General features: G+C 68.2%; 220 protein-coding genes and 1 pseudogene (1 of these 221 cut by a window edge). 122 read left to right on the top strand and 99 right to left on the bottom strand.

Translation table 11 applies throughout. The features are described from left to right. From ABD210_RS10745 to ABD210_RS10670, 16 genes are all read left to right on the top strand, one after another. On the top strand, positions 1 to 30 hold the end of the coding sequence (locus ABD210_RS10745) for an adenylate kinase (RefSeq protein WP_344110905.1). 540 nt of this gene lie to the left of the window's left edge; only the last 30 of its 570 coding nucleotides appear in the window; its start codon lies beyond the left edge, outside the window; it ends in the stop codon at positions 28 to 30. An 11-nt stretch (positions 31 to 41) separates the two neighbouring features. After that, on the top strand, positions 42 to 866 hold the full coding sequence (map, locus tag ABD210_RS10740; RefSeq protein ID WP_344110904.1) for a type I methionyl aminopeptidase: 825 nt from the start codon (positions 42 to 44) through the stop codon (positions 864 to 866). A 125-nt stretch (positions 867 to 991) separates the two neighbouring features. Continuing rightward, positions 992 to 1441, top strand: a complete 450-nt coding sequence (locus ABD210_RS10735) for a DUF1707 SHOCT-like domain-containing protein (RefSeq protein WP_344110902.1) — start codon at positions 992 to 994, stop codon at positions 1439 to 1441. An 11-nt stretch (positions 1442 to 1452) separates the two neighbouring features. After that, a complete protein-coding gene (locus ABD210_RS10730) occupies positions 1453 to 2256 on the top strand; it encodes a hypothetical protein (protein ID WP_344110901.1) in 804 nt (267 codons plus the stop codon). A 240-nt stretch (positions 2257 to 2496) separates the two neighbouring features. Continuing rightward, positions 2497 to 2718: a translation initiation factor IF-1 gene (gene infA, locus ABD210_RS10725; protein WP_012923661.1), complete on the top strand. Its 222-nt coding sequence runs from the start codon at positions 2497 to 2499 to the stop codon at positions 2716 to 2718. A gap of 29 nt (positions 2719 to 2747) precedes the next feature. Beyond that, the gene (rpmJ, locus tag ABD210_RS10720) at positions 2748 to 2861 is read left to right on the top strand and encodes a 50S ribosomal protein L36 (protein WP_008361054.1); all 114 of its coding nucleotides are present in this window, start codon (positions 2748 to 2750) and stop codon (positions 2859 to 2861) included. Positions 2862 to 3045: 184 nt separating this feature from the next. Next, positions 3046 to 3417, top strand: a complete 372-nt coding sequence (rpsM, locus tag ABD210_RS10715; RefSeq protein ID WP_344110899.1) for a 30S ribosomal protein S13 — start codon at positions 3046 to 3048, stop codon at positions 3415 to 3417. A 44-nt stretch (positions 3418 to 3461) separates the two neighbouring features. Then, positions 3462 to 3869, top strand: a complete 408-nt coding sequence (rpsK, locus tag ABD210_RS10710) for a 30S ribosomal protein S11 (protein WP_012923659.1) — start codon at positions 3462 to 3464, stop codon at positions 3867 to 3869. A 24-nt stretch (positions 3870 to 3893) separates the two neighbouring features. Next, a complete protein-coding gene (rpsD, locus tag ABD210_RS10705; RefSeq protein ID WP_325057651.1) occupies positions 3894 to 4502 on the top strand; it encodes a 30S ribosomal protein S4 in 609 nt (202 codons plus the stop codon). A gap of 101 nt (positions 4503 to 4603) precedes the next feature. Next, positions 4604 to 5629 (top strand): DNA-directed RNA polymerase subunit alpha, encoded by a 1026-nt coding sequence (locus ABD210_RS10700; RefSeq protein ID WP_112243143.1) that lies wholly within the window; start codon positions 4604 to 4606, stop codon positions 5627 to 5629. A gap of 98 nt (positions 5630 to 5727) precedes the next feature. Next, a complete protein-coding gene (rplQ, locus tag ABD210_RS10695; RefSeq protein ID WP_344110896.1) occupies positions 5728 to 6435 on the top strand; it encodes a 50S ribosomal protein L17, sunset domain variant in 708 nt (235 codons plus the stop codon). Positions 6436 to 6526: 91 nt separating this feature from the next. Next, on the top strand, positions 6527 to 7339 hold the full coding sequence (gene truA, locus ABD210_RS10690) for a tRNA pseudouridine(38-40) synthase TruA (RefSeq protein WP_344110895.1): 813 nt from the start codon (positions 6527 to 6529) through the stop codon (positions 7337 to 7339). Next, entirely contained in the window at positions 7332 to 7934 is a 603-nt protein-coding gene (locus tag ABD210_RS10685) for a class I SAM-dependent methyltransferase (RefSeq protein WP_344110894.1), read from the top strand. The genes truA and ABD210_RS10685 overlap by 8 nt, the downstream gene beginning before the upstream one ends. 34 nt (positions 7935 to 7968) lie before the next feature. Further along, a complete protein-coding gene (locus tag ABD210_RS10680) occupies positions 7969 to 8490 on the top strand; it encodes a SigE family RNA polymerase sigma factor (RefSeq protein WP_344110893.1) in 522 nt (173 codons plus the stop codon). Continuing rightward, positions 8483 to 9247, top strand: coding sequence for a hypothetical protein (locus ABD210_RS10675; protein WP_344110891.1), 765 nt, complete (start codon positions 8483 to 8485; stop codon positions 9245 to 9247). Before ABD210_RS10680 ends, ABD210_RS10675 begins: the two co-directional genes overlap by 8 nt. A gap of 49 nt (positions 9248 to 9296) precedes the next feature. After that, positions 9297 to 10979: an ABC-F family ATP-binding cassette domain-containing protein gene (locus ABD210_RS10670; protein ID WP_344110890.1), complete on the top strand. Its 1683-nt coding sequence runs from the start codon at positions 9297 to 9299 to the stop codon at positions 10977 to 10979. On the opposite strand, the gene ABD210_RS10665 is transcribed toward ABD210_RS10670, so the two are convergent. From ABD210_RS10665 to ABD210_RS10650, 4 genes are all read right to left on the bottom strand, one after another. Then, the gene (locus ABD210_RS10665) at positions 10976 to 12007 is read right to left on the bottom strand and encodes a glycoside hydrolase family 18 protein (RefSeq protein WP_344110889.1); all 1032 of its coding nucleotides are present in this window, start codon (positions 12005 to 12007) and stop codon (positions 10976 to 10978) included. The genes ABD210_RS10670 and ABD210_RS10665 overlap by 4 nt on opposite strands. 44 nt (positions 12008 to 12051) lie before the next feature. Beyond that, on the bottom strand, positions 12052 to 12606 hold the full coding sequence (locus tag ABD210_RS10660; RefSeq protein ID WP_344110888.1) for a TetR/AcrR family transcriptional regulator: 555 nt from the start codon (positions 12604 to 12606) through the stop codon (positions 12052 to 12054). 136 nt (positions 12607 to 12742) lie between these two features. Beyond that, positions 12743 to 13621 carry a zinc metalloprotease HtpX gene (gene htpX, locus ABD210_RS10655; RefSeq protein WP_344110886.1) on the bottom strand — a complete coding sequence of 293 codons (879 nt, stop codon included), beginning with the start codon at positions 13619 to 13621 and terminating at the stop codon, positions 12743 to 12745. Positions 13622 to 13839: 218 nt separating this feature from the next. Continuing rightward, positions 13840 to 15126: a citrate synthase gene (locus ABD210_RS10650; RefSeq protein ID WP_344110885.1), complete on the bottom strand. Its 1287-nt coding sequence runs from the start codon at positions 15124 to 15126 to the stop codon at positions 13840 to 13842. 284 nt (positions 15127 to 15410) lie between these two features. Between ABD210_RS10650 and rplM the strand changes: the two genes are divergently transcribed. The 4 genes from rplM to ABD210_RS10630 all read left to right on the top strand — a co-directional run bounded on the left by rplM (position 15411) and on the right by ABD210_RS10630 (position 18358). Further along, positions 15411 to 15854, top strand: coding sequence for a 50S ribosomal protein L13 (gene rplM, locus ABD210_RS10645; protein ID WP_344110884.1), 444 nt, complete (start codon positions 15411 to 15413; stop codon positions 15852 to 15854). A gap of 49 nt (positions 15855 to 15903) precedes the next feature. After that, positions 15904 to 16425, top strand: a complete 522-nt coding sequence (gene rpsI, locus ABD210_RS10640; RefSeq protein ID WP_344112035.1) for a 30S ribosomal protein S9 — start codon at positions 15904 to 15906, stop codon at positions 16423 to 16425. A 16-nt stretch (positions 16426 to 16441) separates the two neighbouring features. Continuing rightward, complete coding sequence (gene glmM, locus ABD210_RS10635) at positions 16442 to 17794, top strand: phosphoglucosamine mutase (RefSeq protein ID WP_344110883.1); 1353 nt, start codon at positions 16442 to 16444, stop codon at positions 17792 to 17794. A 129-nt stretch (positions 17795 to 17923) separates the two neighbouring features. Then, positions 17924 to 18358: a hypothetical protein gene (locus ABD210_RS10630; RefSeq protein ID WP_344110882.1), complete on the top strand. Its 435-nt coding sequence runs from the start codon at positions 17924 to 17926 to the stop codon at positions 18356 to 18358. On the opposite strand, the gene ABD210_RS10625 is transcribed toward ABD210_RS10630, so the two are convergent. Continuing rightward, complete coding sequence (locus tag ABD210_RS10625) at positions 18355 to 19365, bottom strand: LacI family DNA-binding transcriptional regulator (RefSeq protein WP_344110881.1); 1011 nt, start codon at positions 19363 to 19365, stop codon at positions 18355 to 18357. The two genes, ABD210_RS10630 and ABD210_RS10625, sit on opposite strands and share 4 nt — an antisense overlap. A 259-nt stretch (positions 19366 to 19624) precedes the next feature. Here ABD210_RS10625 and ABD210_RS10620 point away from each other — a divergent pair, with 259 nt between their 5' ends. From ABD210_RS10620 to ABD210_RS10565, 12 genes are all read left to right on the top strand, one after another. Further along, a complete protein-coding gene (locus ABD210_RS10620; protein ID WP_344110880.1) occupies positions 19625 to 20854 on the top strand; it encodes an ABC transporter substrate-binding protein in 1230 nt (409 codons plus the stop codon). Between the two features lie 24 nt (positions 20855 to 20878). Further along, a complete protein-coding gene (locus ABD210_RS10615) occupies positions 20879 to 21838 on the top strand; it encodes a carbohydrate ABC transporter permease (protein WP_344110879.1) in 960 nt (319 codons plus the stop codon). 11 nt (positions 21839 to 21849) lie between these two features. Then, positions 21850 to 22665 carry a carbohydrate ABC transporter permease gene (locus ABD210_RS10610; protein WP_344110878.1) on the top strand — a complete coding sequence of 272 codons (816 nt, stop codon included), beginning with the start codon at positions 21850 to 21852 and terminating at the stop codon, positions 22663 to 22665. Between the two features lie 23 nt (positions 22666 to 22688). Continuing rightward, positions 22689 to 23465: a ThuA domain-containing protein gene (locus tag ABD210_RS10605; RefSeq protein WP_344110877.1), complete on the top strand. Its 777-nt coding sequence runs from the start codon at positions 22689 to 22691 to the stop codon at positions 23463 to 23465. Continuing rightward, entirely contained in the window at positions 23458 to 24555 is a 1098-nt protein-coding gene (locus ABD210_RS10600; RefSeq protein ID WP_344110876.1) for a Gfo/Idh/MocA family protein, read from the top strand. The genes ABD210_RS10605 and ABD210_RS10600 overlap by 8 nt, the downstream gene beginning before the upstream one ends. Before the next feature lie 271 nt (positions 24556 to 24826). Next, a complete protein-coding gene (locus ABD210_RS10595; protein ID WP_344110875.1) occupies positions 24827 to 26527 on the top strand; it encodes a glycoside hydrolase family 3 protein in 1701 nt (566 codons plus the stop codon). 2 nt (positions 26528 to 26529) lie between these two features. Further along, complete coding sequence (locus ABD210_RS10590) at positions 26530 to 27816, top strand: exo-beta-N-acetylmuramidase NamZ family protein (RefSeq protein WP_344110874.1); 1287 nt, start codon at positions 26530 to 26532, stop codon at positions 27814 to 27816. Continuing rightward, a complete protein-coding gene (locus tag ABD210_RS10585; protein ID WP_344110873.1) occupies positions 27813 to 29567 on the top strand; it encodes a serine hydrolase domain-containing protein in 1755 nt (584 codons plus the stop codon). The genes ABD210_RS10590 and ABD210_RS10585 overlap by 4 nt, the downstream gene beginning before the upstream one ends. Before the next feature lie 35 nt (positions 29568 to 29602). Then, a complete protein-coding gene (locus ABD210_RS10580; RefSeq protein WP_344110872.1) occupies positions 29603 to 30505 on the top strand; it encodes a MurR/RpiR family transcriptional regulator in 903 nt (300 codons plus the stop codon). 32 nt (positions 30506 to 30537) lie between these two features. After that, positions 30538 to 31431, top strand: coding sequence for an N-acetylmuramic acid 6-phosphate etherase (gene murQ / locus ABD210_RS10575; protein WP_344110871.1), 894 nt, complete (start codon positions 30538 to 30540; stop codon positions 31429 to 31431). A gap of 35 nt (positions 31432 to 31466) precedes the next feature. Then, positions 31467 to 32531: a GNAT family N-acetyltransferase gene (locus ABD210_RS10570; RefSeq protein WP_344110870.1), complete on the top strand. Its 1065-nt coding sequence runs from the start codon at positions 31467 to 31469 to the stop codon at positions 32529 to 32531. A gap of 104 nt (positions 32532 to 32635) precedes the next feature. Further along, positions 32636 to 32935 (top strand): hypothetical protein, encoded by a 300-nt coding sequence (locus ABD210_RS10565; protein ID WP_344110869.1) that lies wholly within the window; start codon positions 32636 to 32638, stop codon positions 32933 to 32935. A gap of 129 nt (positions 32936 to 33064) precedes the next feature. On the opposite strand, the gene coaA is transcribed toward ABD210_RS10565, so the two are convergent. Then, positions 33065 to 34018, bottom strand: coding sequence for a type I pantothenate kinase (coaA, locus tag ABD210_RS10560; RefSeq protein WP_344110868.1), 954 nt, complete (start codon positions 34016 to 34018; stop codon positions 33065 to 33067). 93 nt (positions 34019 to 34111) lie between these two features. Between coaA and ABD210_RS10555 the strand changes: the two genes are divergently transcribed. The 6 genes from ABD210_RS10555 to ABD210_RS10530 all read left to right on the top strand — a co-directional run bounded on the left by ABD210_RS10555 (position 34112) and on the right by ABD210_RS10530 (position 37620). Continuing rightward, the gene (locus tag ABD210_RS10555) at positions 34112 to 34462 is read left to right on the top strand and encodes a holo-ACP synthase (RefSeq protein WP_344110867.1); all 351 of its coding nucleotides are present in this window, start codon (positions 34112 to 34114) and stop codon (positions 34460 to 34462) included. A 1-nt stretch (position 34463) separates the two neighbouring features. Next, positions 34464 to 35897: an NAD(P)H-hydrate dehydratase gene (locus ABD210_RS10550; RefSeq protein WP_344110866.1), complete on the top strand. Its 1434-nt coding sequence runs from the start codon at positions 34464 to 34466 to the stop codon at positions 35895 to 35897. Continuing rightward, positions 35875 to 36126: a PIG-L family deacetylase gene (locus ABD210_RS10545; RefSeq protein ID WP_344110865.1), complete on the top strand. Its 252-nt coding sequence runs from the start codon at positions 35875 to 35877 to the stop codon at positions 36124 to 36126. Before ABD210_RS10550 ends, ABD210_RS10545 begins: the two co-directional genes overlap by 23 nt. A 72-nt stretch (positions 36127 to 36198) precedes the next feature. Continuing rightward, the gene (locus tag ABD210_RS10540; protein WP_344110863.1) at positions 36199 to 37125 is read left to right on the top strand and encodes an NEW3 domain-containing protein; all 927 of its coding nucleotides are present in this window, start codon (positions 36199 to 36201) and stop codon (positions 37123 to 37125) included. Further along, entirely contained in the window at positions 37100 to 37447 is a 348-nt protein-coding gene (locus ABD210_RS10535; protein WP_344110862.1) for a sugar-binding protein, read from the top strand. Before ABD210_RS10540 ends, ABD210_RS10535 begins: the two co-directional genes overlap by 26 nt. A 23-nt stretch (positions 37448 to 37470) precedes the next feature. Next, the gene (locus ABD210_RS10530) at positions 37471 to 37620 is read left to right on the top strand and encodes a hypothetical protein (RefSeq protein WP_344110861.1); all 150 of its coding nucleotides are present in this window, start codon (positions 37471 to 37473) and stop codon (positions 37618 to 37620) included. Here ABD210_RS10530 and ABD210_RS10525 read toward each other — a convergent pair. Then, positions 37617 to 38402 carry an META domain-containing protein gene (locus tag ABD210_RS10525; RefSeq protein ID WP_344110860.1) on the bottom strand — a complete coding sequence of 262 codons (786 nt, stop codon included), beginning with the start codon at positions 38400 to 38402 and terminating at the stop codon, positions 37617 to 37619. The two genes, ABD210_RS10530 and ABD210_RS10525, sit on opposite strands and share 4 nt — an antisense overlap. Before the next feature lie 128 nt (positions 38403 to 38530). Here ABD210_RS10525 and ABD210_RS10520 point away from each other — a divergent pair, with 128 nt between their 5' ends. Genes ABD210_RS10520 through ABD210_RS10480 form a run of 9 tightly spaced genes read left to right on the top strand, consistent with a single transcriptional unit; the run spans position 38531 to position 45901 of the window. After that, a complete protein-coding gene (locus tag ABD210_RS10520) occupies positions 38531 to 39178 on the top strand; it encodes an HAD family hydrolase (protein WP_344110859.1) in 648 nt (215 codons plus the stop codon). A 15-nt stretch (positions 39179 to 39193) separates the two neighbouring features. Beyond that, positions 39194 to 40351, top strand: a complete 1158-nt coding sequence (gene alr, locus ABD210_RS10515) for an alanine racemase (protein ID WP_344110858.1) — start codon at positions 39194 to 39196, stop codon at positions 40349 to 40351. Continuing rightward, positions 40351 to 41469, top strand: a complete 1119-nt coding sequence (locus tag ABD210_RS10510; RefSeq protein ID WP_344110856.1) for an alpha/beta fold hydrolase — start codon at positions 40351 to 40353, stop codon at positions 41467 to 41469. Before alr ends, ABD210_RS10510 begins: the two co-directional genes overlap by 1 nt. Further along, positions 41466 to 42506 (top strand): tRNA (adenosine(37)-N6)-threonylcarbamoyltransferase complex ATPase subunit type 1 TsaE, encoded by a 1041-nt coding sequence (tsaE, locus tag ABD210_RS10505; protein WP_344110855.1) that lies wholly within the window; start codon positions 41466 to 41468, stop codon positions 42504 to 42506. Before ABD210_RS10510 ends, tsaE begins: the two co-directional genes overlap by 4 nt. 1 nt (position 42507) lies before the next feature. Continuing rightward, a complete protein-coding gene (tsaB, locus tag ABD210_RS10500) occupies positions 42508 to 43215 on the top strand; it encodes a tRNA (adenosine(37)-N6)-threonylcarbamoyltransferase complex dimerization subunit type 1 TsaB (RefSeq protein WP_344110853.1) in 708 nt (235 codons plus the stop codon). After that, on the top strand, positions 43212 to 43664 hold the full coding sequence (locus ABD210_RS10495) for a GNAT family N-acetyltransferase (RefSeq protein ID WP_344110852.1): 453 nt from the start codon (positions 43212 to 43214) through the stop codon (positions 43662 to 43664). The genes tsaB and ABD210_RS10495 overlap by 4 nt, the downstream gene beginning before the upstream one ends. Next, the gene (gene tsaD, locus ABD210_RS10490) at positions 43657 to 44709 is read left to right on the top strand and encodes a tRNA (adenosine(37)-N6)-threonylcarbamoyltransferase complex transferase subunit TsaD (protein WP_344110851.1); all 1053 of its coding nucleotides are present in this window, start codon (positions 43657 to 43659) and stop codon (positions 44707 to 44709) included. The genes ABD210_RS10495 and tsaD overlap by 8 nt, the downstream gene beginning before the upstream one ends. Then, on the top strand, positions 44709 to 45158 hold the full coding sequence (locus ABD210_RS10485; RefSeq protein WP_344110850.1) for a GNAT family N-acetyltransferase: 450 nt from the start codon (positions 44709 to 44711) through the stop codon (positions 45156 to 45158). Before tsaD ends, ABD210_RS10485 begins: the two co-directional genes overlap by 1 nt. After that, complete coding sequence (locus ABD210_RS10480) at positions 45155 to 45901, top strand: alpha/beta fold hydrolase (protein WP_344110849.1); 747 nt, start codon at positions 45155 to 45157, stop codon at positions 45899 to 45901. Before ABD210_RS10485 ends, ABD210_RS10480 begins: the two co-directional genes overlap by 4 nt. Positions 45902 to 46098: 197 nt before the next feature. On the opposite strand, the gene ABD210_RS10475 is transcribed toward ABD210_RS10480, so the two are convergent. Both ABD210_RS10475 and ABD210_RS10470 read right to left on the bottom strand, forming a co-directional pair. Then, positions 46099 to 47859 carry an HNH endonuclease signature motif containing protein gene (locus ABD210_RS10475; RefSeq protein WP_344110848.1) on the bottom strand — a complete coding sequence of 587 codons (1761 nt, stop codon included), beginning with the start codon at positions 47857 to 47859 and terminating at the stop codon, positions 46099 to 46101. Between the two features lie 111 nt (positions 47860 to 47970). Then, entirely contained in the window at positions 47971 to 49128 is a 1158-nt protein-coding gene (locus ABD210_RS10470) for a class I SAM-dependent methyltransferase (protein ID WP_344110847.1), read from the bottom strand. 335 nt (positions 49129 to 49463) lie between these two features. Here ABD210_RS10470 and groES point away from each other — a divergent pair, with 335 nt between their 5' ends. Then, a complete protein-coding gene (gene groES, locus ABD210_RS10465; RefSeq protein WP_344110846.1) occupies positions 49464 to 49760 on the top strand; it encodes a co-chaperone GroES in 297 nt (98 codons plus the stop codon). Positions 49761 to 49875: 115 nt separating this feature from the next. Beyond that, complete coding sequence (groL, locus tag ABD210_RS10460) at positions 49876 to 51495, top strand: chaperonin GroEL (RefSeq protein ID WP_344110845.1); 1620 nt, start codon at positions 49876 to 49878, stop codon at positions 51493 to 51495. A 69-nt stretch (positions 51496 to 51564) separates the two neighbouring features. Here groL (ABD210_RS10460) and ABD210_RS10455 read toward each other — a convergent pair whose 3' ends face one another. Beyond that, a complete protein-coding gene (locus tag ABD210_RS10455; RefSeq protein ID WP_344110844.1) occupies positions 51565 to 52257 on the bottom strand; it encodes a TetR/AcrR family transcriptional regulator C-terminal domain-containing protein in 693 nt (230 codons plus the stop codon). A 250-nt stretch (positions 52258 to 52507) separates the two neighbouring features. Here ABD210_RS10455 and ABD210_RS10450 point away from each other — a divergent pair, with 250 nt between their 5' ends. From ABD210_RS10450 to ABD210_RS10415, 8 genes are all read left to right on the top strand, one after another. Then, a complete protein-coding gene (locus tag ABD210_RS10450; RefSeq protein ID WP_344110843.1) occupies positions 52508 to 52876 on the top strand; it encodes a DUF4389 domain-containing protein in 369 nt (122 codons plus the stop codon). Then, positions 52873 to 53256, top strand: a complete 384-nt coding sequence (locus ABD210_RS10445) for a DUF4389 domain-containing protein (RefSeq protein ID WP_344110842.1) — start codon at positions 52873 to 52875, stop codon at positions 53254 to 53256. Before ABD210_RS10450 ends, ABD210_RS10445 begins: the two co-directional genes overlap by 4 nt. A 406-nt stretch (positions 53257 to 53662) precedes the next feature. Then, positions 53663 to 54283: an RNA polymerase sigma factor ShbA gene (gene shbA / locus ABD210_RS10440; protein WP_344110841.1), complete on the top strand. Its 621-nt coding sequence runs from the start codon at positions 53663 to 53665 to the stop codon at positions 54281 to 54283. After that, positions 54276 to 55976, top strand: coding sequence for a hypothetical protein (locus ABD210_RS10435; RefSeq protein ID WP_344110840.1), 1701 nt, complete (start codon positions 54276 to 54278; stop codon positions 55974 to 55976). Before shbA ends, ABD210_RS10435 begins: the two co-directional genes overlap by 8 nt. A 136-nt stretch (positions 55977 to 56112) precedes the next feature. Further along, positions 56113 to 57627, top strand: a complete 1515-nt coding sequence (gene guaB / locus ABD210_RS10430) for an IMP dehydrogenase (RefSeq protein WP_344110838.1) — start codon at positions 56113 to 56115, stop codon at positions 57625 to 57627. A 115-nt stretch (positions 57628 to 57742) separates the two neighbouring features. After that, on the top strand, positions 57743 to 58849 hold the full coding sequence (locus ABD210_RS10425; RefSeq protein ID WP_344110836.1) for a GuaB3 family IMP dehydrogenase-related protein: 1107 nt from the start codon (positions 57743 to 57745) through the stop codon (positions 58847 to 58849). Next, positions 58846 to 59022, top strand: coding sequence for a hypothetical protein (locus tag ABD210_RS10420; protein ID WP_344110834.1), 177 nt, complete (start codon positions 58846 to 58848; stop codon positions 59020 to 59022). The genes ABD210_RS10425 and ABD210_RS10420 overlap by 4 nt, the downstream gene beginning before the upstream one ends. Positions 59023 to 59088: 66 nt before the next feature. Continuing rightward, positions 59089 to 59484 (top strand): hypothetical protein, encoded by a 396-nt coding sequence (locus ABD210_RS10415; RefSeq protein ID WP_344110832.1) that lies wholly within the window; start codon positions 59089 to 59091, stop codon positions 59482 to 59484. On the opposite strand, the gene ABD210_RS10410 is transcribed toward ABD210_RS10415, so the two are convergent. After that, entirely contained in the window at positions 59481 to 60398 is a 918-nt protein-coding gene (locus tag ABD210_RS10410) for a TIGR03086 family metal-binding protein (protein ID WP_344110831.1), read from the bottom strand. The two genes, ABD210_RS10415 and ABD210_RS10410, sit on opposite strands and share 4 nt — an antisense overlap. A 101-nt stretch (positions 60399 to 60499) precedes the next feature. Beyond that, a complete protein-coding gene (locus tag ABD210_RS10405; protein WP_344110830.1) occupies positions 60500 to 61945 on the bottom strand; it encodes a tetratricopeptide repeat protein in 1446 nt (481 codons plus the stop codon). A gap of 126 nt (positions 61946 to 62071) precedes the next feature. On the opposite strand from ABD210_RS10405, the gene ABD210_RS10400 reads away from it, so the two are divergent. The 11 genes from ABD210_RS10400 (at position 62072) to ABD210_RS10350 (ending at position 75284) form a co-directional block, all read left to right on the top strand. Next, positions 62072 to 63664 (top strand): succinic semialdehyde dehydrogenase, encoded by a 1593-nt coding sequence (locus tag ABD210_RS10400; RefSeq protein ID WP_344110828.1) that lies wholly within the window; start codon positions 62072 to 62074, stop codon positions 63662 to 63664. Then, positions 63661 to 65394 carry a GMC oxidoreductase gene (locus ABD210_RS10395; protein WP_344110827.1) on the top strand — a complete coding sequence of 578 codons (1734 nt, stop codon included), beginning with the start codon at positions 63661 to 63663 and terminating at the stop codon, positions 65392 to 65394. Before ABD210_RS10400 ends, ABD210_RS10395 begins: the two co-directional genes overlap by 4 nt. A gap of 542 nt (positions 65395 to 65936) precedes the next feature. Continuing rightward, a complete protein-coding gene (gene bioB / locus ABD210_RS10390; RefSeq protein ID WP_344110826.1) occupies positions 65937 to 66932 on the top strand; it encodes a biotin synthase BioB in 996 nt (331 codons plus the stop codon). Continuing rightward, positions 66929 to 67183: a biotin synthase auxiliary protein BsaP gene (gene bsaP / locus ABD210_RS10385; RefSeq protein WP_344110825.1), complete on the top strand. Its 255-nt coding sequence runs from the start codon at positions 66929 to 66931 to the stop codon at positions 67181 to 67183. Before bioB ends, bsaP begins: the two co-directional genes overlap by 4 nt. 43 nt (positions 67184 to 67226) lie before the next feature. Then, on the top strand, positions 67227 to 68546 hold the full coding sequence (gene bioA, locus ABD210_RS10380; RefSeq protein WP_344110823.1) for an adenosylmethionine--8-amino-7-oxononanoate transaminase: 1320 nt from the start codon (positions 67227 to 67229) through the stop codon (positions 68544 to 68546). Then, entirely contained in the window at positions 68546 to 69667 is a 1122-nt protein-coding gene (locus tag ABD210_RS10375) for an 8-amino-7-oxononanoate synthase (protein ID WP_344110822.1), read from the top strand. The genes bioA and ABD210_RS10375 overlap by 1 nt, the downstream gene beginning before the upstream one ends. Positions 69668 to 69690: 23 nt before the next feature. Continuing rightward, positions 69691 to 70377, top strand: coding sequence for a dethiobiotin synthase (gene bioD, locus ABD210_RS10370; protein WP_344110821.1), 687 nt, complete (start codon positions 69691 to 69693; stop codon positions 70375 to 70377). A 94-nt stretch (positions 70378 to 70471) separates the two neighbouring features. Next, positions 70472 to 71494 (top strand): cytochrome P450 family protein, encoded by a 1023-nt coding sequence (locus tag ABD210_RS10365; RefSeq protein ID WP_344110820.1) that lies wholly within the window; start codon positions 70472 to 70474, stop codon positions 71492 to 71494. 37 nt (positions 71495 to 71531) lie between these two features. Then, on the top strand, positions 71532 to 73088 hold the full coding sequence (gene guaA / locus ABD210_RS10360) for a glutamine-hydrolyzing GMP synthase (RefSeq protein ID WP_344110819.1): 1557 nt from the start codon (positions 71532 to 71534) through the stop codon (positions 73086 to 73088). Positions 73089 to 73415: 327 nt separating this feature from the next. Next, positions 73416 to 74108: an NAD(P)-dependent oxidoreductase gene (locus ABD210_RS10355; protein ID WP_344110818.1), complete on the top strand. Its 693-nt coding sequence runs from the start codon at positions 73416 to 73418 to the stop codon at positions 74106 to 74108. 48 nt (positions 74109 to 74156) lie between these two features. Continuing rightward, positions 74157 to 75284, top strand: a complete 1128-nt coding sequence (locus ABD210_RS10350) for an Rv2578c family radical SAM protein (RefSeq protein ID WP_344110817.1) — start codon at positions 74157 to 74159, stop codon at positions 75282 to 75284. Between the two features lie 39 nt (positions 75285 to 75323). Here the strand turns inward: ABD210_RS10350 and map (ABD210_RS10345) are convergent, their stop codons facing one another. After that, positions 75324 to 76091, bottom strand: a complete 768-nt coding sequence (map, locus tag ABD210_RS10345) for a type I methionyl aminopeptidase (RefSeq protein ID WP_344112034.1) — start codon at positions 76089 to 76091, stop codon at positions 75324 to 75326. Positions 76092 to 76144: 53 nt separating this feature from the next. On the opposite strand from map (ABD210_RS10345), the gene ABD210_RS10340 reads away from it, so the two are divergent. Together ABD210_RS10340 and ABD210_RS10335 are read left to right on the top strand one after the other, a co-directional pair. Then, a complete protein-coding gene (locus ABD210_RS10340; RefSeq protein ID WP_344110816.1) occupies positions 76145 to 76420 on the top strand; it encodes a helix-turn-helix domain-containing protein in 276 nt (91 codons plus the stop codon). 79 nt (positions 76421 to 76499) lie between these two features. Then, positions 76500 to 77060: an rRNA adenine N-6-methyltransferase family protein gene (locus ABD210_RS10335; RefSeq protein ID WP_344110815.1), complete on the top strand. Its 561-nt coding sequence runs from the start codon at positions 76500 to 76502 to the stop codon at positions 77058 to 77060. A 52-nt stretch (positions 77061 to 77112) separates the two neighbouring features. Here the strand turns inward: ABD210_RS10335 and ABD210_RS10330 are convergent, their stop codons facing one another. Then, a complete protein-coding gene (locus tag ABD210_RS10330; protein ID WP_344110814.1) occupies positions 77113 to 78849 on the bottom strand; it encodes an ABC transporter ATP-binding protein in 1737 nt (578 codons plus the stop codon). After that, positions 78846 to 80567, bottom strand: a complete 1722-nt coding sequence (locus ABD210_RS10325) for an ABC transporter ATP-binding protein (protein ID WP_344110813.1) — start codon at positions 80565 to 80567, stop codon at positions 78846 to 78848. The genes ABD210_RS10330 and ABD210_RS10325 overlap by 4 nt, the downstream gene beginning before the upstream one ends. Positions 80568 to 80766: 199 nt before the next feature. Here ABD210_RS10325 and ABD210_RS10320 point away from each other — a divergent pair, with 199 nt between their 5' ends. Next, positions 80767 to 81732, top strand: a complete 966-nt coding sequence (locus ABD210_RS10320; protein WP_344110811.1) for a glycerophosphodiester phosphodiesterase — start codon at positions 80767 to 80769, stop codon at positions 81730 to 81732. A gap of 132 nt (positions 81733 to 81864) precedes the next feature. On the opposite strand, the gene ABD210_RS10315 is transcribed toward ABD210_RS10320, so the two are convergent. Continuing rightward, the gene (locus tag ABD210_RS10315) at positions 81865 to 82182 is read right to left on the bottom strand and encodes a PspC domain-containing protein (protein WP_344110810.1); all 318 of its coding nucleotides are present in this window, start codon (positions 82180 to 82182) and stop codon (positions 81865 to 81867) included. A 344-nt stretch (positions 82183 to 82526) separates the two neighbouring features. On the opposite strand from ABD210_RS10315, the gene ABD210_RS10310 reads away from it, so the two are divergent. Continuing rightward, positions 82527 to 82862, top strand: a complete 336-nt coding sequence (locus tag ABD210_RS10310; RefSeq protein WP_344110809.1) for an MmcQ/YjbR family DNA-binding protein — start codon at positions 82527 to 82529, stop codon at positions 82860 to 82862. A gap of 417 nt (positions 82863 to 83279) precedes the next feature. On the opposite strand, the gene ABD210_RS10305 is transcribed toward ABD210_RS10310, so the two are convergent. Then, positions 83280 to 83846 carry a GNAT family N-acetyltransferase gene (locus ABD210_RS10305; RefSeq protein WP_344110808.1) on the bottom strand — a complete coding sequence of 189 codons (567 nt, stop codon included), beginning with the start codon at positions 83844 to 83846 and terminating at the stop codon, positions 83280 to 83282. Positions 83847 to 84309: 463 nt separating this feature from the next. On the opposite strand from ABD210_RS10305, the gene groL (ABD210_RS10300) reads away from it, so the two are divergent. Continuing rightward, entirely contained in the window at positions 84310 to 85935 is a 1626-nt protein-coding gene (gene groL / locus ABD210_RS10300) for a chaperonin GroEL (protein ID WP_344110807.1), read from the top strand. A 132-nt stretch (positions 85936 to 86067) separates the two neighbouring features. Here groL (ABD210_RS10300) and ABD210_RS10295 read toward each other — a convergent pair whose 3' ends face one another. After that, positions 86068 to 86580, bottom strand: coding sequence for a guanyl-specific ribonuclease (locus ABD210_RS10295; protein ID WP_344110806.1), 513 nt, complete (start codon positions 86578 to 86580; stop codon positions 86068 to 86070). A 213-nt stretch (positions 86581 to 86793) separates the two neighbouring features. Here ABD210_RS10295 and ABD210_RS10290 point away from each other — a divergent pair, with 213 nt between their 5' ends. Together ABD210_RS10290 and ABD210_RS10285 are read left to right on the top strand one after the other, a co-directional pair. After that, positions 86794 to 87726 (top strand): GNAT family N-acetyltransferase, encoded by a 933-nt coding sequence (locus ABD210_RS10290; protein WP_344110805.1) that lies wholly within the window; start codon positions 86794 to 86796, stop codon positions 87724 to 87726. Between the two features lie 132 nt (positions 87727 to 87858). Then, the gene (locus tag ABD210_RS10285; protein ID WP_344110803.1) at positions 87859 to 88299 is read left to right on the top strand and encodes a hypothetical protein; all 441 of its coding nucleotides are present in this window, start codon (positions 87859 to 87861) and stop codon (positions 88297 to 88299) included. Here the strand turns inward: ABD210_RS10285 and ABD210_RS10280 are convergent. The 14 genes from ABD210_RS10280 to ABD210_RS10215 all read right to left on the bottom strand — a co-directional run bounded on the left by ABD210_RS10280 (position 88296) and on the right by ABD210_RS10215 (position 104646). Continuing rightward, positions 88296 to 89552 carry an epoxide hydrolase family protein gene (locus ABD210_RS10280; RefSeq protein ID WP_344110801.1) on the bottom strand — a complete coding sequence of 419 codons (1257 nt, stop codon included), beginning with the start codon at positions 89550 to 89552 and terminating at the stop codon, positions 88296 to 88298. The two genes, ABD210_RS10285 and ABD210_RS10280, sit on opposite strands and share 4 nt — an antisense overlap. Before the next feature lie 72 nt (positions 89553 to 89624). Next, entirely contained in the window at positions 89625 to 90896 is a 1272-nt protein-coding gene (locus ABD210_RS10275; protein WP_344110800.1) for a Fic family protein, read from the bottom strand. 93 nt (positions 90897 to 90989) lie between these two features. Beyond that, positions 90990 to 91706, bottom strand: a complete 717-nt coding sequence (locus ABD210_RS10270) for an FHA domain-containing protein (protein ID WP_344110798.1) — start codon at positions 91704 to 91706, stop codon at positions 90990 to 90992. Then, positions 91703 to 92980: a vWA domain-containing protein gene (locus tag ABD210_RS10265; protein ID WP_344110796.1), complete on the bottom strand. Its 1278-nt coding sequence runs from the start codon at positions 92978 to 92980 to the stop codon at positions 91703 to 91705. Before ABD210_RS10265 ends, ABD210_RS10270 begins: the two co-directional genes overlap by 4 nt. Positions 92981 to 93029: 49 nt before the next feature. After that, on the bottom strand, positions 93030 to 94088 hold the full coding sequence (locus ABD210_RS10260; protein WP_344110794.1) for a PP2C family protein-serine/threonine phosphatase: 1059 nt from the start codon (positions 94086 to 94088) through the stop codon (positions 93030 to 93032). Then, on the bottom strand, positions 94085 to 96349 hold the full coding sequence (locus ABD210_RS10255) for a serine/threonine-protein kinase (protein ID WP_344110792.1): 2265 nt from the start codon (positions 96347 to 96349) through the stop codon (positions 94085 to 94087). Before ABD210_RS10255 ends, ABD210_RS10260 begins: the two co-directional genes overlap by 4 nt. After that, entirely contained in the window at positions 96346 to 97524 is a 1179-nt protein-coding gene (locus ABD210_RS10250) for a hypothetical protein (RefSeq protein ID WP_344110790.1), read from the bottom strand. The genes ABD210_RS10255 and ABD210_RS10250 overlap by 4 nt, the downstream gene beginning before the upstream one ends. Then, on the bottom strand, positions 97521 to 98489 hold the full coding sequence (locus ABD210_RS10245; protein WP_344110789.1) for a glutamate ABC transporter substrate-binding protein: 969 nt from the start codon (positions 98487 to 98489) through the stop codon (positions 97521 to 97523). The genes ABD210_RS10250 and ABD210_RS10245 overlap by 4 nt, the downstream gene beginning before the upstream one ends. Further along, positions 98486 to 99811: a hypothetical protein gene (locus ABD210_RS10240; RefSeq protein ID WP_344110787.1), complete on the bottom strand. Its 1326-nt coding sequence runs from the start codon at positions 99809 to 99811 to the stop codon at positions 98486 to 98488. The genes ABD210_RS10245 and ABD210_RS10240 overlap by 4 nt, the downstream gene beginning before the upstream one ends. Beyond that, the gene (locus ABD210_RS10235; protein WP_344110786.1) at positions 99808 to 101280 is read right to left on the bottom strand and encodes an AAA family ATPase; all 1473 of its coding nucleotides are present in this window, start codon (positions 101278 to 101280) and stop codon (positions 99808 to 99810) included. Before ABD210_RS10235 ends, ABD210_RS10240 begins: the two co-directional genes overlap by 4 nt. Then, entirely contained in the window at positions 101277 to 101927 is a 651-nt protein-coding gene (locus ABD210_RS10230) for a hypothetical protein (protein ID WP_344110785.1), read from the bottom strand. The genes ABD210_RS10235 and ABD210_RS10230 overlap by 4 nt, the downstream gene beginning before the upstream one ends. Before the next feature lie 56 nt (positions 101928 to 101983). Further along, positions 101984 to 103273, bottom strand: coding sequence for a toxic anion resistance protein (locus ABD210_RS10225; RefSeq protein ID WP_344110784.1), 1290 nt, complete (start codon positions 103271 to 103273; stop codon positions 101984 to 101986). Positions 103274 to 103396: 123 nt separating this feature from the next. Next, complete coding sequence (locus ABD210_RS10220; protein ID WP_344110783.1) at positions 103397 to 103858, bottom strand: dihydrofolate reductase; 462 nt, start codon at positions 103856 to 103858, stop codon at positions 103397 to 103399. Next, positions 103855 to 104646, bottom strand: a complete 792-nt coding sequence (locus ABD210_RS10215; protein ID WP_344110782.1) for a thymidylate synthase — start codon at positions 104644 to 104646, stop codon at positions 103855 to 103857. The genes ABD210_RS10220 and ABD210_RS10215 overlap by 4 nt, the downstream gene beginning before the upstream one ends. A 49-nt stretch (positions 104647 to 104695) precedes the next feature. Between ABD210_RS10215 and ABD210_RS10210 the strand changes: the two genes are divergently transcribed. After that, a complete protein-coding gene (locus ABD210_RS10210; RefSeq protein ID WP_344110781.1) occupies positions 104696 to 105367 on the top strand; it encodes a peptidyl-tRNA hydrolase in 672 nt (223 codons plus the stop codon). On the opposite strand, the gene ABD210_RS10205 is transcribed toward ABD210_RS10210, so the two are convergent. From ABD210_RS10205 to ABD210_RS10190, 4 genes are read right to left on the bottom strand one after another with little or no spacing between them, the layout of a single operon-like run. Next, the gene (locus tag ABD210_RS10205; protein WP_344110779.1) at positions 105333 to 106541 is read right to left on the bottom strand and encodes an MFS transporter; all 1209 of its coding nucleotides are present in this window, start codon (positions 106539 to 106541) and stop codon (positions 105333 to 105335) included. The genes ABD210_RS10210 and ABD210_RS10205 overlap by 35 nt on opposite strands. A gap of 54 nt (positions 106542 to 106595) precedes the next feature. After that, positions 106596 to 107192, bottom strand: a complete 597-nt coding sequence (locus ABD210_RS10200; protein ID WP_344110777.1) for a dihydrofolate reductase family protein — start codon at positions 107190 to 107192, stop codon at positions 106596 to 106598. A 1-nt stretch (position 107193) separates the two neighbouring features. After that, positions 107194 to 108294, bottom strand: coding sequence for an SRPBCC domain-containing protein (locus tag ABD210_RS10195; RefSeq protein ID WP_344110776.1), 1101 nt, complete (start codon positions 108292 to 108294; stop codon positions 107194 to 107196). Further along, a complete protein-coding gene (locus ABD210_RS10190) occupies positions 108291 to 108629 on the bottom strand; it encodes an ArsR/SmtB family transcription factor (protein WP_344110774.1) in 339 nt (112 codons plus the stop codon). The genes ABD210_RS10195 and ABD210_RS10190 overlap by 4 nt, the downstream gene beginning before the upstream one ends. Positions 108630 to 108754: 125 nt before the next feature. On the opposite strand from ABD210_RS10190, the gene ABD210_RS10185 reads away from it, so the two are divergent. Beyond that, positions 108755 to 108979: a hypothetical protein gene (locus ABD210_RS10185; RefSeq protein ID WP_344110773.1), complete on the top strand. Its 225-nt coding sequence runs from the start codon at positions 108755 to 108757 to the stop codon at positions 108977 to 108979. Then, on the top strand, positions 108979 to 109470 hold the full coding sequence (locus ABD210_RS10180) for a Clp protease N-terminal domain-containing protein (RefSeq protein WP_344110772.1): 492 nt from the start codon (positions 108979 to 108981) through the stop codon (positions 109468 to 109470). Before ABD210_RS10185 ends, ABD210_RS10180 begins: the two co-directional genes overlap by 1 nt. Positions 109471 to 109514: 44 nt before the next feature. Here ABD210_RS10180 and ABD210_RS10175 read toward each other — a convergent pair whose 3' ends face one another. From ABD210_RS10175 to ABD210_RS10165, 3 genes are all read right to left on the bottom strand, one after another. After that, a complete protein-coding gene (locus ABD210_RS10175) occupies positions 109515 to 109859 on the bottom strand; it encodes a hypothetical protein (protein ID WP_344110771.1) in 345 nt (114 codons plus the stop codon). Between the two features lie 97 nt (positions 109860 to 109956). Continuing rightward, positions 109957 to 110181, bottom strand: coding sequence for a hypothetical protein (locus ABD210_RS10170; protein ID WP_344110770.1), 225 nt, complete (start codon positions 110179 to 110181; stop codon positions 109957 to 109959). A 167-nt stretch (positions 110182 to 110348) separates the two neighbouring features. Then, positions 110349 to 111389, bottom strand: a complete 1041-nt coding sequence (locus tag ABD210_RS10165) for a LacI family DNA-binding transcriptional regulator (protein WP_344110768.1) — start codon at positions 111387 to 111389, stop codon at positions 110349 to 110351. 1243 nt (positions 111390 to 112632) lie between these two features. Here ABD210_RS10165 and ABD210_RS10160 point away from each other — a divergent pair. Together ABD210_RS10160 and ABD210_RS10155 are read left to right on the top strand one after the other, a co-directional pair. Further along, positions 112633 to 113358: a copper homeostasis protein CutC gene (locus tag ABD210_RS10160; RefSeq protein WP_344110767.1), complete on the top strand. Its 726-nt coding sequence runs from the start codon at positions 112633 to 112635 to the stop codon at positions 113356 to 113358. Next, positions 113355 to 113612 carry a DUF4031 domain-containing protein gene (locus ABD210_RS10155; protein ID WP_344110766.1) on the top strand — a complete coding sequence of 86 codons (258 nt, stop codon included), beginning with the start codon at positions 113355 to 113357 and terminating at the stop codon, positions 113610 to 113612. Before ABD210_RS10160 ends, ABD210_RS10155 begins: the two co-directional genes overlap by 4 nt. A gap of 115 nt (positions 113613 to 113727) precedes the next feature. Here ABD210_RS10155 and tuf read toward each other — a convergent pair whose 3' ends face one another. The 3 genes from tuf to ABD210_RS10140 form a co-directional block, all read right to left on the bottom strand. Beyond that, the gene (gene tuf, locus ABD210_RS10150) at positions 113728 to 114915 is read right to left on the bottom strand and encodes an elongation factor Tu (protein WP_344110765.1); all 1188 of its coding nucleotides are present in this window, start codon (positions 114913 to 114915) and stop codon (positions 113728 to 113730) included. A 291-nt stretch (positions 114916 to 115206) separates the two neighbouring features. Beyond that, positions 115207 to 115896 (bottom strand): DNA alkylation repair protein, encoded by a 690-nt coding sequence (locus ABD210_RS10145; protein ID WP_344110764.1) that lies wholly within the window; start codon positions 115894 to 115896, stop codon positions 115207 to 115209. 60 nt (positions 115897 to 115956) lie between these two features. Beyond that, on the bottom strand, positions 115957 to 118338 hold the full coding sequence (locus ABD210_RS10140) for a hypothetical protein (protein ID WP_344110762.1): 2382 nt from the start codon (positions 118336 to 118338) through the stop codon (positions 115957 to 115959). Positions 118339 to 118475: 137 nt separating this feature from the next. Here ABD210_RS10140 and ABD210_RS10135 point away from each other — a divergent pair, with 137 nt between their 5' ends. Continuing rightward, entirely contained in the window at positions 118476 to 119354 is an 879-nt protein-coding gene (locus ABD210_RS10135) for a Gfo/Idh/MocA family protein (protein ID WP_344110761.1), read from the top strand. A 43-nt stretch (positions 119355 to 119397) separates the two neighbouring features. On the opposite strand, the gene ABD210_RS10130 is transcribed toward ABD210_RS10135, so the two are convergent. Next, positions 119398 to 121659, bottom strand: a complete 2262-nt coding sequence (locus ABD210_RS10130; protein ID WP_344110760.1) for an outer membrane protein assembly factor BamB family protein — start codon at positions 121657 to 121659, stop codon at positions 119398 to 119400. 173 nt (positions 121660 to 121832) lie between these two features. Here ABD210_RS10130 and ABD210_RS10125 point away from each other — a divergent pair, with 173 nt between their 5' ends. Next, complete coding sequence (locus ABD210_RS10125; RefSeq protein ID WP_344110759.1) at positions 121833 to 122960, top strand: mandelate racemase/muconate lactonizing enzyme family protein; 1128 nt, start codon at positions 121833 to 121835, stop codon at positions 122958 to 122960. A 187-nt stretch (positions 122961 to 123147) separates the two neighbouring features. Here ABD210_RS10125 and ABD210_RS10120 read toward each other — a convergent pair whose 3' ends face one another. Further along, entirely contained in the window at positions 123148 to 123462 is a 315-nt protein-coding gene (locus ABD210_RS10120; RefSeq protein ID WP_344110758.1) for an ArsR/SmtB family transcription factor, read from the bottom strand. 88 nt (positions 123463 to 123550) lie between these two features. Here ABD210_RS10120 and ABD210_RS10115 point away from each other — a divergent pair, with 88 nt between their 5' ends. Beyond that, a complete protein-coding gene (locus ABD210_RS10115) occupies positions 123551 to 124750 on the top strand; it encodes an MFS transporter (protein WP_344110757.1) in 1200 nt (399 codons plus the stop codon). A gap of 96 nt (positions 124751 to 124846) precedes the next feature. On the opposite strand, the gene ABD210_RS10110 is transcribed toward ABD210_RS10115, so the two are convergent. Then, entirely contained in the window at positions 124847 to 126856 is a 2010-nt protein-coding gene (locus ABD210_RS10110; RefSeq protein WP_344110756.1) for a HelD family protein, read from the bottom strand. Positions 126857 to 126903: 47 nt separating this feature from the next. Further along, complete coding sequence (locus tag ABD210_RS10105) at positions 126904 to 127623, bottom strand: phosphatase PAP2 family protein (RefSeq protein ID WP_344110755.1); 720 nt, start codon at positions 127621 to 127623, stop codon at positions 126904 to 126906. A 282-nt stretch (positions 127624 to 127905) separates the two neighbouring features. Between ABD210_RS10105 and ABD210_RS10100 the strand changes: the two genes are divergently transcribed. Beyond that, complete coding sequence (locus tag ABD210_RS10100) at positions 127906 to 128463, top strand: nucleotidyltransferase family protein (RefSeq protein ID WP_344110754.1); 558 nt, start codon at positions 127906 to 127908, stop codon at positions 128461 to 128463. Positions 128464 to 128468: 5 nt separating this feature from the next. Here ABD210_RS10100 and ABD210_RS10095 read toward each other — a convergent pair whose 3' ends face one another. The 12 genes from ABD210_RS10095 to ABD210_RS10040 all read right to left on the bottom strand — a co-directional run bounded on the left by ABD210_RS10095 (position 128469) and on the right by ABD210_RS10040 (position 141707). Continuing rightward, positions 128469 to 129047, bottom strand: coding sequence for a hypothetical protein (locus tag ABD210_RS10095; protein WP_344110753.1), 579 nt, complete (start codon positions 129045 to 129047; stop codon positions 128469 to 128471). Positions 129048 to 129065: 18 nt separating this feature from the next. After that, the gene (locus ABD210_RS10090) at positions 129066 to 130214 is read right to left on the bottom strand and encodes a zinc-dependent alcohol dehydrogenase (RefSeq protein WP_344110752.1); all 1149 of its coding nucleotides are present in this window, start codon (positions 130212 to 130214) and stop codon (positions 129066 to 129068) included. A gap of 316 nt (positions 130215 to 130530) precedes the next feature. Beyond that, positions 130531 to 132171 carry a DNA repair helicase XPB gene (locus ABD210_RS10085; RefSeq protein WP_344110750.1) on the bottom strand — a complete coding sequence of 547 codons (1641 nt, stop codon included), beginning with the start codon at positions 132169 to 132171 and terminating at the stop codon, positions 130531 to 130533. Between the two features lie 193 nt (positions 132172 to 132364). Further along, positions 132365 to 134653 carry a helicase-associated domain-containing protein gene (locus ABD210_RS10080; RefSeq protein ID WP_344110749.1) on the bottom strand — a complete coding sequence of 763 codons (2289 nt, stop codon included), beginning with the start codon at positions 134651 to 134653 and terminating at the stop codon, positions 132365 to 132367. A gap of 84 nt (positions 134654 to 134737) precedes the next feature. After that, complete coding sequence (locus ABD210_RS10075; protein WP_344110747.1) at positions 134738 to 135289, bottom strand: AAA family ATPase; 552 nt, start codon at positions 135287 to 135289, stop codon at positions 134738 to 134740. A gap of 136 nt (positions 135290 to 135425) precedes the next feature. After that, positions 135426 to 135806 (bottom strand): DUF427 domain-containing protein, encoded by a 381-nt coding sequence (locus ABD210_RS10070; protein WP_344110746.1) that lies wholly within the window; start codon positions 135804 to 135806, stop codon positions 135426 to 135428. Positions 135807 to 135879: 73 nt separating this feature from the next. After that, complete coding sequence (locus ABD210_RS10065) at positions 135880 to 136671, bottom strand: metallophosphoesterase (protein ID WP_344110745.1); 792 nt, start codon at positions 136669 to 136671, stop codon at positions 135880 to 135882. A 7-nt stretch (positions 136672 to 136678) separates the two neighbouring features. Further along, positions 136679 to 137914, bottom strand: coding sequence for an Nramp family divalent metal transporter (locus tag ABD210_RS10060; protein ID WP_344110744.1), 1236 nt, complete (start codon positions 137912 to 137914; stop codon positions 136679 to 136681). A gap of 106 nt (positions 137915 to 138020) precedes the next feature. Beyond that, on the bottom strand, positions 138021 to 138791 hold the full coding sequence (locus tag ABD210_RS10055; RefSeq protein WP_344110743.1) for a hypothetical protein: 771 nt from the start codon (positions 138789 to 138791) through the stop codon (positions 138021 to 138023). A 107-nt stretch (positions 138792 to 138898) separates the two neighbouring features. Then, positions 138899 to 139516 (bottom strand): SIMPL domain-containing protein, encoded by a 618-nt coding sequence (locus tag ABD210_RS10050; RefSeq protein ID WP_344110742.1) that lies wholly within the window; start codon positions 139514 to 139516, stop codon positions 138899 to 138901. A gap of 41 nt (positions 139517 to 139557) precedes the next feature. Continuing rightward, a complete protein-coding gene (locus ABD210_RS10045) occupies positions 139558 to 141024 on the bottom strand; it encodes a restriction endonuclease (protein ID WP_344110741.1) in 1467 nt (488 codons plus the stop codon). Positions 141025 to 141191: 167 nt separating this feature from the next. Next, positions 141192 to 141707: a histidine phosphatase family protein gene (locus tag ABD210_RS10040; protein WP_344110740.1), complete on the bottom strand. Its 516-nt coding sequence runs from the start codon at positions 141705 to 141707 to the stop codon at positions 141192 to 141194. Between the two features lie 98 nt (positions 141708 to 141805). On the opposite strand from ABD210_RS10040, the gene ABD210_RS10035 reads away from it, so the two are divergent. Then, the gene (locus ABD210_RS10035; RefSeq protein WP_344110738.1) at positions 141806 to 143428 is read left to right on the top strand and encodes an AMP-binding protein; all 1623 of its coding nucleotides are present in this window, start codon (positions 141806 to 141808) and stop codon (positions 143426 to 143428) included. Here the strand turns inward: ABD210_RS10035 and ABD210_RS10030 are convergent. From ABD210_RS10030 to ABD210_RS09980, 11 genes are all read right to left on the bottom strand, one after another. Beyond that, complete coding sequence (locus ABD210_RS10030) at positions 143421 to 144503, bottom strand: MSMEG_0565 family glycosyltransferase (protein ID WP_344110737.1); 1083 nt, start codon at positions 144501 to 144503, stop codon at positions 143421 to 143423. The genes ABD210_RS10035 and ABD210_RS10030 overlap by 8 nt on opposite strands. After that, positions 144503 to 145321 (bottom strand): carbon-nitrogen hydrolase family protein, encoded by an 819-nt coding sequence (locus ABD210_RS10025; protein WP_344110736.1) that lies wholly within the window; start codon positions 145319 to 145321, stop codon positions 144503 to 144505. The genes ABD210_RS10030 and ABD210_RS10025 overlap by 1 nt, the downstream gene beginning before the upstream one ends. Then, complete coding sequence (locus ABD210_RS10020; RefSeq protein WP_344110735.1) at positions 145312 to 146151, bottom strand: carbon-nitrogen hydrolase family protein; 840 nt, start codon at positions 146149 to 146151, stop codon at positions 145312 to 145314. Before ABD210_RS10020 ends, ABD210_RS10025 begins: the two co-directional genes overlap by 10 nt. Next, positions 146148 to 147575 (bottom strand): MSMEG_0567/sll0787 family protein, encoded by a 1428-nt coding sequence (locus tag ABD210_RS10015; protein WP_344110734.1) that lies wholly within the window; start codon positions 147573 to 147575, stop codon positions 146148 to 146150. The genes ABD210_RS10020 and ABD210_RS10015 overlap by 4 nt, the downstream gene beginning before the upstream one ends. Next, on the bottom strand, positions 147572 to 148645 hold the full coding sequence (locus ABD210_RS10010; protein ID WP_344110733.1) for an MSMEG_0568 family radical SAM protein: 1074 nt from the start codon (positions 148643 to 148645) through the stop codon (positions 147572 to 147574). The genes ABD210_RS10015 and ABD210_RS10010 overlap by 4 nt, the downstream gene beginning before the upstream one ends. A 10-nt stretch (positions 148646 to 148655) precedes the next feature. After that, positions 148656 to 149177 carry an MSMEG_0572/Sll0783 family nitrogen starvation response protein gene (locus ABD210_RS10005; RefSeq protein ID WP_344110732.1) on the bottom strand — a complete coding sequence of 174 codons (522 nt, stop codon included), beginning with the start codon at positions 149175 to 149177 and terminating at the stop codon, positions 148656 to 148658. A 39-nt stretch (positions 149178 to 149216) separates the two neighbouring features. Continuing rightward, positions 149217 to 150041 (bottom strand): amidohydrolase family protein, encoded by an 825-nt coding sequence (locus ABD210_RS10000; protein ID WP_344110731.1) that lies wholly within the window; start codon positions 150039 to 150041, stop codon positions 149217 to 149219. A gap of 10 nt (positions 150042 to 150051) precedes the next feature. After that, positions 150052 to 151347 carry an MSMEG_0569 family flavin-dependent oxidoreductase gene (locus tag ABD210_RS09995; RefSeq protein ID WP_344110730.1) on the bottom strand — a complete coding sequence of 432 codons (1296 nt, stop codon included), beginning with the start codon at positions 151345 to 151347 and terminating at the stop codon, positions 150052 to 150054. A 363-nt stretch (positions 151348 to 151710) separates the two neighbouring features. Beyond that, positions 151711 to 152661: a R2-like ligand-binding oxidase gene (locus ABD210_RS09990; protein WP_344110729.1), complete on the bottom strand. Its 951-nt coding sequence runs from the start codon at positions 152659 to 152661 to the stop codon at positions 151711 to 151713. Continuing rightward, positions 152661 to 153266 carry a TetR/AcrR family transcriptional regulator gene (locus ABD210_RS09985; protein WP_344110728.1) on the bottom strand — a complete coding sequence of 202 codons (606 nt, stop codon included), beginning with the start codon at positions 153264 to 153266 and terminating at the stop codon, positions 152661 to 152663. Before ABD210_RS09985 ends, ABD210_RS09990 begins: the two co-directional genes overlap by 1 nt. Before the next feature lie 72 nt (positions 153267 to 153338). After that, the gene (locus ABD210_RS09980) at positions 153339 to 154262 is read right to left on the bottom strand and encodes a TauD/TfdA dioxygenase family protein (RefSeq protein WP_344110727.1); all 924 of its coding nucleotides are present in this window, start codon (positions 154260 to 154262) and stop codon (positions 153339 to 153341) included. A 159-nt stretch (positions 154263 to 154421) separates the two neighbouring features. Between ABD210_RS09980 and larE the strand changes: the two genes are divergently transcribed. Together larE and ABD210_RS09970 are read left to right on the top strand one after the other, a co-directional pair. Further along, positions 154422 to 155906: an ATP-dependent sacrificial sulfur transferase LarE gene (gene larE / locus ABD210_RS09975; protein ID WP_344110725.1), complete on the top strand. Its 1485-nt coding sequence runs from the start codon at positions 154422 to 154424 to the stop codon at positions 155904 to 155906. A 153-nt stretch (positions 155907 to 156059) separates the two neighbouring features. Next, entirely contained in the window at positions 156060 to 156443 is a 384-nt protein-coding gene (locus ABD210_RS09970) for a cold-shock protein (RefSeq protein WP_344110723.1), read from the top strand. A gap of 95 nt (positions 156444 to 156538) precedes the next feature. On the opposite strand, the gene ABD210_RS09965 is transcribed toward ABD210_RS09970, so the two are convergent. Continuing rightward, positions 156539 to 157294, bottom strand: a complete 756-nt coding sequence (locus ABD210_RS09965) for a TetR/AcrR family transcriptional regulator (RefSeq protein ID WP_344110722.1) — start codon at positions 157292 to 157294, stop codon at positions 156539 to 156541. A gap of 138 nt (positions 157295 to 157432) precedes the next feature. Here ABD210_RS09965 and ABD210_RS09960 point away from each other — a divergent pair, with 138 nt between their 5' ends. After that, positions 157433 to 159025, top strand: coding sequence for an MFS transporter (locus tag ABD210_RS09960; RefSeq protein ID WP_344110721.1), 1593 nt, complete (start codon positions 157433 to 157435; stop codon positions 159023 to 159025). Positions 159026 to 159037: 12 nt separating this feature from the next. On the opposite strand, the gene ABD210_RS09955 is transcribed toward ABD210_RS09960, so the two are convergent. Next, the gene (locus ABD210_RS09955; protein WP_344110720.1) at positions 159038 to 161098 is read right to left on the bottom strand and encodes an MFS transporter; all 2061 of its coding nucleotides are present in this window, start codon (positions 161096 to 161098) and stop codon (positions 159038 to 159040) included. A 107-nt stretch (positions 161099 to 161205) separates the two neighbouring features. On the opposite strand from ABD210_RS09955, the gene ABD210_RS09950 reads away from it, so the two are divergent. Continuing rightward, positions 161206 to 162153 carry a DUF3027 domain-containing protein gene (locus tag ABD210_RS09950; RefSeq protein WP_344110718.1) on the top strand — a complete coding sequence of 316 codons (948 nt, stop codon included), beginning with the start codon at positions 161206 to 161208 and terminating at the stop codon, positions 162151 to 162153. Between the two features lie 33 nt (positions 162154 to 162186). On the opposite strand, the gene ABD210_RS09945 is transcribed toward ABD210_RS09950, so the two are convergent. Then, on the bottom strand, positions 162187 to 162504 hold the full coding sequence (locus ABD210_RS09945; RefSeq protein ID WP_344110716.1) for a DUF2530 domain-containing protein: 318 nt from the start codon (positions 162502 to 162504) through the stop codon (positions 162187 to 162189). A gap of 79 nt (positions 162505 to 162583) precedes the next feature. Between ABD210_RS09945 and ABD210_RS09940 the strand changes: the two genes are divergently transcribed. Further along, on the top strand, positions 162584 to 164056 hold the full coding sequence (locus tag ABD210_RS09940; protein ID WP_344110715.1) for an NCS2 family permease: 1473 nt from the start codon (positions 162584 to 162586) through the stop codon (positions 164054 to 164056). Between the two features lie 13 nt (positions 164057 to 164069). Here the strand turns inward: ABD210_RS09940 and ABD210_RS09935 are convergent, their stop codons facing one another. After that, complete coding sequence (locus ABD210_RS09935) at positions 164070 to 165149, bottom strand: hypothetical protein (RefSeq protein ID WP_344110714.1); 1080 nt, start codon at positions 165147 to 165149, stop codon at positions 164070 to 164072. A 167-nt stretch (positions 165150 to 165316) separates the two neighbouring features. Here ABD210_RS09935 and ABD210_RS09930 point away from each other — a divergent pair, with 167 nt between their 5' ends. From ABD210_RS09930 to ABD210_RS09920, 3 genes are read left to right on the top strand one after another with little or no spacing between them, the layout of a single operon-like run. Next, positions 165317 to 165766, top strand: coding sequence for a MarR family winged helix-turn-helix transcriptional regulator (locus tag ABD210_RS09930; protein ID WP_344110713.1), 450 nt, complete (start codon positions 165317 to 165319; stop codon positions 165764 to 165766). Continuing rightward, the gene (locus tag ABD210_RS09925) at positions 165763 to 167214 is read left to right on the top strand and encodes an MFS transporter (RefSeq protein ID WP_344110712.1); all 1452 of its coding nucleotides are present in this window, start codon (positions 165763 to 165765) and stop codon (positions 167212 to 167214) included. Before ABD210_RS09930 ends, ABD210_RS09925 begins: the two co-directional genes overlap by 4 nt. A 56-nt stretch (positions 167215 to 167270) precedes the next feature. Further along, the gene (locus ABD210_RS09920; protein ID WP_344110711.1) at positions 167271 to 168671 is read left to right on the top strand and encodes a mycothione reductase; all 1401 of its coding nucleotides are present in this window, start codon (positions 167271 to 167273) and stop codon (positions 168669 to 168671) included. On the opposite strand, the gene ABD210_RS09915 is transcribed toward ABD210_RS09920, so the two are convergent. Further along, on the bottom strand, positions 168668 to 170128 hold the full coding sequence (locus ABD210_RS09915) for an LLM class flavin-dependent oxidoreductase (RefSeq protein WP_344110710.1): 1461 nt from the start codon (positions 170126 to 170128) through the stop codon (positions 168668 to 168670). The two genes, ABD210_RS09920 and ABD210_RS09915, sit on opposite strands and share 4 nt — an antisense overlap. Before the next feature lie 208 nt (positions 170129 to 170336). Here ABD210_RS09915 and thpR point away from each other — a divergent pair, with 208 nt between their 5' ends. The 4 genes from thpR to efeB all read left to right on the top strand — a co-directional run bounded on the left by thpR (position 170337) and on the right by efeB (position 174284). After that, on the top strand, positions 170337 to 170900 hold the full coding sequence (gene thpR / locus ABD210_RS09910; RefSeq protein WP_344110709.1) for an RNA 2',3'-cyclic phosphodiesterase: 564 nt from the start codon (positions 170337 to 170339) through the stop codon (positions 170898 to 170900). Between the two features lie 51 nt (positions 170901 to 170951). Beyond that, positions 170952 to 171803: an iron uptake transporter permease EfeU gene (gene efeU, locus ABD210_RS09905; protein WP_344110708.1), complete on the top strand. Its 852-nt coding sequence runs from the start codon at positions 170952 to 170954 to the stop codon at positions 171801 to 171803. A gap of 76 nt (positions 171804 to 171879) precedes the next feature. Beyond that, entirely contained in the window at positions 171880 to 173022 is a 1143-nt protein-coding gene (gene efeO / locus ABD210_RS09900; RefSeq protein ID WP_344110707.1) for an iron uptake system protein EfeO, read from the top strand. After that, positions 173019 to 174284, top strand: coding sequence for an iron uptake transporter deferrochelatase/peroxidase subunit (gene efeB, locus ABD210_RS09895; protein WP_344110706.1), 1266 nt, complete (start codon positions 173019 to 173021; stop codon positions 174282 to 174284). The genes efeO and efeB overlap by 4 nt, the downstream gene beginning before the upstream one ends. A gap of 75 nt (positions 174285 to 174359) precedes the next feature. Here the strand turns inward: efeB and ABD210_RS09890 are convergent, their stop codons facing one another. The 4 genes from ABD210_RS09890 to ABD210_RS09875 form a co-directional block, all read right to left on the bottom strand. After that, the gene (locus ABD210_RS09890) at positions 174360 to 175199 is read right to left on the bottom strand and encodes a carbohydrate ABC transporter permease (protein WP_344110705.1); all 840 of its coding nucleotides are present in this window, start codon (positions 175197 to 175199) and stop codon (positions 174360 to 174362) included. Further along, positions 175192 to 176178 (bottom strand): carbohydrate ABC transporter permease, encoded by a 987-nt coding sequence (locus tag ABD210_RS09885; protein WP_344110704.1) that lies wholly within the window; start codon positions 176176 to 176178, stop codon positions 175192 to 175194. Before ABD210_RS09885 ends, ABD210_RS09890 begins: the two co-directional genes overlap by 8 nt. Before the next feature lie 88 nt (positions 176179 to 176266). Then, positions 176267 to 177589, bottom strand: a complete 1323-nt coding sequence (locus tag ABD210_RS09880; protein ID WP_344110703.1) for an ABC transporter substrate-binding protein — start codon at positions 177587 to 177589, stop codon at positions 176267 to 176269. 210 nt (positions 177590 to 177799) lie between these two features. After that, complete coding sequence (locus tag ABD210_RS09875; RefSeq protein WP_344110702.1) at positions 177800 to 178933, bottom strand: LacI family DNA-binding transcriptional regulator; 1134 nt, start codon at positions 178931 to 178933, stop codon at positions 177800 to 177802. Between the two features lie 97 nt (positions 178934 to 179030). Between ABD210_RS09875 and ABD210_RS09870 the strand changes: the two genes are divergently transcribed. Beyond that, complete coding sequence (locus tag ABD210_RS09870) at positions 179031 to 180797, top strand: acyltransferase (RefSeq protein ID WP_344110700.1); 1767 nt, start codon at positions 179031 to 179033, stop codon at positions 180795 to 180797. Positions 180798 to 180990: 193 nt separating this feature from the next. Here ABD210_RS09870 and ABD210_RS09865 read toward each other — a convergent pair whose 3' ends face one another. From ABD210_RS09865 to ABD210_RS09840, 6 genes are all read right to left on the bottom strand, one after another. Next, positions 180991 to 182037, bottom strand: a complete 1047-nt coding sequence (locus tag ABD210_RS09865) for a mandelate racemase/muconate lactonizing enzyme family protein (protein WP_344110699.1) — start codon at positions 182035 to 182037, stop codon at positions 180991 to 180993. Between the two features lie 2 nt (positions 182038 to 182039). Next, positions 182040 to 183359, bottom strand: coding sequence for an ABC transporter substrate-binding protein (locus tag ABD210_RS09860; protein ID WP_344110698.1), 1320 nt, complete (start codon positions 183357 to 183359; stop codon positions 182040 to 182042). A gap of 35 nt (positions 183360 to 183394) precedes the next feature. Continuing rightward, a complete protein-coding gene (locus ABD210_RS09855) occupies positions 183395 to 184477 on the bottom strand; it encodes a mandelate racemase/muconate lactonizing enzyme family protein (RefSeq protein ID WP_344110697.1) in 1083 nt (360 codons plus the stop codon). A gap of 3 nt (positions 184478 to 184480) precedes the next feature. Beyond that, complete coding sequence (locus ABD210_RS09850; protein ID WP_344110696.1) at positions 184481 to 185398, bottom strand: carbohydrate ABC transporter permease; 918 nt, start codon at positions 185396 to 185398, stop codon at positions 184481 to 184483. Beyond that, on the bottom strand, positions 185388 to 186347 hold the full coding sequence (locus ABD210_RS09845) for a carbohydrate ABC transporter permease (RefSeq protein WP_344110694.1): 960 nt from the start codon (positions 186345 to 186347) through the stop codon (positions 185388 to 185390). The genes ABD210_RS09850 and ABD210_RS09845 overlap by 11 nt, the downstream gene beginning before the upstream one ends. A 377-nt stretch (positions 186348 to 186724) precedes the next feature. Continuing rightward, complete coding sequence (locus tag ABD210_RS09840; RefSeq protein WP_344110693.1) at positions 186725 to 187483, bottom strand: IclR family transcriptional regulator; 759 nt, start codon at positions 187481 to 187483, stop codon at positions 186725 to 186727. Positions 187484 to 187592: 109 nt separating this feature from the next. Between ABD210_RS09840 and ABD210_RS09835 the strand changes: the two genes are divergently transcribed. Further along, on the top strand, positions 187593 to 188711 hold the full coding sequence (locus ABD210_RS09835; protein ID WP_344110691.1) for a hypothetical protein: 1119 nt from the start codon (positions 187593 to 187595) through the stop codon (positions 188709 to 188711). Here ABD210_RS09835 and ABD210_RS09830 read toward each other — a convergent pair. Together ABD210_RS09830 and ABD210_RS09825 are read right to left on the bottom strand one after the other, a co-directional pair. After that, positions 188632 to 190020, bottom strand: a complete 1389-nt coding sequence (locus ABD210_RS09830; RefSeq protein WP_344110690.1) for an MFS transporter — start codon at positions 190018 to 190020, stop codon at positions 188632 to 188634. The two genes, ABD210_RS09835 and ABD210_RS09830, sit on opposite strands and share 80 nt — an antisense overlap. Then, a complete protein-coding gene (locus ABD210_RS09825; protein WP_344110688.1) occupies positions 190017 to 190619 on the bottom strand; it encodes an ArsR/SmtB family transcription factor in 603 nt (200 codons plus the stop codon). Before ABD210_RS09825 ends, ABD210_RS09830 begins: the two co-directional genes overlap by 4 nt. 201 nt (positions 190620 to 190820) lie before the next feature. On the opposite strand from ABD210_RS09825, the gene ABD210_RS09820 reads away from it, so the two are divergent. The 3 genes from ABD210_RS09820 (at position 190821) to ABD210_RS09810 (ending at position 193595) form a co-directional block, all read left to right on the top strand. Further along, positions 190821 to 191183 carry a hypothetical protein gene (locus ABD210_RS09820; RefSeq protein WP_344110686.1) on the top strand — a complete coding sequence of 121 codons (363 nt, stop codon included), beginning with the start codon at positions 190821 to 190823 and terminating at the stop codon, positions 191181 to 191183. Positions 191184 to 191256: 73 nt separating this feature from the next. After that, entirely contained in the window at positions 191257 to 192507 is a 1251-nt protein-coding gene (locus ABD210_RS09815) for a class I SAM-dependent methyltransferase (protein WP_344110685.1), read from the top strand. Between the two features lie 23 nt (positions 192508 to 192530). After that, positions 192531 to 193595, top strand: coding sequence for a hypothetical protein (locus ABD210_RS09810; RefSeq protein WP_344110683.1), 1065 nt, complete (start codon positions 192531 to 192533; stop codon positions 193593 to 193595). Between the two features lie 120 nt (positions 193596 to 193715). On the opposite strand, the gene serC is transcribed toward ABD210_RS09810, so the two are convergent. Together serC and ABD210_RS09800 are read right to left on the bottom strand one after the other, a co-directional pair. Then, complete coding sequence (gene serC, locus ABD210_RS09805) at positions 193716 to 194840, bottom strand: phosphoserine transaminase (RefSeq protein ID WP_344110682.1); 1125 nt, start codon at positions 194838 to 194840, stop codon at positions 193716 to 193718. Positions 194841 to 194950: 110 nt separating this feature from the next. Continuing rightward, positions 194951 to 195784 (bottom strand): phytanoyl-CoA dioxygenase family protein, encoded by an 834-nt coding sequence (locus ABD210_RS09800; RefSeq protein WP_344110681.1) that lies wholly within the window; start codon positions 195782 to 195784, stop codon positions 194951 to 194953. A gap of 114 nt (positions 195785 to 195898) precedes the next feature. Here ABD210_RS09800 and ABD210_RS09795 point away from each other — a divergent pair, with 114 nt between their 5' ends. After that, positions 195899 to 196753, top strand: a complete 855-nt coding sequence (locus ABD210_RS09795) for a helix-turn-helix domain-containing protein (protein ID WP_344110680.1) — start codon at positions 195899 to 195901, stop codon at positions 196751 to 196753. A 92-nt stretch (positions 196754 to 196845) separates the two neighbouring features. Here the strand turns inward: ABD210_RS09795 and ABD210_RS09790 are convergent, their stop codons facing one another. After that, complete coding sequence (locus tag ABD210_RS09790; RefSeq protein ID WP_344110679.1) at positions 196846 to 197958, bottom strand: citrate synthase 2; 1113 nt, start codon at positions 197956 to 197958, stop codon at positions 196846 to 196848. A 231-nt stretch (positions 197959 to 198189) separates the two neighbouring features. On the opposite strand from ABD210_RS09790, the gene pdxH reads away from it, so the two are divergent. Then, the gene (gene pdxH / locus ABD210_RS09785; RefSeq protein ID WP_344112032.1) at positions 198190 to 198816 is read left to right on the top strand and encodes a pyridoxamine 5'-phosphate oxidase; all 627 of its coding nucleotides are present in this window, start codon (positions 198190 to 198192) and stop codon (positions 198814 to 198816) included. A gap of 305 nt (positions 198817 to 199121) precedes the next feature. Further along, complete coding sequence (locus tag ABD210_RS09780) at positions 199122 to 199514, top strand: MerR family transcriptional regulator (RefSeq protein ID WP_344110678.1); 393 nt, start codon at positions 199122 to 199124, stop codon at positions 199512 to 199514. Positions 199515 to 199573: 59 nt separating this feature from the next. Here the strand turns inward: ABD210_RS09780 and ABD210_RS09775 are convergent, their stop codons facing one another. From ABD210_RS09775 to ABD210_RS09765, 3 genes are all read right to left on the bottom strand, one after another. Further along, positions 199574 to 200413, bottom strand: coding sequence for a phosphotransferase enzyme family protein (locus tag ABD210_RS09775; RefSeq protein WP_344110677.1), 840 nt, complete (start codon positions 200411 to 200413; stop codon positions 199574 to 199576). A 210-nt stretch (positions 200414 to 200623) separates the two neighbouring features. Next, positions 200624 to 201151 carry a hypothetical protein gene (locus ABD210_RS09770; RefSeq protein ID WP_344110675.1) on the bottom strand — a complete coding sequence of 176 codons (528 nt, stop codon included), beginning with the start codon at positions 201149 to 201151 and terminating at the stop codon, positions 200624 to 200626. 250 nt (positions 201152 to 201401) lie between these two features. Then, positions 201402 to 202136 (bottom strand): PaaI family thioesterase, encoded by a 735-nt coding sequence (locus ABD210_RS09765; protein ID WP_344110673.1) that lies wholly within the window; start codon positions 202134 to 202136, stop codon positions 201402 to 201404. A 379-nt stretch (positions 202137 to 202515) separates the two neighbouring features. Here ABD210_RS09765 and ABD210_RS09760 point away from each other — a divergent pair, with 379 nt between their 5' ends. From ABD210_RS09760 to ABD210_RS09735, 6 genes are all read left to right on the top strand, one after another. Next, positions 202516 to 203142 (top strand): TetR/AcrR family transcriptional regulator, encoded by a 627-nt coding sequence (locus tag ABD210_RS09760; protein WP_344110671.1) that lies wholly within the window; start codon positions 202516 to 202518, stop codon positions 203140 to 203142. Positions 203143 to 203272: 130 nt separating this feature from the next. Then, positions 203273 to 204226, top strand: coding sequence for an ROK family protein (locus tag ABD210_RS09755; protein ID WP_344110670.1), 954 nt, complete (start codon positions 203273 to 203275; stop codon positions 204224 to 204226). Further along, positions 204223 to 205353, top strand: coding sequence for an N-acetylglucosamine-6-phosphate deacetylase (nagA, locus tag ABD210_RS09750; protein WP_344110668.1), 1131 nt, complete (start codon positions 204223 to 204225; stop codon positions 205351 to 205353). Before ABD210_RS09755 ends, nagA begins: the two co-directional genes overlap by 4 nt. Continuing rightward, a complete protein-coding gene (locus ABD210_RS09745) occupies positions 205341 to 206264 on the top strand; it encodes a 1-phosphofructokinase family hexose kinase (protein WP_344110666.1) in 924 nt (307 codons plus the stop codon). Before nagA ends, ABD210_RS09745 begins: the two co-directional genes overlap by 13 nt. 24 nt (positions 206265 to 206288) lie before the next feature. Next, complete coding sequence (locus ABD210_RS09740; protein ID WP_344110665.1) at positions 206289 to 207125, top strand: class II fructose-bisphosphate aldolase; 837 nt, start codon at positions 206289 to 206291, stop codon at positions 207123 to 207125. A gap of 161 nt (positions 207126 to 207286) precedes the next feature. Further along, the gene (locus ABD210_RS09735) at positions 207287 to 208558 is read left to right on the top strand and encodes an APC family permease (RefSeq protein WP_344110664.1); all 1272 of its coding nucleotides are present in this window, start codon (positions 207287 to 207289) and stop codon (positions 208556 to 208558) included. Between the two features lie 545 nt (positions 208559 to 209103). On the opposite strand, the gene ABD210_RS09730 is transcribed toward ABD210_RS09735, so the two are convergent. The 3 genes from ABD210_RS09730 to ABD210_RS09720 are packed head-to-tail and all read right to left on the bottom strand — an operon-like array spanning position 209104 to position 211435. Then, entirely contained in the window at positions 209104 to 210159 is a 1056-nt protein-coding gene (locus ABD210_RS09730) for an ABC transporter permease subunit (protein WP_344110663.1), read from the bottom strand. Then, positions 210156 to 211046, bottom strand: coding sequence for an ABC transporter ATP-binding protein (locus ABD210_RS09725; protein WP_344110661.1), 891 nt, complete (start codon positions 211044 to 211046; stop codon positions 210156 to 210158). The genes ABD210_RS09730 and ABD210_RS09725 overlap by 4 nt, the downstream gene beginning before the upstream one ends. Continuing rightward, positions 211043 to 211435, bottom strand: coding sequence for a GntR family transcriptional regulator (locus ABD210_RS09720; RefSeq protein WP_344110659.1), 393 nt, complete (start codon positions 211433 to 211435; stop codon positions 211043 to 211045). Before ABD210_RS09720 ends, ABD210_RS09725 begins: the two co-directional genes overlap by 4 nt. 92 nt (positions 211436 to 211527) lie before the next feature. On the opposite strand from ABD210_RS09720, the gene ABD210_RS09715 reads away from it, so the two are divergent. After that, a complete protein-coding gene (locus ABD210_RS09715) occupies positions 211528 to 212022 on the top strand; it encodes a GNAT family N-acetyltransferase (RefSeq protein ID WP_344110658.1) in 495 nt (164 codons plus the stop codon). A gap of 108 nt (positions 212023 to 212130) precedes the next feature. On the opposite strand, the gene ABD210_RS09710 is transcribed toward ABD210_RS09715, so the two are convergent. Continuing rightward, a complete protein-coding gene (locus tag ABD210_RS09710; protein ID WP_344110656.1) occupies positions 212131 to 213456 on the bottom strand; it encodes a cryptochrome/photolyase family protein in 1326 nt (441 codons plus the stop codon). Between the two features lie 142 nt (positions 213457 to 213598). Here ABD210_RS09710 and ABD210_RS09705 point away from each other — a divergent pair, with 142 nt between their 5' ends. The 9 genes from ABD210_RS09705 (at position 213599) to ABD210_RS09665 (ending at position 221261) form a co-directional block, all read left to right on the top strand. Then, positions 213599 to 214312, top strand: coding sequence for an iron-dependent transcriptional repressor DtxR (locus tag ABD210_RS09705; RefSeq protein ID WP_425552667.1), 714 nt, complete (start codon positions 213599 to 213601; stop codon positions 214310 to 214312). A 120-nt stretch (positions 214313 to 214432) separates the two neighbouring features. Beyond that, positions 214433 to 215206 (top strand): class I SAM-dependent methyltransferase, encoded by a 774-nt coding sequence (locus tag ABD210_RS09700; RefSeq protein ID WP_344110654.1) that lies wholly within the window; start codon positions 214433 to 214435, stop codon positions 215204 to 215206. 91 nt (positions 215207 to 215297) lie between these two features. After that, positions 215298 to 216665 (top strand): aminodeoxychorismate synthase component I, encoded by a 1368-nt coding sequence (pabB, locus tag ABD210_RS09695; protein WP_344110653.1) that lies wholly within the window; start codon positions 215298 to 215300, stop codon positions 216663 to 216665. Further along, on the top strand, positions 216662 to 217366 hold the full coding sequence (locus ABD210_RS09690; RefSeq protein WP_344110652.1) for an aminotransferase class IV: 705 nt from the start codon (positions 216662 to 216664) through the stop codon (positions 217364 to 217366). The genes pabB and ABD210_RS09690 overlap by 4 nt, the downstream gene beginning before the upstream one ends. Before the next feature lie 119 nt (positions 217367 to 217485). Then, entirely contained in the window at positions 217486 to 217845 is a 360-nt protein-coding gene (locus tag ABD210_RS09685; protein WP_344110650.1) for a GntR family transcriptional regulator, read from the top strand. Further along, positions 217842 to 218753, top strand: coding sequence for an ATP-binding cassette domain-containing protein (locus tag ABD210_RS09680; protein ID WP_344110649.1), 912 nt, complete (start codon positions 217842 to 217844; stop codon positions 218751 to 218753). The genes ABD210_RS09685 and ABD210_RS09680 overlap by 4 nt, the downstream gene beginning before the upstream one ends. Continuing rightward, a complete protein-coding gene (locus ABD210_RS09675; RefSeq protein WP_344110648.1) occupies positions 218750 to 219511 on the top strand; it encodes a hypothetical protein in 762 nt (253 codons plus the stop codon). Before ABD210_RS09680 ends, ABD210_RS09675 begins: the two co-directional genes overlap by 4 nt. A gap of 41 nt (positions 219512 to 219552) precedes the next feature. Then, positions 219553 to 220536 (top strand): ABC transporter ATP-binding protein, encoded by a 984-nt coding sequence (locus ABD210_RS09670; RefSeq protein WP_344110647.1) that lies wholly within the window; start codon positions 219553 to 219555, stop codon positions 220534 to 220536. Further along, positions 220533 to 221261 (top strand): ABC transporter permease, encoded by a 729-nt coding sequence (locus tag ABD210_RS09665; protein ID WP_344110646.1) that lies wholly within the window; start codon positions 220533 to 220535, stop codon positions 221259 to 221261. The genes ABD210_RS09670 and ABD210_RS09665 overlap by 4 nt, the downstream gene beginning before the upstream one ends. Positions 221262 to 221734: 473 nt before the next feature. Here ABD210_RS09665 and ABD210_RS09660 read toward each other — a convergent pair whose 3' ends face one another. The 3 genes from ABD210_RS09660 to ABD210_RS09650 form a co-directional block, all read right to left on the bottom strand. After that, positions 221735 to 224440, bottom strand: coding sequence for a glucosidase family protein (locus tag ABD210_RS09660; protein ID WP_344110645.1), 2706 nt, complete (start codon positions 224438 to 224440; stop codon positions 221735 to 221737). 38 nt (positions 224441 to 224478) lie between these two features. After that, a complete protein-coding gene (locus ABD210_RS09655) occupies positions 224479 to 225525 on the bottom strand; it encodes a LacI family DNA-binding transcriptional regulator (protein ID WP_344110644.1) in 1047 nt (348 codons plus the stop codon). 279 nt (positions 225526 to 225804) lie between these two features. Further along, positions 225805 to 226620: an LLM class flavin-dependent oxidoreductase gene (locus ABD210_RS09650; RefSeq protein WP_344110642.1), complete on the bottom strand. Its 816-nt coding sequence runs from the start codon at positions 226618 to 226620 to the stop codon at positions 225805 to 225807. 189 nt (positions 226621 to 226809) lie between these two features. Here ABD210_RS09650 and ABD210_RS09645 point away from each other — a divergent pair. Beyond that, positions 226810 to 226941: pseudogene (locus ABD210_RS09645) on the top strand (phosphoribosylformylglycinamidine synthase subunit PurQ); the annotation flags it as partial. Positions 226942 to 227191: the final 250 nt, after the last annotated feature.

Genomic DNA, 227191 nt, shown 5'->3' with positions numbered 1-227191 from the left:
GTGCTCACCGCACTCAAGACACTCGACTGAAGTGATCTGCTGTGATCTTTAAAGAACGCGGGATCGAGATCAAGACCCGCGAACAGCTCCTCGCCATGCGTGCGGCCGGCCTGGTCGTCGGCCGCACGCTGGGGCTGCTCCGCGGCGAGGTGAAGGCCGGCATCACCACCGGCGAACTGGACGCGATCGCCGAGGACCACATCCGCTCCTCCGGCGCGATCCCCTCCTTCAAGGGCTACCACGGCTTCACCGGCTCGATCTGCGCCTCGGTGAACGACGAGATCGTGCACGGCATCCCCGGTGACCGGGTACTGGCCGACGGTGACCTGATCTCGATCGACTGCGGCGCTATCGTGAACGGCTGGCACGGCGACGCCGCGATCACCGTGGCCGTCGGTGAGGTTGCTCCCGAGCTGCTCGAGCTGGCCCGGATCTGCGAGGAGTCGATGTGGCGCGGTTTCGCCGCCGCCCGGCTCGGTGGCCGGCTGACCGACATCTCCGCCGCCGTGGAGAAGCACGTCCGCGCCAACTCGTCGTACGGGATCGTCGAGGACTTCGTCGGGCACGGGATCGGGTCGGCGATGCACCAGCCGCCGAACGTGCCGAACTACGGCAAGGCCGGCCGCGGACCGAAGCTGGTCGAGGGGCTGGCGCTTGCGGTCGAGCCGATGCTCACGCTGGGCAAGCAGGAGAACCACACGCTCGAGGACGACTGGACAGTCGTCACCGACGACGGCAAGGCTGCCGCTCACACCGAGCACACGTTCACGCTGACGCCGGAAGGCCCGTGGGTGCTGACCGCGCTCGACGGAGGCGAGGCCGAGCTCGCGAAACTCGGCGTCACCTTCGGCCCGCTCGCCGACTGAGTCCCACCCGCTGAGTCCTACCTGCTGGGCCCACCGACTCGTGCGCCTTCCACCGGCTGGTGGACAGCCCTGGGTCCGTCCGTCGGGGGACGCCACACGCACCCGTGCTGAGGCACACTTGAGGCATGCCCAGCCAGTACCAGCCACATCAGCGCTTCACGGAGGCGGATCGGGACAAGATCGCCGGCCGGTTGCGCGACGCCTTCGCCGACGGACGGCTGGATCAGCCCGAGTTCAGTTCGCGGCTGGACCAGCTCTACACCGTCCAGACGTACGGCGAGCTGGAACCGCTGGTGCATGATCTTCCCCCGGTCCGGACCTACCAGACCCCCGCGAACATGCAGAGCGTGACGCCCGCGCCGGCTCCGGGGACCTTCCCGGAGCGACAGAAGGCCAAGTCGCCGCACCCGCTGACGGCGCTGACCGGTGGCTTCACCGGGGTCGTGTTGATCAACGTCGTGATCTGGTTCGTCATCGGGCTCGGCAACGGCGGCCACTGGCCGCACTTCTGGCCGGTCTGGCTGCTCATCCCCTGGGCGTTCATCGCCCTGGGCAACCTCGGAAAGCGGCGTTGACAGCGGCCCCGGTGGGTCGCCGTACCCTGCGGCTGCGGCCGGACTGGGTCTGGCAGCTGCGGGAGGGATCGGCGCTGGTCTTCGTGCTCTGGTTCGCCGTCGCGATCCCGCTGGTGGTGATCGGCCTGCTGCTGGAGCCGCGCTCGGTCGGCTGGATGATGCTGGCCTGGTTCCTCGTCCTGGTGGCGTTCACCGTGGCGACGCGGCTGGCCGAGAACAGGTTGCGGCGGAACTGGGAGGACGTCGTCGAGCAGATGGGCTGGCACCTCAGCGCGGTCGAGCCCGCCCTGCTCGAGCGCTGGCCGTTCCCGCCGTTCGACGTCGATCCGGACGCCGAGGTCTTCGATGTGACCGTCGGCAGGCACCGTGGACGCGAGTTCTGGACCGGCCGTTTCCGCCACAGGGTCCGTCGGCGCCAGTTGGGTTTCGACTTCCTCGATCTCGAGGTCGAACGGCCGCTGCCACCTCTCCAGGTGCTGCCGGCCTCGCTTGCCTCCGTCGCGGCGGCCAGCCTGCTGCCGTTGAAGCTGAGTGTCGAAGGCCTGCCGGAGAGTTACCGGCTGTTCAACGGCCGCGAGGACCTCGCCCTGGAGGTGTTCCACCCCCGGGCCGTCGAGGCCCTGGCCGAGGTGCCGCCCATCGGTTTCAGCTGTGAAGGACGCCGTTTCGTCGTGGTCCTGGCCGCCTACCGCGACTCCCGTACCGCGCTGGCGCAACTGGACGCCGCCTGTGACCTGCTCGACCTGATGCCTGAGCACGTCTGGCAAGCTGGGGAGCAGTGGGCCGCCACCAGGCCCCTGAACGAGCAGGCCTAGTCGCCAGGACGCCGTCCCCAGCCCCGGCCCCGCAGTACGGGGGTCAGGGGCCGATTGGGATTCCGGTGGGTGGGTGGCGTAGACTCTTCCCTTGGCTCTTTGTGGCCTCTGATCGTGCTGCCCGCGGCTGCTCGATGAGTGCGTTCTCGCACGCCGTCGGGAGGGTGGTCCTCTTTCAGGGGTGTGGCGGGCCGACCTGCACCACCATCCATCAGTTGTCGTCTACAGAAGTGCGAGGACATGCCCAAAAAAGAGGGAGTCATCGAACTCGAGGGCACCATCGTCGAGGCCCTGCCGAACGCGATGTTCCGTGTTGAGCTGTCCAACGGGCACAAGGTGCTCGCGCACATCAGCGGCAAGATGAGGCAGCACTACATCCGGATCCTCCCCGAGGACCGGGTCGTCGTGGAGCTGTCGCCGTACGACCTCACCCGGGGTCGCATCGTCTATCGGTACAAGTAACCAGCCCACCTGTCGAAGAAAGAAGCTCGATGAAGGTCAATCCGAGCGTCAAGAAGATCTGCGACAAGTGCAAGGTGATCCGCCGTCACGGCCGGGTCATGGTGATCTGCGAAAACCCGCGGCACAAGCAGCGGCAAGGCTGATTCAGCCCGACAAGCAGGTCTGCACTTTCGCACCACATGAAGCGCGCATGCTCGTCCGGCCCATCAACACAGTCGGACGTCGCCCCCGGAACAGAGGCCGGGGCCCTGCCGGTGAGCATTTCACCGAGGCGGGCAGGGACGCGGCGCGCCACCACACCTCTGCTGACGAAAGGAACACCGCCACATGGCACGCCTCGTAGGAGTCGACCTTCCGCGCGACAAGCGCATCGAGGTCGCTCTCACCTACATCTTCGGTGTAGGTCGTACTCGCGCCCTGAAGACGCTCGAAGCCACCGGCATCTCCGGTGACAAGCGCGTCCACGAACTGGGCGACGAGGAACTGGTCAAGCTCCGGGACTTCATCGAAGGCAACTACAAGATCGAAGGTGACCTCCGTCGCGAGGTGACCGCGGACATCCGCCGCAAGATCGAGATCGGGTCGTACCAGGGTCGCCGGCACCGCAGCGGCCTGCCGGTGCGTGGTCAGCGCACGCGGACCAACGCCCGCACCCGCAAGGGTCGTCGCAAGGCGATCGCCGGCAAGAAGAAGAAGTGACCCGGATGACCCAGAGCCTCGACCTTTCCAGGAGTAACTGACTTATGCCTCCCAAGAGCCGCACAGCGGCCGGCGCGAAGAAGGTGCGCCGCAAGGAGAAGAAGAACGTGGCCGCCGGCCACGCGCACATCAAGAGCACGTTCAACAACACGATCGTGACGATCACCGACCCGACCGGCGCGGTCATCTCGTGGGCTTCCGCGGGCACCGTCGGCTTCAAGGGTTCGCGCAAGTCCACCCCGTTCGCCGCGCAGATGGCAGCCGAGGCTGCCGGCCGTCGCGCGATGGAGCACGGCATGCGCAAGATCGACGTCTTCGTGAAGGGTCCCGGCTCCGGCCGTGAGACCGCGATCCGTTCGCTGGGTGCCGTCGGCCTCGAGGTCGGCACCATCCAGGACGTCACCCCGACCGCCCACAACGGCTGCCGCCCTCCCAAGCGGCGCCGGGTCTGACCCAGAGAAAGGTAGGCAGCGAAAATGGCCCGTTACACCGGACCCATGACCAAGAAGTCGCGCCGTCTCGGGGTCGACCTCGTCGGTGGCGACAAGGCGTTCGAGCGTCGTCCGTACCCGCCGGGTATGCACGGCCGCGGCCGTCCCAAGGAGAGCGAGTACCTGCTTCAGCTGCGTGAGAAGCAGAAGGCCCGCTACGCCTACGGCGTGCTCGAGAAGCAGTTCAGCCTGTACTACAAGGAGGCCTCGCGGCGTCCTGGTAAGACCGGTGACAACCTGCTGATCATCCTCGAGTCCCGCCTCGACAACGTCGTCTACCGCGCCGGCCTGGCCCGGACCCGTCGGCAGGCGCGTCAGCTCGTCGTGCACGGTCACTTCACCGTGAACGGCATCAAGGTGAACATCCCGTCGTACCGCGTCGCGGCCCACGACGTGATCGACGTCCGGCCGAAGTCGGTCGAGATGACGCCGTTCATCATCGCCAGGGAGACCCACTCCGAGCGAGTGGTTCCGGCCTGGCTCGAGGCGCTGCCCGAGCGGCTGCGGATCCTCGTGCACCAGTTGCCCACCCGGGCACAGATCGACACCCAGGTCGCCGAGCACCTGATCGTCGAGCTCTACTCGAAGAACTGATCCGGCTCCCGCCGGCGGGTCCTCCTCGCCGGCGGGATCGGTCATCTTCACCAGTTCGCGGCCTCAAATAGTGGTCGTCGCGGAAAAGAAGGACACAGAGAATGCTCATTGCCCAGCGCCCCACCCTGGCCGAAGAGGTCGTAGACGAGCACCGCTCGCGGTTCGTGATCGAGCCGCTCGAGCCGGGCTTCGGCTACACCCTCGGCAACTCCATCCGCCGTACCCTGCTGTCGTCCATCCCGGGCGCGGCAGTGACCAGCATCAAGGTCGACGGCGTGCTGCACGAGTTCTCCACCGTTGCCGGGGTCAAGGAAGACGCCACCCAGCTGATCCTGAACCTCAAGGACCTGGTCGTCTCCTCCGAGCACGACGAGCCGGTCACCATGTACCTGCGCAAGCAGGGCCCCGGTGACGTCACCGCCGCCGACATCGCGCCGCCGGCCGGTGTCGAGGTGCACAACCCGGACCTGAAGATCGCCACCCTGAACGAGAAGGGCCGGCTCGAGATGGAGCTGGTCGTCGAGCGGGGCCGTGGCTATGTGTCCGCGATCCAGAACAAGTCCGCCGACGCCGAGATCGGCCGGATGCCGGTCGACTCGATCTACTCGCCGGTCCTCAAGGTCACCTACAAGGTCGAGGCGACCCGCGTCGAGCAGCGCACCGACTTCGACCGGCTGGTCGTCGACGTCGAGACCAAGCCGTCGATGCTGCCGCGCGACGCCGTCGCGTCGGCCGGTAAGACCCTGGTCGAGCTGTTCGGCCTGGCCCGCGAGCTGAACGTCGAGGCCGAGGGCATCGACATCGGCCCGTCGCCGGTGGACGAGCAGATGGCCGCCGACCTGGCCCTGCCGGTCGAGGACCTGCAGCTGACCGTCCGGTCGTACAACTGCCTCAAGCGCGAGGGCATCCACACCGTGGGTGAGCTGATCTCCCGCAGCGAGCAGGACCTGCTGGACATCCGCAACTTCGGCTCCAAGTCGATCGACGAGGTCAAGCTGAAGCTGGCCGAGATGGGCCTGTCGCTGAAGGACTCGCCCCCCGGCTTCGACCTGCGCGCCGCCGCCGAGGCGTATGGCGACGACGCCGAGGACGAGGACGAGAGCTTCGCCGAGACCGAGCAGTACTGATGCCTTCACCCCACCACCGGGGTCACTGAGCCCATCGAAGGCCGTAAGGCCTGTTCCCAAGGTCCGCACCCGGGCCTGAGATTTCCTGGAGTCAAGAGATGCCAACCCCTACCAAGGGATCCCGCCTCGGCGGCAGCCCGGCGCACGAGAAGCTGATCCTCAGCAACCTCGCGACGTCGCTGTTCGAGCACGGCTCGATCACCACCACGTCGGCCAAGGCCAAGCGCCTGCAGCCGCTGGCGGAGTCGATGATCACCAAGGCCAAGCGTGGTGACCTGAACTCGCGCCGTCAGGTCATGAAGCGGATCCGGGACAAGAGCGTCGTGCACGTGCTCTTCACCGAGATCGGCGAGCGGTTCGCGGACCGTCCGGGTGGTTACACCCGGATCATCAAGCTCGGCCCGCGCAAGGGCGACAACGCCCCAATGGTGAAGATCGAGCTGGTCGAGGCGCTGGCTGACGCGCCGAAGGCCAAGAAGGCCGCGGCGAAGAAGGCTCCGGCCAAGCAGGCGCCGGCGAAGAAGGCCGCTGCCGAGGACGAGGCCAAGACCGAAGACGTCGAGGCTCCGGCCGCCGACGCAGAGGTCCAGGACACCGTCGAGGCCAAGTACGAGGGCTCCGCGGCCCCGACCGCCGACGGCTCCGCGCCCGAGGGCTTCGACATCAAGGGCAACGAGAACTCGATGAAGTTCCACACCCCCGACTCGCCCTGGTACGACCAGACCGAGGCCGAGGTCTGGTTCAACACCGAGGACGCCGCCACGGCGGCCGGCTTCACCAAGGCCGGCGAGACCGAGGACAAGTAACACCTTCCGTCGGCAGCGCCCCCTCACCCTTTCCGGTGCGGGGGCGCTGTCGCGTTTCGGGGCCGAGGCGCCTGCTGCGTTAGATTGCCCTGTGCGTTTGCGGATCGACCTCAGGTATGACGGGACCCAATTCCACGGCTGGGCCCGCCAGGAGGGCCTCAGGACCGTGCAAGGGGCCCTTGAGGAGGCCCTGCGGACCGTACTGCGGGTCGCGGAGCCCCCGGTGGTCAACTGTGCGGGCAGAACCGACGCGGGCGTCCACGCGCGCGGCCAGGTGATTCATGTGGACCTGGAGACGGAGATGACCGGCCGGGAGTTGCTGAGGCGGCTCAACGGTGTGCTGCCCGAGGATGTCTGGGTGACAGCGGTGACGGAGGCTCCGGAGGGCTTCGACGCCAGGTTCTCCGCAATAGCCCGTCGCTACGTCTACCGCATCTGCGACGACTCCGCCGCCTGGGATCCATTGCGCCGCAAGGAAGTAGTGCGGGTAGGCCGCCCGCTGGACGTGGACCGGATGAACGCAGCCGCCCAGGGCCTCCTCGGAGAGCACGACTTCGCCGCCTTCTGCAAGAAGCGCGAGGGGGCGAGCACAGTGCGAGCCCTGCTGGACTTCTCCTGGGATCGGGTCTCGCCGGGAATGGTGGAGGCCACGGTGATCGCCGACGCCTTCTGCCACTCGATGGTCCGCGCACTGGTGGGTTCGGTGATCCCGGTGGGTGACGGGCGGCGTGAGGTGTCCTGGCCCGCCACCGTGCTGGCGGGACGCGTCCGCGACTCGGCGGTGACGGTGGCGCCGGCCCGCGGACTCACCCTGGAAGAAGTGCGGTACCCAGCAGACGGAGAACTGGCCGCGCGGGCTGTACAAGCTCGCCGGGTCAGGGGAGAGGTGCACCAGCGTGGCTGACCACTACTTCTCGGCGGAGCCCACCTCAGCCGACGTGCGGCGTACTGTGCAGGCGCGGATCTGGGGCCGGGAGTACACCTTCACCACGGCGACCGGGGTGTTCTCCCGGGACCGCCTGGACCTCGGTACGTCGGTGCTGCTGCGCGAGGTGCCAGCACCGGCCGACGGGGGCACGATCCTCGACCTCGGCACGGGCTACGGGCCGATCGCGGTGGCCCTGGCGGTGGAAGCGCCCGAGGCGGAGGTCTGGGCCGTCGACGTGAACAACCGGGCGCTGGAGCTGACCGCCGAGAACGCGAAGGCGGCGGGCGTCGAGGCAAGGGTCCACCCGGCGCTGACGGACGGTGTACCGGAGGACGTGCGGTTCGACGAGATCTGGTCGAACCCGGCGATCCACATCGGCAAGCCCGAGCTGCACAAGATGCTGCTGCACTGGCTGGCCCGCCTTGCCCCCGGTGGCGTGGCATGGTTCGTGGTCGGCAAGAACCTCGGCGCCGACTCGCTGCAGCGGTGGCTCACCGAGCAGGGCTACCCCTGCGAGCGGACCGCCAGCGCCAAGGGATTTCGGGTCCTCAAAGTCACTGCAACGAATTAGCCCGCGGCGCCGTCCTGGGGGTATGGAGGCAGCCTTGGCAGCAGCAGAGGCAGAGGCGGGGTCGCTCGATTTCGAGCTGTTCGTGACCGAGCGGGCTGCCGCGCTGCTGCGGTTCGCCTATGTCCTCACCGGGGACGTCAGCCTGGCGGAGGACGCGGTCCAGGACGCCCTGACGACAGCCTGTGCGCGCTGGGGCCGGGTCAGCCGTGCCGAAGACCCTGAGGCGTACGTGAAGCGGATGGTGGTCAACGCGCATATCTCCTGGTGGCGCCGCTTCCGCCGCCGAGAGGCACCTGCTGCGGAACCCATCCGCACAGCGCCGCCCACTGTGGACGGCAGCGCCGCCCGGGCCGACGCAGAAGCCGTCTGGGCACTCTGTGCGACTCTGCCGGACCGTCAGCGGGCCGCGGTGGTCCTGCGCTTCTATGAGGAGCTGTCGTACGCCGAGATCGCAGTACTGCTGCACTGCGCGGAGGCAACGGCAAGGTCGCACGTCCACAGAGCACTGGCGTCGTTGAAGGTCACACTGAGCAGGGAAGGAGCCGAGGATGCCTGAGTACGAAGCTGAGGACGAGCTCGGCCCCAAGATCGCCGACGCTTTCCAGACCAAGGCAGACACCGTCCACGGCCTCCGCGAGCGGGGCATGGCCGCAGAAGCACGCAGGCGGATCCGTAGGCGGCGGCAGACGCTGATAGCGGGAGCCGCGGCGCTGGTGGTCGCCGTGTCGATCGGCGGCGTGTGGAACGCGGTCGGGGGCCCCTCACCGGTCGCCACCAGCGGCGCCGCGGACAGCAGGGCCGAGGGGTCCGGAGCGGCCGGCTCGAACGACGTACCGAAGGTCCCTGACCCGATGACCACCTGTCCTGAGCGACACCCGCTGCTCACCGCTGCCGGGCCCGAGGCGGTGCCGCTGGGAATCGGCCTGGACCTGCGGATGCCGGTGTACGGGCTAGAGGCCTGCCGGTACCGGATTGTCCCTGCCGACACGATGCTGCTGGGCTCGGCGAGCTTCAACGCCTCCACGGCCCAGCAGGTCGTCGACGAGATCAAAGTGCTGCCGGAGCGCAATCCCTCCTTGCCCATGATGGACTGCCCGACGAACGCGATCCGGGGGACCGAAGCGATCGTGCTCCGCTTCGACACGGCCGCCGGGCCGAAGGAGATCTGGGTCGGGTACGACGGATGCGGTTCCGCCGGCTTCTTCACGGGCTCCAGGACGTACGGTCTGTATGCGGCGCCGCTGAAGCTCTTCATGAAGGGCACGGTCCGCCCGGCCGGCGGTATGTACCTCGACTACCTCACGGGCTGGTAGCCGCGATAACGGTTCGCCGCCGGGTGGGGTGCCCGGTCAGACTAGGGCCATGGGTCACGTCGATGTCGCAGGGATCGGGTTCGAGCTGCCGGACGGCCGGGTGCTGCTGGACGACATCACCTTCCGGGTCGGGGACGGCGCCAAGGTCGCGCTGGTCGGCGCCAACGGGTCCGGCAAGACCACGCTGACCAGGATCATCGCGGGCGACCTGAAACCGCACAGCGGCAGCATCAGCAGGTCCGGTGGGCTCGGCGTGATGCGGCAGTTCGTCGGGTCGGTCCGCGACGAGTCGACCGTTCGGGACCTGCTGCTGGGTGTAGCTCCACCCGCCATCCAGACCGCCGCGGTCAAGCTGGACCAGGCCGAGCTGGCAATGATGGAAGCCGACGACGAGAAGACCCAGCTGCGCTATGCACAGGCCGTGTCCGACTGGGGCGAGGTCGGCGGCTACGACGCCGAGGTCCTCTGGGACGTCTGTACTACGGCTGCGCTCGGCATCCCGTTCGACAACTGCCGCTGGCGGGAGGTGAAGACCCTCTCGGGTGGTGAACAGAAGAGGCTCGTGCTGGAGGCTCTGCTGCGTGGCCCGGACGAGGTGTTGATGCTGGACGAGCCGGACAACTACCTGGACGTACCGGGCAAGCGCTGGCTCGAAGAGCAGCTCAACGCGACCCAGAAGACCGTGCTCTACATCAGCCACGACCGTGAGCTGCTGGCCAACACGGCGACCCGGATCGTCACCGTCGAACTAGGTGCCGCGGGCAACACGGCGTGGACGCACGGCGGCGGGTTCAAGACCTACCACGCGGCGCGCGAGCATCGGTTCGAGCGCTTCGAGGAACTCCGCAAGGTCTGGGACGACGAGCACGCCAAGCTGCGCGCGCAGATGCTGATGTACAAGCAGAAGGCGGCGTACAACTCCGACATGGCGTCGCGCTACCGGGCCGCGCAGACCAGGCTGCGCAAGTTCGAGGAGGCCGGCCCGCCGGAGGCGATCCCACGCGAGCAGAAGGTCAGCATGCGGCTGACCGGCGGCCGCACCGGCAAACGCGCCGTCGTCTGCACCGGCGTCGAGCTGACCGGCTTGATGAAGCCGTTCGACCTCGAGGTCTGGTATGGCGAACGCGTGGCCGTGCTGGGCTCGAACGGCTCGGGCAAGTCGCACTTCCTCCGCCTGCTGGCGAACGGGGGTTCCGATCCGGACATCGAGCACCAGCCGATCGGCGAAGTACCGATCCCGCCGGTCGCGCACACCGGTAACGCCAAGCTCGGCGCCCGCGTCCGGCCGGGCTGGTTCGCGCAGACGCACGAGCACCCCGAGTTGGTCGGCCGCACCCTGCTGGAGATCCTGCATCGAGGTGACGACCATCGTGACGGCATGGGCCGGGAGTTGGCGTCCCGCAAGCTGGACCGCTACGAGTTGGCGCATGCCGCCGAGCAGACCTTCGACAGCCTGTCCGGCGGTCAGCAGGCGCGGTTCCAGATCCTCCTGCTGGAGCTGTCCGGAGCCACCCTGCTGCTGCTCGACGAGCCCACCGACAACCTGGACGTCGAGTCCGCCGAAGCGCTGGAGGAGGGTCTGGACGCCTTCGACGGCACGGTTCTGGCCGTCACCCACGACCGCTGGTTCTCCCGCGGCTTCGACCGCTTCCTGGTCTTCGGCAGCGACGGCTCCGTCTACGAGTCACCCGAACCGGTCTGGGACGAGGGCCGGGTGGAGCGCGCCCGCTAGACGGCGAAGCACCAGCCTTCGCGATAGGCGGCCCACTGTTCGGGGGTGGCGGTGAAGTCGACGTAGAGCGCGAGGCCGAAGTTCTGGCGTCCTGAGGAGCCGAGGCCGAGGCGGGCACCGCGGACCGCGGCAGCCACAGTCTCGGCATGACCCCAGTGGGACGGGTTGCTCTCCCAGTACGCCGGCAGTCCCATCAGCAGGTCGACCTGAGGCGGGGTGACCTCCAGTGCGAGTTCCGTCTGCTCAGCGACGTAGCCGCCGTACAGGGACTCCGTGGGCATGGCGGTGTCGTAGGACATCACCGCGACTTGCTCGACCCGCTTGGCCACCTGGGCGAAGTAGTCCTGCGACCACCACTTGCCGTGCCCGGTCAAGGCGATCGTCGCTCTGTCCATCAAGGGCGCCGGGCTGATCTGCGCGGTCGCGACCGAGAGCGGCACGTCCCGCGCGGCCGTCGTCGCGTGGACCTGGTCCAGCAGGGCCAGGAACCCCTTCGAGCCCGACCGGGCCGGCTCCAGGTCGAGGTGGATCCCGTCGAAGCCCTGGTCGAGCACCTGCCCGGACGAGGTCGCCACCCGCTCCCGGACCGCCGGATCGTCGAGGTCCATGCCGGGCTTCATCTCCGGCTGGAGGACATCGCCGAGCCAGGCCTGGACGCGGATGTTCGGCATCGCCTGGTGGACGGCGTCGGTGAACCAGCGGGCCTTGGGGGAGACCTTCGTCAGCGGCAGTGTCCCGTCGTGTTCCAACGGACCGGCGTGCACGTAGAGATCCCGAATACCAGTGCCCTTGAGCAGAGCCGTCAGCGACGCGATGTCGGCCGCGGACTTCCGGCCGTCGACCCAGGCGTGCCCTAGCCAGACCGCGTCCTTGCCGCGGGTCCGGGCGCCGACCGAGGGATCACCTGTGTAGGCAAGGCGCAGCGAGGCCGCGAAGACGCCCAACGGCAGCGGAATCACCAGGAGGAACACCAGTGCAGCGACAACGAGCGCCCGCCGGCGACGCGACCACGACCGCCACCTCTTCACGAAACCCCCTGCTCCGGACCCGACGAGTGCGCTGCCTCCGGGCGTCACGTAGTACGGCCCGGGCGCAGGCCGTCGTACAGGAGAGCGAGCATGCGATCGCGAACAGCGGGTTCGAGGCCGACTGCTGTCGCGCCGCGGGATGCCCCGATCAGCAGGGCATAGACCTCCGGAAACTCTGCATCAGCCCGTACGTCGCCGCTGTGCTGGGCGCGGGCGAGCAGGTTTCCGAAGGCTTCGCGCAGCCCTGTCCCGGCGTTCCGGGCGTCCTGGCCGACGGCCGATCCTGAGGCGCTGAGGGCGTCGGCGATGGCCAGCTTCGACGTTGCTTCGGAGACGACCTGGCTGAAGAAGCCGAAGAAGGCGCTGCCGGGGTCTGTTTCGTCGGCGAGCCGGACGGCTCGGTTCCGCAGCCGTTCCAGGCGCAGGGTCAGGACCGCCTCGAGCAGTTCGACCTTGGTCGGGAAGTGCCGGAACACCGTGGCGATGCCGACCCCCGCGAGCTTGGCCACGTCGTCGGTCGAGGCGCTCGGTGCGCGCCCGAACACCTCCTCGGCCGCACCCAGGATCCGGGTCCGGTTGTCCCGCGCATCGGCTCGCAACGGCTGTCCCTCCTTCGTTCTCGCACAGCCTAGGAGACGCCGCCCAGCCCCAGCGGGTTCTAAACGGAGTACGGACTCTATATATCGCCCGCGCGCGGGGGCTGCTGGACGAACTGATCGAGGCGCTCGGGAACCGCTAGCCTCCTAGCGACCGACGACGGCCGGCGGCCAGTTGCTGCAGGCGGCGGATCCGTTCGGCGGTCGGCGGATGCGTCCGGAACAGCGAGGCCAGGCCGGCGGACCCGCCGAACGGGTTGGCGATCATCAGATGCGCCCGGGGTGTCAGCGACGGATCAGGCGGCAGAGGTGCCACCTGAACACCACGCTCGATCTTCTGCAGCGCGCTGGCGAGCGCGAGCGGGTCGCCCGTCAGCTCGGCACCCGAAGCGTCGGCCTGGAACTCGCGGCTGCGGCTGATCGCCAACTGGATCAAGCCGGCCGCGAGCGGTCCGAGGATCAGCATGAGCAGGCCGGCCAGCGGCGACCCGCCCTCATCGTCGTCCGAAGATGAGCCGAACGGCAGCAGGTAGGCCAGATGCGCGAGGGTGGTGAGAGCGCCGGCCAGAGTCGCCGCGATGCTGGAGATGAGGATGTCGCGGTTGTAGACGTGCGACAGTTCGTGGCCCAGCACGGCCCGTAGCTCGCGCGGTTCGAGGATCTGCAGAATGCCCTCAGTGACGCAGACTGCCGCGTGCTTGGGGTTCCGCCCGGTTGCGAAGGCGTTCGGCTGCCTGGCCGGGCTGATGTAGATCCGGGGCATCGGCCGGTTCCCCGCAATCTCGCGCACCATCTCGTAGAGCCACGGCGCTTCGGCCTCCGAGACGGGCCGCGCGCCCATCGCCCGCAAGGCGAGCTTGTCGGACCAGAAGTAGGTGCCCGCGTTCATGGCCACCGACAGCAGGAAGGCGATCACGACACCGCGACGACCACCCAGCGCGGCGCCGGCGGCGATGAAGAGCGCCGTGAGACCGCCCAGCAGGATCGCGGTCTTCAGTCCGTTCCGGAGGCGATACATACTCCAACCAGCTCCCTCAGCCGCGCCAGTTGTTCCCCATCGCGGCCCTGGACAAACGGTGCGGGAGGCCGGGAACCGGCGGCGGCAGCTGGGCCGTCTTACCGCCCAGAACCGCAGAACGGCCCGGTCCGTGGCACTCACGCCGGACCGGGGCCGTCCCCAACTTCCTCAAATCCTCAGCCGCACCGGCGCGGCCGCCAGTGCCTTGGCCGCGAGGGTCAGCGGTCGCCCATCGGGACGTACTGGACGCCCCGCGCGCCGGTGTAGATCTGCTTCGGGCGGGCGATCTTCTGGTCGCTGTCGCCGAGCATCTCCAGCCACTGCGCCAGCCAGCCCGAAGTACGCGGGATGGCGAACAGCACGGTGAACATCTCCGGCGGGAACTGCAGGGCCTCGTAGATCAGGCCGGAGTAGAAGTCCACGTTCGGGTAGAGCTTGCGGGAGACGAAGTACTCGTCCTCCAGCGCGATCTTCTCCAGCTCGACGGCGATCTTCAGCAGCGGGTTGATGCCCGTCACCTCGAACACGTCGTCGGCGGCCTTCTTGATGATCTTGGCGCGCGGGTCGTAGTTCTTGTAGACCCGGTGGCCGAAGCCCATCAGCCGCTCCTCGCCGGCCTTCACGCCCTCGATGAACGAGGGGATGTTGTCCAGCGAGCCGATCCGGCGCAGCATCTTCAGCACGGCCTCGTTGGCACCGCCGTGCAGCGGGCCGTAGAGGGCGCCGATGCCACCGGCAACCGCCGTGTACGGGTCGACCTGGGTGGAGCCGATCGCCCGGACCGCGTTGGTGGACGCGTTCTGCTCGTGGTCGGCGTGCAGGATGAACAGGATCTCCAGCGCGCGCACCAACCGGTCGTCGGCGGCGTACTTCGGCTCGCTCATCTTGAACAGCATGGACAGGAAGTTCGCCGCGTAGCTGAGCTCGTTGTCGGGGTAGACATACGGCTTGCCCTGGGCGTGCCGGAAGGCGAAGGCACCCAGCGTCGGCATCTTGGCGATCAGCCGGCGGATCTGCAGCGCCCTCGACTCCTCGTCGAAGATGTCGCGCGACTCCGGGTAGAAGGTGGACAGCGCGCCGACCGAGGCGAGCAGCATGCCCATCGGGTGCGCGTCGTAGCGGAAGCCCTGCATGAAGGTCTTCAGGTTCTCGTGCACGAACGTGTGATACGTCACGTCGTGCGCCCAGGCCTCGTACTCGGCCTTGTTCGGCAGCGAACCGTTCACCAGCAGGTACGCGACCTCGAGATAGTTCGACTGCTCGGCAAGCTGCTCGATCGGGTAGCCGCGGTACTCGAGGATGCCCTTGTCGCCGTCGATGAAGGTGACGGACGACCGGGTCGAGGCGGTGTTGACGAAGCCGGGGTCGTAGGTGGCCAGGCCGCCGTCGCCGTCGGCTGCGCTGATCTGCTTGAGGTCTGCGGCACGGATAGTGCCATCGGTGATGGCAAGGTCGTAGTCCTTGCCGGTCCGGTTGTCCCGGACGGTGAGCGACTGTTCGGTCACAATGCCCTCTTCGGAAGCTGGCGCCATCGCCTGGTGAGTGAGGGTTATCGTCGCCGGCGGGACGCGGATCGGACTGCAATCTTCACCGCTAAACTAGTGCTGTCCTCAGCGGCTTCCAAGCCGGGGTGCCCTGGCCGCTTGGGCTCACTTTGACCCGAGGGTGTTCGCGCCGGTATTCTGGGCTGCTGTTGTGCGTTCCTGGTCCTCGCCGGTGTGATTGCGGACCGCTCGCCGACGTACCAGTTCAGATTTGTCAACTCTCTGAGAAACGAAGGTCAACGACCGTGCGCACGTACAGCCCGAAACCTGCTGACGTCACCCGTGAGTGGCATGTGATCGACGCCACCGACGTCGTGCTCGGTCGGCTCGCCGTCCAGATCGCCACTCTTCTGCGCGGCAAGCACAAGCCCACGTTCGCGCCGCACGTGGACGGCGGTGACTTCGTCGTCGTCATCAACGCCGGCAAGATCGCCCTGTCCGGCAACAAGCGGACCGACAAGCTGGCCTACCGCCACTCGGGTCACCCGGGTGGTCTGACGGCCACGCCGGTCGGCGAGATCCTCGAGAAGGACCCTCGCAAGGCCGTCGAGAAGGCTGTCTGGGGCATGCTGCCGAAGAACCGTCTCAGCCGGAAGCTGCTCAGCAAGCTGAAGGTGTACGCCGGTCCGGAGCACCCGCACACGGCTCAGCAGCCGAAGCCGTTCGAGATCACCCAGATCGCTCAGTAACAGCGATCGACGAGCCAGGTAAACGAGGATTCCCAGCGTGAGCGACAGTATGGTCAGCAACACCGAGACCGGCGAAGACATCGACACCGAGGTGCCCATCGACACCGAGGGCCCGGTCGCCTACACCTCCGAGACGAACCCGACGCCGGAGCAGCGGGCCGAGTCCGGCCGCGTCGCGGTGATCAACCCGGCAGGTGCGACCGGTCGCCGCAAGGAGGCCGTCGCGCGCGTCCGGCTGATCCCGGGCACGGGCAAGACCACCGTCAACGGCAAGCCGTTGGACGTGTACTTCCCGAACAAGGTGCACCAGCAGCACGTGAACGAGCCGTTCGTCGTCGCCGGCCTCGAGGGCTCGTACGACGTGATCGCCCGGATCAACGGCGGTGGCATCACCGGCCAGGCCGGTGCGCTCCAGCTCGGGATCGCCCGCTGCCTGAACGCCGCCGACGAGGAGGCGAACCGGCCGGGTCTGAAGAAGGCCGGGCTGCTCACCCGCGACGCGCGGATCAAGGAGCGCAAGAAGGCCGGTCTCAAGAAGGCCCGTAAGGCTCCGCAGTACAGCAAGCGCTGAGCTGCGTCTCCCAAAGATGTCGTCCCAGCGTCTTTTCGGCACGGACGGCGTCCGTGGCCTGGCGAACGTGGACCTGACCGCGGAGCTGGCGCTCGACCTCTCGGTCGCCGCCGCTCACGTACTCGGCGAGGCCGGTGCCTTCGAAGGGCACCGGCCACGCGCCGTTGTGGGCCGGGATCCGCGTGCCAGTGGTGAGTTCCTGGAAGCCGCCGTGGTGGCCGGTCTGGCCAGCGCCGGCGTCGATGTCGTCCGGCTCGGCGTACTGCCGACCCCGGCCGTCGCCTACCTGACCGGTGTGACCGGGTCCGACCTCGGCGTGATGCTGTCCGCCAGCCACAACCCGATGCCCGACAACGGGATCAAGTTCCTGGCACGCGGCGGGATCAAGCTCGACGATGCGATCGAGGACGCCATCGAGGTCCGGACGGGCGAGGAATGGCAGCGCCCGACCGGTGCCGCCGTCGGCCGCGTGCTCGACGACGGCCAGGGCTTCGAAACCTATGTGTCCCACCTGGTCCGCTCCGCGCCCAACCGCTTCGAGGGCGTCAAGGTCGTGATCGACTGCGCCAACGGTGCCGCCTCACTGACCGCCCCGGAGGCACTGCGCCGTCTCGGCGCCGAGGTGATCACCTACGCGGCCGCGCCGGACGGCCTGAACATCAACCGCGACTGCGGTTCCACCCACATGGAGGGCCTCCGCCGCGAGGTGATCGGTCACGGCGCAGACCTCGGCATCGCCCTCGACGGTGACGCCGACCGCTGCCTGGCCGTGGACGCCGGCGGCGAACTCGTCGACGGCGACCAGATCCTCGCCGTACTGGCCCTGGCGATGCGCGACAGCGGCGAGCTGTCCAACGACACCGTGGTCGCGACCGTGATGAGCAATCTCGGCTTCGTCCAGGCGATGGTCCGGGAGCAGATCGCGGTCGAGCAGACCAAGGTCGGCGACCGGTATGTGCTGGAGGCAATGAAGGCCGGCGGCCACAAGCTCGGCGGCGAACAGTCGGGCCACGTGATCCTGTCCGACCATGCGACCACCGGCGACGGCACCCTGACCGCGGTGATGCTCCTCGCCCGCTTGGCGCAGACCGGCAAGAGCCTGCGCGACCTGGCAGGTGTCATGACGAGACTCCCGCAGGTCCTGGTGAACGTCCCCAACGTCGACAAGTCCAGGGCCGGCTCCGACACCGGAGTACAAGCTGCTGTTGCCGCTGCGACAGCCCGCCTGGGCGACACGGGCCGAGTCCTCCTCCGCCCCTCCGGCACCGAACCGCTGGTCCGCGTCATGGTCGAGGCCGAGTCCTCCGACACGGCGCACGAGGTCGCCCACGCCCTGGCCGACGTCGTAGCCACCTCCCTCAAGCTCTGACCCGTACTACGCACCGCCCCGCGCGGGGCTCCCACGGTGGCGGGCCGGGGCTACTTCGGCGCCGAAAGCCCGCGTGGGCATACGGCCGACGTACCCAGAAGTGTCGGTGCTGTCTCGTAGGGTGACGGCATGGATACGGGGGAGTTCGAGCGGGTCTACGTGGAGCTGGAGCGGTACAGCGGGCCGCTCTCCGGCGTTGCGGATGTCGGGAGCGTGCCGCACTACTTCCATGCGGCGGATCCCGGGCGGGCTGATGATCAGTTCTACGTCTGGCCGATCGCGCCTGAGGTGTTCGCGTTGGAGCGCGAGTGCTGGGCGATCTTCGTCCGGTGGAACGAGCGGTACGAGAACGGCGAGGTCGGACCCGAGACCCATCCGGGGGTCGGCGGGATCGACGACCGGTACGACGAGCTGGAGGCGCGGCTCAAACCCTGCCGCGAGGTGCCCGCGGACGCGCGGGTGCTGGTGGGGCGGACCGAGTTCCTGATCGACGACGAACTCCCGCGCTATCGGGTCGACGGGTGTGACTACGCGATTCGCTGGCAGGCCGTCGTCCTGGATTAACGCGGCGGAGCAGTCGAGGCGCCGATTCGGAGGTCGGCGGGCACCAGCTGCGGTGGCAGGGGATCGGCGCCCTCGAGTTGGCGGATGAGGGACTCGGTGCCGAGCTGGCCGAGCTCGGGGCCCGGCGTCCGCATGAAGCTGAGCTCCGGATCCGACAGAGCGGCCATATCAGGTGCCATCAGCAACGACAGCACCGAGATGTCGGCCGGAACGGCTCGGCCCAGCCGGTTCAGGCCGGACACCACGCCGAGTGCGGCGTATTCGTTCAGCACCAGGACTGCCGTGGCCTCCGGATGGTCGCGGGTCAAGGTGGCCGCGGCGCCCTGGCCCGCCCGGGTCGAGTCCGCGCAGGGCAGCACGGTCGTCTCGACGCCGTACTCGGCCGAGACTCTGCGATAAGCGGCCTCGGATCGCACGAACGGCCCGTAGTTGTGGAATTTCGGGTCGGTCAGATCACCCGCGACCATGACGAAGCGGCGATGTCCCAGGCCGTGCAGGTAGTCGACCGCTTGCTCGACGGTGGTGTCGAAGTCGATGTCGACGTGGGCCAGACCCTCCAGCGTGGTGGTCCGGCCGATCAGCGCGAACGGTGTGCCGGTGCGCTGCAGCACCCCGACCCGAGGGTCGTCCAGCTGAACCTCCATCAGCACCACTCCGTCGACCAGTCCCTGCCCCACCAGCTCGGTGAGCTCATGGCCGTCGTTGCCGACCGGCCAGAGCACCAGGTGGTAGTCCTCCTTGCGAGCCGCGTCGGCTGCGCTGGTGAAGAACTCCGCCGCCGAGAAGCCGAAGCGGTGGTCGAGTGCCGGGTACGCCATCGCGATGATGTGGGTCTTCCGGCTGGCCAACGCCCGGGCGACCATGTTGCGGCGGAAGCCGAGCTCCGACATGGCCTGCTCGATCCGCAGCCTGGTCGCCGCGGTCACCGGCTTGGTGTCGTTCAGCACGAAGGAGACGGTGGCGATCGACACGCCTGCGTGCTTCGCGACATCGCGCATGGTCACCATCGGCCGGCCTCCCGCTCACGCGCCCCACGGCGCTGCGTGCCCCACCCTGACACGGCCGCGCCGCGGAATCGATTCCGGACGACGCCGAACCCTTGACAGCGGTGTGACGTAAGGAACATAGTCCCTGACACACGCCAAGTTAAGCGCTTTGCCGACCTCCACACAAGCGAACCGGCAATCTTTCGTGGTCAGCGGTTAAGCGCTTTGATCAGCGTCGACCTGCGGCCAAACGCCGACCCACCGAAGGAGCCGAATGCTCATGACCAACCAACGGATCACCGCTGCACTGGCCGGTGCGGTGGCCCTGTCGCTCGCCCTGGCCGCCTGCAGCAACGGCGGCACGGGCTCGTCGTCCTCGTCGGGCGGCACCGTCAGCAGCCTCTCGATCCTCGACTACTACAACAACGAGCCGGACAAGTCGCTCGTGCAGAAGGGACTCGACGCCTGTGCGAGCCAGTTGGGCATCACGATCCAGCGCGAGACGGTCCCCGGCGCTGACCTGATCCCCAAGGTCTTGCAGCAGGCGTCGTCGAAGACGCTGCCCGACGTGCTGATGCTGGACAACCCCGACGTTCAGCAGATCGCCGCCACCGGAGCGCTGGCGCCGCTGGACGAGCTGGGTGTCAACGCCGACGGGTTCACGAAGGGCATCGTCGACGCCACGTCGTACCAGGGCAAGCTGTACGGCCTGGCGCCTGTGGTGAACACGATCGCGCTGTTCTACAACACGAAGACCCTGGCCGACGCGGGCGTGCAACCACCGAAGACCTGGGACGAACTCCGGGCGGCGGCCAAGAAGCTGACCAAGCCCGGTCGCTACGGCATCGCCTTCAACGCGAACGCTACGTACGAGGGTTCCTGGCAGTTCCTGCCGGCGATGTGGACCAACGGTGGTGAGGAGACGAACCTGACCAGCCCGGAGGTGGCCGACGCGCTGCAACTGTGGGTGGACCTGGTGAAGTCCGGCTCGGCCTCCAAGAGCGTGATCAACTGGACCCAGGGTGATGTCAAGGACCAGTTCGTCGCCGGCAAGGCCGCGATGATGGTGAACGGGCCCTGGAACATCCCGTCGCTGAAGGAGACGCCGAACGTCAAGTGGGACGTCGTCCAGTTCCCGGTGAACAAAGCCGGCCAGACCCCGATCGCACCGCTCGGCGGCGAGGCCTGGACGGTGCCGCTGAACAAGGATCAGGCCAAGCAACAGAAGGCGGCGGACTTCGTCAAGTGCCTGAGCTCCGACACCAACGAGCTGGCCTGGGCGAAGGCCCGGTTCACCGTTCCGACCCGGACGGCGCTCGGACCGGAGTACGTCAAAGAGGTTCCGTCGATGAAGGCCTTCTCCGAGCAGGTCGCCAACGCGCGGTCGCGGACCGGCAAGCTCGGTGACAAGTGGCCGGATGCGGCGAAGGTGATCTACCAGGCGATCCAGCTCGCGCTGACCGGACAAGCCACGGCCTCGGATGCCTTCAAGAAGGCGTCCGGCGGCTGATCCGGCGACGACAGGGAGAAGGACATGGTGCACGCACCGACGCTGACTCCCACCACCGGTGCGTCCACCGCCGAGCCTGCGCGCAGGCCCCGCGGTCGGCGCCACCGGGGTGAGGACCTCACCAAGATCCTGTTCGTGCTGCCGGCCGCGCTCGCGATGCTCGCACTGTTCGGGTATCCGGTGGTGAAGAACCTGGTGATGAGCCTGCAGGACTACACGCTCAAGACCTTCTTCACCGGAGCCGCCCCCTGGGTCGGCCTGGACAACTACGCGGCGGTGGTGAAGGCGCAGATCTTCTCCAAGGCGATGGTCAACACGGCCGTGTTCACGGTCGCCTCGATCGCCTTCCAGTTCTGCATCGGGTTGGCGCTGGCCTTGTTCTTCCGGCGGCGCTTCCCCCTCAGCGGCCTGCTGCGATCGCTGCTCCTGCTGCCGTGGTTGTTGCCGCTGATCGTGTCGAGTGCGACCTGGCGGTCGATCCTCGAGCAGGACAGCGGCATCCTGAACCGGAGCCTGGCCGCAGTCGGGATCATCAACGAGCCGGTGCCGTGGCTCAACTCGCCGTCGGTGGCGCTGATCGCCGTGATCGGGGTGAACATCTGGATCGGCATCCCCTTCAACGTCACCTTGCTCTACACGGGTCTGTCGGAGATCCCGGACGAGCTGTACGAGGCGGGGGCGCTGGACGGCGCCACTGGCTGGAAGGCCTTCCGGTACATCACCTGGCCCAACCTGCGGGCGGTGGCCAGCGTGCTGCTCGTGCTCGGCGTCGTCTACACGATCAAGGTCCTGGACATCATCCTCGGCCTGACCGGGGGCGGTCCCGCCAACGCCACCCAAACCCTGGCGACCCAGTCGTACGAGAAGTCCTTCATCGACTTCAAGTTCGGTCAGGGAGCCGCGCTGAGCAACATCCTGATCGCGATCTCGCTGGTGTTCGCGGTCCTGTACCTGCGCGGCACCCGCCGTGCCGTGGATGAATAGGAGGGCGTGGGATGTCTGACACCAAACCACGGCGCGCGTTGTTCACCCTCGTCGGGGTGCTGGTCCTGGGCGTGATGCTCTTCCCGGTCTACTGGATGGTGAACGCTTCGCTGCAGCCATCCGGGAACACCCTGACCGCGAGCATCCTGCCACTGGATCCCAGCTTCGCGGGCTACCGGCGGGCTATCACCGAGCAGGGCCACAACCTGGTCACCAGCCTCACCATCGCGACCGGAACGGTGGTGCTGAGTCTGCTGATCGCCGCTCCGTGCGCGTATGCCCTGTCGCAGTTCCGGTCGCGCTGGATCGGCGCCGGGCTGCTCGCGATCCTGGTCTCGCAGATGATTCCGGGGATCGTCATCGCGAACGCGCTCTACACGGCCTACGAGAACCTCGGACTGCTGAACTCGATCCCCGGGCTGATCGTCGCCAACTGCAGCAGCGGCATCCCGTTCGCGATCCTGATCCTGCGCTCGTTCATGCTGTCGGTGCCGCCGTCACTGGTGGAGGCCGCGCGGGTCGACGGGGCCGGTCTGTTCCGGGCGTTCGTCGCGATCGTGCTCCCGATCAGCAAGAACTCCCTCATCACGGCCGGGCTCTTCAGCTTTCTCTTCTCCTGGAGCGACTTCCTCTTCGCGTTGACGCTGACCACCAAGGGTGGGGTCCGTCCGGTCACGTTGGGGATCTACCAGTACCTCGGCACCCAGGTGCAGAACTGGAACGCGGTGATGGCGACCGCGGTGCTCTCGGCGATCCCGGCGATCGTGCTGCTGATCGCCGCCCAGAAATACATCGCCGCCGGTGCCATCGGCGGCGCCGTCAAATGACCTCTGACGCAAAGGAACCTGAGATGTCGATTCGTGTACTCGTCTGGGGCGAGAACCGGCACGAGCAGCTCGAGCCGCACGTGGCCGAGATCTATCCCGACGGCATGCACAACACCATTGCCGACGGCATCAGAGACAACCTCGGCGAGGCGGCGACCGTCAGGACCACGACGCTGGACGAACCCGAGCACGGCCTGACCGAGGAGGTGCTGGCCGACACCGACGTACTGGTGTGGTGGGGGCATGCCGCACACGGCGAGGTCGAGGACAAGGTGGTCGAGCGGGTGTACCAGCACGTGCTGTCCGGGCTCGGGCTGATCGTGTTGCACTCCGGCCACTGGTCGAAGATCTTCGGGAAGCTGATGGGCACCACCTGCACCTTGCGCTGGCGCAGTGAGCAGGATCGCGAGCTGGTCTGGACGGTCAGCCCCACCCATCCGATCGCTCAGGGCGTTCCGCACCCCATCGTGATCGACGCCCAGGAGATGTACGGCGAGTTCTTCGACATCCCCACTCCCGACGAGCTGGTCTTCGTGTCCTCGTTCAGCGGCGGCGAGGTGTTCCGTTCCGGCTGCACCTTCCGGCGCGGCCACGGCAAGATCTTCTTCTTCTCACCCGGCGACCAGGACTTCCCGGTGTACCACCACAAGGATGTCCGCAAGGTGATCGCGAACGGCGTCGCCTGGGCGAGGACCGACCTGCCGGAGCGGTCCCTGCCGACCTTGTTGCGCTACGAGACCGACGACTTCTTCAACGGCCAGGGGTATGCCGGCCCGATCGAGGATCACGCCGATGCCTGAACCTCTGCGGCTGCTCCAGGTCGGTGCGGGCGGGATGGGCCGAGCGTGGTTGCGCACCATCGACGAGAACCCAGATGTGGTCCTGGTCGGCTTGATCGACCTGGACCTGCAGCTGGCCAGGACCGCGGCCGACGAGCATGGGTACGCCGAGGTGCCGGTGGCGGCCTCGGTCGGCGAACTGGCCGAGGCGACGGAGGCCGACGCCGTGATCGACGTGACCGTCCCGGTCGCGCATCCCAAGGTCAGCATCGACGCCTTGCTGCGTGGTCTGCCGGTGCTCTGCGAGAAGCCGCTGGCCGAGACGGTCCGGGAGTGCCTGTCGATGGTCGCCGCCGCCGAGGCGAGCGGGAAGTTGCTGATGGTGTCGCAGTCGCGACGGTATTTCCGCACCGGCAACGCTTTCAGCCGGCAGTTGGCCGAGCTCGGGCCGCTCGGATCGTTGTCGTGCGAGTTCTTCAAGGCGCCGCGCTTCGGCGGCTTCCGGGCCCGGATGGCCGAGCCGTTGCTGATCGACATGGCGATCCATCAGTTCGACCTGGCCCGCAAGCTGATCGGTGCCGAGCCGGTCTCGGTGTACTGCGAGTCCTACAACCCCGAGTGGAGCTGGTTCGACGGGAACGCGGCCGCGAACGCGATCTTCACCTTCGACGGCGGCACGCGGTTCTCCTTCACGGGGAGTTGGTGCGCGCCCGGGCTGGAGACCTCCTGGAACGGCCACTGGCGGGCCGGCGGATCCGGCGGCACGGCGATCTGGGACGGCGATACCGCGCCACAGGCCGAGCTGAGCTCCGGGTCGGCGCTGCCGGCCGCGGTCGGGGACGAGCCGGAGCAGATCGCGGGATCGCTCACCGAGTTCGTGCGAGCCGTCCGCGAAGGTGTTGTTCCGCAATCCGAGGTGCACGCCAACGTGGTCAGCGTGGCGATGGTCGAAGCGGCCGTCCGGTCGGCGGCCACCGGCTCGCAGGTCCTGATCGCCGACGTGCTGGCGGATGCCTACGCCGAGGCGATCGCGACCGAACGCGACGGCGCGCTGCGAGCGGTGCTCGAGTCCTGGCCCTCGGTGCAGAAGGTGGTCGGCCTGCGCACCTGACAATTCAAGCGATTGACCGGTACGGCGAGTTGTCGGGCGATCCGCTGCGTCACGATGTGGCGCGGCGCGGATCGCCGTTTCCCCTTGACCGGGTGAAGGCGCGTGGGTAACTTTCGCGTGCGGGGGAACGGTCGTAATTCAATTACCAGAGGGGTCGGTCATGTCCGCCTTGCGCCGCTTCGCCCTTGCCAGCCTCGCCACAGCGACGACGGCATCCCTAGTGCCGGCCGTTGCGGTCAGTGCGCCACCACCTGAGCCAGGAGCCGCCCCGATGGGGATCACGAACCTGCAGCAGGCCACCAAGGCCATCCAGGGGATGTCGCTCGAGGACAAGATCGGGCAGATGTTCGTGCTGTTCGCCTACGGGCCGGACGGTGCCACTGTCGACGCCCGCAACACCAAGCTGTACGGCGTGGCGACACCCGCCGAGGTGGTCGCGAAGTACAAGCCGGGCGGGTGGATCTACTTCAACGCGCGCGACAACGTGCAGAACCCGACCCAGCTCGCGACCTACTCCAACCAGTTGCAGACGGCCGCGACCCAGACCGGGATGCACGTCCCGCTGACGATCGCCACCGACCAGGAGCAGGGCGTCGTCGTCCGGATCGGCCCGCCTGCCACGCAGTTCGGCGGCAACATGGCCCACGGAGCGACCCGCGACACCGCGGACGCCAGGACCGCCGCAGGGATCACCGGTCGCGAGCTCAAGGCGATGGGGATCCGGCAGGACTACGCGCCGGATGCCGACGTGAACGTGAACGCGCTGAACCCGGTGATCGGGGTCCGCTCCTACTCGTCCGACCCGAAGCTGGTCTCGGACATGACGGTCGCGCAGGTGCTTGGATACCAAAAGGATGCCGGGATCACGGCGACCGCCAAGCACTTCCCGGGCCACGGCGACACCCGGGACGACAGCCACACCGCATTGCCGACGATCAACCACACCCTGCAGGAGTGGAACACGATCGACGCGCCGCCGTTCAAGGCCGCGATCAAGGCCGGCATCGACTCGATCATGACCGCGCACATCGTGGTCCCGTCGCTCGATCCGTCGGGTGACCCCGCGACCCTGAGCAAGCCGATCCTGACCGGTGTCCTGCGCGAGCAGTTGGGCTTCAAGGGCCTGATCATCACCGACGCGCTCGAGATGGCCGCGGTCCGCGCCAAGTACGGCGACGCAGAGGTGGCGGTGCGTGCGATCGAGGCCGGGGCCGACCAACTGCTGCTGCCGCCGGCGCCGGACGTGCAGTTCAAGGCAGTGGTGGATGCGGTGCGGGCCGGCCGGATCAGTGAGCGCCGGATCGACGAGAGCTTGCTGCGGATCCTCCTGCTGAAGCTGAAGAACGGCGTTCTGTTCCAGCCGTTCGTCGACCCCGCCAAGATCGCCACCACGGTCGGTACGCCGGCCAGCCTGGCCACCGCGCAGCAGATCGTGGACAAGAGCGTCACGCTGGTCAAGAACGACGCCAACACCCTGCCGCTCAGCAATGACCCGCGCAAGATCCTCGTCACCGGCTGGGGCGTCACGACCACCCAGGCACTCGCGAACAGCCTGACGAGGAGAGGCGCGACGACGACGGTCGCGCAGACGGGCGCTGCTCCGTCGGACGCGGCGATCACCGATGCGGTGACGAAGTCCCAGGCCAACGACGTCACCGTGGTCCTCACCCAGAAGGCCTGGGACACGACGGTGACGGACAAGCTGGCCAAGCAGCAGAAGCTGGTGAAGGACCTGCTGGCGACGGGCAGGACCGTGATCGTGGTGGCGGTCCGCGACCCGTACGACATCGCGTACTTCGACCAGGCTCCGACCTACCTCGCCACCTACGGGTACGCGGCGGTGTCGATGGAGTCGCTGGCGAAGGTGCTCTACGGCGAGATCAAGCCGACGGGCAAACTCCCGGTCGACATCCCGGTGGCAGGTCAGCCACTGACCCCCTTGTACGCCTTCGGCCACGGATTGAGCTGGTGACGATGAAGAGACGAGCCCTGCTGGCAGGCGCGGGAGCACTTGCCGCGGCCCCACTGATCGACGTACAGGCTGCCGGCGCGGCGGAGCCCGCGAAGCATGACTCCAAGGTGATGACCGGCGCGCAGGCGCTGGCCAAGGACGGCTGGAAGGCGCTGGCCGGGCAGAAGGTCGGCGTGATCAGCAACCCGACCGGCATCCTGGAAGACCTGAGTCACATCGTCGACACCATGCACGCGTCCGGTCAGGTCAACGTGGTCGCGGTGTTCGGTCCCGAGCACGGCTTCCGCGGTACTGCGCAAGCCGGTGGTTCCGAGGGTGACCACGTCGACCCGCGGACCGGGATCATGGTCTACGACGCGTACGGCGCGACCGCGGACAAGCTGGCCACGCTCTACGCGAAGTCGGGTGTCGAGACGGTCGTCTTCGACATCCAGGACGTCGGCTCGCGGTTCTACACCTACATCTGGACCATGTACGAGGCGATGCTGGCGGCCGTCCGCACCGGCGCGCGGTTCGTCGTCCTGGACCGGCCGAACCCGGTCGGCGGACATGCCCGCGGCCCGATGCTCAAGCCGGGCTTCACCTCCGGCGTGGGTAAGGAGGAGATCATCCAGCAGCACGGGATGACCGTGGGCGAGCTGGCCCGGATGTTCAACGCGGAGTACCTGCCGCTGGACGCGAACGGCGCGCGGCTGAAGGAACTGCAGGTGATCCAGGCGCAGGGCTGGAAGCGTGACCAGCTGCCCGCCGACACCGGGCTGACCTGGGTGATGCCGAGCCCGAACATGCCGACGCCGGACACCGCACTGCTCTACCCCGGGATGTGCCTGTTCGAAGCGACCAACCTGTCCGAGGGCCGGGGCACGACCAGGCCGTTCGAGCTGATCGGCGCGCCGTACGTCGACTACCGCTGGGCGCAGGCGTTGCAGACCAAGGACATCCCGGGCGTCGCCTTCCGTGAGGCCTACTTCACGCCGTTCATCAGCAAGAACGCGAACGTGCTCTGCGGCGGTGTGCAGGTGCAGATCACCGACCCGTACAAGGCGGAAGCGATCCTGGCCGCGACGCACATGATCGTCGAGGCGAAGAAGCTCTACCCCGGGTTCAGCTGGCGGGCGGAGAACCCGCCCGGCCGGTGGATCGATCTGCTGACGGGCTCGGACCGGTTCCGCACAATGCTCACCGCAGGTGCATCTGCCGAGGAGATCGTGGCGACCTGGCGGTCGGAGACCGACGCGTGGACGGCCCGCCGGGCGAAGTACCTGCTCTACAAGGGGGATCACCGGTGAAGCTGGTCAAGCTGATCGCGCTAACCTCTACCCTGATGCTCACCATGGCCAGCCCTGCGGTTGCCGACGGCAACAAATCTGGACGTTTCGACCACCCCTACGACGGCTACGCGCCGAAGTCGACCCTGCTGCGCGACTCCACGCCGGACAAGGCAGGCCTCGATCCGGCTCCCATCAACGCGGCACTCGCCCAGGTCGACGCCTGGACCAGACCGGCCGGCGCGGTGAAGCCGCTGTACGCCGGTGCGGTGACCCTGCTCGGCCACGACGGCAAGATCGTCAGCCGCACCGCGACCGGGATGGCGCTGAAGTATGCGGACGGCAGTGGAACCGAGCTGCCGGCGGACCAGCAGATCCCGATGCGCAACGACACGATCTTCGACCTGGCGTCGGTGTCGAAGCTGTTCACCTCCATCGTGGTGCTGCAGCTGGTCGAGAAGGGCAAGGTCGACCTCGACGCCCCGATCGCGACCTACGTGCCCGAGTTCGCGCAGAACGGCAAGGAGGCGATCACGGTCCGGCAGGCGCTGACCCACACCACCGGGCTGCCCGCGTTCCTGCCGTTGTGGTCCTCGCAACCGGATCCGGCCTCGCGGATGCAGATGGCGCTGACCGCCAAGCTGATCAACCCGCCCGGCGCCAAGTACCTCTACAGCGACCTGAACCTGATCGCGCTGGGCGAGCTGTCCGCGCGGGTGTCGGGGAAGACGCTGGACAAGCTGGTCGCGGACGGCATCACCAAGCCGCTGCAGATGCGCGACACCGGCTACAACCCGGAGGAGAAGAAGAAGCCGCGGATCGCCGCCACGGAGTACCAGACGTCGCCCGCGCGCGGCATGGTCTGGGGCTCGGTGCACGACGAGAACGCGTGGTCGCTGGGCGGGGTCGCCGGTCACGCGGGGGTGTTCAGCACCGCGGACGACCTGGCGGTGCTGGCGCAGACCTTCCTGAACGGCGGCAGCTATCGCGGCGCCCGGATCCTCAAGGAGCGTTCCGTCACCGCGATGATCACGAACTTCAACCAGGGCTTCCCCGGCAACGACCACGGCCTCGGCTTCGAGCTGAACCAGCGCTGGTACATGGGCGGCCTGTCCGGTCCCCGCACGGCCGGGCACACCGGCTACACGGGCACGTCGATCGTGCTCGACTTCGACTCCCGCTCGTTTGCGATCCTGCTCACCAACCGCGTCCACCCGAGCCGCAACTGGGGCAGCAACAACCCGGCGCGGCGAGCCGTAGTACAAGGTCTTGCGCTGTCGCTGGGGGTTGGACCGCAGCACGGGAAGGACGCCTGGTTCTCCGGGACCACCGACGCCACTACGTCGACGCTCGCGGCGAAGGTCGCAGTACCGGCTGAAGGCGCGAAACTGGCGTTCGACCTGTTCGTGGACACCGAGGAGTCGGACCTGCTGTACCTGGAGAGCTCGACGGACGGCACGACCTGGAGCAAGGTGCCTTTCACCGTGCTGGATCGTGGCTCTGCTGACCCCACCGCAGCAGCCCGGTCAGGTGTGATCGACACGGACGGGTCGATCAGTGGATCCGGCGATCGGCACTGGCACCAGGTGTCGGCCGAGCTTGCGGGCGGTGACCAGACGCTTCGGTGGCGTTACGCCTCGGACCCGCTCTACCAGGGCCGTGGTGTCTATGTGGACGGCGTGAAGATCACCAGCGGCCGGCAGGTGATCTTCGACGGAGAACGGACGCCTGAATCATTTATCGCTTCAGGTTGGAGACTTTCGCGTCGGTGACCCCATCGGGTGCATAGTCGCCGTACGGTGGCGTCATGACTTCAGTTACCTCTCCAGAACCCACGGGGCCGCTGCTGGTCCGGGTCCGCGCGGTGATGCCCGCGCTGGCACCGGCCGAGCAGCGGGTGGCGAACGCGGTCCTCGCGGACCCGGGCGGAGTGGCGGCGATGACGATCTCCGAACTGGCCGAGGTGGCCTCCACCTCGGAGACCACGGTCATCCGGTTCTGCAAGCAGATCGGTGTCCCCGGCTATCCGCAGCTCCGCCTGCAGCTGGCGGCCCAGTCGGCGCAGGAGAACATCCGCCCTGAGGTCGGTGGCGACATCGAGCCGGGCGACTCGTTGCAGGACGTGGTCGGCAAGGTCGCCTTCGCCGACGAGCGGGCGGTCCGCGAGACCTCTCAGCAGCTTGATGTGGACGCGCTCGCCAAGGTCGTCGCGGCGGTCTCCAAGGCGCCGCGGGTCGACCTGTACGGCTCAGGGGCCAGCGCGTTCGTGGCGCTCGACCTGCAGCAGAAGCTGCACCGGATCCGGCGGGTCGCGTTCGCCTGGTCGGACGTGCACGTCGCCCTGACCAGCGCGGCACTGCTCAGTGAAGGCGACGTCGCCATCGGTATCTCCCACACCGGCACCACGGTCGAGGTGGTCGAGGCGCTCGAGGAGGCGGCCAAGCACGGTGCCACCACGGTCGCGGTGACGAACTTCCCGCGCTCCCCGCTCGCCCGTACCGCGGACCTGGTGCTGACCACCGCGGCGCGTGAGACGACGTACCGGTCCGGGGCGATGTCGAGTCGGATCGCGCAACTGATGGTGATCGACTGCCTGTTCATCGGCGTCGCCCAGTCGGTGCTGCCGGACGCCCGGAAAGCGCTGGAAGAGACCGCCAGCGCGGTGCGAGGGCACCGCCTGAAGGGCTCCGTCAACGATCAACAGAATTGAAAATCCTTCAGTAGGAAACTAACATCATCCCTGTGATCACACCGACCGAGCAGCGCAATCCCAGGACGCTCGCCATCGACGCGGTGGGCACGAGCGAGATCCTCCGGATGGTCAACGCCGAGGACGCCCGGGTCGCCGGCGCGGTCGGGGCCGCGATCCCAGAGCTGGCTCGCGCAGTCGACGCTGCCGTGGACGCTGTCCGCAACGGCGGCAGGGTGCACTACTTCGGCGCCGGCACGTCCGGCCGCCTGGCGGTCCTCGACGCCGCCGAACTGATGCCGACCTTCCACACTCCGGACGATCTCGTGATCGCGCATCACGCCGGCGGGATGGATGCACTGTTTCGGGCCGTCGAGAACGTCGAGGACTCCGAGGAGGGCGGTGCCGCCGACGCCGCCAGTGTCACGGGGCGCGACATCGTTCTCGGCCTCGCCGCTTCCGGTACTACGCCGTACGTCGCTGGTGCCCTCGAGGCGGCCCGGGCTGTCGGGGCGACCACCGTGCTGGTGACGTCGAACCCGTCGGCCCCGCTCGCGGCGTACGCGGACATCGTCATCGCGGCCGACACCGGACCCGAGGTGATCGCCGGGTCCACCCGGCTGAAGGCCGGCACCGCGCAGAAGCTGATCCTGAACTCGTTCTCCACCACCCTGATGATCAAGCTCGGCCGGACCTGGTCGAACCTGATGGTCGACATGGTTGCCACCAACAACAAACTCCGCGGCCGCATGCTGCGCATCCTCGGCGAGGCGACCGGCGCCGATGCCGACGCCTGCGCGGCCGCCCTGGCCGAGGCCGACGGCGAGCTCAAGCCCGCGCTCGTCCATCTCCTCACCGGTAGCCCGGTCGCACAGGCTCGCGAGGCACTGGAACACGCCGGTGGCCGCGTAGCCATCGCCCTCGGCGAACTCAGCGCCCCTGCCTGACCGCCAACGAGCTGAACGCCTCTAGGGTGAGGCGCGTGAGTACCTCGGAGCGGGTTGACCCCCGAAGCGCAGCAGCCTTCGATGCCTGGTACGACGTCTACCGGGCAGCCATGGACGACGGTCGGGAGTACGCCGTCACCTGGACGCGGGAAGAGTTGCGGGTCGCCGTGCTGGAGGAGAGCCCGTACTGGACCAAGGAGCTCTGGGCGGTCCGCGACGACGCCGGGGAGCTGGCCGGCGCGATGGTCATCGAGTTGCCGATGAAGGACAACACCACCGTGATCTCGCCAAGGATCGGTGTGCGCGCCGATGTTCGGAGGCGCGGCTACGGCTCCGTTCTCGCCCGTACTGCGGCGGACCGCGCCGCGCAGTACGGGCGAACCGTCGTTCAAAGCCAGCTGGATGTCCCCCTTGCCGCTGAGCACCTGGCCGAGAGGCCGGGTGAAGCCGCTGCGACGGCTGGGCAGGCGTTTCTGGAAGCGAACGGGTTGGAGCCGGCGAACTTCGAGGTGCACCGGATCCTCGAGCTGCCGCTGGCTGAGGCGTTCCTCGAGACCCTTGCCGCGGAAGCCGCTGAGCATCATCAGGGCTATCAGTTGGTCAGCTGGCAGGATCGCTGCCCGGACGAGTTCGTTGACGCTTACGCGGCGCTGCAGAGCATCTTCGCCCTGGAAGCGCCGCAAGGTGAGCTGGAAAAGGAAGCCGAGAGCTGGGACGCCGCGCGGCTCCGTGCGGTGGAGGAGCAGAGCCTCGCCCAGGGACGGCACGGCTGGATCACCGTGACCGTTGCGGCCGACGGGACCCTGGCCGGCAACACTGAGCTGTACGTCGGCGAGCACGCTCCGGGCAAGGCTTTCCAGTGGAGCACGCTGGTCTCCCCACCGCATCGCGGGCACCGGCTCGGACTCGCGCTGAAGGTCCGCAATCACCGCGAGCTGCAACGCAGCCACTCCGAACCGCTGGTCGTGCACACCTGGAACGGCGAGCAGAACACCGCGATGAACGCGGTGAACGCCAAGCTCGGGTTCCGGCCGGTCGAGCAGAGCCAGGAGTGGCAACGCAGAATCGCCCCGGCCGCGCTGATCAGCGACCGACTGTGAGATTGGTCCTGTGAGCGGTGCGGAAACTGGATCTTTAGTGGAGACCGGTTCGCTCCTACGGTGAAGGCAAGTGACCAATTGCCGACACCGCTGGGAGAAGTGCCATGAGTGACTCGATCGCCTGCGAGATCCCCACCACCGGTACTCCGGTCACCGGGCTGCGGGTAGTCCGTCCTGCGCGGGAGAGCCTGGTCACTCCGCAGTTCGCCCGGCTGCTGGTGATGGTGTTCGGGTCCGGGCTGAGCATGTACCTGCTGACCTCGGTCGTCCCGCTCTACCTGGCGGCCAACGGGTCCGGCTACCCGGTCGCCTTCGGCCTCACCGCCGCCCTCGTCGCCGTCGCCAGCTTGCCGGCCGCCCGCGCCTCCCTGACCGCCCGAGCGCCTGACCGCCCGAGCGCCTGAGCGCCCGAGCGCACTCTCCCGCCTCTTGCGTCCGAACGACCGTGGGGCAGGACCTACGGTCCTTCGGACGCAAGCGATTGGAGCGAGCGGTTGGAGCGAGCGGTTGGAGCGAGGGGTTGGAGCGAGGGGTCAGAGTTTGCGGAGGCGGACCCAGCGGACGGTGTGGTCGGCGCCTTTGCGGAGGACCAGGGTGGCGCGGGAGCGGGTGGGCAGGATGTTCTCCCGCAGGTTCGGGCCGTTGATGCCGTCCCAGAGCGACTCGGCCTTGGCGATCGCCTCTTGGCGGCTGAGTTCGCCGTACCGGACGAAGTACGACTCCGGATCACGGAAGGCCGTCTCCCAGAGCTTGAGGAAGCGGTGCACGTACCAGGACCGGATGTCGTCGGCCGCGGCATCGACGTACACCGAGAAGTCGAAGAAGTCGCTCACCGCCAGCCCGCTCTTGCCATCGGCGTGACGGGGGGCCGGCTGCAGCACGTTCAGGCCTTCGAGCAGCAGGATGTCGGGCTGTTCGACCGTGGTGCGTACGTCGGGCATGCGGTCGTAGTGCAGGTGCGAGTAGACCGGCGCCTCGACATTGTCCATGCCGGACTTCACCTCGACCACGAAGCGCAACAGGGACTTGCGGTCGTACGACTCGGGGAATCCCTTCCGCTGCATCAGGCCGCGGCGTTCCAGTTCGGCGTTCGGCCAGAGGAACCCGTCGGTGGTGACGAGGGCGACCCGAGGATGCTCGGGCCAGCGGGCCAGTAGTTCGCGCAGCAACCGGGCGGTGGTCGACTTGCCTACGGCAACGGATCCGCCGATGCCGATCACGAACGGCGTCCGGGTGGCGACCGGCTGACCCAGGAACGACTCGGTGTCCGTGTGCAGCGCCCGGGCATGCCTCACATAGAGTGACAGGATCCGCGACAGCGGCAGGTATACCTCGCGTACCTCGTCGATGTCGATCTCGTCGCCGAGGCCCCGCAGCCGTTCGATCTCCGCTGCCGTCAGCGGCGACTCGGTCGTCTCTGCCAGTTGCGACCAGGCGGCGCGGTCCAGCTCGGTGTACGGGGTCACCTCCCGCGGCGGCTGCAGCATGGGGCCCATTCTTCCCATACCCAGCCGGGCTACGCTGACCGGCATGTGCGGCTCCGAGACTGCGGGTGTGGCAGTTGTCACATCAACAACCCCATGATCGTCGGCGTGGGCATCGACGTGGTCGACGTCGAGCGCTTCATGAAAACCCTCGAACGGACACCGGGCCTGCGCGACCGGGTGTTCACCGAGACGGAGGCGCGGAAACCGCCGGCCTCGCTCGCGGCGCGGTTCGCTGCCAAGGAGGCGCTCGCCAAGGCGCTCGGCGCACCCGCGGGCATGCAGTGGCATGACGCCGAGGTCCGGACGGACGACACCGGCCGCCCCTGGCTCGAGATCACCGGCACCGTCGCGGAGAAGGCCGCCCAGCTCGGGGTACAGAGCATGCATCTGTCGCTGAGCCATGACGCCGGCATCGCGTCGGCGGTCGTCGTCCTGGAGGGTTGAGATGCGTCACGCCCACACCGTCGAGCAGGTCCGCGCCGCCGAGGCCGACCTGATGGCGAAACTCCCCGAGGGCACCCTGATGCAACGTGCCGCGACCGGCCTGGCCGTTGCCATCAGCAACTTCCTGGGCTACACGTACGGCGCTCGGGTGGTGCTGCTGGTCGGCTCGGGCGACAACGGCGGTGACGCCCTCTACGCCGGTCAGAAGCTGGCTCGGCGCGGCGCCGAGGTGACGGCTGTTCTCCTCTCCGACAAGGCTCATCGGGCGGGTGTGGCCGCGTTGGTCGCGGCGGGTGGTCGCGCGGGATCTCCGGAAGAGGTCGGCTCGGTCGCTGCGATCGCCGCAGCCGACGTGGTGGTCGACGGGATCGTAGGCATCGGTGGACGCCCCGGTCTCAAGCCCGAGGCGCTCGCGACAGTGAAGGTCGCCACCGATCACCAGGTGCCGATCGTCGCCGTCGACATGCCGTCCGGGGTCGACGTCGACACGGGCGAGACACCGGCCGAGCACGTCCAGGCAACACTCACCGTCACCTTCGGCACCCACAAGATCTGTCACTTCGTCGATCCGGCCGCGGCAGCGTGCGGTCCGGTCCATCTCGTCGACATCGGCCTCGAGCTCCCACCCGCCCCGGTCGCATCCCTCCAGGCCGCGGACATCCGCGATCTCTACCCGGTCCCGCGCGGCGAGTCCGACAAGTACTCGCGCGGCGTGCTGGGTTTGATGGCCGGCTCCTCTCAATACCCGGGCGCCGCCGTCATCGCCACCTCCGGCGCCCTGGCCGGCCCGATCGGCATGCTCCGCTATGTCGGCCCCGGCAAAGTGGCCGACGCAGTCCGCGCGGCTCACCCGGAGATCGTCGCGGGTGAGGGGCGCGTCCAGGCCTGGGCGATCGGCTCCGGTCTCGGCGACGAACTCGACATCGGCAAGGTCCGTGAGCTGCTCGACGCCGAAGAGCCGGCTCTGCTGGACGCCGATGGGCTGAAGGTGCTCGACGAATCCGGCGACCACACCGACGTACTGATCACCCCGCACGCGGGTGAGCTCTCCCGCCTGCTCGGCGTCGAGCGTGGCGTCGTCGAGGCCGAGCGGCTGAGGCACGCGCGAGAGGCTGCCGAGCGGTTCGACGTGACTGTCCTGCTGAAGGGGTCCACGACGGTGATCGCGACCCCCGATGGTCAGGTGCGAGTCAACACCAACGCGACCGCCTGGCTCGCCACAGCGGGCGCGGGCGACGTACTGGCCGGGCTGTGCGGTTCGTTGCTGGCGGCCGGCCTGACGCCGCTCGATGCGGGCAGCGTCGGCGCCTATCTGCATGCTGCGGCCGCTCGGCTCGCGGCGGCTGATGGGCCGGCGACGGCGATGCAGGTCGCGGGCAAGGTTGCGGAAGCCACGCGGTTGCTGTTGCGGCGTGATCATGGTGACCCGCGGTGAAGGTGGCGGGAAAGCGGTCGGCGCCGAGCTCGGGCCGGAACTCGGGCTGCGCCGGGAGAACGAGGACCGGGTCGCGCACTACCGCTCCGGCACGCTCGACATCTTCAACCTGGACCGGATCGACTTCTTCTACAACCAGAGCGCACCGCTGACCCAGTACTTCTGGGACGAGGCAGAAACCCTGCGGCGGATCACCCGGGTGATCCGGACGACCCAGCCGGAGATCTAAATCGGCTTCACCCCGACCCTCGCGGCCGGGCACGGCAACCACCAGCAGGCGGGACGGCTGATCTGGGAAGGCGTGCTCGCGGCCGCCGATCCGACCAAGTACCCCGAACAACTGCGTGGACCGCACGCGCTGAGCACCTGGCAGGTGAAGGAGGTGCTCTCCGGCGGCAGCACGGCCGGGGCGGGTGGGACCACCACGGCCGCGAACTGTACGACGGGCTTCGTCCCGGCGACGGGAAACCTCGACACCGTGGCAGGCGTGTGGACCGGCTACGACTCGCCGTACAGGTGGCCGACCGGCAACCTCCAGGGCCGACCCGTCGGCTCGGCCAAGAGCTGGCAGCAGGTGGCGGACGAAGGACGGGCCGCATATCCGACGCAGAGCCGGGTGATGTTCAAGGGCACTTCGGCTCCGGCTTGTTCGCGGTTCGGCATGACCCAGTCGTTCGTCCCGTTCCAGCCGAACACGCTCGCCGATGGTTCGCCGAATCCCAGGGCCGGTTTGGATGACGCGATTCTCTTCGGCGCGGTGAAGGCCGATCCGGGTGGTCTGCCTGCGGGAACCCTGCAGTACTTGACGTTCTCCCGCTTCTTCAACGTTGCCGGCAGCCCCTTCCGGGCCACGGTCCACCTACGCGGAAAACTTGCCCCGGGCAACTTGGCCCTGACCGTGCCACCTGGCTGGACCACGGACGGGCCGCGGCAGGTCGGGCGGATCAGCGACACCAGCGAAACGACTGTCACCTTCACCGTGACCCCGCCAGCCGACGCCCCGGTGAACCAGAACGCGAAGATCTCGGCGCTCTACACCTCGGGGAACAAGTCCGGCTACACCGACAATGTCGTACGGATCGTGTCACCCGTCGAGGGCCGGTTCCAGCGGTGGGGGAACTGGCAGGAGTACGACGAATGGCTCGCGCAGGTGGCCCCGCAAGCCACCCGGCTGGGGCGTTCTGCCGCGATCCAGTCGATGGGTGTCGGGCCCACCATCGACGGGTGAAGGCAGTACTGCGAAGGTGAGTTGGTCCGACGACGCGCTGTACTTCTTCATCCATATTCGCGACGACTACCAGTCGTACGCCGTGACGCCGCAGGAGTGCGTCGGGCATTGGCAGGCGGACTCGGTGGAGATCCTGCTCGACCCGCGCGGAACGGCGTCGCGGGTGCTGAAGGACACCGCGAATGCCTTCAAGCTAGGCGTCTTCCCTTTCACGAACGACCCGTCCGGCAGCAACGGGAACGGCGCGAACGGGCCGTGCTGGTCCCGGGACGCGGCTGCGCGGTCATCGACGGCGGCATCCCCGCCTGGTCACCCGAACTGAGCGGGCACGTCGTCAAGCAAGCGGTGCAGCCGATCACCCGCGGAGTGCAGCACTTCTCCATCCCGCTAACCCCGGCCGAGCGTTCCCGCCTGGCCGCGGACGGCAGGTTGCTGATCTCCTACGAGACCACCCAGAACCAGGTCCAGGCCCTCGACCTGCGCCTCAGCCGCTAGCGGGGCGCGGTGAGGTCGAGGCCGGAGCCGTTGGGGGAGCGGAGTTTGAGGCGGTTCGAGTCGATGGTGTAGCCGACCTCGCCCTTCAGTACGCCGAGGACCGCCTTCTCCAGCGTGGCCGCGTGGCCGGTGCAGGCCCGGAGGGTGGTTCCGAGCTCGCCGAAGGTCAGCTTGTCGCCGGTCCGCGACACGATGCCCTGCAGCTCATTGCAGCCGGTCGACCCGGTCACGCGTTCGCCGCTGATCGTCAGGTAGGCCTTCTCCGAGCCCATTGAATGCGAGGCGACTTCGCCTTCGATCACGGTGTCGACGGACCACTTCGTCGCGTCGAGCGCCAGATCCGGTTCGGCCTTCTCGCGATCGACCAGGGAGATCGTCGTACTGGCCGTGCTGACGTCGAGCTTGTCGCCGGCGAGCTTCCAGGTCGGCTTGTCCTGCAGGAGCTTGGCGAGCCAGTCGTCCTGGGCGTGCCGCCGCGCGTCGCAGCCCAGGTCAGTGATCGCGAGCCCGCCGATCGTCAGCTTGCCGCCGCTCGTCGAGACCTTGTCGGCACCCATCGAGTTGCAGCCGGCGTCGGCCGTGAGCCGTCCGTCGTCCATGAACTGCAGCCGGATCCGCGTATTCGGCGCCAGCTGCTTGGGCTTGCCGTTCTCCATCACCGCGGTCGACAGATACGACTTCCCCTTCAGCGAGCCGGCGGATCCGCTCGCGCCCGACTCGTCACCGCAACCACCCAGCGGCAACACAGCCAGCCCGGCCACAGCCACGACCATCATCCGCATCCTCACACCCTACGGACGCCATTCACCCATCCGGCGTTGCACCGCAGCCGCGGAGACCGCAAGTAGGCGCGGGCGGCAACCACAGGAGGCCGCGCGGACGTTCTTCGGGGAGTGCGTAGGGTTCCGGTGTGACTGGACCTGCGCTGGTGATCTTCGACAACGACGGTGTGCTGGTGGATTCGGAGCGGCTGGCGAACACGATTCTGGCCGAGCTGCTCACCGAGGCGGGCCTTCCGTACACGTTCGACGAGGCGGTGCGGGACTTCATGGGCGGCAGCATGGTTTCGATGCGGCAACTGGCCGAGGCCCGGCTGGGCTCGCCGTTGCCCGCGGACCTCGAGGATCGCTATCACCAGCGGTTGTTCGACGGCTTCGCCCAGCTCCAGCCGGTTCCCGGCGTACGAGAGGTGCTGGACCAGCTCGACTCCGAGGGCATCACCTACTGCCTGGCCTCCTCGGGCACACACCGGCGGATCCACACGGCGCTCACGGCGGTCGGGTTCTGGGACCGGTTCGAGGGGCGGATCTTCAGCTCGGAGGACGTGCGGCACGGCAAGCCCGCGCCGGATCTCTTCCTGCATGCGGCCAGCTCGATGGGGGTGAAGCCGGCCGAGTGTGTGGTCGTCGAAGACAGCCCGCTCGGGGTCGCCGCGGCCAACGCGGCCGGCATGAAGGTCTTCGGTTTCGCCGCCATGACAGCGCCCGAGAAGCTGGCCTCCGCGGACGCCGTCTTCCGCGAGATGACCGCCCTCCCCAGCCTGATCTCGGCCGCCTGAGAGACTAGAGCTGTTATGTATGACCCTCTTGAGCCCCTGACAGCGCGCGCTGAAGCCGTGGTGGACCTTGCCGCGATCCGCCACAACGTGGCTACGCTGCGCGCACGCGCCGGTACAGCCCAGCTGATGACTGTGGTGAAGGCCGACGGTTACGGCCATGGGATGGTGCCGGTCGCGCGTGCGGCGCGGGAGGCTGGTGCCGACTGGATCGGCGCCGCCGTCCTGGAGGAAGCACTCGCGCTCCGAGCCGCCGGCGACACCGGGCCGATCTTCTGCTGGCTCACCACCCCCGGCGAACCACTCGAGCAGGCCATTGCCGCAGGCATCGACCTGTCCGCGTCAGCCCCCTGGGAGATCTCGGAGATCGCCGCGGGAGTCGCGGATCGGCCCGCGCGGGTCCATCTGAAGATCGACACCGGCATGAGCCGCGGGGGCGCAGTACCGGAGGAATGGCCGACCCTGGTCCGCGCCGCGCAGGCGGAGGAGAAGGCCGGGCGGATCGAGATCGTCGGCATCTGGTCGCACCTGGCCTCGTCGGACGAGCCCAAGAGCCCGGTGAACGAGGCACAGCTGGCCACCTTCCAGTCCGCTCTCGACGTCGCCGCGTCGCTCGGCGTGGAGCCGCCGCTGCGGCATCTCGCGAACTCCGGTGGGACTCTGGCCCTGCCCGAAACCCATTTCGATCTCGTCCGGCCCGGCATCGCGACGTACGGGCTGTCGCCCTTCGGTGATGCGCTGCCGTCGTCCGAGCTCGGACTGGTGCCCGCGATGACGTTGCGGGCCAAGCTCGCGATGGTGAAGCGGGTCCCCGCGGGCGCGGGGGTTTCGTACGGGCTGACCTGGACGGCGCCGACGCCTTCGACCTTGGGGTTGATCCCGCTCGGGTACGGCGACGGGCTGCCCCGGCACGCGTCGAGTTCGGCTCCGGTCCAGGTCGGCGGCGTACGTCGTACCGTCGTCGGCCGGATCTGCATGGACCAGTGCGTGGTCAACCTCGAGGACGACGCGGCCGCGGCGGGCGATACCGCTGTCCTGTTCGGGTCGGGCGTCAACGGCGAGCCGACCGCGGACGACTGGGCGGAGGCAGCGCAGACCATCAACTACGAGATCGTGACCCGCCTCGGCGCCCGGGTGCCGCGCAGGTACGTCGACACCGGGGAGGCGACCGGCTGATGTCCAAGGCAGGACGCACCGCGGGCCTGATCGGCGCCGCGGTCGGAGTGCTCGCGGCCGGCGCGGCCGCCGGCGTGGCGGTCGAACGCCAGGTGATCGGGCGCCGGTCGGGTCAGCGCGCCCAGCTCGAGGCCGAGCCGTTCGGGTCGTTGCGGGGGACTCCGCACGTCTTCACGGCCGATGACGGCGTCGAGCTCTATGTCGAGGTGGACGAGCTCAAGCGTTCGCGCCGCCCGGAGCCGGAGCCCAAGCGGCGGTTGCGCCGGAAGGCGCCGCAGCCGCCGGAAGACCTGACGCTGATCTTCGCGCACGGGTACGGCCTCAACATGGACTGCTGGCACTTCGAGCGCCGGGAACTGGCCGGGATCGGCAAGATGGTGTTCTACGACCAGCGGTCGCACGGGCGCTCCGGCCGGTCGCCGAAGGAGCACGTCACCATCGACCAGCTGGGCCGCGACCTGTACGGAATCCTCCAGGAGTTCGCGCCGACCGGCCCGGTGATCTTGATCGGGCACTCGATGGGCGGCATGTCGATCATGTCGCTGGCCGAGCAGCACCCGGAGCTCTTCGGTGACCGCGTCATCGGCGTCGGCCTCTGCTCGACGAGCGCCGGTGGTCTCGACCAGACTCCGATCGCGTTGCCCGGCCGGGCCGGGATGCTCGTGCGCGCGCTCGCGACGCCGACGGTTGCCGCTCTCGCCCGTATCCCCGATGTGGTCGAGCGCAGCCGCAAGGCGGGCACCGACATCAGCTACCTGCTGACCCGGAAGTACTCGTTCGGCTCCGAGGTGCCGCCGGCCTTCACCGAGTTCGTCAACGAGATGATCGCCGCGACGCCGATCTCGGTGATCGCGGAGTTCTATCCGATCTTCGCCCTGCACGACAAGTACGACGCCCTGGAACCGTTGCAGAAGGTGGAATGCGTGGTGATCGGCGGTGACTCCGACCACCTGACGCCCTTCGAGCACTCGGAGGAGATCGTGCGGCACGTGCCTGGCGCGGAGCTGGTCGAGGTGAAGAACTGCGGGCACCTCGGCCTGATCGAACACCACCGCGAGTTCACCGCCGCCCTGCTCGGGATGATCGAGCGGGCCGAACAATCGTTGGGACAGCCATGACCGACCTGCACGTGGTGGACGCCACGGCCGAGCACATCGACGAGATCGTGGGTTTGATCCACCACGCGTTCTCCGTCCGACGAGTGCTCGACCCGCCGTCCACCGCGTTGTCCGAGAACGCCTCCACTGTCGGCGCGGCGGTTGCGGCCCATGGCGGACTCCTCGCGCGCATCGACGGCGTACCGGCCGGGGCGATGCTCTTCGACGTCTCCGGAGACGTGCTCGGCCTTCGCCGCGTTTCGGTGAATCCTCGCTTCCAGGGACGCGGGGTGGCTTCCGCGATGGTCGGGTGTGCCGAGGAGTCCGCACGGCTGCGCGCGCTGAGCCGGGTCCGGTTGGTCGCCCGGGTCGAACTGCCGGAGACCGTGGAGTTCTGGCGGCGGCGCGGGTACTCCGTGATCGAGCAGCGCGGGCACGACCTGATCTACGCGAAGGCGATGCCGATCGAGCTCACCGTGCCGACCGCCGAAGACATACGTGCGGCCGGGGAGGAGCTTGCCGGGCAACTGCGGGCGGGCGACGTACTGGTGCTGTCCGGTGATCTCGGCGCGGGCAAGACGACGTTCACGCAGGGGCTCGGCGCCGGGTTGAAGGTACGCGGCGACATCACCTCGCCGACGTTCGTGATCTCGCGGGTGCATCCGTCGCTGGCCGGTGGACCTGCGCTGGTCCACGTCGATGCCTATCGCCTTGGCGGGATCGCGGAGCTCGACGATCTGGACCTGGACGCCAGCCTCGAAGACGCCGTCACGGTGGTCGAGTGGGGTCACGGGCTGGCGGAAACGCTCGCGCCGGACCGACTCGACGTGGTGGTGACGCGCGGGGACGACGACACCGATGAGACCCGCGACCTCCGGATCACCCCGGTCGGCCGCCGCTGGGCCGAAACCGGCGTACGCCTGGGCGGCGCTGCCACGCAAGGCTCCGGCGCTGCCACGCAAGCCTCCGGTGCTGCCACGCAAGGCTCCGGCCCTGCTGCTCCGGCCGGCCGCGGCCCCGGTGCGGACGGACAGCGTTCCGGTGTGGAGAGGGACTGAGATGCTGCTCGCTTTTGATACCTCCAGTGCTGCGGTGACGGTCGCGCTTGCTGATCCCGTTTCAGGTGCTGTGGTCGCCTCCTCGTCGACCGTCGACGCCTTGCGCCACGGCGAACTCCTTGCGCCCGCGATCGCGGACGCCCTCGCCTCGGCGGGTTGCAAGCCGCACGATCTGACGAAGATCGCGGTTGGTGTCGGGCCTGGCCCCTTCACCGGTTTGCGAGTTGGGCTCGTTACAGCTCGGACCATGGCCGACGTCCTCGGCATCGAGGTGGTCGGCGTCTGCAGCCTCGACATCCTCGCCCGCCAGTCTTCGCTCACCCTGCCCGTCGCCGTCGCCACCGATGCTCGCCGCAAGGAGATCTACTGGGCGTTGTACGACGGGCCTGCGGCGGACGGGAGTCGCCGTCGCCTGGAGGGGCCGGCGGTGGACCGTCCGGCGGATGTGGCGCACGTACTCGCCGGGCTGCCGGTCATTGGCCGGGGCGCCGTCCTGTATGCCGAAGAACTCCGTCTTCCAGGCGCAGCCGTTACGACGGATTCCCCGGGCTCGTCGGACGCGGCTGCGGTGGTGGAGTATCCGTCGGCTGAGGTGCTTGCGTTCGGAGTGGCGACGGGGACATTGCCGGTGGTTGCGCCGGATCCGCTGTACCTGCGGCGGCCGGACGTGACGATGTCCGGTGGTCCCAAGAGCGTGCTGCCGAAGTGAGACCGCGGATCCGCCTCGCTGCTCCGGATGATCTGGAGGATCTCGTCGCGCTCGATGAGGTCTGCTTCGGCTCGTCGGCCTGGGCTGAACCGTCGTGGCAGGCGGAGTTCGACCGGCTGGCTGACGATCGCGTGGTGCTGGTGGCGGACGAAGGCGCGGCAGTCGGGTACGTAGTACTGCTCGTTCCCGCTGCCGCGGAGGACCCGGTGGATCTGCTGCGGATCGCGGTGGCGCCGGCGGAGCGTCGTACGGGGATCGGTGGGCAGTTGATGGCCGCCGCGCTGGCCCGCTGCGCCGGCCGGACGGTTCTGTTGGAAGTTGCTGCGGGCAACGAGTTGGCCGCGGCGTTGTACCGTGGCTTCGGTTTCGAGGAGATCAGCCGGCGGCGAGGTTACTACGCCGGCGGCGAGGATGCCGTCATCATGCGATGGCAGGAGGACCATGAGTGAGAACGAGCCGCTGATCCTGGGCATCGAGACGTCCTGCGACGAGACCGGGGTCGGCATCGTGCGCGGGCAGACCCTGCTCGCCGACGCGATCGCCTCCAGCGTGGAGGAACACGCCCGCTTCGGCGGCGTCGTACCGGAGGTCGCCAGTCGCGCCCACCTCGAGGCGATGGTGCCGACGATCCGCCGCGCGTGCGAGACCGCCGGCATCAAGCCGTCCGACGTGGATGCCGTCGCCGTCACCAGCGGGCCGGGTCTCGCGGGCGCTCTGCTCGTCGGTGTCGCGGCGGCCAAGGGGTTGGCGCTCGCGCTCGACAAGCCCTTGTACGGCGTGAATCACCTGGCCGCGCATGTCGCCGTGGACACCTTGGAGCACGGGGACATCCCGCGTGGATGCGTCGCGATGCTCGTCTCGGGAGGGCACTCCTCGTTGCTTGCCGTCGAGGACCTCACCGAGGGCGTGCTGCCGATGGGGTCGACGATCGACGATGCCGCGGGTGAGGCGTTCGACAAGGTCGCGCGGGTGCTGGGGTTGCCGTTCCCCGGAGGTCCATATGTCGACAAGGCGGCACGGGATGGTGGCGACCGGCTGTACGTGAAGTTCCCGCGGGGGCTGACGAGTCAGCGGGATCTCGAGCGGCATCGGTTCGACTTCTCGTTCTCCGGACTGAAGACCGCGGTGGCCCGGTGGGTCGAGGCACGTCGGCGTGATGGCGAGGATGTGCCGGTGAACCATGTGGCGGCCGCCTTCCAGGAGGCGGTCTGCGATGTGCTCACGCGGAAGGCGATCGACGCCTGCAAGGACCGTGGATATGAGCACCTGCTGATCGGTGGCGGGGTCGCCGCCAATTCGCGGCTGCGGGTGATGGCCGAAGAGCGTTGCGCCGAGGCAGGGATCGCCGTACGGGTTCCGCGACCGGGGTTGTGCACGGACAACGGGGCCATGGTGGCCGCGCTCGGTTCGGAACTCGTCCGGGCCGGGAAGTCGCCCTCGCCGTTGGGGCTGCCGGCCGACTCGTCGATGCCGATCACGACGGTGTTGAACTGATGCAGTGGATGCACCCGGACGGGTTCGTCGCTGACGATGACTTGGCCCGTGTCGACTTGGACGTCGTTCACGGCTTCCTCAGTACGTCGTACTGGTCGCCGGGGATTCCGCGGGACGTGCTGGCTCGGGCGATCTCGCACTCGGTGGTCGTCGGGGTTTATGCGGCGTCGGGGGAGCAGGTGGCGTTCGCCCGGGCGGTGACTGATCGGGCCACCTTCGCTTGGATCGCGGATGTTTTCGTGCTGCCTTCGTACCAGGGGCACGGGCTCGGGCGGTTCGTGGTCTCCACGTTGTTGGAGCACCCCGAGTTGCAGGGGTTGCGCCGCACGATGCTGGCCACGGCGGATGCCCACGGGCTCTATCGGTCCTACGGGTTCGATGATCTGCCTGATCCGAGCCGGTTCCTCGCCGTTCAACAGGATGCGGCGTCGCTCTACGGCCAGCCATGAGTGCGCCAGGGATCGACCTTCTCGCTGCGCCTCCGGAGGCGACCGACCTCGTGTTGCTGGCGCACGGCGGAGTGGTCGAATCGATGGCCGAACCACATGCCTGGCGTGCGCCGATCCTGCGGATGTGGCCTTTCGGCTTGGCTGCTCGCGCGGCTGCTCCCGGTGCTGCTGTCGGATTGATGCGCTACCGCTATCGCGGGTGGAACGGCGGGGAGGCGCACCCGGCCGCTGACCTCCGTATCGTTCTCGACGGGTTGCCGTCACGGATTCGTCGGGTACTTCTGGTCGGGCATTCCATGGGCGGCCGTGCCGTGGTTGCTGCTGGCAACCATCCGCTCGTTGGTGGTGTTCTGGGGTTGGCGCCTTGGCTTCCGCCCGGGGAACCGCTGGTGAAATCGGCCGGGCCCGTCATCTTTGCCCACGGCGCCCTGGATCGCATCACCGATCCAGCTCTGACCGCCGCTTACGCTCGACGCCTCCGCGCCACCGGTGTTCCGGTCGCGATGCTGTCGGTGGAGGGCGAGAAGCATGCGATGCTGCACCGCGCGACCGACTGGAATGAGCTCGTCCGTCGCTTCGTGGCGCATGGTCTCGAGGAGCCAGCTGCACCTTGCGAGGCTCTCACGACGACGCCCGAGCGGGTCGACCTTCTACCACGGTGGAGTCGCCCGACTCCCGTGCCGGCTGCCGTGCGGTCGATCGCCACAGCCCGACTTCGGCTCCGCGTGACCGACCACCTCTAGCCGGGAAGGGCGCGGCAGGAAAATCCTGGGACCGTTGTGCACCGCTCGGTCCCCAGGTAGCGGCTAGCGGCCAGCCGGTTCCACAGAACAGCCTGGCCGACCCAGATGAACACCTCACTTCACCGAGATGACACCCAGAAGAAGTTGCCCGAGATCCGCGCCCGCCCAGTCCGGCGCCCGCCCGCCGCCCCCGCCTCCTACGGATCGGGCCCCGGGTCCGGAGCCTCCTCGCGATAGCGGCGGCCGGTGGGACTGGTCCACGTATAGCTGCCGTCAGCGTTCAGCCGCACATCCCAGTTGCCCTCGTGCTTGAGGCGGTGGTGATGCCGACATAGGCAATGGAGGTTTTCCACGGTTGTCCGGCCACCTGCGGCAAAGGCGACACGGTGGTCCACATCCGTGAACTCGGCAGGCCGGTTGCACCCAGGGAAGCGACAGATCCGATCACGCTGACGGACATACCTGTTCATCTCGGCCGAGGGAGTGTATTTGTCCGGGTCGCCGGCGGGTGGTTCGTCGATGACGCGAAGGTCGATCCGGGATCGTTGCAGCGACAAGCCATTGCGCCTGGACTTGACGGGTGTCGTCGGCAGGTTCGGGAGAAGCGTCTGAGCGAGCGCCTTGATGAGGTGCTTTCGCAAGGAGTTCTGCGGGATCGGCCCGTAGCCGTCAACCTCGCCGCCGGTGGACTCTTCGCCATCCAGCAGGGCACGCAGTTCCGCGCCCGTTGCGTGAATGAGCACGGTCGCGTCCGCGCCGACCATGGCCCCGTCCAGGTCGCCATCGTCCGCGAGGGCGGAGCCGTCCGCGGGCACACTCGGGGTCGGGGCGTCCGCGGCGGCACCTGGGTTACCCGGCGCGGCGGCGTCCGCGGCGGCACCTGGGTTATCCGGCGCGGCGGCGTCCGCTGCTACATCGGAGCGGGTCGTCTCCCTGCTGGCCTTGCCACTCCCGCCGACGGAGTCCGTGGCGGTCTTCGTCCGCGGCAGGAGACGCGCGAGCGCGATGTCGGATCGCAACTGATCCCAGGATCTGGGGTCTCCCTGCCGACGACGACGGGCCGCGGCGCGGGAGAGGCTCGTCATGATCGCAGCCGCATCGGCGGCATCTTGGTTGTGGATGAGATCCGCCGTGCCGAAGTCACTGGGCACCATCCGCACGGATCGCTCGGCGCGCGCCTTCTTGTGAGCCTTGTCGGTGGCCGCCGGATTGCGCCGCGCAGCCTCCTTGCGGGCGGCCTGCTTGATTCTCTGCAGAGGGTTCTTTCGGGCCCATCGCAGCACCGCCTCCTCGGCGGCCCGGAGCTCGTCCACATCGTCCAACACGGACAGTTCCAAGACGATGGTGAACGCGGCTCGCTCGGTCAGCGCGCCTTCTCTCAACGCGTGCAGGGTCGCGGGGAAGTTGTGGGTCAGCTCGCAGGAGGTGTGGATCCGGTGGGTGGCGGCCGCACGATGCAGGTCCAGCGCCAGTGCGACCTCGTCGGAGACCGACCGCAGATCGCCGGCATGCCAACGGCGCTCACCCGCTGTCGCAGCTCGATCGCCGGGCTCGGGATGCCGGTGGCCGAGATCCGCGGATACGCCATGGACCGAGTCGTCGAACCCGGCGATGGACTCAGCTTTCAAGGCGGCGAGTCGCGCCTCGAGCCGACTGATCGCCTCGATCCGGTCGAGCCAGCCGCTGTCGGTCAGCTGGGCCGTGTCCTGGAAGACGACCGCGTCGTACAGCAGAGATCCGTTGTTGTGGTCGTCCTCTTCGTCGAACCGCCCCAACATCCCGTGCTTGTCATAGGCAAGCGCGCGCTCTCGCACTTTTGCGACGAAGGCTTGAAACCTGGCCTCTGGATCTTCGGACCGGGGGTCGTCGGTGGTAGTTGTTAGCGGCGAGTGCCCGGCCGGGAGCGGCAACGGGCGCAGCACCTCGTCCGTCGGCTGGTCGACCGGGCACTCGCTCATGTGTTCGAAGATACATTCGAATATCCTCCGAGCGCAAATCGCGCAGCTGACCCCGGAATCAGGCCTCGCCCCAAGACAAGCAGGCCTTGGGTGACGCCACCATGGTCTGGCTCAGGCGGAGACTCGACGACAGGAGTAAGCCACGGCGTCACGCCCGATCCGAGTCACGATGAGCGTCGCGCTGGCCGAACCCTTCGGAGCCAGCTTCTTCCGCAGCACTGCGGGATCCACGTCCACGCCGCGCTTCTTGATCTCAAGCGTCCCGATCCCCTCGGCGCGAACCCAGGCCCGCAAAGCCTTCTCGCGATAAGGCAGCTCCTCCACGACCTCGTATGCAGAAGCCAGTGGAGTCGCCACCAAGGAGTCCGCGGTGACATAGGCGATCCGTGGATCCAGCAACCAGCCATCGACAGCTGAAGCAACCGCAGTCACCAGCCCGGCCCGAACCACCGCACCATCGGGCTCATAGATGTACCGCCCAACAGGACCGTCAACAGCCTCCGGTGCCGATGTCGCAGTCGCTCCACTAGGCAGCAGCGTCGCTCGCCGTGCAGTACCGCCATAGAGCTTGCCGGACCACAGTGCAGCTTCCTTGACCTCGCCGGCATCGCTGACCCACTCAGCCTCAACTCCGTCAGGCACAGCCTCATGCGGGATGCCAGGGGCAACCTTGACACAAGCGGTGCGCGTCAGCAGTTCACTGATGAACGACCAAGGCGGCGAGTAGGCGTTGTGGTCGAACACCCGCCGCCCGTCCGCACGTCGTGCCGGATCCGCGAAGATCACCTCGTACTGCGTGACTTCCTGGGCCTCGGCGTCTCCCACCAGGACTTCCCCGGGCAGCCCCAATGCAGCGAGGTTCGCGCGGGCCGCAGCAGCCGTCTCGGGGTCCCGCTCGACACCGGTGACGCGCAGACCGGCCCGCGCCGCGCTGATGAGATCGCCACCGATTCCGCAGCCCAGATCGACCACAGACGCGCCGGGCAAGGTTCCAGCGATGCGTGCTGCCCGGTGCGAGCCGACAGTAGAGCGGGTGGCCTGCTCTAACCCGTCCGGCGTGAAGAACATCCGCGCAGCGTCCTCCGGTCCGAACTTGGCGGCGGCTCGATGCCGCAGCGAGGCTTGCGTAACCGCAGCGGTCACCACAGCCGCGTCGTACCGTCGTCGGAGCTTCTCGATCAGCCTCAGCTCACCACCTGGTGCGTACGCCGCGCAGGCCTCGGCCAGTACGGAACGGCCGGCCGGGTCGAGCAACAACGTGAGCGTCACTCGCCCAAGTGTGCCGTGCGCTCACAGCGCGCTGTAGCAGCCCGTGCTCCCCGCCCTCGCTGCACGGCCTTGACCACCCCGCTTGGGCAGGACCGGCCCCGGGGCCTGGTGCGAGTCGTCCCCGCGGCGGCGACGGCAGTCGCGCCCTCACCGACGTACCGGGAACATTCTCTGGCACTCGAGTTGACCGAGTGCTAATCGCGGCCTAGATTCGGAGTTGGCACTCTCCACCCGAGGGTGCCAGCGGCTCGGCCTCTGATCCCCGCGACGGCAGAGGCGCACGGCCGCCAGCAGCACCCCGAAAACACGAGAAACTCGACCGTGGAGGTCAGCAAGTGTCGGTCACGATCAAGCCGCTCGAGGACCGCGTCCTCGTTGCGCCGCTCGAAGCCGAGCAGACCACGAAGTCCGGCCTGGTGATCCCGGACACCGCCAAGGAGAAGCCGCAGGAGGGCGAGGTCCTCGCCACCGGTCCCGGCCGCATCGATGACAACGGCAACCGCGTCCCACTGGACGTCAACGTCGGCGACAAGGTCATCTACTCCAAGTACGGCGGCACCGAGGTCAAGTACGACGGCCAGGATTACCTGATCCTGGGCGCCCGCGACATCCTCGCCGTCGTCGTCAAGTGACGATCGCCCGCTGTTCCTGACTGACACCGCTCCGGTGCCCGGAATCCCGGCGCCGGGGCGGAGTCGGTTCGGCGGTGAGCACATTCGCAGCAACTCAGAGAGGGACTAGTTTTCCATGCCGAAGATCCTCGAGTTCGACGAGAACGCGCGGCGCGCGCTGGAGCGCGGCGTCGACAAGCTCGCGAACACGGTGAAGGTGACGCTGGGGCCCAAGGGCCGCTACGTCGTACTGGACAAGAAGTGGGGCGCCCCGACCATCACCAACGACGGTGTCACCGTCGCGCGTGAGGTCGAGCTGGACGACCCGTTCGAGAACCTCGGTGCGCAGCTGGCCAAAGAGGTTGCCACCAAGACCAACGACATCGCCGGTGACGGTACGACGACCGCGACCGTGCTGGCCCAGGCGCTCGTGCACGAGGGCCTGCGGGCCGTCGCGGCAGGCGTCAACCCGATGGGCCTGAAGAAGGGCATCGAGGCCGCCATCGAGGCTGTGTCGGCCAAGCTCATCGAGACCGCCCGGCCGGTGGACGACAAGGGCGACATGGCCCACGTCGCCACCATCTCCGCCCGGGACGCCGAGATCGGCGGCCTGATCGCAGAGGCCTTCGACAAGGTCGGCAAGGACGGCGTCATCACCGTCGAGGAGTCGAACACCTTCGGCACCGAGCTCGAGTTCACCGAGGGCATGCAGTTCGACAAGGGCTACATCTCGCCCTACTTCATCACCGACGCCGAGGCCGGCGAAGCGGTGCTGGACGACCCGTACATCCTGATCAACCAGGGCAAGATCTCCGCGGTCGCGGACCTGCTGCCGCTGCTGGAGAAGGTCGTGCAGTCGGGCAAGTCACTGCTGATCATCGCCGAGGACGTCGAGGGCGAGGCACTGTCGACCCTGGTCGTGAACAAGATCCGCGGCAACTTCACCTCCGTCGCCGTCAAGGCGCCGGGCTTCGGCGACCGCCGCAAGGCGATGCTCGAGGACCTGGCCGTCCTGACCGGCGCCCAGGTCGTCGCGCCCGAGGTCGGTCTGAAGCTGGACCAGGTGGGCCTCGAGGTGCTCGGCACCGCTCGCCGGATCGTCGTCACCAAGGACACCACCACGGTCGTCGAGGGCGCAGGCAAGCCCGAGGAGATCCAGGCCCGGGTCAACCAGATCAAGGCCGAGATCGAGCGCACCGACTCCGACTGGGACCGCGAGAAGCTGCAGGAGCGGCTGGCCAAGCTGGCCGGCGGCGTCTGCGTGATCAAGGTCGGCGCGGCCACCGAGGTCGAGCTGAAGGAGAAGAAGCACCGGATCGAGGACGCCGTCTCGGCGACCCGTGCGGCCATCGAAGAGGGCATCGTCGCCGGTGGCGGCTCGGCTCTCATCCACGCCGGTGCGGTGCTGGAGAACGGCCTGGACCTGGAGGGCGACGAGCTCGCCGGCGTCCGGATCGTCCGCAAGGCCGTCGTCGAGCCGCTGCGCTGGATCGCGGAGAACGGTGGCTACGAGGGCTACGTCGTGACCGCCAAGGTGGCCGAGCTCGAGGTCGGCAGCGGCTTCAACGCCGCCACCGGCGAGTACGGCGACCTGTTGGCCCAGGGCGTCCTGGACCCGGTCAAGGTGACCCGGTCCGCGCTCGCCAACGCCGGCTCGATCGCAGCCCTGCTGCTCACCACCGAGACCCTGGTCGTCGACAAGCCCGAGGACGAGGAGCCTGCAGCCGCGGGCCACGGCCACGGGCACGGCCACTGATCTCGAAGCACTGCCGCAACACCTGAACTGCCCGGCCGGTCCTCGGACCAGCCGGGCAGTTTTCTTGTACTACGGGGTTTCGCCGAGCTTGGCGGGAATCGATCTCGTCAGGGCGTCGAGGATGACGCTGAGGCCGAGCTCGAACTCGTCGGCGAAGTTGTAGCCGGGCCGGAGGTAGTACTCCGTCGCCATCTCGGCGAGGCGGGGGTAGTCGCCGGCAGAGAAGTGATCCGTGATCGGCTCGGCGACCTCGGCGACAGCCTCACGTCGTTCGAACGGGAGTGCGGCCTGGAGCGCGAACCCGTAGGTATAGCTGTCGATCAGCGCGTAGGCGTGGGCGGTCATCTGAACCGAGAAGCCCGCGTCCCTGAGGGTGGCGATTACCGCCTCCTGGTGTCGCAGAGCCGCCGGGCCGGGAGTGGTTCGCGATTGCAGCAGGCCGATCGCCCAGGGGTGATTTCGCAGTACCTGGCGGGCCGAGATCGCCCGCCGACGGATCTCCGAGCGCCAGTCGCCGCCTGCCGTGGGTAGTTCGATCTCGCCGAAGACGGCGTCGACGATGCCGTCGAGGATCTCGTCCTTGTTGGCCACGTGGTGGTAGACCGACATCGGTTTGACCTCGAGTGCCTTGGCGAGCGAGCGGATCGTCAGCGAGCCGATGCCGCCCGCGTCGGCCACCGCGACGGCGCCGAGCAACACCCGATGCCGGCTCAGCCGGGCGCGTTCTCGGACACCGTCGCCCGTGATCTCAGGCCTTTTCACCCTCGGACCATAGCCCACTCGTACTTTGTACGTTACGTTGGCCGTACTAAGTACTGTCGGCCGTATTAAGGCGCTAGGGGACACCGCCTCGAGGCCGCTCCCGCAGATCCAGCTCCGGGATCTACCAAGACTTCCCCCGTGCGGCTCGCAAGAACCGCAGGCGCCGCCCCCGGGCGGCATCGAACCGAGGGTGGAAGCCCGGCACGAAGACTCTGGTCTCATCGAGCAAGGCAGCTTGGAGATGGTTTTGATGGCAACGTCCGGTGTGTATCCGGTCCACGTGGAGGCCGCGCTGGATCCGAAGCTGTCCAGGTGGCTGTGGCTGGTCAAGTGGATCCTCGTGATCCCGCACTACGTCGTGCTGGTCTTCTTGTGGCTCGGCTTCGTGGTCGCCTGGGTGATCTCGTTGTTCGCGATCCTCTTCACCGGGCGCTACCCACGGGCCCTCTTCGATTACAACGTCGGGGTACTGCGGTGGTCCTGGCGGGTGAACTACTACGGCTATGGGGCACTAGGAACCGACCGCTACCCGCCTTCAGCCTTCAAGAGGTCGAGGACTATCCGACGCACTTCTCGGTCGACTACCCGGAGCACCTGTCCCGGGGCCTGGCTCTGGTGAAGTGGTGGCTGCTCGCCATCCCGCACTACATCATCGTCGCCTTCTTCGTCGGTGGTGGCGGAACATGGGCCGCCAACCAATCCGACAACTGGCAGTGGAACGCCGTCGCCAGCGGCGGCCTCGTCGGCATTCTGGTGATCATCGCCGCCGTCATCCTCCTTTTCACCGGCAGCTACCCCCGGTCGTTGTACGACATCATCCTCGGGATGAACCGGTGGGCGCTCCGGGTCGCGGGCTATGCGGCGCTGATGACTGACGTCTACCCGCCGTTCCGCCTGGACCTCGGAGGCAGCGAAGCCGCCCCTGTCGTCTCACCCAGCTCGGCAGGCCCCGCACCAGCGCCGGTCGACCCAGCAGCGCCGACACCCACCAACCTCTGACCCCGCCGCAGAAACGCCTTGTTGCTGGCCATCAATGCGGGATTCCACCGGCAGTCACAACGGCGAAGGAAGAGCGCCGGCGATGGATCGGAGACGCCTGCTCCGAGTCGCGCTGCTTGCGGCAGCCTGGAGTAGGAACCGTTCGGCTGAGGAACCCCCCTGAGTTGGGGTTGAGGGTCGGCGTACGACGGGCGACCATTAGGCGGGTGGGGAGCTGCGACGCGAGAGTCTGGGGGTCGAACGGCGACGCAGGAACGGTGGTCTGTGGTAGCGAGAGCGGCAAACACAGGAGTGGCCCCGAGCCGCTCGCCGTACTCTGTGTAACCAATCTCGAATTGGCCCTAGCATTCGGTAACTGGCGGCCGTACTATCTTGCAGGCTGATCGGTCGAAACGAGGGGGGCGAGGTGACCGAGGTTCAATCGCCGCACACCCATGATCGGGTGGAGCTCCGCGATCTCGCCGCGTTGGCCGGCGCGGGTGACGGGACGGCTCTGAACGATCTGCTCACCAGGGTGCGTGCTGTTGCCCACCGCTACGTGCGGTCGAGGCTGTGGACCTATCCTGGTGGCGCCGACATGGTGGACGACGTGGCGCAGGAGGTCTGTGTCGCGGTGTTCGGTGCGCTGGGTCGCTACCGGGACGAGGGAAGGCCTTTCGAGGCTTTCGTCTACGGGATCGCGGCTCGCAAGGTCGCCGATGCACAGCGTGCGTTCGCCGTGGCGGACGTGTCGACGCCTGACCTTCCCGACGGGGCGGACGAGTCGCTTACACCGGAGGAGCACGCTGTTCGCTATTCCGAGCTCAGGCACGTGATGGGCTTGATGGACAGATTGCCGGAGAAACTGCGGGAGATCCTGCGGCTCCGGGTGGTTGCGGGGATGTCAGCCGAGGAGACCGGCCGGGCACTGGGGATGACACCGGGGGCGGTGAGGGTCGCACAGCATCGGGCGTTGAATACGCTCAGGGGGTTTGTGAGGCATGAGGCAAAGATGGAACGAGCCGCAGGGGAGGAGCGACATGGCTGAACGCTTTGACTTAGACGCGATCGAAGCAGATGACGCGCTTCTCGACCTGCTTGCAGCCGGTGGGGAGTCCGCCTGGGAGGCGGGCGAGCACGATCCAGCCCTCAGACTGCTGGCCGATCTTCGGCTTGCGGTGGAGGTCGAGGACGAGCTCCCGGTTGAGACGATCGACGATCCGGAGAGCTTCCTGGCCCGGTGTGCCGCGCTGAACCCGACGATGGACCCGTTCGCTCGCAAGATGGCCGCCCGTGGTCTGGCCCTGGGTGTTGCCGCTGTGGCCGCCCTGTCGGTCTCCGGCGTGGCAGCTGCCGTCACCGGCGACCCGCTCTCGCCGTACGAGAAGGTCATCGAGAAGGTGGTCGACGGGCTGCGTCCGCAGACCTCGTACCCGAAGGAACAGCTCGACGGCCTGGGCCTGCCGGTGGCCGACCGGACGAAGATCGTCAAGGTCGCCAAGGATTTCCAGAGACGGCAGGAAGAGCAGCAGGCCATCAAGGATGCCCAGCAGCAGGGCAACCTGGCGGGGATCGGCAGCGGACCGCTCGATCTGGTTGCCGTTCCGAAGCCCGCGCTGGCTCGGACGACCCCGCCGTTCCTGGAGAAGCCGGCCCCGGTGGAGATCCCGGTCCCGGCGCCGACCGAACCGACACAGACGGACAAGCCGCCAGTCCCGCCGCCGGCTGATCCCACTACCAGCCCGACCACGGATACAACGACGCCGCCGCCGAGCGATCCGGCCACAACTCCGACGACGCCGGCGCCGACGGACACCCCGACCGACCCTCAGCCGGCCCAGCCGACTGAGGCTGTGCCCCCGGACAACGGCACGACGGGTACCGGCGATCCGGCTCCGGCTGAGCAGCCGACCCCGGCGCCGTCGGGCGCCGTGGTCGACGGCACCCAGCCCGGCACCGACAGCGGTTTCCCGACCGGTGGCACCACGACGGCCGACACCCAATCTGGCAGCGCGCCGGCCGGTGACGCACAGACCCAGCCAGCCGACCAGACGCCCGCAGACCAGTCGGCTGCCGGTCAGTTGGCCGCGGATCAGTCGGTTGCGGGCCAGTTGGCTGCCGATCAGTTGGCTGCGGACCAGCCAGCCGCCGACCAGTCAGCCGCCGATCAAACTGTGGTGGATCAGCCGGCCGCTGACCAACCGGCCGCTGACCAACCGGCTGCCGACCAGCCGGCCGCTGACCAGCCTGCGGCTGACCAACCGGCCGCTGACCAACCGGCTGCCGACCAGCCGGCCGCTGACCAGCCTGCGGCTGACCAACCGGCCGCTGACCAACCGGCTGCCGACCAGCCTGCGGTGGATCAGCCGGCCGCTGACCAACCGGCCGCTGACCAACCGGCTGCCGACCAGCCTGCGGCGGATCAGCCCGCCGCCGACCAACCGGCTGGGGAAGACCCGCCAAGCCAGGTCGTGCCGGAGCTTCCGGCTCTGGCCGAAGCGCCGGCGGAGCGCCTCGAGGAGTACTCCGGCAAGGCGACCGAGTCCTCCGCGAAACACTCCAGCGGTACGGTCTCGCTGGGCTGGGCCAAGGACGCGGGCAAGTACGCCGCCGGCAGGCACTCCAGCGGCGAGTACGCCGAGGGCAAGCACGCGGCGGTCACCCGGGCGCACGGCTCGATGGCCCCGGTGACCCTGCGCCAGATCCTGCAGGTGCTCAACCGGCCCACGACCGGGTACTGAGCGGGTACTGGGCGGGTACTGGGCGGCCCCGGTCACCGAGCGACACAGACGGTGACCGGGACCGATTGAGGGCAGCAGGCGGTCGCGGCATACCATGGTGTTCCGTTCTCGCCGTGCAAAGGTGCCTGCCTTCCTCATGGACATCACACCCTCCGGAGTTCCCGACAAGTTCGCCGTCCTCGGTCTGACTTTCGACGACGTGCTTCTTCAGCCCAACGAGTCCGACGTCATCCCGTCCGAGGCCAGCACCAGATCCCGGGTCAGCCGCAACATCGACGTCAACATCCCGCTGCTGTCCAGCGCGATGGACACCGTCACCGAGGCCCGGATGGCGATCGCGATGGCCCGCCAGGGTGGCCTCGGCGTACTGCACCGAAACCTCTCGATCGAGGACCAGGCCCAGCAGGTCGATCTGGTCAAGCGGTCCGAGTCCGGCATGATCGCGCAGCCGATCACCATCGGCCCCGACGCCACCATCGGCGAGGCCGACGCGCTCTGCGGTCAGTACAGGATCTCCGGGGTGCCCGTGGTGGACGGCGCCGGCGTACTGGTCGGCATCGTGACGAACCGGGACATGCGGTTCGAGTCCGACCTGTCCCGCCCGGTCCGCGAGGTGATGACCAAGCAGCCGCTGATCACCGGCAAACAGGGCATCGCCGCCGAGGACGCGATGGCCCTGCTCAGCAAGCACAAGGTGGAGAAGCTGCCGCTGGTCGACGGCTCCGGCAAACTGACCGGTCTGATCACCCTGAAGGACTTCGTCAAGCGTGACCAGTTCCCGCTGGCCACCAAGGACGATTCCGGGCGGCTGCGGGTCGCCGCCGCGATCGGCTTCTTCGGCGAGGCCTGGAAGCGTGCGATGACGCTGATCGAGGCCGGAGTGGACCTGCTCGTGGTGGACACCGCGCACGGTCATTCGCAGGCCCAGTTGGAGATCATCCGCAAGCTGAAGGCCGATCCGGCCACCCTCGGCGTGGACATCGTCGGCGGCAACGTCGGCACCCGCGCAGGCGCCCAGGCGTTGGTCGACGCCGGCGCCGACGGCGTGAAGGTCGGGGTTGGCCCCGGCTCGATCTGTACTACGCGCGTCGTCTCAGGCGTCGGCGTACCGCAGGTCACCGCGATCTACGAGGCATCACTGGCCTGCAAGCCGGCCGGCGTACCGGTGATCGGCGACGGCGGCCTGCAGTACTCCGGTGACATCGCCAAGGCACTCGTGGCCGGCGCGGACACCGTTATGCTCGGATCGCTCCTCGCCGGCTGCGAGGAGTCGCCGGGCGACCTCGTCTTCATCAACGGCAAGCAGTTCAAGGCCTATCGCGGCATGGGCTCGCTGGGTGCGATGCAGTCCGCCGGCGGTCTCCGCAAGTCGTACTCCAAGGACCGCTACTTCCAGAGCGACGTCGGCAGCGACGAAAAGCTGATCGCCGAGGGCGTCGAGGGTCAGGTCCCGTACCGCGGCCCCCTCGCCGCCGTAGCGCACCAGCTCATCGGCGGCCTCCGCCAGTCGATGTGGTACTGCGGATCGCGGACCGTCCCGGAACTTCAGGACAAGGGCACCTTCGTCCGGATCACCTCCGCCGGCCTCCAGGAATCTCACCCCCACGACATCCAGATGACCGTCGAGGCCCCGAACTACTCCGGCCGCTGACCGACACCAGCAATGGTCGGCGGATCGGGTGCAAGAGCTTGCCGCCGCGCGGGTTGTTCGGCCGGCGGATGGCCTCGATGTCGGGGATGGGGAGCGCGATCGGTAGCCTGTGCAGATGAGTGAGATCGAGATCGGGCGCGCCAAGCGGGGGCGGCAGGCTTACGCGTTCGACCACATCGCGATCGTGCCGTCGCGGCGGACCAGGGATCCCGAGGAGGTCTCGGTCGCCTGGCAGATCGACGCCTACCGGTTCGAGTTGCCGATCCTGGCCGCGCCGATGGATTCGGTGATGTCGCCGGCCACCGCGATCGCGATCGGCAAGGCGGGCGGCCTCGGCGTACTGAACCTCGAAGGTCTCTGGACCCGGTACGACGACCCGACGTCGCTGCTGGAGGAGATCACCACCGTCAGCAGGGAGCAGGCGACCACGCGCCTGCAGGAGATCTACTCGGCGCCGATCAAGCCAGAGTTGATCTCCCAGCGGGTCCAGGAGATCCGTGACTCCGGGGTGACCGTGGCGGGTGCGTTGTCCCCGCAGCGGACCAAGCAGTTCGCCAAGCACGTCGTGGACGCCGGGGTCGACCTCTTCGTGATCCGCGGGACCACGGTCTCGGCCGAGCACGTGTCCGGCCAGGCCGAGCCGCTCAACCTGAAGCAGTTCATCTACGACCTCGACGTGCCGGTCATCGTCGGGGGTTGCGCCACTCACCAGGCCGCACTGCACCTGATGCGGACGGGCGCGGCCGGAGTACTGGTCGGGTTCGGCGGCGGCGCGGCACACACCACGCGCAAGGTGCTCGGTGTTGCTGTGCCGATGGCGTCGGCGGTCGCGGATGTCGCGGCAGCCCGTCGGGACTACATGGACGAGTCAGGCGGTCGGTATGTGCACGTCATCGCCGACGGGTCGGTCGGACGGTCCGGCGACGTGGCCAAGGCGATTGCCTGCGGCGCGGACGCGGTCATGGTCGGGTCGCCCCTCGCGCGGGCGAGCGACGCACCGGGCGGCGGGTACCACTGGGGCGCCGAGGCCTGGCACGCCGACCTGCCGCGTGGTGAGCGGGTGGAGGTCGGGGTCACCGGCACGATGGAGCAGATCCTGTTCGGTCCGTCCTGGGTTCCGGACGGCACGATGAACCTCGTCGGCGCCCTGAAGCGAGCGATGGCGACCACCGGCTACACGGAGCTCAAGGAATTCCAGCGGGTCGAGGTCGTCGTCGGGTGACCACCGGGACCCTGCTGCTGCACGGGTCGAGCGGCAGGCCCGACGTGGACCGCGTCAGGATCCTGGAAGCCGAGGGGTACGACGTGGTCGCGCCGCGCGGCGGCTCCGACGAGGCGGACCGTGCGTTCGGCGCTCGGACCTGGCCCAACGTCCTGCGGGTGCTCACTGGCTGAACTGTTCTGGGGTGTCGACTTGCTGCGGGTCCTCACCGATTAGGTGGCTCTGGAAGGATTGGCACCATGGGACTGTTCAGCCGCAGCAAGGACTCCGACAACGTTGCCCTCGCCGCCGCCCGGGCCAGACTCTCCACCGGCGACGTGGACCAGATCCGCTTCCTGCTCACCACCCGCAAGTCGGTCTTCGCGGTGAAGTACGTGATGGACCGCACCGGGATCGACCTGAAGCACGCCAAGGACCTGGTCGACGACATCCGCCTCGGCAGATACGTGCCGCCGGTCACCGACACCCCGGTCGTCCGCATGCCCGGCACGAACCTGGCCGAACGCACCCGCGCCCTCAAGGCAGCAGGCGAACTCCATCAGGCAACGGCCCTGGTGGTCAGCGAGACCGGGATGACCGAAGTAGAGGCCGGACTCTTCGTGGGCGCCTTGAAACCCCAGGTGCAGGAGTCCTAGCCCTTCACGTAGGAGAGCTTCTCGGCCACCTTGCCGTCGCGAAGCCGCAGTACGTCGACGCCGCGAACGTGTCCGCGTTGCCCGTCGGCATCGCGCCACGAGAACCTCCACCGAACAACGCCGCGGTCACCGAGCACGAACCACTCCTCGGTCTCGAAGAGAGGTTCATCGGTCCCGCCGAACAGGCTCTCCCATTGCTCCCGGACAGCCTCGGCCCCGACGAAGCGGCCTCCGTCCGGCGGCGGTGAGGTCGACTCGAACACGCAGTCCGAGGTCAGTTGCGCCATGATCCCGTCGACATCACCTCGGCCGAATGCCGCACCCAGCGCAGCGACAGCGGCATGGCCAGGAGTCCAGCCGGGATCCCGCCCGAAGGCACCCAGCAGCGCACCCTCGGCGCTGGTCGAGCCCTCGACGCGATCCCCGATCGCGCCGCCACCGCGGTAAAGCTCCTCGCGATCCTTGAACCAGGCCGCGATCCCGTCGACGACCTGCGGATCCAGCCGCGCCTGCGCGCCGATCGCGACCGCCAGATCCCAGCCGTGGATGAGGTGGTCCGCCGCCAGTTGGCAGACGTACTCGGCCGCCTGCTCCTCGCCGTACGAGAGTTGCACGGTCTTGCCGGTCAGCACGGGCTCGGTGACGGAGTTCTGCGCGGCACGGGCGGCATGCGCCGCGGCCGAAGCCGGGTCGTCGCCGAGCAGGTCCCCATCCAACGAGTCGCCGACGTCCTCGATGGTCTGCCCGGCCAGCAACGGCACGGTCCACCGCTCCTCGCCGACGACGTGGTTGACCAGGTCCCGCACGTCCCAGTCGGCGCAGGGCGTCGGAGCATCCCACTGGTCAGGCCGTACTGCGGCCACCTGGCGAACGAATTCCTCGCTGGCACGACGATGCATTTCCACGACATCCACTTGGCCATTCCCCCTAGCACGCAGTCCGTAGGACCGTGGTCCCCAGAACGCAGCCCTCTCAGCCGTCAGCGTGCGCCCGCCTCGGACGGCGAGTCAATGCATCAGTGCTGGAGTTGCTGAGCCGCGTCGTGCGCGTGCTGCGACGCGGTGAAGTCGCCCTTCGCCGCGAGCAGGTCCCCGTGATGCCGATAGCAAGCACCGGCCAGGTCCTTGACCTCGACATCGGTCATCGTGAACGGGATCAGCGCGGTCGCCACCTCGGCACACCAACCCGCCAGATCCAGCGCCAGCTCCGTCTGCCCGGCCGCGTGATAGGCCTCGGAGATGTCCAGCAGCACCTGCGCCCACACCGGCGCGTAGGTGCTCGTCTCGTACCGCATCCGGTGCGACTCGCGCTCCGACGAGATCGCGAACAGGTAGTGCGCCTCGAGTCCCAACGTCAGCGCGGTCTCGGCATCGTGCACGAGCATCGGCCTGACCAGCTCGGCCAACTCCGTCGCCCGAACGGCGGCTGATTCGGGGTCTGTCCGGCCGGACACCGTAGCGAGCGTCATCCCCGGCGCCGGCTCGCTCAGCGCCAGTAGCCGGTGATACTGCTCATACGGCCCGAGCTTGATCTCCGCATTCTCCAGCGCGGTCGTCAGCGACGGCGGGATGTCTCGATCGAGTTCCTCGGTCACCCGCGCGGCCGTCTCCGGATCCGTCGCGAACGCGGTCCGCAGGCAGTTCTCGCCCTCGATGATCCGCCCGACCACACCGAGGTGCTTTCCCTTGCGGGTCAGCGCCGACACCAACATCCGCAGGTCGGTCGCGGACTCCGAGTCGGCCAGCGTGTCGGCAGTGTTGAGCCCGATCTCGTCCGCTTCGAGCGCGAGATCCAGCCGTCCCTCCGCTGAGTGCACGTCGGCGGACACGGCCGTCGCCGAGCACAGGTAGCGGGCGTAGGACAGCGATTGAGGACTGGCGTTGATCTGGTCGGCCAGCTGCAGGAACAACTGGGTGGCCGCGTCCGCGGAGGCCACGGCGAGGTCCGGGTCGCCGTACCGGCGGAGGATGAGCGCGTTCATCGCCAGCACCCGGGCGAAGTCGGGCTGGTGCAGCACGCCGGCGTCGCCGCTCACCAGTTGGCCGTACGCGATCACCGCGCCGTCCATCTCCAGTACTGCGGTCGCCCCGTAGCCGCGGTGCGCCTGCGTCATCGCGCGCCGGGCCCGCACATCGGCGAGGAAGGAGGTGGCGTCGAGAACACCCGCATCGCTGAGCTCGGTATAGCCCAGCTGGGCCTCGTGCAGAGCGGCAAGCGCTTCCTCGTGACGGCCGGAGGCATTCAACGAACCGGCCAACTCGTACTGCGTTGCCGCCATCAGGTGCTTGGACTCGTAGTGGTCCGGGCGGTCCCCGGCTCGCTCCTTCGCCAGCTCGATCACACGCTGCTGGTACGGCCCGGCCTCGTCGGCGCGACCCTCTTCGATCAGCACCTGGGCTGTCTGGAGCGCCTCGCCCAGCTCGTCGTCAGGAGGCGTCCAAAGCCCCCCGCTGTCCACCATCTTTACAACCCACCCCTTCAAAGGCTCAGTCGCTCACCCTAGCGTCAAGAACGTGTAAATTGCTCGCGGTCGGGCAGGGAAGATGTAACTACTGACACGGCTGTTACCGGCAGGTAGCCTGGGGCAATGAGCGAGCAGACCTCGATTCCTGCTGACCCCGAGCTCGACCCGACCGCGTCGTACGCGACGGACCAGTCGGTCATCCGTCGTCTGGCCGGTCTGCTGCGCGCCACGGCAGGGTCGCGCACCTCCTACGCCCCGGCGACCGCGCAACCGGTGGCCGAGCTTCCGCTGTCCGGACCCGACGATGTGATCGCCGCGGTCAGGTCGGCCCGCAAGACCCAGCGGAGCTGGAAGAACACGTCGCTGCAGGATCGGGCCGCGATCCTGCTGCGCTACCACGATCTGGTGCTGGACCATCGGCACGAACTCGTCGACCTGGTGATCGTCGAGTCCGGCAAGGCCCGCAAGCAGGCCTTCGAGGAAGTCGCGCATGTCGCGATGACCGCCAGGTACTACGCACGCAAGGCCGAGGAGTTCCTTGGCACCCAGCGCAAGCTGGGCATGTTCCCGATCCTCACCCGCGCCGAGCAGCGGTTCGTGCCGAAGGGGGTCGTGGGCATCATCTCGCCCTGGAACTACCCGCTCAGCATGGCGATGGCCGACGGTCTTCCGGCCGTGCTGGCCGGCAACACCGTCGTGCACAAGCCCGACAGCCAGACCCCGCTGACGGCACTGCGCGCGATCGAGCTGCTTTATGAATCGGGCCTACCGCGAGACGCCTGGCAGCCGGTGAACGGTGACGGCCCGACCGTCGGCGGCGCGATCATCCAGAACACCGACTACGTCTGCTTCACCGGCTCCACCAAGACCGGCCGCCTCGTCGCCAAGCAGGCCGGCGAGCGACTGATCGGCTGCAGCCTGGAGCTCGGTGGCAAGAACCCGATGCTCGTACTGCGGGACGCCGACGTGCACCGTGCTGCCGAAGGGGCCGTCCGCGCGTGTTTCTCCAGCGCCGGCCAGCTCTGCGTCTCGATGGAACGCCTCTACGTCGCGGACCAGGTCTACGACGCCTTCGTGACGGCCTTCCTCGACCGGGTGAAGAAGATCAGGCTCTCGGCCGGGACCGGCTGGGACGTGGACATGGGCTCGCTGATCTCGAAGGCCCAGCTCGACACGGTGTCTCGTCATGTCGAGAACGCCCGCGCGCGCGGCGCTGTAGTACTGGCTGGTGGCAAGGCGCGGCCGGACATCGGGCCGTTGTTCTACGAGCCGACCGTGCTGTCCGGGGTCACGCCGGAGATGGAGTGCTTCGACAACGAGACCTTCGGGCCGGTGGTGTCGATCTACCGCTTCTCCGATGAGGCGGAAGCGATCGCGCGCGCCAACGAGGGCGACTACGGGCTGAACGCGAGCGTTTGGACGCGGGATGGCCGCCGCGGTCGCGCGGTCGCCGCTCAACTGGTGGCAGGATCGGTCAACGTCAACGAGGGCTACGCGGCGAGCTTCGGCTCGATCGACACCCCGATGGGTGGGATGCGATCCTCCGGCCTCGGCCGCCGCCAGGGCGCCGAGGGCATCCGGCGGTACGTCGATCCACAGACGGTCGCGACCCAACGGCTCCTCCCGATCGCAGCCTCGCACGGCCTGAAGGACGAGGCCTACGCCGAGCTGATGACAGCGGCACTTCGGATCCTGAAGAAACTCGGCCGCCCATGACCGAGCGAAGCGAGGACGGACATGAGTTCGACCATGATGTGATCATCGTCGGCTCGGGTTTCGGTGGAAGTGTCACTGCGCTGAGGCTGGTGGAGAAGGGGTACGACGTCGCCGTACTGGAGGCGGGTGCCCGGTTCGAGGATCTAGGATTCGCGAAGAACTCCTGGGACAGGAAAAGGTTCCTCTTCGCGCCGAAGCTCGGCTGGTACGGCATCCAGCGGATCAGCGCACTGCGCGACGTGATCATCCTGTCCGGCGCCGGGGTCGGCGGCGGCAGCCTCGTCTACGCCAACACCCTGTACGAGCCGTTGCCTGCCTTCTACTCCGACAAGCAGTGGGCGCACATCACTGACTGGAAGGCCGAACTGGCTCCGTACTACGACCAGGCGAAGCGGATGCTGGGCGTGACGACGTACCCGCATTTCACCCCGGCCGACAAGGTGATGAAGCAGGTCGCGGACGACCTGGGCGTCGGGGACACGTTCCACCCGACACCGGTCGGCGTGTTCTTCGGTGAGCCCGGAGTCGAGGTGGACGACCCCTTCTTCGGAGGAGCAGGCCCACGGCGTACGGGCTGTATCGACTGCGGTGAATGTATGACCGGGTGTCGGCACAACGCGAAGAACACCCTGACCAAGAACTACCTCTACCTGGCCGAGAAGGCCGGCGCGGAGGTCTATCCGCTGACCACCGTGACCTCGGTCGAACCGCTGCCGAACGGCGGCTATGCGATCGAGACGCGGCGAACCTCCAACAGCAAGAGCACGCGCAGATTCACCGCCCAGCAAGTGGTTTTCGCCGCCTCGGCACTCGGCACGGCCAAGCTGCTGCACCGGTTGCGCGACGAGGGGAAGCTGCCGGGGCTGTCGAACCGGCTCGGCGTGCTCACCCGGACCAACTCCGAATCGTTGCTAGGGGCAATCTCCAAGGATCGGTCCGTCGACTACAGCCGTGGAGTGGCGATCACCTCGTCGTTCCACCCCGACGAGATCACCCACATCGAGCCGGTCCGCTATGGCAAGGGCAGCAACGCGATGTCGTTGCTGCAGACCGTGCTGACCGACGGCGACGGGGACAAGCCGCGCTGGCGGACGTGGCTGCGGGAGCTGGCGGTGCAGCGGAAGAACCTGCGCCGGCTGTACGACCTGAAGCACTGGTCCGAGCGGACGGTGATCGCGCTGGTGATGCAGACCGCGGACAACTCGATCACCACCTTCGGCAAGCGGGACCGGTTCGGTCGCTGGCGGCTGTCCTCGAAGCAGGGCCACGGCGCCCCGAACCCTTCCTGGATCCCGGTCGCGAACGAGGTGGTCCGGCGGATGGCCAAGCTGATGGGCGGTACGCCGGGCGGCACGATCGGCGAGCCGTTCAACGTCCCGATGACCGCACACTTCATCGGCGGCTGCGCGATCGGAGACTCCGCCGAGACCGGTGTGGTGGATCCGTACCACCGCGTCTACGGCTACGAGGGCCTGCACATCCTGGACGGGTCGACGATCTCGGCCAACCTGGGCGTCAATCCTTCGCTGACGATCACCGCGCAGGCGGAGCGGGCCCTGGCGTTCTGGCCGAACAAGAGCGAGAAGGACACCCGACCAGCCCTCGGCTCGCAGTACAGGAGGGTGGCGCCGGTCACACCGGTGCGACCGGTGGTGCCGGCGGACGCGCCCGGGGCTCTTCGGTTGCCGATCGTCGAGATCACCACAAAGCAGCCTGTGACGAGACTGTGACCCAATGACAACAATGTCCCGCAACTCCTGGGAGTTGCGGGACTGGAATAGCTTGGAGTGAAACTGAAAAAGCCTCAGGTAATGACCTGAGGCTTTTGTTTTTCGCCATAAAAGGGAGCAGGTCCCTCGGGAACGTTTCCGCCCAAATCGTTTCCCGAGGGACCCACTCAAGCCGGGGTGAGGCGCCCGGCGCTTTGGGATCGGGTCACCAGCCACAGCTGGCGACCCGAGCTCTTAATGCCCCACTCTACATCCGATCCGAGCCCATTTGACCTGCAGAGAGTGGTCGTAACCACTCTGCGTGCTGATCGTAATGATCGACATTTCAGTCGCTCCTCGTAACCGGGTGGCGGTCATCTTGCGATCACCGCCTCTGCACACATCAACGAGAGGCCTCACTGAAGGTCACGAAGTTCTCCAAAACTTTTTCCCCGGTCCGCTGAGCCAGTTCACCCCGGCCTGTTCCAGCGTGACGCCCCTCGCAGAGCGTCCGGGCCCGGCTGGCTTACTGTGGGCCGACCGTTCGATGAGGCAGGAGAACCATGAACGACATCCTCGAGGTGGCGCGCGCGCAGGTTCTGGAGCGAGGCGTCGGCCTCTCCCAGGAGCAGCTGGTCGAGGTGCTGCGATCGCCGGACGACCAACTCGAGGACCTGCTCGCCCTCGCGCACGACGTCCGGGTGAAGTGGTGCGGTGAAGAGGTCGAGGTGGAGGGCATCATCTCGCTGAAGACCGGCGGCTGCCCCGAGGACTGCCACTTCTGTTCCCAGTCCGGCCAGTTCACCTCCCCGGTCCGGTCGGTCTGGCTGAACATCCCCGAGTTGGTCGAGGCCGCCAAGGAGACCGCCAAGACCGGTGCGACCGAGTTCTGCATCGTCGCCGCCGTGCGCGGGCCCGACGCGCGGCTGATGTCCCAGGTCAAGGCGGGCATCGAGGCGATCAACGCCGAGGTCGACATCAACATCGCCTGCTCGCTCGGCATGCTCACCCAGGAGCAGGTGGACGAGCTCAAGGCGATGGGCGTGCACCGCTACAACCACAACCTCGAGTCGGCCCGCTCGTACTTCGGTGACGTGGTGACCACGCACTCCTTCGAGGAGCGCTGGGAGACCTGCGTGATGGTTCGCGAGTCGGGGATGGAGCTGTGCTGCGGTGGTCTGGTCGGCATGGGGGAGACCCTGGAGCAGCGCGCCGAGCTGGCCGCGCAGCTGGCCGAGCTGGAGCCGCAGGAGGTGCCGCTCAACTTCCTGAACCCGCGCCCGGGCACGCCCTTCGGTGACATGGAGATCATGGCCGGCAAGGACGCGCTGCGGACCATCGCGGCGTTCCGGCTCGCGATGCCCAAGACGGTCCTTCGGTACGCCGGCGGCCGCGAGCTGACGCTGGGCGACCTCGGGACCCGCCAGGGCATGCTCGGCGGCATCAACGCCGTCATCGTCGGCAACTACCTGACCACGTTGGGCCGCCCGGCGACCGCGGACCTGGATCTGCTGGCCGACCTGAAGATGCCGGTCAAGGAACTCCAGAAGACTCTGTGAACGCGACCGTGAACACCGCGCTCTACTGCGGCCACTGCGGCGGTGAGGTCGCCGGCGGCACCCACGAGGACTGCCGCCGGGCGCTCACGCTGGAACCACCGCGGTACTGCGACCAGTGCCGGCGGCGGATGATCGTCCAGGTGCATCCGATGGGCTGGTCCGCCCGCTGCTCGGTGCACGGCGAGTTCTCCTCCGACGGCCCGGGACGGGACCCGTGGCGCCGGGCAGGACGCGGAGTTACGGGTCGGTAACCGACTTAGAGTCGGCTCGGCGGGTTGAGAAGGGGTTGTGGAGATGGCGGCTGGAGTCAGCGGCGAGACGCTGCTGCAGAGGGATGCCGAGCTGCTGTGGCATCCGTACTCCTCGTTGAGCGAGCCGTCCCCGATGCGCCTCGTCCGGGGCGCGGAGGGAGTCCGGCTGAGGCTGGACGACGGAGCCGGTGAGACGGTCGAGGCGATCGACGCGATGGCTTCCTGGTGGTGCATGATCCACGGCTACCGTCACCCGGTCCTGGACGCGGCGCTTCGTGATCAGGTTGATCAGTTCAGCCACGTGATGTTCGGTGGGCTGACGCACGAGCCCGCGATTCGGCTCGCCGAGCGGCTGGTGGAGATCAGCCCGGAGCCGATCCAGCACGTGTTCTTCTGCGACTCGGGCTCGGTCTCGGTCGAGGTCGCGATCAAACTGGCCCTGCAGTACCAGGTCGCGCGCGGCCACGAGGGCCGGACCAGGATGCTCACCGTTCGCGGTGGATACCACGGCGACACCTTCGCGCCGATGAGCGTGTGCGATCCGGTCAGCGGCATGCATTCGCTGTTCACGGGTGCGCTGAAGGAGCAGGTCTTCGGCCCGCAACCGCCCAGCGGGTTCGACCGGCCAGCTGATGATCCCGAGTTCCTGGCCTGGGCGGCTGCTCTTGCGTCGATCGCGGCCGAGCACCGAGACGAGGTGGCGGCGATCATCGTCGAGCCGATTCTGCAAGGCGCGGGCGGGATGTATCCCTACAGCCCCGCTTGTCTGAAGGTTCTCCGTGACCTGGCCGACGAGCACGGCCTTCTGCTGATCCTGGACGAGATCGCCACCGGCTTCGGCCGCACGGGCACGCTTTTCGCCTCCGAGCACGCCGGGATCGACCCGGACATCCTCTGCGTCGGCAAAGCCCTGACTGGCGGCTACCTGTCGATGGCAGCCACCCTCTGTACTACGGACGTGGCGCACACCGTGTCGCGCGGTCCCGGCGGGGCGCTCATGCACGGGCCGACCTTCATGGCCAACCCGCTCGCGTGTTCAGTCGCGCTGGCGAGCGTGGAGTTGCTGCTGTCGCAGGACTGGTCCGCCGAGGTCTCGCGGATCTCCGCCGGCTTGGCTTCCGGGCTGGCGCCGGCTGCCGAGTTGCCGGGTGTCAAGGACGTCCGAGTGCTCGGTGCAGTGGGGGTCGTTCAGCTCGGGGGACCGGTGGACCTGCAGCGGATGACAGAGGCGGTACTGCGCCGGGGCGTGTGGGTGCGGCCGTTCCGCGACCTCGTCTACACGATGCCGCCGTACATCTGCACGGACGAGGAGATCGCCACCATCACCGGCGCGATCACCGAGGCGATTGCTGAGGGCAACTGATGCTCGAGGACTGGCTCGCTCCGAAGGCCGCCGCGCTGGAATCCCGCGGACTGACCCGGCGGCTCCGCCCCCGCGCGGCCGGCGAAGTACTGATTGATCTGGCGGGGAACGACTATCTGGGGCTGGCTCGTGATCCCCGAGTAGTCGAGGCAGCCGTTGCCGCAGTACGGGAGTGGGGTGCGGGCGCGACCGCTTCGCGTCTCGTCACCGGTACTACGGCACTGCATGCTGAGCTGGAATCCGAGCTGGCGTCATATACCGGGCACGAGGCTGGGCTGGTCTTCTCGTCGGGGTATTTGGCCAACCTGGGGGTCGTCACCGCGCTCGGCGGCCCCGGGACGCTGCTGGTGTCGGACGAGCATGTGCACGCGTCGATCGTGGATGCCTGCCGGTTGTCCCGGTCGCGGGTGGAGGTGGTCCCGCACAACGATGTCGACGCGATCGGCAAAGCCCTTGCCGAGCGCAACGAACCGCAGGCCGTCGTGCTGGTCGAGTCCGTCTACAGCGTGCTCGGTGATGCGGCACCTTTGGCCGAGCTGTCCGCGGTGTGTTCGGAGCACCGCGCCGCGCTCTTGGTGGACGAAGCGCATGGTCTCGGAGTCACGGGGGCCGGTCGTGGTTCTGTCGCGGCCGCAGGCTTGGCGGGTCTGGATCACGTGATCGTCACCATGACGCTGTCCAAGTCGCTGGCGTCGCAGGGCGGTGTCGTGCTTGGCCCGGCGTTGCTGCGCGAGCATCTGGTCAACCGTGCCCGGCCGTTCATCTTCGACACCGGCCTCAACCCGGCCGCTTGCGCCGCGGCGCTCGCGGCGCTTCGGATTCTCGCGGACGAGCCGAACCGCCCGGAGGCGATCCACACCACGGCGGCCCGGCTCGCCACTGCCTGTGGTGTCGCTCCTTCAGCGGGGGCGGTCGTCTCGGTCCCGATGCCTGGGCCGCGCGAGGCCGTGCGTGCCGCCGAGCTGTGCTTCGAGAACGGCGTTCGGGTCGGGAGTTTCCGGCCGCCGTCGGTCCCCGACGGCATCAGCCGGTTGCGGTTGACCGCGCACGCAGGCTTGTCCAGCGATGAGTTGGACCATGCATGTGAGGTCATCATCGCCGCTGTCCGGGAGGTCTCGTGAGTTCTGCTGGTACTGCCAAGAGAGTGTCCCCAGCGGTCCTCTTCGTCGCCGGGACCGACACCGATGTCGGCAAGACGGTCGCCACCGCGGCGCTCGCCGTCGTGGCTTCGGCCCGGGGCTCGGTCGCGGTGATGAAGCCGGCCCAGACGGGCGTGACAGGCGACGAACCAGGTGATCTCGACGAGGTCAGACGCCTGACCGGGCTGACCGACCTGCACGAAGGCATCCGGCTCCGTGACCCGCTGGCCCCCACGACCGCCGGCCGCCGCGAGGGTGTCCCACTCCCGTCCGTCGACACCCACGCGAAGACGATCGGGGACCTCGCGGCTGAGCGGGAGCTGGTGATCGTGGAGGGAGCGGGTGGTCTGCTGGTCGGTCTGGACGAGGACGGGCACGATCTCGCCGACCTCGCCGGGCGGCTGGAGGTCCCGTTCACCTTCGTCGTGGTGGCTCGCGCTGGCCTCGGGACACTGAACCACGCGGGGCTGACGGTGGAGGCGCTGCGCTCGCGCGGTCTGCCGATCGCTGGTCTGGTGATCGGTTCGTGGCCCGCTGAGCCGGATCTCGCCGAGCAATGCAATCTGGAGGACCTGCCGGCGACGACCGGCGTACCCGTTGTCGGGCGGATCCCAGCCGGCGCAGGTCAGCTCGACCGCCAGGCCTTCACCCGCGCGGCCCCCACCTGGCTGGCATCCCTTGACTTCGGCTGAGACCTTGCCGAGCCACGCTTCCGCGCAGACGACGTCCCGGACCTGGGCGGAAGTGGGTGCCCGTTGCCCGGCTCGGTATGACGAGGGGCTGGGGATGTGGGTGATCGATGAGCCGCGTGAGGTTCGTGAGGTCTTGTTGGACCCGGAGACGTTCCGGCCGGACAACGCTGTGGTCGCGCACAGGTCGCTGAGCGTGAAGGCGTTGCGAGCGTTGTCGTCCGTGGGGTTCGCGCTCCCGCCGACGTTGGCGAACAATGGCGGGCCTTCGCATCGGCCGATCCGCGCCGCTGTCGCGCGGTTCTTCAGTCCTGCCCGGGTTGCTGCTGTGGAGCCGCTGACCCGTCGGCTGGTGGCTGAGCGAGTCGCTGATGCCTCGGCTCGCTCGCAGAGTGACGTGGTGGATTTGGTCGAGGTGGTTGCTGCGGAGCCGCCCGCGCTGGTGCTGCTGGATCTATTGGGACTGGACGATGTCGACGTACCGGCGTTGAAGGCGTGGAGCCGTGAATCGCTGGAGTTGTTCTGGGGTTGGCCCGACGAGGACCGGCAACTGGAGCTTGCCCACAGTGCAGCTGAGTTCTACGCGTGGTTGCGGAAGCGGACCGAGGCTGCTCGCGCACACGCTGGGGATGACCTCTTCGGGGTGTTGGTCGAGCTGGGCTTGAGCGATGAAGAGGTGTGCGCGGTCGCCTACTTCCTGCTGATCGCCGGGCAGGAGACGACAACCCAGCTCATTTCCGCGGCGTTCCACCGCGTGATCGGTTCCGGCCGGGCCTGTCTGGACGCCCCGGTGGACCTGGTGGAGGAGGTGTTGCGTGAGTCCTCCTCCGTCCCCACCTGGCGTCGCGTCACCAGTCGAGCGGTGGCTGTCGGTGAGGTGGAGTTGCCGGCCGATGCGCCGGTGTTGCTCGGGTTGACCGGCCACGGCGGCCCGGCGGATCTCGCCTTCGGATTGGGCATCCACCGCTGCCTCGGAGCGGGGCTGGCCCGCCTCGAAGCCCGCGTCGCTCTGGAGTGCGCGGCCGACCTGCTGAGCGCAGTAGCGGCTGTTGAGGCGGAGCCGCCGATGATCGACCTGTTGTCGTTCAGGGCCCCGGCCCGGTTGCTGGTTCGGCGCTGATTACAGCCCGGCTGACCTGCACCGATACCCTTTGCGGGTGACCTCAGCTGAGCATGACCTCGTACTCGTCGTCGACTTCGGTGCGCAGTACGCGCAGCTGATCGCCCGCCGGGTACGCGAAGCGAAGGTGTACTCCGAGATCGTGCCGCACTCGATGCCGGTCGAGGAGATGCTGGCCCGGAACCCGAAGGCGATCATCCTGTCCGGCGGACCGCAGTCCGTGTACGCCGAGGGCGCGCCGCGGGTGGACTCGGGGCTGTTCGACGCGGGCGTTCCCGCGTTCGGGATCTGCTACGGCTTCCAGGCGATGGCCCAGACGCTCGGCGGCGACGTACGGCGTACCGGGCTGCGCGAGTTCGGCCGGACGCCGGTCACCGTGAGTTCTGCCGGCACCCTCCTGCAGGGCATCCCCGAGGACCTCAACGTCTGGATGTCCCACGGCGACGCGGTGCACGCGCCGCCGGCCGGGTTCGCAGTACTGGCTGCATCGTCGGGTGCGCCGGTTGCTGCGTTCGAGGATCTGGATCGTCGGCTGGCTGGGGTCCAGTGGCACCCCGAGGTGTTGCACTCGCAGGCCGGACAGGCCGTGCTGGAGCACTTCCTCTATGACATCGCGGGCTGCACGGGTGACTGGACGACCACGAACGTCGTCGACGAGCAGGTCGCGCTGATCCGTCAGCAGGTCGGCGACAAGCAGGTGCTCTGCGCGCTGTCCGGCGGCGTGGACTCGGCCGTGGCCGCGGCCCTCGTGCACAAGGCGATCGGCGACCAGTTGACCTGCGTGTACGTCGACCACGGGCTGCAGCGCGCGGGGGAGTCCGAGCAGGTCGAGAAGGACTACGTCGCCGCGACCGGGATCCGGCTCGAGGTGGTCGACGCGGAGGACCACTTCCTCGGGCACCTGGAGGGGGTCACGGATCCCGAGCAGAAGCGGAAGATCATCGGGCGCGAGTTCATCCGGACGTTCGAGGCGACCGCGAAGAAGCTGGACGCCGAGCGGCACATCGAGTTCCTGGTCCAGGGCACGCTGTACCCGGACGTGGTCGAGTCGGGCGGCGGCACCGGTACGGCGAACATCAAGTCGCACCACAACGTCGGCGGACTCCCCGAAGATCACCAGTTCGCGCTGATCGAGCCGCTGCGGACGCTCTTCAAGGACGAGGTCCGCGAACTCGGCCTGGCGCTCGGCCTGCCGGAGGCGATGGTCTACCGGCACCCCTTCCCAGGCCCCGGACTCGCGATCCGCATCGTCGGCGCAGTGACGAAGGAGCGGCTCGAGATCCTCCGTGCGGCCGACCTGATCGCCCGCACGGAGATCACCGCGGCCGGCCTCGATCGCGACATCTGGCAGTTCCCGGTGGTGCTGCTGGCGGATGTCCGGTCGGTCGGGGTTCAGGGCGACGGGCGCACCTACGGGCACCCGATCGTGCTGCGCCCGGTCACCAGCGAGGACGCGATGACGGCCGACTGGGCGCGTCTTCCGTATGAGGTGCTCGAGAAGATCTCCACCCGGATCACCAACGAGGTCGACGAGGTCAACCGGGTAACCCTCGACATCACCAGCAAGCCCCCGGGCACCATCGAGTGGGAGTAGTACTCCGCGCGCCCGCTCGTCCCGCCGCGGCTCCCAGCTGATCGCGACAGAACCACGTTGGTGCTGCTTCTGTCGTGAGTCGGTGCTGTTCTGTGGACGCGACAGAGCCACGTCGGTGCTGCTTCTGTCGTCGCCTGCCGTAGGCCGTAGCGTCGGGGCCCGGCTCCCCGCTACAGGACGGAAAGAAGTTTCAACCCACAGCCCAAAAGTTTCCGTCCTCCCGGCGGCTTCGGTCGGTTTCGGCGCCCTCGTGTCACATCTGATGACGCGGATCTCTCTCAGACCTGTCGGGTCCGATGTGGACCCCTTGGTGGATCTGGAGCTGAGATGCGGATAGCGATTCTGGGGGCTAATGGGCCGACCGGGCGGCTGCTGACTGAGCAGGCGCTGGCGGCAGGGCATGACGTGGTGGCGTTGACCAGGCGGCCGGACGAGTTTCCGATCGTGCATCAGAAGCTGGTGGTGGCGGGCGGGGACGTGCTTGACCCGGATGCCGTTGATCCGGTGGTGGACGGGAGCGAGGTGGTGCTGTCGGCGCTGGGGACTCCTTTCACCAAGGAGCAGGTGGAGGTCTACTCGGGAGGCGGCCGGAACACCCTCGATGCGATGAAGCGGTTCGGGACGTCCCGGTTCGTGGTGGTCACCTCAGGTGCCGTCACCGGCGAGCCGGAGCCGACCGGTGGCTTCCTCTTCAACCGGGTACTTCAGCCATATGTCACCAACGTCCTGGGCAAGACGGTCTACGACGACATGCGGCGGCTCGAGGAGCTGATGGCGGACAGCGACACCGATTGGACCGTACTGCGGCCGTCGGGGCTGTTCGACCTGCCGGAGGTGACGGAGTACTCGATCACCGCGGAACACGGGCCCGGGCGGCTCACCTCGCGGCGGGATCTGGCGGCCGCGTTACTGCTGCAGGCGACGGACCAGCGGTTCGTCCGGAAGGTGGCTCACGTCATCACCACGGTCGACAACCCCAGCCTGCTGTCGATGATGTGGCGCGAAGCGCGCAAGAAGTAGGCGCGGGCCGAGTTGAAAGCCTGGCGAACATGTGTTCGACTGTAGTCCATGCGATGGGCAGGCCAGCAAATCAACGCGGAGACTCCGGGGGTGTTGCCCGGGCTCGGGCTGATCGCGGGGTTGGTGCGGAGCGTGACGACGCCGGAGTTCCGCGGCGTGACGTTCCACGAGGTGCTGGCCCGATCCGCGCTGAACTCCGTGCCGGGGTCGGGGATGCCGTTCAACTGGACGATCAACCCGTACCGCGGCTGCACCCACGCCTGCCGCTACTGCTTCGCGAGACCGAGTCACCGCTACCTCGAGCTGGATCAGGGGCTCGACTTCGACCAGCAGATCGTCGTGAAGACGAACGTCGCCGACGTGCTGCGCCGCGAGTTGGCCCGGCCTTCCTGGCGTGGCGAGCAAGTTGCCCTCGGCACCAATACGGATCCCTACCAGCGGGCCGAGGGTCGCTACCGCCTGATGCCAGGCATCATCGAGGCCCTGGCAAGCTCCGGTACGCCGCTGTCGATCCTGACGAAGGGGACTCTGCTCAAGCGAGACCTGGATCTCCTGGTGGCATCGGCTGAGCAGGTCCCGGTCGGGCTCGGGGTCTCGCTGGCGCTCGCCGACGAGGAGCTCCGCCGGCTTGTGGAGCCTGGCGTGCCATCTGTGCGAGCTCGGCTGGAGCTGATCCGCGCGGTGCGCGAGGCCGGGCTGCCGTGCGGCGTGATGGTGGCGCCCGTCCTGCCCTGGCTGACGGATTCCGCTGAGCAGCTCGACCACCTGCTCGGGGAATTGGCGGAGGCCGGTGCGACCGGGGTGACGACGTTGGTGCTGCATCTGAGGCCCGGCGTGAAGGAGTGGTTCATGTCGTGGCTGGCGTCCGAGCGACCAGACCTGGTGAAGCGCTACGAATCCCTGTACGCGCACGGCTCCAACGCTTCCCCCAGTTACCGCAATGCCTTCGAGGACAAGGTCCGCCCCCTCCTCGACAAACACGGCTTCGGCAAGGGCTCCCGCCACCGCTCCCGCGAGAGCCGCCAAGGCAACCTCACTTCCACCGACTCCACCGACTCCACCGCGGACCGAGCCGGGGCCTCTGGTCCTGGTTCGGGCTCGCAGCTTGGAGTCGTGGAGGCGACAGGCCCCTTACCCGCCGCCGCTCCCGGCCCGGAACAGCAAGCGCTCTTCTGATTCCGTTCAATGCAGCGCGGGCGGATACTTCGCAGGCTGCTAGCGCTGGGTGAGGATTTCGGGGCCGTCGGGGGTGATGGCGACTGTGTGTTCCGCGTGGGCGCCGCGGCTTTGGTCGGCCGAGCGGAGGGTCCAGCCGTCGTCGTCGATCACGTAGACGCTGCCGGGGCCTTGCCAGAACCACGGCTCGATCGCGATCACGTGTCCCGGGCGGAGCTTCAACCCGCGCCCAGGCTGGCCGTCGTTCGGGAGGTGTGGGTCCTCGTGCATGCGGCGGCCGATGCCGTGACCGCCGAAGTCCAGGTTGGTGCCGACGCCGGCTTGGTGCCCCACCTCGCCGATTGCCGCGCTGATATCGCCGAGCCGGGCACCGGGAACCGCCGCCGCGATCCCCGCGGCGAGCGCCTGCTCCGTGGTGGCGATCAACTCGAGGTCCTCGGCGCGCGGCGTACCGATCACGAAGCTGGTTGCCGAGTCGGCGCACCAGCCGTTGAGCGAGGCCCCGCAGTCGACGTTCAGCAGGTCGCCGTCGGCCAGGCGCAGGTCCGTCGGCAGACCGTGCAACACGGCATCGTTCACGGAGGTGCAGATGACGCCGCTGAAGGGGCTGGTCGCGAAGCCGGGCTGGTATCCCTCGAACAGCGACACCGCCCCGGCGGACCCCAGCACCTCGCGTGCGACCTCGTCCAGTTCCCGCAGGGAGACGCCGACCGCGGCGTGTTTCTTCACCGCGGTGAGCGCCGCGGCGACCACTCGACCGGCCGCGCGCATCTGCTCGATCTCCGCCGCCGTCTTCAGTTCGACCATCTGCTTCTTCCTCAACTTCACGTGATAGTTATACCGGTACTATTATCACGGTCATGGTTCGACCACCGCTCTCCAGTTGGGACCGCGAACGCGGACGTCAGCTCGGCCGTCTGCTGCGCGAGGCACGCGGCGAGCGGAGCATGGTCGACGTCGCCGCCGCCTGCGGGGTCTCCGTCGACACCCTGCGCAAGATCGAGACCGGCCGCATCCCCACTCCGGCCCTGTTCACCGTCGCCGCCGTCGCCGCCACCTTGAACATCTCAGTGGACGCACTCGTCAGCGCCTGTCAGGACGAGAAGCCGGTCACCCGCCCCGGCCTGATCGCTTAGCCCGAAAACCCGTTGAGCCACAGGGGATCCTGGCTCTAGGGTCGCGCCATGTCTATCAACTACTTCGTGATGGTTCGCCGTGCCCGGCTCCGGGCAGGCACGGGGTGCCTGGGGATGGCATCCGCTCGATAGTCGTTGGGCCCAACGCGTCGTCGACACGGCCGGGATCAGACCCGGTGAGCTCGTCCTCGACGTCGGAGCGGGCCTCGGTGCGTTGACCGCGCCGCTGGTTCGCGCCGGAGCTCAGGTGGTCGCCGTGGAACTCCACCCTGGTCGTGCCGACCGGTTGCGTCGGCGGTTCGCGGATGCACCGGTGACGGTGGTTCGTGCTGACGCTGCCGATCTCCGGTTGCCGTCGCGGCCGTTCCGGGTGGTCTCCAGCCCGCCGTACGGGATCTCCACTGCGTTGCTGAAGAGGTTGCTCGAGCCCGGCTCACGCCTGGTGTCGGCCGATCTCGTACTGCAGCGTGCGGTGGTGAACCGCTGGATCAACGGTGCCGCTCCCGGAGCTGCCCGTTGGTCGCAGTACTACGACCTCTCGATCGGGATCCGCCTTCCCCGCAAGGCTTTCACCCCACCACCCCATGTCGATTCAGCCGTCCTGGTGCTGCGCAAGCGCCGCACCAGGACCAGACCTTAGGAAAACCACGGGCCCCGCTTCTCAGAGGTGAGAAGCGGGGCCCTTGTCGTGGCTAGCCGTGCCAGGACTGCCAAAGGGCGGCGTACGAGCCCCGGCGCGCGACCAGTTCGTCGTGGCTGCCGAGCTCGCTGATGCGGCCGTCCTCGACCACCGCGACCCGGTCGGCGTCGTGCGCGGTGTAGAGCCGGTGGGCGATCGCGATCACCGTCCGGCCTTCCAGAACTGCGGCCAGCGAACGCTCCATGTGCCGAGCAGCGCGCGGGTCGATCAACGAGGTCGCCTCATCGAGCACCAGCGTGTGCGGATCCGCCAGCACCAGCCGAGCCAACGCCAGCTGCTGAGCCTGGGCCGGGGTCAGCGCAAGTTGCCCTGAGCCGACTCGCGTGTCCAGCCCGTCCGGCAGCGCTTCTGCCCAGTCCCGGGCATCCACAGCCCCCAGCGCCTCCAGCAACTCGGCATCCGACGCGTCGGAACGCGCCATCGCGAGGTTGTCCCTCAGCGTGCCGACGAACACGTGGTGCTCCTGCGTGACTAGCGCGACCTGCTTGCGCAACTCGTCCAGAGGCAGCTCCGTCATCCCAACGCCACCCACGCTCACCGAACCGGTGCGCGGCGGATGAATGCCCGCGACCAGCCGGCCAAGGGTCGACTTGCCCGCGCCGGACGGCCCGACCATGGCTATTCGCTCGCCCGGCTGGACGGTCAGTTCGACCCCGTGCAGGACGTCCCGCCCATCGACGTACGAGAACCGGACGTCGTGCGCCTCGATCAGCTCGCCCGACGGCTCCCGGCCCGAGGGTGTGCGGTCGTCCGGGACATCGGTGATGCCGAGCAGCCGCGCAAGGGACGCGCCACCGATCTGCAGCTCGTCCATCCACGAGATCAGCCGGTCCACCGGGTCGATCAGCTGGTTCACATAGAGCACGCCGGCCGTGACCGCACCGAGCGAGACATGCCCGTTGATGTGCAGCCAGCCGCCGAAGAGCAGTGTGCCGACAACCGGCACGAGATACCCGACCTCGACGACCGGGAACCACACCGTGCGCAGGGACAACGTGTATCGCTCGGCGTCGTACGACCCGCGGATGTCGCGATCGGTACGCCGTACGCGCTGGTCGTACCGCTGCAGTGCCTCCACGGTGCGAGCGCCTTCGACCGTCTCGGCCAGCGAGCTCGTCATCTGCGCATAGGCCGCGTTCTCCCGCAGGTAGCCGTCCTTCGCCCGGCGCAGGTACCACCTTGTGCTGATGGCCAGCACAGGCACCATTGCGAGCAGCGGGACGAGCACCCACACACCGACCAGCAGGGCGGCGCCGACCGTGAAGAGCACGGTCACGAAAGCCACGATGGTCTCTGGCACCGCGAACCGCACGGTCCGGGCCAGCGTGTCCACGTCGCGCGAGGTGCGCGACAGCAGGTCACCCGTGCCGGCTCGCTCGACAGTGCCGATCGGCAGCGCCAGGGCGTTGTCGACGAAATCCTCGCGCAGCTCGGCCAGCACCTGCTCGCCCAGCGCGAACGAGCGATACCGGGCCCAGCGGGTGAGCAGCGACTGCGCGAGGATGAACACCGCGATCACCAGGATCACCTGGTTGACCTTTCCCACGGTCGTGCCGCCCTGGATGTCCTGGACCAGGCCGCCGATCAACCGGGGCGCCGCGAGACCGCTGACGGCGGCCAGCGAATGCAGACCAAGCGCGATCAGCAGCGCGCGCGGGTGTCGCCGGGCCAGCCGTCGGGCATGCCGTCGGACGGCGGTGGAGTCCGCTACCGGCAGGATCTGCTTCATGCGGGCACCTCCTCGTCCTCGGTCTGCCTGGTCACTGTCCTGCGGTACTGCGGGTCGGTCTCGAGCAGCTGACGGTGCTTGCCGACAGCAACCACTCGTCCGGCGGCGACGAAGATCACCTCGTCGACCCGGTCGAGCAACAGCGGGCTCGAGGTCAGTACGACTGTGCTCCGCCCGGTCCGGGCAGCCCGCAGCCGCTCGGCGATCCGTGCCTCGGTGTGGGCGTCCACCGCTGAGGTCGGCTCCACCAGCACCAACACCGACGGATCCGCCAGCAGCGCGCGGACCAGGATCAGCCGCTGCCGCTGCCCACCCGAGAAGGAGCGCCCCTTCTCCTCCACTTCGGAGTCGAGCCCGTCGGTCAACGCGACCAGCACGTCCTCGGCCGACGCGGTGCGGATCGCCGCAAGCAGTTCGTCGTCCTGCCGCCGTCCGTCCGGGTCGAGTTCCTCGCGAAGGGTCCCGGTGAACATCTGCGCGTTGGTGTCGCTCACGAGGATCCGTGCGCGCACATCCGCACGAGTCGCGCTCGCCAGGGTGACGCCGCCGTACCGGACCTCGCTGGTCTCGTCGTACCGGCCGAGGCGGTCGGCCAGCACCGCGGCGCGGTCCGGCTCGGCGGACACGATCGCGGTCAGCAGCCCGTCGCGGGCGCGGATGCCGGAGACTGGGTCGACCAGGTCGCCTCGGGTCGGCAGCCGGACCGGCTCGGCCGGGTCCACGACCTCGGACGTCAGCGTGAGCACGCGGTTCACCCGACGGGCCGCGACCAGAGCACGCATCAACTGGTTGGCCATCTCGGTCGCCGTGCGCAGCGGCAGCACCAGGAAGGTGGCATAGCCGTAGAAGGCGACCAGCGAGCCGGCAGTCAGTTCGCCCCGCACCGCGAAGTGCGCACCGAGCCCGACGACGCTGACCACGAAGATGCCGGGCAGAAACACCTGGGCGGCGTCGAGGACCGACTGGATCCTCGCCACCTGGACGCCGGCGGCGCGCACGCGCTGGGACTCGCCCTTGTAGCGCCGGGAGAAGGACTCCTCGCCACCGATGCCGCGCAGCACCCGCAGTCCGACCACGATGTCGGAGCCGAGCGAGTTCAGTTCGCCGACCGCGTCGCGCTGGGCGAACTGGCGCTTGTGCAGCGGCCTCAGCATCGGCCCCAGGCAGAACACCATCACCGGCACGCCGATGAGCACGACCAGGCCGAGCAGCGTCGACGTCGACAGCAGGATCACCGCGACCACGGCGAAGGCGACGATCGCGCCGGCGAAGCGGGCAGTCGTCTCCAGCAGGTTGCCGATGTAGGAGAGGTCGGCCGCGCCGATGCTGACCACCTCGCCGGTGGCCAGGTGCTTGGGCAGCGTCGCGCCCAGATCGGCAGACTTCCTGCTGACCACCTGGACGGTTCGGTAGGCGCCGCTCAGCCAGTTCGCCACCGCGAAACGGTGCCGCATGATGCCCGCGAGCGCCTGCAGGACGCCGACGGCGAACAGCACCGACGTCCACAGCAGCAGCCGCCCGGTGTCCCCGGCGGCAACGCCCTGGTCGATCGCCCTACCCAGGATGGCCGGGATGAAGGCCTGCGAACCCATCCAGAGAATGCCGAACGTCATCCCGCCGAGGAGCGTGGCCTTCTGACCGCGCGCCACCCAGAGCAGATAACGGGCAGGCGAACGGTGATCCGGAGTGCCGGGGTCGGCAACTGGCAGTTGTTTCATAGCCGTTTCAGGCTAGGCGTGCCCACCGACAAAAGCATGTGAATAAACGCTCGGTGAACCCCCCGGACCCGGGGTCGGCGCGGTAGTGCGGTTGGACGGGCTGTCACGGGTCGGTGGCTCCCCGCCCATCCCAGAGACCTTCACCTTGCGTTGGGCAACGAGTTCCCGGGCATCCATCTGCGGCGTCTGTGCTGGATCCATGCTGGTGATCGCGCATCGGGGAGCGAGTGGCTACCGCCCGGAACACACGCCGGCGGCGTACCGCCTGGCTGCGGCCTTAGGGGCCGACTACCTGGAACCGGACCTGGTCGCCACGCTCGACGGCGTACTGGTGGCCCGGCACGAGAACGAGATCTCCGGTACGACGGATGTCGCCGAGCACGCGGTGTTCGCGGACCGGAAGATCACCAAGATCGTCGACGGTGCCGCGGTGACCGGCTGGTTCGTCGAGGACTTCAGCTATGCCGAACTCCGCACGCTGCGGGCCCGGGAGCGGATGCCTGCCTTGCGGTCGGCCAACACGGCGTACGACGGGCGCGAGCCGATCCCGACCTTCGACGACGTGGTCGCGATGGCCCGGCACGAGTCGCAGCGGCTCGGCCGTCCGATCGGGGTGATCCCCGAGATCAAGCACCCGGCGTACTTCCGCCGCCTCGGCCTGCCGCTGGAGGAACTGCTCGCGGAACGGCTGGTCGCGCTGGGTCTGCGGGAAGGCGAGGCGATGGTCCAGTCGTTCGAGCCGACCAGCCTGCGCCGCCTGTCGGTGATGACGAACGTGCCGCTGGTGCAGTTGGTCGACTCCGAGAACGCCCCGAACGACTTTCTCCGCCACGGCGACAGCCGTACCTTCGCCGACCTGATCGAACCAGCCGGCCTCCGCGAGATCTCGACGTACGCGCAGGTGCTGGCACCGCACAAGGACCTGGTGATCCCGCGGACCTGCGACGGCGCCTTGGGCGAGCCGACCAAGCTGGTGGACCAGGCGCATCGGGCCGGGCTCGCCGTGCAGGTCTGGACCTTCCGTGCCGAGCGCCGCTTCCTCCCGACCGGCCTCGACCTGGCCGGCGAACTCGCGCGGTTCGCTGCCACCGGCATCGACGGTGTCTTCGCCGACCACCCGGACATCGCCGTCGCGGCGGCAGTCAAAACCAGTCTGAAGGTTTAGAACTCGGCCCGCTGCGGCTCTGGCAAGGGTCTACTACTAGCAAGGTCTGCGTCGGTCTGCACGGCAGCAAGGCTGTGAGCGCGGATGGCCTATCTGCTGGCGCTCTCACCTTGCTGCCGTGCGTTCCGACCGTCACGCGGCCGGAGGCTTGTCGTCGTAGATGCGGGCGGCGATGTCGGACTCGGGTGTCGGCTGCTGGGACTGCTGGCCGTTCTGCCAGATCGCCTTGCCGTCGGCCTCCGGGATCACGATCCACGCGACGACGTAGCCGAGCAGCGCGGTGCCGCCGGTGATCAGGGTGAGTGCGACGATGCCCAGGCGGACAAGCGTCGCGTCGATGTTCAGGTACTCCGCGATGCCGCCGGACACGCCGGAGAGCATGCGCTGGTCGCGAGAGCGTCGGAGGACCTTGCCGGACAGGTTCGAGAAAGGTGCATTGGAGTTCGTCATGCCGACAACTTTGCCGCCGGGACCGCCTCCACCACATCGGGGATCGGTACCGACCCGACCCTGGTCCCGCCCCTGACCCCACTCAGCCGCCCCCACCCCGGCCCCTGACATCTTTCGTCACCCCCGCGTCACACCCCAGACCGCCCCTCGCCCCGCCGCAGCACTCTGTGCTCCGTTCAGCCAGATCCCGGCGGGGGAAACGACTGGGTGATGCACAAGGTCGCGCTCTCGTCGGTGGCATCGGCGGCGGGGTCGGTGTCGGCGGCGGGGTCGGGTCGACGTCGGTGTCGGCGGCGGGGTCGGGGTCGGCGCGGATTGTCGGTGGCTGGTTCTACCGTCGGGGGATGGATGGTGAGGCGGTGCGGAAGTTGATGCTCGGGCTGCCGGGGGTGGAGGAGCACGAGGGGTGGGCCGGGCAGCCGGCCTTCAAGGTCCGGAAGAAGGGATTCGTTTACCTGTCCGAGGACGAGTCGTCGGTGATGCTGAAGGCGTTGCGCGAGGAGCAGGAGGCGATGGTCGCGGAGGATCCCGAGACGTACTCCCCGTCCTGGGCAGCAGGCCGCTTCGCCTGGCTCGAGGCCGACCTCGCCGCCGCCGACGAGGAGGAGCTCCGCGAACTCCTGGTCGAAGCCTGGCGCCTGACGGCTCCCAAGTTCCTGATCGCCCAACTGACGCCCTAGTGCGACAGCCGTAGTTCGTGATGATGCCTTTCGGCAGGGGCCGCGGAGGGTGGGTGCGGCCTTGACCAAGAGTGGGGGCCTGGGACAGGTAGTGGGGACCTTGAACACGTTATTTCGTGTCCGCGGTCCCTGTTTGGTGTTCAAGGTCGCCGCTTCGTGACCGCTGCGCGCCACCGAGTCGGGTGCTGATCAAGGGCAGCGTGGTTTCGGCGGGTTCGTGAGCCCCGCAGCGCCAACACTGATCAACCGCGGCTGATTGCCTCCAGCGAGCGTGCGTAGGCCTGCTCGCGACATCCGCAGGTTGCCTGTGAATGCTGGCAGTCCGGGCCTGTCCCCGCAACATCACAAACTCCGGCTGTCGTACTAGGTTCGTGGCGCTCCGCCGGACTATTAGTTCCAGATCGCCCAACTGGACCGCTAGAGCGTCTTGCGGACCAGCACCCAGGAGGGAGACGCGCGGCTGATCTCCGTGAAGCCTGCACCGATGAAGACCGACAGCGGGCCGCGGTAAAGGTCGGCCGAGGGCACCTTGCCTGCTGCAGCGACGTCGACGCAGCAGCCTTCCAGTGTGGAGGCGCCCTGCGCCCGGGCGAAGTCGATCGCGCCAAGCAGCAGCTCGCCGGCGACACCCTGCCGACGATGACCGACCCGTACTACGAAGCAGGTGACTGCCCAAGCGTCGGGATCACCTCCGCGCCAGTTCTGGGAGGCGACCACCCGGGGGTAGGCCGAGCGGGGAGCCACCGCGCACCAGCCGACCGGCGTACCGGCTTCGTCGGAGGCGATCACGCCGGGCGGTAGGTCGGAGGAGCAGACCTGGGCTCGGAGGGCCGCGCGGTGGGAGGCTCGGCTGGCCTCGGACCACTGCTTGCCGCGGAGTCGGAAGTACTGGCAGAAGCAGCGCGAGGGATCGCCTCGTTCGCCCATCACGGCGGCCACGTCGTCCCAGCGGTCCGCCGTCGCAGGGCGTATCTCCAGCGCCATCGCAGCACCCTAGCGCTGGTGGTCACCCGCTGGGAGCGCGTCTCCATGCTCGCGCCAAGGTCGGCTAGCCGGTCCCGCCTCGCGCCAAGGTCGGCTAGCCGGTCCCCGCGGGCAGCGTTCAGGGGGTTCGGCGGGTCTGGCGGGCGGGGCCCACCGGGTTCGGCGGCCGGGGCGCGGCCGGTTCAGCGGGTTCGGCGGCTGGGGCGCGGCAGGTTCAGCGAGGACGCCTTGGCGGGTCTGGTGGGGAGGGGGCTGGCTTGCACTCGCTTGGGGCGAGTGCTAATACTTGGTTAGCACTCGCTGGGCGAGAGTGATAACTCTCGCGCCTGGTAGGTGTGACCATAGACGGCCTCGATGAGGTGCCGGAAGCGTGGCGGGACGTGACCGCCGCGGCGAAGGCGCCGTCCGTCGCGGGCATCCGGCCGGCTGAACCAAAAACTCGACGCGGGAGGACTCGCGGAGAATGCCCAAGCTGATTTCTTTCAATGAAGAGGCGCGCCGCGGCCTCGAGCGGGGTATGAACACCCTCGCCGACGCCGTGAAGGTGACGCTCGGCCCGAAGGGCCGCAACGTCGTCCTGGAGAAGAAGTGGGGCGCGCCCACGATCACCAACGACGGTGTCTCCATCGCCAAGGAGATCGAGCTCGAGGACCCGTACGAGAAGATCGGGGCCGAGCTCGTCAAGGAAGTTGCCAAGAAGACCGACGACGTCGCGGGTGACGGCACCACCACCGCGACCGTGCTGGCCCAGGCGCTGGTGCGCGAGGGTCTGCGCAACGTCGCTGCCGGCGCCAACCCGATGGGCCTGAAGAAGGGCATCGAGAAGGCTGTCGAGGCCGTCAGCGAGCAGCTGCTGGCGCTGGCGAAGCCGGTCGAGACCCGCGAGCAGATCGCCGCCACGGCGTCGATCTCCGCTGCTGACAGCCAGGTCGGCCAGATCATCGCCGAGGCGATGGACAAGGTCGGCAAGGAAGGCGTCATCACCGTCGAGGAGAGCAACACCTTCGGTCTGGAGCTCGAGCTCACCGAGGGCATGCGCTTCGACAAGGGCTACATCTCGCCGTACTTCGTGACCGACACCGAGCGGATGGAAGCGGTTCTCGACGACCCGTACATCCTCGTGGTGAACAGCAAGATCTCCAGCATCAAGGACCTGGTCCCGGTGCTGGAGAAGGTGATGCAGACCGGCAAGCCGCTGGCCATCATCGCCGAGGACATCGAGGGCGAAGCCCTGGCGACCCTGGTCGTGAACAAGATCAAGGGCACCTTCAAGACCGTCGCCGTCAAGGCGCCGGGCTTCGGTGACCGCCGCAAGGCCATGCTCGGCGACATCGCCATCCTCACCGGTGGCGAGGTGATCTCCGAGGAGGTCGGCCTCAAGCTCGACACCGTGGACCTGGAGCTGCTCGGTCAGGCCCGCAAGATCGTCGTCACCAAGGACGAGACGACCATCGTCGAGGGTCAGGGCGACGCCGACGCGATCGCCGGCCGGGTCAACCAGATCCGCGCCGAGATCGAGAAGTCGGACTCCGACTACGACCGCGAGAAGCTGCAGGAGCGGCTGGCCAAGCTGGCCGGTGGCGTCGCGGTGATCAAGGTCGGCGCGGCCACCGAGGTCGAGCTGAAGGAGCGCAAGCACCGCATCGAGGACGCCGTTCGCAACGCGAAGGCGGCCGTCGAAGAGGGCATCGTCGCCGGTGGTGGCGTCGCCCTGCTGCAGGCGAGCGTGATCGCGTTCGAGAAGCTCGAGCTCGAGGGTGACGAGGCCACCGGTGCCGCCATCGTGCGGTCCGCGGTCGAGGCACCGCTGAAGCAGATCGCCATCAACGCCGGCCTCGAGGGTGGCGTCGTGGTGGAGAAGGTCCGCAACCTCGAGCCGGGTCACGGTCTGAACGCCGCGACCGGTGAGTACGTCGACCTGATCAAGACCGGCATCATCGACCCCGCCAAGGTCACCCGCTCGGCGCTGCAGAACGCAGCCTCGATCGCGGCGCTGTTCCTCACCACCGAGGCAGTCATCGCCGACAAGCCGGAGAAGGCCTCGGCCGCTCCGGGTGGCGCGCCCGACATGGGCGGCATGGACTTCTGATCTCCTGAAGCCCAGCAAGACAAAGGCGGTCCCGGGTTCACGCCCGGGACCGCCTCTTTGCTTCCCCCGCGGCCGAAGAACTGGCGGATCGTTGCCCATTTCTTCGGGCACTAGCGGTCTGGCTGCAAGCGGTCAGGCGTTCTCGTCGACCAGGCAGAACGAGGCGTAGTGGTCGCCGGTGTAGTACACGTACTGCGGGGTGGTCATCGCGCCGCCGCCGATCAGCCGGCGGGCGCCGCGGGTCGAGGAACCCGGCGTCTTCACGGTGTACTCGTGGTAGTAGCCGGTGGACTTGGCCGGCAGGATCCCCTCGCGGTTCTGGAAGACCGCGCCGTCCTGGCTGTAGGGGAACGGCCCGCCGGAGTGGATCAGGTTCAGCGTGGTCCTGGCCTGGGATGGCAACGTGCTCAGCGGGCAGGACGAGATCGCCGCGGGTGCGGGGTACGAGCCGGCCGCCGACGATCCGGCGTACTGGGTGCCGACGGCGGTCGCGGTGGCACCGGCTGTAGCGGTGCCGACGGCGGCCGTGGTGGCACCGGCCGTAGCGGCGCCGGCGGTGGTTGTGGTGGTGAGGCCGAGGAAGAGGGCCGCGAGGATCGCGGCGAGGGCGGTAGCGGACTTGGTGAAGCTCGATGAGGTTCGCATGATGCAAGGCTTCCCAACGTTGGGTAACCGGGCACATCCCAGCTGTGAATAATCGGTGGACTATGACCCCCGCGGCCCCTACTGTCTGCGGGAGCGAGACGGACCTCGGAGGGGAAGGAGCGACCGATGAACAGACTGACGTGTTTTCCGGCGCGACCGGTCCGCTCCTACAGCTCGCAGTGAGCGGAGCCAGCGCCTCTTTCTGGAGGTTTCGTGAACATCCGCACCCTGGTCGAGGCTGACCTCGACACCATCATCGCCCTGCTCGGGAACCAGTCGATCAACACCGCGACGGTCGACCGGTTCAAGCAGTACCTGGAGACCGGCGCGTACCGGCATGAGTGGACGTGGGTCGCCGAGCGCGACGGCGCCATCATCGCGCTGGCCGTCTGGTGGGGCATGGAGCAGTTCGACCACCCGTTGTCCATCGACGGGCTCTACCTCGCCACTGACGAAGACCCCGTGCCTGTTTGGACCGAGCTGATCCGGCACACGCTGGCGACGTTCCCGGCCGGGGCCGAGCAGCCGGAGTACCACATTTTCCTGCCCAACGGCTGGCGTGATCAGCCGGAGATCGTCGCGGCGCAAGAACCCCGCCTCGCGGCTGCCGCGGCGGCCGGGCTGTCCGAGACCACCGAGCGGCTGCGGTACGAGTGGCGCCCGGAGTACGGATTGCCTGCGAGGTCGACCCGGCTGCGGTTCGAGCCGGCCGACGACGAGGCCTTCCTGGACGTCTTCCGCCGGGTGATCCAGGGCAGCCTCGACGCGGCGACCGCGCGGGCCGTTGCCCGGGTCGGGGTCGACGGCGCGGCCAAGGAAGACCTGGAGATCTACCTGTCGATGCCGGGCGAGCGCTCCTGGTGGAGACTCGCGTACGACGCTGCCGGCGCGCTGGTGGGATTCGCGCTGCCTTCGGCGAACAACGGCGGCCCAGTGGTCGGGTACCTCGGCGTACTGGCTGAGCATCGCGGCAAGGGGTACAGCGACGATCTGCTGGCGGAGATCACGCAACTGCTGGTGGAGACCGGGGCGGAGCAGATCCGGGCCGACACCGACCTGACCAACAAGCCGATGGCTGCCAGTTTCGAGCGGCAGGGATACCGCAACTTCGCGGTTCGGCTGGTCGCCACGCATCCGCTCAACTGAGTCAGGACGGGCCGTCTGTCCCTGGGCGAAAGAGAGGGGTCGCCAGGGGCAGACGGCAGCCGTCGGGAGCCCTATGCTTCCCTGACATGTCACACACCTCCGGGCGGATCCGGAGTCAGAGGAGCCGCGGCGATGCGTGACATCGCACTGGTCCTCCATGTCGCCGCCGGAGTGGTCGCGGTCGTCTTCGGACCCCTCGCGATCGTGTTCACCCTGAGGCGCCGAAGTCTCAACTGGGCGGGCGAAACCTTCCACTGGGCGGTGGCGATCGTCTGCCTCACAGCGCTGGTGATGGTGCCCTACGACTGGGCCGGCCTGTGGGTGTTCTGGCCGATCTCGGTCGCGTCGTACTTGTTCGTGTACTTCGGACAGCGCGCGGCCGAGGAGGCGGGCGGGCTCTGGTACCGAGGGGTGCTGCGCGGGTACGGCGGGGGCTGGATCGCCTTGTGGACCGCGATCCTGGTGGTCAGCGTGCCTGATCACCCGTGGACCTGGGCGGCCCCGATCGTGGTCGGCTCCACCCTGATCGAGTGGCTCTGCTTCCGGCCCGCCCCCGCCTGGACCGACAGCTAACCCCGGAGTGGTCGGAAGAACAGTCGCAGGTCCTCGGCGAGCAGCTGGGGTACTTCCATCGCTGCGAAGTGGCCGCCCCGCTCGTACTCCTTCCAGTGCTCGATCTTGCCGTCGGGATCGGTCAGGCTCTTGATCGCGGTCTCTGCGCCGAACACGGCAACCCCGGTCGGCGGGCCCGCCACAGTTCCCCATCCCGCGCCTCCAGCACTGGTCTCGTCCGATGCCCAACTCTCGTTGGAGCCCGCGTCATCGTCAGATCCCCAGGCGCCGTTGGATTGCTGGGCGACCAGCGCCTTCCAGGCCTGCATGCCTTCGTAGACGGCGTGCGCAGCGGAGGCACCTGAGCCCGTGAACCAATAGAGGCTGATGTTCGTGAGCAACTGGTCGCGGTCGACCGCCTCCTCCGGGAGCTTGTGCTCCGGGTCGGTCCACTCGGCGAACTTCTCCACGATCCAGGCCAGCTGGCCGACCGGCGAGTCGTTCAGCGAGTACGCCAAGGTCTGCGGCCGAGTCGACTGCAAGGTTAGATAGCCGAAGCCTTCGGCCAATGCGTGGTTGAACCTCCCGGCCCGGACGCGATCGGATTCGGACAACCCGTCGAGCTCGATCGGCTGCCCGAACGGTGCCGACGCAGCGACCCCGGCGAGGTGCACACCGGCGACATGCTGGGCGTCGAGCATCGGGAGCATCCCGGCGACACCCGAACCCACGTCGGTGCCATGCGCGGCGTACCGCTCGTAGCCCAGCCGGCTCATCAGCTCGGTCCACATCCGGGCGACGCCGAACAGGTTGAACCCGGCCTCGCCGATCGGGTTGGAGAACCCGTACCCCGGCAGCGACGGGATGACGACGTGGAACGCGTCCGCGGGATCACCGCCGTACGAGCGGGGGTCGGTCAGCGGGCCGATCACCTGCTGGAACTCGACCGGGGAGCCGGGCCAGCCGTGCGTGAGGATGAGTGGCATCGCGTCAGGCTCGGGGGAGCGCTGGTGGAAGAAGTGGATCCGCTGCCCGTCGATCTCGGTGATGAACTGCGGGATCTCGTTCAGCGCCGCTTCCTGCGCGCGCCAGTCGTACCCGGTCGCCCAGTACTCGGCCAGCTCGCGAAGGTAGTGGACTGGAACTCCGCGGCTCCAGTCGTCCACCCGCGGCGTGGCCGGCCACCGGGTGTTCGCCAGCCGAGCCCGGAGGTCGTCCACCTCGTGCTGCGGAATCTCGATACGGAAGGGCTGGATCTCGCTGTTGTTCGTCATGCCTCCACGCTAGGAACAATCGCGGCGAGCTTTCTTCCGCAATCAGATATTCGAGCCAGCGTGGCAACTCGGTCAGGCCTTCGGTTGACGGTAGGGAACCGAACGTTTTGGCTGCTCCTCTTTGGTGTTGCCCGACTCGGTCGCGGAGGCCCGTTCGTAGTCGGTCAACACATCGAACACGCTGGGAGCCTCAAGCAAGCGGTATCGCCGTTGATCGCCGACCGCACGGAGGACTCCGGCACTGACGAGGCCGTCGACGGCGGCGAAGGCTGCGGACCGGCTGGCTCCGGTCAAGCGCATTGTGTCGTCAGCCGTGATGACCGGGTTCGCGATCAATTCGCTCAGCAGTTTGTCAGCGGTGCTGTTGGCCCTCGGGCGGACTGCGTCACGCCAGTCGGCCTCCAGGATTTCGAGCCTGGATTGCAGAGCTTCGGCATCCTTGGTCGCGCGTCGGGTGGCCGTCAGAAAGACGTCCAGCCAGTCGCGGATCCCGGCGAGGGCAGCTGGACTACCTGCTTCGCCGCTGTAGCGGAAACCCGACAATCCGTCGACATAGGCACTCGCTCGTGTGGCGAGGGCAAGGCTGATGGGTGGGACGAAGGCTGTCGCCAATCCTCTTCGCCTGAGGACTACGTGAATGAGCGCCCGGCCCGTCCGGCCGTTACCGTCCCCGAACGGGTGGATCGTCTCGAACTGCGCGTGAGCAAGCCCGGCCTGGATAGTTCCGGGCAGATCATCGCGGTTGATGAACAAGCAGAGGTCCTGCAGCAGTTCGACGACGTACTCCGGTGGCGGCGGGACGAATGCCGCCTGGCACGGGTTGAAGTCGTTGCCGCCGATCCAGTTCTGCGTGGTGCGCAACTGACCTGCGATATCAGGCTGGTCGGAGTGCTCCATCAGGGCGGCATGGATGTCGAGAAGATGTTGAACCTCGAGACTTTCGGCCGCCGCGACCGAGTGCACGGCCAGATCCATGGCTCTCACATTGCCGAGGACAGCGTCGGCTGTGGCGTCTCGATCCGGTATGCCGGCGGCGAGTCGAGCCTCGTGCCTGGCGAGACGTCTGCTGTTGACCTGTAGACCTTCGATCTTTGACGATGCGACCGCCTCGGCGCGAAGCAGAAATCGCGCAAGCTGCTCGAGGTTGTGCTTGCTCGTGCCGCTGAACGTAGCAAGAGCCCGCTCGGCGTCGGCTACATCCGCTGCCAGTTCAGCGCTGAGATCCAGAGAGTGGGCGGTCAGCCGATCAGGTACATAAGCTGAATATTCACAAGGTCGTCTGTGCTTACGAGGTCCGTAGGCTTCCGGACTCGATCGCCAGATGGCCGTGATCTGTTGGCTCAAAACCTGGACTCCTTCTCATCTAAGTCCAGGTTATTACAACAACCTGGACTTAGAAGGATCTAAGTCCAGGTTGTTGGCTGAGAACTAGACCCGTCAGGCTTGGCCGGCTTGTTCTTCGGGGGTGGCCTTGCGGACGACGAGGCGGGTCCAGGCGCCCACGTAGACCCGGTCGTCGCCGTTGAGTTCGCGGCGCTGGCCGGGGGTGATCGGGTCCTCGGGGAGGGGATCCGAGGCCTGGCCGACGAAGGTGCCGTTGGACGACTGCAGGTCCTCGACCCACCAACGCTGGCCGTCGGTGGTCAGCTGGGCCTGGCGACGGCTCACGCCGGTGTCGTCCCCGCAGTCGATCTCCGGGGTGATGCCCCGGCTCTTGGACGGGCGGCCGATCAGCACGCTCTTCGCGACGATCGGGATCACCACCGGTAGGCCCGGCGAGGGGCACGGGTCGTCACTCTGCTGGACGGCGTACCAGTCCGGGTCCACCCAGCGTTCCACCACCCAGTCGGCGACCTCCTGAGGCGCGGGCGGCACCGGGGGCGGCGTACCGAGGTCGAGTGGGGAAGCGGGCCGCGGCATCGTGCCGGTGGTGAAGTCGTAGCCGCAGTTCTCGCAGAACAAGGCGTCCGCTGCGGCCGGCTCCGAGCAGTTCGGACAAGCCTGCGTCGCCGGAGTTGAAGCCGGCGCGGCGACCGCAGGCGCGGGGACCGAGGCCGTCGCGGGCGTCGCGGCCGCGCCGATGGGTAGGCCGCAGACGTCGCAGTAGTCGGTGGAAACGGACGGGTGCCCGCTCGGACAGGTGACTGAGGTCATTTCTTCACCCGGGTGGTCTTGGTGGAGGCGGTGTCCAGCGCCATCTCGTCAGCCTTCTCGACGCTGCGCCTGAGCCGCACGGTGCCGGTTTCCTGGTCGTCGATCTCGACCACCTTACGCAGTCGCGAGGTGGCTTCCTCGTTGCCGGTCTGGGCGGCGAGTTGGACGGCGCGGCCCAGTTTCGTGGTCGCGGTGGCGGTGTCGCCCGCGGCCTTCGCGGCCAGACCTTCCTGGATCGCGTCGGCGAGCTCGGTCTGGCCGGTGTAGTGCGCGACCTCCGGGCTGATCCGGGTGGTGAGCGCCTCGTCCGCGGACCACAGGGCCTTCACCAGACCCTGCGCGACCACCTGCTCGCCGATCGCCAGCTGGACCCGGGCGGCGAGCTGCTCCTGCCCGATTCCCTTGGCAGCAAGGCGAATCGCCACGTGGTAGTCACGCGACTCGTCGCCCCACGAGCCGGTCGGGTAGGAGCCGGTGAGCGCGTTGACCTCGGTCCGGCGAGAGGTGAGGTCGTCGACGTTCGGGGCGACCTGCCGGACGAACAGCACCTGCGCGCCCTGCGGCGCCCACACGCGCATGTCGGCCGTGGCGACGCCCTTGCTCATCGCCTGCTGGATCAGCTTGGAGAACTCCGCGGCCAGCTGCTCGGGCGCGGGGATGATGTCGACCGTGCCGAGCAGCGCAGTCGCGATCCGGCGTACCTCGGCGACCTGCCAGTTGACGCCGACACCGCGGCAGTCGCACTGGAACTGGCCGGTGACGGCCTCGATCGTGGCGGTCAGCACCTCCGGCGTCTCGTGCTGGTTCTCGCCGTCGGTGAGCAGGATCGCGTGCTTCTGGGTCAGTGACGGCACGGTCGCGAACACGCGCGAGGCGAGTCGCAGCCACGTCCCCATCGCGGTGCCGCCGTCGGCATAGAAGCGGGCGACGGCATCCTTGGCGGCCTGCCGGGTGAACTGGTCCATCCTGACCATCACGGGCTCGGGGGACGGTGGGAAGGCGAGCTGGGCCCGGTCGTTGCCGGAGATCACCGCGAACCAGACCCCGTCGAGGATCTGGTCGAGCGCGGTCTGCGCGGCGTACCCGGCGGCCCGGACGCCGTCGGCACCCATCGAGCCGGAGGTGTCGACGATGATGATCTCGCCGGCGTCGCCGCTGCCGGACTGGCCGGCCGCGCCCGCGCCGCTGCAGGACACCGTGACGATCGCGTGGACGTCCGTGCCGCCGTCGGGCAGGAACTCGTTCTGGTACACGGAGGCGGAGAACTCGGCCATCTCAGGCGTCCTTTCGGTGGAGCAGCAGGCGTCTAGCTAAGGGGCTGTGTCAAATGCGGGCGAGGGCGACGGTGATGTTGTCCTGGCCGCCCTGGGCGTTGGCCCAGTCGACCAGCGCGGACGAGGTGGCGAGTGGCTCGCCGCCGTTGGCCGCCGCGGTCTGACGTACGAGGTCGGCCAGTGGCGCCGCCTCGGAGCAGTAGTTCCACAGGCCGTCCGAGCAGACCAGCAGCCAGCCGGGGCCCTCGACCTTGACGGTGGTGGTCCGGGGCGTGTGGTCCGGTGCGTCCTTGCCAAGCCACCGCGTGATCGCGTGGGCCTGCGGACCGGTCTCGGCCTGGTGCCGCGGGACACCCGTGGCGATCAGTTCAGCGGCCCACGAGTCATCGACAGTCAGCGCGACCGCCTCGGCGTCGTCTGGGAACCAGTAAGCCCGGCTGTCGCCGACAACCCCTGCCACCAGCAGGTCGCCTTCGAGCACAGTCGCGACGAACGTGCAGGATGCCGGGTTGGGGCTGTCCGGGCTGGTGTTGGCCAGTACTGCGTCGTTGGCGGCGTCGGCTGCCGCCTTCAGGCGCGCGACGACCGCGCTGTTCCGCGAGGACTCCGTGCCCATGCCCTGTGCATGACCAGCAACCAGTACTTCGCGCGCGGCGCGCGCAGCAGCCAGGCTGGCTATGTCGGAGTCGAGCGACGAGCTGACTCCGTCACACACCACCAGCAGGGCCCTGCTCCCCGGCTCCGGGTCGGCGGCGATCGCAACGGCGTCCTCGTTGCGGCTGTGCCGGATCCCACGGTCGCAAACCGCGGCCACCCAGGGTGCGGGCTGCTCGCTGAAGTGGTCGCGGGGTTTCGCCGCCTTGGTGCCGCAGGTCTCGCAGTAGCCCTCCGCGCCGATCTTCCCGCCGCAGGAGCGACATGGGCCCATCGCCGCGGGGTCCGTCCCGGCGGCGTTCAACTCGACGGTCGGCTCGGTGTCCGTGTCGATCGCCGGGGTCGCCGCGCCGACGGTCGGGGTGAGCTCGGCGCCGCACGCCTCGCAGAAGCGGTCGGCGTCGGCGATCGGTCCACCGCAGTTGGGGCAGGCCGTACCGGTCGTACTCGTCATCGCAACGTCCATCCTCGAACTTCGTTGGCCTGGTCGACCAGGGCGATCCGTTCCTGCCGGTTGGGCGCTTGCCCGGCCAGCTCACGGTAGGCCGCCTCGAGGCCGTCTCGCAGTTCCGGCTCGGTGGCAGCCCGCCCAGCGATGTGCAGCGCAGGCTGTGGACCCTTGCTGAGCACCTCGTCCAGTGCGGTCCGGAACACGTTCGCGGACAGGTTCGCCCGGTCGACCGCGTCGATCGTCAAGGACTCGATACTGCCCATCGCCTCGGCCAGTGCGGCAAGCCCGCGACCTGATCCTGCCAGCAGACCGGCTCGCTGCCGCCGGGCCCGGACGAACGCGCCGCTGGTGGGCGGGACGAGGTCGAGCGCGGCGATGGCGCCGTCGAGGTCACTGCGCTGCGAGCGGATCGCGGCCACCCCGAACGCGGACGGCGCGATGTAGTTGGCATCGGTGCGAGCACACGTGAGGTAGAGCCCCTCTGCCACGTCGTACTCGCCGCTGAGTTCACAGGCGACGGCCAGTGCGAGCTTGGGCGCGAGTTCACCCGGCACCTGGCCGTAGACGGCGTTGAAGGCGGACTGCGCGGCCGCGTTGTCGCCGCGAGCGAGGGCGACCAGTCCGGACATCCAGACTGCCCGCCACTCCCACGGGTCCGCCGCCAGCAAATCGGACACCGCCGTGTCCACCATGTCGTACTGCCCGCTCTCCAGCGCTGCCTCGGCGATCTCCAGCAGGACCTGCGGCGACGACTCCGGTGCGTTGGCAACTACTTCGAGGCGCTGCGAGGCATCGGGCACGCTCACTGTCTTCAGCCAGCCTGCCATCTTGTCGCCCTCGTCCGGTAGCAGCGAGGGAAGCTGCTGCCACGGCGGAGCCGCGTCACCCAGTCCGGCCGCAAGGTCACCCGGACTTCCGAACAGCAAGGACGACGCCGAGTGCTGCGCGGCACCGGTCCCCTTGGAAGCGACCACCTCACGCAGTACGCCGAGAAGTTGGACGCGGAGCTCGTCGGCGGAGACGAAGCGGTCGGCCGGGTCCTTCGCGCAGGCCTTGAGCAGCAGCCGGTAGACCGAGTCGTGCTGCTGGAACAACGGCACGTCCGCCACCGGCGGCAGCGAGGAGAGGTACGTCGACTGGTAGCCGCGGAACTCCATCGCCAACACGGTCAGGGTGCGGCCCAGCGTGTAGATGTCCGAGGCAACGGATGTGCCGACCTCGGGAACCTCGGGGGCCTGGTAGCCCACGGTGCCGTAGATCGCCGAGTCCAGGTCGTCGATCCGCCGGACTCCGCCCAGGTCGATCAGTTTCACCGCGTCGCCGACCTGGATGATGTTGTCCGGCTTGAAGTCGCAGTAGACCAGGCCGAGGTCGTGCAGGTACGAGAAGGCCGGCAGGATCTCCAGGATGTACGCGATCGCCTGGTCGATCGGCAGCGCGTCGTACCGGCCGCCGTTGGCCTGCATGCGCTGCTTGAGCAGCGTTTTCAGCGAGGTGCCGCCGACGTACTCCATCACGATGTAGCCCGCGCCGTCGTGGGTGACGAAGTTGTAGATCTCCACGATCAGCGGGTGCTCGACCCGGGCCAGGAACTGCTGCTCGGCGATCGCGGCCGCGACGGCGTCGGGGTCCTCGGAGTTCAGCAGGCCCTTGAGGACGACCCAGCGGTTCGACACGTTCTTGTCGCGGGCCATGTAGATCCAGCCGAAACCACCATGGGCCAGGGCCCCGGCCACCTCGTACTGCCCGCCGACCAGGTCGCCCGCCTTCAGCTTCGGCGAGAACGAGTACGGGCTGCGGCACTTGGGGCAGAACCCCTCGGTCCGGCCCGGCTGGTCGCCGCGGGCGCGGCCGACCGCGTGGCCGCAGTTCGGGCAGTTCCGGCGGTCCTCGGGGACCATCGGATCGGTCAGGATCGCCTTGCTGGCGTCGATCGCGGGGATCGGTGGGACGTGGGTCAGACCGGCACCCAGCCGGGCCCCGCGCAGGCGGGTGGACGAAGTACCGACGCGTCGGGTCAGCTTGGAGCCGGCGGCCGTGGCGCGGGCCGACCCGAGCGGCGTCGAGGCGAGCCGGTTGGAGGCGCGCGAGACCGTTGACGGCGAACTGATTGGCTCTGGCGCTGCGGGCGCGGCGACGTCCGGCGCACCGGCGACAGCAGAGGGGCTGAGGGCACCAGCGGGCGCGGGGGAGCCGCACACGTCGCAGTAGCCGTCCATGATCGTGCCGGTGCAGCCGGGCTGGGTGCAGGCGATGGTCGTCATGTCGTCCCTCCTGTTGCGCGACCGGACTGGTGACCCTGCTGGGGTCTGGCGGCAAGACTGGTGTCCAAATACGTCTGGTACGCCGCTACGAGCGCGCCGAGTCTGGCCAGGTCTACTGGCTCGGCGTCGAGCACCTCACGGCCGCGCCGGTACAGCTCGGCAAGGTCTGCGATGGTTCCGCTGGTTCTGGCGACACTGCCCGCCTTCACCTTGTACGCATCCAGCCGCGCAGCAAGCTCATCCCTGCGCTCCAGCGCCGCACCGTACGCCGATTGCGCCTGCCCCAGCGCACGCCGTACTGCGTCTAGCCGGGTCAGGTACTTCTCCAGCTCAGCAGGGGTATTCGGCACCGGCCCGAGCGCGGTGACATCCGGTACGCCGAGGCGCGGGGCCGGGGTGACTCCGGCGACGCACCTGTCGGCCAGCGCGCGAACCGCTACGCCCTGCGCCTCCAGCTCGGTCCGGACGGCGCGAGCGCGGGCGACATCGGCGGCGCGCTCGCGACGGGTGGCGCCGCCGACGATCAGGTCGCGTTCGTTGCGGGCGGCATCGATCTCGAGGGGACCGATCAGGCCGCCGACATCGGCACCCCGCTTGGCGCGGTCGGTCAGCTCGGTGACCCGCCGGTCCAGGTCGTGGTGGGCCGCGATCGCCTCGTTGCGGCTGATCGCGGGCTCCTGCCGGACCAGGTCGTTGATCCGCTCCACCTGGGCCCGGAGCTGTCGGAGTCGGGCGGTCAGATCCGCGTCACCCGGCTCGAGCGCGAGCCTGGCGCGCAGGGTGGCGGCGAGTGCGTCCGACAAGGTGCATGCCTCGGGCAACGAAACTGCGAGCGATCCACCGGCGCCGCCGGTGTTCAGGCCGCCCCAGATCAGAGTGGAGATCCGCTCGGTCTCGGTCGGTCCGACCCGGCCGGAGTCCCAGGTGAGGAGAATCAATTCGTACCGGTCGGACACGGCCTTCCAGACCGCCATCGACAGCACCACGTCGGCGCTGAGGGCGTCGGTGTCGGCGGACTGCAGAGCCGCCTGGTCCAGTTCGTCGAGCTCGGCCCGGCGCCGGTCGCGCCACGTCCCCAGGGCGTCGAGGAACGTCAGCAGCTCCTTGGCGGGGATGCTGCTGCCGATCTTGCCTGGAGGCTGCGGCGCGACAGCCGTCGGCGTACGAACCGTCATAGAGGCCTGCCGTAGATGGCCTTCGGAGGAGCCGGGGCCGGACCGAGGTCGGGCGCGAGCCAATGATCGTACGAAGCCTTCCACTGGCCGTCGGTCCGCAGCTGGTCCAGGACGGCATTGACGAATTGGACCAGGTCTTTGGTGTCCTTCTTCATGGCCAGGCCGTACGGCTCCTTGGTGAAGGCCGGCGCCTTGGTCACCTTCGCGTACGGGTCCTGTGCGGCCAGGCCGGCGAGCACGGTGTCGTCACCGGTGATCGCATCCACCTTGCCCTGCTGGAACAGCACGAGACAGCCAGTGTGCGTGTCGGCCGGCACCGCCACGACCTTGGGGAACTTGCGCAGCGCGTCAAGGCTGGTGGAGGCGGCCGGAGCACAGACACGCTTGCCGGACAGGTCGGCCAGCCCCTGAGCGGTCGAGTTGAGCGGAACCATCACCTTCTGGCCGGCCCGGTAGTACTCGGTGGAGAAGGCGATGGTGTTCCAGCGGTCGCAGTTGATCGTCATGTTCCGCGCGACGATGTCGACGCTGCCGTTCTGCAGCACGGGGATCCGCTGGGCGCTGGAGATCACTCGCAGCTCGATCGGCACCGGCCTACCGAAGATCGCGAGCGAGACCGCCTTCAGCATGTCGATGTCGAAGCCCTCGATCGTCCCGGTGACCGGGTTGCGTGAGCCGAGCAGCAAGGTGTCCGCGGACACGCCGGCGATCAATCGCCCGCGTGCCTTGATCTTGGCCATCGTCGAGCCGGCCGGCAGCGCGTTCGGGCCCGGCAGCGGACCGGTCGGTGCGTACGACGCGAGCGGGTCGCCACAGTTCGGCTGCGGAGCCGGTGGTGCCGCGCTCGGGGCCGGAGTGGTCTTCTTGGCCGGGACCTGGGTCGCCTCGTAGGTGCTCGAGCCGCAAGCGGTCGCGGTGAGCAGCGCGGCAGTCAGCAACGCGGCCAACAGGCTGTGTTTCCTCATCGGTATTCCCCCAGTCGCTGAGACATGCCCCAGGCCGCGAGCAGCGCGGCGGCGATGCCGATCGGCAGACCGAGCCAGCCGATCGGTGGTAGCGAACCACGCGCGTCCGACAATTCCGACCGGGTCGCGTCGCTGGTCTTCTTCAGGCTGGCGGCGGAGCGCTGATCGAAGGTGCCGAAGGTCGTAGCGGCGTTCTCACCTGGTGCCTTGCCGACGGACAGGTCGACGGCAGTGTCCCAGTCGCCTTCCTTGGCATCCTTCTTGCGGATGTCCGCGTGGATCGTCTTGTACTTGTCCCACGGGTCCTTCAGCTCTGGATTGGTGACGGCGACGACGGCGAGTTGCTCGTCGACGGCCGCCGCGGACACGTCCCAGGCCTTGTTGAAGGCGTCGCCGGAACCGCGAGCGATCAGCGTCAGACTCTCGTTGGACTTGGCGTCGTACGCCGCGATCCGGGCGCGGGACAACGCCAGCGTGTCAGCGTAGGCGTGGCCCCGGGTGTCCTTGGCCTTGCTGCTCGCATTCGCCAGCGCAGTACCGCCGACCAGCATGGTCAGCAGCACCAGGACCGCCGCGGCGGCGATCGGCAGGTTCAGGTAGCGATGGGTGCGCCGGGCCAGCCACCACAGGGCGTAAACGAGCACGGCAAGCGTGACCAGGCCGCCGACGATCAGCCAGATGTTGCCGTTGCCGGCTGCGTTGAACTCGGTGGAGACGCGGTCCTCGTTCGCCTTGACCAGAGCGGTCACCAGGGGCAACGAATCGTTCTGCAGGGTCGCGTTCGCGTCTTTCAGGTACTGCGAACCGATCGGCAGGCCCTGCCGGTTGTTCGCCCGGGCCTGCTCGATCAGCCCTTGGTAGCTGAGCAGGGTGGCGTTCAGTGCGCCCAGCGCCTGCTGGTCCGCGGGCTGTGCCGTGGCTGCCTCGGCGATCAGCTTGGAGGCAGCGGTCATCGAGTCGACGAAGTGCTGGCGCTGCGCGGGTGGCTCCAGGCCGCCCACGAGGAAGGCGTTGGTGGCGTCCGCGTTGGCGCTGACCAGGTTGGTGTGGATGCCCTGGATGCGGACCAGCTGAGCCGTGTTCTCCTCGGCTCGCTTCAGCGCGCCGTCGGATTCACCGAAGCCTTGCGCAGCCGCGAGGCCGAAGAGCACGGCGATCACCGCGGTCAGGATCATCAGCGCCCGCATCCGGCCCGGAGTACCGGCGAACCAGGCATTGATGGCGCCCGGCTTGATGCGAGCAGAGGTCGACGAGTTCTGCGGTGTGGCCGTGGGAGCGGGCGGCGACCATGTCGCCGGGGGCGCACTGGTGGTTTGGGTCACGCCTGTTCTCCTTGCTCGGGCTCACCGTCGGGTGCTGCCTGCGGTGCCGGTTCGCCGACCGCTGCGGTTGGCTCAGTCTCAGTGCTCGGCTTGTCGGCCTCGGTGGGTTCGTCGGTCAGGTCTTCGGCCAGGATCTGACGCAGCTGCTCGGTGCTGGGTGCCGTCACATCGCGCAGTCGCCAGGCGTGCCGGCCGATCGCGGCCTCCAGCACGTTCCGGGCGAACCGGCCGTTGCCGAACGAGCGGTCCCGCCGGGTCGAGGCCAGGATCACCTTGAACTGGTCGAGCGCGTTCGGCGTCAGCTCGTAGTCGGCCGCCTCGGCCAGCCCGGTCAAGATGTCGGTCAGCTCCTCGTCGCTGTAGTCGTCGAACGCGATCGTGGTCCGGAACCGGCTGGCCAGGCCCGGGTTCGCGGCGATGAAGTCCTCCATCGGTTCGGGGTAGCCGGCAACGATCACGACGAGGTCGTCGCGGCGGTCCTCCATCTCCTTCACCAGGGTGTCCACGGCCTCACGCCCGTACTGGTCGGCGCCGAGGTCGCCCGCGGTCAGGCTGTACGCCTCGTCTATGAACAGCACTCCGCCGGTTGCCGAGGCGACCACCTCGGCTGTCTTCGTGGCCGTCTGGCCGAGGTACCCGGCGACGAGCTCGGAGCGGTCCACCTCGACCAGTCGGCCCTTGGAGAGCAGACCGAGCGCTTTGTAGATGCCGCTCACCAGGCGGGCCACCGTGGTCTTGCCGGTGCCGGGATTGCCGACGAACACCAGGTGCCGGGTGATGGTCGGGCTCTTGAGTCCTGCCTCGGTGCGGAGCTTCTCGACCCGCAGTACGGCGACTTGTCGGTGCACCTCGCGTTTGACCTTCGCTAGGCCGGTCAGCTCGTCCAGCTCGGCTAGCAGCTCTTCTACTGTTCGCTCGGGCTGCGCTGGTTCCGCCGCTACTTCTACAGCCGGCTTCACCTGCGGCTGTGCGTTCACCTGCGCCTGTGCATTCTGCTGTGCCTGTGCATTCTGCTGTGCCTGTGCGTTCAGCTGTGGCTGGGGGGAGCGGGCCACCTGGAGGGGCCGGGCGCCCGCTGCTTGGAGCTGCGCGGCTGCTGCGACTGAGGCATTCCCGATGACCCGCATGGTGGGTTCGCCCAGGCTGCATGCCGCCGATGCCAGCTCAGCCAGGGCCTCGGCGTACGAGATCTTCTCTGGGGAGCCCTGTGCGACAAGATCAGTCAGTACTGCGGTCGGTGCGCCGCGCCATCTCCTGCCACGCACAGCGGCGTCGAAGAAGTCCTGGGTGCCGGCTCCGGGGGTCACCGAGGCCCAATCGGCCGGAGCGCCTGGAGCTGACTCGGCGAGAGCAGCGGCGAGCGAGAGGGCCTCGGCCCGGGCAACCCCCTCCGGGACACCGGCGCGTGCGGCAACGACCAGCAGGTCAGACAGTGCGTCCTGCAGCGAAGTACCCCCCGCGCCGCTCATGCCCCTCCTCGTCCAGGTGGTGGTTGTAACGGTCCCGAGCCCGGCGGTGGCGTCGGGTCGGGCGGTGTCCGGTCCGGAGCTGTCCGGTCCGGAGCTGTGAGGTCCGGTGCTGTGAGGTCCGGTGCTGGTGTCGATGCGGTCGGGCCGAGGGCCAGACTGCCGCCGGTGGACCCGGTGCCGAACTTCTCCTGCAGGAACCGGCCGTGCGCGATCAGGGCGGCCGCATCCGCCCTGTTCACCGCGTCGAACACCTTGTCCATCGTCGCGCCCAAGAGGTCCAACTGGTCGATCAGAATCATCAGCGAGGTCTTGCCGCGATCCACCGGCCGACTGTCCGCCCACTGCCGGGGCAGTCGCAGGTAGCCGCCGATCGCCTCGGGCAGGTAGTCCGTCGCGGTGGCCATCACCGAGTACGCCTGGGCGCTGCCGCCGAGGTTGCCGAGTCGCGGGATGGTGTCCCGAACGGTCCGGACCACCCGGCCGACGCGCGACGCCACCACCGCCGGTACGGCGCCGTCCGTGACCAGTTGTTCGACCCGGACCAGCGCCTCGAGCAGGTCGTCGTTCGTCGGCGCGCGGGGGATCGGGGCAGGCTCGGACTCCGCCTTGCGGCCGGTCAGCCGCGCGAAGAAGTCACCCAACGCCATTCAGTTCCGACCCCCGCTCCCTGTCCTCTTGTACTGCAGCTGTTGGTGAGGGCGCCTCAACGACCCAGGTCGAGGGTGCCCTGGACGACCCGCTGGTCCTGCTGGGCGACCCGCTCGAGGTAGCTGCGGGACTTGGTCACCTCGGATTCGAGCGTGCCGATGGTGGCGGCCATGTTGTCCAGCGCCTCCACCTTGAAGGTGTCGATCGCGTCCATGGTCGCGTAGATGTTCGCGAACGCCGCCTGCAGTTGCGGCAGCCCGATGGTGGCCGACGCGGCCTGCTGCTGGATCGCCACCGAGTTGTCCCGCAGCATCTGCGAGGTCCGCTCGATCATGCCGCTGGTCGTGGTGTTCAGCGCGGTGATCTGATCCAGCACGAGCTTCTGGTTGCTGAGCGCCTGCGCCACGATGACCGCAGTACGGAGCGCGGAGACGGTCGTGGTGGAGGCGCGGTCGACGCCCTTGATCAGCTCGATGTTGTTCTTGATCACGATGTCGATGGCCAGGTAGTTCTGGATCGACACCGCCAGCTGCACGAGCAGGTCCTGGTGCTTCTGCCGGACGTAGAACAGCACGTCGTCGCGCAGCGCCTTCGCCTTCTCCGGATCGGTCGCGTCCAGCTCGGCGATCCCGGCGGACAACCGCGCGTCCAACCGCTCGGCGACGTACACGTACTGGTTCAGCCGGGTCATCGCGTCCCAGAGCTGCTGCTTCTCCAGGTTCAGCGCGGCGTTGTCCTTGCCGAGCTCGTCCTGCCCGTCGCGGAGCGAGTGCAGGATGCCCTCGAGGTGACTCTGGGCGCTCTGGTACTTGCGGAAGTAGTCCTCGATCTTGTCCCCGAACGGGATCATCCCGAGCAACTTCTTGGTCCCGGTCGCTTCCTTCGGGTCCAGGTTCTCGACCGTACGGCGGAGCTCGAGCAAGGTCTTCCCGACCGTCGAGCCTTCGGCTAGTCCGCCACTCTGCAGGGCGCGCACCGGGGACTGCAGCAACCGGTTCGAGCTCTCCGCGGCGTGCCGGATGTCGACGTCACCCATGCTGCGGACGTCTCCGGCCTTCGCGGCGAACTCCGGCGAGCGCGGCTCGGCCGACATCAGCGCGGTCAGGAAGGAGTCGACCTTGGAATCCAGGCCGGGCAACGCGGCCGGATCGACCGCGGGAGCCAGGCTGGGCGCGGCGGTCGCGGCGACCGGCTGTGTCGGCGCGGGCGCGGTCAGTATCAGCCCGGGAGCGGTGGCCGTCGGCGGCTGCAGTGCCGACTGGGCAGGCGCGGCTGCTCCTTGGCCTGCAACTGCCGCTGCGCCTGCGGCTGGTGCTGCGCCCTGCGTGTTGTCAGCTTCGGTCATCGTCGTTCCCCTCCGAGTGGCCTGCCGCGAGCGTCGCCCGCATCCCCTGTCACACACTCCGTGACGCGCACACAATCTACGCGGTTCCAGGCTTAACCGCCGCTTGCGTTGCGTAGTCGTTGTTCAGGCGCGGGCGTAGCTGACGAAGCTGAAGCCGTCGTGGGGAACGCGGGTGGTCTCGAGCCAGTCGGAGCGGTCGAAGGCGGGGAAGGTGACGTCACCTGCGGGTGACTGGTCGACCTCGGTCAGTTCCAGCCGGTCGGCGTACGGCAGGGCGGCGCGGTAGATCTCGCCGCCGCCGGCGACGTAGACGTCCTTGCCGTCAGCAAGCTTCAGGGCGGCCTCGAGGTCGTGGGCCGCCTCGACGCCGTCGGCAGACCAGTCGGGCTGCCGGGTGACCACGACCGTACGGCGGCCGGGCAGCGGGCGGCCGATCGAGTCGTAGGTCTTGCGGCCCATCACCAGAGTGTGGCCGAGGGTGACCTGCTTGAAGTGCTGCAGGTCCTCGCGGATCCGCCAGGGCAGGTCGTTGTCGCGCCCGATCACTCCGTTGCTGCCGACCGCGGCGATCAGGATGACCGTCATACCGCGATGGGCGCCTTGATCCCCGGGTGCGGGTCGTATCCGACCAGCCGCACGTCCGCGATCTCGTAGCTGTCGATCGAGTCGCGCGGCGTGAGTTCCAGGGTCGGCAGCGGACGCGGCTCCCGGGTGAGCTGCAGCTTCGCCTGCTCGACGTGGTTCAGGTAGAGGTGCGCGTCCCCGAGCGTGTGCACGAAGTCGCCCACCTCGAGTCCGGTCTGCTGCGCGACCAGGTGCGTGAGCAATGCGTACGACGCGATGTTGAACGGCACGCCCAGGAAGATGTCCGCCGAGCGCTGATACAGCTGGCAGGACAACCGTCCATCGGCGACGTAGAACTGGAACATCGTGTGGCAGGGCGGCAGGGCCATCCCCGCCACGTCGGCCACGTTCCACGCGCTGACGATGTGGCGGCGCGAGTCCGGGTTCGTCTTGATCGACTCGATCACTGCGGCGATCTGGTCGACGTGCCGGCCGTCGGGAGTCGGCCACGAGCGCCACTGATAGCCGTACACCGGCCCGAGATCGCCGTCCGCGTCGGCCCACTCGTCCCAGATCGAGATGCCCTTCTCCTGCAGCCACTTCAGGTTGGTGGAGCCGCTCAGGAACCAGATCAGCTCACCGACCACGGATTTCAGGTGCAGCTTCTTCGTGGTCACCGCCGGGAATCCCGCTGTCAGGTCGTAGCGGGCCTGGTGCCCGAAGACGCTCAACGTGCCCGTCCCGGTCCGGTCGCCCTTCTCGACGCCGTGGGTCAGGACGTGGTCCAGAAGATCCAGATACTGCCGCATGCCGCCAACCTAACAGCCGTCGCGAGGGGCACCTGGCAGACTCGCATGGGTGAGTGCTGAGGGTGACGTCGAGTCCGTGTTGACGCTGGTGCTGCAGGTGGAGAAGGCGGAGCGGCCGGCACAGACAGACGCGCTGGAGACGGCGGCGCGCGCAGTACTGGCGATGCTGGCGGATGAGCGGTCGGTCGGCGACGGGGAATGGGCCGAGGCGATGCGGAACTGGCAGGACGCCCGGATCCGGAAGGTCGTACGCCGCGCGCGTGGCGCCGAGTGGCGGCGGGCGTCCGCACTACCCGGAATCACCGTCACCGGGGAGACCGCCGTAGTACGAGTGTTCCCGCCGGTGCGGTTGGACGAGGTGCCAAAGGACCTGGCCAAGCTCCAGGTCACCGGCACCGACCTGGAAGACCCTGGGCCGGTCGGCGCGCCTGATCCCGCCTTGCCGATTCTGTGGGTGAACCCCGGCCTCACCATGTCCACCGGCAAGGCGATGGCCCAGTGCGGGCATGGCGCTCACCTTGCGTGGTTCGAGCTCTCCGCGGCCGAGCGCAAGGCCTGGTCCGCCGATGGTTTCCGGCTGGCCGTCCGCACCGCCGAGCCCGCACAGTGGAGCACCTTGCTCACGAGCGGCCTCCCCGTAGTACAGGACGCGGGCTTCACCGAGGTCGAACCCGGTTCGTACACGGTCATTGCTGACCATCCGGCCCTTCGCCAGTGGTGAGGCGCCGGTCGACGATCATGCCGAGCGCGCCCAGGAGTACGACGGAGGCGGCCGCCGCGGGTAGGCCCCGCGGGCCCAGAGTGGTCAGTACTCCGGCCAGCGCCGCGCCGGCGGAGGCTGCGGCGACCTTGAGCGACGACATCGTGACGAAGACCTGAGCGCGTGCCCCCGGCGGGGCGTATTCCGACCGGGCGGCGAAGGTCGCTGTGACGAAGGGCGCGTTGGCCAGGCCGATCAGGGTGAAGCTCACCAGCGCGACTGGATAGTTGGGCGCCAGCGCACACAATCCGGTGGCCAAGCCGACCAGGCTGACGTAGCGAGTGGTCAGCAGTTCGGGTTCACCGCGGACAGGGAAGGCCGTCAGCAGCAGGGAGCCGGCCAGGCTGCCGACTCCGACGAGCGCCACGAGGGCCGCGCCCGCGGTGGACCGGCCGGTCAGGTGAGTCGCCACCACGACAGCGATGATCGCCAGCCCGCCGCCGCTGAACGCAGTCAGCATGGTGGCGAAGTTGACCCGTCGCAAGGGGCCGTCATGCAGTAGGAGCAGTAGGACTGTGCGGACGGTCGCGGCCTCCGGTCGGGCCGCCCCATGCCGCGTATCGGCCGGCAGCGTCAGCGTGAGAAACGCGGCCAGTACTGCTGCGCCGCTGAGTGCAAGGAGTGCAGTGAGCGCGTTGGTAGCGCCGGTGAGAGCGGCAACCCCCGCTGGTCCCGCAGTACCGGCGAGGCCGTAGCTGACGGAGTCCCAGCCTTCGCCGCGGCGGCGCGAACGCTGATCCGGGCCGCAGAGTGCGGCGACCCGGCTGCTCATGCCACCTGTCAGTAAGGGGCCGCAGGCACCTGCGATCAGAGTCGCTAGCAAGACCAGAGCGAGAGGTGCGTGTCCAAGTAGGAGGGCTGCAGCGGCAAGAGTTCCGCCGTAGACCACGAATGCGCCGAAGAGGTACCAGCGGGTGTCGTGGGTTTGGTCGAGCCGTCGTGCTAGCAGCGGGCCTAATAGATGCGGTGCTGTCAGACCGGCTGCAAGGATGCCGCCGATCGCTTCTGGATGGGAGGAGACGCCGGGACGGCTGACTGCCAGCAGTACGAGACCGATGGCGGCGCCGCTGTCCGCGCCCCGGGCCAGGCTGGCTGCTACGAAGTAGCGCGCCAGCGCGCCGCGGTTCGTCTGCATGGGTGTCACTAGATCAGGGATCGGTCATCCTGCTCCACCTGATTTCGCGTAGCCCTACTGGTCCTCGCGGGAGCGGCGGTAGTGCAGGTGGGTGACGCGGTCGCCCTGGATGACCACGGGGTCGTCGAACAGTTGCTGGCGGCCCGTGTAGTCGCCGAAGAAGCGGACGCCGGTGCCGAAGACGACCGGGACCAGATTGAGGTTGACCTCGTCGACCAGGCCTGCCTCGAGCGCCTGGCCGGTGAGATTGCCGGCGGTCAGGGAGACGTTGCGGTCGCCGGCGAACGCCTTCGCCTGCGCGATCGCTTCCTCGACACCGTCGACGAAGGTGAAGGGGGCGTCGGGGAAGGGCCAGTCCGTCGGCGGTTCGTGGGTGACGACGAAGACGTGTTCACCGACCGCGGGGACGCCGTGCCAGCCGTTGGTCAGGTCGAACAGACGCCGGCCGATCACCACCGCGCCGATGGTCGGCCAGACCGAGTTGATGTAGTCGGCGCTCGCCTTGCCGACGTGGAACGCCCGGCCGGAATCGGTGCCGTAGAGCTCGACGTCGCCGTTGTTGTACCAATCGAACAGCGGTCCGACCGCGTCAGCGGTATCGGCGACGAAGCCGTCCAGTGAGACCGCCGCCGAGGCGATGACCTTGCCCATGTCAGTTGTCCTTCTGGGGAGTGACGCGGTAGGTGAGGTGTTGCGCCGCCGGGGTCGAGACCGCTTCGACGAGCTCCAGTGCGACCGTGGCGGAGCTGTCGGCGGGGAAGAGCCGGGTGCCGTCGCCGAGGACTACCGGCGCGACATGCAGGCGAACGAGGTCGACCAGACCGGCTGCGAGGAACTGGTGGCAGATCTCGCCGCCGCCCATCACTACGATGTCCTTGCCGTTAGCAACTTCCCGGGCCTGCCGCAGTGCGCTTTCCATGCCGTCGGTGACGAAGTGGAACCTGTCGCCCAGTCGGGTCTTGTTCGGTGCCGAGTGGGTGACGACGAAGATCGGCGGCGCGGTGTTGCCCTCGGGCTGGGCGCCGTAGCCCATCTCGTCGTTCCAGCCGTGCGGCCCGTCGATGATGTCGAACAGCTTGCGTCCCTGGACCACGGCGCCGGTCCGCGCGAACTGGTCGTCCAGGACCGCGCGATCCGCCGCGTCACCTTCGATCGCCCAGCTGTGGAGCACTTCGCCGCCGTCACCGAGCCCGTTGTCCAAGCCGACGCCCGGTCCGGTGACGTAGCCGTCCAGGGACATCGAGATATCGACGACGACCTGGCTCCTGGTGGGCTTGGGCTCTTGCGCGGCAAGCTCGGACAGCCGGTCCATGGAGTCCCGGATGCCACGCTCCATCCCGTACGCGATCATCTCGTCGCGCCACTGGACGGACGGGAACACCGAGCGGGTGCGCAGCCGGACTCCGGTTTCGATCGGCTCGTACGACGTGTCGTCGAGGCTGACCTGGCCCGGAGCGCCCTCCCACTCGAAGGTCTGGATGATCCGCTCGTTCGGCACCACCGTGTGGAAGACGCCGCGGAAGGCGTGCTCGGTGCCGTCCGGCTCGCGGTGGATGAAGCGATAACTCCCGCCCGGGCGTACGTCGTACTGCTGGAGCTCCATCTCGATCTCGCGCGGGCCGAGCCAGTCGGCGACCAGGTCCGGGTCAGTGGAGACGCGGAAGAGTTGCTCGGGGGTGGCGTCGAAGTCGCGGGTGACCTCGATGAACGGGGTGTCGGGCGGGGCGCTGATGGTGGTCGGGTTGGTGCTCATCGGTCTTGCTCCTTCACGGTTTCCAGGACGGCGTCGATCCGGCGGTGCCGGGCTTCGGCGGTCAGTCGATAGCCGTCGATCCAGCTCGTCAGTGCTTCCAGGGCGGTCGGGTTGAGGTGGCACGGACGGCGCTGGCCGTCGCGGCTGCGGGTGATCAGGCCGGCGGCCTCGAGCACCTGGATGTGCCGTGAGACCGCCTGCTTGGTGATGGGGAACGGCTCGGCTAGCTCATTCACCGTCGCCTCGCCGCGGGACAGCCGCGCGATCAGCGCCCGGCGGACCGGGTCGCCGAGCGCGGTGAAGGCCCGGTCCATCGCATCCTCATCAACCGTCATTTTTATCAACCATCTCATTGATCAACTGATGTGTTGACTATAGGCAGAACCGCTGGAGGGGTCAAGTGAGCAGTTCGAGCAACTTTGGTTGACAAATTATTGTTGTCAACCTAGGTTGCTTTGATATGGAGAGACTGACGGATCCCGAGGATCCCGGCGCCGGGCTCGCTGCCGTGGTGGCGTTGCGGCGGCTCACGGATCGGCTGGAGGACAGCCAGGTGGAGCAGGCGATGCGGGCCGGCTGGAGTTGGTCCGACGTGGCCGAGGTGCTGGGGATCACCCGGCAGGCCGTGCACAAGAAACACGCCAAGCGGCTGATCGCCGCGGGCGTCGCCCTGAGGAGGCGTTGATGTCGACCAAGGTCAAGGATGTCCGTTCGGTCCTGGTTCACGGTGCTCGTGAGGAGGCCCGGCTGGATGGTTCGGCTTCGATCGAGGCCGAGCATGTACTGCTCGCGCTCGCCGCGCTGAAAGGCAGTTCGGCGGCGCGGCTGCTGGGCGAGGTGGGGCTCACGAGAGATGCTCTGCGAGTCGCGCTCGATCGTGAGTGGGAAGACAGCCTGGCCGTCGCTGGAATCACGGTCGAGGTCGCGGAGTTGCCGACGGCAACACCTGATCCGGGCCGCAATCCGCACCTCGGCGAATCGACGAAGCTCCTGCTCAAGCGGGCTATGGAGTGCGTAGCCGCGACCGGCGGTGGCCGGATCGGTGCCGCCCACATGCTTGTCGGTGCCCTCGACGCCAAGCTCGGCCGAGTGCCTCGCGCCCTCGACCTGACCGGCGTCGATCGCGCCGACCTCCGCGCCCGTGCCGTTCAGGCCGCCCAGGAGGGCGACCACTGACGACCTATCGGCTTCTGTGCTGCGTGTCCCTGGTGGAGGGTCGGTCAGGTGAGGCGGCCCAAGGGGGCGACGCTGATGCCGGCGCGTTCGCAGACCCAGTGGGGGTCGGGGCCGAGTTCGGGCTCGATCCGGAGCTCGTGGTCGTTGAGGTCGTCGCACGCCGTGCAGCGCGGCCAGCGGACCCCGGAGTCGACGAGCCGGTCCTGCACGTCCTGCGCGACCAGCCCGGCGATGTGCTCTGCCCCGTCGGGCCACTGGTCGAGCCACCACTGCCGTCCGGCGACGGCATCCTCCAGCACGGACACCATCACGGCGTCGTCGAATCCCCGCGCGGCCAGGTCGTGCAGGACCATCGCGCGGGCCGTCAGCAAGATCCCCGGCTCGTTCATCGCCCTTCAGAGTGCCAGACGCGACCGACAAAACCCCAAGCCTGCGCGGCTCGGGGTTTCGTCGCCTCGGGAGAGGTCTTTGCCGGCCGACGCCGGATCAGCTCGAGTAGGGCTCGCAGCGCGGGGTGGGGGCGATGCGGTCGGCGAGCTTGAGTTCGTGGGCCGCCGCGACCCGGAGGATGGTGCTGAGGCGGGCACGGACGGCGTACGCGCGGCGGGGTGCCGGCTCGAAGTACGGCTCCTGGGGAGCGTTGGGAAGTGCGGACTGGGCGAGGGACCGCGCGTTCTCCACAGCGGTGTTGCCGGCGATGAAATAAGTCATGGTCGTGCTCCTTTCCGAAGAGCATGGTGATCAGAACCAGCGGCCGGGCGGCCGTCAGTCGAATAAGGGGTATGGGATCTGCGGCCGGGTGTCGGCCCGGCGAGGTAGGGCGGCGGGGTTCCGCCGTACTGAGGTCTGCAGCCGGATGTCGCGCCGGCGTGGGTGGTTCAGGTGCGAGGGGCGGGCCCGCTGCTGGAGCGGACGACCAGCTCGGTCGGCAGCAGGAGCTGGTGCTCCTTCACCTCCGGGTCGAGCAGCACCCGGCCGACGGCTCGGCCTTTGTCCTTGATCGGTTGGCGAATCGTGGTGAGACCCGCTGTTCCGGCGGCGGGGATGTCGTCGAAGCCGACCACGGTCAGGTCCTTGCCGGGAACCAGTCCGCGCGTCTTCATCGCCTCCATCGCGCCGAGCGCCTGGACGTCGCTCAGCCCGACGATCGCGGTCGGCCGGTGCTGCGAGTCGAGCACCCACTCGGCCCCGGCGAGCCCTGAGCTGAAGGCGTTGTGCCCGCCCGAGATCAGCCTGATCCGCGCGTCCGGCATCTCCTTCTGCAGGCCGCGGATCCGCAGCTCGCAGTCGGTGTACCCGACCTCGTCGAGGGTCAGCTCCACCGGCTGGCTGCCGGCGGCCTCCGCATTGTCGACCAGCACGACCAGGTCGCGGTGACCGAGGCGGGCGAGGTGCCGGCCGAGCTTGGCCGCCGCCTCGACCTCGTCGATCGCGACCCACGACAGATCCGGGTGGTCGCCCCGGTCTGTGGAGACCATCGGGATGCCCCGGTTCTTCAGCATGTCCAGCGCCGGGTGGCCGCCCGCGACGCAGAAGATCGCCGCCGCGTCGATCGCAGCTTGTCGTACTGCGTTGGCGCCGCCCTGGATGTCCGACGAGCTGAGCGGCATCAGCAGCAAGCTGGTGGCGAACTCCTCGGCGACTTCGGCCAGACCGGCGAGGAAGCCGACGGCGTACGGATCGGAGAACGCGTAGGCAAGCTTGTCGGTGAACAGCACGCCGACCGCTCCGGCCTTACCGCTCCGCAGCGCCCGGGCGGACGCGTCGGGACCGGCGTACCCGAGTTCGTGGGCCTTGCTCAGGATCCGCTCACGCAGGGCGGCGGACAGCTGATCAGGCTTGTTGTAGGCATTCGAGACGGTCGACGGCGACACCCCGACGGCCTGGGCGACAGTCTTGATGGTGACTCCTGGCGACATCTCTTCCACCTCCTGCTGACAGTCTTCTGTATCGTTCTTCTAAATCGTTCTAGAAAAACGATACAGAAGACCCTCTGGCAGTGCAACAGCAATTTCCCGCCAATCGCCGACAACGTTCAGCCAACGTCTTACACGCCTCGTGGCGAGGTGTCCCTCCCTTCGCCTTCGGGGTCGACCCACCACGCCTCCGACCTCCTGGTTCGGCGGGGGCCGGCCGGTGTCGCCGACCTCCCGGTTCGACCCGCCGACGGATACGGCGGTCACCCGCGCAGCACGTTTGCGAGCCCCCCGGTCACGTCCCGGTTCGACCCACCGCGTCGGCCCCACTTACCGCCTCGACCCGCCGGGCAGCCCCGACTTACCGGCTCCCGGGCCCCGCCAGCCCGACTTACCGCCTCGACCCGCCGGGCAGCCCCGACTTACCGGTTCGAGCCGCCAGCACTGACTTGCCGGCCCGATCCGCCAGCCTCGACTCACCGGCTCGACCCGCCGCGTGAGCCCCGATTTACCGGTTCGACCCGCCGGGCAACCCCGACTTACCGGATGGACACGCCGCCCCAGGGGCGACTTACCGGCGGGTCGAACCGGCAAGTGGTGCGGACGCGGCGGGTCGGGCCGGGGAGTCGGGGCTCACGCGGCGGGTCGGGCCGGAGAGCGGGGGCTCGGCGGTCCGGCCGGTGTCGTCGACTTCCCGGTTCGACCCGCCGACGGAGACGCGGTGGTCCGCGCAGCACGTTGCGAGCCCAGTCACGTCCCGGTTGGACCCGCCGCGTCGGACCCACTTACCGCCTCGACCCGCCCGGCAGCCCCGACATACCGGCTCCTGGGCCCCGCCAGCCCGACTTACCGGCTCGACCCGCCGGGCAGCCCCGACTTACCGGATGGACACGCCGCCCCAAGCGCGACTTACCGGCGGGTCGAACCGGCAAGTGGTGCGGACGCGGCGGGTCGGGCCGGGGAGTCGCGGCCGACGGGCGGCGGGTCGGGCCGGCAAGTGGGACGGGCGCGTCGAGCCGGGGAGTGGGGCTCACGCGGCGGGTCGGGCCGGGGAGTGGGGCCGACGGGCGGCGGGTCGGGCCGGTAGGTCAGGGCTCGCGCGGCTGGGCGAAGCAGTAGGGCACGGCGCGCGTCGTGGGCAGGCGACGGCAAGGGGCTGCCGCGGAGTACGGGCGTGTCGTCGGCGTGGTTGATTCGGCGTGGTTGATGCGGCGGTCGAGTCGGTGGATGCAGGATGATGGCGCGCATGGGTTCGTTGCTGGAGGTCATCGCGCTGCATCCCGCGGATGCGGAGGCGGCTCAGGAGGGTGGGGCGGACCGGCTGGAGCTGTGTGCGTCGATGGAGGCGGACGGCTTGTGTCCGTCGGTGTCGACAGTGAGTGCCGTACGCCGGGTTACGGATCTCCCGCTGCGGGTGATGCTCCGGCTGTCGGACTCGTTCACCACCAATGGCGCAGAGCTCAACCGGCTGACCGCGATGGCCCAGTCCTACCTCTCGGCCGGAGCGGACGGATTCGTTTTTGGGTTCCTGACCCCGGACAACGAGGTCGACACCGAATCTGTCGCGGCTCTCGCAAGTACCTTCGCGGGCACACCCTGGACGTTCCACCGCGCCATCGACGCCGTACTCGAGCAGCGCCCGGCCTGGCGCGCACTCCGAACCTTCCCCGGCCTCGACTGTGTCCTGACTGCCGGCTCGGCTCTCGGGGTCCACCACGGCCTGGACGACCTGACCCGGCTGGCGAAGGAAGACCCGCAGGTTGCCAGCGTGATGATGGCAGGCGGCTCGCTCCAGCCAGAGCATGTTCCGTGGCTTTACGGCGCCGGCGTACGGCGGTTCCACGTCGGGTCGTCGGTCCGGCAGGACGGCTCGTGGACCAAGGCCTACGTGAACTCTCGCTTCGTCCGTGCCTGGCGCAATCTCCTCGACGCGCACGACAGCCGCGACCAGGAAGCGAAGGAGCAGGTGTGATCCTGATCGATCCGCCCATCTGGCCAGGCTGGAACCGAGTCTGGTCGCACCTGGTGAGCGACGAGTCGTACGAGGAGCTCCACGCCTTCGCCCGCAAGGTCGGCATCCCCGAGCGAGGGTTCGACCGAGACCACTACGACGTCCCCTCCGACAAGTACGACGAAGTGATCGCCGCCGGAGCCACCCCCGTCCCCACCCGAGACCTGGTCCGCCGCCTCATAGCCTCCGGCCTCCGCCACCGCAAAGGCACCTAGCCAAGGCGGCAACGACGTTTGGGTGTCGCCGTCGGCGACTGTGCCCTAGTCGGACGACTGCTGTCGCCAAGCACAGCAGAGGCGCTCACAGGCCTAGGCCTGTGAGCGCCTCTGGTTAGTCGAGTAGTTCGGTGACCGTGCCGGCGGCGACCGTGTGGCCGCCTTCTCGGACTGCGAAGCCCAGGCCGGTGTTCATGGCGATGGGCTTCTCCAGTTCTACGACCAGTTGGATCGTGTCGCCGGGCATGACGAGGGCGATGTCGCCCAGGTCGATGCCGCCGGATACGTCCGTGGTGCGGAAGTAGAACTGGGGTCGGTAGTCCGCGGCGAACGGCGTGTGGCGGCCACCTTCGGCGGTCGACAGCGCGTGGAGTTGCGCCCGGAACTTCCGGTGCGGCTTCACGGTGCCCGGCAGTGCCACTACCTGGCCGCGACGGACCTCGTCGCGCTTGACGCCACGCAGCAGGACGGCCGCGTTGTCACCCGCCTCGGCGGACTCCAGCGACTTGCCGAACGTCTCCATCCCGATCGCCACAGTGGCGACGGTCGGGCCGAGACCGATCACCTCGACGGCGTCGCCGAGCTTCAGCGAACCGCGCTCGACCGCGCCGGTGACGACGGTGCCACGCCCGCTGATGGTGAGCACGTTCTCGATCGGCATCAGGAACGGCTCGCCCAGCTCACGCGGCGGCACCGGCACGTACGAGTCGACCGCGTCGAGGAGCTCGACGATCTTTGCCGTCCACTCGGGGCCGCCCTCGAGTGCACGCAGGCCGGAGACGCGAACGACCGGCACCTCGTCGCCCGGGAAGCCGTACTCCGTAAGGAGTTCACGGACCTCCAGCTCGACCAGGTCGAGCAGTTCGGGGTCGTCGACGGTGTCCGCCTTGTTCAGCGCGACCACCAGGTACGGGACGCCCACCCGTTGCGCGAGCAGGACGTGCTCACGCGTCTGCGGCATGGCGCCGTCCTGCGCCGACACGACGAGGATCGCGGCGTCCACCTGGGCGGCGCCGGTGATCATGTTCTTGACGTAGTCGGCGTGCCCGGGCATGTCCACGTGCGCGTAGTGCCGGGCGGCGGTCTCGTACTCGACGTGCGAGATGTTGATGGTGATCCCGCGCGCGACCTCCTCCGGCGCCCGGTCGATACCGTCGAACGCGATGAAGCGGTTGACGCTCGGGTCGCGCTCGGCCAGCACCTTGGTGATCGCCGCCGTCAGGGTGGTCTTGCCATGGTCGACGTGACCCATGGTTCCGATGTTGAGGTGCGGCTTCGTCCGCACGAACTGGCTCTTGGCCATGATGTGTTTTCCCTTGCTGGTCAGAAGATTCGTCGAGCCAGGACCCCCGACCGGACACCTCCGCGCAGCAAGGAGCTGCGAGGAAGGGGGCCGGTTGCCGTGCCACCCTCCTCCGCGGGTCCTGCTTCAGCAGGAGGAGGGTCGGCTTCGCGCGCCGGTGAACAGATCTGAATCCGCTGACGCCCACGCGGCAGCGCCCGTCAGGCCCAGGCCTGACAGGTACGCAGCAGAATCCGCGCGGAACATGGTCATCACGGTAGAAAGGAACGCTGCCGGGGGCAACGGAATTCCTCAGCCCAGGTAGGCCCGGCGTACGGCGGGGTCCAGCTTCTCGACGGCATAGCGCAAGGCGGGCCGCTGCATCGTCGCGGCGTGCTTGTCGAGGAAGATCCTGAGAGTCGCCTCGTCCAGCACCCCGGCGTACTTCAGTGCGATACCGACCGGCTTCGACACCACGGGATCATGCTCGCCGAGCAGCAGTTCCGCGATCGCGAAGAGGTCGGTCAGGTCGGCGGCGGTGCCGAAGCGGGCGAAGTAGAGCGGCGCGGTGATCGCTGTACGGCGGCGCAGCGGCTCGCCGGATCGCGCCAGCTGGAAGAGCGGATCCCGGGGCCGGTCGAGAAGGTAGCGCCCGATCACGTGGGGAGCCGCCCGATCGACCATGTCCCAGCTGTCGATCGCGTCGTGCCGGCGCAGATAGAGCTCGTACGCCGCGCGGCGATCCTTGTCCGGCAACTTCGCTCGGCGTGCCTGGAAGTCGAGCACGCAGAACCCGGACAGCCGAGCCTCGTACGACGGTTCGTCCAGCAGGCGCTCCACCTCGGCCAGGGGGAGCGCGGTGAACGCCTTGGCGGTGTCGAAGGTGGACCTCATCGGCACACCGAGTACGTCGCCCTCGCCGGGATAATGCTTGTGCATCACCTCGCCGGGCCGTGCGTGATCGCGCAATCTGGTCATCAGCGCAGCCGCCGTGAGTTCCATTCACGGACTGTCCCAGAGCCGGTTCGTTCAGGACAAGGCCGTGGCGGTTGCAGCAGAAGGCTAGCTGAGGGCGAAGAGGCGGGTGCCGTCGCTGAAGACGGGGCGGCCGCCGGCGACGGTTACTGCCGGCTTGTCGCAGGTGACCTTCTTCGTGTCGGCCACGGAGGCTGCCGTCGGGCCTGCCACGATCGGCCTGGGCACGATGCCGGTGGTACCGACCATCACAGGCGAGCACGTGCCGTCGGCCTGCGGCATCAGTGTCACCACTCGGCCGTCCGGCAGCAGGCCGAACCCGTCACGCGGGTATTCGGGCTGCTGCAGCTTCGGTGGCACCGGCAGCAGGTGGTGCCACTGCGGCGTTCCGTCTGCTGGGCTCACGGCCGACACGTCGTATGTCTGGGGTTCGCCAGGCTCGCTGCTGGAACGACAGGTCACCAGCACGAGGGAAGCATGGGTAGCGGCGAGCTGGGCGTCGCAGGAGGACGGCCCCAGCCGCGGCCTCGGCGTACCGGCGACTGGTGAAGTCCACAGGATGCGCCCCTCGCCGACGTCGACGGACCACTGGTGGAGCGTGCCACCAGCCGCGCCGGTCCACACCAGCCCGGAGACCTCGCGGGTGTCCGGGACGGCTACCAGGTCGCCTACCCAGGTAGTCGGCTCCAGCTCGGCGCTGAGGTCGAACCGGATACCCAGGTCGACCTCCCAGCGCTGCTTGCCGTCCGTCAGGTCGAGTCCGCGGATCACCGCGCCGCTACCACCGCAGGCGTCCACCACCACGGCCTGGTCCGCCAGCAGTTCGCCTTGCGTGACATTGCACTGCAACCGAGTCCGCCAGTGTGTGGGGTTGCTGACCCCGTGCGCCACGACGTACCTGCCCTCCGCCACGAGCAGCTGGTTCGCATCCACCGCAAGAGCCGTGCCCTCCGTGTGGACCTCGGTGAGCACCTGTCCGCTCTCGGCATCCAGTACTGCGTACGTCGGCAGCTCGATCCCGCTAGGCGCGCGCCCACCGGCGTACGGGAGATGCGCGGCGAGCGTGCGGCCATCGCTGGACACGAGGAGACCCCGCGACCCGTTGGAGGCGGCTTCGTCGACATCGGCCCGGGAGTAGCGCCAGCGGATCTGCCCAGTGGTCGCGTCAGACATCACGACCCCGTCCGGGCGCAGCTCAGCCACTCCACCGACGGTTCCGGCGATCGCGCCTGTCGCGGGGACTTCCCGGCTCCAGGCGAGCTCACCATTGAGCTGCACCGGCAGTACGCCGGGCTTCTCGGTGGTGGTGGTGCTGATGGTGTTGGCAGCCTCGAGCCGCGCCTGCACGAACGGTTCACCAGCGGATACGACGATCCAAGCGAGCAGTGAAGCGCACACAACGCTTACGCCGAGGCCTAGAGCACGCGGAGGCGCCACGGCGTACGGCGGAGCCAGGCGGAGGCGCCGGGCCACTGCAAGGAGCGCCCCGGCCAGCACGAGCGCGACAGAGCCGAGCATGAGGTAGGGCCAGCGCTCGCTCATGGCTGCGCCGGGTTTCGCCGCCGGCCAACTCCACCAGCAGACTCCGATCGCGACCAGCCCCAGTACTGCGAACAAGATCGCCGGGATCGTCACCAGCCGCGGCCGGCCCCGCCGGAACCAAGCACAGGCCAGCCCGGCCGCTACCGCAGTACCGGCGATCGGGGCCCAAACAGGGAACCCGGTCACCTCCTCAGGGGTGGCGGGCCAGCGCGACGCGGCGCCGAGGCCCCGGCCGAGTAGCACGGAGGCAGCCACGATCACGCCGAGCGCCGCCCCCAGGTAGATCATCGGGATCAGGCCGGAGAACGGACGGGCCGCCCTCGGGGTCAAGGTGCCCACCTCGCGCTGGAGGTTCTCGCGGGCCGCCTGCTCCCACTTCTCGCGGCCGCGGCTGGTCGCATACAGCGGCGTCCCGGCAAGGCCCTGCAGGAAGTTCATCCGGCCGCGGGCGAAATCCCGGTCGGCGACGTGCGCGTACTCCTCGCGGATGCCGACGGCGTACTCGTCGTACCGGTCGGCGGGCAGGCTGAGGATGCGCAGGTCGGCGTCGCACAGCACGGCGCCGTTCGCGTCACCCGGCTCGCAGTCGTGCTTGGCGGTCAGCCGGATCAGCCGGCCGATCTCCTCGACCTGCTCAGCGGGTACGCCGTACGCGGACAGCTCGAGCTCGGCCAGCTGGGCCGAGACCTCCTCGTTCTCGCCGGGGTCGCCCTGCGGGTCGTAGATCGCGTCGTGGAACCACGCAGCCAGCCGGACCGTGTCCGGGTCGTCTGCCAGGTCGGCCAGCTCGTCGATGGTGTCGAGCATCTCGGCCAGGTGGCGCTGGTCGTGGTAGTGCCGCTGCTGCTCTGCGTAACGGGCCAGCAGGTCATCGCCCAGCGGCTGCGCGTGCGGCAGCAGGCGATTCCACTGGTCGCGCAGGTCCATGCCCGCGAGTCTTGCACCCGGCAGAGGCCTGTACCGACCGATCCGGGGTTCCCGGTTAGGGTCGTGGCCAAAGCGATATCGGCTCGTCACCTGACCGCCGCGGTGGGGTGGGGTCAGCATCAGAAGCGGAGGTCACCATGCGATTCGGCCTGGTCGGAACCGGTCCCTGGGCGCACGCCACCCACGGACCTGGTCTGCGCGCTGCGGAAGGCGTCGAACTGGTCGGGGTATGGGGACGGAACGCCGACAAGGCGTCGCAGCTCGCGGGTGACCTCGGCGTCACCGGCTACGACGACTACGCCGAGTTGCTGGAGGCGGTCGACGCCGTAGCTTTTGCGGTTCCGCCCAAGGTTCAGGCAACAATGGCGCTGGAAGCCGCTGCCGTGGGCAAGCATCTCCTGCTGGACAAGCCGGTGGCCGACTCGCTGGACGACGCCCGCGCGCTCGCCGACGAAGCGGCGGACGAGGGGATCGCCTCGGTGGTGTTCTTCACCAGCCGGTTCGCCCCGGAAACCCGGAAGTTCTTCGAAGAGGTCCAGGCGACCGGTGGGTGGAAGGGCGGCTGGTCCCGGATGCTCGCCTCGCTCGATGCGCCGGGCAACCCGTACGCCGGGTCGGCCTGGCGCCGCGAGCAGCGGGGTGCGTTGTGGGACGTCGGCCCGCACCTGTTGTCCAACCTCAGCGCCATGCTGGGCCCGATCGTCGAACTCCGGGCCGTCGGCGGCGAGGGCGACCTGGTGCACTTGGTGATCACCCACGAGTCCGGCGCGACCAGCACGGGCAGCCTCTCGCTGCTCGCGCCGCCCGCCGGGAGCAACTTCGAGACGGGCATCTGGGGAGAGACCGGTACTGCGCTGCTGCCGCCCGGGGAGACCCCGGCAGTCGAGTCCTACCAGGTGGCGGCCAGTGAGCTGGTCGCCGCGGCCGAGTCCGGCGACTCCCACCCGGTGGACGTCGCCTTCGGCACCCGCATTGTCGAGCTGCTCGCCTCGGCGGAGGAGCAGCTCGGGCGTTGAGGCCGGCTTACGGGACACCAGGGAGTCCGCGGCGCCCAGGGCACTAGCGGAGGGCGATGACGCTGCCGTTGCCGGAGGTGAGCAGGAGGTTGCCGACTGCCCGGGCGTCGCGGCTGCAGGAGATCCCGTTGGGCAGCCGGACCTGGCGGAGGCCGGTTCGGCTGATCACGTTCGCGAAGCAGCCGTCGGAGCCTCGCACCAGCGACACCACCCGGGCGTCGGTCGTCACCGCGACCCGGGCACGCGGGCTGACGGCTGCGGTGCTCTGCCAGGCGGTCTTGCCGGTCGTGGCGTCGATCGCGGTGACGATGGTCTTGCGGTTCTCCTGCGTGTCCGGTCCTGGGCAGTCGACCACGACCAGGAGCTTCCCAGCCGGGTTCAGCAGGGTGCGGCAGGCCCAGTTGCGCGGTACCGGCCACCGCCACTTGGTCTCACCGGTCCGCGGCTCGACCGCTATAAGTGCAGCCGGTACGTCGGAGTCGCCGCCGGGCTCAGCAACAACCACCAAGCCGCCCACGACGGTGGGTCGCCGGTACGTGTCGGCCGGCGACTTGCTCCACAGCTGCTTGCCGGTCTTCAGGTCCAGTCCGGTCATCTCGTCCGGCTTGTCCCCGCAGCTGTGTCCCAGGAAGGTGACCACGGTGTCCCGCGTGGCGACTGCGCCGATGTCCGTGCAACTGCCGGGCTCGAACGTCCAGCGCTGCCGTCCGTCAGGGTCGACGCCGCTCAGCTTGTCCGACCCTCTGCTGACCTGTTCGCCCGTGAGCAGCGGATCGGCCTGCTGGATGCTGTGGTCGCGTGTCCGGCCCGGCCAGGCCGCCTTCCGCTGGCCCGTGTTGGCATCGAGCAGGAGGTAGCCGATGTCCGCGAACTCCGCGATCAGCAGGTCACCGTTCGCCGTGGCGTAGATGTTCGGCTTCTCGTCCGAGTCGGAGCGGGTGTAGCGCCAGCGGAGCTCCCCGGTGGCCGCATCGAGCATCTCGACGACGCCGGTCTGCCGCGGAATGGCGATGCCGTACTTCGTGCCGACTGCCTCCTCCGCGCCTGCTCCGGACAATGCCCGGCTCACCCAGGCGACCTTGCCGTCCAGGAGCGAGGTCGGCATCTCACCAGCCGGCCGATGTGCGCCTTCGACGCGCTCGTTGGAGTTGAGCACGTAGTTGCGTGCCACAGGCTGCACGATCAGCAGCAGTGTCAGCGCGATCAGCCCTGGTACTGCGAGCCACGCCAGCTGCTGGCCCAGGTTTCTCGACGGCAAGAAGCGGGCGGCTCTCGTTCGCAGCAAGGAGGCGACCAGCCCCGCAGTACCGGCTACAAGGAGCAGGAGCAGGGCAGAGATCAGCAGCGGCACTCGTAGGCCGACGCCGAGAGCAGGGTTCGTCACCGGGACCTGGGCCCAGGCGACGAGTAGGCCGGTTGCTGCGACCGCCACAACAGCACCCGAGATCAGGCGGGCTCGCTGGCTGGCGCTCCGGGCGCAGCGGAACAGCACTGGCGCACTGAAGAAGGCGAGGACGGCCAGGACGACAGGTGGCCAGCCTGTCTCCGATTCCAGCGCTGGAACCTGCCAGGAGGCTCCGGCTGCCGCAATGGAGACCACAGCGGCTGCGATCGCGCTGAAGGTGGCCGTGGCCGCTAGTGCCGCTTGCTGCCAGCCACGCCAGGGAGCGGGGAGCTCGCTGTCGAGTCCCGCGAGCTCTGCCTGCAGGTTGGTGCGAGCGGCCGTTCCCATGCGCTGTCGAGCCAGCTGCGTTCGGTACAGATGCCCGTCCAGCAGTTCGCGGACCTCGTCGTACCGGCGCTGGCTCGCGGCTGCCCGGTCGCCCGTGTCCCGGCGTACTTCGGCTGCTTGGGCGGCGTAGCGGCTGGGTGCGGTGGCGAGGGTGGCGTTCACGGCGTCGAGCAGTACATCGCCGTTCGCGTCGCGTCGGGGTGGCGCGTAGGAATCGACCGGCGGGGTGGCGAGATCGCCGGTCAGCCGGACCAGCCTGGCCACCTCGGCGATGCGGATCGGGTCGACGCCGTAGGCAGGAAGGGTCTGCTCGACCAGCCGTGCGGACGACTCGGCGTCCTCAGCGGGGCCGCCGCCCGGTTCGTGCACCGCGCGGTGGAACCAGGCGGCGAGGCGGACCGAGGTGGGATCGGTGCTGAGCTGGATCAGCGAATCGAGCGCGGTGAGCACGGTGTCGAGATACTGATCGCGATAGGCGCGACGGTTGCGCCCGACATACCTGGCGACCAGATCGTCGGCCAACGCTGTCGAGCCCGGGATCAGCTCGTTCCACCGTTCGCGCAGGGCCACCACCGCCACAGTCTGACAGCCGGGGCGCAAGCTTGCCGCTCGATCTGCACACCATCGGCTTGCGGTTCCCGTTCAGCCACCCGAGATGTGCGCCGGGATGTGCCCCTAGATGTGCGCCAGGATGTGGCCCCGAGATGTGCGCCGGGATGTGGGCCGGATGTGATGGAGTTGGGCGGGTGAAGATCGCGGAGATCGACCTGGTGACGCTGCCCGCCGCGGACGACTGGCCGGCGCTGATAGCAGTTGTCCGGACCGACGACGGCCTGACCGGGATCGGCGAAGTCGGCATGCGGGGCCGGGAGCGGGCCGCCGTCGGGGTGATCGAAGATCTCCGGCCGCTGCTCATCGGTGTCGACGCCACCCGCATCGAACACATCTGGCAACTCGGCTTCCGCTCGGTGTTCTTCCCGTCCGACCGGCACCACGCGTCCGTTCTGGCCGGGATCGACATCGCCTTGTGGGACCTGCGCGGCCAAGCCCTCGGCGTACCGGTCTTCTCCTTGCTGGGTGGGCGGTCGCGGGACTACGTACCGGCGTACGCGCATGTGCGGGGTGGATCCATGGACGATGTGTTGAACCACGCCTCCGAGCTGGCCGCCGCGGGGTGGCGGCATCTGCGGTTGACGGCTTGGGACCCGCGCGAGCCTGAGTACGACGCTCGCCGGGCCGTCCGGTGGACCGTGGAACTGATGCAGGAGCTACGCGCGGGACTCGGCGATGAGGTCGAGCTGCTCGTCGACGCGCACACCCGGCTGGATCTCGCGGAAGCCGTTCAACTGTGTCGCGAGCTGGAACCCGTGCGGCCGTTCTTCGTCGAGGATCCCCTGCGCAGCGAGCACCTGTCGGCGTACAAGTCCTTGCGAGGGCGGGTCGGCGTGCCGCTGGCGGCCGGCGAGCAGCTCTGCACGAAGTGGGAGTTCCGGCAGTTGGTCGAGGACGAGCTGATCGACCACGCGCGGATCGACCTCGGCCACACCGGCCTCACTGAGGGCCGAAAGATCGCCGCCCTCTGCGAGACGCACCACATCCAGCTGGCCCTTCACAACTCGATCGGCCCGGTCTGCACGGCCGCCTCAACCCAGCTGTGTACAGCACTGCCCAACGTCAGCGTCCAGGAACAGGCGCACCGCTTCCCCCCGCCCCTAGGCGCCTTCACCACCACAATCTCCGCCTCGCCGGGCCGCCTGACCGCCCCGGACACCCCCGGCCTGGGCATCACCGCCGACCTCTCCCGATCCACCCCACCCCAGACCGCCACGATCCCCCGCCTCCACCGCCCCGACGGCTCCATCACCAACTGGTAGGGCCGGGACCGCCTCGCTGATTGCGCGTACGGCGGGGCGTGGGTGTGGGTGGTGCAGCCTGACACGGGGAAACACCCCGGCTCCGGTCAGAACTCGGGGTTCGGACAGCCCGTCGGGACCTCGGACCTGAAATTTCCTGACCCAGGTCCCCACAAGATGTCCAAGGTCCCCAGCTGCCCCCGGCGGCTCAGCGCTGGGCGGAGAGGATGCCGGTCAGGAGGCCGGGATACAGGGTGTCGAGGTCCGCGCGGCGGAGGGTGCTGATGCGGCGGGTGCCTTCGGTGTGGGTGGTGAGGACGCCGGCTTCGCGGAGCATGCGCAGGTGGTGGGCGCGGGTCGAGGCGGTGACGGGCAGGTCGATGTCGCCGCAAGCGATGCCCTCGGGGGCGTCCGCCAGGGCGCGGATGATCTGCAGCCGCACCGGCTCGCCCAGTGCCTGCAGGACGGCCTCGACGCGGATCTCCTCGCGGTCGGGCTGCGGCAGGACTTTCGAGATGCTCATGCGTCCATAGTACGACGGCTATCGAACTTCGATAGAGATCGTAGTACGATGACGGTCGAACTATTCGTCCGTCCATGGAAGGTCCTTGATGTCCGCACGCATCTACCTGCTCGCGGCCGGTGCTTTCGCCGTCGGCACCAGCGCCTACGTCGTCTCCGGCGTGCTGCCCGCGGTCAGTTCGGAGCTGCACGTCTCGCTGACGGCAGCGGGCCAGCTCGCCACCGCGTTCGCCCTCTCGTACGCCGTCGGCGCGCCGCTGTTGTCGACGTTGACGGGCCGGTGGGAGCGCCGCACTCTGCTGCTGGCCGCGCTCCTGACAGCCGCGCTGGGCAACGTGATCGCCGCAGTCGCGACGAACTACCCGGTGCTGATCGGTGGACGGGTCGTGGCCGCCTTCGGGGCGGCCGCGTACACCCCGGCGGCCACGCTGTTCGCCACGGGATTCCTGCCGCCGGAAGAGCGGGGGAGGGCCGTCGCCGTGGTCTTCGGTGGATTGACCTTCGCGCTGGTGCTCGGCGTACCGGCCGGCAGCTTGCTCGGTGGCAGCCTCGGGTATCGCGGGGTGTTCGGGTTGATCGCCGCGGTTGCTGTGCTGGTTGCCGTGGCTGTCCGGGCTGCATTGCCTCGGGTTGATGCACCGCCAGCTGTGACCTTGCGGGAGCGGTTCGCGGGTGCGGCTGACCGGCGGGTGCAGATCGTGCTTGCGATGACCGTGCTAGCAGTACTGGCGACAATGGGCGTCTACATCTACGTGGTGCCGCTGCTGGCCGAGACCGCGCACCTTTCGGGGAGCGTGGTCGGCGTGCTGCTGCTCGTTTACGGGCTGGGGGCGGTGTTGGGGAATCTGCTGGGTGGAAGGGCAACCGATCGCTTCGGTAGCTTGCGGACGCTGACTGTCGCGCTTGTTGGCTTCATCGTGGTGATTGCGACGCTGCCGTTGACCGCGACGTCCGCCGCAGGCGCCGGGACAGCGCTGTTTGTGTGGAGCCTGTTCACCTGGGCCTTCAACCCGCCAATCCAGAACCTGCTGCTGGAGCTGGGTTCTGAGGGTGGGCTGCTGCTCGCGCTGAACGCGTCGGCGATCTACCTGGGCGCTGGGCTGTCCGCGGTGATGGGAGGGCTGGTGATCAAGCTGGTCGGCGTGCAGCTGCTGCCGTCCATCGCTGCTGTGCTCGGCTTGGTCGTGCTCGGTTTGCTTGTCACCTTGCGGCGCAACCCGGCGCTGCAGGAGATCGAGCACCTCGAGCCGCTCGAAGCAGAGGAGTGCCCCGCAGTCGTCGCTGACTGATCGGAGCGGTGGCACCCGGCTAGGGCAGTCGTGCGCGCCTGGGGTTGTGGTGGTGGAGGCGCAATGCGTCTGGACGGCGTGAATTGGCAGCGGCTTCTAGTCGGTGAGCACGCCTGGGAGGTCGAGGGTGTGGAGGATGGCGAGGGAGGTGACGGCTCGGGTCAGGCAGACGTAGAGGCGGCGCAGGCCGGTGCGTTCGTCGGCTTCGCCTGAGACGATGCCGGCTGGTTCGACCAGTACTACGTGGTCGAACTCGAGGCCCTTCGCCAGCCCGGCCGGCACGACGTCCACGTGAGCCTCGACGTCGTCCTCGTCACCAAGGATGGCGAAGCTCAATCCCTTGTCCTGCAAGGCTTTCCGGGCTGCGGGGACCAGCGCGTCCGGCACGATCAGGCCGATCGACCCCGGCCTGTCGAGCACGTCGGCGACTGTCTCCACGGCAGCCACCAGGCTGTCCGGGACCCGGGTGATCGCCAGCTCACCACGAGCCCGTCGTACTGCGGTCGGCGGCGTCAGGTGCGGCGCGATCTGCGGCAGCAGGCGCGCGGCGTACTCGATCACCTGCCCAGGCACGCGGAACCCCGCGGTCAGCTCTTCGGTATGCGCGCCCGTCTTCCCCAGGTGCCCGAGCGCGTCGTCCCACGAAGGCGTCGCCCACGGCGTGGTCCCCTGCGCGATGTCGCCCAGGATGGTCATCGAACCGGTTGAGCAACGCCGCCCGACCGCCCTCAGCTGCATCGCCGACAGGTCCTGCGCCTCGTCCAGTACTACGTGTCCCAGGCTGGGGGTGCGATCCACGAGATCGGCGACCTCGTCGATCAAGGTGGCATCAGGGACAGACCACTTCGCGGCTCCCGCCGAGCGCGGCGCCTTGTCCCACAGCAGCAATGCCTGCTCCTCGGGAGTCAGGATCCCGTCGGCATGTTCGGCCAGGAGTTCGGCGTCCGTGAACAGCCGGAACACCAACTTCGCCGGGTCCACCACCGGCCACAGCGCATCGGCGTACTGCTTGACCGGGCGGCTCCGCGCGACCGAGTCCTGCACCCGGTCGTCCGGCGAATCGCCGGCGGCTTCCATCCGCAGCAGTACGGCGTGCGCGAGGCGCTGCGGCAACATCGTCCGCCCCGCCCCGAAGCGGATCCCGCGAGTGCGGAGCTCGTTGACCAGTTCCTCGGCCTCGTACGCCGGGACCCGCCAGCGGTGGGATCCCCGCGGTACGACGAGGGCCTCCTTGGGCACCTGCACCTGCGACCACACGGCCCGGTGCAGCACCTCCGCCATCCGGGCATCGCCCTTCAACACGTCCACCGCGGCAGGCCCCGGCCCCGCGATCCGAACCCGCGCGACCATCTCCTCGACGGTCGTCTGCTTCGCCTCGATCTCGCCCAGCGCGGGGAGCACGTCGCCGATGTACCGCAGGAAGCTCGCGTTCGGGCCGACGACCAGTACGCCGGCCCGGCTGAGCTGATCCCGATAGGCATACAGCAGGTACGCCGCGCGGTGCAGCCCGACCGCGGTCTTCCCGGTCCCGGGTGCACCTTGCACACAGATGGTGTCCTCGACCCCGGCGCGCACGATGACGTCCTGCTCGGGCTGGATCGTCGCCACGATGTCGCGCATCGGCCCCGATCGCGGCCGCTCGATCTCCGCGTCGAGGATGTCGCTGTGCTCGTCGACGACCGCCGCGGTGGTCAGGTCCTCGTCCTCGAACGCGGTCATCTCGCCATGGGTGAACCCGAACCGGCGGCGGATCCCGACGCCCATCGGCTCGGTCCGGCTGGCCCGGTAGAACGGCACCGAGATGTCGGCCCGCCAGTCCACCACCAGCGGTTCACCGGCCTCGTCGTTGACGTGCCGCCGGCCGATGTGGAAGGTCTCCTCCGTCGGCTCGAGGTAGTCCAGCCGCCCGAAGAACAGCGGTACGTCGGGGTCGTCCTCGAGTTCCTTCATTCGCCGCCAGATGGCGGCCTTCAGGAACTCGGTGTTGACCGGATCGGCGCTGGCGATCTCCAGCGAACCGGTCTTCTGGCGCATCACGGCGAGCGCGGCCCGCGAAGTACGGAGGTAGTCCTGCTCGGATTGGAGGATGGGATCGTCAGGGGGCATGACAGGACCTCCGCAAAGCGGTCGACGGTCGGGGAAGCCCCGCTACGTTACTTGAGCGCCAGCTCTCGCGAAACCGAATTATCCGCGACCACCGGTTCCGGCCTGTCGCTGTGCAACCCGGGCCGGAGCAGCAGCGGGAGGCTGATGCCGAGCAGGATCAGTACGACGATGCCGTCCAGCCAGTAGTGGTTCGCTGTGATGATCACCACCGCGAACGTGATGATCGGGTGCAGCAACCACAACCACCGCCACTTGCTCCGGGTGATCAGGATCATCGCGAGCGCGATCAGGGACGCCCAGCCGACGTGCAGACTAGGCATCGCGGCGAACTGGTTCGCCACGCCGCTGGAGTTGTCCGGCCCGTAGACCGACTGGCCGAACCGCAGCCCGGTGTCGACGAAGTCCGGCATCATCCGCGGCGGCGCCAGCGGGAAGACGATGTGGCCGATCAGCGCGAGCCCGGTGACGGAGACCATCGTCCAGCGGACGTGGGGATAAGCCTTGGGCCGCCAGATCGACAACCAGAGCAGTACTGCGCCGGTGAGCGGCGCGTGCACGGACGCGTAGTACAGGTTCGATCCCTCTACCAGGTGCGGGAGTTGCAAGGCGGCATGCTGGATCGATGCCTCATTGGGCAGCTGCAGCCAGCGTTGCCAGGAGAGCACCTCACGCGCATGGTCGTAAGCCGATCCGGTTTGCTTCGCGGCGAACTGACGGCCTGCGCTGTAGACAAGGAAGAGGGTGCCGAGCAGGACTACTTCTCGCACCACCCGCCAGACTGCCGGCGCTGGTCCAGCAGAGCCGCGCCCCCGATCCCCAACCAGATCCACCTGCTCCAGTGCCTGTGTCCCCATACCCCTCGACGGTACCGGTCGGAGCGTCGGGTTTGGCCCAGGCTGAACCCTGATGTTGCCCTGGGCAACCCCCGAGCCACGCTTCGTGACCGGTCCGTCACCCCCCATCCCGTTGAGTCGGCAACTCCCTATCAGCCGCAACTCGGTGACCGCCGCAGGCATTCCGGGATGACTGGTGCGTCACACTGGGTTGCCATGAGGCCTTATGGGGTGTTGCTCGCAGCCGGAGCCGGGACGCGGACAGGTCAGCCGAAGGCGCTGGTCCGCGATGCCGACGGGGTTTCATGGGTGGTGCGATCCGTCCGGGTCATGCGCGAGGGCGGATGTGCGTCGATCGCCGTGGTCGTCGGTGCCGCGGCGGAGGAGGTCTCCGCGCTGCTGGCCGATGAGGACGTCACCATCGTCTCGTCGCCCGAGTGGACCCTCGGGATGTCGGCGTCGCTCCGCAGCGGCCTCAGTTGGGCAGCCTCGACCGATGCGGAAGCGGCGCTCGTGCACCTGGTGGGTATGCCGGACGTCGGAGCTGATGTCGTACGGCGGGTCGTGGCGGCGGCTGGTCCCGGCGACGCGGCCCTGGCTCGGGCCGGTTACGACGGGCGGGCAGGACATCCCGTGTTGATGGGGCGCGTGCACTGGGAGCACGCGAATGCGGCCGCGACAGGCGACCGTGGCGCCGGGTCCTATCTGAAGCGCGCAGGTTGCCCCCTGATCCCGTGTGAAGATCTTGCCAGCAGCAACGAACACACTGCCTGATCCGGTCAGTCGGCAGATCCACGCCTCGCGAGGCGCTTCACCAGGGAGAACATGATCGCCCCTCCGATCACCCAGGGTGCGGCGATGATGATCGGATCGAGCGGCTGGTGCACCAAGTCGGCGCGCTTCTGGTGCAGCCGCGACGAGAGCCCGTGGTGCGAGAGCTCGCTGCGGATGCCGGTCTCGGTGATGAGGTTGTCCGGGTGCAGGGTCAGGAACGACTTGAGCGTGCTCTCCAGGGTGTCCACCCGGTCGGCGGCGAGAAGTAGCAGCCAGTGCGCCGCGCGTCCCTCGCTGTACTTCTTGTAGGAGTACTTGCGCAGCACCCCCGACAGCCCGTGCGGCGGGCACGTCGTACCGAACACCGGGGTGAGGAACTGGTGCTCGATCGACCTCTCCCGCGGCCACTTCTCGGGCTGGCGGTCCGGGAACTCCCAGTGCGCACCGGTCAGGTCCGGCTCGAACCGCTCCCGCGGCACCGACGGCCGGACCGCCGGGTCCAGATCGACTCCCCAACCGGGGATGCTGGCTCGGAGTTTCTCGCTCGACTCGGCGGTCTTCGGCTTGTGCGGCGTGTAGGTCATGGCTCCTGCTCCTTCCGATCAGGCGGCGGTCGGTACGACGAGCGGCTTGATGCAGCCGTCGAGTTTCGCCGAGAAGATGTGGTAGCCCTCGGCAATGTGCTCGAGCGGGATCCGGTGGGTGACCAGCTCGCTGGGCTTGAGGTAGCCGTTGCGGACGTGCTCGAACAGCCGCGGCCACTGCCGCTTCACCGGGCACTGGTTCATCCGCAGAGTGAGGCCCTTGTTCATCGCGTCGCCGAACTTGACCGCGCTGAACAGCGGGCCGTACGCGCCGATCACCGAGACGGTGCCGCCCTTGCGAACCGAGTCGATCGCCCAGTTGAGCGCCACCGGCGAGCCGCCCTGCAGCTTCAACTTGGCGGCGGTGACGTGCTGGATCAGGTTGCCGTCGGCCTCGGCGCCGACCGCGTCGATCACGACGTCAGCGCCGAGGTAGTCGGTGGTCTTCTTCATCTCGACGACGATGTCCTCGTACTCGGTGAAGTTCCGCGTCTCGGCCTGCGCGAACGTGCGCGCCTTCTCCAGCCGGTACTCCAGGTGGTCGATCACGATCACGCGGCCGGCGCCCATCAGCCAGGACGACTTCGCCGCGAACAGGCCGACAGGCCCGGCACCGAACACCACCACCGTGTCGCCCTCGACGATGTCGCCGAGCTGGGCCCCGAAGTACCCGGTCGGGCACGCATCGGTCAGCAGTACGGCGTCCTCTTCCCCCATCCAGTCGGGGATGAGGGTGGGGCCGACGTCGGCGAAGGGCACTCGAACGTATTCACCCTGGCCGCCGTCGTAGCCGCCGCAGGTGTGCGAGTAGCCGTAGATCCCGCCGACCGCGGTGGCGTTGGGGTTCACGTTGTGACAGTTGGAGTAGAGCCCGCGGGCGCAGAAGTAGCAGGTCCCGCAGAAGATGTTGAACGGCACCATCACCCTGTCGCCGGGTTTGAGGTGCTCGACCGTCGGCCCGACCTTCTCGACGATGCCGACGAACTCGTGCCCGAAGGTCATCCCGACCCGGGTGTCCGGCATCATCCCGTGGTAGAGGTGCAGGTCCGACCCGCAGATCGCCGCTTGGGTCACCTTCACGATCGCGTCGTTGGGGTGCTCGATCTCGGGGATGTCCTTCTCCTCGACACGGATCCGGTAAGGACCGCGGTACACCATTGCTCGCATCTGAGCCTCCTCCTCGTGCCCGGTCTGCCTGTGACCCGGGGAGGTACCCGCGAACCGCGCTGCGATTCCTGCCGGCCGCGGGAAATATCCGGCCGCGAGCAGCGCTCAGCCCTTCACCGCGCCGGCCGGGACCCTTGGCGAAGTGCCGCTGCAGGAAGGGCTCAGCGCAGTATCAGGTTCAGCGCGACGGTCAGGAGCACGGAGCCGACGACCGAGATCAGGATCATCGCCAGACACCCGCGCGCGCCGCCCAAGGGCCGGATCTGAATCGGACTCATGCCGCCTGGGTACCCCGGCCGGGCCGGCTGAATTCCTGTCAGGCGAAGAGGTTCTCGGCGTCGACGATGGTGTAGGCGTAGCCCTGTTCGGCGAGGAAGCGCTGGCGGTGGGCGGCGAACTCGGCGTCGACGGTGTCGCGGGCGACGATCGAGTAGAACCGCGCGGTCCGGCCGTCACCCTTCGGCCGGAGTACGCGGCCGAGGCGCTGGGCCTCTTCCTGGCGGGAGCCGAAGGTGCCCGACACCTGGACCGCGACCGACGCCTCCGGCAGGTCGATGGAGAAGTTCGCGACCTTGCTGACCACCAGCATGTTGATTTCGCCGGTGCGGAACGCCTGGAACAGTCGCTGCCGCTCCTTGACCGTGGTCTCACCCTTGATCACCGGGCATTCCAGCCGCTCGCCGAGCTCGTCCAGCTGGTCGATGTACTGGCCGATCACCAGCATCGGTTCGCCTTTGTGATGCTCGGCGATCTGCCGGACCAGCCGCGACTTGGCCGGCGTGGATGCCGCCAGCCGGTACCGGTCCTCCGGCTCGGCCGTGGCATAGACGAACCGCTCGGTCTGCTCGAGATCAACCCGTACTTCGATGCAGTCCGCCGGCGCGATCCAGCCCTGCGCCTCGATGTCCTTCCAGGGCGCGTCGTACCGCTTCGGCCCGATCAGCGAGAACACGTCACCCTCACGGCCGTCCTCGCGGACCAGCGTCGCGGTCAGACCGATCCGTCGCCGGGTCTGCAGATCCGCCGTCATCCGGAAGATCGGCGCGGGCAGCAGGTGCACCTCGTCGTACACGATCAGGCCCCAGTCGCGCGCGTCGAGCAGCTCGAGGTGCTTGTAGACGCCCTTCCGCCGTGTCGTCATCACCTGGTACGTCGCGATCGTGACCGGGCGGATCTCCTTGCGCGCGCCGGAGTACTCGCCGATCTCGTCCTCGGTCAGGGTGGTCCGCTTCAGCAGCTCGTCCTTCCACTGCCGCGCGGACACGGTGTTGGTCACCAGGATCAAGGTGGTCGCCGATGCCTGCGCCATCGCGGCCGCGCCGACGATCGTCTTGCCCGCGCCACACGGCAGTACGACGACGCCGGAGCCGCCGTGCCAGAACGCGTCGGTCGCCTGCTGCTGGTACGGGCGGAGGTCCCAGCCGTCCTTGACCAGCTCGATCTTGTGCGCCTCGCCGTTCACGTACCCAGCGAGGTCCTCGGCGGGCCAGCCCAGCTTCAGCAGCGTCTGCTTCAGGTGGCCGCGCTCGGACGGGTGGACGAGCACGGTGTCATCGTCGATGCGCGGACCGAGCAGCGGTTTGATCTTGGCGCTGCGCAGCACCTCTTCCAGCACCGGCCGGTCCGTGGTGACGAGCACAAGACCGTGCTCCGGGTGCTTCTCCAGCCGCAGCCGCCCGTAGCGGTCCAGGGTCTCCGCGATGTCTACCAAGAGCGAGTGCGGAACGGGGTAGCGGCTGTAGCGGAGCAGTACGTCGATGACCTGCTCGGCGTCATGTCCGGCCGCCCGGGCGTTCCACAGTCCGAGTGGGGTGAGGCGGTACGTATGCACGTGCTCGGGGGCGCGCTCCAGCTCGGCGAACGGCGCGATGGCCTTGCGGCAGTCGGTCGCATCCGGGTGGGCGGTCTCCAGCAGCAGTGTCTTGTCGGACTGCACGATCAACGGTCCGTCGGTCACTGCGGGATCTCCTGTCAGCAGTCAGCTCGGGCTTAGAGGTCCGCCCGACCCTCCATTGTGCCTCCACCCGCCAAACGACAAGCACTCCCGCCACGGCCTGGTACGCCCGAGCAGGCGGTTCTGCCGCCGGGCCGGCGCGAGCCACGGGTGGGGTGGGAGCAGCGACGAAAGGAGCGGCGGGGGGCAGCTGTTCCTAGTCCGGCAGGGGGCGGGCGGCGGCTATTCGGTGGAGGGCGTAGGTGCGGGGCTGGTCGGCGCCTTCGTCGTAGGCAGTCAGCCAGCCGTCGGCGACGCGGACCGGTTCGACGATTCGCTCGGCGGCGTTGCCGTTGTGGTCGACGTAGGAGATCCAGGTGCGGGTGTTGCCCTCGGAGGCCTCGCTGAGCACGCTGATCACCTCGGCCGGCGCGGTCGCCTCGCCCGAGGTGTGCTCGGCCGGTCGTTCGGCGGCTACCCGATCGCCGGCGCGGACCCGCTCGATGACGGCCTTGACGTGGTCCTCGGTCAGCTCGATCGCGCTGTCGACGAAGTCCCTGCTGGTTCTGCGGCGCGGCGGTTCGCCACGGCGGTTGCCCGCGCTGGTCACGTGGACGACGCCGTCGAACGTCTCGCCCAGCGGGGCCAGTCCTGCCTCGCGCAGCCGGCTCAGCACCATGTCGGGCGGCGACGGCGATACCACCACGGTTGCGGCGAGGCGGCGGAACCGGATACCCGGCAGGTTCGAGCTCAGCAGCTGGGTAAGCACCGACTCGTCGTCACACCGCAGGTAGGTCGACGCCGCACCGATCCGCAGTACTCCGTGGCGTCGGGCTACATCGTCGATGAGGTACGTGAGCGGCTGCGGCACCGGAGTACGGGAGTGCTCGGCCAACCACTCGTGCAACTGCTCCGCGGTCCGCCCGAGGTCGAAGGCCCGCCGTACCGAACTCTCGCTGAACCGGTAGACCCCACCACCACCGTGCGACTCCGCGTCGGCCATGGCCGCCAGGTCATCCTGTACTGCGCGGACGAGCGGCCCGGGGGCTACCGCGGTCAGGTCAGCCTGCAGGAGCACCTCAGAGACAGATGCAGGCACCAGCGGCTGGATCGCCTGGGCCAGGTCATCCGCGACCGGCTCCTCCTGCAGCAGCACCATCGCGTGCGAGGCGAGAGCGCCGAGCCCGGTTAGCCCGAGCAGAGCGGCTTCCGTGATGGTCCACTCGACCAGGTCGTCCCGGAACTGACCACCGCGGCGCGGGCGGTGCCACGCGACCCAGGTGACCACGGACTCCGCAGCTGGAGCTGTGCCCCGGCCTGCTTCGGAGAGAGCCCGCAAGGTGAGCTGCCGAACCTCCGGAGCGAGTAGCCGCTCGAGGTCGGGCGCGAGTGCGTTGATCAGGCGTTCGCGCGCTGCCGCGGTTGCGCCGCTGCTGTCCCGCCTGCCGATCAGGCCGATCGCCCGCAGGCCGGTGAACCACGAGATGACCAGCTGGCCCCACCGGTGGGCGGTGTCCAGCTCCAGCCAGTCGTCGTACGAGCCGGTCGGCAACCAGAGTTCGCTGGTTCCCACCTCGACGGCAGCGACCAGCCCAGCGGCGTACGCGATCTCCAGTACGGCTCCGGCTGTCTGCTCGTCCGCGCCGATCTTGGTGGCCAGGCTGCGGAGGTCCCTGATGCCGATGCCACCTGTGCGTAGTACGGGCGGCGGGTCCGTGCCCAGCTGTTCCAGCGCACGGTCGACCTGGCGTACCAACTCCAGAGCGGCTCCTGCAGCAGCACGGTCGGCGATCGAAGCCGACACCTCCTTGCCGCCAAGCGGCGGTGGTGTGGGCCGGGTCGACGCAAGCACACGACCACCACGCAGATGCAACCCGATCTGCCGCGGCAGGACGACTGTGTTGGCATCCCTCGGTACTACGAGGCCGCGCGCGAGTAGTTGTTCCACAGGGGTTTTGGCAGAAGCGATCGTCACGGGACGCTCTGCCTTCTCGACGCTGCCGGTCGGGGGTCCCCAGGTGAGCCTCGCGAGCACCTCACGGGCTTCAGGGCCGGCGTCCTCGATCAGCTGGTCCAGGTCGCCGAAGTGACGAGTAGTGATCGGGCCGAGGCCGGCCGGTGTCGGCCCTAACAGCTCGTGGACCGCACGGATCGGCCGGAGGTCATCCTCGTTTCCCCAGACGAGAGCAAGTGCGAGCAGTTCGACCACGCGCGGCTGGACGACCTCCACTGGCTGGTCGACGCCTGCCGCGAGCGCCTTCACGTCCACTGGTTCGGGCAGTGCGGACAATGCTTCCAACAGGTCGACGCTGAACTCGTCGAGCCGGTTGATGGCCCTCGCAGCGGATGCGTTGGTGGTGGCACGGGCTGCCAGTTGGCTAGTGTCAGCGGGGATCGGCGTCGCGAGGTCTGGCCGGTTGCGGAGCAGCTCGCCGAGCGCAGCGTCGTCCCAACTGCGCAGTGCCTCGGCGAGGGTGCGTGGGCGGGGCCGCTCGGAGTTACTCATCCCTCCAACGGTACGGCCACTGGTCCAACCACAACGACTCGCGGCCGAACTCTTGTCGTGCCCGCGCTTGTCCTGTGCTTGATTTCAGCTGACAGCGTGTGAGGTGAGCTCTCTGGTGTCGCCGGGCTTCCAGCCGATGTCAGCCAGGATCCGCGCGACGGTCTGCGCCAGTGTGCTCGCCTGGTCGATGATCTCCTCATCCACGCCTGTCATCAGGTCACGCGACTGGTACCACGACCTCATCGCGTCCGCGCCGACCACCGCCGCCAACTCGCGGGTGGCATGGCGGACCAGGGTCTCCTCGAAGGGAATGTCGAAGTAGTAGTGCCGCGTCAGCCCGAGGTGGTCCGCCGTCAGCTTCCGCAGCATCTCGCCGTAGCGACCGCTGTCCATGATTCCCTCCACGATCACGTCGTACCCGTGGTCGAGCGCATAGCGAGCGTTCAGACCGATCAGCTCGATGTTCGCCGCAGCCGGACGATCCTGCTCCCACAAAAGGACCCGGCGGATCTGGTCCTGCTCGATCCATGCGGTCCGGCGGCCGAGCTTGGCCCGGAGTTCTCGAGCGGTGCTGCTCTTGCCCGATCCAGAATTACCCCGGAGAACGATCAGCCGAGTATCCGCGGTTCCGGTCACGCGCGGGAGCATAGCGGCGCTGCGGGCCGGTGACCGGCGCAATATCGAGAATCGTTCGGCGGCCTCGACGTCTGGCCGGTGGGAACGCGAATCGGGCCGCCCACCTCGGCAGGTGTGCGGCCCGATCCGGGAACCTTCAGTCCGCGAGGATCTCGATGGAGTCCACCCGGTCGGGGTAGAAGGCGAGGTGGTCCTGGATCTCGGCGACAGCGGCGTACGGCTGCTCGTACGTCCAGACCGCGTTCACCGTCTTCTCGCCGCCCGGGATGATGCTGTAGTAGGCGGCATCGCCCTTGTAAGGGCAGTAGCTCTCGTTGTCGGTGCGCGCCAGTTGCGTCAGGTCCACGTCCTTGCGCGGGATGTATTGCACGGCCGGATAGCTGGCCTCTTGCAACGACAGGGCTTCACGGCTGTCCGCGATGACCTGGCCCGCGACCTTCACGACCACACGGTCGGGGTTCTTCTCGACCGTGATCGGGTGATCCGGGCCCGGGATCTTGACCGGCTTGTCAGACATATCTACTCCCAAGACGTGCGAGGTCGACTCTTCACTCTTCAACAACCTCGGTCCCGGAACCCGCATTCCCCGCTCAGACCGGCAGAAGTTTGACCAGCAGGCACGGGCCGCCGTCGAAGACGCCGCCGTCGATGCCGAGGACCAGCCCGTCGGCGTACAGCAAGGGCCCGGTCAAGTACTCCGGGTCGATGCCGAGCTGGTCCGCCACGATGCTGTGGCCGTGCACGATCCTGCGGCCTCCCAGGCGGTTCAGCAGTTCGGCCGCCAGCGCCGGCCCGTGCTCGCCGCGGAAGGCGTACCGCGACGTCATCCGCCGCCACACCTCCCACCAGACACTGATGTCGCCGCTGTGCAGGTCCTCGCGGGCGGCCTCGTTGATCTCGTCGATCGAGTCGCCCCACTCCAGATATTCCTCGGTGTCGGAGTGCATCAGCAGGTGGTCGGCGTCCAGTCCGAGCATCGGTTGCTCGATGAGCCAGGCGACATCGTCGTCGGTGAGTAGCTCCTGGTCCCGGTCCTGCCCGCCGTTGAGGGCCCAGCTGCGCTCGAAGCTCCGCAGGGTGATCCCGTCGTGCGGCACGAAGGTGTCCCCGAACATCCGCATGCCCAGCGCCAGGATCTCGTGGTTGCCGAGCAGCACCCGGACCTCACCGGTGGAATGCGCCGCCTGCGCGGCCAACCGTCGTACCAGCGCCAGGACGCCGATCCCGTCCGGGCCGCGGTCGAAGAAGTCGCCGAGGAACCAGAGCCGGACGTCCTGGCCCGACCAGTTGGCGTCGGCGTCGGTCAGGCCGGCCGTCTGCAGGGCGTCGGCGAGCCGCTCCGGGTGGCCGTGAATGTCGCTGACCGCGTAGGTCGCGGTCATGCGCGAGTCACCCTCGCAGCGTCAGTACGATCAGTACGACGTTGAGGGCCGTGACGGCGGTTGCTACCAGGCATGCCGTGAGAGTAGTCGGCCAGCGGTTGACAAGGTTGCCCATGACGCGCCGGGAAGCGGTCAGCTTGACCAGCGGCCAGAGCGCGCAGGGGATCCCGAAGCTCAGCACGACCTGCGACACGACCAGGGCGCGGCTGGGGTCGATCCCGATCGCGAGGACGATCAGTGCGGGCAGCAACGTGACGAGTCGCCGGAAGGCGAGCGGCACGTGACGCTGCCAGAAGCCTTCCAGGATGACCGATCCGGCGTAGGTGCCGACCGAGGACGACGCGAACCCGCTGGCCAGCAGGGCGAGCGCGAACAACAGCGCCGGCAGGCTGCCGAGTCGCTCACCGATCGCGACATGCGCGGCGTCGAGCGAGTCGGCCCCGCTGCCCTTCAGCGCGGCAGCAGCCAGCACGACCATCGCCAGGTTCACCGCGCCGGCCAGTGCCATCGCGACGGCGACGTCGAGGCGGGTGGCCCGTAGTACGCGCTGCTTGCCGGAGGCCGAGCGGATGGACTTCCAGTGGCGGTCAGTGACGAGTGCCCCGTGCAGCCAGATCGCGTGGGGCATCACGGTCGCGCCGAGCATGCCCGCGGCCAGCACGAGCGACTGCGTCCCGTCCAGGCGCGGCACCAATCCACCGACGACACCCGAGCCCGACGGGTGCGATTGGATCGTCGACACCACGAACCCCACCAGCACCACGGCCAGCAGTCCGATGATCGCGGCCTCGAACGGACGCTGTCCCCGCTTCGATTGGTAGATCAGCAGAGCGAACGAGACAGCGCCGGTGATGACCCCGCCCAGCAGCAGCGGGATCCCGAACAGCAGGTTCAGTGCGATCGCGCCACCGACCACCTCGGCCAGGTCGGTCGCGACCGCGACGAGCTCGGCCTGCGCCCACAACCCGGTCGAGGTGGACCGCCGGAAGTGCTCGCGGCACAGTTGCGGCAGCGTCCGCCCCGTCGCGATGCTCGCCTTGGCCGCCAGATACTGCACCAGGACGGCCATCAGGTTGGCGCCGACCACGACCCAGCAGAGCAGATAGCCGTACGTCGCGCCGGCCGCGATGTTGGTGGCGAAGTTGCCCGGGTCGACGTACGCGACAGCGGCCACGAAGGCAGGCCCGAGCAGCAGCAGACCTGATCGGTTCAGCTGTCGTCGAAGCGGTGCCGGTGCGTACATGGGAGAAGTGTGGCCGACGATTGCGACAAATAGATGTCCTGTCTGATTTTGAGACAGGATCCGCCCGTCGTACAGGGTGGAATCCCCGGGCGGAATCCCGCCCGGGTCAGGTGCCGGTCTTGGTCGTGCCGAGGACCTTGGCGGCCTTGTCGTAGGCGTCCGCCGTGGCCGCCTCCATGTCATCCGGTGCGTCGAAACTCATGCCGAGGACGACGTCGCTGAGCCCGGTGATCACGAAGATCAGCTCGAAACCCGCGAGCGGGCCGCTGCTGGCGGCGAATCGCACGGCCATCGGACTGGTGCCCTGGGTCGGGGCGGAGAGCTCGCTGATCCGGACCGTCGACGTGCCGGCGCCGGGGATGGTCAGCTTCGCCTGGGAACAGGACCGGACCGCCGCCCGCGTCCGGGAGATCAGTGCCGTGGCCGCCTGCGGCGAACCCATCGCGTCCAGCGTTTCCTGGACGAAGGGACCTTGCTGCCCGCCGGAGAACAGCCGGGTCACCGACGCCTTCGATCCCGGGGCGGTCTGGGTGTTGAACACGGAGACCACGCCCTTGCAGCGGGCTTCCTTCGAGGTCAGCCGGGATCCGTCGTCGGACGTGTCGGGGTCGATCGCGAAGCCGGCCGGCAGGTCGGTGAGCGCGAGCAGTGCCTTGGTCAGCTCAGCCTTCGTGCGCGGCTTGGCTGCTACCGGAGTGGAGGCCGTCGGGGTCGCGGAAGGCGTCGAACTGGGGGTGGGCGATGGCGGCGTGGACGACGCGGTCGTGGCGCTCGGCGTGGAGGACCCGGCTGTGTCCGATCCGCCCGAGCAGGCGACGAGCACCAGCGCCAGGCCTGCGGCGAGGGCGGTGGAGAGGAGGGAACGCTTGTTCACCATGGCAAGTCCTTCAGGTCGACGTGACAGGTGATCGCCGACCAGAGCCCGGCACACCCGGGCCGCATCGTATCGGCAGGAAGGGTTCGATCCGTGCAGCCCCGTGGATCTCAGGCCCAGGACCAGCGGACTTCGAGGGACAGCTCGACCGTCTGGTCGCCCGGGGTGACGCCGATTCCTGAGTCGAAGCCGAGGCTGACGCTCTTGGCTGCCAACTCACGGATCGGAATGTGGCCGAAGGACTCGTTGACGGCGGCGATGGAGCCGAGTGACTGGCCGGCCAGTGCTGCGAGTTGATCCGCCTTCTGCCGCGCCTGGGCGAAGGCGAGCTCGCGGGCCCGTTCGAGCAGCGGGAGCTTGTCGGCGATGTCGAACTGCAACTGCTCGAGCCCGAGGTCGTTGCCGACAGCCCCGACTGCCGCGTTGAGCAATCGCCCGAAGCCGGTCAGGTCCTTGGTGGTCACCGTCAGCGAGTGCGAGGCGCGATACCCGGCCACGCGCATCGAATCGGCGTACTGCGGGTAGACGTTCACCGCGCTGGTCTGGATGTCGGCTGCCTCGACGCCCTGCTCACGCAACGCGGCCCGCACCGCATCGGTCCGCTCGGCCACCTCTGCCACCGCGGTCGCGACATCGGCAGCGTCATGCCCGACGCTCAAGCTCAGCCTCAGAACATCAGCCGGCGCACTGACCTGCCCGCTCCCAGCAACCGTGATCCCAGAATCCATGCGGCCCAGTCTGTCACCGCTGGGGATCGCCGATCGGTCTGTCAGCTGGCGCGTGGGACGATCCGGGCCGGGATGTCGTGCTGGTGGCAGAGAGCCAGCAGGCCGGTGCCGTCGATGAGTTGGAGCGGCTTGCCGTTGGCGAACTGGTAGCTGGACGGTCCGAAGCCGCTGGTGGTGATCAGGATGCCCTTGGTGGCGCCCGCGTCGACGACAGTGCCGAAGAGATCCCGTACTGCGGCCGGCGGCACCGTGCGCGTGTAGAGCTTCGCCTGCACCACGAACTTGCCGCCGGTGATCGGCCGCGGGTCGTACGCCACGCAATCGATGCCACCGTCGTTGCGACTGCGGAAGATCCGGGTTTCCAGGCCCATCCGGGTCAGCAGATTGTGCACGAGATGCTCGAACTCGTCCGGGGTGAGCTCGAGCAGGTTGGGCCTGGAGTCGATCTCACGGATGACATCCATCGGCTCGATGGTGCGCGGATCGGCCAGGTCGAAGTCCAGCACCGGCTCCACCGGCTGTAGCTCCTCCGGGTGCCGCGACACCTCGGCAGCGAAGTAGTGCCGGACGCAGGCGACCGGATCGAGCTGCTCCAGCACGAGCGCCTTGAACTGTTCGCGTGTGGCTCGCAGGGTGATCAGGCAGGGCCGCACGGTTCGGCCCGTCGCCAGGTCGACCGACTCCACCATGCCGTTGAAGACGACGGTGTCGACCACGCCGTACCGGTCGTTGCCGAAGACAAGATGCAAGGCCCGCAGCGCGCACTGGGCGACCAGTTGCTGGTAGAGCAGCCGCAGCTCCTTCTCGGGCCGGGGCACCGCGACCACCGCGTCCCGTTCCTTGTCGTAGCGGTACGCCCACTCTGCCGGTACGACGCTGAGGTCCGGTAGGTCCCACTCCAACGCCAGCAGTGTGGACTCGGGGACATACCCGGCCCTGCGGCGGCGCGGGAAGTCGCACGGTTCGGGCGTGCGGTCCAGCGCCTTCTGGAAGTACCGGCTGACCGCCCGCCGGTCGCGGGACTCCACCGCGCGCTGGTATTCGTCGATGCGCGCATGTTGCTCGGCAGTGGCGTCATCCAGCCGGCGCTGCTGGTCCGCCTGATCACGGGTGGCCCGGGCAATCCGTGCGCGGCGTGCCTCCTCAGCGGCCCGGTGCCGTTGGATCGCCTCGGCGAATCGGTCTTCCGCCTCGGCGAGTCGGCGGGCGTACCGCCGCTCAGCACCGAACCAGCGAGCGAACGGGCCCGGGCGATGCGGCAGGAAGGCCGCCCAGACCGGGCCAGGACGAGCGACGAGATCGGCCTCCGCCACGCTCGGTGGCGCCCGCCGTGGGGCCCGCTTCAGCGTCTGCAGATCGGTGCCGGAGACCTCGGTCGCGAGTGCGGCGGCCAGCAGCCCCCGGAGTGCCAGGACACGCTCCTGCACCGCAGCGGTTCGTTGTGCCGCCTCGGCGGTGCGGCCCGGCGGACGGTCGCTGCGGGCATGCCGCTCGCTCGGAAAGCCCATGCCTCACCTCTCCCCCCAAGCGTAACCAAACCACCACGCTGTGCGACTGAACTCGACGCCGAGTTGGTCATGACATTTACTGCTGTCCACATCAAGTTTCCCCACTTCCGAACAGACGTTCGAGGGTTTCGGCGACACAATGCGGTAACAGCGTGTGCCTGCGCCGGTCAGGCCCGTAGTCGGGTGATCGTGCGGCGTTGCAGATCGACGGCATGCGCGTCGGGGAATCGCAGCCCGGCCCAGAAGTCGCCGGGGTCGGCCAGTCCGATCCGTTCACCCAGCCAGACCGTCATAGCCATCCCGTGACTCGCCACCACCAGCGGCCGGCCGGAGGTCAGATGGTCGTTGATCCCACTGTCGAAACGCTCGGCGACGGCCGCACGGGGTTCCCAGCCGGGATGGTTCTCGCCCTCGACGTAGGCCCGGCGCAACTCCCGATAGTTGCTCTCCCAAGGCTCGCCGTCCCGCCGCACCTCGTTGAACCGCTCGTCGCTCACCACCGGGCCCGCGGGCTCGACCGTCTGGTACGCCTTCGGCTCCGCGCTCGCAACGATCAACGCGCCGGCGGGCAGCACCGGAACCAGTCCGGCAGCCTCCGTGCGCCCCTCGTCGCTGAGCACCCACTCGTGCGCCGGAACATCCGGCCCGAACGCCGGCATCGCATGCCGCACCAGAACAAGCACCCGCAGAAACTACCAATCGGCTGGGGGCGAACATATGGCCACTCAGGTGGTCATAGAAGGGGCTTGTCGAGTGCCTACTCGCGGGTCACGATGAGCTCATGAGTCTTCCTTCCTACGCGTCTGGGGTTTCCGAGGTCGAGTTGCTGGGGGAGACGATCGGGCAGAACCTCAGACGGACGGTGGCCGCGTACGGGGACCGGGAGGCGATGGTCGAGGTCGCGTCCGGGCGGCGGTGGACGTACGACGAGTTCGGCGCCGAGGTGGATGTGTTCGCGCGCGGGTTGATGTCGCGCGGGATCGGCAAGGGGGATCGGGTCGGCATCTGGGCGCCGAACTGTGCGGAGTGGACGATCACGCAGTACGCGACGGCAGCGATCGGGGCGATCCTGGTCAACATCAACCCGGCGTACCGCACCCATGAGCTGTCCTACGCGCTGAACCAGTCAGGGGTGAAGCTGCTGGTCTCCGCGACCGAGTTCAAGACGAGCGACTACCGCAAGATGGTCGACGAGGTGCGGCCGGACTGCGCTGCGCTGGAGGAGGTGGTCTACATCGGCACGCCGGACTGGGGCGCCGTCGTCGAGGCCGCGCTGCACACCGGCCCGGAGGACCTGGAGGCCAGGGCGAACGAGCTGAGCTTCGACGACCCGATCAACATCCAGTACACGTCCGGGACCACCGGCTTTCCCAAGGGCGCGACACTCTCGCACCACAACATCCTGAACAACGGGTACTTCGTCACCGAGACGATCGCGTTCGGCCCGGACGACCGGCTCTGCATCCCGGTGCCGTTCTACCACTGCTTCGGCATGGTGATGGCGAATCTCGGCTGTACTACGCACGGCGCGTGCATGGTGATCCCCGGCCCGGCCTTCGACCCCGCCGCCACCTTGCAGGCCGTGCAGGATGAGCGCTGCACCGGACTGTACGGAGTGCCGACCATGTTCATCGCGGAGCTTGGCCTGCCCGACTTCGCGTCGTACGACCTGAGTTCGCTCAGGACCGGCGTGATGGCGGGGTCGCCGTGTCCGGTCGAGGTGATGAAGCGGTGTGTGGCCGACATGCACATGGCTGAGGTGGCGATCTGTTACGGCATGACCGAGACCTCGCCGGTGTCGACGCAGACCCGCCGCGACGACGATCTGGACCGCCGTACGTCGACCGTCGGCCGGGTGATGCCGCACGTCGAGGTGAAGCTGGTCGACCCGGCCACCGGGCTGGTCGTGCCGCGCGGTGAACCCGGTGAGCTCTGCACCCGCGGGTACTCCGTGATGCTCGGCTACTGGGACGACCCCGAGAAGACCGCGGAGGCGATCGACCGGGCGCGCTGGATGCACACCGGCGACCTGGCGGTGATGCGCGAGGACGGCTACGTGAACATCGTCGGACGGATCAAGGACATGGTGATCCGCGGCGGCGAGAACGTGTATCCGCGAGAGATCGAGGAGTTCCTCTACACGCATCCCGACATCGCCGACGTGCAGGTGATCGGGGTCCCGGACCAGAAGTACGGCGAGGAGCTCTGCGCCTGGATCAAGCTCAAGGACGGCGCTGCGGAGCTGGATGCCGCCAAGATCAGGGAGTTCGCCACCGGCAAGCTCGCCCACTACAAGATCCCGCGCTACGTCCTGCTGGTCGACGAGTTCCCGATGACCGTCACCGGCAAGATCCGCAAGGTCGAGATGCGCGAGAAGTCCCTGGGCCTGCTCGGCCTCAGCTGAGGTTCCGGTAGAACTCCAGGTGCGCGGCCGCGGCGGCTTCCCAGGTGTAGGTCGCGGCGAGCTCACGGCCTCGCGTGGCGCGGTCGGTGGCAGGTGCCTCGCGCAGCCGCTGCGCGAGTTCGACCGGACCGGTCGCGTAGGCCGCGGCGTCGCGGAAGACCTCGCGGAGGACCGGGAGATCGGACCCCACCAAGGGGACCCCGGCGGCGAGGGCCTCCATCGGGGCCAGGCCGAAGCCCTCCTTGAGCGACGGGAAGGCGAAGACCTCGGCGGCTGCGACGAGTGACGGCAGGTCCGCGTCGGCGACCGGGCCGAGTACGACGGGTGAGACCCCTAGCTCGGCAGCGCGCTTGTCCCAGTCCGCGCGGTAGTCGCGGTAGTCGAAGAGCGTCTCGCCACCCGCGATCACCAGCCGTAGCTCGGGATCGGTTGCCTGGAGCAACGCATACGCCTCGAGCAGGTCCAGCGAACCCTTGCGTGGTTCGATTCCGCCCACTGTCACGACGTACCGGCCGAAGCGCTCACGCCAGACGGCCCGCGCGGCGACGGCCTCCGGCGTGTCCCCCGCGGCAGCGCGGAAGCGGGCCGAGTCGACGCCGTTGGGGATGACCTTGGCCTCGATTCCCCACCCGGCGGCGAGTTCCGCGGCGACGGCGGCGGACACGCAGATGTGGGCGTATGGGTCGACGATGGCTCGCTCGTGGCAGGCGACCAGCTCGGGGGTGGTGAACGTGTCGAGATGGTGCACTGTCCGGACGCAGCGGCCGACCGCGTTCGCGCTGATGCAGTCCTGCGCGTGCACGATGTCGTATCCGCCGGCGTCGAAGGCGTTCCGCAGTACGGCGATCGAGCGCAGGATCCGCTCACCGACCTGCTCGCCGGGCTGGTCAGGAAACGGTACGACGGCCAGCTGGACGCGCGGGTCGACCTCGCGATAGAAGCCGGTGTCGCCGCCGCGTCCGAGCGACCAGACCGTCACCTCGGCACCCGTGGCGGCCAGGGCTTCGGCGAGTGCAAGGGTGTGCACGACCCCGCCGCGCGGCTTGGTCGAGTAGCTCAGCAAAGCGATTCGCATCAGTAGGCCTCTGGGCGGCGTTCGTCGAGATGATGCAGGACCCGGCGGGCGATGTCGATCTCGGCCCGTACGTCGAGGTCGGCGATCGCGATGCCGGCCTTGGACCAGGTGCGGGCGACGATGTCACCGCCCGGGCCGACCACCTTCGACTGGCCGAGGAAGCGCATCCCGCCGATCGAGCCGGTCAGGTTCGACGAGACCAGCACTACCTGGTTCTCGGCCGCGCGGGACCGGTCGTACAGGTCGAACAGCCGCGACTGGCGGTCCTCGTTCATCCGGGGCGCCCGGTTCGTGATGCTGGTGGGCCAGGCGTTCAGGCAGGCGATCAGCTCGGCGCCGTCCACGGCCAACGCGCGCGCGGCCTCCGGGAACGTCTTGTCGTAGTCGATCATCATGCCGAGCCGGCCGACCGGGGTGTCGAACGCCGCGAACCCGTCGCCGGCGGCATAGACCGCGCGTTCGCCGGGCGGCTGGTGCACCTTGCGGTGCTGGCCCAGTACGCCGTCACCAGTGACGCACAGGGCCGTGTTGTAGCGAAGAGAACCCGAGGCCTCGCAGAACCCGAAGCAGACGACCATCTCGCCGGCCATCGCGATCAGCTTGGAGATCAGCGGATCGTGCAGCTCCAGCGCCGGCGGCAGATCGTCATGCTCTGCCTGGCTGAGGTCGGAGAGGTAGCCGCCCAGCGTCGCGTCCGGCAGGACCAGCAGCTGCAGCTCCTCACGGCGGCCGTGCCGGATCAGCGCCTCCACCCGGGACAGGTCGAACTCCAGGTCCCGGGTGAAGCCGGCAGCGACCGCCCCGATCTTCAAGCCCACGCCGGCTCGGGCGTCCCATACGTCTCGGGCCGCCGGTCGCGCAGGTGTCCCATCGACCGCCGCGCCAGCTCGAGCGCCAACGCCACGTCCAGCTCGGCGATCGCCATCCCTTCGCTGACGCCGGTGTCGGCCAGGATCTCGCCGCCGGGATCGACCACCTTGGCACTGGCCACGAAGCGCATCGACCCGAACATCCCGGACTGGTTCGCCGACAGCCAGACCACCTGGTTCTCCAGCGCGCGGGCCCGGTCGAACAGATCGAACCGGCGCTTCCACCGATCCTTCGCCAGGTCAGGATCCGGGTTCGTCCGGGCGCCGGGCCACGCAGAGATACAGGCGATGATCTCGGCCCCGTCCATCGCCAGCGTCCGTGCCGACTCCGGGAAGGCCTTGTCGTAACAGATCAGCAGCCCGAGCCGACCAACCGGCGTATCGAAGGCCTCGAACCGGTCGCCCGCCGCGTAGTGCGCGTCCTCCTGCAACGGCTGGTGCACCTTGCGGTGGTTGCCGAGCACACCATCGCCACTCACGCAGACCGCGCTGTTGTAGATGAACCCGTCCGCGGCCTCGGCGTACCCGGCGGTGACGACCATGTCGCCGGCCAGCTTGGCGAGCCGTGCGATCTCGGGACCTTGTACGTCGAACGCGGGCGGCGGCTCGGCGGTACCGTCCAGGCTGAGCAAGTAGCCACCGAGCGCGCCCTCAGGCAACGCAAGCAGCTTCACCCCGGCAGCCCGGGCCTTTTCGATCAGCGCGGCCACCCGGGCGAAGTCGCCTTCCAGGTCGCGATCGAAGTTCGCGGCGACGGCTGCCATCCGCAAGGTCGTCATGCTGCTCCCATCCCGGTCACGCCGCCCGCCAGGGCTTCCGTGACCTCGCCGTCCGGCCAACGCAGCCGCACGCCTTGTCCGATTTCCAACTCGCCGCACACAGCACTGTGAGCGGGACCAGCCGAGAGTTCCTGTGTTCCGGTAGTGAGCATCGCGAAGCCTGGGAAGCAGGTGAGCCAGTCGCCCATCGAGGCCGCCGCGGGCTTCGGAACTGCGGCCACGTCGAGCACTGCAGCGCAGCCGCTCGCCTCCGCGAGCATCCCGAGCGTGCCGACCACTCCGGCCATCGACACGTCCTTCGCCGCAGCCGGTCTCGCCTTGCCGACCGACGCGAGCATGGTCTGCAGCTCGGCGGTACCTCGACTGCTCGTCGAGTCCCACTGCCTCCCGGCGTAACCAGGGCGCCAGGAGCCACCGATGTCAGCTGTCAGTCGCACCTGCTGGCCGGGCCTTCCACCGCCGCCCGGCACCGGATGCTCGGTGCGCCCGAGCGCCGTGACGCTCAACGCCGCCGGTACGCCGAACTGGGTGTGCCCGCCCAGCACCGGTACGCCGTACGCCGTGGCGGCCTGGCGCAATCCGCTCATGATGCGCGACGCGAACGACCGATCACGCGCGCCGATCGCATCCAACAGTCCGACCGGTACTGCGCCCATGGCGGCCAGGTCGTTCACATTCACGAGGACCGAACACCAGCCGGCCCATTCGGGGTCACGCTCGACCAGCGACGGCACGATCGCGTCGCAAGCCGCCACGAGATCGCTGCCCGGCACGGGAGCGCCGTCGTCGCCGATGAAACCGGCAGGCCCGATCCCTTGCAGCAATGGGCCCAGGTCGCTCTTCGTCGCCGCGGCGAGCTGGGCGATGCGGCCGATCGGCCAGTGCATCAGCACATGCTCGGTCCCGGCGACGGTGACCGGCCGAACCGTCTGCCAGCCGAGTCGCTGGAAGAACCGGTGCGTCCCGGTCTGGACAGTCGCGTCGAACCGCAACGCACCCGCTGCCTCGGCCCTCGCGCAGGCCGCGCGGACCAAGGCCGCGCCGGATCCCTCGCCGGCCACCAGCCGACCTCCCTGCCACCAACCGATGTCCGGCCCGTCCGTCGCAGGTCCAAGCCGCACGCCACCGATGACCTGTCCGTCAGCAGTTCTCGCGACCAGTACTACGGTCCGCGGGTCCTCGTCCCGGTCGTCCAGATCAGTGCGGTCGAACAAGCCTTGCCTCTCGACGAAAGCTTGTCGTCGAAGCTCGCGGTACGCGCTGATCGTCGCCGCGTCCTCCGCTTCCTCGATCAGGAACGAAGCTGCCTCGGGCAACGGATCACCCAGCAGGGCCTCGACATCCGCCGCCCTGCGCACGCCTGTGAGCTGCAGCGGAATCGCCGGACTGCTCGCGAATCCGCTGCTCACCACCTGGATGCTCATGAGCCGGCTGCCGACAACAGGCTGCACGCGCCGCAGGCGGCACAACCCGCGCCCTGATCCGCACCACGCATCTCTGCCGCGGCCAGCAACTCCGCGACCCTGGCCGTGACGTCGCGAACCACCTGCGGGTCAGGCGGTGTGACACCGTCCGCCCGGGCCAACGTCCCGAGCATCGGCCGCAGCGGTACCACGAACGGGTAGACGCCCCGGTCGATCAATCTCGCGGCCCCGGCGACCAGTTCGTCGGGGTCCTCGCCCATGCCGATGAGCAAGTACGTCGACACCCGGTTGCGGCCGAACACCCGGACCGCCTCGTCCCAGGCCTCTTCGTACTCGGCCATGGTGACGGTCGATTTCCCCGGCATCCACCGGCGGCGTACCTCGTCGTCCATCGACTCGACGTGGATGCCGATCGAGGTCGCGCCCGCGGCGTACAGATCGCTGATGACGGACAGCTCGCCGGGTGGTTCGATCTGGACCTGGATCGGGAGTCCCGGCACGGCTTCCAGGACGGCCCGAACGCAACGGACCAGGTTGCGCGCGCCCCGGTCCTTGCCGGTGGTGGTGCCCGTGGTCATCACCATCTGGGTGACGCCGTCCAGCCGGACCGCCGCCTCGGCGACCTCCGCCAGCTGGGCCGGCGTCTTGGCCGCCACCGTGGCGCCCGCACGCAGTGACTCCTCGATCGAGCAGAACCTGCAGCGGGTCGACTCTTCGTACCGGATGCAGGTCTGCACGACAGTCGTAGCCAGCACGTCCTTGCCGTGCAGTAATGCGATCTGCTGGTAGGGCACCCCGTCCGCGGTGACCAGGTCGTAGAACTTCGGCCGGCGGACGGGCTCGACCGACAACCCCAGGTTCAGCCCGTTGCGGAAGACCGCGCCGTCCCGGACCTGGTAGGGGCTGTCGGCAACGATCGGGAGGGTGGCGTTGGCACCGTCGACGACCAGGTGCCCGTCGTCGCTCGGGCCGGCGCCCTTGCTGCGGCGGACGGGTGCGTCCACCTGAACGCCGTACACGGCCATCTCCGCCCGGGCGGACAGCCTCGATTCCTCGGTGCCAACGCTCATGGCGAACCTCTCAGAACATGTAGGTCGAGTTGATGATGGCGCCCTTGCGGGCGTAGTGGATCAGCGCGTCCTGGACGTCCAGCGGGTGCGTCGGGATGACGCCCTCGATCAGGTCCTCCTCGCGGGCGCCGTGCAGCGACAGCCCGAACCGGCAGCAGTAGACCTTGCCGCCCTCGGCGATGAAGGTCTTCAGCGATTCGTTGATGTTGTGCTCGCCCGGGAACGCCGAGTTCCCGGTGGTCGGGAAGCCGCGGGTGGCCAGGCAGTTCAGCGAGCCGGGACCGTAGAAGTAGATCGCCGACTCGAAGCCCTTGCGCTGTGCGCGGGTCGCCTGCAGGATCGCGACGAAGCTGACCGAGGACTCGTGCGCGATGCCGTGCACCAGGGTGAAGTAGGTCTCGCCGTCCTCGGCGGTGTAGTCCGGGAACACCTTGGTGCCGCCGTAGATGCTGGACCCCTGCGGCAGCGACGGGTGCGGGATCTCCCCGAGGCTCTTGGTCTCGAGCTCGGTCAGTTCGGCCAGTTCGGGCATTTCTGTACTCCTTGGTTGGGGTGTGGGGTGCGTGGTGGGTCAGTCGTAGAGGTGTTCGAAGGTGCGGTGGAAGACCAGCTCGCCGAGCTCGCCGTCTCCCATCGCGGCTTGCAGCCGGGCCAGCTCGCCGGCGTGGTCGCCCCAGGGCTGGTCGCTGGCGAACAGCACCCGGTCGTGGCCGATACCGCGGCGCTCGATCTCCGCCGCCAGCCAGGCCGGGGCGAAGCCGATCGCCCAGGACAGATCGGTGTAGACGCGTTTGCCGGCCTCGATCCAGTCGAAGAACCGCGAACCGATCAGCTTGATGTGGCCGCTCATCCCGCCACCGAAGTGGACGAGGTGCAGCGGGACCTGGTCGGCGTAAGTCTCGACCAGGTGACCGATGTGGTCGATGTCCGAGGCCGCGCCGGGTGAGGTGTGGACGTGGACGACGAGGTTGTGCTCGGCGGCCGTCGCGAAGATCTCGTCGAGCTGCGGCTTGACCGCCTCGTCGGTGGGATGACCGCCCAGCAGGAAGCTCAGCTTGAGCACCCGGACGCCTTCCTCGCCGGCGAGGTTCAGCGCCTTCGCGGTCGGCACGGCGTCCTGGGGGCGCGGTGAGACCCAGAGTCCGGCCCGGATCCGGTCGTCCCGCGCCGCCGCCTCGACCACCAGGTCGTTGAAGGCGAACGAGACGGCGACATCCGGCACGCCGTAGTTCGGGATCACCAGTGCCCGGTCGGTGCCCTCGGCATCGAGATCCCTGATCAGGTCGTCGATGGTGGCCCGCGCGGTGATGTCGGGGTTGACGGCCGGGCCGCCGTAGAAGGGGTAGGCGGGCAGCACGCCGAGATGGCGGTGCGCGTCACAGAGCTGTGTCGACATATCGATTGCCTTACGCAACGGTCTTGGTGGCTCGGGGCAGGCCTGCGATCCAGCGCACGCCGGTCTGCATCCGACGGGCCGCGATCTGGTCCGCCAGGTACGCCGCGTCGTCCGCCACACCGCCGAACCGGCCGGATCCCCAGGTGTGCTGCCAGGGCAGGCCGATGAAGTACAGCCCTGGCCGCGCGGTCACGCCGCGATGATGGGTGGGATAGCCGCGGCCGTCGAAGACCGGCACGCGGATCCACGAGTCGTCGCGGCGGAAGCCGGTGCTCCACACGACCGAGGTGATCCCGTCCAGCGTGAGGCTCTCCTCCTCGATCTCCGGCTCCCAGACCGGTCGATAGCGGGCCTGTTCGGGTGCCTCGATGCCGAGCAGGTCGATGTAGGCGTCGATCGAGTCCTTGATGCCTTCGCAGACAGCGTCGGCGTGGTCGAGGTTGGCTCGCAGGTTCGGGGCGAACCGCAGCCGCTCACCGGCGATGTCGATCAGCCGGCCGTAGAGGCGCATGCCCTCGGTGGCGAACTTGCGCAGGTCGATGTCGCGGCCACCGTCACGTCCGGTGACGTAGTGGTTGACCCGGAACCGCACCGAGTCGACGTCGTCGAACTCGTCGATTCCCTTGGCGTAGTAGCCCATCTCGTCCAGCCACGCCACCACGTCCTTGCCACGGTAGAACCTCGCCACCCGCGGCGCGCTCCCCGTCACCAGGTGAACCTTGCGGCCGGCCAGGTGCAGATCCTCGGCGATCTGGGAGCCCGATTGCCCGGTGCCGACCACCAGCACGTGACCCGCGGGCAACTGCTCAGGATTGCGGTACTGCGAGGAGTGCAACTGCGTCAGCGTGGACGGAAGTCGCTCGGCCATCCGCGGGACCCGCGGCCGCTGGTAGGGACCAGTCGCCAGCACCACCTGATCGGCCGTCAGTACTCCGTGGTCGGTGCTGACCCGGTATCCCTGGGCACACTCCTCGAGCCCGGTCGCGCGAACCCCCTCGACCAGCGGTACGTCGTACGAGCTCGCGTAGTTCTCGAGGTAGGCGACGATCTCGTCCCGGACCATGAACCCGTCGGGATCGGCCCCGTCGTACGGGAAGCCCGGGAGCCGGCACTGCCAGTTCGGCGTCACCAGGCAGAACGAGTCCCATCTACGGTTGCGCCACTCGCTGCCGACCCGATGCGCCTCCAGGACAACGTGATCCAGACCGCGCGCGGTCAGTTGCCAGCTGGTCGCCAGTCCGGCCTGGCCGCCACCGACCACGACGACGGGATAGTGCGCGCCGTCGGAAATGGTGAGCTGGGGCATCTCGTCTCCCGGGAAATCGGTGCTGCCTGGATGTCATCCAGTGAAGAGCCGCCCGATTGCCGCACGATTGCCTCCGGAACAAACTCACGTTTCCGAATCGGCCTTCCACGTTTCGCGTGGGTTACCACGTCCGCGGACTGGTGGGGCCCCTGAGCTCTGAAGTGATCAGCGGGGAAGGGACGCACGATGGCCAGACGAGGTAAGCCCTCGGTCGGGCTATGGGCGTACGGACGAACAGGAAGATGTCGCAGTCCGCCGCGGCACCCACGCGTATCGGGCGGGGTTGGGCAAGCGGAACAGCGACATCTTCCTGTCGGTCGGTACGCCTCAAGCGGGGGACCTGGCGCCGGAAACCGCCGCGGGCTAGCGGACGGCGGCGAGGGCGGCGGAGTCTTCGTCGCCGAAGACTTCTTCGAGCCTCTCGGGGGAGTAGTCGAGGTCGATCCCGGTCACGTCGGCTCCGAGGGCTGATTCGATCGCGCCCAGGCGGCGGGTGGCCCGGTCGCCGGCGTACGTCATCAGTGCGGTCGGGTCGATCTCCGGCGGGATCTCCGGCATGTTGTCGAGTGCCCACTGGATCTGGGTGAGCGCGTGCGGGAGCAGTTCCTCCATCGTGTCGGTGACGACCTTCCAGTTGGACCCGTCCGCGGCTATATGGCGGCGACAGGTGAACGTGCCCCACGCCATGTGGCGGCGTTCGTCGTCACCGATGCGGCGGATGAGCTCCTGCATGCCGGGCAGTACGCCGCGGCCCGCACAGAGCAGGTTCCACGAGTGATAGCCGGTGAGAGCCAGAGTGCCTTCTACTACGTGGTTGTAGGTCACCGAAGCCCGCACCTGGTTGGCGGGAGAAGGGTCGTCCGCGAGCGACTTGAGCGCCACCGGCAGGGCCTCGTAGAAGATCGCGCGGTAGCCGGGGTTGTTCTCGACATACCGGTGCAGGTCCTCGGTGACGCCGACGGCGTCCAGCCACATCCGGAAGACCGCGGTGTGCTTGGCCTCTTCGAAGCAGAACTGGGTCAGGTACAGCTCGTCGCCGAGCCGGCCTTCCGTGGCCATCGCCTGCAGGAAAGGCTGGATGTCCTCGGTGACAGCCTCCTCGCCGGCGATGAACTGAGCACACAGCATCAGCGCGTTGTCGCGCTCGTTGTCGGTGAAGTCCTGCCAATCCTTCGCGTCCTGGCTGAAGTCGATGTCGCGCGGGTTCCAGAACTTGCTGTTGCCCTTGTCGAACAGGCGCAGCGGCAGCGCGTCCCAGTTGAGCCCGCCCGCCTGGAGCGAGCTGAAACCCTGCCGGTGAAGTGGATTCGTCATCACTGCCTCCTGCTGCTGAGACTGTTGTCAACTGTGTTGAGAAAGGGACCTAGCACCCGGGCGACCTGATCAGCGACGACGGCCGGAGCCGCACCGGGGTTGACGATGTGGCTCAGTACTACGCGCAGCGCGACGTCCATACAGGTGGTCGCGTCCTCGGCCGGCACCTCCGGCCAGTGCTCGCGGACGTGTTCGTCCAGGCGCTGGTGGCTCAGCTCGAGCACTTGCTGGCCGCGGGTGGTCAGGAGTTGGCTGGCCTGGTCCGAGCCAGGCGCACCGAGGGCCGCCTTCACCAGTGGGTTGTCGGACGCCAGAGTGAGGGCGCGTTCCACCGCGGCGCGGAGGCCGTCGATCGGGTCGGTGTGCTCGGCCAGCGCGCTGTTCACGTCGAGCAGGAATCGCTCGGTCTCCCGCGCGGCGACCGCCTGCAGCACACCCCACTTGTCGCCGAACTCGTTGTAGACGGTCTGCCGCGACACCCCCGTGCGGCGACCCACCTCGGCCATCCGGAGGCCGTCGTACCCACCGGCCACGATCGCGTCGTACGCCGCATCGAGCAGTTCGTCCCGCAACCTCCGCTTGGTCCGCTCGATGAAGGAGTCCATGCAGGAGAGGATTTACATTTCAGGTCCAGATGTCAAGAGTCGGGACATCTGGACCTGAAATGTCAATTCGGCTCAGACTGCGGAGTAGTGCGTGGCGTCGCCAGTGCGCGCCGTACTGCGGACGCCGTCCAGGCTCACCGGGACGTCACCGGCCAGGGTGATGCGGTGCAAGCGGCGCGGCTGGTCGTCGTAGTCGGCGACCCCGTAGTGCTGTGTCGCTCGGTTGTCCCAGATCGCCAGGTCACCGGGCTGCCACTGCCAGCGGACGGTGTTGTCCAGATTGGTCACGCGGTTCTGCAGCAACTGGAAGAGCTGGGTCGATTCGGCCGAGCTCAACCCCACGAACCGCCGGACGAAGTGGCCGAGCACCAATGCCCGCTCCCCGGTCTCCGGGTGCACCCGCACCACTGGGTGCTCGGTTTCGAACAGCTGCGAGATGAACTGCTCGCGGTGCGTCTGCACCTTGACGTCCACGCCGCCGATCCGGGTCTCGTCGACCCGGCCCGCGTAGTCGTAAACGTTGCTGTGCACGGCCCACAGGCGATCCACCAGCGCTTGCAGCGGAACAGGCAGGTTCGCGTACGCCGTAACGGTGTTCGCCCAGCTGGTGGACCCGCCGTACGAGGGCAGGGTGACAGCGCGGAGCAGGCTGATCGCGGGGATCCGGTCGACGAAGGTGACGTCGGTGTGCCAGCTGTTCGCCTTGCCGTAGTCGGAGTCGATCGGCAGCACGTGCTCGCTGCTCTCGAGGCTCTTCGAGGTCGGGTGCGCGAGCGTCGGCGTCCCCAGCAGCTTCGCGAAGGCGAGCTGGCCGGCGTCGTCGAGGTGCTCCTGGCCGCGGAAGAAGATCACCTTGTGGGTCAGCAGCGCCTGGCGGATGGCGGCGACGGTGCCTGGGTCGAGGTCGCCGCCCAGCCGGACGTTCCCGACGACGGCGCCGATTGCCGCGCCCACCTTGGTGACGGTGGTCGTAGGTGCTTCGAGTTGTGTGGTCATGGTCTGACTCCCTCGGGGCTGGCGATCCGGTCAATGTCTATATTCCTACTGAATTACTAGACTTAGGGGCCTGTCCGGGATTCGAGACCGGGGCCCTGGCGGTCTCAGCACCACGACGGGCCGGAAGCTGCCGGAGCAGGAACAAGTAGGGTTGGGGACGTGTCAACCGCCGAGATCCAGCCCAGTTCCGCCAGTGCCGGTCCGTTGAGTACCGACGTGCCGGAGCTTGTCGTCGGCTTCGACCTGGACATGACGCTGATCGACTCGCGGCCGGGGATCCAGGCTGTCTGGGACCTGCTCGCGGCCGAGACCGGCGTACCGATCGACACCGACCTGGTGGTCAGCCGCCTCGGCCCGCCGCTCGACTGGGAGATGGCGAACTGGTTCCCGCCGGAGCAGATCGACGCGATGGTCGTGCGATACCGCGAGCACTACCCGAACTACGCGATCACGGGCAGCCTGCCCCTGCCGGGCGTCGCCGAGTCGCTGGCCGCGATCCGGGCACTGCGTGGACGCACGGTGGTCGTGTCGGCCAAGTACGCCCCGAGCGTGAAGCACCACCTGGACCACCTCGGCCTGGATGTCGACGAGCCGGTCGGTGATCTGCACGGTGCCGACAAGGGCATCGCGCTGCGGGAGCACAAGGCGACCATCTATGTCGGCGACCACACCGCGGATATCGACGGCGCCCGCGCTGCCGGTGCCGTCGCCGTCAGCGTCGCGACCGGCCCGTTCTCGGCGGACGAGCTGCGCGCCTATGGCGCCGACGTCGTACTGAATGACCTGACTGAGTTCCCCGCCTGGCTCGACGAGTACGTGCTCGAGCAGCGGCTGGAGGCGTTGATGGAGCGGCTGGCCGGCTACAAGAGCATGGTGGTCGCCTTCAGCGGCGGCGCCGACTCGGCCTTCCTGCTGGCTGCTGCGGCACGGGCGATCGGCCCGGCGAACGTCGTTGCGGCGACTGCCGTCAGCCCGAGCCTTCCCGTCGCCGAGCTGGAGCCCGCCGCACGGTTCGCCGACAGCCTCGGCGTACGGCACGTCACTCCGCACACGCACGAGATGGACCGCGAGGGATACCAGGCCAACGCGGGCGACCGGTGCTACTTCTGCAAGGCCGAGCTCGTCGAGACGCTGCAGCCGATCGCGGACGAGTTCGGGATCGATGCGATCGCCACCGGGACGAACGCGGATGACGCGATCGCCGGCTTCCGGCCGGGCATCAGGGCCGCCTTCGAGCGTGGCGCGATCACGCCGCTGCGCGATGCCCGGCTGACGAAGGCGCAGATCCGCGAGACCTCCCGCAGCTGGGGCCTGGAGACCTCGGACAAGCCGGCCGCCGCGTGCCTGTCCAGCCGGATCGCCTACGGCATCAGGATCACGCCGAACCTGCTCGCCCGGGTCGACCGCGCCGAGCAGGCGGTCCGGAACCACCTCACGCAGTACGGCGTACAGAACGTCCGGGTGCGGGATCTCGGCGAGTCGGCCAGCATCGAGATCGACGCCGGCCTGCTCGGCACAGTCGACACCGCGGCATTGGTGGAACTGGTGCGCGCCGAGGGTTTCACGGCCGCGGCCGTCGACGCGCGGGGCTTCCGTTCCGGCTCGATGAACGAGCGCCTCCCAGACCCCGAGCGCTTCCGCTGATTCAGGCGTGCGATCGGGCCCGATGATCGGCACGGCCCGCAGATTCACTGAGGCGCCGCTGGCTCGGTTCACGTACGCTGGGTAGCCGGCCCGGGCAGCCCGTCCGGACAGCCTTTCCGTCCTGTTCCGACGATTGACATCGAAGAGGTTCCCGTGCCTGTTGGCAAGGTCAAGTGGTATGACTCCGAGAAGGGTTTCGGCTTCCTCAGCAAGGAGGAGGGCGGGGACGTCTACGTCCGGGCGGAGGCCCTGCCGGCGGGAGTGACCAGCCTCAAGCCGGGCCAGAAAGTCGAGTTCGGCGTCGTCGAGGGCCGCAAGGGTGAACAGGCTCTGCAGGTCCGGCTGATCGACCCGCCGCCGTCGGTGGCGAAGGCGATGCGGCCGAAGCCGGAGGAGATGCAGCTGGTGATCGAGGACCTGATCAAGCTCCTCGACAGCGTCGGCGAGGGCTACGGCCGCGGCCGCCACCCCGACCCCAAGACCGCCCGCAGCGTGGCCACGGTTCTCCGCGGCGTCGCGGACAAACTCGACGTCTGACCACCAGACCGGGTCTCCCGGCTTGAGGCGGGTTCCCTGGTCGAAGCTGGGTAAGCCGCCGTAGCTCGGCGGCCCCCGGCTGGACCGGGCGGGGGTTAGCGTCGGGTGCCGGCGGCGCGGCGGGTGATCAGGGCCTCGATGCCGTCGAGCACGGTGGTGAGGCCGAACTCGAACTCGTCGTCGTCGAAGTCGCTGCCGTCGTCGAAGGTGCCGTCCTCGAAGGTCGCGGCGATGGCCGGGAACCTCTCCGGAGTCGCCAGCATCATCAGCCGCTGGGCATAGAGCTGGTCGGCCTCCTTCTCGGTCTTGTCGGCCTGGTTCACGAACAGGTTCGCGGTCAGCTGGGTGACGCCGCGGACGTAGATATTCACCAGCACGATGGATGAGAGCCGGTCCGGGTTGGTCAGCGGCGTCCCCTCGAACGCACGCAACCCTTCCTCCATCCAAAGCAGTTGCTTGGGGGACAGCGGCGGCTCGAACACCGGTACCTGCAGGATCCACGGGTGCCGGTGGATCGCGTCCCGCACCATCACCGCCCACTGGGTGATCCTGGCTCGCCAGTCCGCCTTCGGGTCAACGGGGTCCGGCGTCCCGAAGGCCTCCTCCACCATCACGACGTACAGGTCGTCCTTGGAGTCGACGTACCGGTAGAGGGACATCGTGGTGAAGCCGAGCTCGGCCGCCACCTTGTTCATCGAGACCGCGCCGAGGCCGGCCGCGTCGGCGAGCCTGACCGCGGCCCTGCCGATGTCGGTGATCTGCAGCGTCGGCTTCGGCCCCGGCCGTGCCGGCCCCTCGAGTCCCCAGAGCAGTTGCAACACCCGCGGCAGTTCGTCCGCCGTCTGACTCATCGTCGTGCCTCCTGACGCGTCCGGCTGGCTCCGGATAATTTCCCCAAGTCTATCTGTTTACGTCGCAGACAAATGCCTGCTACGGTCTGCGTATCGCGCACACAGTGTGCGTCATACACAGATCAGCTGGAGGGCGTCATGAGCACACCGGAGCCGGTCGGTCAGAAGGCCGGACGGAAGGAATGGATCGCGCTCGGCGTGCTGGCGCTGCCGTTGCTGCTGGTCTCGATGGACGTGTCGGTGCTGTACTTCGCGGTCCCGTTCATCAGCGAAGACCTCGGGGTGTCGGCGACCGAGCAGCTGTGGATCTTCGACATCTATGGGTTCGTGCTCGCCGGGCTGCTGATCACGATGGGCTCGCTCGGTGACCGGATCGGCCGGCGGCGGCTGTTGATCGTCGGCGCCGTGGCGTTCGGCGTCGCCTCGGTCGCCGCGGCGTACGCGCAGAACCCGGAGCAGCTGATCGCCGCCCGCGCGGTGCTCGGGATCGGCGGCGCCACCCTGATGCCGTCGACGCTGGCGCTGATCCGGAACATGTTCCACGACGCCGGTCAGCGGAGTAAGGCGATCGCGTTCTGGAGCGCGGTCATGCTGGGCGGGATCTCGCTCGGTCCGGTGCTCGGCGGCTTCCTGCTGGAGCATTTCTGGTGGGGCTCGGTGTTCCTGATCAACACCCCGGCGATGGTGCTGCTGCTGGTGCTCGCGCCAGTCCTGCTGCCCGAGTTCAAGACTGCTGCCAAAGGCCGCTTCGACCTCATCAGTTCGGTGCTGTCCCTGGCAGCGGTGCTGCCGGTGATCTGGGGGATCAAGGAACTCGCAGCACACGGGCTCGAGGCGATGCCCGTGGTCAGCATCGTGGTCGGTCTGGTCTTCGGAGTGATGTTCATCCGGCGGCAGCGGACGGCGGCGCACCCGATGATCGAGCTGGCGATGTTTCGCAACCGCGCCTTCAGCGGTGCCCTTGCCGCTAACACCATCGGGACACTCGCGCTGCTCGGCAACGCCGTATTCATGACGCAGTACCTGCAGCTGGTGCTCGGCATGAGCCCGCTGAAGGCGGCGCTGTGGGCGCTCGTCCCGTCGGTCGTGGTTGGCGGCGCTGCACCTCTCGGTGCGGCGCTCGCCCAGAAGATCGACCGGGCTTACGTGCTGGGTGCCGGGTTCGTCGTCGCGGCGGGCGGATTCGGCGTACTGACCCAGGTGCACGCGGACTCGGCGCTCGTCTGGCTGCTGGCCGGTTCGGGCCTGCTCGCCGCCGGCCTGGTGATGGTGATGTCACTGGTGACAGAGGCTGTTGTCGGAGCGGTGGTACCGGAGCGCGCTGGATCGGCGTCCGCGCTGATGGAAACCTGCAGCGAGTTCGGCGGCGCGCTTGGCATCGCAGTACTCGGCAGCATCGGTACTGCGGCCTACCGGAGCGACCTCGACACGCACCTGCCGTCTGGTCTTCCCGCCAGCATCGCTTCAGCCGCTCACGAGGGTCTACCAGCAGCCAGTGCAGTCGCCGCCCAACTCCCTTCCCAGCTAGGCGACCTCCTACTAGCGGGAGCCCGCACCTCCTTCAGCCACAGCATGAACGTGGTCGCCGTAGTAGGCGCCTTGATGCTCGGCATGACCGCAGTGACCGTCACCCTGATCCTCCGCGGCAGGGCCACCTCGGCATCGCCCAAGGATGAAGCCGGCACGGATCAGGAGGTTGTTGCTGAAGGCAAGCAGATGTCGATCAGCTGAGTGCTCGGGTGATCAGCGTGGTGGCCGGCGGCCTGTGCCGGTGTCGGGGCCCGACCGCCGTCGCCGGGAGGGTCCAGGCTCGCGTTCCAGGGTCGGCTCGGCTGCCCAGGGCGCTTCGTCCTCGACCGTCTCGTCATCGTCCGGCTGACCACTCCACCATCGGCCGACGGCCGCACCCGGCGCCTTGTCCTGTCGCTCCTCCGCGCCCTGTCGAGACCGGTCGGAGTCGTCGGCGAACGGGTCGAAGCGGAGCTCCACCGTGGGTTCGTCGTGGCGAGCTGGGCCACCGCTTCGCGGGTCTGCTGAGTTGCTGCCGCCGTGTGTGGGGCGGCGTTCTGGGCGGGTCGGGTCGTCGGGGCTGGTCAGGATGGTGCGGGTGGTTGCTTCGGGGTCGTGGACCGTCGAGACCGGGCGGGTCTCGTGGTTTTCCGGTGAGCCGCTCGGTCCACGCGAGTCGGGAGGACCGCCAGGGCTACCGAGGCCACCCGGTCCACCGGGCCGGAGCGGTCCGCCGTGGGTGCGGGTTGGGGGCGCGGGGGTGGAGGGCTTGTGGCGGATGACCAGGACCACGACGATCACCAGAACCGCGGCGAGGAAGCCGAAGCCGAGGCGCGGGATCAGGGGAAGGAGGATGCCGCAGCCGCCACCGATCACCCAGGCGAGTTGGAGCACGGTTTCGGAGCGGGCGAACACCGAGGTACGGACGGTCTCCGGGACGTCTCGCTGAATCATCGCGTCGAGCGACAGCTTGCCCAGTGAACTGCACAGTCCGGCGACCAGGCCGAGCACGATCAGCATCGGGAAGCCGTAGAGCACCGCCACGCAGACCGCCACGATCGCGTCCGCGAGCAGTACGACGAGCACGACGGCCTCGGGTTTTCTTGCCTTGAGCAACGATCCCGTGAGGGTGCCCAGGCTGTTGCCGATTCCGGCGGCGGCGATCACGGCACCTGCGGCGAAGGCGCCGTTCAGTCCGCTGATCGGCCGGTCCCGGAGCAGGAACGCGAGGTACATGGTCAGGAAGCCCGACACGAACCGCAGCCCCAGGTTGCACCGGATCCCTCGAGAGACCGCCGCGGTGATCGCCCGGCGCCGGGCGTCCCGGCCCGCGGCGCCGGTCATCTCCTCGCCCGCGGGGGAGTCGACGCGGCTCGGCAGGCGGATCGCGAGGACCAGGCCGACGGTGTAGACGAGTGCGGCCCAGCGCAGCGACCATTGCGGGCCGATCGCGGCGAACGCGCCTGCGATTCCGGCGCCGATGGTGGCGCCGGCCAGGCCCGCCAGCGAGATGCGCGAGTTGGCCGTCACCAGGGTGACGTCCTTCGGCAACAGCCTTGGCACCGCGGATGCGCGCGTGACGCCGTAGGCCTTCGACGCGACCAAGCAGCCGAGTGCCGCGGGATAGAGCCAGGTGGAACTGTCCGAGATGGAAGCGGCGAGACTCCAGACGAGGAAGCCGCGCAGGCCGAGCGTGGCCCCGATCGCCCAGCGGCGGCCGTGCCGGAACCGGTCCAGGATCGGCCCGATCAGCGGGGCCATCAACGCGAACGGCGCCATCGTCAGCAACAGGAACAGCGCGACCCGATCGCGTGCCTGTGAGCTCGGTACGGCGAAGAAGACCGTGCCTGCCAGGGAAACCGCGAAGGCAGTGTCGCCGGCTGCGTTGACCGCGCCGAGCTCGATCAGTCGGGACAGGCCGGACTCGTTCGCACCCTGTGCACCGGTCAGACCGCGGATGCGGCGACCGGTGGCCCTGCCCACACGGCCGGTGACGTTGGCGGTCTTGACCGAGGCTGCCGCGAACCCGGTGGCCCCGACCTTCGACGCACGCCCGAACTTCTTGCCGGCGCTGCCCAACTTCTTGGTCGCACTCCCGAGCCGCTCACCCGCATTCCCGAGCCGCTCACCCGCACTGCCGAGCCGCTCACCTGCGCCCTTGTCGTCCCCGCCGGGCCCGGCCCCCGAAGGACCGCCGGTTCGTGAGTTGCGCGAACTTGGGGGCGGCGTGCTCCGGCCGGGGCGCGTGCCTGGACGCCGGTGTTCCCGGGGATCCGTGGGACCAGGACTTTCCATAACCCCATCCTGCCCTGTGCCGGGGACAGCGCGCAGGCGCGGCGCGACTCGGGCTCCGCGCCGGTGCGGTTCGGGTCTGGCCGGGATGCGTGCGAGAATGACCGATTGTGACTCCCGTCAAGACTCCGGAACCGGTCCGTGCCAAGTCCGACGCCATCTGCGTCGCGTCGGTCGAGCCTGCCCGCGAGGCCGCGATCGCCGAGGCAGGCGCCGCGCAGGTCGGGGAGTACCTCGGTTGTCAGGTCGAGGGTGAGCGGCTCGTCACGCACTACTTCGCCTCGAGCCACCCTGGCTACCGGGGTTGGCGCTGGGCCGTGACGGTGACGCGTGCAGCGCGCGCCAAGAACATCACCGTCAACGAGGTCGTGATGCTGCCGGGCGACGAGGCGATCGTCGCGCCGGAGTGGGTGCCGTGGTCGGAGCGCGTCCAGCCCGGCGATCTCCGTCCGGGTGACCTGTTCCCGACTCTGCCGGACGACCCGCGGCTGGAGCCCGGATTCACCGACACCGGTGCGCCGGAGGACGTGCTCGAGGTCGTCGAGGAGCTCGGCCTCGGCCGCGAGCGCGTGCTCTCGCAGTACGGGCGGGAGCTCGCAGCGGATCGCTGGTACGCCGGGGACTTCGGCCCGGAATCCCCGATCGCGCAGGCGGTTCCGTACAAGTGCCACTCGTGCGGCTACTGGATCCGCCTCAAGGACAGCCTCGGTCAGGCCTTCGGCGCCTGTGCGAACGAGATGGCGCCGGGTGACGGGCGGATCGTGGCGTACGACTACGGCTGCGGAGCCCACTCGGACGTGGTCATCGACGCACCGGATCACCCGTCGACCGAGCACGCCTTCGACACCACGGGGTACGACGAGCTGGCGATGAGCAACGCCGCACGCGAAGCCGACGACGCAGTACAGGAAGGCGCCACGGCCAAGAACGAGGTGGACGTCGTCGAGGAGGCGGACGCGGTCCAGGCCGAGGTCGAGGCTGCTGCCGAGCCGTCGTCCGACGACGAGGTCGAAGAAGTCGCCGAAGAGGCCGCGTCAGAGGCCGACCACCACAACTGAGGTCCTACCAGCACGGGCCCGGGCGCCGGGCCCTCAGTCCCCGGTCTCCGGCCGGTGGCCGGCCTGGATGGCGGCCCAGCGGCGCCGGCAGTAGGCCAGACCGATCCAGCCCAGCCCGAAGCCGGCCACGGTGACCCACAGCCACCACTCCCTGCCGTCCTTCTTCAGGTCGTCGCGGAAGATCAGCACCACCACGAACGCGACGGCCCAGGCGACGATCCCGACGATCACGGTGGGGATCCCGGACAGGTCCAACGGCTTGACGTCGGCGTGCACGAGTTCACCGCGCGCCAGCTGACTGGTCGGGTCGGTCCGCTTCTTCGAGACGGGCGTCTCGTTCTGCTCTGCCACGTGCCCACCTTAGACCCCGTGCGACACGGCTTTTCCGAACCACTCGCAACCTGTCGGCCGGACCTGGCACCATTCGCTCATGAGCTCGCCACAGGCTGACACTGCCCGCTCCCGGTCCAGCTTCCTCGATTCGTTCTTCAAGATCAGCGAGCGTGGCTCCACGCTCGGCCGCGAGGTGCGCGGCGGACTGGTCACGTTCTTCACGATGGCCTACATCGTGGTGCTGAACCCGCTGATCATCGGCACCGTCAAGGACGGCACCGGACAGTACGTCGGGGGCGGCACCGACCCGGTGGCCGCGATCGCCAAGATCGCGGTGGCCACGGCGCTGGTCGCCGGGGTGGTCACCATCCTGATGGGCGTGGTCGCGAACTTCCCGCTCGCGCTGGCCGCCGGTCTCGGCCTGAACGCGTTCATCGCGTTCTCGATCGCCACGAAGATGACCTGGGCCGATGCGATGGGCCTGGTCGTGATCGAGGGCATCATCATCCTGATCCTGGTGCTGACCGGGTTCCGGAGGGCTGTCTTCGAGGCGGTGCCACTGCAACTCAAGGTGGCGATCAGCGTCGGCATCGGCCTGTTCATCGCCTTCATCGGCGTGGTCGACGCGGGATTCGTCCGCCGTCCGGCCGCGGCGGGTGGTCCGCCCGTCGAGCTAGGTGTCGGAGGCAACCTTCGCGGCTGGCCCGTGCTCGTCTTCGTGGTCGGCCTGATGCTGATCATCACGCTGTACGCGCGCAAGGTGAAGGGCGCGATCCTGATCGGCATCCTGTCGGCCACCGTGCTGGCGATCGTGCTCGAGGCGATCTTCAACATCGGCGCCCGGACCGCGGACAACCCCGGTGGCTGGGGCCTGAGCGTGCCCAAGCTGCCGAGCGACTGGTTCACCAAGCCCAACCTGGACACGGTCGGCGAGTTCAACCTGTTCGGCTCCTTCGAGAAGGTCGGCGTGATCTCGGCGATCCTGCTGATCTTCACCCTGATGCTGGCGGACTTCTTCGACACGATGGGCACCATGACCGCGATCGGCGCGGAGGCGGGCCTGCTGGACGAGGACGGCAACCCGCCGAACGCGCAGCGCATCCTGATCGTGGACAGCGTCGCGGCCGCAGCCGGTGGAGCCGCCTCGGTCTCCAGCAACACGTCGTACATCGAGTCCGCGTCGGGTGTCGGTGAGGGCGCCAGGACCGGTCTGGCCAGCGTGGTGACCGGGATCTGCTTCCTGATCTCGATGGTGGTCGCGCCGCTGGTCACCCTCGTTCCGTACGAGGCCGCCACGCCGGCGCTGGTGCTGGTCGGGTTCCTGATGATGACCCAGGTGAAGGGCATCGACTTCGACGATCTCGAGGTGGCGATCCCGGCCTTCCTGACCATCATCCTGATGCCGTTCACGTATTCGATCTCCGCCGGCATCGGCGCGGGGTTCGTCTCCTACGTGCTGCTCAAGCTCGTTCGCGGCAAGGCCCGCGAGGTCCACCCGCTGATGTGGGTCGTCTCGGCCCTCTTCGTCGTGTACTTCGCGATCGGCCCGCTCGGCGACTGGCTCACCTGATCGCGACGAGGTCCTAGGCGAGGAGCCTGCTGCGGAGGTCGAGATACTCGGTGCGGGCGGTGAAGAGGTCGCGGAGCTCGGTGGTGAGGTTGTCGAGGAACTCGGTCCGGTAGGTCGCGTCCGTCAGCAGCGAGATCGAGTAGTACAGGCCGGTGAAGTTCGCGATCCCGAGGGCGACCTTCAGCAGGGCGGCGCTGATCACCATCGGGTGGTTCATCAACGTGAAGCCGTGCGACCAGGAGCCCGGGTCGATACCCCACTGCCGGTAGACGTGCCGGCTGATCGAGAGCATGCCGAAGGCAACGAAGAAGAGGCCGACACCGGTCGACACCACGAACACCTGCATCCACTGGCGGATCACCAGGCTGATGCTGAGGTTGAGCCGCTGGATCCCGCGCAGCGGGGGACCGGAGCCGGCATCGCGCTCGATCCGGGCCAGTTCGTTCGGCAGCCGGATGACCAGGAACAGGCCGCTCAGCAAGGCGAAGGCGACGGCCGAGAAGACGATGAACTCGACCGGCATCGCGGCGAAGACCTGCCACATGTCGGCGTTGACGAACAGCACCAGCGAGAACACCAGCAGCAGCGGTAGCGCCCGGACCAGGCTGGCGACTGAGCTCGCCAGTTCGGCGCCGAGACGATGGACCCCCCACAGCGTCGTACCGATCAGCCCGTAGCCGACCACGACGTACACCAGTCCGAGCAGGACGAGGTTGCCGGCGGCCACTCCGAAGAATTGGCGGAGCTGGAATTCCGACACCAACGGCAGCAGGGCCGGCAGCAACACGAACGCCGCCAGTTCGGGGATGCCGAAGCGGGTCGGGAAGGACCAGAAGCGACGGCCGCGGAACCCGTTCAGCAGGCCGAAGCCGCCGATCAGGACGGCGAGCCCGGCCAGTGCCGCGAGCAGGTTCACCCAGAGCGGCCAGTTCAGCGAGGTCGCGCCGAGCATCTCCGCGATGAAGACCAGGCCGAGGAGCGGTGTCGCCCGGGCAAAGATGTCGTGGGTCGGCGAGAAGTCCTCGATGAACAACGGCAGTCCCGCACGCCGGAAACGCTGCTCATACCGGGCCAGCTCCGCAGGTGTTCCCATGGCCGAGAACCCTAGTGCCCTCACCTGGTCACTGGCCGTGGACACAGCGCGTCCCTCGCTGGTAGTAACCACTCGCCACCGCCCCATGCCCGGATCCACCCGGGGGCGGTCCGGCGTACGGCACGCTCTCATTTTCTTTAGCAAAGGTAATGAGCTAAACTAACGGTATGCCCTCAGTCGTGACCCAGCAGGTGAAGAGTGACGTCGGGCTGGCCAGTGCTCTGAGGTCTTCCACGCTTCGCTTGTCCCGGCAGATCCGCCGGCAGCGGGTGGAGGGCCACGATCTCACCGCCAACCAGCTCAGCGTGCTCGGTGCCCTCGGCAAGCACGAAGCGATGACCATCGGCGAGCTGGCCGCACACGAGCAGGTGAAGCCGCCGTCGATGACGCGGATCGTGTCCAACATGGAGGAGGCGGGCCTGGTGGTCCGTCGCCCGCACGAGACCGACAAGCGCCAGATCGTGGTCGAGCTGACCGAGGCGGCGCTCACCCTGATCCATGCGAACCGCCGGCGCCGCGACGAGTGGCTGCAGACCAAACTCAAGCAACTGACCCCCGAGGAGCGCGACATCCTGCGCAAGGCAGCACCTGTTCTCGAACGACTGGCGGCCAGATGAGCCCGACCTTCCGGGCTTTCCATGTCCGCAACTTCCGTCTTTACGCCTCCGGCGCGATCATCTCGAACGTCGGCACCTGGATGCAGCGGGTGGCCCAGGACTGGCTGGTCCTGGAGCTGACCCACTCCGGCACGGCGTTGGGCATCGTTACCGGTTTGCAGTTCCTTCCAGCGCTCCTTCTCGGCCCGTACGCCGGGCTGGTGGCCGACCGCTTCCCCAAGCGCAAGGTGCTGACGCTCACCCAGGTGGCGATGGGTTCGGTGGCCCTGGTGCTTGGCACCCTCACCGTGACCGGCGTCGTCCAGGCCTGGCAGGTGTATGCCCTGGCCCTGCTGTTCGGTGTCGGTACTGCGTTCGACGCGCCGACCCGGCAGGCGTTCGTGGTCGAGATGGTCGGCCGCGACGAGTTGTCCAACGCCGTCGGGCTGAACTCGGCGTCGTTCAACGCCGCCCGGCTGATCGGCCCCGGCCTGGCCGGCCTGCTCATCCACTGGATCGGCACCGGCCCGGTGATCATGATCAACGGGTTGACCTATGCGGCCGTGATCATCTCGCTGCGGTTGATGCGGGTCGAGGAGCTGTTCTCGCCCAAGGTCGCCGCCCGCGACAAGGGCATGATCCGGGACGGGATGCGCTACCTGTGGCGTCGGCCCGACCTGATGATGGTGCTGGTCGCGGTCTTCTTCGCGGGCACCTTCGGGCTGAACTTCCAGATGACGTCCGCGCTGATGGCGACCCAGGCGTTCCACAAGGGCGCCGGCGGGTATGGCATTCTCGGTTCGATCCTGGCGATCGGCTCGCTGGCCGGTGCGTTGCTCGCGGCTCGGCGGGTTCGGACCAGGGCGCGGCTGGTGATCGGTGCCGCCATCGCGTTCGGGCTGATGGACATCGTCAGCGGGCTGATGCCGACGTACCTGACGTTCGCCCTGGTGCTCCCGCTGGTCGGATTCACCGCGCTGACGATGCTGACCGCGGCGAACGCGACCATGCAGCTCGGGATCGAGCCGACCATGCGCGGGCGGGTGATGGCGCTCTACATGACCGTCCTGATGGGCGGTACCCCGATCGGCTCGCCGTTCATCGGCTGGGTCGGGCAGGCGTTCGGCGCCCGGTACTCCCTGATCGTGGGGGGCGGGCTCACCGTTCTCGGCACGGTCGCCTCGGCGGTCTACTTCACCAGGCGTCGCGGCCTGGCGATCCGCCCCCGGCTGCTGCCCAGGCCGCGGCTGGAGGTCCTCCCGCAGACCGAGCTCCTCGCTGACAAGGCCGCCGTCGACGCCGGACCCCTGGTCACCGCCACCGCCACCGCCACCGCCACCGCCACCGCCACCGCCACCGCCACCGCCACCGCCACCGCCACCGCCGCCGGACCCGTGGTCGCGGACGCCGAGCCCGTGGTCGCGGACGCCGGACACCGGGTCGTGAACGCCGGACCGCGGGTCGCCTAGCCGCCCGAGGACCGGTCGCTGGGCACGCTCCTTGCGGGTCACGCGCACAATGGGGTGTGACTCATTACGACTTGGTGGTCGTCGGGACCGGCTCCGGCAATACGATCGTGACCAAGCAGTTCGCCGACTGGAAAGTGGCGATCGTCGAGCGCGGCACCTTCGGCGGGACCTGCCTGAACGTGGGCTGCATCCCGACGAAGATGTTCGTGCACACCGCGGACCTGGCCGCCGTGCCCTCGGAGAGTTCCCGGTTCGGCATCGACGAGAAGGTCACCGCCGTGCACTGGCCGGAGATCCGCGACCGCATCTTCGGCCGGATCGACCCGATCTCGGCGAGCGGTTCGGAGTACAGGCGACACCATGCCAACAACGCGAACGTGACGCTGTACGACGGCACCGGGCGGTTCACGGCCGAGCGCGAGCTGACCGTCACGCGGACCGATGACGGGCAAACCGAGGTACTGACCGCCGATCGCTTCGTCCTCGCGGCCGGGAGCCGGCCGATCGTCCCGTTCATCCCGGGGCTGGTCGAGACGGGTTTTCACACCTCCGAGACGGTCATGCGGCTCGAGCAGTTGCCTCGCCGGCTGGCCATCATCGGCAGTGGCTTCGTCGCGGCCGAGTTCGCGCATGTGTTCACGTCCCTCGGCGTCGAGGTGACGGTGATCGCGCGCTCCGACCTCATGCTCAGGCACGAGGACAAGGAGATCGCCACCCGCTACACGGAGCTCGCCGTGCAGCGCTACGACGTCCGCTTGAACCACGACACAGTCCGCGTACTACGGCGTCCGGACGGCGCGATCACGCTGGAGATGCTGAGTCCGGCAGGCCCGGCTGAGCTCGTCGTGGACGAGCTCCTGGTCGCGGTCGGGCGGACGCCGAACTCCGACATTCTCAACGTCGGGTCCACCGGCATCGAGCTGGGGGAAGACGGTCGCGTGGTGGTCGACGAGTTCCAGGAGACCGCTGTCGAGGGGATCTACGCGCTCGGCGACCTCTGCTCGCCGTACCAGCTCAAGCATGTCGCCAACCACGAGGCCCGGGTCATTCGGCACAACCTGCTGCACCCGGACGACCGGATCGACTCCGACCACAGGTTCGTGCCGCACGCCGTCTTCGGTTCGCCGCAGGTCGCGTCCGTCGGGCTGACCGAGGAGGAGGCCGTCGAGCAGGGCATCCCGTACGTCGTGGGTCGCGAGGCGTACGCGGACATCGCCTACGGCTGGGCGATGGAGGACACCACCGGCTTCGCCAAGATCCTCGCGGACCCGGACACCGGTCAACTGCTGGGTTGTCACGTGATCGGTCCGCAGGCGTCGACCGTGATCCAGCCGGTCATCCAGGCGATGAGCTTCGGCCTGGACGCCCACACGATGGCCCGCGGTCAGTACTGGATCCACCCCGCGATGCCCGAGCTGATCGAGAACGCGTTGCTCAACCTCAAGCTCGGCAGCTAGAACGCGGCGATGACGTCGGCCATCTTGTCGATCGGAGCGAGGTCGTCGTCGAGGTCGGGCAGGCTGAGCATCACCTCGGCGACGCCGGCTTCGGCAAGCTCGCGGAACCTGCCGATCTGGTCGGTGATGGTGCCGGCGTTGACGGACGCGGCGTACTTCGCGGGGTCCTGGTTGCGCGGCCGGAGTCGCTCGACGAGTTCGTTGACCTGTTGGTGGTCCTTGCCGACGAGCGTTGTCGACAGGTGAGTCAGCCTGGCCTGCGAGCCTTTCAGGAGTTCTGCTCGCCGACGAACCTGCGTGACATCACCGAAGACGTTGGCGGCGTCGCCGTACTTCGCTGCCAATCTGAGCGTCCGGTTGCCGCTGCCGCCGATGAGGATCGGCAGCTTGTCCTGTAGTGGGCGCGGATAGCAGGTCGTGTCCGGTACGTCGAGAACCTTGCCGCGGAACGGCTTGTTGCCCGGGCCCCAGAGGATCGGGAGCAACTGCAACGCGTCTTCGAGCAGGTCGTACCGGTCGTTGACGGGCGGGAAATCCCAGCCGTACGCCTTGTGCTCGGCCTCGAACCAGGCGAGCCCGAGTCCGCAGATCGCGCGGCCACCGCTGAGCACGTCGAGAGTCGCGGCGATCTTGCCGAGGTGGGCGACGTTGCGATAGGTGATGCCGGTGACGAGCGTGCCCAGCTTCACCCGCTCGGTGCACGCCGCCAGGTAGGCGAGCGTGGTCCAGCTCTCGAGGAAGTCCTCCCAAGCCCGGCCCACCTGCGGGATCTGCCGGAAATGGTCCATCACGTAGATGCTGCTGAACCCGGCCGCTTCTGCTTTGGTCGCGAGCTCCTTGATCCACTCCGCTGTGGTCTTGCGGCCTGCCTTGTGGGTGTAGCTGCTCAACTGCAGGCCGAACTGCAGCTTTGCCGGCGCTTCCTGCTGCCGCTGCGCCGCTTGCGTCGCCTGCACGAATGCCTCCGGTACGACGCGGACGGCCTGGGGCGCGAGGATCTCGTCGTACCCCTCGTCAGGTAGTTCTTTCTTGACGCTGCCCCAGGTCTTCAGCTGCGCGGTGAGCACGTCGGCCGGGATCCGCTTGGCCCGCTCGCGGTTCCGCCGCCGGCACTCGGCCGCGGGGGTGTCGAACGCGACGGCCACGCAGGGGATCCCCTGTTCCCGCGCCAGAGCGAGCCAGTTGCGCCGCCGGTCCTGATCAAGCCCCAACGTGTCGATCACGGTGGTGAGCCTCCGCCGGATCCGCTGCTTGACCACCTCCTCCAGCAATGCGAAGGCGTCCGCACTGGCCGCGAGGTCGTCCTCGCCGGCGCCCACGAGTGCCCTGAGCCGATCACTCGAGACCACGAGCTCAGCCGCGAACCGCTCGGCCGCCCAGGTCGACTTCCCCGCCGCCCCGGGCCCGACCAGCACCACCACACACGGCGCCGGCAGATTCCGCCCCTCATCGTCCATACCTCAGTCTGCCCCCCTGCACCCCCAAAAGGCTGGGGCGCGCGGGGTCGCGAAGTGGGTCGGCTGCCGGGTTCTTCGACCACTGGCGGCAAAATTGGGCGCTACCGGACGAAGAAGCCGTTACCGGGCCGGCGTCGCCAGCTGGTGGCCGAGCCAGCTCGTCCTAGAAGGTCGGAAAGTGGTTGCCGCGCCGTTCTAGGGTTGGGGGATGCGATTGTTTGTGGCGGTGGTGCCGCCGGTGGAGGTTGTGGAGCATCTCAGCGAGTTCGTGGAGCCGCGGCGGGCGCATCCGGATGAGGACATCCGGTGGGCGGCGGACGAGACCTGGCACGTCACGCTGGCGTTCCTGGGCGACGTGCCGGAGTGGAAGACCGATGAGTTGGGGGAGCGGCTCGAGGCGGCTGCGAAGCGGCAGAAGCCGTTCGAGTTGCAGTTGAGGGGAGCGGGGGCCTTCCCGAGCGTGGCGGACGCGCGGGTGCTCTGGACCGGCGTACGAGATGAGGCCGAGGCGCTGCCGCACCTGGCGATGACGACCCGGTCGGCGGCCAACAAGGCCGGGGTGACCGTGGACGGGCGGAAGTTCACGCCGCACCTGACGCTGGCCCGGCTGCGGCAGCCGATGGACGTGGTCAAGTGGGTGCGGATCTTCGACGAGTACGAGGGGCCGGCCTGGACCGCGGGAAGTATCGAGCTGATCTCGTCGCGGCTCGGCGAGGGGCCGAGCCACGGTGCGGCGTACGACACAGTGGGCGAATGGGACTTCTTAGGTTAACCTTCGGAAGGTTAGCCGTACCTAACATCCGAAGTGTTTTGGAGTTCCGTCATGCTCGCCAACTTCCTCATCGGGCTCCGTGAGGGGCTCGAGGCATCGCTGGTTGTCAGCATCCTGGCCACCTTCCTGGTGAAATCCGGGCATCGCGATCGACTCAAGCTGGTCTGGGCCGGTGTGGCCGCGGCGGTCGCCGTCGCGGTCGCCGGCTGGGCCGTGCTGCACTTCATCACCTCGTTGACGGCCAAGTCGTTCACCGCCCAGGAGACGATCGGCGGCGTGATGTCGATCATCGCGGTCGGGTTCGTCACCTGGATGATCTTCTGGATGCGCAAGGCCTCCCGCACCATCGCGAAGGAGCTGCGCGAGCGGATGGGAAACGCCCTCGAGCTGGGCTCCCGGGCCGTCGTCCTGCTGGCCTTCCTGGCCGTCTTCCGCGAGGGCATCGAGACCGCGTTCATCGTCTACGCCTCGGCGGCCGGCGCGACCACGGCGACACCGTTCCTCGGCGTGATCCTCGGCCTGGCCGCGTCGGTTCTGCTCGGCTGCGCGATCTACCGCGGCGCGGTCAAGATCAACCTCGGCGTCTTCTTCAACTGGACCGGCGCGCTGCTGATCCTGGTCGCCGCCGGCATCTTCGCCTACGGCTTCCACGACCTGCAGGAGGCCAACATCCTGCCCGGCCTGCAGACGATCGCTTTCGACATCTCCCACCTGGTCCCGCCGGACAGTTGGTACGGCGTTCTGCTGAAGGGGATCTTCAACTTCAGCCCGGCCCCGACCGTGATCGAGGCGACCGCCTGGCTGGTCTACCTCTTCCCCGTGCTGGTGCTCTACTTCCGCCCGGTCAAGCGCAGTACGCCGCCGTCGCAGGTGCCCGCCGAGGCCAAAGCCGAAGCCGCCTGACGCCCTCGAACCGCTTGAACCCCTGAACCGCCCGAACCGCTTGAAACGCCGGAATCGTCCAGGAGAGCTATCCCGCATGATCACCTTCACGGCCCGCCGGGCCACCGCCACCGGCGCAGTACTGCTGCTCGCCGGTCTCACAGGTTGCGCCAAGGAGACGCCGGCAGCTGCGCCGGGTGACACGGCCGGCCCGGTCGCGGTCAAGGCGACCGACTCGGAGTGCTCGCTGAGCCGCACCGACGTCAAGTCGGGCACCAGCACCTTCTCCATCTCCAACAACGGCAGCAAGGTCACCGAGTTCTACGTGTATGCCGAGGGTGACCGGGTGATGGGCGAGGTGGAGAACATCGGCCCGGGCCTGAAGCGGGACCTGATCGTCGAACTGCCGACCGGCAAGTACCAGGCTGTCTGCAAGCCCGGCATGGTGGGCGACGGTATCCGCGGCGACCTGAACGTCACCGGCGCCGCGGCCGCCCAGGTCGACGAGGACACCGCGCTGAAGCAGGCCGCGGACAGCTACCAGAGCTACATCAACTCGCAGGCGGTCGCGCTGGAGCAGAAGACCACCGAGTTCGTCACCGCGGTCAAGGCCGGCGACGTCGCGAAGGCGAAGGCACTGTTCCCGGTCTCGCGGACCTACTGGGAGCGGATCGAGCCGGTCGCCGAGTCGTTCGGCGACCTCGACCCGAAGATCGATGCCCGGGTCAACGATGTCGAGCCCGGCACGGACTGGACCGGATATCACCGGATCGAGCAGTCCCTGTGGGAGAAGAACACCACCAAGGGTATGGAGAAGTACGCCGACCAGCTGCTGGTGGACGTGAAGACGGTGGTCGCGAAGGCCAAGGTCGTCAAGCTCAACCCGCTGCAACTGGCCAACGGTGCGAAGGAGTTGCTGGACGAGGTTGCCACCGGCAAGGTCACGGGTGAGGAGGACCGGTACTCGCACACCGACCTCTGGGACTTCCAGGCCAACGTCGAGGGATCCCAGGCCGCCATCCAGGCGCTCCGACCGGCTCTGCAGCAGCGGGACCCGGCGCTGGTGACCACTCTGGACACCAACTTCAAGGCGGTCTTCGCGGCGCTGGACAAGTACCGCGTCGGTGACGGCTTCAAGCCCTACACCGCGACCGAGGCCGAGAAGAAGCAGCTCGGCGCGGTGGTCGACGCGCTGGCCGAACCGGTCAGCAAGGTCGCCGGAGTGGTTGCGAAGAAATGACCCAACGCCAGGGAGTCTCCCGTCGCGGCCTGCTCGGCGCCGCGGGAGCCGCCGTCGCCACCGGGGTCGCCGGATACGCCGCCCACTCGGTGCTGACCGGCGAGGAGTCGCAGGCAGCGGACACCAGCGGCCCGGTCGAGTTCCACGGCCCACACCAGGCAGGCATTGTCACGCCGGCCCAGGACCGCTTGCACTTCGCCACCTTCGACGTCATCGCGACCAAGCGGGACGAGGTGATCGCGCTGCTGAAGGAGTGGACCGCGGCCGCCGCCCTGATGACCGCGGGCCGCGACATCGGCCAGTACGGCGCTGTGAACGGCCCGGGTGAAGCCCCACCGGAGGACACCGGCGAGGCAGTCGGTCTGCCTCCCGCGCGGTTGACTCTCACCATCGGCTTCGGGCCCAGCTTCTTCACCGATGCCAAGGGCAACGACCGTTTCGGCATCGCTGCCCGCCGCCCGAAGGCGCTGGTGGAGCTGCCGCACTTCATCGGCGACAACCTCGACCCGAACCGCAGCGGCGGCGACATCGCCGTCCAGGCGTGTTCGGACGACCCGCAGGTCGCGGTGCACGCGATCCGCAACCTGGCCCGGATCGGCTTCGGCACCACCGTGGTCAGGTACTCCCAGCTCGGCTTCGGCCGGACGTCGTCCACCTCGCGCGCTCAGACCACCCCGCGCAACCTGTTCGGCTTCAAGGACGGCACGAACAACCTGAAGCTGGAAGACACCGCCAAGCTCGAGCAGCAGCTCTGGGTGCAGCCCGAGGACGGCCCGGACTGGATGGTCGGCGGCTCCTACCTGGTGTCACGCCGGATCCGGATGACCGTCGAGATCTGGGACCGCACGTCGCTCGGCGAGCAGGAGGCGATCATCGGTAGGGGCAAGGGGACCGGCGCTCCGCTGGGCAAGGCCGACGAGTTCGACCCGATCGACTTCAACGCCAGGGGCGCCGACGGTCAGCAGAAGGTGGCGATGGACTCGCACGTCCGGCTCGCCCACCCGCAGTTCAACAAAGGTGCGGAACTGCTCCGCCGTGGCTACAACTTCGTCGACGGCTCGGACGGGCTCGGCCGACTGGATGCGGGGTTGTTCTTCCTTGCCTACCAACGGGATCCGCGCAAGCAGTTCATCCCTATCCAGCAGCAACTGTCCCGCTCGGACACCCTGAACGAGTACATCCGCCACGTCGGCTCAGGCAGCTTCGCCTGCCCGGGCGGCGTAACCCCCGGCTCCTACTGGGGCGAAAAGCTCTTCACCTGAAGCCCTGACCCTGTACTACGCAACGCGCCCGCCGCGGGGAATCCCCGCGGCGGGCGCGACTCGTAGTACAGGGGGCTACTTCACGGCGCCGGCCGTGACGCCGGCGACGAAGTGGCGCTGGGCGAGGAGGAAGCCGATCACCACGGGGACGCTGACCACCAGGGCGGCGGCCATGATCTGGTTCCAGTAGACGTTGGTCTGGGTCGAGTACTGACGGAGGCCGACCGACAACGTCCGGTTTGCCTCTGTCGTCATCACCGAGGCGAACAGCACCTCACCCCAGGCCGTCATGAACGAGTAGATCGCCACCGCGATCACGCCCGGCCGGGCAGCGGGCAGCACGACCCGGGCCAGTGCGCCCATCGGACCGCAGCCATCCACCAATGCCGCTTCGTCCAACTCGCGCGGGATGCTGTCGAAATACCCTGCCAGCATCCAGATCGAGAACGGCAGGCTGAAGGTCAGGTAGGTGATGATCAGGCCGAGCCTGGTGCCGACCAGTTGCAGGCCGGTCGAGTTGTTGATGTTCACGAAGATCAGGAACAACGGCAACAGGAACAGCACACCGGGGAACATCTGCGTCGACAACACCGTGGTGGTGAAGACGGTCCGGCCCCGGAAGCGGAAGCGCGACACCGCGAACGCGGCCAGGATCGCGATCGCCACCGAGGCGATGGTCGCGACCACGGACACGATCGTGCTGTTCACGAAGTAGCGCGCCAGCGGCACCGTCTTCCACATGTCCACGAACGGCGCCGTGGTGAGGTTCGACGGCCACCAGGTGAAGGCGCCCTGCACGTCGCGCAACGGCTTCAGCGACGACGTGATCATCACGTAGATCGGTACCAGGACGAACAGCCCCAGCACCGTGAGCACGACGGCCCGGTAGATCTTGAAACCCTTGGTGTCACGCACGACGCGACCTCCGTCCGGTGACGATGAGATAGGTGCCGGTGACAATCATCAGGAAGATCAGCAGCAGCACGGACATGGCCGCACCGGAGCCGAAGTTCCAGGTCAGGAACGACGCGTTGTAGATGTGGAAGGTGATCAGGTCACCCGCCGGCGGCTGCGCAGTACCGAACAGCACGTACGGCGTGTTGAAGTCGCTGAAGGTCCACAGGAACAGCACCAGTACCAGGACCAGGTTGACCGGCCGCAGCGACGGCAAGGTGATGTTGCGCCACTGCCGCACTGATCCCGCGCCGTCGACGGAAGCGGCTTCGTAGACATCCTTCGGGATGCTCTGCAGGCCGGCCATCAAGGTCAGGAAGGCGAACGGCCACAACCGCCAGGTCGCGACCGTGATCAGCGAGGTCAGCGCGTTGCCCCCGATCAGCCAGAACGGCCGGTCGGACAGGACGCCGAGGTTGTCCACCAGCACGTGGTTCACCGCGCCGGTGTCGCGCTGCAACATGAAGTTCCAGGTCAGGATGCCCGCGTAGGCCGGCAGCGCATACGGCACCAGGAACAACGTCCTTACCGCGCTGCGTCCCTTGAAGGGCGGCTGGAGCGCGACCGCCGCAGCCATCCCGAGACACCAGGAAAGGGTCACCGTGATCAGGGAGAAGACCACTGTGACGCCGAAGGACTTCAGCAGGCCCTCGCCGACGCTGTTGTGAACGTCGACCGCGACCCGGTAGTTGTTGAACCCGGCCCAGGGGGCCGCCGACCAGTTCGCGATGAAGAACTTGGTCAGTTTCACGAAGCTCATCCAGATGCCGACCAGCATCGGGATGATGTGGATCAGTAGTTCCAGCAGTACCGCGGGGGCTAGCAGCAGGTAGGGCAGTTTCCGGCTCAGGCCGGGGCGGTGGTCCGGGCCGCCCCGCTTCTTGATCGGCGGCTTCGGCGCCGTTGGGCCCGCGGGGGCCTCTTTTGTGGCGACGGACATCCGGTCGCCTCCTGTCTGTGGATCACGGGGTCGACGGGCTGACTACGAGGGTGGCCCGGACGGCGTCGCCCGGGCCACCGGTCGCGTGTCAGCTGCTTGCGGCCACCTGATCCTGGGCGGTCTTGAGGGCGGCCTTCACATCATCGGCAGTGATCGTGCCGCCGGTCGCGATCTTGGCGAACATGCTGTTCATCGCCTTGCCGATGGTGCTCTCGAACTGGTCCTCGGCCGGGACCAGCGGCAGCGGCTTGGATTTGGTGTTGTAGACGTCCTGGAAGGTCGCGGCCTCGGTCGCGTCGGTGGTGAAGACCGGCTTCGCGTCCTTCAGCACCGGCAGCGAGGAGAACGGCTTGCCCAGCGTGGTCTGGGTGTCGGCCTCCGTCATGTACTTGACGAACTTCAGCGCCGCGTCCTTGTTCTTGGTGGTCTTGAAGATCGACAGGTTGATCCCGGCCACGTGGCTGGCGACCGGCGCCGCGGCACCGGTCGGTGCGGGGAACGGCACCACGCCGTACTCGCCGGCCTTCATGCCGTTGGCAACGATCGAGGAGTCGGCGTTGTTCTGGTTGATCACCATCGCGACCTTCTTGTTGGCGAAGTCGTTCACCGACTTGGTGCCGTTGTCGTACTGCGCGTTCGACGGGTTCGCGACCTTGTCCTTCTGCATCAGGTCGAGGTACCGCAGGACGCCCTGCACGTTGCCGTCACCGGTGAAGGTCGGCTTGCCGTCCTTGTCGAACCAGTCGGCGCCGTTCTGAGCGGCGTTGATGAAGGCGAAGTGCACGTTCTCGGTGTAGCTACCGGCTGCGAGCGCCATACCCCACTGGTTCTTCGCGGGGTTGGTCAGCTTCTTGGCGTCGGCAACCATCTCCTCCCACGTCTTCGGCGGCTGCAGGCCGGCCGCTGCGAACATCGCCTTGTTGTAGTAGAGGCCGTAGGCCAGACCGTAGAGCGGGACCGAGGTCGGGTCGGTGCCCTCCTTGCCGCCGGTCGCCAGGGCCGTCGGCACGAACTTGTCCTTCCCTCCGATCGCGTTCATCGCGTCGCCGTCGAACGGCAGGAACGCGTCGGTGGCCTGCAGCGAGGCGGCCCAGGTGTTGCCGATGTTGACCACATCCGGGGCCTGGCCGGAGGTGATCGCGGTCTGGATCCGGGTCTGCAGGTCGTTCCAGCCGATCACCTCCAGGTTCACCTTGATGCCGGTCTGCTGGGTGAACTTCTGCAGCACCGGGGTCAGGACCTGCTTGTCGTTGTCCAGGCTGGTGCCCTGGTTGCTGGCCCAGTAGGTCAGCGTCTGGTCTCCACCACTGCCGCCATTCGAGCTGCCGCTGGAGTCATTGCCGCCGCAAGCGGCCAGGCTGACTCCCAGGGCGGACACCGCTACTGCGGCTACAAGCGAACGCAGTCTCACGTCGGACTCCCTCGTCCCATCGAGCCCCCGGCAGGGAAGCGGAGGCTGGTCGGGCCCATAGTGGCCTAACCGGTTAAGTATGGGAACCCGAACCGGTTCAGTTGGGTCAGGTTCGTTACTGCTCCGTGACCTCGTACCCATCCCGAAAACGCCTATCCGCGCGTCTCGCCGAACTATGCGCACAACCGCGCAAGGCGCGTTCGGCCCGTACTACGGGGACGCCGGGCGGAGGCGGCGCGTCGGCCCGCGACCTGGGGTGGTGCGGTTGGCCCGGGCGGAGGAGTCGCGGACCCGGAGTACGCCGGCCGGTGTTTCCCAGTGCAGGCCGGACTCGCCCGCGGCGATCCGGAACAGGAGGTCGGCCGCCATCCGGCCGCGCTCCATCGTCTGCTGATCCACGGCGGTGATCCCCGGCCGCGCCAGCTCGCACAGCGGTGAGTCGTCCCAGGCCACGATCGACAGCTCGTCCGGCACCGCCGTGCCCAGGTCCATCGCCACCCGCAGCGCGGCCACCGCCATCAGGTCGTTGCCGAGCACCAGGGCCGTCGGTCGCTTCTTCCTGGCGAGGACCGTGCGGGTCATCTCGGCCCCGTCCTCATACCGGTAGCTTCCCTCGAGATGAGTCACCCGGATCCCGCGCCGCTTCGCGTGCTCGGCCAGCAGTTTCACCCGCAACTGCTCGTGCACGAAGGTGAACGGCCCGCTGACGTGCGCGATGTCCCGGTGGCCGAGCTCGGCCAGGTGGTCCAACAGCAACGTCACGGTCTGCTCGGGCGAGCTGATGAGCCGCCCGACACCGTCGTCCGGGGCGTTCGAGCTCACCACGACGCAGGGAACCCCGAGTTCCTTCAGCAACGGCACGCGTTGATCGTCGTTGTGCTCGTCGAACAGGATGAACCCGTCCACGCGTCCCTGCCGGCTCCAGCGCCGCAGTACGTCCAGATCCTCGCCGTGCTCGCCGGTCAGGCGCAGCAGCAGGGAGGAGTCGACCTCGTTCAGGTACTGCTCGATGCCGACCAGCGTGTGCATGTAGAACGCTTCGGTCGAGATCAGCGCGGGATCGCGGGCGATCACGATGCCGATCGTCCGGGTCCTGCTCGCGGACAGGGCCACGGCAGCCGAGTTCGGGTGGAAGCCGAGCTCCTCGGCCAGGCTGAGCACCCGTCTGCGGGTCTCCTCGCTGACCCCGGGGCGGTCGTTCAGCGCGTACGAGACGGACGCCTTGGAGATGTGCAGCCGGCGGGCGAGATCGCTGATGGTGACCCGTTGGCTCCGGCGCCCACCACTGCTCGCCGGACCGTCTGCGACGGTCTCATCACCGTCCAAGGATCCGGGTGTCGTCATCTCGTGCTCCCACCCCGCATGCCCCGGACATTAGCAGCGGTGTCCGCCGACTGGCCGATGCGTGCGCCTTGGCGGGAGTCTTGGATAACGTTATCCAATGACTGGTCAACACCGTCGAGCCGTTGCCCGACGCCTCGATTTCCTTCCCTGGGAGTACACCCGGCGGGGGTCCGAGGACGACCGCCGCGAGCAGGCGGACCGGCATCGCGAGCTGGCCGAAGTCGGCAAGACCGACCTCGCCGCGGACGCCTACGTAGCGTCGTCTGCCGCGGTGTTCTGCGACGAGCTCCGGATGGGAGAGCGGTCGTATATCGCCGCGCAGGCCTACGTCACGGGCGAGATCAGCCTGGGCTCGAACTCGACGATCAACCCGTTCGCCGTGGTCCGCGGCAGGATCACGATCGGCGACGGCGTCCGGATCGGTGCGCACACGTCCCTGCTCGCCTTCAACCACGGCACCGCCATGACCGATCAGCCGATGTTCCGGCAGCCGCACACGGCGCTCGGGATCACCGTGGGTGACGACGTCTGGATCGGCTCGAACGTGATCGTGCTGGACGGCGTGACCATCGGCGCGCACAGCATCGTGGGTGCAGGGGCGGTTGTGACCAAAGACGTCGACGAGTGGGCCGTTGTGGTCGGCAACCCAGCCCGCAAGATCCGGGATCGCCGCGACAACCCTGCCGACTCCGCGAGCTCGTCGGCCGTCAGTCACTCGCGGAGCCGCGGATCGAGCCGCGGCGCGCAGGTGGCGGCGGGCTTGCCGGAGCGAGCGGCTGCCTTTGCCGGCAGGGCCCGGGAGCAGGTCAACGACGTGCTGGCCCGCTGTTTCGACGGCGAGCGCTTCGTCGACCGTCCCGGCCTGGGCCATCAGCCCGCGATCCGTCCATGGTGCGACGCGATCGAGATCTCCGACCTGCTCCTTCGCCGTGCCCCCTCCGGTCACGCGACGGACGACCTCGTACGCCGCCTCCGCAGCCGGCAGGACCCGCAGTCCGGCCTGGTCGCTCCCGGGGACCTCGCGCGTGAGGAGCCGGTCGACTTCACCGGGTTGTCCGTGCTCGAAGGTCCGGCGAGCTACCACATTCTCTGCGTCGGCTACGCGCTCCAGGTTCTCGGTAGTTGCTTCGAGCATCCAATTCGCGCGGCGCAGGCGGTGGACGATCTCGACGCCCGGCTGGATGGATTGCCCTGGGCAAGGAACGCGTGGGGGGCGGGCGCGGGAATCGATGCCCTCGGCACCGCGATCGCCCGGAACCTCCACGACCACGAGGGAATCGGCCACGATCCGCTGTTCCAGCTGATGGGCTGGCTGGCGGTCCGGGCGGACCCGAAGACCGGAGCGTGGGGTCACCCGCACCCCGACGACGGGTGGCTCCAGGTGGTCAACGGCTTCTACCGGCTGACCCGCGGCACCTATGCGCAGTTCGGCCTTCCGCTGCCCTATCCGGAGGCGGCGGTGAAGACCCTGCTGACTCACGCGCAGGATCGCGCGGTGTTCAGCGGCGACGGCTACAACGCCTGCAACGTGCTCGACGTGATCCACCCCCTCTGGCTGGCCGGCAAGCAGACCGACTTCGGCCGGGCCGAGGGGATGCGCTGGGCGGAGACGATGCTCGCGCAGATCCTGCCCCGGTGGGTGGACGGTGCCGGCTTCGCCTTCGCACCCGACGGCCGGGACGACCGGGCGATCCCGGGCCTGCAGGGCACCGAGATGTGGCTGGCGATCATCTGGCTGCTCACTGACTACCTCGGCATCTCGGACGTGCTCGGCTACCGGCCCCGGGGAGTCCACCGGCCGGAGCCCCTGGTGGAACTGCCCGGGCTGCGGCGTCCCGCAGTACCGGACAGCCCACGGGGATGAGGGCCGTCGGACGGGGGTCCACTAGCCTTAGCCGGTGGACCCCCGGACCCGACGACTCGTCACCTCTGTCGTACTGCTGGCCCTTGTCGCCATCGTGGTGATCGCCGCTCTCGTCCGATGACGTTCGTCGCCACACTCTTCTTGTGCTGTCCTGGGTGCCCGGTGCCGGCCGATGCGTCGGCCGTCGTTGTGTTCAGTGGCTCCAGGACGAGAGTCCGGGCTCCAGCGGCAGCGGGTAGCAGCCGTCGACCAATTCGACCCGACCGTCGGGCGGCAGCAGGCCACTCTCCACATAAATGGTGTTGGGCAGCGCGGCCAGCACGTGAATATGGGCGCCGCCGCCGTGCGAGGCATAGGGAATTCCGAAGCCTGCCGCCATCAGCCCGATCTCGAGACAGTCGGTCAGACCGCCGGCCCGCCTGAGATCCGGTTGAACGACACCGACGCCGCCACCGGTGATCAGGTCGCGGAACTGCGCCTGCCCGTAGCGGTTCTCGCCGGTCGCGATCGGGATGTCGAGCTTGTCCGCCAACCGGATGTGGCTTTCGGTGTCGGCGGCCGGCAGCGGCTCCTCGAACCACTCGCAACCCAGGTCGGAGTACGCGCGTCCGCGGCGCAGCGCCTCGCTGTAGCTGAACGCCTGGTTGGCATCGACCATCAGCGGGGCATCCGGCCCGATCACCGCCCGGACCGCCTTGATCCTGCTGATGTCCTCACTGAGCGGTCCGCCGCCGACCTTCATCTTCACCCCGCGGAACCCCTGCTCCATCGCCTTGGTGGAGACCGCCTCAAGGCCCGGTACGTCGAGCTCGAGCCAGCCGACCATCGCGTATGTCGGGATGGAGGTCCGCTGGGCACCCAAGAGTTTCCAGACGGGCACCTCCAACGACTTGCCGAGCAGGTCCCACAGTGCCAGGTCGATCGCGGAGATGCCGAACAACGACAGGCCCGTGCTGCCCTGGTAGTCCGTGAGCCTCCAGAGTTTCTGCCGGACCTGCCTGATCAGCGTGGGGTCGTCACCGACGATGGCGGGTGCCAGTTGGTCGGTGATGATGGCGGCAAGCACCGCCGGAGAACTGGCCACCCTGCCGAAGTAGGTGTCGCTGACGCCGGTGATGCCTTCGTCGGTCTCGATCACCACCTTCGTGTGGCCGTCGCGGTCGAGCAGTTGGAGCGCGTCGCGAACGGCGTGCGCCTTGGGCTTGGACACAACCTCGACACCGATGCCGGTGATCTTCATGTTTACCCCTTGCCTGCCAGGACGTCTTCCACCTTCTGTTTCACACTGCCGAGCGCTGCGGCCGCCGTCTTCTTGCCGCTCCAGACATCGTCGAGCACCGGCCGGTAGACGGTCCGGGCCCGCTCGATGTAGCGGCTGAAGTTCTCGTTCACCGCGTTGTCCAGCGCCAAGGTGACCAGCGCGAGGTTGGCCGGGGCCTTGTCGTCGGGAACGAACAAGGCCGATGAGGTCTTGCTGACGGGCATGAAGCCGCGGGACCCCGCCAGCAGCTTCGACGCGTCGGGACCCACGCAGTACTTCATGAACGCCCAGGCCGCGTCGGGATCCTTGGACGCCTTCGGGATCGCGAGCACAGTCATGGTGTTGATGGTCTTCCGCGCGACCTTCATGGGTGGCGGGAAGATGTCCCACTTGACCTTCGCGTTCTTGCGCAGGTAGGGGATTCCGCTGGTCAGCCCGAGCAGCATGGCGACCTTGCCGGTGCCCAGCTGGGACAGCGCCCAGTTCGGGGTCTGCCGTCCGGCTGTCACGGTAGCGAAATCCGGATGTACCTTGTGCACAAGGGCAAGATCAGCGATCCACTGGACGGCCTCAGTGGCTTGTGGCTCGGCCAGCGTGAATCGGGTGGCGTCCTTGGAGTAGATCCCGTCACTGCCGTTGTTGACCGGCCAGACGGTCTCCAAGGCGGTGTCCGGGAAGATCAGCGCGCCCCAGCGCTCACCGTTCGGCTTGGTCAGCTTCTTGGCCGCGTCGAGGAAGTCGTCCCAGGTCCAGCCGCTGGCGGCCCAGTCCTTCGGCGGCAGCGGTACGCCGGCCTCCTGGAAAGCATCCACGTTGCAATAGATCACGCCCGGGTTGGTCATGATCGGCCAGGCCGCGTGGGCGCCGTCCTGCTGCTTCGGGAAGTTGAACGCCACCGGGAAGTAGTCGTCGGGCTTGATGCCGTCCTTGTCCAGGTACGGCTTGAGGTCGAGCAGCGATCCTTCCGCGTGGTAGCCGGCGACGTAGTCGTCGTTGATCCGGATCCCCGACGGGGCCGCGCCTGAGGAGAGCACGGTCCGCAGCTTGGTGTCATAGTCGTCGCCCGGCACCGACTGGATGTCGATCGACTTGCCGGCACTCTTGGCCCAGTTCTCCGCCACCGTGTAGAGCGGTGACCCCGAGGTGGTGTCCCAGGTGAGGAAGGAGAAGTTGCCGCCGCCACCGCCGGAACCGCCGCCGTTCGAGCCGCAGCCGGCCAGCGGGACGCCGAACGTGGCCGCACCCGTGGCCAGACCGAAGCCCTTGAGCAATGACCTGCGCGAGACCTGATTTGCCGTCATGGGTCAGTCCTGTTCTATCCGTGGGTTTCGGCTGCTCAGTTGGTGCGGAGCTTCGTGACGGCGTCCTCGTCCAGCTCGACTCCCAGGCCGGGAAGTTCCCAGGGGGTGATCGTGCCGTTGACCGGGACCAACGGGTTCTGCCAGATGGGTGTGTCGTCCAGGATCGGGTTGTGCTCGATGTTGTATTCCTGCGGGTAGACGCAGGCCGGCGTACTGACCCACAGATGGGCGTGCGCCGAGGTGCCGACGGTCTGCTGGGTGTTGTGCACGGTGATCGGCTTGGTGTAGGTGTCGGCGAGTACGGCGATCTTCTTGAACTCGGTGATGCCACCGCACTTGATGACGTCGGGCTGCAGGATGTCGACCCGGCCGCGGGTGATCAGATCGCGGAACTGCCAGATCGTGTACTCCTGTTCGCCGACCGCGATCGGGATGTCCACGGCGTCGGCAAGGCGTGCGTACGCCTCGTAGTCGTGGGCCGCGAGCGGTTCCTCGAAGTGCCAGACCCCCAGCTCCTCGAGCGCATGGGCCAGCTTGATCGCGGTGTGCTCGTAGTACGCGTTGTTGACGTCGACCAGGATCGGGAAGTCGTCCCCGACCAGGGAGCGCACGGCGGTCACGGTCGCGATGGTCTGGTCGAACCCGTCGTCATGCATCCACGGCGTCGACGAGTGGATCTTGTAACCGTGGAACCCCTTCTCCTGGTACGAAAGGGCTCGTTCGGCCTCCTCCTGCGGGGACATGCTTCTCGACATCGAGCTGGCATAGACCTTCATGGCCTGGCGGTACTTCCCACCGAGCAACTTGTACGCCGGGAGTCCTGCCGCCTTGCCGAGCAGATCCCACAGCGCGATGTCGATGCCGGCGATGGCGTTCAGCTGTGCGCCACCCGGACCGAGTTTGTACGGCTTGGTGTAGAGCCGTCGCCACAGCCGCTCGATGTCGGTCGCCTCCTCGCCGACCAGCAAAGGCGCAAGGGCCTGTTCGACGATGGCGTGGGTGACCTGGGCGTTCATCGGACTGACCTCGCCCACGCCGACCAGTCCCTCGTCGGTGTGGACCTTGATCAGGTGCAACTTGTCGAGCAGGATGATCGACTCGACCCGGGTGATCCGCATGCGTCAACCTTTCAAGCCGGACATCGTGATGCCCTGGACGAAGTACTTCTGGGCGAGCAGGAACAGCAGCAGCGGCGGCAGGATCGTGAGAGTCGCGGCCGCCATCATCAGATTGGTCTGGGTGAAGTACTCACCCTTGAACAGCGCGAGCGCGATCGGCATGGTCTGCAGCCGCGTCGAGTTGAGGAAGATCAGTGGACCGAACAGGTCGTTCCACGAACCCATGAAGGTCAGCGCGCCGACCGCGGCCAGGGCGGGTTTGACCTGCGGCAGCATGATCCGCCAGAACGTCGCGAACGTGGAGGCGCCGTCGAGCTTCGCGGCCTCCTCGAGTTCCATCGGGATGCCCCGGAACGCCTGCCGGAGCAGGAAGGTGCCGAAGACCGGGGTGAGCACGTTCGGCACCCACAACGGGTAGTGGGTGTCGATCCACCCCATCTCGCGGAACAGCATGTACTGCGGGACGAGGTAGACCATGCTCGGGATCATCGCGGTGGAGAGCAACAGCGCGAAGGCGAGATTCTTGAAGACGAAGTTCAGCCGGGCGAAGCCGTAGCCGGCCAGCGAGGCGAAGAACAGCAGGAAGGTGACGTTCAGCGTCGCGAGTTTCACGCTGTTGACGAAGAACGGGAACAGGCCGTGCCCTGCCTGGCTGTAGTTCGACCACAGGAACGTGGTCGGGATGAAGGTGGGCGGCGTCCGCAGGACCTCGTTCTCCGGTTTCAGCGACGCGCTGACCATCCAGAGCAGCGGCATCGCGAACACCACCGCGAAGAACAACAGCACCGCGAACACCGCGGCCCGGCGGGCCCGATGCCTCGGCGGCTTGTTGTGGACCTGGCGAGGACCGACGGTGGTTTGCCGGCGCCGCTCGGTGCGCCTGTCGGTGGCGGGACGTTCGGCTGTCCGCTCAATTGTCATAGTGGACCCACCGCTTCTCCAGCTTCCATTGGGCCGCCGTGACGACGCCGACGATGATGAACAGCACCCAGCCCATCGCCGAGGCGTAGCCCAGCCGGCCGTGTCCGAAAGCGGCCTCGTAGATGTGGTAGATGAACACCGAGGTGGCGTTGTTCGGGCCGCCGCCGGTCATCACGTAGATGATTCCGAAGACCTGGAACGACGAGATGAACTGGGTGATCGTCAGGAAGAAGAGGCTGGGCGTCAGCAGCGGGAAGACCACCGCCCAGAACCGCCGCCAGGCGGTCGCTCCGTCCACGGTCGCGGCCTCGATCAGCGAGCGGTCGATGGCCTGCAGGCCGGCGAGCAGGATCACCATCGGATAGCCGACGCCCTGCCAGATCGCCACGATGATGACCGCGATCAACGCGGTCTTGGTGTCCGCCAGCCAGGCAGGACCGCCGATCCCGAGGGACTTCAGGGTGGAGTTGAACAGACCGTTGTCGGGTTCGTACAGCCAGAACCAGACGAAGCCGATCGCGACGACGTTCGTCACCACGGGGGAGTAGTACAAGGTCCGGAAGACGCCGATGCCTCTGACCTTCTGGTTGCAGAGCACGGCCAGTCCGAGGCCGATCAGAATGGTCAGGAAGACCACCGCGATGGTGAAGATCACAGTGTTCTTCAGCGACGAGTAGAACGTGTCGTCCGCGGTGAAGAGCTCCCGATAGTTGCCCAGGCCAAGGAACTTCGGCGAGTTCAGTCCGGACCAGTTCGTCAGCGAGACGATCAGCGAGGCGGCTACCGGTGCGAGCTGGAAGAACAGCACGCCGAAGATCACCGGGCCGACGAAGAGCCAGCCGGCGAGGTTCTGCCGACGGGGCTTCTGCTTGTGCTGGGGCTTGCGTTGTGGGCGCCGGCGGGCGGGGCTGCGTGGCGGGGCGCCGGTCGGCAGGACGGTGTTCGTCAAGGTCGGTCATCCCCTTCGACATCGTGGCCGGGCGTGCTGAACCGACTGCACGAGCGGTGCTCGTGCGGAAATTTGGTTGCTATAGGCAAGCGTCAGCGGCGGCGGGCAGCTGTCGGTGCTCGCCGGACCGGGGGTGGGAGCCGGCGGATCTATCCGGTCGGGATGGCCCGCGGGGCGCCGGGCCGGTGCGGGACGGTGGCGGATTCGTTGGGCATCGCTGCCTCCAGGAGTTACCACGTGGTGGAAAACGGAGTCCCACTAAGCGAGAGATTAGGCCGCCGGTGTGAGATGCGCAATACCGTGGTGCATTCGTATTCATGAGCGCGAAACGCGCCCGGAACGGACCCGTCTACGGTGTGTGACCGTAGGGGCCCGAATCAGTTTTCCTGGGCGTTGATCGAAGCAGCGAAGTCACCGGCGACCCTGACCAGCAGCGGTCCGATCCGTTCGCCGGAGTCGGCGGTGATCCTGGCCTCCGGGCCGGACACGGACAGGGCGGCCGCGATGCCGGTGCCGACGACCGGCACGGCCAGGCAGCGGACGCCGATCTCCTGCTCGCCGTTGTCCTCGGCCCACCCCCGGGCGCGGATCAGCTCGAGGTCGGCGAGCAGTGCGTCGAGATCGGTGATGGTGCGATCGGTCAGCGCAGGCATGCCGACCCGCTGCACGATGGCCTTCACCTCGTCGTCGGACAGTTGGGACAGCAGCGCCTTGCCCACTCCGGTGCTGTGCGGCAGAACCCGGCGACCGATCTCGGTGAACATCCGCATCGCGTGCCGCGACGGCACCTGCGCGACGTACACGACCATGTCGGACTCCCGCATGGCCAGGTTCGCCGTTTCGCCGGTGCTGTCCACCAACTCGGCCAGGAACGGATGAGCCGCAGCGCCCAGGGCCCGCCCGGCGTTCTCGCCGAGCCTGATCAGCCGCGGCCCGAGCGCATAACGCCGGGACGGGAGTTGGCGCACGTAGCCGAGTGCCACCAGCGTCTTCAGCAACCGGTGCACAGTAGGCAGTGGCAGGCCGGATTCGGTGGCCAAGGCGCTCACTGTCACCGGGTCGCCGTTGTCGGCGATACGGTCCAGCAATTCGAAGGCGCGGGTGACGGTCTGTACGCCCTGTGGCGGCTGAGCCATAGTGCTGCGCCTCTCCGCCGGCCTTTCCGATGAAGGGATTCCGCTTGTCACTATACGAGAAGTGCAGCAGGAGCTGAGAGACGTCGGACGGACGGGTAACGTCCCCCCAATGATGAGCACCCCGGGCGTGCGGTCGCCGTATCTGTTGCGGGCCGGCCTGGTCCGTAATGTGCAGACCGCGCAACACCTCACCACCTTCGTGGTTTCCGGCGTGTCCACCGTCCTGATCACCCGGTTGATCCTCGGGCTGAGCGGCTATCCGCAGATCGGCGGCAAAGGGCTGCACATCGCGCATGTGCTCCCCGGCGGCCTGCTGATGCTGCTGGCGATCTTCCTGCTGCTCGCGTACGTCGGCCCCGTGGTGCGGCCGGCTGCCGCCCTGATCGGTGGCGTCGGCTTCGGCCTGTTCATCGACGAGGTCGGCAAGTTCGTCACCTCGGACAACAACTACTTCTACCAACCCACCGCGGCGATCGTGTACGTCGTGTTCGTGCTGATCGTGCTCGCCTCGAGGTTCTTCACCACCCGGCGGCCGATCGACCCGCGCGAGCAACTGGCGAACGTGGTCGACCATGCGGTCGAGGGAGTCGCCGGCGGGCTGTCGCGACATCGGCTCACCCAGGCCTGGGAACAACTGTCGCTGGTGCCGCCCGATGTGCCGGGGTGGGCCGAGACCAAGGCCCTGCTGGAGGCCTGTCCTTCAGATGAGGTCGAGCTCATCGCCCCTGTGGATGCGGCCTGGCGGGCCGTGCAGCGGGGATTCGACCGGCTGTCGACCCATCCGTATGCGCCACGGGTGGCTGTCGCAGTACTGGTGGTGCAGGCGATCAGTGCGCCGTTGATCGCGGCCGGCATCAGGTTCGACAACGGGTTGCTGACGAACTTCCCCGTCCTCGGGGTGGCGGCAGGAAGCTTGCTATCGGCAACGTTCACCCTGCGGGGTTGGTTGCGGTTGCGGCGTCAGGACAGGGTTCGCGCCGTGCGCCTGTTCGAGCTTGCCGTCCTGACATCGCTGCTGGTCACCCAGGTCTTCCAGTTCGCCGGCACGCAGTTCGCGGCTGTCGGTGGAATGACGCTGGATCTCGCGCTGCTGGGCGTGCTCGGCGCGGAAAGCGCCCGGCTGCGCAGGGAGGTGAGTCCTGCGGTCGTCACGAAGCCGCAGCTGTGGGGACTGCCGCCAGATCCGGATGCTCCGCGGTTTCCTCAGGATCCGGCGGATCCTGCTTAGCTCTCCGGCCGCCCCAGTTCTCGCTGCCGCCCATTACCAGCGGGCTGAGCGTTGCCAGCAGGTAGAGACCACCCGCGACCAGCAAGGCCGGTGCCAGGCCGATCCCGGCGATAGCGGCACCAGCCAGTACGCCGCCTAGCGGGATACCGGCCCACCCGAGTGCGCCGGCGAGCGAGTCGACCCGGCCGAGCATGTGCCGCGGGATCCGCTCGATGAACAACGCGCCCAGGATCGGGTTGATGAAGCCGGCACCGACACCGCTGGCGGCGAAGGCCAGCAGGATGACCCACAGCGGCAGGTCGAAAGCCAAGGCGATGAACCGGGGCGCACCGCAGACCAGGAAGCTGAGGGTGAACGCCAGCCGTCGGGGGATCCGCTCGCCGATCGATGCTGCGAGCAAGGCGAACACAGTCGCCGTGATGGAGAAGACGGTCAGGATCAGGGTGGTCTGCGCGGGCCCGTGGCCGTGGTCATGGACCCAGACAGGCAGTAGCACCGCGAAGCTCGCCGCGTCGAGCAGGTTGGTCACCGAGATCATCAGCACCAGCGGCCGGATCAGCCGGTCCCGGGACAGGAAGCGCCAGCCTGTCCGCAACTGCTGCAGGTAATTTTCTTGGTCGGCCTCGGCGGCCTGGGCTGCGGCTGCAGCGGCGCTGCGACGAGGCACCCAGACGCGGATCAGTGCGGCGCAGATGGCAAACGATGCGGCGTCGATCCAGAGCGCGTTCGCCGCTCCGACCAAGGAGATCAATCCACCGGCGATCAGGAAGGCGACGAAGCCGGCGAACCGCTCTGTGGTGCTCTCCAGACCAGTCACCCGCTCCAGTGGGACCTTGGCCGCGTCAGCGATGTCCGGGATCAGCGTTCCCTTCGCAGCGTCGCCCGGTCCGCGCAGGGCTCCGGCGACAGCCACCAGGGCGAGCAAGGTGGTGAAGTGCAGCATGCCGAGCAGGTGCAGCAAGGGGATCAGTCCGACCACCACCGTGCTGCCGATGTCGGCGGACACACTGACCAGGCGCCCTCCGAGACGGTCGATCAGCGGGCCGCCGAACGCCTTGGAGACCACCAGCGGCAGCGTCTCGGCCGCCGCGGCCAGCCCCATCTTCACCGGTGATCCCGTGGTGACGAGCACGAACCAGGGAATCGCGATAGCGCTCACTCTGGTACCGCACAGCGACACCACGTTCGCGACCAGAAACGCAACCAGCGGAGCCCGGTACGGCGTACTGGGCGCGGGCGCAGCGGTGGGCGGGTGGCGGCCGGCTGCCGGTGGGGCGGGTGCGGGCTCGGCATCGGGCGTGGCGGTCATCGGGTCTCCCGGGGAAAGGCCTGGATCTGGACGGACACCTGCTCGGCTCCGTCTGCGAGCGGCTCGGACAGGTCCGTGCGGTACTTGTCCAGCACGGCCAGCAACTCGTCCTTCATCGCTGCCAGTTGCGCCGGCGTGAGGTGGAACATGAAGTCCGACAGCAGGCTCGCGTCACGCCACTCCGGCGTCTGGGTCTGCAGCTCGTCGATCGCGCGGAACATGTTCTCGGAGTAGATCTGGCCGATGCCGTGCAGGAAGCCGAGCGCCAGCTCCGGCTCGGTCTCGAGCATCTCGCTGGAGTCGAAGTACGTGCCACGGTGGGCCGACTTCCACCAGCGGTCCCTTGCATTGCCGCGGGCGTCGTCCTCGACCACCAGGCCCGCGTCCGCCAGCTGGCGGAGGTGGTAGCTCGTCGCACCGGTATTCACACCGAGCCGACTGGCCAGCGTGGTGGCGGTGGCGGGGCCGTAGAACCGCAGCAGGCCCAGCATCCGATTCCGCATCGGGTGCGCAAGGGCCCGCAGCTGGGCCCCTTCCAGCGAGACGACGTCCTGATCGGGATCCGGCTTACCCCACGATTTGTCCTGCTCATCGGTCATGGTCCGACCGTACAACCGCAAAGCCGCTTTGCAAAGAGTCTTTGCAAACCAAATGTGCAATCCCCGTGCCACGCGGATATCCACAGGATCGAGATCGGTGGCTGGATCCGGGGCGGATCGCGGCATCTTCTCCGGTGACAGGAAAAGGGACCGGACACGGCCGCGGTGGTCGGGCGGCCCGATGACGAGCTGGAGGTTGACATGGTGCGGGTGACGCTCGAGGACGCGGACTACTGCGATGTCCCGGCCGATCTGATGACGTTCGACGGCGGCGCGGTGGTGTTCTGGCGCGAGGGCGAGGAGGTCGGCCGGCACCGGCAGGTCCGGATCCGCTCGCTGGAGCTGCTGGCGCGATCGACGGGCCGCCGGATCGAGGAGACCAGGAAGACCTACCCGAACGCCTATCGCGGCTGGACCCAGGAAGAGGAGGACAAGCTCACCGACCTGTTCCAGCGCAACGTCGGCAAGGACGTCCTGGTCAAGGAGCTGGGCCGCCAGCCCGGTGGCATCGAGACCCGCCTGCGCATCCTCAACCTGCTGGCAGAAGACGAGAAACTCAGGTGATCGAGTGGGGTGGTGGAGGTTGATCGGCGAGACCGTTTTGTGATGCGGTTGGGCGGTCGGTGACAATAGGGCGGTGCAAGCAGAGTCGGGTCCTCGCGACCACGCGAGCGAAGCGGACGGTGAGTCCGACGCCCGGGAGCAGCTCCGGGCCGCTCTGCTGGCGTCGGAGACGTTCGTCCGGGCGATCGGATCCGGTCGGCGCCGCGGCGCGGAAGCCCCGGAGTACCAGCGGGTCGAGGTGCGCTACGTCGATCTCAAGGGTGGCCGCCACCTCCAGATCACCGAGTACGACGAGCGTCAGGCCCACACGCGGAACGCCCAGGTCGGCCAGGACGTGGAGCGGGCCGTCGAGGGGCTCCTCGCAGTGCCCTATGGGAACTGGCATGTCGAGACGACCACGGAGACGCTGCGCCTGCGGTACACCAAGAAGGGCAAGTCGCTGCTGCACCGGCAGGACGACGCCCGCGAGCAGCACACCGAGCACGACCGGGTGAAGCAGCGCGCGCTCGATCCCGCCGCGCCGTTCCTGATCGAGCTCGGCATCAGCGACCATCTCGGCCGGGTGAAGCCGTCGCGCCAGTCGAAGTACAAGCAGATCGACGAGTTCTGCAAGCAACTCGCTCCGGCACTCGACGAGGCTTTCGCCGCTGGACGGATCGAGTCCGGCCGACCGCTGCAGGTGGTCGACCTCGGCTGCGGGAACGCCTATCTCACGCTGGCGGCGTACCACCTGCTGACCGAGGCAGGGCACGACGTGCGGATGACGGGCATCGACCACAACTCGGCCGCACGGCGGCGGAACACCCGACGGGTGACCGCGCTCGGCTGGCAGCACCACTTGCGGTTCGTCGACGCGACCATCGCGGACGCCGAGCTCGAGACCCGGCCGGACGTCGTGTTGGCGCTGCACGCGTGCGACACGGCGACCGACGATGCCCTCGCCCGGGCGGTCGGCTGGGAGGCGCCGCTGGTGCTCGCGGCACCTTGCTGCCACCACGACATCCAGAAGCAGCTCAAGAGCGTCGAACCACCGCCGCCTTACGCGCTTCTGACCAGGTATGGCATCGTTCGGGAACGGTTCGCCGATGTGCTGACGGATACGTTGCGAGCCGCGGTGTTGCGACAGGTCGGTTACCGGGTAGAGGTGGTGCAGTTCGTGGACAGTGAACACACGCCGCGCAATCTGCTGCTGCGGGCTGCCCGGACCGGGGCGGATGCCGGTGCCGGGGTCCGCGCGGAGTATGAGGCGCTGGTCGGTGAGTGGCAGGTCAAGCCACGGCTGGCGGCGCTGGTCCTTGATCCCGACCGCGAGGCGGTGTTCTGAGCTTGCTACGCAAAGTCCTGACCGTGGCCGCGGTGACCCTGCTCAGTCTGGCGGGCGCCGCGCTGCCGGCTGGTTCGGCGGCCGCGGCCAGTCAGGCAGACCCGCCGCCGACGCCGAAGAAGCTGTTCACGATTCGCGACACGCGGGTCAACGAGTCCTCGGGGCTGGCCAAGAGCCAGAAGTACGAGGGCATCTGGTGGACGGTGAACGACTCCGGTGACACGGCCCGGGTGTTCGGCATCAACGCCAGCGGCAAGGTCAGGATGGTGCTGAGCTTCAAGGCCCCGGTCAAGGATGTCGAGGCGATCGCCGTCGACCGCGACGGCATGATCTACATCGCCGATATCGGCGACAACAAGTCGAACCGGGACATGATCGAGGTCTACACGATCCCGGAGCCGGCGCAGCTGCAGGACGAGCCAAGCGTCAAGTTCCACCGGTACGACTTCAAGTACCCCGACGGTGCGCACGACGCTGAGACTCTGCTGATCGAGCCGGAGACGAAGCAGATGTTTTTCGTGACCAAGGTCGCGAGCGGCAAGGGTGGCTACTACGCGGCGCCCGAGCAGGCGTCGCGCCAGGGCACCAACCAACTGACCAAGCTCGCCGACGCGCCGGCCGGAGTCACCGACGGCACCTTCATGCCGGACGGGCAGCGGGTGGTTCTGCGCAGCTACGTCGACGTTGCCAGCGTCGACTGGGGAACTACGCCGATGCTGGTGGGCCGTGATCCGGCTCCTCTCGCGCAGGGGGAGTCGGTCGCCGTCGGCCCGTCCGGCGACGACCTGTTGATCGGCAGCGAGGGCAAGGGTTCGGTCGTCTACCAGGTCCGGGTCCCGCCGCGGAAGGCGGCGGCGAGTCCGAGCGCCACGGCAACGCCCAAAGCGTCCGCTGGTGACACCAGCCAGACCAAGTCGAACCACAACCTGCGCTGGATCCTGATCGGCGCCGCCCTGTTCGGCTTGATCATCACCGTCGTCACGTTCCCGCCCGGCCGCCGCGAGCGCCTCGACCGGATGGCCGAAAACGCCCGCCTCACCGGTCAAACCCCACCCGACCCCCGAGGCCGCCGCCGCACCACGGTCTAGCTCTACCCTCCCACGGAGAAACCCCCGCACCCGGCTGTTGCTTCCGACGTCTCGTACGTCACGTGGAAAGCAACAGCCGCCGACCGGTGGGTCGGCGGCTGTTGGGGGAGTGCGGCTAGGTCAGCGGAGCTGGTCGACGGTGTAGTCGATGGCCTGGGTGAGCTTCTCGACGTCGTCGGGGTCGACGGCGGGGAACATCGCGACCCGGAGCTGGTTGCGGCCGAGCTTGCGGTACGGCTCGGTGTCGACGATGCCGTTGGCGCGCAGCGTCTTGGCCACCGCGGCTGCGTCGATGGACTCGTCCAGGTCGATCGTGCCGATGACGAGGGAGCGGGCGTCCGCGTCCTCGACGTACGGGGTCGCGTAGTCCGACTTCTCGGCCCAGGTGTAGAGCCGGTTGCTGGAGTCGGTCGTGCGGGCGACGCTCCACTCCAGTCCGCCCTGGCTGTTGATCCAGTCGGTCTGCTCGGCCATCAGGAACAGCGTGGCCAGCGACGGGGTGTTGTAGGTCTGGTTCTTGCTGGAGTTGTCGATCGCGGTCGCCAGGTCCAGGAATGCCGGGATCCAGCGACCGGACGCGGTGATCTCCTCGACCCGGGCCAGCGCGGTCGGCGACAGGATCGCGATCCACAGGCCGCCGTCGGAGGCGAAGCACTTCTGCGGCGCGAAGTAGTACACGTCGGTCTCGTTGAGGTCGACCGGCAGACCGCCCGCGCCGGAGGTGGCGTCGATCGCGACCAATGCGCCCTCGTCGGCACCCTCGACCCGCTTCACCGGCGCCATCACACCGGTGGAGGTCTCGTTGTGCGGCCATGCGTACAGGTCAACGCCGGCTTCCGCGACAGCGACCGGACGGGTGCCCGGGTCGGCCTTGATCACGCTCGGCTCGCCGAGGTGCGGCGCGAGCTGCGCGGCCTTGGCGAACTTGGAGGAGAACTCGCCGAAGCTCAGGTGCTGGCTCTTCTCCCGGATCAGCGCGAAGGTCGCGATGTCCCAGAACGCGGTCGAACCACCGTTGCCGAGCACCACCTGGTAGCCGTCGGGCAGCTGGAACAGGTCGGCCACGCCCTGCTGGACCCGGCCGACCAGGTTCTTCACCGGGGCCTGGCGGTGCGAGGTGCCGAGCAGCTTCGCGCCCTCGGTCGCCAGGGCCGCGACGGCCTCGGGGCGCACCTTGGAAGGACCGGCGCCGAAGCGGCCGTCGGCGGGCTTGAGATCTTCGGGGATAGTGATGTCGCTGGTCACCAGCGGTTCCCTTCGTCGTCTGGCTGAGTGCTTGCCGACGACGCTGTCAGCGCAGTCCAGTGTTCCACACCTCCGACACGCCGCCCGCAGCAGCCCAGAACCCGGGCGGTCTACTCGTGTTTGCGCGTGATGGTGTGTTGGCCGGTCATGACGGCTACTGGGCCGTTGTCCGTGGCGACCCACTCGCCGCAGGCACCGCCACCCTCGGCGACGCCTAGCTCCAGCGGGGTGCCGTCCATCCGCAGTGCCGGGTGGTAGTACTCCGCGACCTGCTCGGCCTCACCCTGGATGTAGTGACCGATCAGCGCGCGGCGAAATCGGTCGGTGGTCACGTTGGGCGCGCTGCCATGCACGAGTGCACCATGGAAGAACAGCACGTCCCCCGGTTCCATCACCACCGGTACTGCGGCGTCAGCCTTAGGCAAGGGCACCGTCACGTCGGTGAAGCTGACCTTCGTGTCGGCCTTCTCCGTGCACAGGATCGGCCACCGATGACTGCCGGGGACAACCTCGAGACAGCCGTTGTCCTGGTCGACGCGGTCCAGCGCCATCCATGCAGCAACACACGTCCCCGGTTCGGCCTTCAGATAGAAGTTGTCCTGGTGCAACGCCTGACCGCGCGACCCCGGCGGCTTGAAGTAGATCATCGTCTGTACTGCGTACGGCGATCTGCCGAGCAAGGTGGTCATCACCTCGTCCAGGCGGTCGTCGATCATCCACTGCAGGGACAGGTCGTCCCACCGATGCATCTGCGCCATCCGCGGATACCGGCGGAGCGGGTCGCGACTGTTCGCCTGTACGCCGACGACGTCGCCCGGGTAGGAACCCCGGCCGCGCAGCTCCATGTAGTGCTCCCGGAGCCGTCCGACCTCCTCCACCCCGAACAGTCCGCGCACCAACGTATAGCCCGCAGTCGCGAACTCGTCCTTGAACGAAACGCTCATCCACAACTCCCGCAGTCGACCCGGCCCGAATCCCGGACAATGCATCTGGCAAGCTAATTCTCCGAGCCGAGCCACCCCGGGAACCACGGAAGATCGGCGCAAGGAGTTGAGCTTTTGACGCATCATCCAAGCCTTGCCGACGGAACCCCGCTCGACCTGCAGCTGCTGTCACCGCCCACGTTCTGGCGCTGCGAGCCGAGCTGGTCCTGGGTCTCGCGGCCGCTTCCCGACTACCTCCTGTGGTGCGTGCTCGACGGAATCGGCCGCCTGGAACTCAACGGCAACAGCCGAGACCTGGGCCCCGGGACCTGTGCCGTCTTCGCTCCCGGTGATGCCCCGACGGCCGGCCACGATCCACGCCGCCGCCTGCTGGTGTTCGGCATGCACTTCGACGTGAACCCCCCAGACCGCGTCGCCACCGCGGACGTCGTACAGCATCAACAGGTGGCACCAGCGGACGTAGTACCGAAGCAGCGGTGGTGCGACCTGCAGGACAGGACTCTCCTCGGAGCCCTCGCCAGGAGCTCCGACTCGGCGTACAGACGAGGTGATCCATTAGGCCGGCGGCAAGCCGCGCTGTGCCTCGAGCAGTTGCTCTGTCTGATCTGGGAAGGCGCGAACAACCCCGGAAAGAGCGCGACCGACGCGGCCGTCGAGGAAGTCGCCCAGGTGATCCGGCAGGACCCTGGCCGGGACTGGAGCGTCAACGAGATGGCCGCGCGAGCTGCGTTGTCCCGGGCTCAGTTCACTCGCCGGTTCGTCGCCCGGCTGGGGATGTCGCCGGCGCAGTACTTGATCCAGGCAAGGATCGACAGAGCACACCAACTGCTCACCGAAACCGGCATGACTGTCACGCAGACAGCCTCGGCACTCGGCTACACCGACGTCCCCTATTTCAGCCGCCAGTACAAGCAACGCACCGGTCGCCCACCCAGCCAAGCCCGCACCAGAGACACCGCCAACCGCTAGTGCCCGCCACCGCGCCAACGATCGACCTTACGTCCGAAGAACCGCGGGGCAGGCCCCCCACCTCTTCGGACGCAAGGATGCGGGGACCGGGATCAGGCCCAGGACGGGTTCCAGCCTTCGACGGAGGTGGCGGGGCGGGTGGCCGGGCCGGAGTAGATCGCGGAGGGGCGGATCAGGCGGCCGGTGCGCTTCTGCTCGAGCACGTGCGCGCTCCAGCCCGCCGTACGCGCGCAGGTGAACATCGAGGTGAACATCGGCGGCGGGACCTCGGCGAAGTCGAGCACGATCGCGGCCCAGAACTCCACGTTCGTCTCGAGGACCCGGTCCGGCCGGCGCTCGCGGAGCTCGGCCAGCGCGGCCTTCTCCAACGCCTCGGCGACCTCGTAGCGGGGTGCGTCCAGCTCACGCGCCGTACGGCGAAGTACGCGGGCGCGCGGGTCTTCCGCCCGGTACACGCGGTGGCCGAATCCCATCAGCCGATCACCGGCGTCGAGCAGTCCCTTGACGTACGCACGGGCGTCACCCGTCTTCTCGACGCCCTCGATCATCGTGAGCACCCGGGCCGGCGCACCACCATGCAGCGGACCGGACATCGCACCGACGGCACCCGACAAGGCCGCGGCCACGTCGGCGCCGGTGGAGGCGATCACCCGGGCGGTGAACGTGGAGGCGTTCATGCCGTGCTCGGCGGCGGAGGTCCAGTAGGCGTCGACCGCCTTGACGTGCTTGGGATCGGGCTCGCCACGCCAGCGGATCATGAACCGCTCGGTGATGGTGGTCGCCTTGTCCACCTCGCGTTGCGGCACCATCGGTTGCCCGATGCCACGAGCCGCCTGGGCGACGTACGAGAGCGCCATCACGGCCGCGCGGGACAGGTCGTCGCGGGCCTGGGTGTCGTCGATGTCGTACAGCGGCCGGAGTCCCCAGGCAGGTGCGAGCATCGCCAGCGCGGACTGCACGTCGACGCGGATGTCGCCGCTGTGCACCGGCAGCGGGAAGGGCTCCGCAGGCGGCAGCCCCGGGGTGAAAGCGCCGTCGACGAGCAGACCCCAGACGTTCTCGAACGGCACCCGGCCGACCAGATCCTCGATGTCGACACCGCGGTAGCGCAGCGCCGAACCCTCTTTGTCCGGCTCAGCGATCTGGGTGTCGAAGGCGACGACTCCCTCGAGACCGTGCTGGACCTCGGTTTTCGGATCTGACATCAGCCGCTGACTCCCTTGTCGTTTGAGGCGCCCAGGAAGCATAGTTCGCCCCCTCGCCACGCGGACAGATCTGTGACCGCTTCGGCGTTTACGCTTCCTGCTGGTGATCGGCGTAAGACGCTGCCGACGTCCGACGTTCCGCAACCAGTGCGGGATGTTCCCGGCTACTGCCAGTCGCAAGGTGACACGTTCCCCCGCTGATCTAGGCTCAGAGCCGTGGATCTAGCAGAGATGCGGCAGACGTACGGGCTCGGGGAGTTGCTCGAGAGCCACGTCGACGCCGACCCGATCAAGCAGTTCGGGCAGTGGCTCGCCCAGGCCACGGAGGCCGGGATCGCCGAGCCGAACGCGATGGTGCTCGCCACCGCCGACGCGGACGGCCGACCGTCGGCGAGAACCGTTCTGCTCAAGGGCCTCGACGACCGCGGGTTCGTCTTCTACACGAACCAGCAGTCCCGCAAGGCCGACGACCTGGCCTCGAACCCGTACTGCGCGCTGGTCTTCCCTTGGCACGCGATGGAACGCCAGGTCCGCATCGAGGGCAGGGCCGAGAAGCTGCCGACCGAAGAAGTCGATGGGTACTTCGCCAGCCGGCCGCGGGGTTCGCAGCTCGGCGCCTGGGCATCCCAGCAGAGTCAGCCGGTGGACAGCCGGGAAGAGCTGGACCTGCAGTACGCGTCGTACGAGCGGCAGTGGCCGGAGGGCACCGAGATCTCGACCCCGTACTTCTGGGGTGGTTACCGCATCCACCCCGAGGCGTTCGAGTTCTGGCAGGGCCGCACCGGCCGGCTCCACGATCGGCTCGCCTACCGCCGCACCGGCTCGTCGTCCTGGGACCTGATCCGGCTCCAGCCCTGAGGCCAGGAGGGCAAAAAAAGAGACCCGTGGGCGCTTCCGGAGACACGACCGGGTGGCCGAGCTCAGGGTCAGGCGGACTTTCCTGACTGCCCACGGGTCCGGTGGCTGGCGTTGAACTGGCCGACCACTTGCCCACTGATTAGTGGTTGGCGGTCAGCCCGCCGCCACCTCACGAGTCCGATAGCAATTCATGCGTTGGACCACCTCCCTTCGCGTGTACTCAAAACCTACGTCGCGAACCGACCACGTTCAACCAGTTTTCGCCGACAGATGAACACGCCGCGGGCGGGTGCGAGGATGTGGGCATGACCGAGAACGGCCAGTACACACCGGGTGAGGCCGCGGCGATCACCGGCCTGAGCCTGGACACTTTGCGGTACTACGAGCGCGAGGCGCTCATCGGCCCGATCAAACGGTTGCCCGGCGGCCGGCGTGTCTTCCACGAGGGCGACATCGCCTGGATCGGCGTGGTGACGTGTCTTCGGGACGCGGGCCTGGGGATCGCCGATCTGCAACGGTTCACCGCGCTGCTTCGCTCGGAGGGCACCCCGGCCTCCCGTGTCGAGTTCCTGCACGAGCGCCGGGCCGCCCTGGTCGAGCACATCGCCCGGATGGACGCGGCGCTGACCGTCCTGGACGACAAGATCGCCTACTACGGTGCCCGTGAGGCGGACGCCGCGGAGACCATCAGATCCTGACCCCGCGCCCGGGTGCGCACACCAGTTCAAGGTCTCGGGCTGTCCTGGGGCCGAAGTGGTCAGGGCTGTGCGCAGAAGGGACGAAAGTGGGCCAGATCGCTGTCCAGTTTGGCGATTCGCCGGAAGCCCCAGGTGTCCACCCCAGGCCGATCCGTCTCACCGAGAACACGAGCCGCCATGTCCTGCAGCGCCCGCGCCAGCAGCGCGTACTCGACGTGATCGATGTCGAGATCCCGAGCACCGTATTCGGACAGGAACGCCTCGGTGTGCTCGCCCTCCGCCGCGATCCAGACGTCGTGCTCTCGAGGACCGAGGACAGCTTGCTCCCAGTCCAGGATGGCCGCGACCTCGCCGCCGGCGAGGATCAGGTTGAAGCCGCCGAAGTCCCGATGGCAGACGACCTGCCGGACGACCTTGGCTCTTGCTCGCTCGATCGCCCGCTCCAACCGCGAGATGGCCTCGGCAACTTCGTCGTGCCGGTGCGCGATCCAGGGGTGATCGAGCCGCTCACGCAACTGCCGGATCTCCGGCTCAGCCATCGTGGCGTGCGGCAGGTCGATGTGATCGAGTTCGTGGACGCGCCGCAGGGCCTGCGCGGTCTGACGCCAATCGTCGCGAGTCGCTGTCCGTCCTCGAACGTAGGGAAAAACGGCGTAGGGCCTGCCATGCCACGTCGCGTAGAGCTCGCCGTCGATGGTCGGGAGCGGTGCCGGCACGGGCAGTCCGGCTGCATGAAGCTCATGGAGGAGGCCCAGCCCAGCCGGCGGCTCCTGCCGCCGCCAGAGCTTGACGAACCAGGCCTCGTCCGCGATCCAGCAGTCACTCTCGAATCCACCAGGATGCGGGTGAAGTCTCGACGCACTGACGCCGTAGTCGCGCAGCAGGTCTGAACCCAGCATCAGATCTTGTCGGCTGGAAATGGAGCCGTGTTCACTGCGACCTCCTCCAAGAGTGCGGCTGCTTCGCACTGCACCGGGTCAGCATGGTACGACGCCCGCGCGACCTGGACGTGGCGAAGTTCCTGGCTGATCAGGCAGACCGTGGCTTACCGCGGCAGAGCCGACGGCGGTGGCGAGCGGGTGAGGTGAGGCGTAGGCCGGAACGACGGGTCAGCGGGTGAGGCGGAGTACGGCGGATTTGCCCGAGACGGCGAGGGCGCTGATGTGGACCTCGTTGTAGGCGACGAACTCGCCGGGCGCCGAGCCGGAACTGGTCTGGCCGCCGAAGCCGGAGTCGCCGTACAGGCCGATGGTCAGGCCTTGGGGGCTGACAGCAACGATGGTGATGGTGGCGAAGCCTTTGGAGGTCTTGATCCGGAACTGGGAGCCGGTGCTGACGAGGACCTCGCAGGACTTCTTCAAGCAGCGGCTGGTGTTCCTGCCGTCCTTGGCCTTCATCGATTGCCCGACCAGAGTCGGCACCCGCGGCGTCGTCCTGGCCGGCGTTGACGTCGGCAGAGCCGTCGGCAGAGCCGTCGGCAGAGCCGTTGGCGTGGGCGAAGTCGGGGTAGGCGTCGGTGTCGAGGCTGCGGGCGGCGGGGAAGAGGCTGCGGCGCCGATGTCGTCAGCGGAACAGCCGACAGTGAGACCGATCAGCCCGACGAGAACCGCGGCTCCGAACGCGCGAAGAGTCACCATGCCACCAAGTCTCACGACTCCCAGGCAGCCGTCATCCCGTCTGTCCTCTTCCTGCCCTCACCCGAACGCGCGCCCATCCCTGCCCCTCACCATCGCCCGGCTGAGTCCGCCCGACCCGATGCCGCGTTCTACGACCGGTGGCGGCTTATTTGGCGCCAGTCCGCGAAAAAGCCGCCAGTCGACCTCACCACTGGCCAGCGGCCGGCCGGGACGGGTTGCCCCGGGCACTCAACGGAGAGGCGGAGGATGGTCAGTTGAAGAGTGCGGGATCGACCAGGACCCAGGTGTGGCGGGCTCGCGCGAGGACTCGGCCGTCGGCGTCGTAGAGGGTGCTTGCGGTGTAGGTCTTGCGACCTTCCTCGCCGAGGACGCGGCCCATCACGACGCAGGCCTCGCCCGCCGGTGGACGGGCGTCGATGCAGGCGCTCATCTGGCCGAGCACCGACGGCCGGCCCTCGAGGTCGATCGCCCAACCGCCCGGGCAATCGAGCGCGGCCCACAGGTAAACGGGATCCACCAACCCGTCATCACCGGTCAGCTCAGCCGCCGGTTGCCAGGAGCATGCGGTCCGTCCGTCGCCGACCGGGCCGGGCTTCAGTCGCAGCCCTTCCGCGTTCGCCGGTCCGCACACGAAGCAGCCCGGAAAGGGATGGTTGACAAGCCCCCGGTACGACGTCTCTGCCGCGCGCGCCTCGTCCGGCCCTACCGGGTCGATCGTGGCGTCGCCCAGGCTGTCCGACGGCACGGTGACCGCCTCGGCGACCGGGTCGCCTGAGTTCCCCAACCGGGCCGAGTCGGTGTCGATGTGTAGGTCCAGGTCGACCTCCATCGGTGGCGGCAACATCAGCCGCACCCGCGGAACGGTGCCCTCGGCGGCAACCGCGGCCAACGCCGTACCGACCTGCCCGGCGACGTAGCCGCCGTTGCCTGACTGTGCCGGTCCTCGAAACCGCGGCGCGATCCGCAGCACCTCTCGCCCACTCATGCCCACCGACCCTAGCTTCATCCAGCCGCCCCAAACCTCCTGCACCTCTGGCCTGCCACCAGCAGGAACCTCCGACTGCAGCCGGTAGGCCGACTGTGACTGTCGGTGATCGCCAAAGCCCCGATCTCCAAGGTCGGACCATGGTCGAGCGGCCAAGGAATCGTCCGCCCACCACCCCTCGGTTGCGCGAGCAAGGCCCTTCCAGGCGGCGCAAACACGGTAAATGACGAGATCTCGCAAGATTGTGTGGATTCTTCGCAGATTTACTGTCCTGACCACTCTCATTCAAACGTCCGTTTGAACTATGCTGACTGCAGGCTACGGCGAGTGAGCAGGTGGGGTGCCTGCGCGAGCAGTAGCCGGGGGGAAGGAGAGCTCTGTGGAAACACCCGTGGAATCAACCCGGGAACGACTGCTCAACATCGCCGAGCAAAGGTTCGGTGAAGGGGGCTATGAAGGAACCTCGCTGCGTGCCATCACGGTGGCCGCAGCCGCCAATATCGCCGCGGTGAACTATCACTTCGGCTCGAAGGAAGCATTGCTGCGGGCGGCGGTCTCCCGCGCGATGGCGCCGGTGAACACCGAGCGCAGACGTCGGCTGGACCAGTTGGAGGCCATCGGGCAACCGACAGCGGAGCAACTCATCCGGGCCTTCATCGAGCCGGGCCTCGATCTCGTACTGCGCCGCGGGGACCGCGGGCCGGTGGTGGCCAGGTTCATCGGCCGGATCGCGTTCGACCCCAGCCAGCGGATCCGCGAGTTGTACGCCGCCGAGTCGGATCCGGTCGAGGCGAGGTATCTCGCCGCCTTGCAGCAGGCGTTGCCGGGGGCCGCGCCGGAGTCGGTCGCCTTCGGGTACGTGAACATGTTGGGACTGCTTGCCCTGCATCAGTCGCTGGCTTTGTCCCCAGTGCCTGGCGCGGACGAGTCGGAGGATCCGGGCAAGCTGGCGGAGAGCCTGATCGCCTTCCTGGTGGCCGCTTTCGACCGCGGCCTGCGCAACTGACCTCGGCCGGATCGACGCCTCGGTGAGGCTGCCGCACGGCGATCCAGCCGTTCCGGTGGTCTCATCAGAGTTGTCCAGAAAATGCTCACGGATGTTCGAACTGCCCGGTAACGCTGCATAATGGCGCTCCGTGGACCCCTGTGAAGTCGTGGTTGCCGTCGATCTCGGTGGAACCCGGATGAAGTGCGGCCTGGTCGCCGCCGATGGTGCTGTGCTGCACCGGGAGACCAGGCCGACACCCCGGGAAGCCGGGGGCCGCGCCGTGCTCGACGCCCTGCTCGAAACCGTCGTCGAACTCGGTCAGAAAGCGGCGGCGGACGGCCATCGCGTGCGCGCGATCGGAGTCGTCGTGCCGGGCATCATCGATGCCGGGACCGGGACCGTCGGCGCGGAGAACCTCGCCTGGGTCGGTACGCCGGTGCTCGCCGAACTGAAGGCAGCCGTTGGCGACGACCAGCCGGTGATCCTCGCCCACGACGTCCGCGCGGGTGGCTACGCCGAGCTTCGCCAGGGCGCTCTCGCCGGCACCACGAACTCGCTCTTCCTTCCGCTGGGCACGGGGATCGCCGCCGCCATGGTGGTCGACGGTTCGCTCGTCTACGGCGACGGGTACGCCGGCGAGCTCGGACACACCCGGTTCGTCCACGGGGATGCGGCCGAGCTCTGCGCCTGCGGCCAATGGGGTTGCCTGGAGACAGTGGCATCCGCCGCCGCGCTGGCGAGGCGATACGGCGTACGGACCGGCAAGGCTGTCGACGGCTCGCGTGAAGTGCTTGAACTGCTGGCCCAAGGTGATCCCGCTGCGGCAGCAGTGTGGGACGACGCGATAGCTGTCCTGGTTGATGCGCTGGTGCTCTACACGACACTCGTCGCGCCGACCCGGATCGCGATCGGTGGCGGTCTGGTGGGGGCCGGTGAAACCCTGCTGGCGCCGCTGCGCGAAGGTGTTTCCAGACGGCTGACGTTCCAGCGTGGGCCGGAGATCGTGGCCGCGGTGCTGGGTGAAGAGGCCGGCTGTCTCGGTGCGGCGCTGATGGCCTGGGATCGCGTCACCGCGGAGGAGAGTGGAGAGCAGACCGTATGACGACGTATCGCGTGGCGCGACTCGTCACGCCGGACGACGTTCTGGAGCACGCCTGGATCCAGGTGGCTGACGGCGACATCCAGTCCTTCGGCCGCCGGTCCGACGGGATGCCCGCGGACGGACAGCGACCGGAGGACCTCGGCGACGTGACGGTCGTCCCCGGGTTCGTTGACATCCACACGCACGGCGGCGGTGGAGCGACGTACTCGACCACGGATCCCGAGGAGGCCCGCAAGGTCGCGGCCTTCCACGCCAGGCACGGGACCACCACGACGATGGCGAGCCTGGTCACGGCGCCACTCGACGACCTCGTCTCGCAGACCGCCTGCCTGGCCGACCTGATCACGGACGGCGTGATCAGAGGCGTGCACCTCGAAGGCCCGTTCCTGTCCGAGGCCCGCTGCGGCGCGCACGAGCCGACCCTGCTGCGCGACCCGGTCGAGGGCGACGTGGCGAAGGTGCTCAGCGACGCAGTGAAGATGGTGACGATCGCGCCCGAGTTGCCGAGCGGCCTCGACGCGATCCGCCAGGTGGTCGACGCCGGGGTGGTCGCGGCGCTCGGGCACACCGACGCGACGTATGAGCAGATGATCGCGGGAGCCGACGCGGGCGCGACCGTGGCGACGCATCTGTTCAACGGGATGCGGCCCTTCCACCACCGCGATCCGGGACCGGTCGGTGCGGCCCTGAACGATCCGCGGTTGCTGCTGGAAGTGATCAACGACGGCATGCATCTCGACCCTCAGGTGGTCAGGGTCGCGCTGGCCGCGGCCGGGGTCAGCAGGATCGCGCTGATCACCGACGCGATGGTCGCGACCGGCATGCCGAACGGTCGGTACCTGCTCGGCAGCCTCGAGGTGGACGTGAAGGACGGGCTCGCGACGCTTGCCCACGGCGCCCACTCGATTGCCGGTAGCACCTTGACGATGGATGTCGCCTTCGCCAACGCGGTGAAGGCGGGGGTCGGTCTCGTCGACGCGTCGCGGATGGCCTCGACCACCCCGGCCCAGACCTTCGGCTGGTACGACGTGGGCGGGATCGAGACCGGTAAGCGGGCCGACCTGGTGGTGCTGGACGAGGAGTACGCCGTCCGCAAGGTGATGCGAGCCGGTTCGTGGCTGGACTGATCGGAACCGTCACCCTCAACTTGGCGCTCGACGTCACGTACCACGTCGACGAGTTCGTGGTCGGCGGCAGCCACCGCGTCACCGAGACTCGTCAACGCGCCGGTGGCAAAGGCGTGAACGTCGCCCGGGTCGCTGCGACGCTGGGACATCAGGTGCTGGCACTGGGATTCGTCGGCGGACTCACCGGCGAGATCGTCGCCGAGGAGCTGTTCGACGCCGGGCTGACCGCGTTGCTGACGCCGATCGCGGGGGAGACCCGCCGTACCGTTGCCATCGTCAACGGTACCGACGGCGACGCGACGATCTTCAACGAGAAGGGCCCGTCGGTCTCGCCGGACGAGTGGCGAGCGTTTCACGATCGGATGCCCTGGGCAAGGTTGGGCGTGCTCGCCTGCTCGGGCAGCCTGCCGCCAGGACTGCCCGCGGATGCCTATGCCGAGCTGGCGGTTCGAGCTCGTCACCACGATGTCCTGTCCGTGATCGATGTCGGCGGCGACGCCTTGCTCGCCGCCGCAAGGGCCGGCGCTGTGGTCCGCTCCAACGCGGCCGAGCTCCGCGACGCACTCAGCGCTGACATCTCTGTCGAAGAAGGCGCACGACAGCTCGTCGATCTCGGTGCCACCGCCGCGGTGACCACCGACGGCCCGCGCGGAATGGTTGCCGCGAGCAAGCTCGGTTCCTGGCGTGCCCTGCCGGTCGAGCAGGTCGCGGGCAACCCGACCGGAGCCGGTGACGCCTGTACTGCGGTCGTTGCCGCGGCTGTCGCGGAATCGCCCAAGCCCGACTGGTCCGAAGTTCTCAAGTCGGCAGTGGCGGCATCAGCCGCGGCCGTGCTGACACCGGTTGCCGGGGACATCGACCTTGCGGCATACCGGCGGTGGCAGCCGCAGGTCGCCGTACAGAGCCTGTAGCGCTTGTAGACAAGGGGATTGGTCATGCCGTTGGTTTCCGGAGCCGAGGTCGTCCTGAGTGCTGCGAAGGCGGGTCGGGGGGTCGGCGCGTTCAACGTGATCCAGCTCGAGCACGCGACCGCGCTCATCGCCGGCGCCGAACAGGTCGGTGCCCCTGTCATCCTCCAGATCAGCGAGAACGCGGTGAAATACCACGGTGCGCTGAAGCCGATCGCCGTCGCCACGCTCGCCGCGGCGGCTGCCTCCGAAGTCCCCGTGGTGGTCCACCTGGATCACGCCATGGATCGCGATCTCGTCACCGAGGCGGTCTCGCTCGGCTTCACCTCGGTGATGTACGACGCGTCCAAACTCGAGTACGCCGACAACGTCGCGGCGACTACCGAGGTCACGAGCTTCTGCCACGACCACGGCGTGTTCGTCGAGGCCGAGATCGGCGAGGTCGGCGGCAAGGACGGCGTGCACGCACCGGGCGCCCGGACCAGGCCGGACGAGGCGGTGGCCTTCGCCGAGGCGACCGGCGTGGACGCACTCGCGGTCGCCGTCGGCTCGTCCCACGCCATGACGGAGCGAACAGCCGAACTCGACTTCGCGTTGATCGCCGAACTGCGGGCCGCCGTACCGGTTCCTCTGGTGCTGCACGGTTCCTCGGGGGTGGCGGACGCGGACCTCACTCGCGCGGTCGAGGCCGGCATGACGAAGGTCAACATCGCGACCCACCTCAACAACGTCTTCACCGCGACCGTCCGCCAGGTCCTCGCCGAGCAGCCGGCCTTGGTGGACACCCGCAAATACCTCGGCCCCGCCCGTACTGCGGTCGCGGCCGAGGTGGCTCGTCTACTGACCCTGCTGAAGGCCTACTAGAGCGAGGAACCGCCGCGGATCCAGCCGGTTCTTCCCGCGCCCGCTGGGCATGCTCGAGGCCCGTCGGGAGATGCTTGCGTTGTGGGCGGACCTGCTGCCCGAGGCTCCTAAGGATGTGGTCGCCGATGCCGAGCAGAAGATCACTGTGGCGATGGCTGCCGGTGACTGAGCGCAGCATCAGCCCCCAGCCGGCGTTGGCCCGCCGGCTTGGAGTCGGCGACGCGGCGGTGATCGGGCTGGGCTCCATGGTTGGCGCCGGCGTCTTCGCCGTCTGGGCCCCGGCTGCTCGGGCCGCGGGTGCACTTGTCCTGCTCTCGCTGGTCATCGCGGCATTCGTCGCGTACTGCAACGCGGTTGCCTCCGCGCAGCTCGCTGCCGTCTACCCGGTCTCGGGTGGCACCTATGCGTACGGCCGGGAACGTCTCGGCCCCTGGTGGGGATATGCGGCCGGCTGCGCCTTCGTGCTCGGCAAGACCGCATCCTGCGCTGCCATGGCGCTCACCTTCGCCACGTACGCAGTACCGGGGCATGAGTGGGCGCAACGGTTGACCGCGCTTGCTGCAGTACTCGCACTGACAGCGGTCAACTATCGCGGCGTCACCAGGACCGCCGCACTGACCCGCGTGCTCGTCGGCTGCACTCTTCTCGTGCTGGCCATCGTCGTCGCGGTGCTACTGATCTCACCAGCCGCGGACCACGTCACGAACTGGTCGACCAGCACCAACCCCTACGGCGTACTACAGGCCGCTGGTCTGCTTTTCTTCGCGTTCGCGGGATATGCGCGGATCGCCACCATGGGGGAGGAGGTCCGTGACCCCGCACGCACCATCCCGCGCGCCATCCTGATCGCGCTCTTCGTTGCGGTAGGCATCTATCTGTTGGTCGGTGTGAGCTTGCTGCTGGCGCTTGGCCCCGACCGGATCGCGGCGTCGTCCGCTCCACTGGCGACAGCGGTCGAGGCGGTCGGCGCCGCCTGGGCCCAGCCGATCGTCAGGGTGGGAGCAGCGCTGGCGAGTCTCGGTGCGCTGCTGGCGCTGATCGCCGGGATCGGGCGGACGTCCCTGGCGATGGCCCGCACACGCGATCTGCCGCGCTGGCTGGCCGCGGTTCATCCACGGTTCCAGGTGCCGCATCATGCCGAACTCGCGTTGGCCGTCGTGGTCGGAGTCCTGGTGCTGACGACCGACCTGCGCGGCGTGATCGGCTTCTCGTCGTTCGGTGTCCTGCTGTACTACGCGATCGCGAACGCCGCGGCGTTCACCCAGCCGGCCGAGCAACGTCGCTGGCCGCGATTCGTCAACGTCCTAGGGCTGGCCGGTTGTCTCGTGCTGGCGGTCACCTTGCCGCTGACCTCGGCCGTGACCTGTGCGGTGCTGCTCGGTCTGGCGATGCTCGCCCGGCTGCTGGTTCGTCGCCGGGCGAGCACTGCCTAGTACGAGAGCCGTAGTTCGTGATGATGCCTTTCGGCACGGGGCCGTGGAGGGCTGGGTGGGGTGCGGCCCTGACCAAGAGTGGGGACCTGGGACAGGTAGTGGGGGCCTGGGACAGGTCGTGGGGGACGGGGCCTGGGACAGGTCGTGGGGACGGGACCTGTGACAGGTAGTCGGGACGGGACCTGGGACAGGTAGTGGGGGCCTGGGACAGGTAGTCGGGACGGGACCTGGGACAGGTAGTGGGGGCCTGGGACAGGTAGTCGGGGCCTTGAACACGTTATTTCGTGTCCGCGGTCCCGGGCTGGTGTTCAAGGCCACCACTTCTTGACCGCTGCGCGGCCACCGAGTCGGGTGCTGATCAAGGGCGGCGTGGTTTCGGCGGGTTCGTGAGCTGCCCCGGAGCGCCAACGCTCATCAACCACGGCTGATGGACTCCAGCCGAGCGTGCGTAGGCCTGCTCGCGACCAGAACCCTCAGGTTGCTGAGTGCCGGCAGTCCGGGCCCGTCCCCGCAACATCACAAACTCCGGCTGTAGCACTAGCCGATCAGGTCAGATCGCGGCGGATCCGCCAGAAGCTGAAGCCGGTCAGGGTGAGGGCAAGGACGAGGAACAGCCCGGTCTCACGCCACTGCAGACCCCAGAACCGACTGGCCGGCTGATAGGTGATCACTTGCCGGTAGCCCTCATCCGCGAGGCGTTGGAAACAGCTCGCCATCGGCTGGGTCTGCTGTCCTTTGTCTGCCGCCGGGGCGCCCGGCGGAGCCGGGACGCAATCCGCAACCCAGCTCGGCAGGGTCTTCTGGACCTGGCCGGCTGCGTTGACCGTGTGCTCGGACAGCTTCCAGAAGCCCAGGCCCTCGAGTTGAGCCTCGACTCGTAGCACCTGCGGATTCTGATCCGGACCCGACAGCTGGAGCCCTCGCATGTTCTCGGTCGTCACGATCACCTTGGTCTCGACGGGCGTCATCAGATGCGGCCGCAGCAGGATCGGCGACAGGATCTGGACGGCGATCACGCCGGCCAGCGTGATGGCGATCGCGACCACGCTGCGGCGCACGACCAGACCGACGGCGACACCGAGGGCGAACGCGAACGCCGCATAGCCGATCGGCACCACGCCGCGCGCACCGAAGATGGGCGGCAGCAGCCGCGGCGCGTTGAAGATGCCGGACGCTTGACCGGCGCCGATCGCGTCGTCGATCGGGTCGGACCACCAGCTGACCGCGAGGCTCAGCAATCCGGTCACGGCCATCGCGGCCAGCCCGGTGATGGCCAGCTTGGTGGCGAGCCAGCGAGTGCGGCTGATGCTCTGGTTCCACACCAGCCGATGCGTTCCGGCTTCCAGTTCGCGAGCGATCAGTGGTGCGCCCCAGAAGGCGCCGATCACCGGCGGGGCGGCGTACACGAGAGCCTGGCCGACGACGTACAGGTAGCTGTTGAGCTGGTCGAAGCTGATGCGGTCCAGGAAGCCGTCGTGGCTCGACTGGTAGTCGTTCAACAGGGCGGGGCCGGTCACGGCCAGGAAGATGGCGAGCACTGCGACGGCGGCGAGGACCACCAGGGCCTGCAGGCGGAACTGCCGCCAGGTCAGCCAGGTCATCTCTGGACCTCCAACACAGGGCGGCTGTTCTCCTGGGGCGAGGCGGAGCGGCCCATGTAGGCCAGCACGAGGTCCTCGAGGTTGAGCTGCGAGACCGTCCACGCCGGATCGAGGATCGGTTGGTCGGTGCGGATCAGGAAGGTGGACTGACGATCGGTGTGGCTGGCCGAGATCACGTGCTGGCCGGCCGGCAGCGACTTCTCGTCGCGGCGCGGACCCACCAGCCGGTAGTGCGTAGCCAGCAGCGTGTCGATCTCGCCGCTGACCTGCACGCGGGACTCGACCAGCACGACCAGGTAGTCGCAGGACCGCTCGACGTCGGAGACCAGGTGAGACGACAGCACGACGCTCAGCTCCTGCTCGGCGACGGCCTCCATCAGGTCCTGCAGGAACTCGCGGCGGGCCAGCGGATCGAGGCTGGCGACCGGTTCGTCGAGGATCAGCAGCTCGGGTCGTTTGGCAATGCCCAGGGTGAGCGCGAGCTGCGCGCGCTGACCACCGGACAGCCTCCCGGCCCGTTGCTTCGGATCCAGACCGAGGTGGCGGATCCGCTGCTGGGCGACGGCGTCGTCCCACGCCGGATTGAGCCGGGCGCCGAGGCGCAGGTGGTCCGCAACGTTCAACCTCGCGTAGGTGGGGGTGTCCTGGGCGACGAAACCGATCTTGGCCTGCTGGTTGGTCCCGGCCGGAGCGCCGAGCACCTCGATCGTGCCCCTGGTCGGCGTGAGCATGCCGACCGACAGGTTCAGCAGCGTGCTCTTGCCTGCGCCGTTGGGCCCGACCAGTCCGACGACGCGGCCCGCCGGGACCTCGAGCGTGCAGTCCGACAGCGCCCAGCGGCGCCCGTATTTCTTGCCCAGTCCCTGGGCCTGCAGAACGGTTGTCACGCTATGTCCTCCTGAGCGGCGGTCCGAAAGGTGGTCATGAAGAGTGCCTCGATGCTTTCGTCGTCCAGCCCCGCCCGCCGGGCCTTGCTCAGCCAGCGCTGCAGGTCCTGCCGCAGCGGCCCATGCGCGGCGAGGTTCGTGTCCGCGAGCGTCCGGATGACGAAGGTGCCGACCCCCGGCCTCGCCGAGACCAGCCCTTCGTGCTCGAGCTCGCGGTAGGCCTTGAGCACGGTGTTCGGGTTGATCGCGAGCTGTGCCACCACGTCCTTGACCGTCGGCAACCGGTCCCCTTCCCGCAACATCCCCAGCCGCAACGCGTTCCGGACCTGCTGAACGATCTGCTGGTACGGCGAGACGCCCGACCGTCCGTCGAGGTGGAACTCGATCATCCCGATCTCCCATTCATCTAGTTAACTAGCACAATACGCTCCTAAGAGGTTCATCCGTCAAGACTGGTCCGGCGATGGGGGAGGATGGCGACGTGACTGACGTGGGGGTGACGGTCCGGCAGGCCGTCGAAGCCGATGACGCCGCCTTGCTCGACCTGGACCGGAACGCCTGGGACTCCAGGTCCGGCTTCCCTTCGTTCCGCACGGTCGAACGGGACTCGTTCTTCAACGAACACAGTCGGCCCGAGGCGGTGCTGGTCGCCACGGACGGCGACCAGGTGCTCGGGTTCGCGCGGCTGGTGGACAAGTACTCGTTCGTCGAGGGCGCCGGGGTGTTGCTGGTCGCCGGCCTGGCGGTCGCGCCGACCGCGCGGCGCCGCGGTGTCGGATCAGCCCTGCTGGACGCGATCACCGCGGAGGCGAGGCGCCGGCACGGGCGCAAGATCAGCCTGAATGTGTTCAGCGCCAACCTCAGGGCGCAGCGGCTGTACGAACGCCACGGCTACGTCGTCGAGGCCCGCCGCATCGCCGAGTTCATCATCGACGGCGAGCCGATGGACGACCTGGTCCTCGCCAAGTTCCTCTGAGGCCGCGGTTCCTGTGAAGGCGCGGTCCTGTGAAGGCGCGGTCCTGTGAAGGCGCGGTCCTGGGAGGCCGCGGTGTTCGTGTGAGGCGTCAATGGTTGCCGTGCAGCGTCAGCGGAGGGCGTCGTAGCGGCGGAGGGCTTCCTGCCGGGCCTCGGCGTGGTCGACGATCCGGGCCGGGTAGCCCTCAGCCGAGTGCTTCCACGGCTCGTGCGCGGCCCTGCCCGGCAGGTTCGCCAGCGCGGGGATCCAGCGGCGGACGTAGTCGCCGGCCGGGTCGAACTTGAGGCCCTGCGTGGTCGGGTTGAAGATCCGGAAGTACGGCGATGCGTCGGCACCGCAGCCCGCCACCCATTGCCAGTTCAGGGAGTTCGACGCGAGATCCCCGTCCTGCAGCTTCCGCATGAACCACTTCGCGCCGTGCTTCCAGTGCACGTGCAGGTCCTTCACCAGGAACGACGCCACCACCATCCGGACCCGGTTGTGCATGAACCCGCTCTGCGCGAGCTGTCGCATCCCGGCATCCACGATCGGGTACCCGGTCAGACCGTTGCACCAGGCATCGAACGAGTCGCCCGGTTCGTCGTATGCCAGCTTCTCGAACTCCGGCCGCAACGGCTTCCACGCAGCCTCGGGGTGTCGCGCCAGCAGGTCACCGCAGAACTCGCGCCAGGCGAGCTCGCGGCGGTACGCCTCGGCACCCGCGCTGCGCTGCCGGGCGAGATCCGCCAGCATCGTGCGCGGGTGGATCTCCCCGTACTTCAGGGGGATCGACATCCGCGAGGTGGAATCCAGGTCCGGCCGATCACGCTCGTCGTCGTACGCCGCGACGCCGTCGAGGTAGTCCTGCCAGTGCTGACGCGCGGCCCCTTCCCCGGCCCCGTCCACAGGAGAAGCCGACGGCAGTGCGTCACTCCACCTGCCGATCCACTCGACCCGTGCGGGCGGATCGACCGGCTGCCGCCAGCCGTGCTCGAGCCACGCGCGGAAGTACGGGGTGAACACCTGGTACGACGATCCCTGCTGGGTCAGCACCCGCCCGGGCGCCACGGCGTACGGGGATCCCGTCGCGATCAACGGGCAGTCCAGTGCCTCCTCGACCGCGCGATCGCGGCGCTGCCCATAAGGCCCGTAGTCCGCAGCGACGTGGACACTCACCGCGCCGATTTCCTTGGCGAGGGCGGGAACCACCTCCGCCGGATCCCCACGCCGTACGACGAGCTTGCCGCCCATCGAGTCCGACAGACTCCTCAGCGATGCGACCAGGCGATCGCGACGGGCATCGGCCTCTTCGTCCTCGTCCCACAAAAGCGGGTCGAGGACGAAGAGGCCGATCAACTGACCGTCGCCGGCTGCAGCCGCGTCGAGTAGGGCTGGGTTGTCCGCCAGCCGGAGGTCGCGCCTGAACCACATCACCGCAGGAGCCACGCGTCGCATCCTGCCGTGGTGTGCTCGGCCGGCAAAACCTGTGCACAAGTTCGGCAGCGCCGGGCCTTGGAGCCGTCGTTGTCAGCCGAGGGCGGCCGGCCGGCCCCGCCCGGGTGCGGCGATTGGGTAAGCCTTGCCTACCTGAGTGAGAATGGTTGTCGTGAGCGAGCTGATCGATACCACCGAGATGTACCTGCGGACTGTCTACGAGCTGGAAGAAGAAGGCATCCTGCCGCTGCGCGCGCGGATCGCCGAGCGGCTCCACCAATCAGGTCCCACGGTCAGCCAGACGGTGGCGCGGATGGAGCGCGACGGGCTCGTCACGGTCGAGGGCGACCGGCACCTCGAGCTCACCGAGGTCGGCCGGATGCAGGCGGTCCGGGTGATGCGCAAACACCGGCTGGCCGAGCGGCTGCTGGTCGACGTGATCGGGCTGGAGTGGGAGGACGTGCACACCGAGGCCTGCCGCTGGGAACACGTGATGAGCGACGCGGTGGAGTTGCGGCTGCTGAAGATCCTCGACAACCCGACCGAGTCGCCGTACGGCAATCCGATCCCGGGCCTGGAGGAGTTGCACAAGGACAGCCAGGTGACCGCGATCGGCGACTTCCGGACCGGCGTCGAGCCGCTCGACAAGGTGCTTGACCAGGCCACCGGTCGGAGCGTCCGGGTGCTGGTGCGGCGGATCGCCGAGCCGGTGCAGACCGACGACGGCGCGATGGCAGTGCTGCGCCGCGCGGGTGCGCTGCCGGGCCGCGAGGTCGACTCGACGATGGACGCCGAGGGCGTGCTGGTCGGCAGCCGTGAGGCCGGCGGCGTGATCAGTGACGAGACCGCGGGTCACATCTTCGTCAGCCTGGTCTGACCGATCGCTGCCGGACCGGTCCTGGTCAGATCATGCTGTTTTTCAGAGCTGCATTGAGAACAGCCACTGGCAGCGCTCGATGCTGTACTCACAGTGGTCAGGCAGTAACGTCTGTTCGCGATGCCTGAGAACGAGATCGACTGGCCGGGTTACCTGCGGGAGTTCCACACCGCGGCCCCGGGCAGCACCGAAGCCCTGCTGTCGCGAGCCGTGTCCGGTGACCACACGCCCTACCGCTGGCTGGTCCGAGCCGTGTCCGGTGAGGCCCGCCGGGTCCTCGACCTGGCCTGCGGCAACGGACCGGTCGCGCGCGAGCTCTACGGCCGGTGGGTGGTCGGCGTCGACAACAACCAGGTCCAGCTCAGTGGTGCACCGGGGCCCAAGGTTCAGGCCGACGCGCTGCACCTGCCGTTCACGAACGAGGCCTTCGACGTGGTCACCTGCTCGATGGGCCTGATGGTCTTGCAGCCGCTGCCGGAGGTGCTCGCCGAGGCAGCCCGGGTACTGCGGCGGGGAGGCGTGCTTGCGGCGACCGTTCCTGCCGTCCGCCCGTTGCGTCGGGGTGACATCCGCACGCTGACCGGGCTGACCACCCGGCTGCGGTCCACGCCGCAGTTCCCGGCGGGCGGCGAGATCACCGGGCTGAGGGATCAGCTTCGCGCGGCCGGGTTCGACGTGATGGAGAGCCAGCGGGAGCGGTACGCATACACCGTCCGATCCATCGAGGACGCCCGACGGCTGGTGGGCGCGCTGTATCTGCCGGGGAGTACCGACGGCCGCCGCGAAGCCGCTGCCGCCTGGCTGGCCGAGCGGGCCGACGGCAAGGACGGCCTCGAGGTCGCGATCCCGGTCCGCCGCATCACCGCCATGCGTACCAAGGTCGCCCTCGCCTGACCTCGCCTGACCTCAGCTTGGTCGCGCGGCTCACCTTGCCCGCCTGTCGGTCAGCGGGGCTGCTGGCCGGACGACTAGGTACGGTTCTCGTGTGTCCGCTTTGACCTGGTCGATCCGCTCGGTGGATCACGCGCTCGACGGTCAGACGATCTACCGCGACCTGCTGGCCGGGGAACCGGCCGCCTTCTGGCTGGACGGCAGCCTCGCCGATCGTGGGATCCGCCGCGTCTCGGTCCTCGGTACGACGACCGGCGCCGGCGCGGAGGTCGTCGTACGGGATGCCCGCGACGGTGATGTCTTCGCCGAGTTGCAGGGACTCCTCGGCGCCAGGCGAGCCCGGCTGGGCGCAGTACCGGATCAGTTGAAGGACGTCTTCAGCGGCGGCTATGTCGGGTATTTCGGCTACGAGCTCAAGGCTCTGACGGGTGGAGCCGAGGCGCATCAGGCTGCGACCCCGGATGCCTTGTGGATCTGGGCGAACCGCTTCATCGTGGTCGACCACGATCAGCAGCTGAGCCTCCTCGTCGCGATCCACGAACCCGGTGATGCTGACGCTGCCCGCTGGCTCGACCGAGCCGAGAGCTCGGCGGCCAACTGGTCGATGGGTTGGCCGGACCCGCCGGCGATCGCGTCGCTCGAGCTGGAGGAACACCTCGAGCAGGATCGCGCGACCTACCTGGCCGGGATCGACGCTTGTATGGCGGCGCTGGAGGCGGGGGAGACCTATGAGGTCTGCCTGACGAACCGGGTCCGGCTACCGGCTGTGGAAGACCCTTTCGAGTTCTACTTGTGGCAACGCGCGCAGAACCCCGCGCCGTACTCGGCCTTCCTGCGGTACGGCGAGCTGGCGGTGGCCAGCTCGTCGCCCGAGCGGTTCCTGACGGTGGATGGCGACGGGTGGGCGGAGTGCCGGCCGATCAAGGGGACCGCGCCGCGCGAGGCGGACCCGGCGCAGGACCAGTTGGCCGCGAAGGCGCTGGCCGAGGATGAGAAGACGCGCGCCGAGAACCTGATGATCGTCGACCTGATCCGCAACGACCTCGGCCGGGTGAGTGTGCCGGGCACCGTCCAGGTGCCGCAGTTGATGGTCGTCGAGAGCTACCAGACGGTGCATCAACTGGTGACGACCGTCCGGGGGCTGCTGCGCTCAGGCGTGGACGCGATCGACGCGGTGCGCGCTTGCTTCCCGCCCGGTTCCATGACGGGCGCGCCGAAGATCCGCACGATGGAGTTGCTCGACGAGCTGGAATGCAGTGCCCGGGGTGTCTATTCGGGAGTCCTCGGATATCTCACGATCGACGGCCGCGCAGATCTCAGTGTGGTGATCCGGACTGCTGTGATGACTCCGGAGACGACGGTCGTCGGCGCGGGCGGCGCGATCGTGCTGGACTCCGACCCGGTCGCGGAGTACGAGGAAATGGTGCTCAAGGCAACGGCAACGATTGGCAGGTCGACGTGAACTCCCTACTGGTGGCGGATTCCTTCTTGGTTGCTGACGGCAAGGTCCGTGGGCTTGCCTTGCATCGAGAACGCTTCGTCGGCTCCTGTACTGCGCTGGGCGGCACCGGTGCGGGTGAGTTCTTCGACGACTCGTTGACCCGCCTGCCGCGCTTCGGCAGGTGGTTCCCCCGCTTCGAACTCGGGGAAGACGGACTGGATCTGCAGGTCCGCCCGGCTCCCGCGACGGGCGGCCGAATCCGGGTGGCCGTCCACACCGGGCCGGACCCCCGCACCAACCCACTCGTCAAAGGTCCCGACCTGTCGGGCCTCGGCGACCTCAAGGCCGCGGCGGCCTCGGAGTCCGGCGCGGACGAGGTGTTGCTGCTCGACACCGACGGCGTCGCCGTGGAAGCCGCCTACTCGGCCCTCGCCTGGTGGGAGGACGACACTCTGTGCTTCCCGCCCTCCGGCCGACCCTTCCTGCCCTCGGTCACAGCCCACCTCCTCCGCGACCTCGCCGCGACCCGCGACATCCCCACCGCTGAACGCGCTCGCACCGCTAAGGAACTTGCCGACGCTGACGAGGTCTGGCTCCTCAACGCCCTCCACGGCATCCGCCCCATCCACGCCTGGGACACCGGCCCCATCGATCCCCTCCCAGCCGCCATCGGGCCCACCTGGCAGGAGTCGCTCGTGGCCCTGGCAACCCCCCTCCAATAACCCCTTCCGCGGCACTCGGCGGTTGACGGCCGCCGGGCGGGTGGTGCTACGGTTCATTAGTCAAGTAATGAACCTATGAACCTAGCCATCCGCCCGAGCACGAGCCAGGAGGGACCACGGTGTTCGACGATCGCAGCCCGATCTATCTCCAGATCGCGGACCAGATCAAGAACGACATCGTCACGGGTGCCCTCGCCGAGGACGAACAGGTCATGTCGACGAACCAGTATGCGGCGTTCTATCGGATCAACCCCGCCACCGCGGCCAAGGGCTTCGCCCAGTTGGTCGACGAGGGCGTGCTCTACAAGAAGCGCGGGATCGGCATGTTCGTCAGCCCGAATGCTCGCGAACTGCTCCGCACCGGCCGGCGTGACTCGTTCTTCGCCGAGGTGGTGGATCCGATGATCCGCGAGGCCAAGGCGATCGGCGTTCCGCTCAAGGACGTCGTCCAGCACATCCAGAAGGACGGTGACCAGTGAGCGGGCTGGCAGTGAGGACCGAGAACCTGAGTGTCCGGTTCGGCGGCGTACCGGCCCTGGACGGCCTGGACCTGCGGCTCGCGCCGGACAAGATCCATGGTCTGCTCGGTCGCAACGGCTCCGGCAAAAGCACGTTCGTCGCGACGCTGGCCGGGTTCCGCAAGCCCGATGACGGCAGGGTGCTGCTCGAAGGCGGCGAACTCGGCGCCGCCCGCGAGCCGTACGAGGACGCCGTCGTGACGAGCCGGATCTGCCTGATCCGCGAATCCGGCGACCTGGTCGGTGCGGCCTCGGTCAAGCATGTGCTGGAGTTGGCTGCGGCGCTGCGGCCCTTCTGGAACCACGATCTCGCGCGGGAGTTGCTGGACAAGTTCGAGGTGCCTGTCCGCCAGAAGGTGCAGAAGTTGTCCCGCGGCAAGAAGTCCGCGCTGGGCGTAGTACTGGGACTCGCCAGTCGCGCGCCGTTGACGATCTTCGACGAGAGCTACCTGGGCATGGATGTGCCCTCGCGGAACCTCTTCTACGACGCGCTGCTCGCCGACTACGCCGAAGTGCCGCGCACGATCGTGCTGTCCACCCACCTGGTCAGCGAGGTCAGCACGATGCTCGAGGAGGTCGTGATCCTGGACCGCGGCAGGGTGGTCACCCAGGCACCGGTCGACTCGCTGCGCGGCCGCGGCGCGTCGATCGTCGGCCCGGTCGCGGCCGTGGACGAGTTGACGGCCGACCTGACTGTGCTCGCCGAGCAGCGACTTGGCGGGACGAAGTCCTCCACTGTGCTCGGCGATCTGGACAACGGCCTGCTGGCCAGGGCTCGATCGGCCGGGCTGGAGATCGGCCCGGTCGGTTTGCAGGACCTCTTCGTCCACCTGACCGACTCGACCCCGACGAAGGAGAGCGGCCGATGAGCGCCACTGTTTCAGCGACCCTGCCGGGCTCTGTGACCGCGGGCAGCCGGCTGCGAGGGGTCCTGCGGGCCATCATCGTCGGGCTCCGGCAGATGATCGTCGGCTACTGCTTGGTGATGGTGGCGGTCTTCCTCCTCGGCGGACTGACCGTTCAGTTCATCGGCGGTGGAATCAACCACAGTATGTGGGACTACGGCACCCAGTCGCCGAAGTACTTCTCCGCGGCGATCGGGATCACCCTCACTCCGGCGTTGTTCAACCTGCTGATCGCGCACGGCGTCACCCGGCGGATGTTCGCCGTTGCCAGCAGCATCGTTCTCGTCGGCGCGGCCGCATCCATCGCGGTGTTCTGGGTGATCGTCTACCAGGTGGAGCACGTGATCTACGCCGCGTCAGGCCTGACGCAGACGCTGGCCAACCCGCACCTGTTCACCAGGACCTCACAGGTCGGACTCATCTTCACCGAGTTCTTCCTGCTGATCATCTCGCACGAAGTCGCCGGTTGGCTGGTCGGCATCGGGTTCTACCGGTTCGGCTTCTGGAAGGGTCTCGCGTTGCTGCCGCTCGGCTTGCTGCCGGCGATCGCCGCGGAACTCCTGCTGGTCGCGCAATGGCTCGCCCAGGCGCTCGCGAACACCGGCTACCACCGTCCACCGCTGGCCGTCGCCGTACCGGGAGTGGTCGCCGTCAGCGCCCTCGGCCTGTACTTCGGCTACCTGCTGATCCGTCCGATGGGGCTCAAACCCGCCAAGGGCTGAGCTCTCACCACACCACCCCGAGTACCAAGGGAGGCTTCGCCATGCCCCAAAACAGGCCCGAAAACAGGCCCGAGAATACGACCGAGAATACGACCGAGAACGCCCTGGTCGTCGTCGAGAACCTGCGCAAGACCTACGGTGCGACCGTCGCCGTCGAGGATGTCTCACTGACCGTCCACCCGGGCGAGATCTTCGGCATCCTCGGCCCGAACGGCGCCGGCAAGACCACCACCGTCGAGTCGATCGCCGGACTGCGTACGCCGGACGGCGGCACGGTTCGCGTCCTCGGCCTGGATCCGCGGCGGCACCGCACCGAGATCACCTCGCTGATCGGAGTACAGCTCCAGGCGAGCGAGCTCCCCGAACGCATCAGGGCGCGGGAGGCGCTCGAGCTCTACGCGTCCTTCTATCCGTCACCAGCTGACCCCGCCGAACTGCTGGAGCGGCTGGGCCTGACCAAGGTGCAGAACACCGCGTTCGCCAAGTTGTCCGGCGGCCAGAGGCAGCGGTTGTCGATCGCGCTGGCGCTGATCGGCAACCCAAAGATCGCCATCCTCGACGAGTTGACGACAGGCCTCGACCCGCAGGCCCGGCGCGACACCTGGGAGTTGGTCAAGCAGATTCGCGACTCGGGCGTGACGATCATCCTGGTCACGCACTTCATGGAGGAGGCTGAGTATCTCTGCGACCGGATCGCCATCATCGACGCGGGCAAGGTCGTCGCGCTCGACACTCCGGCCGGGCTGGTGGATGCCGCCCGGTCCGAGCAGCGGATCACCTTCAAGCTCGAAGGGCCGTTCGACGACGCGATCCTGACCGCCCTGCCGGCCGTCCGGACGGTGAGGCACGAGCGGGACCGCATCGTTGTCACCGGCAACGACGACCTACTCGTGGGGGTCGTCACCGAGCTGGCCGGTCGCGGTCTCAAGCCGTATGACCTGCACACCGAACAGACCACGCTCGACGACGCCTTCCTCCAACTGGTGCCCCTGGCAGGCCGCGACTTCGAAGGAGCGCAACGATGAGTCAGACACTCACTCTCACCCGGATCGAGGGCAAGCTGTTCCTCCGGGAGTGGTCCGGGTTGTTCTTCGTCTTCGTCCTGCCGGTCGGCCTGCTGACGATCTTCTCGCTGATGAACACCGGCGGCGGCAGCTCGGACGGCATCCCGGCCAGCTTCCTGCCCACGATGGCGATCGGGATCGGGATCGGCATCCTCGGGATGGCGACGCTGCCGATGATCCTGGCCGGGTACCGGGAGAAGGGCGTGTTGCGCCGGATGTCGACGACGCCGGTGCGGCCGGTCAAGCTGTTGATCGCGCAACTGCTGCTGCACCTGGCCGCGGCCGTGGTGGTCATCGTCCTGATCCTCGGCATCGGTAAGCTCGCCTTCGACGCCGCACTGCCCGGTTCACCCGTGCCCTTCGCGCTCGCGGCCATCTTGTACTGCGTTGCGCAACTGTCCATCGGCCTGCTCATCGCGGGGCTCGTCTCCACTGCGAAGGGTGCGAGCATCGTCGGCAACATCCTCTTCTTCCCGAGCATGTTCTTCGCCGGCGTCTGGACTCCGGGTGACCTGATGCCCGAGTCGCTGCGCTGGCTGCGCGACATCACCCCGATGGGTGCCGGCATGGGCAGCATGCAGGACGCCTGGTCCGGTCATTGGCCAGGGCTGGAGCACGTGGTCGCGATGATCGTGGTGACACTGGCCTGCCTCGGGTTGGCTGCGAAGTTCTTCCGCTGGGAGTGACGCGCAACCTCGGGCGCGGCCCAACATCACGCGCCGCTGACGTCGTCGCTGACCGTCACGCGAAGCTAGCGGACTCAGCGGGTTATGCACAGGGGCTGTGCATAACGTAGGTCGTTTCTGTGGACGGTTGCGCACACACTGTGGACGACACGCAGAAGGTCGCGAATTGACGGAAACTGTTGAGGAGAAAGGGTTGTGCGGTCCCCGGCGTCGGCGGTAGAAATGTCGACACGCTGTTCCCTCGGGAACGGTGGGTCGGACGGATACCGAGGACCCTAGCGGTGGGGATCCCCACCGAGGTAGACCGGTGACGGGGTCTGCCGGACCCGACGGACCCGTTCGGGAAGCTGGAGACGTCACCTTCCTTCAGCTACATGTGGGGCCCCTCCGACTCATACTCGGAGGGGCCTCGCTTCTTTCGCAGACGGCACCGGCCGGCGCACAGAGGTCTGTGCGCCGGCCGATGGTCGAATTCAGCGGAGGGTGACTTTCAGGGTGGAGGTCCGGTGCTGGGTCAGCGCCTGCACCTCGGTCCCGCGGCTGGTCTTCACCACCTTGTACTGCGCGTCGCGCCCGTCGAGTGACACCTTGCCGACCTGCGCGCCGACCGGGAGAACCGCGCCGATGGTAAAGGTCGCACCGATGCCGTTGATCGTCACGTCGGTCCGCAACTCCTTGTTTACAAGGCTTGCGGCGACATCGATGGATCCTTGACCGAGCCGGATGTTGCTTCCGGCCACCTTCTGCTGACCGCCCGGGATCTGCGGAACGACCGATACCCGTCCGTGGCCGAGATCCGGATCCACGCCCAGCTGCTGGTGCACGACCGGCCACAGCACACCGTACGTGCCCCATGCCTGCAGTGTCATCGAGCGGTCGTAGAAGGGTCGGCCGATATTCGCCGGGGAATCGGGTGACGGCGCGATCTCCGGCATGGCACCCGGTGTCTCCCAGACGCTCGGGTCGAGCTGGATGCGGGCGTTTCCGGTCGTGTAGACCTGCTGCTGCCTCTTGCCGAGCCGACCGTAGTTGCCTTCAGCAACTGCCATGATCGAGGTGTTCAGTGAGAAGATGCTGCGCTCGCTCTTCACCGCCGACACCACCTCGTCACAGCTCGGGCCGGGGTTGCCGGCAGCGTCCGACGTGGGTCCAGTGCCTGTATGGAACAGTCCGAACTCCCCTGTGTAGCAAGGCTTCTCGCGCTGATCCAGTGCCACGCCGGCGTGCGCCTGCGAAGCCAACGGGGCGGTCGGCTGACCCGGCCGGACCAGCTCCGCCTCCATCGGAGTCACGCCGGTCCAGTGCCGCTGGAAGATCGGCGTGTTGTCGTTCGCGGGGTCCTTCGGGTCGTCGACCGAGTCGGCGTACCCGAACGCCTTCGCGACCCACCACTGCGTCTCGAACCGCTTCTCGATGTCCTCGGCCTTGGCGGTTGCCCACTGCTGGGTCTGCCGGTCATTGCGGGAACCGGCCAGGTCGGCGAGGTCACGCAAGCCGCGTGCGAGGTACACCGTGCTGTCGAGCTTCTCCGATCCCATCCCGCTGCGCTCGACGTTCGCGAGGCCCTCGGGCCAGCCGTCGTGGTCTGCGTCGAGTTCGCGGTACACGTACTGCAAGTTGCGCTTGCTGAAGTCGTACATCTCGTCGCGGAACCGGTTGTCGCCGGTCCACCGCCACAGCAGTGCGACGATGCTCGGGAACTTCACCGTCTCGTCGGTGTTGCCCGCGCTCGTGTTGGAACCGAAGTACACGTCACCGCTCGGGGTGACCTCGTGAGCCACCTTGCCGCTGCGGTTGTTCAGGATGTCGCTCACGTCGCGGAGTGCTCGCAGATGTGCCTTGACCGTGTCGAACTGCCCGGCCGCGACGGCGGCGTACGAGGTGTACTCGCCGTCGGTTGCGAACAGCCACGGGTAGTCGGGGAAGCCGGCGCCGAACCAGCGGGCGACGTCGACGGTGCCGGCGGGAGCCGGGTACGACTTGCCCTCGTTGACGTCGCGGATCTGCAGGTTGTGGGCTTCCTGGACCGAGTCTGCGAGGTTCTGCTTGCTCCACTCGACGCTCTGCTGCAGTAGCCGATCACCAGGTAGGTCCACTGCCGACATCGCGTCGATCCCCGCACGTGCCTTGGTCTTTGCCGCCAGCAACTTCGCGGGATCGCTGATCGCCTTCTGGTACTCGCGTTGTGCCGCGGTCGTGCTCTGATCCGACCCGGCGACGGCGAACCAGACCGTGGTCGGGCGGCCGGGTTGAAGGGTGACGTCGTAGGTCAGGCGGCCACCCGTGCCCTTGCCGAAGGCCGAGTCGTCGCAGCGCGTCGGCGCCGTACCGTCCGCCGGGCAGATCACCGCGGGGTCTTGCGGGCCGCGGTGATCCGCGCCGAGTGCGTGGCTCGCCGGACGCAGGGACGATCCGACCAGCGCCGTGTAGTCATGCGCCTGCGCGTTCGGGAACGCCGGGGTGCCCTGGTCCCGGAACTGCAGAGCGCCGTCGCCGAAGGAGCCGGTGTCGGGCAGGTTCGCCTGAGCTGCGCTGGGCGTGGTCCAGCCCCAGGGGTATGACTGCATCAGTTCGGAGTGGGCGTCGACGTCCAGTTTGACGGTCTTTGCCTTGCTTGACTGCAGCGTGACACCGACGACGGTCGCGCGGATGTCGTCGGGCACGAAGTCGGTGCGCTTCACGCTGACGTCGCCGCCGTAGTCGATGCGCTGGTAGCCGTGCCCGCTGGTGTAACTGGCGGCCTGCACGTCCTTGCCGAGCCACGAGCCGTCGACGCCGAACCACAAGCCGTCGAGCAGTTTCAGCGGCTGCGTCCAGAAACCGCCCATCTCACCGCGGATGTGCCATCCGGTCGCCGGATACAGGCCTGACTCGTCGCCCATCGCATAGGCCCGATCGCCGACCACCAACGATCGCCGATCCGCAAGCCGCGTCGTGGCCGACTGCTCGCTTCCTTGTCCTCCGGCAGCTGCGGCAGCCTGTGCTCCGGGGGTCGCTGCAGCTGCCTGTGCTCCGGGCGGTGCAACTGCTTGTACTCCGGGTGGTGGCCCGGCTTGGTTCGCAGTACGGCCGGGTGGTCCGGTCGCCGCGGCGGTGCCGGTGAGGGCGAGTACTGCGGCGAGAAGGCCGGCTGGTCCGGCGATGTGTCTGGTGGTTCGTCCGACAGGGCGGGTTGTCATGACGGGATTCCTCCTTCTCGCGGTGCTCGTGCACCGCATCAGCCCGGGGCTGAGCTGCCCCTGATGACCAGTTCGGGTTGTAGCAGCCGCTCGGTCGACGACCTGGCGGGTGTTGGGTCGGCGTCTGGGTTGTCGGCCGACCGGCGGGTGGGGGCGGTGAGGATGTCGATCAGTTCGGTGGCGATCTGGTCCATCGGCTGACGGATGCTCGTCAGGGCCGGGGACACGACCGAGGCGAGCGGCGAATCGTCGAAGCCGGTGACGCCCACCTCGACTCCCGCGGTCAGACCACGCCGGTTCAACTCGCTGAGTGCGCCGAGCGCCAGAACGTCGCTGATGGCAACGATCCCGTCCACCGGTTCGGTTGCGTCCAGCAACTCCGCGGTCGCCCCGGCGCCTTCGTCGATGGTGTCATCGACGCAGCGCATCGCCCGTCCGCTGGTCGACAGACCGAGTTGCTTGCACGCGTCGCTCCAGCCGCTCAGCCTGTCCTCGGCGAGTCCGGACGACTTCGGCCAGCTGAGGAAGCCGATCCGCCGGCGTCCCGCGTCGTACAGGTGCCGGACCGCGGCAGCGCAGCCAGCCGCACCGTCGACGTCGACGAACGGCCCGGGCTGGGTGGTCTCCTTCCAGACCCGGCCGAACGACACGAACGGGATCTCCTGCTCCTTCAACCACCCATGCCTCGGGTCGTGGGTCTCCGTCTGCGAGAGCACGAAGCCGTCCACCAGTCGCCGGGCGTGCAGGTCCTCGTACACAGGCATGCCCTCGAGTCCGACGGGCGCGGTGAACAGCAGGATGTGCCGGCTGGTGGTCTCGGCGGCGGTGCAGAGCGCGTGCAGGAACTGGTCCATCACCAGGTGTGCCTGCCCGTTCGGCCAGCTGGGCACGCAGTACCCGATCAGCTCGACGGCGCTGGTCCGCAGACTGCGCGCGTTACGATTGGGTCGGTAGTTGAGCAGTTCGATCGACTTGGTGACCCGTTGCAAAGTGTCCGGGCGTAGTCGGTGCGGTGCGTTCAGGGCGTTCGAAACGGTCTGGACCGACACTTCCGCATGAGCGGCGACCTGCTTCAGCGTTGCCACGACGACCCCCTCCGTTTCGGTGAAGAAGTCTGTTTGAACGTTAAAACCCTGGCAGTCTCACGCCGGAACCCCTTCCCTGTCAACGGTTCGGCAGGCAGTCGAGCTCAGCAAGGGTGAGGGGGCTGGCGAGGGGTCGGCGAGGTACAGGGGACCAGCGAGGCTGTGCGGTTCGGCGAGGCTGGATGGGTCGGCGAGGCACAGGTGACCAGCGAGGATGAGCGGGTTCGGCGAGGGTGGATGGGTGAGCGGGGAGCGGGATCGGCGAGGGGGAGAGTCGGTTCAGCGAAGCACAGGGGGACCGGCGCGGAGGATCTCGTGGGCGTCTGAGACTGGGCCGGGCGCGATCCAGCGGCCCCACCAGGTGGCGCCCACCCCGGCGAAGTCGGCAGGAATGCCGCCGCTGGCCTTGAACTCGAAGCCCGCCGTGCTGCCTCGGTCGGTCGCGACCTCGGCGAGCAGTTTGCGGACGTCAGCCGGAGTCAGCTGTTGAGGGCGCTCGGCGGTTCCCTTGTAGGCGCAACTGCCGTCCCAGCGGACGATGCGGCGACGCACCGCGGGGACGAGCAGGTTGCCGCCGACCCAGATCGGGATGCGTGGTTGCTGGATGGGCCGAGCGGTGAGTTGTACGCCGTCGAGTTGGTAATGCTTGCCGGTGTACGTGACGGGTTCGCCGGTCCACAAGGCGTCGATGATCTCGAGTGACTCGTCCAGCTTCTCCGCGAGCACGCGCGGCTCGGACGACTCCCCGACACCGCGCAGGAACGGATCGCCCGGGTCGCCGATCCCGACTCCGAGGATGAGGCGACCAGCTGACAGGTGGTCCAGTGCGACCGCCTCGGCCGCGAGCTTCCACGGTCTGCGCCGCGGCACCGGCGTCACCGTCGTACCGATTCTGATCGTCGACGTGGCGGCCGCCATCGCCGCGAGGCAGATCCACGGGTCGTAGGTCGGCTGTGAGGAATCGCCTTGGTAGACAAGGTAATCCTCGAGGAAGATCGCGTCCCAGCCGCAGTCCTCGGCCAGCCGCGCGAGCTGACCCAACCCGCGCGGATCCCGCCCCTGACCGACCGCGCCGAACGTCACCGAGAACCGCATGCGCCGAACGTAGCCACCAGGACCGACACTTTCTCGCCCGGTGCCCGGCAATTCGACGTACTGGTCGAGGTCGGGGGCAAGCGTCGCCCCGGCGGCTCCCCGCGGTCGCTTGTCCCCTCGGCTGGGCGGCGTGACCACCGTCGATGGAGGCGCTCCCGTTGCGGTCCCGCCACCTAGCTCCTCACCGCAGACCCGCACGGGGTCGACGCGGTGGTGCTGCCCGGCGGCTTCTCGTACGGCGACTATCTGCGCGCCGGGGCAATCTCGCGGTTCGCGCCCGTGATGGGCACGATCATCGAGAAGGCCGCCCAGGGCCTGCCGTCGACACCTCACTCACTCATTGCCGGGCTCGCCGCCGGCGGTCGCAGTCGCGGTGGTCCCTTGCTCCTGGCCCCAAGTCAGCCTGCTGGCCGCGACTTGCCCCGTGCTCACGGCCGCGACCCCGTGCTCACGGCAGCGACTTGCGCCGTGGTCATGCCAGCGGACGGGCGCATAGGGCGCCGGTCCCTTCCCGGGCTCGGCAGGGCTCGAGTGTGAGGGGTGTGCTGTCGAGTGTGCGGAGCGTGTCGCC

The organism is Kribbella alba, from assembly GCF_039529635.1.
Taxonomy (GTDB): domain Bacteria; phylum Actinomycetota; class Actinomycetes; order Propionibacteriales; family Kribbellaceae; genus Kribbella; species Kribbella alba.
Note: the sequence above shows the minus strand (reverse complement) of the source record. Positions and strands in the feature narration are given on the sequence as shown.

Coding starts and splice junctions, on each gene's coding strand:
- alr (WP_344110858.1), top strand. CDS start 39,194: ATGTATGACCCTCTTGAGCCCCTGACAGCGCGCGCTGAAGCCGTGGTG.
- ABD210_RS10485 (WP_344110850.1), top strand. CDS start 44,709: ATGCAGTGGATGCACCCGGACGGGTTCGTCGCTGACGATGACTTGGCC.
- ABD210_RS10030 (WP_344110737.1), bottom strand. CDS start 144,503: ATGCGAATCGCTTTGCTGAGCTACTCGACCAAGCCGCGCGGCGGGGTC.
- ABD210_RS10550 (WP_344110866.1), top strand. CDS start 34,464: ATGCGTCACGCCCACACCGTCGAGCAGGTCCGCGCCGCCGAGGCCGAC.
- ABD210_RS10100 (WP_344110754.1), top strand. CDS start 127,906: ATGAGGCCTTATGGGGTGTTGCTCGCAGCCGGAGCCGGGACGCGGACA.
- ABD210_RS10580 (WP_344110872.1), top strand. CDS start 29,603: ATGACTTCAGTTACCTCTCCAGAACCCACGGGGCCGCTGCTGGTCCGG.
- ABD210_RS10395 (WP_344110827.1), top strand. CDS start 63,661: ATGACCGAGCGAAGCGAGGACGGACATGAGTTCGACCATGATGTGATC.
- ABD210_RS10090 (WP_344110752.1), bottom strand. CDS start 130,214: ATGCGAGCAATGGTGTACCGCGGTCCTTACCGGATCCGTGTCGAGGAG.
- ABD210_RS10245 (WP_344110789.1), bottom strand. CDS start 98,489: ATGAGGAAACACAGCCTGTTGGCCGCGTTGCTGACTGCCGCGCTGCTC.
- ABD210_RS10670 (WP_344110890.1), top strand. CDS start 9,297: ATGGGTCACGTCGATGTCGCAGGGATCGGGTTCGAGCTGCCGGACGGC.
- nagA (WP_344110668.1), top strand. CDS start 204,223: ATGACGACGTATCGCGTGGCGCGACTCGTCACGCCGGACGACGTTCTG.
- guaB (WP_344110838.1), top strand. CDS start 56,113: ATGGACATCACACCCTCCGGAGTTCCCGACAAGTTCGCCGTCCTCGGT.
- ABD210_RS10265 (WP_344110796.1), bottom strand. CDS start 92,980: ATGGCCGAGTTCTCCGCCTCCGTGTACCAGAACGAGTTCCTGCCCGAC.
- ABD210_RS10165 (WP_344110768.1), bottom strand. CDS start 111,389: ATGTCGCCAGGAGTCACCATCAAGACTGTCGCCCAGGCCGTCGGGGTG.
- ABD210_RS10295 (WP_344110806.1), bottom strand. CDS start 86,580: ATGCGAACCTCATCGAGCTTCACCAAGTCCGCTACCGCCCTCGCCGCG.
- ABD210_RS09730 (WP_344110663.1), bottom strand. CDS start 210,159: ATGACCTGGCTGACCTGGCGGCAGTTCCGCCTGCAGGCCCTGGTGGTC.
- ABD210_RS10325 (WP_344110813.1), bottom strand. CDS start 80,567: ATGAAACAACTGCCAGTTGCCGACCCCGGCACTCCGGATCACCGTTCG.
- infA (WP_012923661.1), top strand. CDS start 2,497: ATGCCCAAAAAAGAGGGAGTCATCGAACTCGAGGGCACCATCGTCGAG.
- ABD210_RS10000 (WP_344110731.1), bottom strand. CDS start 150,041: ATGTCGACACAGCTCTGTGACGCGCACCGCCATCTCGGCGTGCTGCCC.
- ABD210_RS10065 (WP_344110745.1), bottom strand. CDS start 136,671: ATGACCGCGACCTACGCGGTCAGCGACATTCACGGCCACCCGGAGCGG.
- ABD210_RS09850 (WP_344110696.1), bottom strand. CDS start 185,398: ATGACAATTGAGCGGACAGCCGAACGTCCCGCCACCGACAGGCGCACC.
- rpsD (WP_325057651.1), top strand. CDS start 3,894: ATGGCCCGTTACACCGGACCCATGACCAAGAAGTCGCGCCGTCTCGGG.
- ABD210_RS09840 (WP_344110693.1), bottom strand. CDS start 187,483: ATGGCTCAGCCGCCACAGGGCGTACAGACCGTCACCCGCGCCTTCGAA.
- ABD210_RS10070 (WP_344110746.1), bottom strand. CDS start 135,806: ATGTCTGACAAGCCGGTCAAGATCCCGGGCCCGGATCACCCGATCACG.
- ABD210_RS10630 (WP_344110882.1), top strand. CDS start 17,924: ATGGATACGGGGGAGTTCGAGCGGGTCTACGTGGAGCTGGAGCGGTAC.
- ABD210_RS10350 (WP_344110817.1), top strand. CDS start 74,157: ATGCGATGGGCAGGCCAGCAAATCAACGCGGAGACTCCGGGGGTGTTG.
- ABD210_RS09765 (WP_344110673.1), bottom strand. CDS start 202,136: ATGAGTGGGCGAGAGGTGCTGCGGATCGCGCCGCGGTTTCGAGGACCG.
- ABD210_RS10220 (WP_344110783.1), bottom strand. CDS start 103,858: ATGACGGTCATCCTGATCGCCGCGGTCGGCAGCAACGGAGTGATCGGG.
- ABD210_RS10115 (WP_344110757.1), top strand. CDS start 123,551: ATGTCCGCACGCATCTACCTGCTCGCGGCCGGTGCTTTCGCCGTCGGC.
- ABD210_RS09710 (WP_344110656.1), bottom strand. CDS start 213,456: ATGCGACGCGTGGCTCCTGCGGTGATGTGGTTCAGGCGCGACCTCCGG.
- ABD210_RS10435 (WP_344110840.1), top strand. CDS start 54,276: ATGGCTGAACGCTTTGACTTAGACGCGATCGAAGCAGATGACGCGCTT.
- tsaB (WP_344110853.1), top strand. CDS start 42,508: ATGCTGCTCGCTTTTGATACCTCCAGTGCTGCGGTGACGGTCGCGCTT.
- ABD210_RS10120 (WP_344110758.1), bottom strand. CDS start 123,462: ATGAGCATCTCGAAAGTCCTGCCGCAGCCCGACCGCGAGGAGATCCGC.
- ABD210_RS09800 (WP_344110681.1), bottom strand. CDS start 195,784: ATGAGCGTTTCGTTCAAGGACGAGTTCGCGACTGCGGGCTATACGTTG.
- ABD210_RS10060 (WP_344110744.1), bottom strand. CDS start 137,914: ATGTACGCACCGGCACCGCTTCGACGACAGCTGAACCGATCAGGTCTG.
- ABD210_RS10110 (WP_344110756.1), bottom strand. CDS start 126,856: ATGCCCCCTGACGATCCCATCCTCCAATCCGAGCAGGACTACCTCCGT.
- ABD210_RS09870 (WP_344110700.1), top strand. CDS start 179,031: ATGACTGGTCAACACCGTCGAGCCGTTGCCCGACGCCTCGATTTCCTT.
- glmM (WP_344110883.1), top strand. CDS start 16,442: ATGTCGTCCCAGCGTCTTTTCGGCACGGACGGCGTCCGTGGCCTGGCG.
- ABD210_RS09660 (WP_344110645.1), bottom strand. CDS start 224,440: ATGACAACCCGCCCTGTCGGACGAACCACCAGACACATCGCCGGACCA.
- efeU (WP_344110708.1), top strand. CDS start 170,952: ATGCTCGCCAACTTCCTCATCGGGCTCCGTGAGGGGCTCGAGGCATCG.
- ABD210_RS09885 (WP_344110704.1), bottom strand. CDS start 176,178: ATGTCCGTCGCCACAAAAGAGGCCCCCGCGGGCCCAACGGCGCCGAAG.
- ABD210_RS09825 (WP_344110688.1), bottom strand. CDS start 190,619: ATGACCGATGAGCAGGACAAATCGTGGGGTAAGCCGGATCCCGATCAG.
- tsaD (WP_344110851.1), top strand. CDS start 43,657: ATGAGTGAGAACGAGCCGCTGATCCTGGGCATCGAGACGTCCTGCGAC.
- ABD210_RS10305 (WP_344110808.1), bottom strand. CDS start 83,846: ATGGCGCTGGAGATACGCCCTGCGACGGCGGACCGCTGGGACGACGTG.
- ABD210_RS10215 (WP_344110782.1), bottom strand. CDS start 104,646: ATGCGGCAGTATCTGGATCTTCTGGACCACGTCCTGACCCACGGCGTC.
- ABD210_RS09965 (WP_344110722.1), bottom strand. CDS start 157,294: ATGAGTCAGACGGCGGACGAACTGCCGCGGGTGTTGCAACTGCTCTGG.
- ABD210_RS10280 (WP_344110801.1), bottom strand. CDS start 89,552: ATGACGAACAACAGCGAGATCCAGCCCTTCCGTATCGAGATTCCGCAG.
- ABD210_RS10375 (WP_344110822.1), top strand. CDS start 68,546: ATGCTCGAGGACTGGCTCGCTCCGAAGGCCGCCGCGCTGGAATCCCGC.
- ABD210_RS09790 (WP_344110679.1), bottom strand. CDS start 197,958: ATGTCAGATCCGAAAACCGAGGTCCAGCACGGTCTCGAGGGAGTCGTC.
- ABD210_RS10310 (WP_344110809.1), top strand. CDS start 82,527: ATGGATGGTGAGGCGGTGCGGAAGTTGATGCTCGGGCTGCCGGGGGTG.
- ABD210_RS09775 (WP_344110677.1), bottom strand. CDS start 200,413: ATGCTGGGTTCAGACCTGCTGCGCGACTACGGCGTCAGTGCGTCGAGA.
- ABD210_RS10615 (WP_344110879.1), top strand. CDS start 20,879: ATGGTGCACGCACCGACGCTGACTCCCACCACCGGTGCGTCCACCGCC.
- htpX (WP_344110886.1), bottom strand. CDS start 13,621: ATGTATCGCCTCCGGAACGGACTGAAGACCGCGATCCTGCTGGGCGGT.
- ABD210_RS09740 (WP_344110665.1), top strand. CDS start 206,289: ATGCCGTTGGTTTCCGGAGCCGAGGTCGTCCTGAGTGCTGCGAAGGCG.
- ABD210_RS10425 (WP_344110836.1), top strand. CDS start 57,743: ATGAGTGAGATCGAGATCGGGCGCGCCAAGCGGGGGCGGCAGGCTTAC.
- ABD210_RS10145 (WP_344110764.1), bottom strand. CDS start 115,896: ATGGAACTCACGGCGGCTGCGCTGATGACCAGATTGCGCGATCACGCA.
- ABD210_RS09860 (WP_344110698.1), bottom strand. CDS start 183,359: ATGACGGCAAATCAGGTCTCGCGCAGGTCATTGCTCAAGGGCTTCGGT.
- ABD210_RS10340 (WP_344110816.1), top strand. CDS start 76,145: ATGGTTCGACCACCGCTCTCCAGTTGGGACCGCGAACGCGGACGTCAG.
- ABD210_RS10140 (WP_344110762.1), bottom strand. CDS start 118,338: ATGGACCTGCGCGACCAGTGGAATCGCCTGCTGCCGCACGCGCAGCCG.
- ABD210_RS09720 (WP_344110659.1), bottom strand. CDS start 211,435: ATGATCGAGTTCCACCTCGACGGACGGTCGGGCGTCTCGCCGTACCAG.
- ABD210_RS10600 (WP_344110876.1), top strand. CDS start 23,458: ATGCCTGAACCTCTGCGGCTGCTCCAGGTCGGTGCGGGCGGGATGGGC.
- ABD210_RS09940 (WP_344110715.1), top strand. CDS start 162,584: ATGAGCTCGCCACAGGCTGACACTGCCCGCTCCCGGTCCAGCTTCCTC.
- ABD210_RS09995 (WP_344110730.1), bottom strand. CDS start 151,347: ATGCCCCAGCTCACCATTTCCGACGGCGCGCACTATCCCGTCGTCGTG.
- ABD210_RS10175 (WP_344110771.1), bottom strand. CDS start 109,859: ATGAACGAGCCGGGGATCTTGCTGACGGCCCGCGCGATGGTCCTGCAC.
- ABD210_RS10320 (WP_344110811.1), top strand. CDS start 80,767: ATGCTGGTGATCGCGCATCGGGGAGCGAGTGGCTACCGCCCGGAACAC.
- efeB (WP_344110706.1), top strand. CDS start 173,019: ATGACCCAACGCCAGGGAGTCTCCCGTCGCGGCCTGCTCGGCGCCGCG.
- ABD210_RS10095 (WP_344110753.1), bottom strand. CDS start 129,047: ATGACCTACACGCCGCACAAGCCGAAGACCGCCGAGTCGAGCGAGAAA.
- ABD210_RS10620 (WP_344110880.1), top strand. CDS start 19,625: ATGACCAACCAACGGATCACCGCTGCACTGGCCGGTGCGGTGGCCCTG.
- ABD210_RS09930 (WP_344110713.1), top strand. CDS start 165,317: ATGCCCTCAGTCGTGACCCAGCAGGTGAAGAGTGACGTCGGGCTGGCC.
- ABD210_RS10180 (WP_344110772.1), top strand. CDS start 108,979: ATGTCGACCAAGGTCAAGGATGTCCGTTCGGTCCTGGTTCACGGTGCT.
- rplQ (WP_344110896.1), top strand. CDS start 5,728: ATGCCAACCCCTACCAAGGGATCCCGCCTCGGCGGCAGCCCGGCGCAC.
- ABD210_RS10605 (WP_344110877.1), top strand. CDS start 22,689: ATGTCGATTCGTGTACTCGTCTGGGGCGAGAACCGGCACGAGCAGCTC.
- ABD210_RS10035 (WP_344110738.1), top strand. CDS start 141,806: ATGAGTCTTCCTTCCTACGCGTCTGGGGTTTCCGAGGTCGAGTTGCTG.
- rpsK (WP_012923659.1), top strand. CDS start 3,462: ATGCCTCCCAAGAGCCGCACAGCGGCCGGCGCGAAGAAGGTGCGCCGC.
- ABD210_RS09675 (WP_344110648.1), top strand. CDS start 218,750: ATGAGCGCCACTGTTTCAGCGACCCTGCCGGGCTCTGTGACCGCGGGC.
- ABD210_RS09990 (WP_344110729.1), bottom strand. CDS start 152,661: ATGACGAATCCACTTCACCGGCAGGGTTTCAGCTCGCTCCAGGCGGGC.
- rpsI (WP_344112035.1), top strand. CDS start 15,904: ATGGTCAGCAACACCGAGACCGGCGAAGACATCGACACCGAGGTGCCC.
- ABD210_RS09935 (WP_344110714.1), bottom strand. CDS start 165,149: ATGGGAACACCTGCGGAGCTGGCCCGGTATGAGCAGCGTTTCCGGCGT.
- ABD210_RS10625 (WP_344110881.1), bottom strand. CDS start 19,365: ATGGTGACCATGCGCGATGTCGCGAAGCACGCAGGCGTGTCGATCGCC.
- ABD210_RS10020 (WP_344110735.1), bottom strand. CDS start 146,151: ATGACGACCTTGCGGATGGCAGCCGTCGCCGCGAACTTCGATCGCGAC.
- ABD210_RS10190 (WP_344110774.1), bottom strand. CDS start 108,629: ATGACGGTTGATGAGGATGCGATGGACCGGGCCTTCACCGCGCTCGGC.
- ABD210_RS09700 (WP_344110654.1), top strand. CDS start 214,433: ATGCCTGAGAACGAGATCGACTGGCCGGGTTACCTGCGGGAGTTCCAC.
- ABD210_RS10315 (WP_344110810.1), bottom strand. CDS start 82,182: ATGACGAACTCCAATGCACCTTTCTCGAACCTGTCCGGCAAGGTCCTC.
- coaA (WP_344110868.1), bottom strand. CDS start 34,018: ATGCTGCAGCCGCCGCGGGAGGTGACCCCGTACACCGAGCTGGACCGC.
- ABD210_RS10080 (WP_344110749.1), bottom strand. CDS start 134,653: ATGAGTAACTCCGAGCGGCCCCGCCCACGCACCCTCGCCGAGGCACTG.
- ABD210_RS10415 (WP_344110832.1), top strand. CDS start 59,089: ATGGGACTGTTCAGCCGCAGCAAGGACTCCGACAACGTTGCCCTCGCC.
- efeO (WP_344110707.1), top strand. CDS start 171,880: ATGATCACCTTCACGGCCCGCCGGGCCACCGCCACCGGCGCAGTACTG.
- ABD210_RS10045 (WP_344110741.1), bottom strand. CDS start 141,024: ATGGGCTTTCCGAGCGAGCGGCATGCCCGCAGCGACCGTCCGCCGGGC.
- ABD210_RS10590 (WP_344110874.1), top strand. CDS start 26,530: ATGAAGAGACGAGCCCTGCTGGCAGGCGCGGGAGCACTTGCCGCGGCC.
- ABD210_RS09835 (WP_344110691.1), top strand. CDS start 187,593: ATGATGAGCACCCCGGGCGTGCGGTCGCCGTATCTGTTGCGGGCCGGC.
- ABD210_RS10250 (WP_344110790.1), bottom strand. CDS start 97,524: ATGACGGTTCGTACGCCGACGGCTGTCGCGCCGCAGCCTCCAGGCAAG.
- ABD210_RS10700 (WP_112243143.1), top strand. CDS start 4,604: ATGCTCATTGCCCAGCGCCCCACCCTGGCCGAAGAGGTCGTAGACGAG.
- ABD210_RS10260 (WP_344110794.1), bottom strand. CDS start 94,088: ATGACGAGTACGACCGGTACGGCCTGCCCCAACTGCGGTGGACCGATC.
- ABD210_RS09925 (WP_344110712.1), top strand. CDS start 165,763: ATGAGCCCGACCTTCCGGGCTTTCCATGTCCGCAACTTCCGTCTTTAC.
- map (WP_344112034.1), bottom strand. CDS start 76,091: ATGGTCGAACTGAAGACGGCGGCGGAGATCGAGCAGATGCGCGCGGCC.
- ABD210_RS09780 (WP_344110678.1), top strand. CDS start 199,122: ATGACCGAGAACGGCCAGTACACACCGGGTGAGGCCGCGGCGATCACC.
- ABD210_RS09985 (WP_344110728.1), bottom strand. CDS start 153,266: ATGGACTCCTTCATCGAGCGGACCAAGCGGAGGTTGCGGGACGAACTG.
- tsaE (WP_344110855.1), top strand. CDS start 41,466: ATGACCGACCTGCACGTGGTGGACGCCACGGCCGAGCACATCGACGAG.
- ABD210_RS10400 (WP_344110828.1), top strand. CDS start 62,072: ATGAGCGAGCAGACCTCGATTCCTGCTGACCCCGAGCTCGACCCGACC.
- rpmJ (WP_008361054.1), top strand. CDS start 2,748: ATGAAGGTCAATCCGAGCGTCAAGAAGATCTGCGACAAGTGCAAGGTG.
- pdxH (WP_344112032.1), top strand. CDS start 198,190: ATGCGGCAGACGTACGGGCTCGGGGAGTTGCTCGAGAGCCACGTCGAC.
- ABD210_RS10510 (WP_344110856.1), top strand. CDS start 40,351: ATGTCCAAGGCAGGACGCACCGCGGGCCTGATCGGCGCCGCGGTCGGA.
- ABD210_RS10170 (WP_344110770.1), bottom strand. CDS start 110,181: ATGACTTATTTCATCGCCGGCAACACCGCTGTGGAGAACGCGCGGTCC.
- thpR (WP_344110709.1), top strand. CDS start 170,337: ATGCGATTGTTTGTGGCGGTGGTGCCGCCGGTGGAGGTTGTGGAGCAT.
- ABD210_RS10050 (WP_344110742.1), bottom strand. CDS start 139,516: ATGGATTCTGGGATCACGGTTGCTGGGAGCGGGCAGGTCAGTGCGCCG.
- bioB (WP_344110826.1), top strand. CDS start 65,937: ATGAACGACATCCTCGAGGTGGCGCGCGCGCAGGTTCTGGAGCGAGGC.
- ABD210_RS10230 (WP_344110785.1), bottom strand. CDS start 101,927: ATGGCGTTGGGTGACTTCTTCGCGCGGCTGACCGGCCGCAAGGCGGAG.
- ABD210_RS09770 (WP_344110675.1), bottom strand. CDS start 201,151: ATGGTGACTCTTCGCGCGTTCGGAGCCGCGGTTCTCGTCGGGCTGATC.
- ABD210_RS09915 (WP_344110710.1), bottom strand. CDS start 170,128: ATGGACGATGAGGGGCGGAATCTGCCGGCGCCGTGTGTGGTGGTGCTG.
- ABD210_RS10255 (WP_344110792.1), bottom strand. CDS start 96,349: ATGACGACCATCGCCTGCACCCAGCCCGGCTGCACCGGCACGATCATG.
- ABD210_RS09875 (WP_344110702.1), bottom strand. CDS start 178,933: ATGACGACACCCGGATCCTTGGACGGTGATGAGACCGTCGCAGACGGT.
- ABD210_RS10610 (WP_344110878.1), top strand. CDS start 21,850: ATGTCTGACACCAAACCACGGCGCGCGTTGTTCACCCTCGTCGGGGTG.
- ABD210_RS09865 (WP_344110699.1), bottom strand. CDS start 182,037: ATGAAGATCACCGGCATCGGTGTCGAGGTTGTGTCCAAGCCCAAGGCG.
- ABD210_RS10135 (WP_344110761.1), top strand. CDS start 118,476: ATGCGATTCGGCCTGGTCGGAACCGGTCCCTGGGCGCACGCCACCCAC.
- groL (WP_344110807.1), top strand. CDS start 84,310: ATGCCCAAGCTGATTTCTTTCAATGAAGAGGCGCGCCGCGGCCTCGAG.
- ABD210_RS10055 (WP_344110743.1), bottom strand. CDS start 138,791: ATGGTGAACAAGCGTTCCCTCCTCTCCACCGCCCTCGCCGCAGGCCTG.
- ABD210_RS09855 (WP_344110697.1), bottom strand. CDS start 184,477: ATGCGGATCACCCGGGTCGAGTCGATCATCCTGCTCGACAAGTTGCAC.
- ABD210_RS10595 (WP_344110875.1), top strand. CDS start 24,827: ATGGGGATCACGAACCTGCAGCAGGCCACCAAGGCCATCCAGGGGATG.
- ABD210_RS10555 (WP_344110867.1), top strand. CDS start 34,112: ATGATCGTCGGCGTGGGCATCGACGTGGTCGACGTCGAGCGCTTCATG.
- ABD210_RS10200 (WP_344110777.1), bottom strand. CDS start 107,192: ATGGGCAAGGTCATCGCCTCGGCGGCGGTCTCACTGGACGGCTTCGTC.
- ABD210_RS10285 (WP_344110803.1), top strand. CDS start 87,859: ATGCGTGACATCGCACTGGTCCTCCATGTCGCCGCCGGAGTGGTCGCG.
- tuf (WP_344110765.1), bottom strand. CDS start 114,915: ATGGCCAAGAGCCAGTTCGTGCGGACGAAGCCGCACCTCAACATCGGA.
- ABD210_RS10235 (WP_344110786.1), bottom strand. CDS start 101,280: ATGAGCGGCGCGGGGGGTACTTCGCTGCAGGACGCACTGTCTGACCTG.
- ABD210_RS10355 (WP_344110818.1), top strand. CDS start 73,416: ATGCGGATAGCGATTCTGGGGGCTAATGGGCCGACCGGGCGGCTGCTG.
- ABD210_RS09705 (WP_425552667.1), top strand. CDS start 213,599: ATGGTTGTCGTGAGCGAGCTGATCGATACCACCGAGATGTACCTGCGG.
- ABD210_RS09670 (WP_344110647.1), top strand. CDS start 219,553: ATGCCCCAAAACAGGCCCGAAAACAGGCCCGAGAATACGACCGAGAAT.
- ABD210_RS10225 (WP_344110784.1), bottom strand. CDS start 103,273: ATGACCGAAGCTGACAACACGCAGGGCGCAGCACCAGCCGCAGGCGCA.
- ABD210_RS10160 (WP_344110767.1), top strand. CDS start 112,633: ATGGGTTCGTTGCTGGAGGTCATCGCGCTGCATCCCGCGGATGCGGAG.
- ABD210_RS09820 (WP_344110686.1), top strand. CDS start 190,821: ATGGTGCGGGTGACGCTCGAGGACGCGGACTACTGCGATGTCCCGGCC.
- ABD210_RS09665 (WP_344110646.1), top strand. CDS start 220,533: ATGAGTCAGACACTCACTCTCACCCGGATCGAGGGCAAGCTGTTCCTC.
- ABD210_RS09955 (WP_344110720.1), bottom strand. CDS start 161,098: ATGGAAAGTCCTGGTCCCACGGATCCCCGGGAACACCGGCGTCCAGGC.
- ABD210_RS10405 (WP_344110830.1), bottom strand. CDS start 61,945: ATGGTGGACAGCGGGGGGCTTTGGACGCCTCCTGACGACGAGCTGGGC.
- ABD210_RS09650 (WP_344110642.1), bottom strand. CDS start 226,620: ATGCGGTTCTCGGTGACGTTCGGCGCGGTCGGTCAGGGGCGGGATCCG.
- ABD210_RS10205 (WP_344110779.1), bottom strand. CDS start 106,541: ATGCAGACGAACCGCGGCGCGCTGGCGCGCTACTTCGTAGCAGCCAGC.
- ABD210_RS10480 (WP_344110849.1), top strand. CDS start 45,155: ATGAGTGCGCCAGGGATCGACCTTCTCGCTGCGCCTCCGGAGGCGACC.
- ABD210_RS10330 (WP_344110814.1), bottom strand. CDS start 78,849: ATGAAGCAGATCCTGCCGGTAGCGGACTCCACCGCCGTCCGACGGCAT.
- ABD210_RS10185 (WP_344110773.1), top strand. CDS start 108,755: ATGGAGAGACTGACGGATCCCGAGGATCCCGGCGCCGGGCTCGCTGCC.
- ABD210_RS10675 (WP_344110891.1), top strand. CDS start 8,483: ATGCCTGAGTACGAAGCTGAGGACGAGCTCGGCCCCAAGATCGCCGAC.
- ABD210_RS10270 (WP_344110798.1), bottom strand. CDS start 91,706: ATGACCTCAGTCACCTGTCCGAGCGGGCACCCGTCCGTTTCCACCGAC.
- ABD210_RS10015 (WP_344110734.1), bottom strand. CDS start 147,575: ATGAGCATCCAGGTGGTGAGCAGCGGATTCGCGAGCAGTCCGGCGATT.
- ABD210_RS10525 (WP_344110860.1), bottom strand. CDS start 38,402: ATGCGGATGATGGTCGTGGCTGTGGCCGGGCTGGCTGTGTTGCCGCTG.
- ABD210_RS10005 (WP_344110732.1), bottom strand. CDS start 149,177: ATGCCCGAACTGGCCGAACTGACCGAGCTCGAGACCAAGAGCCTCGGG.
- ABD210_RS10450 (WP_344110843.1), top strand. CDS start 52,508: ATGGCAACGTCCGGTGTGTATCCGGTCCACGTGGAGGCCGCGCTGGAT.
- rpsM (WP_344110899.1), top strand. CDS start 3,046: ATGGCACGCCTCGTAGGAGTCGACCTTCCGCGCGACAAGCGCATCGAG.
- ABD210_RS10195 (WP_344110776.1), bottom strand. CDS start 108,294: ATGAGCACCAACCCGACCACCATCAGCGCCCCGCCCGACACCCCGTTC.
- ABD210_RS09960 (WP_344110721.1), top strand. CDS start 157,433: ATGAGCACACCGGAGCCGGTCGGTCAGAAGGCCGGACGGAAGGAATGG.
- ABD210_RS10010 (WP_344110733.1), bottom strand. CDS start 148,645: ATGAGCGTTGGCACCGAGGAATCGAGGCTGTCCGCCCGGGCGGAGATG.
- ABD210_RS10475 (WP_344110848.1), bottom strand. CDS start 47,859: ATGAGCGAGTGCCCGGTCGACCAGCCGACGGACGAGGTGCTGCGCCCG.
- ABD210_RS10735 (WP_344110902.1), top strand. CDS start 992: ATGCCCAGCCAGTACCAGCCACATCAGCGCTTCACGGAGGCGGATCGG.
- groL (WP_344110845.1), top strand. CDS start 49,876: ATGCCGAAGATCCTCGAGTTCGACGAGAACGCGCGGCGCGCGCTGGAG.
- bioA (WP_344110823.1), top strand. CDS start 67,227: ATGGCGGCTGGAGTCAGCGGCGAGACGCTGCTGCAGAGGGATGCCGAG.
- ABD210_RS10565 (WP_344110869.1), top strand. CDS start 32,636: ATGAGTGACTCGATCGCCTGCGAGATCCCCACCACCGGTACTCCGGTC.
- ABD210_RS10365 (WP_344110820.1), top strand. CDS start 70,472: ATGTGGGTGATCGATGAGCCGCGTGAGGTTCGTGAGGTCTTGTTGGAC.
- ABD210_RS09830 (WP_344110690.1), bottom strand. CDS start 190,020: ATGACCGCCACGCCCGATGCCGAGCCCGCACCCGCCCCACCGGCAGCC.
- ABD210_RS09980 (WP_344110727.1), bottom strand. CDS start 154,262: ATGACCACACAACTCGAAGCACCTACGACCACCGTCACCAAGGTGGGC.